The following is a 230,686-nucleotide window of genomic DNA, read 5'->3' as shown; positions in this document are numbered from 1 at the left end:
AGTTATGGAAAATTCGTCAGATCGGTCAGTAATTTTCTCACAAAACTTATGTCCGACCATCCCATTTCCAATTATTACGAGTTTTTTCGAGCACATAACGGATATTTTTTAATGTTTTCTAAATAAACATGATTTACATCATTCAAATCTAGCATATTACATAACAAAAATCCAAATTTTTATGATTTTAATTATTTAATTGTTTAAAAACACAAGAATTTTATTGCAATTTTGAACAGAACATCAGTTATTTCTAAGAATATCATGAAAAAAATAGAGGATTTTGGATTATTTATAGTAGGAGGAGGTCCTGGAGACCCGGATTTATTGACAATTAAAGCATTTAAGGTGCTCCAGCGCGCAGAAGTCATACTTTACGACAACCTAATCAATAAAAAACTACTGGAAATCGCAAATCCGCTATGCAAAATTGTATATGTAGGCAAAAAACCTTACGAAAAATGCACATCTCAGGAAGAAATCCACGAGTTAATTAAACATTATATCCAAAACCACAGTGTAGTCGTGCGATTAAAGGGCGGCGATCCGTTTATTTTCGGTCGCGGGTTCGAAGAATTGCTTTTCGCAGAAGCGAACGGCATCCCGGCGCACTATATACCGGGCATTAGTACCATGCAGGCCACAGGCTTCAGCGGCATTCCGCTAACGCATCGCGGTGTAAGCGAGAGTATCTGGGCCATTACCGGAACCAAGAAAGACGGAAGCTTGTCGAAAGACCTCACCTGCGCCATTCACAGTCGCGCCACGGTCGTTATCTATATGGGCATGAAAAAACTGGCGGAGATTGCGCAAACATATATCACCGCCGGTGCGGGCAACACACCAGCGGCGATCATACAACATGCCACCCTGCCACAGCAGAAAAAAGTGACCTGCGAAGTAAAAGACATTGAGTCGGCAGCCCAAAGCGCGGGCTTGCACTATCCTGCAATCATCGTTATCGGAAACGTCTGCGCCATCTGACGAATCAAAAACCGAATATTTCCTTCAGTTTAGCATCAAGGTCGTCGGGCTTGCTGCCGTAGCGACCTATCTCCTTTCCGTTCTTGTCGAGCAGTATCTTGATCGGAAACGACCCTATGCCGAAAGCCTTAACCCGTCAAACGTGCCTTCGTTCTCATTGTTCAACAAATGAATCCACCCGATCTTGTCTTCAGCAATAGCCTTACGCCACTTTTGCTGAATCACCTCAGGTGCCGCAGGAGCTTCCTTCGCCACACCTACAATCTCAAAACCCTTATCCTTGTATTTAGCGTACATATTTTATTTACACACCTTCAAGATGACGGTATTGGCAACTTTTTGATTGAACTTTCACCACATAGCCTGACTTTTTGATTAGTTTTTCGTCATAAAGTAATACTTTGCGATTGATTTTTTGTCACGAAGTAATACTTTTTGATTAATTTTACATCATGAAGTATAGGCATATATACGAAGATTTGCTGGCTCATAGTCAAAAAAAACAAATCACGGTCATTACCGGAATGCGACGGGTAGGGAAAAGCACCGCGGTAAAATATATACTCCAAAACATCGGACACAACAATTACATTTACCTCGACTGTGAACGGGTGGAGGTGAGGCTACTGTTCAACGGACAGAACTACGAGGGCATTAAAGCCGAGCTCGAAATTATGGGTGTTGACTTTTCAAGCCCGGCCCTAATCGCTTTAGACGAAATCCAGCTTGTAGAAAACCTCCCAAGTGTCATTAAATATCTATACGACACCTACAATATTAAATTCATCGTCACAGGCTCCAGTTCCTATTACATGAAGAACCACTTTTCAGAGAGCCTTGCAGGGAGAAAACGCATCTTTGAAATGTATCCACTGTCCTTCCAGGAATACCTGGTCTTTAAAGACATACCCGTAGGAAACTATGAAAAACACAAATGGCAGCCCCTGAATATTAGCTGGTACAACAGATACAATGAACTCTATGCCGAATACATAAAATTCGGAGGATTTCCAGAGGTTGTCCTTGAAACAGATAAAGACGACAAAACTGAACTTCTTAAAGACATCGTAAACTCGTACATCGAACTCGATGTAAAACTTCTCTCCGACTATTCAGTGAGCGAAGACTTATATAAACTTGTCAAAATCCTGGCTGCCCGGGCAGGGAATAAGGTAGACTATACAAAGATCGCCAGCGTAACAGGCATCAACAGACAAAAGATAGCCACCTATATTCAACTTTTGGAATATACCTACTTCGTTTATCAGGTATCACCATTTACCAAAAACATCGACAAAGAAATATCCCAGCAAACCAAGCTATACTTTGCCGACACCGGGATATTAAACATATTGGGTACCGATCAGCTTTCAAGTGGACAACTATTTGAAAATACCATTGCCGCTCAATTGAAAACGCAAGGCTCATTACAATACTATCAAAAGAAAACCGGTCAGGAAATCGACTTCATTTTCGATGGCAAAATCGCCCTGGAAGTAAAAGAAACCCCCATTCAGAAGGACAAACAAACACTAGAACAAAGAGCCGATGCCATCGAACTCAAACAAAATCTTCTGATAGGCCGATATCCGTCAGAAAGCGGCTTTTCCGACTTCGTCTGGGGCGGAAACCTTTAAATATCTGCTGTGCTCGAAATGACGTCCGGGAAAACTAAGAAAGATATTCCCAATAATTATCACTGTTGATGACCCCTACTGCTTTCGGGTTGTAGCTTTCTAAAAACGATGGCGTAAACTTCACCCGTACCTTCGGATTCCATTTTAACTCAAAAGCCTCGAAAGAATTGTCCTGCTCCTCAATATAGTCTATCTCAGCTTTGCCTACCGTTCTCCAGAAATAAGTGTTGCCGTAAAAGCCCGAGTAAGCCAGATTCTTTTTACGCTCACTTATAACAAAGTTCTCCCAAAGTGCGCCAATATCATTCCGTTGTACCAAAGGAGCAAAATTGTTAATCACACTGTTCCGGATTCCGTTATCATAAAAATAGATCTTTCTAGACGTACTTATCTCATTGCGCAGATTTCGGGCCAGCGGGTTTAATCGAAATACAACAAAACATTTTTCCAGCAAATCTATATAATTACCTACTGTAGCCTTGTCAAGCCCCACCGTAACCGCCAGCTCATTATACGACACCTCATTTCCCACCTGCCAGGCCAGTGCCTGCAACAACTTCATCAGCGCATCTGGCCTACGTATGCCGCCCGACTCCAGGATATCCTTATATAGATAGCTTCCGGCTAAGTTATTCAACGTCTCAATGCCAGACGCCGGATTATTAATTACATCAGGGTACATACCCGTAATTAGAAATTCCTCCAATCGCGGTTGCACCTTTCCAAAAGAAAATTGCTCCTTCAGTTCCCTCCAGGCCAAAGGATACAGCCTATACTCCCATTTTCGTCCAGTAAGCGGCTCATTGATCTTACTCGCAATTTCCAATGCAGATGACCCCGAGATAAACAATTGAATATCCTTCCCGGAATCTATGATCATCTTTGCACTTAATCCGATATTCTCAAGTCGCTGCGCTTCATCAAATACGACCACTTTATTATTGCCAATATAGTTATTAATAAAAGCTTGGCTAGGATTGCTCCAAAGTGTCCTTACCGCAGGATCATCACCGTTGATATATAAAAAGTCTTTATCCAAAGCCGAAGCGATGGTTGTAATTAAAGTTGTCTTTCCCACCTGCCTAGGTCCCAGAATGACAATGGCTTTCTTGAAATCGATTTTACTCTCTAAAGTAGCTTTTAGCACCCGATTAATCATACTCAGACTGTATATTCCCCAAATATAGGCTTTTTTAGGGAATATAATCCCTAAATATAGGCTTTTTCAGGGAATAGCCTCAAGATAACGCCTCAATGCACTTTATCAGGCTGTCGCGCCAGTACGGCACTTCCAGGCCAAAGGCCGATTTGATTTTGGATTTATCCATGACAGAGAACTTCGGGCGTTTAGCCGCTGTTGGATAGTCGGAAGAAGGAATGGGGTTTACCCTCACCTGCGTAGCGCTCAGTTCAAAGATCGCCTTAGCGAAATCGTACCAGGAAACCGCCCCTTCGTTGCTGTAGTGGTACAGGCCGTAACCACCAACAGATTCCTCGCTTCGCACAGGAGGTTCCTCGCTTGCCTCGGAATGACGAGCGCTCGCGCCCGACGCGGCAATAATATCCAAGATAGCACCAGCCAGGTCAACGGCATAAGTAGGAGAACCGATCTGGTCGGCAATGATGTTTAACTCGTCGCGGTCGGCCCCAAGCTTAAGCATCGTTTTCACGAAGTTATTGCCAAACTCAGAATACAGCCAGCTCGTGCGGAGGATAAAATGTTCAGGTAACACCTCAGCGATGGCCAGTTCGCCCTCGAGCTTCGTTAAGCCGTACACACTGATCGGCTCGGCCATATCCTCCTCACGGAGCAGCTCCACCACATCACCCTCAAACACGAAATCCGTGGAAATATGCACCATCGCGGCACCATGTTCCGCACACAAACGCGCGATATTCAAAGCACCATCACGATTTACTGCGCGACAAACCTCCACATCCGACTCCGCCTTATCGACCGCCGTATACGCCGCACAATTTATGACAAAAGAAGGCTTCACCCCGGCAAACAAAGCCGAAAGCCCGTCCACATCAAGAATATTGGCGGCGGACTCCTCCGGGAAAACCAGGAAATCCAAGCTACGCCTTTCAGCAACCACCCTCAGGCACTGCCCCAGCTGACCAGAAGCACCAAGCACCAAAACCCTCATTGTTTTATCAATTTAAGCAAATACTGACCATAACCACTCTTCACCAAAGGCTCCGCCACTGCGCGCAACTGCTCCGCATTAATAAAGCCCATCCGGTAAGCCACCTCCTCAATAGCCCCGATCTTCAAGCCCTGGCGCTCCTCAATCACCTGCACAAACTGGCCCGCCTGCATCAGCGAATTAAATGTACCCGTATCCAGCCATGCCGTACCCCGGCTCAGCACACCCACCTTCAGCTTACCCTGCTCCAGGTACACCTTATTCACATCCGTAATCTCATACTCACCGCGGGGCGAAGGCTTAATATTCTTTGCAATCTCCACCACCGAATTATCATAAAAATACAAGCCCGGAACCGCATAATCCGACTTAGGCTGCAGCGGCTTCTCCTCAATAGAGATCGCCACATTGTTTGCGTCGAACTCCACCACACCATAACGCTCCGGATCAGATACCTGGTAAGCAAACACCACACCCCCATCCGGATCACTGCTCGACTGCAGCAACTTGCTCATACCTTCACCATAGAAAATATTATCACCCAGCACCAGCGCCACCTTATCGTTACCAATAAAATCAGCCCCGATCACAAAAGCCTGAGCCAGCCCGTTCGGCAACTCCTGCACCGCATACGAAAACTTACAGCCCAGTGTAGAACCATCGCCAAGCAGCTTCTTAAAATTAGGCAAATCATGCGGCGTAGAAATAATCAGAATCTCATTAATCCCCGCCAGCATCAACGTCGACAACGGATAATAAATCATCGGCTTATCATAAACCGGCATCATCTGCTTGCTCATCGCAAGCGTTAACGGATGTAAACGAGTGCCGCTACCACCGGCTAGTATTATACCTTTCATGTTCGAAATTATGCGTTAAAATATGGAAGAATTACATCCTTGTCACTCAGGCTCCGCTTATCAGCCGGAATGCGCCAGTCGATACCCAAAGTAGGATCATCATAGCGGATACCACCTTCCGAAGCCTTGTTGTACGTATTGTCACACTTATACGCAAACACAGCCGTCTCGCTCAGCACCGAAAAACCATGCGCAAAACCACGCGGCACATACAATTGCAGATTATTCTCCGCTGTAAGCTCCACAGCAACCCACTCACCATAAGTCTCAGAACCCTCACGCAGGTCCACGGCCACATCCAGCACCGCGCCCTCTATTACCCGCACCAATTTAGCCTGCGCATGCTCACCCTTCTGGAAATGCAAGCCCCTGATCACCCCGAAAGTCGAAGCACTCTGATTATCCTGCACAAAATGACCATTCTGTCCTGTCAGCTCCTCAAACTTAGGCGCATTAAAACTCTCAAAAAAATAACCGCGACTGTCCTTAAACACCGTCGGCTCAATAATAAAACAACCCTTAAGCTTAGTCTCCGTAACCTTCATCTATCTCTGAGCGTATTGCGTATCATAATAAGACTGATAAGCACCCGAAGTCACATTACTCAGCCATTCCTCATTCTCCAGGTACCAGTCGACAGTCTTAGCCAAACCCTCCTCAAACTGCAGGCTAGGCACCCAGCCCAGCTCCTGCTGCAACTTCGTCGAATCGATCGCATAACGCAGATCATGACCCGCCCTGTCAGTCACAAAAGTGATCAGTTTGGCCGACTCACCAGGCTCGCGACCAAGCTTCTCGTCCATAATGCGGCACAGCAAATGAATCAGATCAATATTCTTCCACTCATTATGCCCGCCAATATTATACGTCTGCCCCGTAGCAGCCTTATGGAAAATCACATCAATCGCACGCGCATGATCTTCCACCCAAAGCCAGTCGCGCACATTCTCACCCTTGCCATACACCGGCACAGGCCTGTTCTTTTTGATATTATTAATCGCCAGCGGAATCAGCTTCTCCGGAAAATGATGCGAACCATAATTATTCGAACAATTCGAAATCACCACATCCAAACCATATGTATCATGATAAGCACGCACAAAATGATCAGACGAAGCCTTAGAAGCCGAATACGGACTATGCGGATCATAAGCCGTAGACTCCGTAAACATACCCGACTCGCCCAAAGCACCATACACCTCATCGGTAGACACATGATAAAAACGCTTCTTATCATAATCACCCTTCCAGTACTCCCGCGCAGCATTCAGCAAATTCACCGTACCAATCACGTTCGTCATTACAAAGGCCGTAGGATCAGTAATAGAGCGGTCCACATGCGACTCCGCAGCCAAATGAATCACCGCACCAAAATTTTCCACCTCAAACAACTCATTGATCTCCGCCGCATCCGTAATATCCAAACGCACAAACTTATAATTCGGCTTATCTTCAATATCCTTCAGGTTAGCCAGGTTACCAGCATAAGTCAGCTTATCAAGATTTACAATCTGATAATCAGGATAAGTATTCACAAACCTGCGCACCACGTGCGAGCCAATGAAACCGGCACCACCGGTAATGAGGATCTTCTTGTTCATTTATAACCCATTAATTAATTCTCCAAAAATGCAAAAAAGCTACCAAAGTTTTACGGGTTAGCTTGAATTCCTCCCTTCGCTCGGAATGACGAGCGCAAAAAAAATCCCGTTACACCAAAGCATAACGGGACAAAAAAAATATACGTTAGAAACTAGTTAACACCAATAGCATTAACCTTAAAGCCAATAGCACGCAATTTCTCCGCATCCAGGATGTTACGGCCATCAAAAATCTTAGCAGGCTTCTTCATATTGTCGTATATGCGCTGCCAATCGTAGTCTTTAAATTCATCCCATTCCGTAAGAATAGCAATAGCGTGCGCATTCTCACAAGCACGATACGGATCTTTAAACACCTTCACCTGTTCGCGGTTCTCTTCAGGCTAGCTGGTAGTAAAAGTCGAGATCGTTAAGATCAAATACGGAAATAAACTATCTGGCTATCCTTTGGGTAATGATTTTTTTTGCTCGCGGGTAAACTACAACCTCAATAAGGTATGAAAAACCTAACGCAACGCCTAGGTATAAAGTAAACGCCACGTACTTATTATTAATCACGCTTAAGTAGCGGGCATGAGACACTAGGAAATAATGTGATATATATAACACATAAGATACCGGTGCAAAAACGGCGAATTTTCCAAAGATCATGTCGAAGAATCTCCATTTCCGAGATTGCCACAATAGAGCTATAAGTACTGCGACAAGAGCAAACGCAAAATGCCTTAGTTCTAACAGCGGTGAAACGCCAATTGAGGATATAGTTCCAGCATGTATGTAAGCGTTAAAACTCAATACCAATGTCGCAATTAAAATACCTGAGAAAGGCACAAACAAGTCAGAAAGGACCACCTTGTTATGCGCAATAAAACTCTTCGCCATGGCCACGCCAACCCACCAAATCCCATAGTACATTAAAAGTCTATTCAAGAAATTAGGGAAAACCAAGTAACTGACGCTGCTAACTGCCACTATTACGAATACTTCTGAATTCAAGTTGACATGCCTTGAACGTAGACTATAAAGCAAGTAGAAAGTCATATAAAACCACCACTCATAAGACAGCGACCAAAGTGGAGCATTACCCAAGAAAGGGTCTGCAATTACATTCGGTTTTAATGAACTAACGTCTTGCAGCATAAAAACGTTCGCGACGAGTTGCCATATGTCGACCTGGACCAATCCATTTGCTTCAATTGAACTAAGGATATAATGACCTAAAAAGACCAAGAACAAAGGGATGTATATCCGATAAAATCTTTTTTGAAAATAATTCCTAAACCCCTTGTCCCTAGACTTCTCAAATGAATATCCGATAACAAAGCCCGACATGAGAAAAAATAAGATCACTGCTTCCTGACCAAATTTAAAAAAGAACGAAAGGTTAAAACCAAGAACAATAAAGTGTTCAGAAAAAAAGGAATGGTGGAAAACAACATATAGCGCAGCTATTCCTCTGATCGCTTCCAGTTTTTCAAGCTTATTTTTCATTTTCAATTACAAGCATCCCTTATTAGATTCACCAACTCGGTCGTATTACCCCAAAGGCTTGGGCCGCTGTAAGGTAAAGCTGTGTATGTAATAACTAACTTTTTTATAGGGTCGATATATACAAATTGACCACCATTGCCCCGCATTTGATAGGACTGATCAGAATTCACATAAAATCCATAACCATACGGGGCGTCTTTCGCTTGTTTTTGGGAAGACACTTTAATCCAATCTGAACCAACAATCTGTAACCCATCAAAAACACCATTATTAACACACAACATGCCAATCTTAGCCAAGTCTCGATTTGTAATAAAAATAGAAAATGCACCGATATTAATGCCATCTTTTGTTTTTTCCCAGATATATTGGTCGATACCCAAAGGATCAAAAAGCTTTTGCTTCGCATAGGCTTCTACGCCGTCAGGGGTCACTTTATGTAATAAACCTGTTAACAATTGAGGCAACAAATCTGAGTACAGAAAAGTACTTCCGGTATCGGCCAGCATGGGCTTTTTTAGTACAAATTCAATTGAACTCCCGCTGGTGTTGACCATCTTTTCAGACTCCCCATTACCCCCAAATTCCAAACCGCCCTGCATAGTTAAGCAGTTCCTGATAGAGATTTTCCTTTTTGATGCGTCAGTATTGAAATATTCTGGAATATACTTTGATATTGGATCATTCACGGATGCAATTAAACCGTCTTGGATAGCCATACCGATCAACAATGCTGTAATACTCTTCGTACAAGACTGTATGTTGTCGATCTTATCAATGTCACTTCTGTCCCGGGCATACGCCTCAGCAACCAGGAAATTGTTTCTGATAATGGTTAGTCCTCTGGACAAGGGTAGCTTATTAGAATAAAAAATATCAAAGGCTTGCTTAATTTTTTTCTCATCTAACTGCTGCTCGGCCAGCGTCGATATCGCCAAACCATCATTCAATTCCATAGGCACCAAACTCCTGTTATCTGATTTCATCGGATTTTCCTTCAAACAAGCGCAAAAGAACAACAACGATAACAGCAAGCTAAGCACTCTCATCTTAAAACTCTATTATGTGAAACAACAATACCGAACCCATTTTGAAACTCTTCATACCGGCCGCTGTTCTTGGGTACTGTTTTCAAATATTGGCTTCGCAAAAATAACCCCATTGCAACGCCAGTTGCAACTTTGAAATCATACATCACTTCTAATTTTGGGTTTATATATTGATTAGCTAGTGCAAAAGAATAGTTACTATGATTCAACTTAATTAAATTGCCTAGAGACGGATCATCTACTTTATAATAGCGGTCTATCGCAGGTCTACTAACAAGTCCAAACACAGGGATATTGAAATGCATTGTTAAGTTCGCGGAGTTCCCCACCCTCTGCTTAAAATCACCCGATAGACCACCTCCTAAAAAACTTGTCCAATATAAATGGCTTTGATCTATGGCCTTATAAAAGCCGTCGCGATAATCGGCATTAATAGAGAATCCTAAGAAGAATTTCTCCTTTATATTATAAAGCCGGTCATAAGATAATGACAGCTTGCCCGTATAGGATTCCCTCACATTCTCAATGGCCGTTTTTGGTAGAGTAAGCGTGGAACTAAGTCTAAACAAATCTATACTTTCGAACCTCTCAATAGAATAGGCTACCCCGATGTGAACCGCCGGTCCTACATTCCTCAGCGGCACTAGGTTGTCCTCAACGTTTTGAAAGTGGGCTGCCTCTAAATCAAGCGAAAACTTCCGCTGCTGAGCAAAACCATCCGTTGATACTATAACACTCAAAAAATAAATACAACCTTTGAAAATCCTGTTCATGCTGATTAATTCACCCCAATGGACTTCACCTTGAATCCAATCGCTCGTAGCTTTTGCGCATCCAGAATATTACGGCCATCGAAAATTTTCGCGGGCTTCAGCATGTTATCATAGATACGCTGCCAATCATAATCTTTAAATTCATCCCACTCCGTCAGGATAGCGATTGCGTGTGCACCTTCACAGGCACGATACGGATCCTCAAATACCTTTACCTGCTCACGATTGTCTTCAGGACTACGCGTATTCAGATAGTCTAGATCACCAAGAATTTGATGCTCCTGAACCTTAGGATCATAGACCCCGATCTGTGCCTGCTCATTCAAAAGCTCATCCGCAACGTAGATCGCTGCGGACTCACGAGTATCGTTGGTATCCTTTTTAAATGCCCAACCCAAGAAAGCTATCTTCTTGCCTGACACTGTATTATAGAGTTCTTTCACGATATTGTTCGCAAAACGCTTTTTCTGATGATCGTTCATAATAATGACCTGCTCCCAGTAGTCAGCAACTTCCTTTAAACCGAAAGTACGAGAAATATACACTAGGTTAAGAATATCCTTCTGGAAACAAGAACCACCAAAACCTACTGAAGCTTTCAAAAACTTAGAGCCGATACGGCTGTCCGTACCAATCGCACGCGCCACTTCACTCACATCTGCTTCTGTCTTCTCGCAAAGTTCAGATATAGAATTAATTGATGATATTCGCTGCGCTAGATAAGCGTTCGCTACTAACTTTGAAAGCTCGGAAGACCACACATTCGTTGTTAAAATACGTTCTCGCGGAATCCAGTGTGCGTAAATATCAACCAATGCTTGTATAGCTTCTTTACCTTCAGGTGTCTGATCACCGCCGATCAACACACGATCGGGCATTAACAAATCTTCTACTGCAGTGCCTTCCGCTAAAAATTCCGGATTAGAAAGGACTTGGAAGTTCACACCATTACCGGTATTATCTAAAATATCACGAACCGCCTCAGCAGTACGCACAGGCAAAGTAGATTTCTCTACAATGATCTTATCACTCTTAGAAACACGCGCAATTTGACGTGCACAAAGCTCAATCCATTTCAAATCCGCACCCTGCCCCTTCCCGGCGCCATAAGTCTTCGTCGGCGTATTGACCGAGATAAAAACCATCTCGGCTTCTGCAATTGCGTTATCAACATCTGTTGAGAAGAACAAGTTCCGACCTCGCGCTTCTGCTACAACCTCACTTAGACCCGGTTCATATACTGGGATGTTTTCCGTATCAGGATCGTTCCAAGCAGCAATCCTGGCCTTGTTTAAATCAACTACAGTAACTTTAATTTCAGGACATTGCTTTGCAATTACCGCCATAGTGGGTCCACCAACGTAGCCCGCTCCAATACAACAGATAGATTTGATTTTCCTCATATTAAAATACAGAATATTTCTGGAGCCAAACTGCGACTTTTTTTCCAAATAATCCATAAAAATGGAAAGTAAATTATTACCAGAAACAAATTACTTAGTGTACTATATACACACCAACATTTTTACACTATATTTGTAACAACAATAAACTACCATTATGAGTCAAGTCAATATTGTTGTAGCCATAGATGGGTTTTCATCGTGTGGCAAAAGTACGCTCGCAAAACAACTTGCTACAAGGCTAGGAATCACTTACGTGGATAGCGGCGCAATGTACCGCGCAACCACACTCCACTTCATCAATCAAAAAACAGACATTAGATGTGAGAAGGATGTGAATCGCTCCCTTGAAACAGCCGAAATCTTGTTTGAACAATCGGAAATCGGAAACCGCATAATGCTAAACGGTGAAGACGTAACATGGGAAATTAGGAAAATGTACGTTTCAGAGATGGTTAGCAAAGTCAGTCAACTCACTTCTGTACGCAAAAGATTAGTCCAATTGCAGCAAGCTTTAGGCCGACAGCAGAGCATCATCATGGATGGCCGGGACATTGGTACGCGCGTATTTCCTTATGCCCAGGTGAAACTGTTTATGACTGCCGATCCTGCAAAGCGGGCCGAACGCCGGCATGCTGAACTTGCTGCTAAAGATGTCGATATAACCCTAGATCAGGTACTGGCTAATCTCACACAACGGGACTACGATGACACTACCCGCAGCGAAAGCCCTTTGATCTGCGCAAAAGACGCATTTATTCTGGATAATACTAACCTTACTCTGGAACAGCAATTTGACATTGCCCATGGGATGATCGAGCCATTGCTGAAAGAAGCCGTTAATAAATCACTAAACTTTTAACAATCAATAGCATAATACGGCAAACTCATTACATTTGTCGGCAAAATCGTCAAAACAAAACTTTTCCAAAATTAAATCGATGAAAAAAGCACTCATTACAGGAGTAACAGGTCAAGACGGCTCTTACCTAGCCGACTTTTTACTAAAAAAAGGTTATGAAGTACACGGAATTAAACGTCGTAGCTCTCTTTTTAACACAGATCGTATCGATCACCTGTACCAGGACCCTCATGAAAGTAATGTTAAGTTTGTTTTGCATTACGGTGATTTAAGTGATTCTACAAATTTGATCCGTATCATTCAGCAGGTACAACCTGACGAGATTTATAACCTGGGTGCTATGAGCCATGTGCATGTAAGTTTCGAGACTCCAGAATATACTGCCAATGCAGATGGTATTGGAACTTTAAGGATTTTAGAAGCCATCCGCATACTAGGTCTTGTTGAAAAGACTAAAGTATATCAGGCTTCTACTTCAGAACTGTACGGTTTGGTTCAGGCAGTGCCTCAATCAGAAACCACACCATTCTACCCCCGTTCTCCTTATGCTGTGGCTAAAATGTACGCTTACTGGATCACAGTAAACTACAGGGAAGCTTATGGCATGTATGCATGCAACGGTATTTTATTTAACCACGAGAGCCCATTACGCGGCGAAACATTCGTTACCCGTAAAATTACGCGCGGTACCGCTAAAATTGCCTTGGGTCTGCAAGACAAACTATACCTTGGAAACCTTAATGCACAACGCGACTGGGGTCATGCTAAAGATTACGTTGAGGCCATGTGGTTAATTCTTCAGCAAGAAAAACCAGAAGACTTTGTGATTGCGACTGGTGTAACCACCACCGTGCGCGACTTCATCAAGATGGCTTTTGGAGAAGTGGGTATCACGCTTGAATTTAAAGGTGAGGGCGCAGAAGAAAAAGGCTATGTGGTATCCTGCAGCAAACCAGAATTCCAGATTGAACCCGGTAAAGAAGTCGTTGCTGTTGACCCACGTTATTTCAGACCTACGGAGGTTGATTTGCTTATCGGCGACCCAACCAAGTGCAAAGAAAAACTAAACTGGATGCCGAAATACGACCTGGCAGGATTGGTTAACGACATGATGACTTCAGATGTTCAGCATTTCCAAAAAGAAAAGATGCTGAAAGACGCTGGCTATGCAGTTAAAAACCAATACGAATAGTAATGGAAATCTCAGACAAAGTATATGTAGCGGGTCATAACGGTATGGTAGGCTCTGCTATCGTCAGAAAACTGCAAAGTGAAGGCTATACTAACATTATAACCCGCTCTTCAAAAGAATTAGACCTGAGAGATCAGGCTGCAGTCGCAGCATTTTTCGCTGCAGAAAAACCAGACTATGTTTTTCTTGCGGCAGCAAAGGTTGGCGGCATCCTTGCCAACAATACCTACCGTGCAGATTTTCTGTACGAAAACCTGATGATCCAGAACAACGTGATACATTCGTCTTATAAAAACGATGTAAAGAAACTCATGTTCCTCGGTTCTTCCTGCATTTATCCTAAACTGGCTCCGCAGCCCTTAAAAGAAGATTATTTGTTGACCGGTGAACTGGAGCCTACCAACGAGCCTTATGCCATTGCCAAGATCGCAGGCATTAAGCTCTGCGATGCTTACCGTTCGCAATACGGCTGCAACTATATCTCCTGTATGCCCACCAATCTTTACGGGCCTAACGACAATTACGACCTGAACAACTCGCATGTATTGCCGGCATTGATCCGTAAAGTAATCACAGCCAAAAACAACAACGAACCGTCAGTTACCATCTGGGGAACCGGCACACCGAAACGGGAGTTCCTGTATGTAGATGATCTGGCCGATGCTTGTTACTATCTGATGCAGACCTATAATGAGCCCGGGCTTGTAAACATCGGCGTAGGCGAAGACGTAACCATACTTGAATTAGCTCAACTGGTGGCTAAAGTTGTAGGCTTTGAAGGTGAAATTAAAACCGACACCTCTAAGCCTGATGGCACTCCAAGAAAACTGATGGATGTAAGTAAATTGCATGCACAAGGCTGGAAAGCTAAGGTTACGCTGGAAGAAGGCATTACCAAAGTTTATACTGACGTTAAAGACTTGAACTGGAACTAATGTCGAATAATTATGTATTCATTATGGCCGGAGGCGTCGGAAGCCGCTTCTGGCCAAAAAGCCGCAATAATTTTCCTAAACAGTTTATTGATATCCTCGGTGTCGGAAAATCACTGCTCCAGCTCACCTATGAGCGGTTCCTGAAGCTTTGTCCGGCAGAAAACATATATATTGTAACCAATGGGCAATATGAGTCTATTATCATGGATCAATTGAATGGCATCAAAAGCCGGCAAATCATCTGTGAACCCAGTAGAAATAACACTGCACCATGCATTGCGTATGCGTCTTTCAAAATAAGCGCGATAAACCCTGAGGCAAATATTGTCGTTGCACCCTCCGATCACTTTATTCTTTACGAAGACATCTTTATTCAAAAGATCAGGCAAGCCCTTGCCTTTACCGAAGCAAATGAAGCGCTGGTTACTTTAGGTATAACTCCGACAAGGCCGGATACCGGCTACGGCTACATCAATTATTCTACCGACAATCTTGCCGGGGTTCATAAAGTGCTGCAATTCCGGGAAAAGCCCAGCTTAGAGAAAGCAAAGGAGTATTTAGCTGAAGGCAACTATCTGTGGAATGCCGGAATCTTTATCTGGAAAGTTGAGTCAATTTTAAAGGCCCTAAAAGAACACTCCTCAGAAATACATACGCTTTTTGAAAAAGGGAATCCTGTATACAATACGACTGAGGAACAAACATTCATTAACAGACATTATCCAACTTCGCCCAATATTTCCATTGACTATGCCATTATGGAACAGGCGGACAATGTGTATACCATCCCTGCAGAGTTCGGGTGGTCTGACTTGGGCACGTGGGCTTCCTTATATGAAGCGGCTCCAAAAGACGAAAACAATAATGTGATTTCTGCAAAACAAATAGATGTTAGGGATACATCTAATAGTATCATTCATATCAACTCTGATAAACTGGCTATTATAAGAGGACTGGACAACTTTATCGTGGTGGATGAGGGAAATTCTTTACTGATCTATCCTAAATCATCTGAACAGCAAGTTAAGGCAATCGTTTCTCAGATCGGTAAACAATTTGGCTACAGATTTATTTAGTATATCTGACGACTATCTAGCGAAAGGAATACGCAAATCCTAAACCGCTACCAAAATTGTTATATAACTTTCCAAAATCACCCGCTAACGAAAACATCAAGCCCCAGTTATCACGTTGATATTTCCCTTCAAATAACGAATAACATTGGAATACGCCTTTGCCTCCTCCGTAGAGATGAATGAAATTTCTAGCGCCGTAATTAATAACTGGTGTGACTTTAGTCCGGATTGATATATATTGATTAATTCGCCAGCGCGTTCCAAGATTTGCGCCAATAAGTCGATTATTAATAATATTGCTATTCCCTGGTATCGGATCGGAGGCCTTCCAATTAAAAGGTGTGATTGGTAGATAATTCGCACCTTCTGTTCTGTTGGTTATGATTGGTGTACCAATCACCATACCTTGGTATTCCCATCCAGTCTTCATTGGACCGTTGTTATAGTAACTTTGTAATTCCTTCCCATACTCTTCCATCTGCTTCGTATGTATAAATTCAAGTAAAATATCTCTGAGACTAATATTAGCCTTTGGGCTAATCCGAACTCCTAAGATGCGATCGATGTTCCGTACATCTATACCAGTTCCACTTTCAAACGGAGTTTGGTTGTATATCTGCAAACCAAAATTCTCAAATTCAATTTCAGCGCCGAATTCTATTAGTCCTCGTTGATCACCTGCTCTGTTTGGTCGGAACCCGTTAAGCTCGTCTTCGAGCGGTAATGATCCATCATTAGCCTCTGCTACTAACAAAACATTAAAAAATCCTTTAAGTGAGCGATCAAGATATACATCATCCGCCGGCCTCTTTCCACCCCATTCCGCATAATGTTGGACTCCGCCATAGAGTTTAACTCTTGATAAATTAAGCCGTCCATAGAAACTCTTTTCATGTAACCAAGACTCCATGAATCTATCTTTGCCCATCCATCCGTGGCTCATCATCCCTTTAAACTGTAGCCGCCCTTTCGTTAAGGGGACGTTAACATAATCGTTGATAACAGCACTAATTTTTGGAATCGGAAGAGCATTTCCGCTGGTGCCTAGTGAGCCGACAGAAAGTTCTGGATTTAGATCATCCCAAAGGTCACGATGCCGCCCTGCACGAACGATAAAACTTTTATATTTTAGCTGTGCATATGCTTGCTGTATGACGACTCTGCTATAAGCATTACTATTAAATATTGTTGCTCCATACTCTAGCTTCAGCAAAGACGAGGTATCGCTTAAATAATTCCAATTGCCTAAATAATACTTATTTACCGCCTCAAAAAACGTAACCTGATCCACTTGACTATCACTCGATATCCCAAAGCGATTTGCTTTAGACCATAATGGCTGAAAATTTTTCGACGCCACTTGTACCTTTGACGTAGCATATATCTGTAATGAATCGAAGTGTTGAGCTTGCAAAGTCAAACCAACCAAAACGAAGAAAGCAAGGCTAATCCACCTCAATATATTATTCATTAAGCAAATCTTTAATTTCCATCTCAAATTTACTCAATAGAGTATCTTTGTCTAAATACTGCTCTGCATATTTGCGAGCATTGGCACGAAACATATCATTTTCCTCAAATAAACCACGTCTGATGCCGATTTCTAAGGCCTTATCGTCCTCCGGGTTAACTACAATACCTAAGTTATGCTGTGTGACAACCTGATGCAATGATGTTCCAGATTGGGCAGTAACTATCGCACAACCTCCTGCTGCTAAAATACCGGTCAGCTTACTTGGCATAACCAAATCGGCGGCTGAACTTTTTTGTAATACAAGATGCACATCTGCCATAGCTAACAGCGCTGAAAACTTTGCATAAGGTTGAAGAGGATAGAAAAGAACATTTTTCAAATTAGCAGAATTGGCTAGACCTTGAAGCTTCTCCTTACCACCTCCTGACCCACATATCACAAATTTGACATCCTCATCTGTAACGGAAAAGCTTTGGGCTATACGGATGATAACCTCCAGACCTTGTTTTTCTCCTAGATTACCACTATAAAGTACTATTTTGTCTCTGCCGGTGAAACCAAATTCGTTTTTAAGAGACTGGTCTTTTGTCAAGGGCTTAATTACCTCGCTATCAACCCAGTTGGGAAACAAGAGAATTTTCTCATCAGGAACACCCTTTACACTTATCTTTCTTTTCATCCCCTCACTAATTGTCGAGACCCTTGTGCCCTTCTTTAGTAAGAGACGTTCAATGGCAAACATAATCCTAAGCAGAGCTTGACTTTTGATCATCCCTAGATCTTTAGCGGCGTCAACCTGTAAATCTTGAATATGGTTAATCCACACGCTCCTTCGAAAGCGTGTGTAAATCCAAGGCATCACAGCAAGATGAAAAGGAGGTGCAATACATAAGATGGCATCAAATCGCTCACTAAATATACTTTTTATCCAAAAAGGGATACTCGCCCCGAAAAAGGAAAATTCGTGAATAATCCGCTTTACCGATGTAACTTTTCGTGGAACATATAACGGGACTCGATGTACTTTTACATTTTCAATAATCTCTGTCGTCCAAGATCTTCCAGCGTAATTCGGATGAACGCGCCACTCGGGATAGTAAGGCAACGCTGCCAAAACATGTACATCGTGACCTTGATTTGCAAACCAGCTAGCCATTTCTCCAGTATATTTGCCGATGCCTGTTAATTCAGGCGCATAGTTTATGCCGAAAATAAGAATCCGCATCCTAGATCATTTATTTAAATCTATCCGATAATTATCCAATATGTATGCTTTGATTTTTAGGGTATCATTCCCACAATGCTTTTTGATCTCAAAAATCTTAGCATCTACAAGGGTTCTGTACCACCAACCTTGCAAAAAATGCCACAAGAAACCCTCTTTGCCCTCTGTAAATCCAAATTTAAAAACATATCTATAAATAAAGTAGATAAAGGTTCGCCAGAATAACGGCATTGAAGTATATTTCTCCTTTTTACCTCGTTTGTCCTTTGCATCCTTGGACATCGAAATGGACGAATCTTGTCCCTTTTCGGGCAGAAACTTTAATTCTATATTTAACATATCTATCGCCTCTCGAATTGCATATCCATTATGCTTATTAATCCACCATCCCAAGGAATTCAAGTTATCATCATAAAAGCAATTCTGCCACTGTTGACTGATACCTTCAGTTAAAACCATATGTTCATCCATCCAACGTTCTTCACAAAAACTTTTCTTATTGCGGAATAGCCGTAGCATGTTCCATCTTATATTGCCTTTGTTTATAATTCGACCTAAAAAGATCATCTTTCTCTCCATCACGATACCCGATATTTCGAGCGGTACATTAGGTAGCTTGAGTGTCATTTCCGAAATTAGAGCATCGGAAAGGTACTCATCAGCGTCCAGTCGAAATACCCATTCGGTTTCGATGGGAAGATTTGATAAGCCCCAATTTAGTTGCCTGGCATAGTTATTCTCCCATTTGTTTTGGTAAACGATTGCCCCGAGGGATTCGGCAATCTCACATGTTCGATCTGTTGAGTAGGAATCCACGAGATAGATTTTCCTGGAAAAAAGTTGAGCATTATGAATGCAACGCTCAATATGTTTTTCTTCGTTGTAAGTTAAAATTACTGTCGTTATATCTAGCATAGTAAATTTAGTCTGTTATGATACGTGGTTTCAAAGGTTTGCAAGGGTGGCCGGCACATACGGTCCATGCCGGCATATCTTTCGTGACCACTGATCTGGCCCCTATGACTGCGCCTTCACCGATATTAACGCCGGGATGAACAAAGGCTTCTGCTGCAACCCATGCATGATCCCCTATTATTATCGGTGCGGTAACTAAAGGATGGCCAGATTTTGTGTAATCATGAGTACCAGCACAAAGAAAAACCCGTTGCGAAATAATAGAACGGTGGCCAAGTTTAATCTTCCCTTGACTATAAAGGTCAACTCCGTTTGCAACACCAGCCTCATCTCCAATCTCCAGATTCCATGGAGCCCATATAATGGCTTTAGGGTATATATGTGCGCCTCGGCCAACTTTAGCCCCGAAGATAGTTAGTAAAAACGCCCTCCATTTATGCAGAGGCTTTGGTGAATATCGAAATAAAAGAAAATAAATTACATTCCAAACTAATCTCATAACACGATTTGCTATAGAGAATGAAGGGCTAGTGTAAGAATCGTAATCCTTTGATGTCATATCCTATATACTGTCAGTTAAAATGGAATAAATCTCTCTTGCCGACGAAATACGGCAGATACTTGTTAAGAAAGAAAATTATTGGAACCTCTGATATTAATACAATTCCAAGTTTTATAAAGTCTACCCAGGGGCCATTGATCAAGACTACTCGTCCAGTAACAAAGGAAGTAATGATGATTAAAAGTTGATGCGTACAAAGTACTATGAGTGAGTTTCTGCCCAGAAAATTAATGCTTGGTATGCTGATTATGACTTTTCCGACAAAGAAAACACCAAATACACCGGTTAATGCACTTACTAACAAAAGTATGTGTTCTCCCTGATAGGAGTTTAACATCACCTCAGCGCTTATCCTGTTGGTTACTATGATTATCGTGTATGGGACCAAAAGTATGATGCCTAACCATAGGTCATATTTAGTCGAATTAAGAAACCATTTAAAATTCTTAAGATAATGCCCAGCCCCAAAGAAAAACATCATACTGATTGACGAATCAATGAAATATGGGAGATTCACATGCATCTCACCTAACAAATATCCTAATCCAGATAAAATAAAGCAGGTGCCTAAACGAATAATTGGACTAGATATCTTAGAGATAAAATAGTAAAACACGAACAAATTAAACAAACCTATTAAGAACCAGAGCGCGCCGGCGTAAGTAAAATCCTCCGTACCGTCAAAAAGTTCCAGTAAGCTCAGCATTTCGAAACGTTGCATTTTGCCAGATTTCCCTAATCCTACGATGTCAGATGCGAAATAAATCGCAGCATAGTTTAAGATAAAAAAAAATAGCAAGGGTACTATTAACCTGTTAATCTTACTTATCAAATACTTAACAAAGTCTACTTTGGTAGATACAAATATGCCCGATATCATGAAAAAAAGCTGCATAAAGAACGGCGTAACTACATATCTTGTTAGTTCAGTGTTTATATGAAACAGAACAACCAAAATTATAGTGCCCCCTTTCAACAAATCTAAAAAGTCATATCTAGCTTTAAGTTTTGACGCAGTGCCTGCTACTTCAGTCATCTTAGTTGAATTATACATGAATACTGTTAGAACTTCCCTGAGGATCCATAAGATTTACGAAATGGGGAACATCGCCGCCATATGTAACATATCTGTAAAGCTCACTCATTTTTTTACCCGAAACTTCCCAGGTAAAATCCTTTTCAACTAAAGCCTTACCCCTCAAACCCATCTCAGATCTTTGCACATCAGACATCTTAAACAATTTAGTTAAACCTTCAACGACCGACTGGATTGAAGCCTCAATTTCGATAGCCGCGCCAGCCTCAAAGCCTTCCGGCAGGTTACAGTTTTGGGTAATAATCACGGGAAGTTTCCAAGACCACGCCTCTAAAACAGTCATTGGCAACCCTTCGCCATGCGATGGTAGGATATACGCGTCCGATTTCTTGTATAATTCATCTTTAGCGGCATCAAAAACTCCTCCGTGAAATTTCACAAGATCCTGTAGGCCAAGTTCATCTGCCAACACGCGCAGTTTTTTAGGGTAATTATCCTGCCCCCACCCTACAATATCAATACCCCAATTATTTAATAGGTCTGGGTTATTCTGCTTTATATCTCCCACCGCTTTTAACAGAATATCGACTCCCTTTTTCGGGTGTAGACGCGCTAAAAACAGCAGTCGCTTACTCTCTTTTTTTGTATTTCTGACAAAATTCTCTTCATTAATGTTGATTCCGTTTGGGATAATAGCAACTGGGGAGGTAATCCCATAACTTCGTATATCTTCAAGTTCTTTAAGAGACAGAGCATGATAACAATCAACCAGATGAAAATCTATTTTTGAAAACATAAGATTTCCTATAGCACGCTTAACCTTAGATTGATGAGCGAGTATATATGGATCAAACATACCATGAGGACTTACTATGACCTTATTAGATGCATTCTTCCAAAACCGGATAAATAGGTGTGGGTACCGCCAGAGACCATGAACATGTAGCAAAGTAGATTCGCTGGCGATCAAGTCCTTGCTAATACTATAAGAATAAAAAAAAGGTAGCTTTTTATAAAGAAGGACTTTCAGCGGATGCCAACCCGCCAGATCATCGACCGCGTGAACATCTCGGTAGGAAAATATTTTTAAATCTATACCTTTTAGAGCACTACTCCTATATAAATCTCTAATAGCGTCTCGTAATCCCCCGGCCATACGGGAAATAGAACAGGTTATAACATCAACTCTCATGAACGATACAACCAATATCTTTTAAAAAATGAGCTATTTTGTAATGATAATCTTTCCAATCGTAATCAGAAATCGAATTCCTTGCATTTTGACTCATATAATTTAATCTTTCTTTATTATCTAAGAACCAATCAATCCTACCTCTAAGATCATCTGTTGAACTGCTTTTAATGACAAAGCCGTTTTGACCATCTATGATCAAATCATTGACGCCGCTGTTTTGTGTACAAATAACAGGTAGTCCAGACGCTAACGCTTCCAGTCCGACTAAAGCAAGACCTTCAGCCAAGGAGGGCAAAACAAACACATCGGATTTTTTATAATATTCGGACATCACATCTCTTGTTACAAATCCCTCGAAGTGGATATTTGGATATTCTTTATATTTTTCATATAAATCAGACTTAGCATCAAACCCGCCGGCTAAGGTGAGAGCAACCTGATCGCTATCATAGAGTGATACGACCTCAAGAAGATGGTGCACGCCTTTCCTTCTGTTAATTCCTCCGACGAAAAACAACTTTAATGGTTCCTGCTTACGTGGTAGGCTTTCTCGCTGGTGAAATTGGGAGGTGTCTACTCCATAAGGAATCATTCTGATTTTGTCTTCACATTCCAAGCAGTTAGCAAGTATACTGTTTTTTACAAAGGATGACCCGACTAATAAATGATCGGCAAGCAGAAACTCATTTTCGTATCTTTCCATTTTCCTTTCATTCCAAAGGTGTCTTTGTTCCTCATAAATTTCTTTGCTATTTGTAATCTGCATATCGCGCTCATAAATTGTCTTCATATAAGACCTACTAGCTATGGTCACGTCAAGTATGCATTTAATGTCCGGCCTATTAGACTTTATCAGAAGGAAAGAGTCATACACGTTTGAATCAAATAGTATTACTGCAGGAGAGTTATTTTTAATGGCGTATTTAGCAACTTTAGTTGCAAACCTTTTATGGATGACGAGATAAAAGTAATCTCGTATAGATTTGCTAACCCCAATCTTTGCGAGAAGTATCAATAATAATCCACCAAATTCACCAATTAGTGACACTTGACTATCATCAACTTGTTCGCATCTTCTTGAAGAGGCTTTTTTGAAGTCCTTCCCTTTTAAGAATCTCTTCAAGATATTCGTCAAAGACGATTCTTTGTCATATACCGTAGTAAAAAATCTGAACGGCACATTGGCTTTTTTCAATGCAATTAATAACTGAAATACGTGTTGTTTGCCAGGATGTGCAACAACTACCTCTCTATTCTTCATTCATTATGTGATTAATATGAGACATCGCCATGTTTTCGAATGTGTTTAATCTAATATTTTTTAAACTATTAAAGCTCAATTTGTTTGCGTAGCCTGGATTTAGAGCAATCGTATTGATCATCTCCGCTAAGGCATGCGGATCTTCAGAAGGCACAATACATTCCGAATCCTTTATAAGTTCTATTCCGGCGATACACTTATCGGTCGTGATAACAGGAAGTCCACAAGCCATTGCTTCGTTGATCACGAGTCCCCATATGTCTTCCCGCGTAGGCAGAACGAAGAGATCACACGCTTTAAGCCATTCCTGAATCTCAAGTTGTCCCATGAACTGTCTATAATGAATGTTTCGCAAGCCTAATTCCTGCTGGAGATCAAGGTATTCTTGCGTTGCCAAGCCACCAATAATATAAATCCCAACATCACTCTTGTTAATGGATTTTGCAGCTTTTAAAAGTATATCAAACCCTTTACGATGAATAAACTGTCCGATCGAAATTATTGCATAATTTTCTTTGATGCCTAATCGCGATTTTAACTTGGCTTTGGTTGCCGCATCAACCGGTGATTGTAATATGTCTGCACTTTTTAATGATGTAAACGGATAGCGAACGATGTTCTTTGCACCATAGTAAGTTAAATAAGCATCAGAAATCGCACTTGGGCTAAAATACTTCTTTGCGCCACTGATTAAAAATCTTTTAATTTTCTTTGATAGTATATTCTCTCCGCTTGAAATCATTCCTCCATCCGTCTCCAGATAGTAAGGAATACCTAGCATCTTCATATACAAAATTGCTAAGGATTGCGTGCGTGTATGATAACAGCCAACTATAATAGCATCATATTTTGATGTACTTAAATGTTTGAAAACTTCGGCTTTGATCTGCTTATCATTTAAAAGAGAATTGCCTACAAAAATTGGTTTAAACGTTGATATCTTATCCTCATTCCAGTTAAAAGACTGTTCTCCTGACCGACGAGCTTCAAAAATAACCGTCAAATCGCACAACTTTCCAAATTCATTGAAGAAATCGACTCGATAAGGTGTAGACAAATTAGTTAAAAATAAAACCTTTTTCATTTAATACTTCTCAATTAGGATAGTTGCAGACTATATGGCTTGTAATGACTGACACGCTTCTTTTTATAGATGTTATACAAAAGAAATGGAAGGCAAAAAAGCAGGAAAAATTCTATTCGTATAAAGACATATTGAGTGCTGTGTGTCGAGACAGAACTCACCTGAGTAAAAAGGAGCATATAGACAATTCGATAAAGCGACGATATGAAAGACCATGACCAAAAAACCCCTAAAATATACCCAACTAAGAAAAATTTGATAAACCCAAAATATGAGAACGATGCGAAGGCATCAAAATATCCAGTCATCGTGGTTATATTTTTAGTCAATTCGGGGAGAACCTTTTCGTAGTTAAAATGTACTTGAAGACCTTCCTTAATCTCCTCGCCAACCAAAAATCTTGGGACAAAATTATAAATAAAGTTATTCCAGATAACTATACCATAATCATAAGAGTCATTGTTATAGCAGTAATCTATTCCCAACGCTGCGTTACCTAAATCCATACCAAGAGTAAAATCATTTTGGATAAATGAATCCTTAAAATTATCCACGAATTCAATGCTCTCATTTGACTTGTTGCTGATATTTAACCGGATGGCTTCAATACTTGCATTGATTACGCCTCCAAAAACAAACAGTACGAATACGACGATTTTGATGTATTTATAACTTTGGTAACGTATTAACGAGAATGCAAAGAAAAGGTTAAACGCTAGACGAACTGTGAGGTTACGTCGACCTAACAGTACAATACTTTCCAAATATAATAGCGATGCTAAGACTACGATAAGAATAATCAGCTTGTCTCTAATACTGTATTTGGTAAAAAATACCAACCCGTATATAAAGCCTAATTCCAGATAGCTGGCCAAATTTACCATCACAATAAAATTGCTCCTAGACCCTCCTTCCAGCTCACTCATCCAAACACCTCTAAGTAGGAAGGACGCGATAAATCCGATCGAGCTCAAGACTATAATAGTCGGCTTTACCTCAAGCAGTTTAATATCCCTTATTAGGTTTGGTTTAGATTTTCTGGCTCCGAGTTCGAAGCCGAACTTAAGAGCCAAATTGCATGTAATCATTACAAACAGAAGATTATAGAGAAGACGATTATCATAGTACTCGCTGAAATAAATAGAAGTTATCTGAGGAAGTAATATAGAAATCGAAACTGCAGCGGTTAAAAACGGAGCCTGGAAAACGCCTAGGTCCTTTTTAAAATACTCTATCAGAATGTAACAGTTGATAGCAATAAATACAGCAATGAGGATCAATTCCATAAGACAAAACTATTCTGTACTCATTATGCGGTTCTTTCGTCTATTAAACTAATCAGCAGATCGGACTTTCCTGAGTTGACCTTTCTTGCGAAGATGCCATTCGACCGTTCTAAATCAACCCAATCTGAGGTATCAAGAAGCAACTCGTTAGACTTCTTTCCAAAAAATCTCAAATTGTCATTAATCGCATACTCTTTCCGGGGGCCGTTCATCAGTATCATAACAAAGAAGGTCTCGTCTGAAACCGCTGTATGCTCAAACCTTTTAATAATCCACTCATTCTGTCGTAAATAGTTAACGATATATTCGGCACTTGAACGTGAAATCGAGAACCATTGAGCTCCAAATGCATGATAAAACGTCCCGGGAATTTGCTTTCGTAATTTAATATTAAGGTACTGATAGAGCAAACGACTCGCCCGCTGCATTGCTACGTATATAGGCTTTAAAAAATAGTAGTTGAACTTGTTGGCTTTGCTCTTGCCGAAATAACGATCATAAAAATAAAAGCAATCAATATAATAACGTTTATGAGCCTCGCTTTCATCCCAAAGAATATAGTCATTTACATTATTTTCGAAAAAAGAATATAAGTGTTGATTACTAACCATAGGATAGTCCACACCTGAGATTAAATGAAACCTTTCATTGTCACAACTATCATACGCCGCTTTCAATAAATCTATTTCAGCTTTTACCAAGGAGAATCCTCCCCAGTGCGTTGACCTGCTGGTAACAAAAGTGACATTCGAATAAGCTTTAAGTAATTGGATTTCATCACTTTCTATCAAAACTTTTGACTTACTGTCGATATGAATATAAAAATTAGCAAAATCTGAATTAAGTTTGTTGACTAACTTGAGCAGGTGTTTCGGTTGCTCGTGCGCAAGTATTAGGAATGCATGTTTCATCCGCTTTCGTATTTAGATCATTGTAGAAAGTTCGTCAATCGAAGCTGGTGTTAAGACGCCAATCTCTTTATAAAATTGCAATACGTCGGAATCACCTTCATCAATAATAAGCGAAGTTGAGATAGTCTTAAATCCCAGCAGTTTTGCACTTTGCAAAGCTGTGCTCTTCACTCCTATAACTACCACGTTTGAATTAATTCCTGCAGCTGAATAATAAGATTCGATACCAATTGAGCTATCGAGCATGTACGCAGAATTCGGTATGTTAATAAAGTCTGTGGTTTCTCGAGGATGTAATTTATAATAAAGCATTCGTCCAGACCTCTCCGATACTTCAAAAATTTTCATGACAAGTTCCCTTACGCTGGCGAGACTCTTATATACGTTTGATTTATCCATTACTAAAAGTATAGAATTCTCTCTCAACCTTATATTCCCGGAGCCGAACAGAGTCTCAATTCCAAGTCGATACTCAGAAGCAGAGATCTCCACAATATCCTTCGATGCATAAATATCACGCTCCTTCCCCTTTAGGGTTAAGTAGGCAGTTTTGAGCCATCTATTGGCTCCCATATGCGCGCCTTGAAAATCATAAAATTTCCCAAGCATGAACACATATTTAAAGATAACTTTGCGTAGAAAACGCATTCTGTCATTTGAATTAAATCCGTCTACATCAATGACATTCTGAAAATACGGATAAGATCCATCCTCAAGCCATATGAATTCTGTATGTTTATTTAAACTGAAACATCGCTTAACTATATATATTTCGGGGATATTTCCATCGCAAACCTCAAAAACGCGATCATATTTACGTCGGATGAACTGACCTATTCGTACTAAATCAGTTGGCATGCTCAAAAGCTTACGACGCCAGGATTTATTTGAAGGCGGAAAAATCCCGGGGCGAAAAAGAACTGTTTCAAAACTGTCCGTCAGCTTTTTTCTAGTGTCTGGGGTTATTGCAAAATCGATGAACAAAATAAGATCATTGCTGTCGGCCTTAAATCGGCCTTTGATTAAGCCGATAGCTAACATTAATTGAGCTTGGGAATGACAAACAAAGAGATTACGCATATGTTATTTATTGCTTCACTATTTTATTACTGATCGTATCTTCCTCGAAAAAGAATTAGTCAAGTTTATCAGATCACCGCTGCCATTTCTTATCAACTCCCACACTGACATCCCCAACATTTTGCAGCACATCGGCAGCGCGTAACAGATCATCAAGATATCTAGCAACAAACTTCCCATAGCTGCACCAACTAATCCAAAATGCAGTGTCAAGAAATACGAACTAATTACTGCTAAAACAGCGCCAGCAGTTCCTGCTGACGTGAAATGGTAAGGCTTATTGAAAGCCCAAAATACAACTACTGTTGTCCACCAAAGTGCATTAAATAAGATACTACTGATAAAAATATACCATACGGTATCAGGAATATGTAGCGCATGGTTCGTCCATATTTCGTAAAGCCAAGTTCCAAATAAGCCCAAGAAAATTACACCAAAAACACCAATCACAAATGATGTCCACACAGAGGCACTAAATAGTCGCCTTGCTTTGTTAAAATTGCGTGCACCAACTTCGTACTGCATCTCTGGAAAAACGGATGTTTCTACCATTTGAAATAGTTGAGTGACTGAACGAGTCGCTGTTCTTGCGGTGTTAAAAATGGTTACTGACTCCGGCCCTAATGTCACCCGTACTACGAATGTGCTGCCTTGGAAAAACACTGACTGCCAAATAGGGTTCATAAGATAACCAAATCCCTTCTTAGTGATATCAGTGACTTCTTGTTTTACTATTTTCCCCTTATAAACCTTCAACAGACCTAATGTCTCTTTGGCTTTATAGGCATAGAACAAATTAAACAGGACAGATATGATAAGTTGAGAAATAGCATATTCTACTATTTTATATCCTGACAATAGCACAATGATTCCACCGACTATATTGCAAGCGCTATTAATTGTCTGGAAATTAATACTCAAGGATGCTTTTCTGGCCGCACGAAACTGAGATTCAAACAATTGGCTGTAAAATCCGATAAACCTGGCGCCAATCAAGATTGAAACAGCAAGAATTGTGTCTTTCGAATCAATCAGCGACTTATCGAATACCTTATAATGATCCAATACGAACAGTGCCATGACACTAACTAATACCCCAAAAGTGATCATGCAACTTATAATCGCAAATCCCGATCTGAATACGTTTGCTGCCCCTTGCTTATCATCAGAAGCATACTTTAGAACGAACGAGCTGGCAGCTGCAGAACCAAATCCAAGGTCAGAAAACGCCAAAACACTTGGGATAATGGTCAAAGTTAACCATTCTCCGTAGTACGCAGCTCCCCAAGCCGATATAAAAAAAGGGACAAGTGCTAGTTGATCCAAAACACGTACTGCCTTTTGGATGCCAGTAGCAATGCCATTTTTAAATAAATTTGATCTAGTAGACATGTGGCTCAGGCGATATAATTACATTTTCAGTTGCTGATTTGAAAGTTTTCACAGACTACTGGTTAAGCGCTTCGAAATTTTCAATATAAGCGTACGCTATATTCTTAATGTGTTGGTTGTTGTATCCTATAAAATCTATCCCATTCGTCGCAGCAGCCTCATAGTCATTTATGGAGTCGCCTATCAGGACGCATTCAGATCGCTTGTATTCATATTCATCCAGCAAATCCCCAACGAGCTTATTTTTCGGGGTTGGCGAACCATTAATAGTTTCAAAAAATCTGGCTAAATTCAAGGCCTGACAAATCGCATTCAATTCAACTCCATCTGAACCGGAAACGATATGCATTTCATATTTATTCCAATTCTGTTCAATAAAACCGACGGCGTCCTTTATTAACAAGTCTTTATTGACAAGAGAGGCCAGCATTATCTCCGAAAAAGACTTCGCTAGTGTATTAACCTGAGCTTCGGTTATCACCTCACCTCGTATAGCCTCGAAAAAATACCTAAATTTTACGTACCTAGATAATCCGCCATTTAAATTATGGAAATCCATCAACTGGCTAATTTGCTCTTCAGGATACTCTTTCAAGACAGCGCTAAAGCCATTACTTCGCACTGGCATAGAATCCATGATAACTCCGTCAAAATCCCACAACAGTACCTTATACTTTTCTAGCATCGGCTTCTAATTTATGAATGACATCATTTACATCTTCTGGGTTGTCAACTGCAATTGATTCACTCGATAATTCAATCATCCTTACTTCATAGTCTAATTCGAGGAATCTCAAAATCTCTATATCTTCCTCCTGTTCCAACTCCGTCTTGCGGTCACAACTAGAAAAAGACTCCAGGGCATCAAAGGGAAAAGCATATATACACACTTGTCTCCAAGCCTTGGCGAAAGTAGCCTGTTTGTTCCCCGGTATAGGACTTCTTGACATATACAAAAGCTTACCATTCGGCCTGAACACCACCTTAGGAACCGAGACACTCGTATACTGTTTTGGATCGGTGATTGAGCAATAACCATTTAATATCTCACCGGGATAGGTATCCAAAAAGCTTATCACCTTGACTATGTCGTCGGGGTTAAATAATGGTTCATCACCTTGAACATTGATATAGTAATCTACCTTAATTTCTTTTGCAACTTCCGCAATTCGATCAGTTCCTGTTAAACATTCATCACTCGTTAAGATTACCTGCATATTATGTTGATTACAGTGATCAACGATACGCTCGTCTTCTGTGGCAACATAAACTTTTTTAGAATCAACGGCTTTGATGCACTGCTCATATGTTCGCAACAACATACTCTTACCCAATATATCCGTTAAAGGCTTCCCAGGGAACCTTGTAGATTTATATCTTGCTGGGATTACTACTATATAACTCATTACCAAATAAAACTATAAACCGAACCTGATTGTAAAGCTTTGTATCTTGTTGGGGTCAATGAAATCAAACTCCTATCTGTAAAGTTTTGAAAAGTGCTAAAAAGAAATTCATTTTCTTCCACCAATGTTCTTTCCAGTTGAGAGATTGAAGCTTCTTGATATCCGTCAAAACCAACTACAAAAATTTGATTTGCTCCTAACTCCAGTGCAGTCTGTAAAGCCAACACGCTATGTGAGTCGGTTAGTTGGTTTGTGAATGTGATACTGGTTAACTCAAAGCATTGATCATGAATTTTTGGGGGCACATAGGTTCCCATTTTACGAGGGAAAGGCGGCAAAATGCATATCCCTTCAAAATCTCCTAAATCATAAAATACCTTTTCCAACCGGTGCCCTTCATTACCAACTAAACAGTAAAACTGATCAGCCACAACATTTTTGTAAAAAATTGCGTTTTTTGAACTGGCATGAATAACTGCCAAGTCGAGATTCTTATTAATAAATTCTATAATTGCCTTCGAGTGCTCAACAGAATTTGGACCCCCGCCGACGATCAAGACATTATTGTATTTTTTGCTAGGCTTAAAACTCGGTAACTGCTCGTTATCTTTGATGTTATTTTTTTGATTTTGCAGTGCCCTGACCATACTGTTCAAAGAATAAACCCGGGTAGTGTACCAGTCCATTACTTCTTTTTGTGGCAATGAATTCGACCCTGAAATCATGTAAGGAACGTTAGTACCCCATTCGTATTTTTTTAACAGCTTATCAAAGGCATCAACAGCATTTCCTATAGCGTTAAAATCAACAGACCAATCAAACTTCGTATTTAATACCGACAAAAGTAATTCCGTCTTTAGATTACCGGCACCTCTTCCCATACCTAATATCGTTGAGTCTACAATGTCAGCGCCATACTCTATCGCCGTCAGTGTATTAATTAAAGCAAGTTCTAGATTATTATGCCCATGAAACCCTAGGCTACAGTTTGTTTTGGAACGCACTAAATCCATAGTCTCTTTCACGTCATCAGGAAAAACGCCGCCGTAACTATCCACCATATAGAAATAATCCGCCAGACCGTCAAGCTCACGCAACTCCTCGACGAAGCTTCCGTATTGCTTCCATTTCGACATATACATCACGTTGAAACCGACCTCAAATCCGTACTTCTTAATTTCTGCAGCCAGTTTTAGTGCCCTGCCCAACTGTTGCGGGTCTAATGCAATCCTTACCATGTCGACTAAACCAATGATCGGTTGCAAAAGATCGGCAACATGCTCGACACGAATATCCTTTTCGTTAAATATAATTACAAGCTTTTTATTGCTGAGTTTTCTTAGCTCTTGAAGCTCATAAACAGGCGAATAGAAGTATTTACCAAAATATTCCTTTATTGGTACACTTCTATAGCCGACTTCGATATACTCAATCGGTAAGCTATTCAATGATGTTAGATATGTTTCGACTAGGCCTTTCTCAAAATCCCAATTTGTATAATAACCTCCGTCTCTTAACGTACAATCTAATAGCTTAACCATAACATTGATTTTAAATCTTAAATATTTTTTTTAACAAACTTTTCTTCTTAACCTCATTATCGCCATACGTCCCATAACCGTAACCATAACCATAACCGTAACCATAACCATAGCCATAACCATAGCCATAGTTGTCTGTCGCATCGATGTCATTGACCACAATACCTATACTTTTCATCTTTTTGCTTTGATAAAGGTCCTGGATAATTTGTAGCTGCTGTTTGAAAGTATATTTTTGTCTAACCAGATAGAGGCATATATCAGTATAAGGCTCCAACAATTGAGCATCAGTTACAATTCCCACCGGAGGTGCATCGATTATAATGTAATCAAACTCCAATTTCATAGTCTCAATCAAATCCTTAGTTTTACTATCGAGCAGCATTTCTGCCGGGTTTGGTGGTATAGGACCAGAGCTAACAATCGAAAGATTCTTATGAAGCTTTAATGGTTTAATAATGTTATTAGCCGACAAATCAGAGTCCACTAAATAGTTTGTAAATCCTATATTATTTTGGATACCCAATTTTGCTGAAAGACCGGGCTTTCGAAGATCTAGTTCCATTAAAGCTACCCTTTTACCAGAAAGCGCTAAAACATTCCCTAAATTGATAGCAATAAACGACTTACCCTCCCCCGACATACTTGAAGTGAGCAGTATAACTTTCTGGTTAGGTTCCTTTAAGTAAAAAGATAGATTGGTCCTCAAGGCTCGAAACTGTTCAGCTATCGCAGATCTTGAACTGTTAGCAACCACTAAATTATCATTGCCATCATCGTGACTAATTTCTCCCAAAACTGGAACATCCGTTTTAGCGCTTATGTCTTCCCGCGTTTCAACCTTTGTATTGGTTAGTTCACGCAAATATAAAAACACGATAGGGACCAAAACACCGAAGATTAGTCCTATAAAATAAGAGAAAGATCGCTTAGGGCTGACCGGATTTTTAGCGGCTTTGGGCGGATCTATAGTCTTGGAATTTGAAATATTGGCAGTCTTTGAAATCGCCGTTTCCTCACTTTTCTGCATTAAAAACAGATACAGCTCTTGTTTGATTTGTTGTTGCCGAAATAAATTTAAATAACTCCTTTCTGTAGCTGGCACTTGCTGAATGTCACCTTCCAAAGCACCAACCTGGCTCCTCAAGCGATTTCTGGATATATTTAAGGAACTTGCTGTGCTTCTCAAGTTTAACAACATATCACTCCTCAAATTTGATATTTGCTCGTCCATATTAGCAACAACCGGATTATTCTCCGTAACTCCTAGTAACATCCTGTCTCTTTCTAATAGCAGAGCGTTATATTTCTCTACCAAACTATTAAAAGTTACATCTTCACTAACTAAAGCACTCGGAAGGACTCTCTTAACATCGGGGTTACTTAAATAGCTCTCAAGATCTCTTGAAATACTAATTTTTGTTTCGATTTGAGCTAACTCTTTCATTAACTCCGAACTTGAAGAAATCAAAAGCTTGCCCTGCTCTGTCATGTCAGTAAGCTTATTCTTTTGCCTAAAGCCCTGAATATTTCCTTCTAAATCCCCTAACTCACTTCCGATAAGGACTAGCCTATTTTGAATGAATTGAATCGTACTGTCTGCTACTGCATTTTTATCATCTAAGTTCGTTCTAACATAGTTATAAATCAACCTATTCAAGATATCTTCGCCTTTTTTCGGAACAGGATGCTTTAATACCAAATCAATAATGCTGACCAACTTATTGTTTATTCCAATATTGAGTGCGCCCATTAAGTGTCCGACTTTATCGTCTACTGAAACTATGTCCACACTATAACTACCTGCATCCAAAGGAACACTGTAATTTCTTACAAACTGCAAGTTTCCTACTCCTGGCAATTCAATTGCTTTGCCATATTGAATGGTTTTCCGCTCGTCCTCCAGATTAACTACAATATTTGATGCGGTTAGTTCCAGTTCAAGATGTGTTGCGGGCACTGTATCGCGATTATCTAACCGTTGAACAATAAAAGGCGAAGCATACAGCTCTACATCGCGAACGGCTCCGTTTTTATAATAAGTGATATTTAATGTTAGATCCTCCACGACCTGTTTCATCAATGATCTGGTTTTTAAAACTTCCACTTCATTGTCAACTGTACTTTTTGCTCCGAAAAGTCCACCCAGATCTCCTAAAACTTCCGTTGCACCAGATATGTTTCCACCTTTCTTCTCATCATTTATCAGGACACGTGCAGAAATTGTGTAAATGGGCGTTTGATAACGGATATATAAATAAGAGAGCATAAAACCAACGATGGCAGACAGGGCTATCCAATACCAGTTACCTACTATCCGAGCAAAAAACCGCTTAAAATCTAGTTTATTTGCTTTATCGACTACTTGAATATATTGATCTTCGTTATTAATCATAAGTATGTATCAGATGCTTTGCTTAAAAAAGTCTCGCTACAAGGGCAGCCACTACAGTCAAAGCCGTTCCTATTAAAGCAATCGTTTGAGTTCGAGCTTGATTGAGGGTTGCAGCTTTACCTTTATTTGGTTCCACGTATATCACGTCGTTTTGTCTTAAGTAATAGTAGGGACTAGTGAATATGTCTTTCGAATTAAGGTTTATTCGAGCAAACTCCTTTTTCCCATCGATGTCTCTTATTAAAATTACGTTTTCTCGTCTTCCGTATATGGTCAAATCGCCCGCCAAGCCAAGAGCATCCAAAATACTCACTTTCTCATTAGGTATGATGTATGACGCTGGTTTAGTGACCTCTCCTAAAATTGTAATTTTGAAATTAGCGAATCGAACTTGAACATTTGGATTCTGATACGAATTGGAAGCCCGATTTCTAATCAAGTCCTTTGCTTGAAACGTTGTTAACCCCGCCACCTTCATTTTGCCCAGTAAAGAAAGTTCAATTTCACCATTTTTATCAACAATGAATCCTGAGGTTGACGGAGTTGCATTTTGTGTGGAAGCGGCATTTCCTTGTGTACCCATCACCTGGCTAGCCACTTGGTTAACAATCATTCCGGTAGCTGGATCAATTGTAAATATTGAAACGGATAGAATATCATCTGCCTGAATTACAGGTTCAGTGAACTTAGCAGTATTAGATAATTCAGACTGAGCATCCAAGCTGACATCCTGAAAATAAGGAACATTCTTAGTGCTTCCGCAAGAAACGATGAAAACAGCAGAAAGGACAATTAGAGAGGTAAAGCGCGTTTTGCCTAAAATTTTTCTTACCATATACGTAATAAAACTTTTAAATTCTTTGTAAAAAATAAGTCGCAAATTTAGCCTTTTTTACCCTGATTCTCACATCCCCTTTTCTAAGTATAGTCGTCATATAAACATTGATTTATTTTTAAACGGATAATCGCCAATCTTCTCATATAAGTATCCGCCTCTAACTGCATTAGTTAGCACTGCTAAATGTTTATCATGATGGAGGTCAGTTCCCGCTAGGTCGTAATACTTACCCTCCAAAAGGTAATCTGCAGCACGTTTCACGTCCTTGCCATAATAACCTGTTGGCGCAAGCAGGTTCATCTGGAGCATCGCACCCATATCTTTATAGCGCTCCAGTCGTGTTAGGTTTTTATGATAAAAAATATAGCGTTCGGGATGAGCCAGAATGATATTATAGCCTTTGATTTGCAGATCAAAAATTGCGTCTTCTATATTCGGGCTCTCATTCATGTAAGACATCTCGATAAGCACATATTTTCCTGGCAAACACATAAGGTCATCATTAACCTCAAAGTTTTCATCAATCATATATTCTGCGGCTGCCCCGAGTTCTACATTGATTTTCGCCTTAGCCAAAGCTTCTCTGGTTTTGGCAAGCGCCGGGTTTATGGTGTCGCAGGTATTTGGATACAATTCTTTGAAGATATGCGGTGTGCATAGAAATTTATGAAATCCAAGCTCATTTAATTGCTTAATTAGCGCTACAGATTGCACAACATCGGGTGATCCGTCATCAATTCCAGGTAATAAATGCGAATGAACATCAACTCCCAACCATTCTATGTTATCTACACGTGTTTTTTTCTTAAAAAATGAGAACATTACCTGGATTTTGCATGAAATTTTAAAAAAATAGACCTGATTTTCACAGCAAGTGCTCAATAATACTTAAGGATTCGCACAAATATAAGGAAATCTTATGCAAGTTTTAATATTAAATTTTCTTAAAATAATTTCGATATGTTCTGGTAAAATGCTAAAAATGAGCGGGATATTGCCCTGCATAGTGTACAACGTACACTTTAAAGGGCTAGGTGACGTTAAATAAGTTAAACTCTAGACGTATATCTATTAGCGTTTAGGTGTGCCGTACACCACTTGGGCGCCCCTGATATCATTTTCAGACAGCTTCATTTCGTATGAACCGCAGTCGCCGCAGATATAGTGCATTACCGAAGAGCAATCTATCTCTTCGCTTAAATTCTGAGCGCCGAGGAATTCCTCAACAATCGCCTCTTCGGGACAGTCAGTTCCGGTACGCCATATGTGCTCATGTCGAAAACCTAAGACATGGCCGAGTTCATGCCGCAGCACACCCGCCTTGCTTTCCCGCAGACTAAAAAAACGGTAATCCAACAATATCTTCCGCCTGTATGGTGGATCTGGCGGGAAGAATGCCTGTGCCACAAATGCACCATTTGAGTTAAATTGTCTTACCACAAAGGTCAGCCTGGGATCAATAACTTGGCCGACAGTGCCGTTATCCAATGCCGGCACATATTCAAACTTAACATTGCAGGCCTTCATCCAATCGGTCGTGGCTTCTTGCATCCATGCAACGGTTTGTTGGTACATCTGGGGTGACATGAACGATCTTTTTAATACCGAATATTTGATCACATACCCCTCAGGCCATTTAGCAAACTGACCGGCAGACGTAGTTGCTACGGTCAGCTTATCCGCTCCGTGCGCGCCTCGATCGCGATTTAATAGTTTGAGTGCGTATACATACAATTCATCCTGATCCATCAACAAATCACCTTCAACAACATAAAATTTTGTGCCGTCGAGAACTACTGACTTAAGCGTTCGCTGCAGGCGGGCCATAAGCTCCTGCGCTTTGCTGTTTAAAGAAAGCGCCTTAGAAGAGGTAAGAGAAATTGTATCTAGCGCAAGCGCCCCATTTGTTGAAGCTATCGATGTATCTGCCTGGGTAGTTGTGGAACCGGTGTCGTCTCCACCTTTTTGATCACTGCAGGCAACACCTAGTGTTGCTACGAGCACGCTTAAAAGCATCACTTCCTTTTTCATTTTGATACGGATAATTTAGTTAATCTTTCACACCAAACACTTTGAACAATGACTCCGGTGACACAGAGATGCCGAGGTATAGTTTCGGTACGTATTGCTTATCGGAATGTCTTCGTAAGTACTCCAGACTTGCATTGGTTCCCACCTGCAACTCATCTACATCTTCCGGTGTTTTGTTGAAACTTGTTCCCGCAACAACATTAAAGGCTTTGGAAATTGCCAAAGAGATTCCTGCAAAATAACTTTCAAGCGGGTCTTTAGATATCTTCAGCCCCGCCACGATTCCGATACGTTCATGAAATGGAATGTTATCTTTATCGGTAATCAATTTAAGCCGGTCATAATCACGGCCAAAAGGGTAAAATTCGACAAGTGCCATGAGGTTAAGTTTTAGCTCATCAGCTCGAAGAGAGTCTGTTTGTATCGTGAGTTCATTATTGGAATTCAAACGGAAATCCTTGTTTTCAAGCCGATGAAGACCTAAGCCTACCTTTATCCCTAAATAGGACTTTTCGTGGATATCCGCTAAAGTCTTTACCACCTTCTCCTGCTTGGTTAAATTTAGGGCACTCGGTGGATCGATGCTTCTCTGTTTCAACAGAAAAAAGGTTAATTGCATGGACCGGTCAGGATTTACCGGATCGCAGTCTTTGTCCCTTTCGTACTTCGCGCCATTCTTAATACCGGTAACGGTAGTCGCCAATTTCATAAGATTAGCTAACCCCACATCAACGCTCTTTTTACCATTAACCACTTGTATCGAGTGCGAATTGAACGAATTTCCTAAGAGTACGACAAGTACATTCCTTCTGTTCAGCAAATAATCAGAGCTCTCGCCATGTTCACTGGTAATAACTGTAGACAGTATCTGGGTAGTGTCTTCCACAAAAAAATTATTAGCCTCATCAAACTGCTTCTGAAGTTCGGTCAACTTGTCCGTTAGACCCATATGTTCCTTATCAAGGCTTTCAATTAACGATCTGAGCGATAGATGCTTTTGCTGGTCAATTGTATAATCTGACTGAAGCTTCTTAAGTTCGCGCTTTTCTTTTTCGGTTGCGTTTTGTATGCTTCTCTTAACAATTTCCGTCCTGTCCGCTGCCATTTTCTTTGTAAGGGTCTTCTCCTCGGTTCTGTACGCCTCCAGCATCGCCTTGATGGCGTGCTTTTCCTTGCAAACTACTTTATATAATGAATCGATAGTTGCGCTGGTATTTTGATACAGTTTATTTAGGTTGAGCGGCCGGCGTACAAAAACAATAGCAGCGCCATTTGGGTAGCTTTTAAGATGTTGGCGCATCCAGATCGATATATCCGAGCTCAATGACTCATCCGAATTCATTTTATCAAGGAAATTCTCAATTTCTTCCACACTTGAAAATGGTTGCCTGTCGCTCACAACGCTGACTTGCTGCAACGGTATATATCCGTTCATGAGCTGTTCCCTCTTTATAAGGATTGTGGATTTTTTCGATATAATATCGCTAATCGGGGTTTGTGATTTTGCGCTTAGCATACATAACATGCAGGCAACAAACAATAATTCTCGAGTCATTAGATGGTTAGTTTGGTTGGTCATTTAACAGCAACATGCTGTATTAAAATCAATTACAATATAACCAATAATTTACTCAAACAAACAGATTGTAAGCAAATACCTGAAAGCAGGTAGCTGATCTCATAACATTTGTGAGGTAATCATCTCAAAATTTTGCTCAGCTAGCTGTAAATAAATCTTTCTGTGATTATCACTGTAGTAATGTTTCCTGATTAAATTTGAACAAGAGTTTGATAAGATAACTGAAAGGAGTAATACTATGGGCTTAGAAGAACTATTATTGGACAGGGCGGAGAAACAGGGTGAAGTTCGTGGCGCTGAAAAGGAACGCGCAAAGGCCGAAGCGAAAGCAGCTCAGGAAAAACGCGATATTGCAAAGCACTTGAAAAACAAAGGAATCGACATTAAGACCATTTCGGAAGCTACTGGCCTTTCTGTTGAAGAAATCGAAAAGCTTTAACCTTTGTCCCTCACCTCCCCTTTTCCATAAGCGCCAGCACAGAGGCTTCCTGAAAGTACCTTACGTGACCGCGTTTAACAGAGACCAGCTTACCTTGTTTAATGTAGTTGAAAAGTGTGCGGTCTGTTACCCGCAGCATCCGTTGGACGGTGTCTGAGTCGAGCCAAACGTCCTTGTTGCGCGCAAGCAGCGTCTCTTGCCTTTCCTGCCGGAGTTCTTCAAAGTGTGTTTCGAGCAGCTGAATAATTTTTTCGAGCAAGTGTTTCATGGCTAACGAATCCTGTGGTGCAAAATCTGTCTGAGGTTTATGGCGGCCTGGTAGCATTCTTCCTCGATATACTGACTGAAATCGAGCCGCATATGGTGTACATGCTGCTGGAGCAGCTGCTTTTCCGGAAAGTAGGGTACCTGCACGCCTTTGCGCTCCAGCATGTCGAGCATCAGCTTAAGGTTAACCTGCGGCAGGAAACGGATCCAGATGCTTGTGCCATGATCGGGCAGTTTGTATCGTATAAACTCGTGCAACTGGGTTTTAAGTATCTCGTGCATGTTCATCAGGTCGCGCTGCTTTTGCTGCCGGGTTTGCCGCACCAGCTTCTGAAGTTCACCACTTCTCAGCATATATTCTATGGAGACCTCCATCACATGGTCGCGGTACTCATGCGGACTGCCCGGCATGTTTTTCAGCATGTCAATGATCTCGGCCGGAGCAACAATAGTGCGCAGGTTTTGCAGATATGGATGCAATCTGCTGAGCGCGCCGCAGTACACCACCTGCCCGTCGTTTTCGTAGTTTATCAGCGATCGGAAGGGTTCGGCTTTGTACCAGAACTCATGGTCGTCATCATCTTCGATGAGGTAAAACCTGTGTTTTCGCGACAGGGCTATGAGGGCCAAACAGGTGGCTTCGTCGACCGTATGTGCTTTAAGGAAGCTGCAGCCCGGCCTGATATACATGGCTTTGATGGGCTGTTTGTTGAGCAGTGCTTCCAGCTGGCTCAGCGCATCGTATCGGGTAATATCGAACTCGATAATGGTATGCCCGCTTTGCTGCATCATGTATTCGGTAAACTGACAGCCCAGCACGGTATTGATGATGGTGCTTTGCGGGGGCAGGAGCAGTTGCAGTAACCGGGCTACGGCGGCGCCCTTACCGCGGATGAGTTGCAGGTTTTGCAGCCCAATGGAAAATCCGCGTTGATTAAGATAGCCGCATACCGGGTTTGCAAGAGGCTCTGCACGGTCGGCCCGCAGCAGTTCTATCTGCGCAGCGTTGATGCGGGAGCGGATATGCGAGCGACTGTGTTTATCGATGAGCTTATAGGACAAATAGGTTTCGTTGAGCTGCTGGGGCCCGATCATCACATAGTCGCGCTTGTTTTGCGGCGCAGGTATGGTAAGTATTTCCTGCCGGGGCCGCATATTGGCCGGCACCCGATCGGGCACCCCGCTTTGGCTTCCCCTGGGTATGGGCGGGTGTTCGGCCACGAGGGTTTTGCCGCCGCGGCCTATGTGCAGCCAGCCGCAGGCACTGAGGCTTTGGTACACCTTGGATACCGTGTTGCGGTGTATGCCGTTGATGTGGGCCAGTTTTTGGCATGAGGGGAGTGACTCTCCGGGTTGCAGGATGCCCCTGGTGATCCGGGTAACAATAAGGTCTTCAATTTGCTGAGCGTACCGGTTCTTCATGAGCGTGGGTACGATCCATCTGTGGTGTTCATTCTCGTTCATAGAGCGGGTTTGTTGATGTTTGGTTAACGAATTTAGCTTATCGCAGGCTTCCGGCAGGAAAGGCATCACTTACACAGTGCATCTTTATCATACTTTCGACTGGAAACGACCACTTTAAGAAACTTTTAATACAAAAAAATGAACCGGTTTTCACAAAGGACTGGTAAAAACACCAATTTTTCGCTGATAACCAGATTGTTACAAACCTGCACATCGAAAAAAGTGCAAACCATCACAAAATGAGTCGGTTACAACCATTTAGCTTTGGTTTAGAGAGGCGTTGCTGCCCGGATACTACCCGGATACTGCCCGGTTGCTACCCGGATGTTATGCGGACTGGAGCGGGTAGCAGCCGGTAAATATTGGTTTAATATTCAGACTAGAAACTATGGCTAGATTAACTCAGGGAGTTTTCGGCGGCGCCACCGGGGTGGCGGGCGATTATGAGTGTTACATCAGGAACGGGATTCCGTATTTGCGCGCTAAGCGACGGAAAACGAAGAAACCGGCTACTGAACCGGTTAGGGCGACACGCGGTGCAATGTCGGTGGTAAACCGGTTTGTAGACACGATGACGGATTTTGTAAGGGTGGGCTTCGAGCTCACGGCCCGGGGAGAGCCGTTTTCGGCCAACAATGCGGCGAAGTCGTACCAGTTGCTGCATGCGGTAACGGGCGTTTATCCGGACTTGCGGATAGATTACCCGAAGGTGCGGCTTACTCAGGGTTCGCTGCCTATGCCATCTGGACTTGTGGCCGAACGTACGCTGCAGGGCGTGTCGTTTTATTGGTGGGCCGACCCGAACGCAGAAAATGTACTAAAGCGTTCACAAACGATGTTGCTGGTGTACTGCCAGGCGCTGAACCGTTCGGCCTTCCAGATTGGTGGTGCGCCGCGATATAAGGGTGCCGACTTGCTGGAGATCCCGGACGAGTTTAGCGGGCATGCGCTGCAGGTGTACATCGGCTTTGTGAGCGACAACCGGCAGCAGATCTCGAACAGTGTTTGGCTGGGTGAATTAGCGCCCTGAACTGCCCTGAAATTTTCCGGAACTCCGGAAAATCACCGGAAAAGTTCGGCAAATTACTGTGACCCAGTAGGTTTTGTTTGAAAGCTGCTATATGTTTGTCGTGTTGACTTGCAAGGACAACGTGAATAAACAAATTTTTTAAACTTTAAAAACCTACTAAAATGGGAAAATTATCAAGAGGATTCCTGGGTGGATTCCAGGGACAATTAGGAACGGCATATGGCTGCTTCTGGAGATTAATGGATCTGATTAAGGCGATGCCGCGCAAATCGAACCGGCCGCCAACGGTGAAGCAGATCGAAGTGCAATTGAAAATGAAATTGGTTTCGGGCTTCCTGAGCTGGGCGAAATCGATTATCAAACCGGGTTTCGACCTGGTGCGCAAGCCTAACCAAAGCGCGATGAACGCTTGTGTGGCCTACAATCTGGAGGTCGCAGTTGCGGGGGTTTCTCCGAACTACACGATCGACTTTGCGCAGATCCGCTTTAGCGAGGGCAAGCTGGGTCAGCTGAGCGCCGTACAGGTGGCGGCCGACAATGAGGCGGAGCTGAACTTTAGCTGGGCAGCGGATTTGCCGGGGCTTCCCGACAGGGATGCGACCGACCGGGTGTCTGTCATCGTGTTTAATCCGGCCAAAGACAGGTTTGTGATTGCGCAGGATGTGGTGGCCCGCAGCGCGGTGGCGTACGACATGAGTTTGCCGCTCGACTTCAGCGGCGATGAGGTTCAGGTGTATATCCTGGCCAAGGCTGTCGACGGCCGCCTCGTGAGCCGGTCGCAATACCTTGGCGAACTGATCATTGTTTAATGTTAAGTTGAGGGCGCTGTGATGGCGCCCTCTTTTTTTTCATCTAATTTTTTTCAAAATGAATATTCTTGATTTCAATATGCAGGCCCACCCGGGATGGGGAACGCCTGTGCTGATAAAGGCGTTTAAGATCGGCGTGCTGCTTACTGCAGTATGTTGGCTGTGGCCGCTGCTACAGGGTCTTGTATTTTCTGCCGACCCGACTCGCGGCTTTATTGATGGCAGCATCTGGCTGCTGGTGATGATTGGTTTGGCCTGCTTCGGGCTGATCGTAGGTATTGCCTGGTGGCTGCTGAACCATTTTTGGTTTGTATTGGGTTTGCCCGACCGGGGCGAGATGGTTTCACGCTTTAATACGCTGGAATTATGGCAACAGCTAAGTTTCTTCTGGCTTTCTTTTGCTTTGCTCTTGTTGGCGGGTCTGGGATGCCTGGCAGTAGTATGCTAGGCAAAGGCACCTTTGAGGTTGCCACGCCGCATTCAAGGGCGGGCTACTGGCTGGGCGAGCGTCTTTATGGCAGTTTTACGCCTTTGAGCAAGCCGCATGTTGCCGACGCGCAGCAGCGCAAGCGTGTGGTGGAGATAGCCTGCGGGGAGCTTTGGGTGCGGGAGGCTTCGGGCAAAAATGACGGACCGCGTGTAGAGGGCTATCTGGCTTCGGTGGGCCTGAAGAAGGGACAGCCCTGGTGTGCGGCTTTTGTGTCCTGGGTGTTTAAACAAGCAGGGTATGCCAAACCCCGCACGGGCTGGTCGCCCGCCCTCTTCCCTGCCGCGCGACTAGCGAAGGCAGCGGCACCGGGCAATGTGTTTGGGATCTATTTCCCAGCGTTGAAGCGTGTGGCACATTGCGGTTTGGTAACCGACCGCCGCGATTCCTGGATTGGTACGGTGGAGGGCAACACGAACGCTTCGGGCGGCAGGGAGGGCGATGGGGTGTATCGCCGCCTGCGGCATGTGCGCACGGTGCATTGTTATGCCGACTGGATAGCTGCTCCGCGAAATGGAAAGGGAGGTGGAAGATGAAATGGATGTGTTTTTTGGCTTGCGCAATGCTTGTCGCGGCAGGCGGCTGCTCTATGCTAGGAAAATCGACCAGCGCACGTTCGAGCTCGGAGCGTAAGATAAGCAGTGCACAGGAGCGCCTGGAATTGAGCCACAGCAGGGCAACGCGGGAGCACGAGGTGTTTTCGTACTGGACCGACAGCACACTGTACCGTTATGAGAACATAAAGGATCTGGTAAACGAACAGACGCTCCATCAGGCGGCAGCGTCTGAACAGCGATCGGCCCGGCTATCTGAAAGCGTTAAAAGCCGCTCTCCAGCACAGGGACTGTGGTTTTGGATTGCAGGCGTGGTTGTAATAGTGGTGATTTGGCGCATTTTGCGTTTGGCTTTTCGGCGTTCACGCATGATTTAAGGTCTTTCACGGTTAATTTCCGGTCTTCTGCGATTTAATTTGGTAAAGTCATTTGAGTTATTTTGAGGTGAAATCTCGTGATGTTGAGCTATTGTTCAAATCCTTGATTATCACCTCAAAATATTTCGTAACCAACTGTAAATAAATTTGTTGTGTGACTACCAGCGGATGGTTATTCCTGATTAAGTTTGCTGCTGAAAAATACAGATGCGAAAGAATTCAGGACAGACGAGCCAGTACGACAAGATCATTAAGGAAAACCTGGAAGCTACCCTGCCAGCGATTATGAAGGACTTGCTTCATCTCGACATCGTAGCCAGTGAGGAGCTGCCAGACGATATCCAGCATACAAAAGAACGTAAACCTGATGCGCTTAAGAAAGTGACCGACAGCGCAGGAGATACGTATGTTCTGCATCTGGAATTTCAGGTAGCCAATGAGGCAGAGATGGTTTACCGAATGGCCGAGTACAGCGTGATGCTGATGCGCCGGTACAAGTTGCCAGTCAAACAATTTGTGATATTTCTGAACGAGGTTACGCCTCAAATGAAAACGGAGATTGACACACCTTGTCACAAGTACAAGTATGAGTTGATCCGCGTTTCCGAGACTAACCCCGACCTGTATCTCAGATCGGAGGTGCCGCACGTTAAGATGATGGGCATCTTGGCTAATATCCCGCACGGCAAGTTAAAGGAAGACCTTCAGGCTATTGTGGATGGCATTGCCAGGTCGACCGAAAGTGACCTGGAGAAGAATAAACTTTTTAATCAATTACGTATATTTGTACAGTTGCGATCCAATCTTGTACATCAACTTGAAGAAATTATGCAGTCAGTAAGTACATTTTTTAAAGAAGAAAACGATATCTTTTATCGCAGAGGGGAAGCTAGAGGGGAAGCCCGTGGCGCTGAAAGAGAAAAGGCGGAGATAGCAAAGCACTTGAAAAGCAAGGGCATCGACATCATGATCATTTCGGAAGCTACCGGTCTCACTATAAAAGAAATCGAAAAGCTTTAGGCTCTGCTTTTAAACAATTTTATGGTCTGGATATTGCTTATGTTCAAACAAACACTAACGCATGCCCTTATCAGAACTGGAACGCCTCAAGTCTCTCCGACGCTTCTTAAATCTTGAAATAACGCGGGAGGCCGAGCTTCAGCGTATTGTTGACCTGGCAGCGAGGATATGCCATTGCGAAATTGGTCTCATTACTTTTCTGGATGAGGATATCCAGCATTTCAAGGTTAAATCGGGAACCAGCTTAACACATACCGAACGTAGGGACGCTTTTTGCAACCACACTATACTTGAGGAAGAGATCATGGTTGTTCCGGACGCCGAGAAGGACAGCCGGTTTGCGGAGAATAACCTGGTTACAGGCCATCCGAATATCCGGTTCTACGCGGGTGCGCGCCTGAGGGCTGCCGACGGCGCCCTGCTGGGGAGTTTGTGCGTGATTGATATGAAACCGAACGACCTGAACGAGGAGCAGCGGCTGATGCTTGGTGTACTGAGGGACCAGGCCATGATGCTGCTCGACTTTGAGCTGAGCGTGGATATTCTTAAGGAGCAGTTTGACCGGGCAAAGCGTTCTGAATCTAAGATCAGGGCCTTTTTTGAAAGCTCAGCGGCCTGTCACCTGTTTCTGGGGTCCGATTATGAAGTGCTGCATTACAACAAGGCTGTTGTCGATTTTGTGAAACGCAACTCAGGTATGAGGATCAACATTGGCGACAAGATCACGGATTATGTGCATCCGCAGCACCTGGATGTCTTCAAAGCAAACTTCGAGCGGGCAATGAAGGGCGAGAGTGTCAGCAATGATGTTAAGCTAAGTTATGCGCAGGAGGATATCTGGTGGCAAATAGATTATGATCCGGTGTATGCTACAGACGGACGTATTATCGGGGTGTCTTATAATGCAACGGATATTTCTGCGCGAAAGGCTCACGAACTTAAGATCACCCAGCAGAACGAAGCGCTGACGGAAATCGCCAGGATCCAGTCGCACGAGATACGCCGGCCGGTTGCCTCTATCCTTGGCCTTGTGAATGTCATCAAAACATTGCCGCAGCATGAACTCTCGGAATATATAGATATGCTTGGTACGGCTGCCGGGGAACTTGATGGGAAAATTCACACCATGATGGGAAAAATTAACGACAACGGAAGCTTGGGTAATTCGTTTTAAGATGATATCTTGACGGGATGAACCTGAATATAATCTCTAAACTTATGCTCGCGCTGCTCCTTACCGTAGCAAGTGCGGGATGTACTACTCAAAAACTCACGCAGCAAAACAGCAACTGGACCATGACGCCGTTTGTCCGAGGCAGCAGCGCGCCGGTTATTTTGCCGGATACAACTACGGTATTCCCTGACCCGATGTCGGGAAAGCCGGTACATTGGGAGGCCAGCGACACCTTTAATCCGGCTGCGGCCGTAATGGGCGATAGCATCTACGTGCTGTACCGCGCGGAAGATATGTCGGGCATGGGGATAGGCAAGCGTACTTCCAGGCTTGGGATCGCTTCCAGCGCTGATGGCATCAGCATGAGGAGAGATGCTAAACCGGTGCTGTATCCGGCCAATGACGACCAGAAGGAAATGGAATGGCCGGGAGGTTGCGAAGACCCCAGGATAGCGCGGACTGAGGATGGCACTTTTGTGATGTTGTACACGCAGTGGAACAGGAAAGTGCCCCGACTTGCGGTAGCTACATCAAAGGATTTGCGAATCTGGAAAAAGCACGGGCCGGCATTTAAGCGTGCGCATAACGGACGGTTTGCCGACATGGCCAGCAAGTCGGGCTCGGTGGTTACGCGCTTGAAAGGCAACAAGCAGGTAATCGCTAAGGTAAATGGCAAATATCTGATGTACTGGGGCGAACGTTTTATTAACCCGGCTGTGTCGACCGACCTGATCAACTGGGAACCTTTACTAAATGAATCGGGCAACCTGCTCCATATCGCTAAACCCAGACGGGGTTATTTCGATAGCGATCTCACGGAATGCGGTCCGCCTGCTGTGATGACCGACAAGGGCATTCTTCTTTTATACAACGGTAAAAATTCGGGGGGCGAGACCCGCGACAAGCGCTACACAGCGAATACTTATGCTGCCGGGCAGATCCTGTTCGATTCCAAAGATTTTACAAAAGTGCTGAACAGGCTCGACGAGCCATTCCTGGTTCCAAGGGAAGCCTACGAGAAGAGCGGTCAGTACCCCGCAGGCACCGTGTTTATTGAAGGTCTGGTGTACTTCAAGAAGAAATGGTTCCTATATTATGGCTGTGCTGATTCGCGTGTTGCCGTGGCGGTATTTGATCCCGCGTCGAAACAGTGATTTCCATATATTTGCAAGCTCTAAATGAGCGTAGCAAATGAACAACTGGTTCCGATCCCTTGATTTTAAGGTCATTTTAGCCTTTGCGGCTGTTTATATTATCTGGGGGACGACCTATCTGGCGATTAAGATCGGTCTGGAAGATTTCCCCCCTTTTTTGATGGCGGGCTTTAGGTACGTGGTTGCCGGCTTGCTGCTGGCGGTTATTTGTGTGGTGCGGCGACAGCGGCTTATTGATGCTACAGTATGGAGGAATATCCTGCTGGGGGCGGTGATGCTTACGCTGGGTCAGGGTGTGTTGTTCTGGGCTGAGTTGTATTTATCGTCGGGACTTACTGCGGTGCTGGTGTCTACCCTGCCGATCTGGTATATTGTGGTTGACCGCAAAAACTGGAAGGGCTATTTCAACAGTTGGCTTACGTTCGCGGGCATTGCGCTGGGACTCGCGGGCATATTGTTACTATTTAAGGATCAGCTTTCGGGCGGGTCGGAAGACGGGACGATGAAGCTGATCGCCTCGCTTACTGTGCTGGGCTCTTGCTTAAGCTGGGCGGTGGGCTCAATTTATTATAAGAACCATGCGCAGGCTGGCCGCCTTTTCCCGGATGTGAGCTGGCAGTTGCTGGGCGGCGCGGTGGCCTGCCTGATTGTGAGTGTGTTTGCCGATCCGCTGGCCTCGTTTAGCTTCAGCCAGGTATCCCTGCGCACCTGGGCTGCCATCAGCTATCTGGCCGTTGCGGGTTCGGTTGTCGCTTTCACGGCCTCGTACTACCTGCTGTCTGTACGGCCACCAGCGGTAGTGGGCACTTATGCTTATGTAAACCCTATTATTGCGGTGCTGCTGGGCGTATTGGTGGCCAATGAACATATCTCTGTAAGCCAGGTCCTGGGCATCGCCATTATCCTGGTAGCGGCGTACTTGTCGAACCGCGCAAAGCTTACTAAGAGCTGATGTCGTTATTGTTCAGGGTTTCCAGCATCTCGACCAGGTGTTCTTTGGATATGGGCTTGACGTAAAAACGGGATACTTCGCGGTACTGGGCTGCCCGAAGGTGGTCCTGCTGATCAATAGAGGAACTGACAATATATATGGTGATCTTTTTACTGGGCTTGAATTTGGTGAACTCGTCGAGAAACTGCCATCCGTCGAGCACCGGCATATTCAGGTCTAAAAGGATAACCGAGGGCAAAGATTCGGGCGATTCAATAATGGGTTTGAGGTATTTGAGTGCATCGAGACCATCGTTGAAAACAAGTACGCCTTCACAAAAATCCATCAGCTTCATTTGTTTACTCAACAAATAGGTAAACATCCTGTCGTCGTCGATCAGGCATGCAATATCAATTTTGCTCATTCGTGTGTGTATGTGTGGGTGTTGATTTCTATGGTAAATTTGGTTCCTTCTCCGGGCTTGCTCTCCGCATGGATCCTTCCGCCCATGGCTTCGACATGGTTTTTGACGAGAAAGAGCCCCATGCCACGCGCGTCCTCATGCTTATGGAAGGTTTTGTACATGCCGAAAAGTTTATGCCCGTGGAGCTCGAGGTCTATGCCCAGGCCGTTATCGCTTATGCTGAGCAGCACAAAGGAATCGACAAGCTCCGCGCATATGGATATTTCGGGCTTGCGGTCGGGGTGCTTATATTTTATACAATTGGTAAGCAAGTTGATAAGGATGCTTTCGAGGTAGGCCGGACTGTAATTAATGACCAATGCAGGATCTATCTGCAGGTCTACTTTTGCCTTGGCGGCGCGGAACGAGGGGCCGAGTATTTCCATGACGCGCTCTACCTGCTGCCGGAGGTGTAGTTCGGCAACATCGGCCTGACCTTTGTCGTGAATTTTAACGACTTCATTAAGATGGTTGAGCGTTTCAAGGAGATTGCTGGCATTGATGTCGAGCATCTCCACGAGTTTAATTCTTTCCTCTTCATCTTGTTCTTCGGAGATCATGCTCGTCATCATCCGGATGTTGCCCGTGTGAGAACGTAGATTATGGGAAATTATATGCGCAAAATTCAACAGCCGCGCGTTCTGATCGCGGATGGTTTCCATGTTGCGCTTCCGCTGTGTAATGTCTTTAACCTGCGATACGAAATACAGGGGATTGCCGGCGGCATCGCGCACGAGCGAGACACTAAGCAGGGCCCAGATGAGGACGCCATTGGCGCGGTAGTAGCGTTTTTCCATACTGTACCGCTGTATCTTGCCGTTGAGCAATAGTTTCATTTGACGCAGGTCGGAGTCGAGATCTTCGGGATAGGTAAATTCCTGAAAGGTATGGTTCATGAACTCCTGCTCGGTATAGCCCAGCAGCTGGCATAAGCTCTCGTTTACTTTGATCCAGTGGCCCTCGGGCGACACCAGTGCCATGCCTATAGGCGCGTGGTCGAAAGCTTCAGAAAACCGCTTTTCCTTCTCCTGGAGCTCGTTGAGCAGCCTGACGTTGTCGGTGATATCTTCGATGGTCCCGTAAATACGTTCGCATGCACCGCCTGCGATCTGGCTCTGCACGCGGAGCCTTATCCATTTCTGCTTGTTACTTGCTGTGCTGATCTCAAAGGTGCCGGTATGTGGCTGACCTGATCGCATGGCCTTGTCGAGGATGGCGCGTATCCGGGTCGGGTCTTTATAGAACATGATCACTTCGTCCATTGCAGGCGGCTCTGCGGCTTCAATCTCGAATATTTCCCGGATGATCTGGTTCCAGTAGGCTTCTCCGGTCACCAGGTTTCGCTCCCATATCCCCAGGCCGGCGAGTGGCGTTACGCGTTCATAAAGTTCCAGTTTGGTCGGCATCTTGAAGATCGGTCAGTTGATTGACTGCTCCAATGCAAAATCCTTGCCGATTATCGGGATTTGGACCGCTCGAGTGCGAACCAGATGGCCAGTAACACGCCATAGCTTCCGCCCCGCTCTACCCATTCGAAAAAGCCCCATTGGGGATAGAACATTTCGGTGGTCATTTTCCAGATAAGAACAGCAAGAACAAAAGGTCTTACAGGCCGGAAAGCGATGATGCAGGCGGCAGCAAGTTCGATAATTCCGACGATCAGGGCTACCTGCTTTGCATCCGTAAAACCTAGTGCGGCGTATTGGCTGAGCAGGCCTTCTTTACCGATAAGATTGAGCCAGCCGTGACCTGCCAGCAGCAGGAAGGCAGCGGCACGGAGTACGCGTAGTACTTGTGATAGTTTGTAGACCGACATGCCCTGCGGCGCATGCATGCGCTGAAACCAGGAAGCGACGCCCTTTGCAGGGGTGCAAAGGACCAACAGGGCCAGGGGCGCGCCGAAATTACCCGCCCTTTCGATGAGTTCAGCAAAAGGCTCGCCCGAAAGCGGTCGCATAGCGGCTGTGGCAAATCCCCAGATGACAAGCCAGCCAGCCACCGCCCGGATTGGGTAGAGCAGCAGGCTTATGCCCAGCAGGATGTCGGCCACGCCGATGACCGGCATAAGCTGATAGGCCGTATCCTGACCGATGCCGGCCACACCAAGGTATTTGGCCCAGACCGCCTTGGTGATGATGCCAAATGCGCCGTGGCCAATGAGGCACATAGCCGAGCTGATGCGAAGGGTGTGAAAGATTTTTTGTTCGGTATTCACGCCTAAATATATAACTTAGCAGTAACCAAACATAACCATGAAACACTTTTTACTATGCGCAGCGCTGCTGCTTTGCCTGGGCAGTTGCAAGAGGGAGGACAAGTACCCTGAGCTAACGAACAAAGATATTGCAGGCGTGCTGGAACAAATGACCCAGCTGATGATCCACGATGTATCCAACCCGCCGCTTGCTGCGCGTTTCTATGCATACTCGTGTATTTCGGGCTATACCGTGCTAAGTTTAAATGACTCTTCGGTGGTGTCGCTGAAAGGAGTATTCAATGAATTTCCCGAGATCAGCAGTCCGCCCGACTCTGGCGCTTATTCTACCCAGCTAAGCGCAATACTGGCAATGACGGGAACGGCTAAACGGATGCAGCCTTCGGGAAAGAAGTTAGACGTATTTGAGCAACGTTTCCTGGATTCGTGTCGCAGACTGGGCTTCCCGGAGGACGTGATAACCCGCTCGCAGTCGTACGCCACCCAGGTGGTAAAGCAGATTATGGGCTATGCAAAGAAGGACCGGTATAACCGGATCAGCAATTATCCGAGGTATACGCCGACAACCGATGAAGGCAGCTGGCACCCTACCCCACCTGCTTATTTTGCGCCGGTTGAGCCCTACTTTAATACGGTGAGACCTTTCCTGATTGATTCGGCAGAGGCTTTTAAATCGGTACCCCCGGTGCCTTATTCGTCGGATAAAAATTCGGAGTTCTATAAATTGCTGATGGCCAACTATATTGATGGGGGCTCGGGATTAACCCAGGAAAACCGCGAAATTGCGGCTTTCTGGGATTGCAATCCTTTTGCGCTGAAGAATGAGGGCCACCTGATGGTGGGCTTGAAGAAAATTTCGCCGGGAGCACACTGGGTAGGCATAACGGGTATAGCCTGCCAGAAGGAGAAACTCAGCTTTGCGAAGACGATGGAGATCTATACGATCGTGGCCGCTGGTTTAACGGATAGCTTTATCAGCTGCTGGGATGAGAAGTACCGCAGCAACAGGATACGTCCGGAAACGGCGATCAGGCGACTGATAGACAAGAAGTGGAAGCCTATGCTGCAAACGCCTCCCTTTCCGGAGTACATGAGCGGGCACTCGCATATTTCGGCAACCACGGCTGCGATCCTGACTTATTATTTTGGCGACAACTACAGCTATACGGATGATGTGGAGGAGCCTTATGGCTTGAAGCCAAGACGTTTTACTTCCTTTAACGCTGCCGCGAAAGAGGCTGCCATGAGCCGCTACTGGGGCGGCATCCATTTTATGGACGGGATTATAAATGGTGTGAACGTAGGCCGGGCTATTGGCGAGCATATTGTTGGGGAGTTGAAGACCAACGGAATTAAGCCGATTTAGTCGATCAATAAGGATGTACCGGGAATTTGCTATCTTTGGCCGTCTCCAATGATCACCTCAGATATGTTTTCCGGCGAAGACCTGCTGCTGCAACTGTTTAACCAGTCGGCCAACGAAACGGTTGTTTTTAACAGCCGCGACTTGAATATCCTATATGTAAATGATGCCATGCTGGCCAGGTGGAACCATCAGCGAAGCCTCGTAGGACAAAAGCTGGCGGAGGCTGTTTCCGGTCAGGTAAGCCCGGAACTTTTGTTGAGGCTACAGGATGCATGGGACACAGGGCTTCCTTTAAATGAGGCTGGTCTTTCTGCTATACCTTTTCCCGACAGCCTCGGACGGACGTCTTTCCTGGTGCTGACTTTCAATGCTGCTGCCGAAATTCCTGAGCATATTAAACATTATAACGATAAGCTTGCGGAGAGTGAGGCCCGGCTGCAATCTATTTTTGAGCGGTCGCCCGTTGGCATTTCTGTATTGACTGGGCCTGATCATATCATAGAGCAGGCCAATGAAATGATCTTGAAGATATGGGGGCGTACGGCTAAAGAGGTATTGGGGAAGCCGCACCGTATAGCCCGCCCGGAACTGAAAGGACAGCCCGTATATGATTGGCTGGACGAGGTGCTCCGGACAGGCGTAAAACGGGTTAACAGTGAGTTCAGGGTAATGCTGTATGACAATGGGGGCTTGCGGGAGGCTTATGTAAACTCCGCTTATCAGCCGCTTAAGGATGCTTCGGGAAATACCACTGGTGTACTGGTTATCCTGGACGAAATCACCGATATGATTAAGGCCAGGCAGGAGGCCACGAAGGTAAAGGAGATGCTTAACCTGGCCATGGAGTCGGGCGAGCTTGGCGCTTTCTATTACGACCCGGCCAATAACCGGCTTTCGGGCAATGATCTGCTAAAATCCTGGTTTGGGCTGGGCCATGCTGAACACCTGGCGCTGGAAACAGCTACAGCTGCCATTGCAGACGATGACCGTGACCGTGTTGATGCTGCTATACGACGTGCACTGACCCCGCAGTCGGGAGGCAATTATGAAATTGAATATACCATTATCCATCCACTGACAGGCGTACCGCGTATGGTGCGCGCAAAGGGTAAAACCCTTTTTGATGAGAACGGTAATCCGCTGAGCCTTAACGGTACCTTGCAGGATATTACGGAAAGGAAGAAGGACGAGCAGCGCAAGGACGATTTTATAGGGATGGTAAGCCACGAACTGAAAACACCGCTTACTTCTTTAAATGCCTACCTGCAGCTTTTACAACGGAGCGCACGGAAGACAGCGGACGCCTATGCGGAAGGTTTGCTGGAGAAATCGGGCCTGCAGCTGAAAAAAATGACCAGGATGATCAACAGCTTTTTGAACATATCGCGACTGGAAGCGGGCAAACTGCACCTGGATCCGCAGGAGTTCGATTTGAGTGCCTTGGTGTCTGAGCTGGAGGATGAAGCGAATACCATGTTCGACAGTCACCAGTTCATATTCGATCCGGGCCCATCGGCCATGGTGCTGGCCGACAGGGATAAGATTGGCCAGGTGATCAGTAATTTTTTAACGAACGCGGTGAAATATTCCCTCACCGGTACCCGGGTGGAAGTGACCTGCAGGGTAAGCGGTGGCAAGGCTACGGTTAGGGTGAAGGATGAGGGCTTTGGCATTAAGCCGGAGGACTTACCACGAATTTTTGAACGCTATTTCCGTGTGGAAGACACCAACAAGTTCGGCGCCTCTGGCTTTGGTATTGGCTTATACCTCTGTGCGGAGATTATTGAAAGGCATGACGGCCACATCCGGGCCGAAAGCACATTAGGCCAGGGCTCGGCCTTTTCGTTTGACCTGCCCCTGGCCCGTTAGTCTATAACCTTATTTTTAATCCGCCGTTGACCACGAATCCATCCAGCGGCGCATAAATGTCCCGGAATACGGGGTTGGAAACGCTGCCGGTATAAATGCTGTCGAACCGTGTTTGCCTGGTGTCCGTAAAGTTCTCGAAATTGATGTACAGCGAGAAGCGCTCCCAAAGCCGCTCGGCCATAAATCCGAAAATCCAGTACGGTTTGCCCGTGGCACCATCGTTCAGGTTTTGCCTGCTGAAGTAATAGGCTTCTGCACCCAGCTTCCACTTTTCATGGGCTTCGTACATGAGTATATTGTTGAGCCTGTGTTTGGCCGTGAGCGGATTAGGACGGAGTTCATTGCCTTCATGGATCTTGGCATCCGTGAGACTATAGCCAAGGAACAGTTTAAAATCGTGATAGCTGAGCTTAACGTTCGTTTCCATCCCCCGGGTATCGATATGCCCCGCAGCATTGATGAAGCGGTAGTTGCCCCCGCTTTCCTGCTGCATGAGGAGCGGGTGATTCAGAAAGGTGTAGAACAGCATGTGGTTGATACTGAAGGCTACCTGGTCGCCAAACAGGGCTGTGCGATAATTGATGTCCCAGTTTGCACCGTAGCTTCTCTCCAGCTTATTTATATCGGTGGAAATAGGCAGGACATGCTGGTATTGGATGCGCTCACTCTCTTCTGTGAATATGGTGGGCGTCTTGTATCCAAGTCCGCCTCCAAGCCGGGAATTCAGCCGGTCGCTGATCTTAAACAAGGCAGAGAGCCGGGGCAACACGACAAAGCCGTAGTCGACCACGTAATCGCCACGCAGGCCTGCTTCAATATCGAGCCAGCCTGAAGCCTTCAGATTCTGCTGTATGAAGGCGCCCGCGGTAGTCTGCCGATAGTCGCGCAAGGCTACGGAGGTCGGCCCCCTCTCTTTAAATCGGTCGGTCCACAAGTTAACACCTGTTACCCATTCAAGCTTGTCACCCGAGGAGGTATAGCTGGCTTCTGTGAAGGTTCCGTACTGACTGCCGTTAAAGAGGTATCCAGGCATCGTTATTTCCCGGTTAAAATAACTGAAGCTGTTCTTTATGTTAATTTTTGTCTGCGCACTCACCTGGTGATCGAAACTTAACTGAGTGGATGCCCTGTCGGATTTATTGCGTTCGAAAAAGCTGTGGGTGTCATTACCCCGGCCTTCAATAAAATCCAGGTCGCCCCCGGTCCTCGTCTCGAAGCTGCTGTTGACGCCGAAATTTAGGGAAGTCCGATCGGACAAATACAGAAACAGTTTTGGATTGAAGGTATACCGCTCGAATTTGGGTATGGCCGTGAGGTCGATCTCTGCAGGATCGTAAGGTTTATTGCTGTTACGCGCTGCGAACAATGTGAGACCAGCTTTCCCGAACTTCTGGGAGAAAAAGCCGCTTAAATCGGCACCGCCGGCGGATGTACCGTTTACATGAAAACTGAGCTCGCGCTGCTCGCCCGGCCTTTTGCTGATGAGGTTGACCAGTCCTGCAATGGCACCTCCGCCATATAGTGTTGACGCGGAGCCTTTGACAACTTCCACCTGCCGCAGATCGAGGGGTGGTATTTGCAGAAGCCCCAACCCGCCGGCCGCCCCGGTATACAGCGGAAAGCCATCTTTAAGCAGTTGCGTATAGCGACCGTCTAAGCCCTGTATACGTATAGAAGCATTGGCACTTGTGGCCGAGGTTTGCTGGGTTTGTATACCGGTACTTTCGCTCAGCAGCACGCGGATGTCGCCGGGCTTCATGTTCGATTTTTCATCGAGTTCTTCACCGGCGATGACTTCGATGCGTGTGGGGATATTGGCTATGGTGCGACTGCTCCTGGTGCTTGACACGACCACGGCGTCGAGTTCTTCTCCTTCGGCGGGCTTTAAGAAAATGACCTGTGTGGCATTGCCGCCCAGGGCTATGCTAAGCGTGTCGGTTTTCGTTTCATAGCCGATCAGGCTATAGCGAACCTGATGTATTCCTATGGGGAGAGCAGCGAAGGTTAAGCTACCTTCCGCATTGGCCGCAGCTTGCAGTTTAAGTTGAGGCAGACTTGCAGTGGCGCCGGGCAGGGCCAGCTTCGTCTCTGCGTCTTTTAATTGTATGGTTATACTGTTCTGTGCGGAGGCATGCATAGCAAATGCCGCTGCAAGAAACAGCAGTATGTATCTTTTCATTGATGTAAATTGTGTTCGACGACGGTTTAAGAAATGTTTATTTACTGTGGTTCTTAAACCATCCGCGGAGGCTGCCAAACAGCCCCGCTGATACGCACCGGGTAACCGGTATCGGAAGGGGTGTGGGCCTGCTTTAGAGGTTGAGGGCTGGCGATGGGCTCCAGGCATCGGGGCAAAAGCACTGAAAACGGGTGGTGCCCGCAGTGACAAAAGGAATTGCAGGTATCGCTTGTATCCTGATGCCCATTGTCAGTTCCCTGAGCGAGGCTGAAGACGGTTTCATCAGTGACGTCCGCACGAGTTTCTTCCTCACAGAGGTCGAACCCCGAAAGGAATACAAGGATGGTCATGATGACGGCCAGCGCTTTCATATCACGAAGTTAATAAGTTAACACAATAAAATACTAAGGTTTGTTATTCGGATATGAAAAAAGAACTTTGGTGGAAGACAAGCGTGATTTACCAGATCTATCCGCGGTCGTTCCAGGACAGCAATGGCGACGGGGTTGGTGATTTAAAGGGGATTATTGAGCGGCTGGACTATCTGCAATGGCTGGGCATTGAGGCAGTTTGGCTTTCGCCGATCTATCCTTCGCCGATGGCCGACTTCGGTTATGATATTTCTGATTACCAGGACATCCATCCGCTGTTCGGCTCTTTGGCCGATTTTGATGAATTGCTGGAGGCGGTGCATAGCCGTGGCATGAAGCTGATCCTGGATTTTGTGCCTAACCACACTTCAGACAAGCACCCCTGGTTTCTGGAGTCGCGTTCTTCACGAGATAATCCGAAGCGCGACTGGTATATCTGGCAGGATGCAGCGGAGGACGGCGGGTTGCCGAACAACTGGCTGGGTGTGTTTGGCGGAAGCGCCTGGGAATGGGACGAGGTGACGGGTCAGTACTATTATCATGGTTTTTTAAAGGAGCAGCCCGACCTGAACTGGCGTAACCCGGAGGTGCGCGAGGCTATGCTGAATACGCTTCGCTTCTGGCTCGACCGCGGCGTGGATGGCTTCAGGGTGGATGTGATCTGGCATATGATTAAGGATGCTCAGTTGCGCGATAACCCGGTGAATCCTGACTATACCGAGTATATGCCGACATACGACCGACTGCTTCCTGTGTACAGTACGGATCAGCCGGAGGTGCATGAAGTGATCCGCGAGATGCGTGAGTTGATGGACAGTTATGAGGAGCGGATGATGGTTGGGGAGGTTTATCTGCCTGTACACCGTCTGATGACGTATTACGGTGTGGACAACAAGGGTGCACATCTGCCCTTTAATTTCCAATTGATTTCCCTGCCCTGGGATGCAGCGGTGATTGCTGCTGCTATCGATGAATATGAGGGGGCTTTGCCTACTGATGGCTGGCCAAACTGGGTGCTGGGCAATCATGATCGTCCGCGCATAGTAAGCCGGATCGGTACAGAACAGGCGCGTGTTGCGGCGATGTTGCTGCTGACTTTGCGTGGTACGCCGACGATGTATTACGGTGATGAGATTGGCATGCGGGATATCCCGATCCCTTTTGATGAGGTGCAGGACCCGCAGGGGCTGAACATGCCCGAGAAGAATTTGAGTCGCGACCCCTGCCGAACACCTATGCAGTGGGATGACTCCAACAACGCTGGCTTTAGCTCCGGCAAGCCCTGGCTGCGTATCGACCAGCGCTATGTGCGGAATAACGTGGAATTGCAGCGGAATGATCCTGATTCCATCCTTTCCTTATACCGAAAGCTGATTGCGCTAAGGCAGCGTGAGCCTTCTCTTGTGCTGGGTGTTTATACGCCGGTTTTTGCAGACCAGCAGATGATTGTTTATTTGCGCACCTATGACGGCAGTGCCTCATTTTTGGTGGCGCTTAATCTGAGTCACAGGCCTGCGTATTTCCGGCCAGTTGAGGGGCAGTATTTGGGCGTTGTTGTGGTGTCGACCAATACGGAACTGGAGGGCACAAGGGTGTCGGGCAGTTTGAGTTTGGCGGGCGACGAGGCGGTTGTGGTGAGGTTGGACAGGGAGGATTAAGTTTTTCGTGTTACTTCAACCGCTTTAACCTGTTATAAATCACAGGCGGCAACCAGTTTTTGCCGAGCGTTACCAAATCGGAAAATTTGAAAGTTTGATGTCTAACATCGGTCTTTACACCTTTTCGGCCCACAAACAGCGTACTATGCTCTTCTTGCCTCCGGTCAATCTCTGATTCCGGCCGGCCGTTGGTGTAGTAATACAGAGCAAGGGACTTCCGACTGCGATCAGGTGGACAGGTCAACGGGTTCGGATGTCCATGGTAAGAAAAATCAGTAGTGGAAAAGATAGCAACGGTGTTAAAATCTGGCAGGATACGTTTTTCTGCGTGCGTCATTTCCTTATTCCAAAGTTCAAAGTGCCCCCCGTAACTCTCCTCCCAATCTTGGTTCAGATAAACGAGTAAGTTTATTCTTCGATCTAATTTTGTCAGGCGGTTCTTGTTAAAGTCTGCATGAACCTTGAGCAACCCACCAGGTTTGATTTCATGATACCCGCCGCCGATAAAATAAGGGTCCGGAATCAACGGCTCCTCAATACCTGTAAGCTCCTGCAAAAAATTCAATACCGGTTCTGAATTCAAGTAATGCATTAAGCATTTAGTTGCTGGTCCGAACCTGGATTCGCCGCGTGCAGCCAGCTTCTTCTCGTTATGATTGTCAAATTTGTAGGCGTCTTCAACTGTAGATAAGTCCGGAAACTCTTTCAGCACTTCCTTTAACAACACAGGGTCGAAAAAGTCCCGGAAAACAATATGAGGGAATGGGGAATTAGATCTATAAGCATGGCTGTTATCTCTCGCCAACTGCAACAGCCCGGCCGCCCCATTTAAAAATACCGCAGGATCAGGATACGCTATCAAATTCTTCAAACTTTGAATTCTTACTCTTGAATTCAGGCACTATGCTCTTCATCTGCATAACTGCCTTACGATTGTCGTTGATCATGGCATAATCTAAGAGTTCGTAGATTTGTGTTTCAACTTCACTGAATACATATTGACGAACCTGACCAATCATGATTTTCTCATGGTGTGTCGCAAGCGTGTTTTCACTGTCGTTAAGGAGTTCTTCAAAAAGTTTCTCTCCTGGTCGTAAGCCTGTATAGTTAATTTTTATGTCTTCGTTTGGCACCAAGCCTGCCAACTTAATCATTTTCTTTGCCAACTCAACTATCTTGACTGATTTGCCCATGTCAAAGACGTAGATTTCTCCGCCCCTACCCATACAACCTGCTTCCAGAACAAGCCGACATGCCTCGGGAATTGTCATAAAATATCTTGTGATTTCCGGATGAGTAACTGTTACCGGGCCGCCCTTCTCAATTTGTTGTTTAAATCTTGGAATAACGGAACCGTTTGAACCAAGCACGTTGCCAAACCGGGTTGTTATAAATTTGGTGATTGGCTTGATGTCAGGGTTATTTAAGTAGCTAAGGCCATTTGAGAAGATTACCTCTGGGCTATTAAGCGAATTATTGAGGGATTGCACATAGATCTCTGCTATACGCTTAGATGCGCCCATGACGTTTGTGGGGTTAACTGCTTTATCAGTAGATACCATTACAAACTTTTGCACGCCATGTTTCACAGACAAGTCGGCTATCGTTTTCGTTCCTAGTACATTTGTTTTGATTGCTTCGGAAGGGTTATCCTCCATCATTGGTACATGCTTGTATGCTGCTGCATGGTAAACATAGTGCGGCTTGAATGTTTCGAACAGAAAATTCATTCGTTTCTGGTCTTTAACATCTCCAATAAACGCATGAAAGTTGGAGTTTTTATATCTCTCATCCACTTCCAGATACAAATCGTGTAATGCGGTTTCACTTTGATCGCACATAATGATGAGTCCGGTATCAAACTCTAATAACTGTCGCACTATTTCACTGCCGATCGAACCTGCTGCACCGGTAATAAGAATCCGTTTATCGGCCAACTGATTTTGGATGCCGTCCGTATCAATCTGAATAGGCTCACGATTTAACAAGTCCTCTATATTGATATTTTGGATCTGAGCCGTACTCATACCACCTTTAACCCAAACATCCGGCGGCGGAATATTGAGAACCTTTACTTTATTTTCCAGGCATATATCGACGATTTGATTTTTCCTTTCCGTTGGTATCGTGTAGGAGGCAAAAACAATCTCGTCCACAGCGTGCTTAACGACCAGGTGTTCAAGAAGGGAGGCATCCAGAATTTTTACGCCGTCTATCGTTTTGCCAAACTTTCTGGGATCATCATCAACATAGGCGATAATCGTTTTATTTACCTTGGCGTCGTGATCGAAAGTTCTTTTCGTAGCCACCCCCGCTTGCCCCGCCCCGTAAATAATCATCCGAATTTTGGTCAGATTGGCGTTCTTAATGTACATGAAAAAGTACTTTACAACGATCCGGTAAGTTAGAAGGAACAGGAAGGTAAGCAGTGAATTAATGATGATAGCAACATTTGTAATTACAAATGAAGATTTAAATATGATAAGTAGCGCGTTACCAAAAAATATGGCCAGGGAACTGAGCAATACAGCAAAAAGAATCCTGAACGAATCCTGTGCACTCGTATATCTGACTATCCCGGCATAACTCTTTACGTTATAGAAAACCAGGGAATTCGCCACGACAACAAGAACGATGGACTTATATAGCTTAAGACCGTCGATTTGTTCTACATCAAAATTGTGCCGTAGTACCTTCGCAAGCACTATAGCTACAACGCTAAGTGAGATGTCGATGGTGAATATAATCCACCGCGGTACGATTTCTAACTTAGAGAACATCCTGGAAAAGTTTCATATTCAAATGTAAGGATAAATCAACCAAAATGTTTGCCAAAAATATGTTTCGTTAAGAGCTCAATGATTTCTCGCTTAATACTCGGGAGACAGATGTATTACACGCCTGCTATCGGAGAGCTGATGTAACTATGGAAGCTATTCTGTTTAAGTCGTCTTCACGGAGATTAGATCCTGACGGCAGACAAAGGCCAAGCTCAAATAACCTCTCCGAGGTTCCGTCACCGTAATATGGAGCGTCTGCGAATATCGGCTGCAGGTGCATTGGCTTCCAGAGCGGCCTGCTTTCGATATTATCTGCCTCCAAAGCCATGCGAACGTGTTCCCTGGTCTTGTTATTTGATTTTTTAGGATCGATCAGTATAGTGGTTAGCCAGCGGTTTGATCGGTAGCCTTTCATCTCGTCAACAAAGCTAATAGCATCAACCTCAGAGAATACGCCTTTATAAAAATCAAAATTACGGCGCCTGTTTGCGATATGTTGGTCAAGCACCTGCATTTGTCCGCGGCCTATACCGGCGCAAATGTTGCTCATCCGATAATTGTAGCCTATATTTGAATGTTGGTAGTGTGGTGCGGCGTCGCGAGCCTGTGTAGCAAGAAACCGAGCTCGTTTTATTAAAGCCTCATCAGTGGATATTAAAGCTCCGCCACCGGAAGTAGTGATGATCTTATTGCCATTGAAAGACAGGACACCCAATTTACCGAAAGTTCCGGCTGCCCTGCCATTAATAGAAGACCCTAATGCTTCGGCTGCATCTTCGATAACTGGTATCCCGTATTCAGCGGCAATTGCACTGATACGTTCCATTTGTGCAGGCATGCCATATAGATGAACTGGAATGATTGCTTTTGGCTTCTTACCTTTTGCCAGCCGATCGTCTATTGCACGCTTCAATGTCTCGGGGCACATGTTCCATGTTTCAGATTCGCTATCGACAAAGACAGGTACTGCGCCTTGATACGCGATGGGATTTGCGCTTGCCGAGAACGTAAATGACTGGCAAATGACCTCATCACCCGCTTGAACTCCTAACATCACCAATGACAGGTGCAGTGCGGCGGTACCGGAACTCAGCGCGGCGGCGTGTCCTGATCCGGTATACGCAGCTAAATCCATTTCAAAACCATCGACGTTTGGACCTAAGGGGGCTATCCAATTCTCGGCAAAAGCTTCATTAACATATTGTTGTTCTTTACCACCCATATGGGGCGACGACAGCCAGATTTTACTATTCATTTTCCTGTATTTGATTAAACTTTATGATTTTCGCAGGGTTCCCGACTACTATGGCATAGTCAGGCACATCCCTAATCACCACCGCACCAGCACCAATAGTAGCCCATTTCCCAATTTTAATACCTTGAATTATGACAGCTCCAATACCTATGTGAGTTCCTTCTCCAACCAAGACATTCCCTGCAAGCGCTGCTTTGGGTGATATATGAACAAAATTGCCGAGTGCGCAGTCATGGTCTACGGAAGCGCCGGTATTTACTATGGCATGATTGCCAACAATGCTATCGGCGTTTATGGAAACATTTGCCATCACTACACTGCCTGATCCGATTTTCACGGAGTTGGAAATAAAGGCTGTTGGGTGTACAGCAACAGACGAACATGGAGCCCCAATTTTTAAAAATAATTTCTTCCGAACAAGATTGCTTCCAATAGCAAGAATGTAGTGCCCGGAATTAAGTGCTAAGAAATCGGAAAACTTTCCCCGAACAGGATATCCTCGAAATAAACAACTGTCAGTCTGCTCATCATATATCCCTCCAATGTCCTCATTAAGTGTTTCAAGGGTATCAATGATCACTTTAGCATGTCCGCCAGCTCCGATTATGTACACCATTAGTTTCCGGTAAACCTTTCCATAGTTACTGAATTTCCTGACGATATTCCTTCCTTTAAAATCACCTTTTTTACTGTGAGTGAAAGTATCTTCAAATCTAACCAAAAAGTCAAATTGTCCACATAGTAAACGTCTAATTCAAATTTTTGATTCCAACTGATTGCATTTCTGCCATTGACTTGCGCCCATCCGGTGATGCCAGGACGGACGTTGTGACGGCGAGCCTGTTCAGGTGAATATAATGACAAATATTCTGGCAATAATGGCCTGGGTCCAATAAGGCTCATGTCGCCTTTGAGTACGTTAATGAGCTGGGGTATCTCGTCGAGTGAAGTTCTTCTAATAAAGGCTCCTATAGACGTAAGTCTTTCTTCATCAGGAAGCATGTTGCCGTTAGCATCCTTTTTGTCATTCATCGTTTTGAACTTGATGATTTTGAAAATACGGCCATGCTTGCCCGGCCTCTTTTGAACGAAGATGGGCGTTCCTTTGGTAACGAAAAGCAAAGAGAAAAAAACACAAATCAACACCGGGAGGAGGATAACAAGTACAAGCGCTGTTACTACCAGATCCAAAATGCGCTTGAATATAAATCTATATAGTTCCTTCATTTTTAAGATGAGCCCTGTACTCACATAGTATTTCTTTCCATATTTTCGACTGTTCATATCTATCAACTATCATCCTTCGAGATACCGACGCCATTTTATGATAGAGTCTCGGATCTGAAACGAGTCTGTCCATAGCTTTTTCAAGAGCGGAAATATCTTTTGCGGGTATAATTAATCCATTCTTCTCGTTGACTATGATTTCATTGCATCCATTTATGTCCGTTACAATTGATGGCAAGTGGAAACACCCAGCCTGCATTGGCACGTTTGGAAAACCCTCACGATATGAGGGAAATGCCAACGCGTTTGAGATCGCTAAAAATGGTCGTACGTCATGCTGATAACCTACTGCAATGATAGATGAGTTTTGGGATATTTGGCTTCGTATTTCCAAAGATAAAGGATCTAAGCGGGCCTCTTCACCACCCACTAGCAAGAGTTTTATGTGATTAAATTTTCTTTGAAGGTGGATAAAAGCTCTAACAAGTTCTTCTACGCCTTTTTGCTTAACAAGTCTGCCAACGAACACGAATGTGAAGTCGGATTCATTTATTCCTAACACGACTTTTAAGTGCTCGGCTTTAACTTTTATTTCGTCTGTTAAATCAAATTCAGCTACATTAATGCCATTGCTGCTCCCGTTACCGATAACTTTTACTTTTTTATCGTTCCCGATCCCGGACTTCAGAAGATAGTTTTTTAGCATGTGAGAATTAGGATAAACACATGTAGAGCAACGGTATGCCAGCCTTTCCATCATTTCGAGTAAAGCTCTCTTTAGCCCTTTAGTTTCCATGAAAGGCAGACCAGCTACGGTGTGGAGCCGTATCGGCACCCGAGATAATTTCGCAGCTATCATTCCCAAAAGGCCTGCCTTTGGGGTATGCGTATGCACGATATCCGGCTTAAAGTTCCTGAAAATTTTGATTAATTCTACCAGCGCTGCTAAATCAGCTAATGGCGTAATTGTTCTGGTCATATTGACCGGCGTAAAGATAGATTTTTCGCGAATCGAGAGTTCTTCTTTACCAGCGAAATCCGAAGAGATCATTAGAACTTCAAAACCATGCTCTGACATATACCTCATTTGCCCCGCAATCAGCTTTTCCAGCGATAAAGGAACGGTCGTAATTCGTACTAACCTCATCAGCAGTTGTAAATAATGTTCCGGAAACCAAAAAATATGCCACAGGTTATGCCGAAGCTTAACTTTGCGGTCTCGGTGATGAATCGGATATTTCGAAATCGCGTCATCTACTCGTTTTATATGTTAGCTTAAGGAGCTTAAAAAACTGCTTCAAAAAAAACAACACAGTCAGTAAGCGTTCTGAAAACGTTAGATTGCTCTTACTAACATATGCGTGCATCATTTCTATACCGCTGATCCGCTGTCCGATATTGTTTGATTGTGTTATGCTCAAGGTATGTCGCCTGTATTTTAACAGCGGTATTTCTAAATTCCGAAATTGGACTTTCTTACGCCAATTAAGCCAAAGTTCATAATCCTGTGACCGCTTGAATGTCTCATTATATTGTCCGTACTGCGCGAATTTTTCCCGCCTGATCATGACCGATGGGTGGACAATCTGATTTTTAAATAGCAGACCCCGTGTTATCTGGTGATTCGATTGGTTTAAACGAATTCTACCTATTTCATTTCCATGCTCATCAATGATAAACGCAGGAGTTCCTAACACATCGACTTCCGGATTTTCCTCCAGAAATTTTACCTGTATTTCAAACCTTTTATTTAAGGCAATATCATCAGCGTCGATCCTTGCCACATACTTTCCGAAACAATGTCTCAAGCCAACGTTTAGTGACTTCGTAAGACCGATGTTCTGGTCGTTATAATAAATTCTTATTCTATTGTCATCATAAATACTGAAATGCGTTTTCCAATCATGCTCGGGATTGTCAACCACAATGATGAACTCGAAATCTCTATATGATTGGGTCAAAATCGAGCGCAAGGTCTCGTCTACGAATTTCGTTTCGTTGTATACACACATGAGAACAGATACCGTCGGGCTCATGGCTTAAGTCTTTTGTAAATGTCCGCCACTAGCAACACTTGCTGTTTCACATCGAATTCCTGACTCCGAATAGCGCCGGCCTTGGAATAACTGGAATATAACTCTTTGTCTGACAGCAATTGGTTAATCGCTTCTGCAAGTTTTTGCGGTGATTTATCGACCACTAAGATGCCAAACTCATTATTCTCTCCAAGCACCTCAGTATTGCCATCAACTCTTGAAGCAATTGAAGGTACTCCAGAAGCCATTGCTTCTAAAAGTGATTTACACAAGCCCTCATGTTTTGAATAGTTAATATATATATCACTATCTTGCAACAATTTAGGAATCCAATCGATATTGCCTAGCAAGAAAACCTTTTCAGACAGCGCATTTTTTTGGATATAATCTTTCAGCTCAGCGTCCAGGCTTCCAGATCCAGCCATGTGTAGTCTTACATCATCCCTCCCCAGGTGCTCAATTGCCTTAATGACCAGAATTGGCTGTTTGACGGGCTCGTTTCTTCCGATAACACAAATATTAATAATCTCTCCATCAGATGGGGCCCTACGGCCGGAGGGGCTTCTATTTAGCGTACTAATATCTATTGAATTATAAAACGTAAATCGGCTAACCTTTTTGGTAAAATGAGTATCTAAAGAGTTTGTTGAACCAAAATACGACCGTTGTACGCCATTCGATGAACAAAGCACCAGGTTGGCCAGAGGATGCGTTAGGGTTTCGAGTATCCGGGCAAAAAATGATAGGTTTTTCTTCACGCATCTTTGTTCCACTATTATCTTAATATTTCTCCTGTAGATTAGGTTCACCAAGGTGGTTCCGATCTTGTTATAAAATCCTGCAATCGGATGTTGTGAGTGAACAATATCAAAATCCTTCGATTTAAGAAACTTAATGAAAGCCCATAGCTTGCCTAACGAAATCCGGACTCCCTTATAGCCAAGAGAAGATACTTTTATGTTGTTTCGTTTGTATGCTTCAATGAGTGTATTATCCGCAGCAAAAGGGAATAGGTACGCTACTTCAATAATGTGAGAAGTTTTGTCGATATAAAGTGCATAGTTGTAAAACTGCGATTGAAATTGACCATCAACCGCGTATTGAGTCAGATATAGAATTTTCATGTAACCATACCTTTCATATATCTCTCAAAATGATTTTCAATTTGCAACGCTTTTGCTTGAGCTGCGCTCAGCGATTTACTATCCTTTAGTTCTTTTGGATGATCAATATAATATCTTACCAGATCGGCGATTTCTTGAGAGTTCTCAAAGTTAGCAACAATTAGTTGATCGATCAAAGACTTTATGTAAGTGACACCTCCCCCTTGAGTATTATTTGCGATGCAAAGATTTCCACACGCTAGAGCTTCTACAACAACATTAGGGAAGCCCTCAAATTTTGATGCAAGAAGGAAGATGTCGCTTTTCTGCATAAACGAATATGGCTTGGGAGAATAACCAACGAATTCGACCCTTTCAACAAGCTTCAGGTTCTGAACCATACCTTTCAAATATGCCTCCTGCGGGCCGCTTCCAACAATTTGAAAACGCCATTCTCTGTCTTTAATTAAAGCAAGTGCCCTGAGCATTAGATCTACATTTTTCAGCTCAATTAATCGACCAACATAAAGAATGCGGACAGTTTCTCTGGATTGGGACTCGACCTTGCTGGTTATTACAGGGTCGGGTATATCAATCGGATTTGGCGCTAGATTAATTTTATTTCTGTCAACTTTCAGGATTGTATGAAGTTCTTCCGCGATTATCGGAGTTATGGCCCAAAACGCATCTACTCTCCAGTAAAGCAACTTTTGTATTCGTCGAATAAACGGATGGGTTTTGCTTAGCGGCCTCGCCTCCCGAATAACGAGCCTAAGCCTGCTCGCTGCAACGAGAGTAGCGAAAATACATGCAATATTAATATAGTTAAGCGTTGAGACCAAAATTTCAGGTTTTTCTTTCCTGAGCAACCGACTAAGCTTGAACCATCCAAACTTGGCGCTCGAATGCAAGACTAGTATTTTACACTTTCGCGATATACTTGAAAGATAGACGTCTGAAGGTTCAGAATTAAATAAAACCAATGTGATATCGTTCCTGGTATTATTGATTAAATAATTAAGGATGTGTACAATGACACGCTGAGCTCCACCGCCATGCATACGACTCACTACAAAAAAGATCTTCCGCGCCATGCAATTAAGGTTTTATGAAATCTTTTCGGATTCCGAGCTCATCAATTTTCTGCAGGATAATTCTTCTCCTCTCACTTCCCTTTAATCCCTTAGTTTTAAAGTTCTTTGATATGATTTTCTGTTTATAAGAATCTATATCGCTGATGACCCTGGCTGGTATGCCTGCTACGACACAGTTGTCCGGTATGCTTTTCGTAACCAAGCTGTTCGCACCAATAACGACATTCGAGCCAATCGTCACGCCTGGCATGATGGTGCTGTTGTTGCCAATATACACGTTATTACGGATTTCTATCTTACCAAATACATCTAAGTCAGGCACTTCCTTACGGAACACCCACACGCCACCGTCGTGAGTTATAAACTTAACTTTCTTAGTTATATGACAATGGTCTCCTATTGCGATTAGGAAGGGCTCACTGCCAAAGTCCAGGGTAGCAATCTTAGATTGATGACCGACTTTAACGCCGACATCCTTGGCGTACTGAACAGGATCCTTGAGAAACTTATAGAGTTTAAGCAAGCGCTTCAATGGGTTCACTATCATAAGCTTTAATTTTTCTCTGCTGAAGTAATTGCTTAAGTGCAATAGCGTCAATGTAGGCCCAGCAAAATACGAATGTTCTATTTTCGAATAATGTGTTGGTAAAAAAACAAGCGATAAGCATTGTCATATAAAACGACAGGCCATAGACATCGTTAAACCTAACCGACCTATACACACCAGCCAGGATTATTGTAATCAATATGATTAAACCAAATATTCCGTAATCAATCCCGACGCGTAAATACATGTTATGCGTAGCTTTATAGTAGAACTCTCTGTTCATACTCATGCCAGTTCCGTATCCAAAAGGCCTTTCTAGAATTAGTCCAAAGTATTTCTCCGCTATGGCTACCCGCCCCTGATCGCCGACATCCTGATCGTCTATCAGACTGCTCTGTCCGGTGATCTGACTTATTCGTTGTGCAGCACCCCGAGATTCAAATGACGGGAAATAACTTGTCAGATAAGGAATAATCAGAAAAAAAAACGCTGTAAGCATCGCTGCAACCGGAAGTGATCTTACGAAGAAAACCGGCAATTTTGAGAGCCGTGTTATTCCGCCAAACTTGACTGCAACAATCAGGAATGTCGACAGTGCAAACATAATGATGCCACTCCTCGAAAGCGTTAAAAAAACGAACACAAAGTTGATCGCAATAAAGATAATAACAGATCTCTTTTGCTGTAAAAAAAACAAGCACACAATGTTCAACAAGCTTAGTCTCAATGCGGCGCTATTAGGATTCTCCGCGAAACCCGCTCCTCTGGCGGCCTGGCTAACACCAGACGTCAGGTCGGTTAAAATGCTTTGCGCCAATAATGCAAATCCAATTAAAAAGACCAGTTTACTGACTCTCTCAGGGACTTTGAGAAAAAACGCCATGACCAATGCATATCCAGACAACGTTAGTAATTGATTTCCTATCGCATACCAGGGGTCATCATAAGTACTCATTAATGAATATACAAGTGACAAAAAAAACAAACCAAAAAGATACCGTAGGTTTGCGGCCTCGGACGAATACACCAGATATTTCTTTGAATAACTAAATAATAACAAAAATAGCACTGGCAATATTGTAAGTGAGGGCTCAAATGGTATAATTCCCAATCGATACAAAAAGATATCGGCAACCGATATGCATAAGACAAGCAAACCGGAGATTAAAATTCTCATACCTTGTGCCTCCCAATTGACATATAGATAATCTTCATCCAGAAAATCTTAAAATGCTTGAGGTAATCAAATATCCGAACTTGATGATCATATTTCATTTTTAAAAACCCGTCTATGTATAAACCTCGTGCCAGATCAATATCAAAGTATTGTCTTTTTGTCTTCTGGTAACGTAATACACTTTGCTTTACAGCTTTGTCATTGAAAAAAGCCAGTATATCACCTTCGTAACCAGAGATGCTGGCTAAGGATAGAGAAACCCGCTTACTAAAATTCCTGTTAAACGCTTCATAAAATATCTCGTCCGAATTTACTATTACAGGAAGCTCAGCGGAGCGACTATACACAGCTAATGGCCGTGACTCCACGATGGCTTCCATCGCCCCTCTTCCCGTGCCAACAACCAGATCTGCTTCATTTAAAAATATGGAACTCTTATTTGTAAAGTCTGGTGTGTCCAGCAAGAATATATTTTCCGATTTATCCACTTCTTTTTTGAGTTCATTATATATAATAGAACCGGGCACATCTGGATAACCAATAAAAACCAAGTTGTGAGGAATTGCATTTGCATTTAAAAAGCGGCTAAGCTTTATCGCGGAGTCATTAACTTGCTGATAGTTCGCCACAATCCGACCCACTCTAAGAATAATCGGATGATCATTGCCAACTACCTTTCTGATGGACGAACGTTTAAGTTCCTTTTCGTCAAGCTTTTTAATCCGGTTTGGGACTAGGATGATGTTAGACTTGTTAAAGATCTCATTTTTGACATAATGGTCGTAGTTTTCTTTCGAAAATGTAAATACAGTAGAGCTAAACGGACTATAGGCTGGATTTTTTCCCCCACATCTCACAAATGCTACGGGTAGCTTTCTGAATAAGGCTATGTTTCTTACAAAGAAATACGCAAAAAAATCAAAAGCAACCAGCTTTGCATTATCGTCGCTAGCGATTTGACGGGAAAAAAGACTTATGTTTCTAATAAAGTTTACCAAGTTCATCTTGATGAACGTGACCTTAATTTCATTCTGATCGAAAACCGGAGACCGGACTTTTCCTATATTGATAATCTCAATTTCTACCTCCTTGCTGAGAGAGTTTGCCAAGGTAAGACAGCTTCGGAAGTGGCCGCCTTTTGCAGAAGTATCAGATGAGGTAATAAAGAAAAGTACTTTAAGTTTTTGCATGCTATATCACTCGTTGCTCAACTTCTAGCAAAACACCAAACTGTCGATAAACCTTTGTTTGTACTTCGCCAATTAACTCAAGGATATCTCTTCCAGTAGCATTGTCAATATTAACAACAAATCCGCCATGCTTCTCAGATATCATGGCCCCCCCGACTCTAAACCCCTTGAGTCCTAGTTCGTCGATCATCGCTCCAACATAATATCCTGGCGGGCGTTTGAATACACTTCCGGCATTGGGCAAATCTTTTGGTTGCTTGGCCCATCGCTGCGCTCTGATGGTCTCCATCTTCTCTTTTATCGCCGTTTTGGACGATGGCGTTAGTTTTAACCAGGCCTTTAAGACAATTTTATCCGTATTTTTTTGGAAAAAACTATTCCGATAGCCGAACTCTGCCGCCTCTGTCTGTATTTCTTTTACTGCCAGATCTTGCAAATCCAAATAGCGAACCTTCATTAAAACATCCTTAATCTCTTCCCCGCTGGCGCCGGCATTCATAACAACTGCCCCTCCAAGCGAGCTGGGAATGTCGAAAAAAATCTCTACGCCAGAAAGACCTTGTTCCAGTGCAAACAAGCTGATGTCGAGCATTCTACTTCCACATTCCGCCTCTATAACACCATCCTCAACTGCCCTGATGCAGTCAAAGTTACCATTAAAAATAATGAATTTTTGCTCATAACAGGGTTGAGATAATATTACATTGTATCCGTTACCTAACAGAACCAACTCAGATTTGTCGTGTTCCTTAAAAAGGTTTATTACATCCTCATCCGTTTCTGGAAAAAATGCTGTGCTACAAAATGCCGTGATCCGGTATGAGTTGTAGTTTGTCAGGTCAAAGTTCTCATATATTCTCATCGACACCGATATAGTTAAATAATGCTTGTGAATAATTTGCCTCTACTTCGCTTTTACCCTCAACAAACACCCACCTATTTGCGTGTGAATCGTATGTGTAATAACCATTCGACCTCGTTAGGGTCGGCATACCAAATCCGATTCCCTGAAGTTCAATTAAATAACACTTCTTATCGTCCTGAGCAATATCCAATGAAATGAAGGGTACGTCCAACTTTTCAAAGACTTCCTTTGCATAATTCAATAACGCCTCATCAGGTGTTTCAAAATGGAATTTTCCACTTCCGCTCGCCCTGAAATCGTTGTCCCTAACATATCTTTTCAAGACAAAGTATCTCTCCCCGAATACAAGAACTTTAAAATCATGTTGCAACCCGGGTATATATTCTTGCAAAATAAAAGGTGTCCTATTCAAATAGTAATGATTATTGTAATTCTCGAGATCACTCTCCCCCTTATATAGGCTTTTTACGAATCTTGACAAATAAAACCTCAGTTGTTTCACCGAGGTAACACTTCCTTTATGTAGGTCGACAAATTTCCGGATTTCTGCCAGATTATTAACCAAGCCAACCTGCCTACTTCCAGACCCGTATGGTAGCTTAATCACACTGGGAAACACGAGATGTTTGTCTTGAAGATCGGTAATATCGCCGAAATAGTGCCCTGATAAATTCCCAAGTTTTAACTTCTTTCTGAGTAACTCTTGATAACCTTTATTCCCATAACTTAAAAACATGTCTAAACTTGGGATGAGGTTTACATCAGGCCTAACATCCTTAAGATATAATATTGCATCCAAAAGATAGCTCCGATAAGCACTATTTCGGGTTACGGTATAAAAAAGGTATGAATTCTGTGGGACATCGTTAATGTTCTCTATATATTCCCTGAAGTGCATCACAATTATTTTGACTTGGCCTGAGCACATATCTTCAAGACCGCTGGCGACCTTATTATAATTGAGTTTCGAGGACGCAGATTTTATGAAAAAGGACTGGTGAATGGGCGTTATATACAATACCTTCATAGTTTTATGATTTACGCTTTTTTGCCTTTAATATTAGTTTTCCCATGTATTCTTGAAAAAAAATCCTGTCTGACCCGGAGAAGGTGATAATCTCCTTCACTGAAATTTTTGCTTCCCTGGAATAGATAAATAAAAACAACAATGCTGACAAGCTATAACTGATGACCGAGGAAAGCGATGCTCCTATAGCCCCATATCTTGGCACCCAGATTAAATTAAAAACGACATTTAAGATAACCGCCGGCACCATAGCCTTCATGGAAAGCCACGGCTTGCCTTTCCCGGCCATATCCATGTTCAAAACAAGAAATACTGTATGTAATAAGACGCCCGGAATTAACACTTGTAAAACGTTAATGCTACCGGAAAATTGTTCACCAAACAGCGTTCTAATAATAAATGGCGATAAAAAATACAGAAGCAATGATGCGAAGAATATAATTACTATAGCAACCTTTAGTAATAACGTCACCTTAATTGAAAAAGCCCTTGAATCCTTAGCCGCAGCACTTCTCGAAAAAATCACGGTGCTTAACAGCATTGGTACCTGCCACAGATATTCAACAATATTGGCGCCTTTTGTATAAATCCCTAACTCATACGGTGTTGAAAGTTTATCTAAAAGAATTATATCAGCTTTGTAGTTCAACTGCATTACCAGAAGCGCAACTGCATAAATCACCCCAAGGGATATCATTTTTTTAATTAAGCTGAAATTGAACTTAGGCTGGAAGGGTACCATCTTAGTGACTTTGATTGCAAGCACGAACGGAAGAATAAAAACTGCAAGGAAGGTAGCGAACATAGATCCCGCAATCCCGAATGGAAAGATCACAACAAACAAAAATGTGAAGACTAGGTTATTAGCGGCAGGCAACCAGTTAATTCGGTTAAATTCTTTGATGTTCTGCCTCCCTAAAAAAATACCCGATACGTACGTATTATATAACGAAAATGGGATCCCGATTACCGCTAGAATAATCAGCGTATTAGAAAGTCCACCCTGGTCAGAAAAATATCGGATTGCAAAATAACATACCGCGATGCTTACCGAGCTTGTAAATATCCAGATAGCCAGAATTGAAGAGTATATTTCTTTGAGATCGTACTCATCCCTACCTACAAAATAAGTTGTCGCTTGTCTGATGCCTAACGAAGCCAAATTCATAATTAGCGATGGATATATCGTTATCGCCGAAATTATACCGTTGTTTTCTGGTCCCAGGTATCTAGCCGTTATTACGGAGGTACCCAACCCTAGAATCATTACGGCGACCCGGCTGGATAACACTGCAATCACATCGTTTATGAATTTATTAGTCATGCTAACTATGAACTGTTAACTTAGCTGACAGCGCCAAAAGCTTGGCATGAAGATTTTCATAGCCTCGTTCAATCTGCCACGCGTTATCAATTATGGTTTGGCCCTCAGATGCCAAACCAGCTAACAGTAACGCAATGCCGGCTCTAAGATCTAATGCGGTAACCTCAGCGCCTTGAAATGGGCTGCCGCCATCGATCACCAGCAGATCGCCTTCAACCCTACATTTCATACCCATCTTCATCAACTCTTCGGCATAGCCGTACCTTCCGGGGAAACGCAAATCTATGATCTTTGATTCCCCCTTTGACATCGCTCCATAAACCGCAAATAATGGCTGCATATCTGAATTGATTCCTGGATAGGGTCCCGTACTAATCTCAACAGGATATGGTTTACCTCCTCTCACGATCATGGAATTTTTCCCTTTAAAATACTTCATTCCACTTTCGCGGAGAAAAACTAAGGGCACCTCCAAGTGTTCGTAAGGAAAATTTAATATCTCAACATCACCGCCCGTAATTACAGACCCGATAGCCCATGTCAACGCTTCCATATTGTCGGGAATAACATGGTGCTTTGTGCCGCTGAGTCTTTCCACGCCGGTAATTTCTATACATTTTTGACCAAAAACCTTTATCTTAGCGCCCATTGCATTTAACATTGCAATCAGATCCAATATCTCCGGTCGTACGTGCGGGTTCCAAACGGTAGTGATACCTGTTGCTAAACTAGCACAAATAATCGCATTTTCGGTGGCCCCAGTCGATCGGATGGGCAACACAATCTCGGTCCCTTTTAAACGGCCCGCGGATTTTGCACACAGATAGCCTTCTTCTTCCCAAACCTTGGCACCTAACCGTTCCAAGAGCATGACGTGTAAATCGTATTTCCTTTCACCAAGTTTACAGCCACCCGGCAATGGAACTCTGCCCTCCCCAAATCGTGCTGTTAAAGCGCCCAGAATAAGCAAAGTGTTTCTAATGGACCGCTCTTCCCATACAAGGATGTTTGACAGCTCATTATTTGTTTCGACGATTTTAACTGTATCAGCGAGTGTCGAAAAATCCTTGCCTAACACCTTTAACATATCAAGATGTATTTTTACATCCAGCAAGCCATTCGGAAAATTAAATAACTCAATTGGGTCGGCGGTTAACAAGGATGCAGCTAACAGACGTAATGAGCTGTTCTTTGCCCCGCTTACTCTTACAGAGCCTTCAAGTCTAGCTTTTTCTATCGCGAAACGTCCAGTTTCTACTTTCATATTATACTAATTTCTATAAAACGATTCGTACCATCTGATGAATTTTTCTACCCCGCTCTCGATAGAAGTTTGCGGATTGTACCCTGTCTGAGATTTTAAATCTTCTATATCTGCCCAAGTGGCTACCACATCCCCAGGTTGCATCGGTAAAAATTCCTTGTTCGCATTTTTACCGATGACCTTCTCTAAGGCCAGAATAAAATCCATCAGCTTTACCGGAGAGGAGTTCCCGATGTTATATATCCTGAAAGGAGCATATGAAGTACAAAGCGTGGGATGATTGCTATCCCATTTATCATCTGGCACTGCAGGCGAATCAATTACTTTAACTATGCCATCGACGATATCATCAATATACGTAAAATCCCGTTCCATGTCACCATTGTTAAAGATCTTGATCACATTGCCGCTATAAATAGCATCTGCAAACAACATGGGGGCCATATCAGGTCGGCCCCATGGCCCATATACGGTAAAAAACCGTAAGCCGGTTGTGGCCATGCTATACAAATGACTATAGGTATGGGCCATTAGTTCGTTTGCTCGCTTTGTAGCTGCATAAATTGAAACTGGATGATTTACGGGATCCTCAACATTGAAGGGCATATTTGTATTGCTCCCATAGACAGAGCTTGACGAGGCATAGACTAAATGTTTAACCGGATACTTACGACAAGCTTCAAGGATGTTCACAAACCCTAAGACATTTGACGACACATAGGCTTGCGGATTATGCAGGGAATATCGGACTCCTGCTTGAGCAGCTAAGTTAACAACCACATCAAAAGATTCACGACCAAAAAGATCCATGAGAAAATCAAAGTTTTCGATACTTTCTCTTACGAACCGATATTTCGAGTGGGTAGTACTTTGAGAGAGCTGCCCATCAAGGATGGAACCTTTGTGGATGCCGCAAGCTTCTAACCGACCAAATTTAAGATTAACATCATAATAGTCATTGATATTATCTAAACCTACAACATCTTCTCCCCGTTTTAGTAGAAGATCAATTAAATGGAAACCTATAAATCCAGCGGCACCAGTGACTAATATTTTCATGTAGACTATTTTAGGTAGATGATCTATTGCGGGGACGAGTTACGGATTATCAGGCTTGGAATCAGCGGGCTGATTTTGGTACCATTTCAATGCAATCTCCAGTCCGTCTAACACCGAAAACCTTGGCACATAACCGATTACAGCCTTTGCTCGGTCGATATTTGCGAGACTATGCTTTACGTCCCCTTTTCGCTCTTGACGATAGATAGGAATAATTGAGGTTCCTAAAATATCCGTAATCTTACCCCATAATTGATTAAGAGTCGTAGCTTCACCGAAAGCGACGTTTAAAACTTCATGACTGACGTTCGTTGCCAGAAGCGATTTAACATTCGCCTGGACAGCATTCTCTACAAACGTGAAATCTCTGCTGGTTTCGCCATCTCCGTTGATAAAAGGCGATTCACCCTTCAGCGCCGATTGAACAAAAAGAGGAATGACAGCAGCGTAAGGACCGTTGGGGTTTTGCTTCGGCCCAAAAACATTGAAGTATCTAAGACCTATTGTATTAAAACCATACACATTCGAAAAAACCTGGGCGTATAACTCATTTACATATTTGGTAACCGCATATGGTGAAAGCGGTCGCCCAATCTTGTCTTCTACCTTAGGAAGCCCGGGGTGATCACCATATGTGCTCGAGCTTGCTGCATACACAAACGCATTAACATGAGCGTCTCGAGCAGCAACTAGCATATTGAGAAAGCCTCCTACGTTTACGTCGTTTGAAGTGACGGGGTCATCAATAGACCGCGGGACAGAGCCGAGCGCAGCTTGGTGGGATACCCATCCGATGCCGTCCAAAGCCTTTCGACAAACGGAGATATCTCTTATATCGCCCTCAATCAGTTCAAACCTGGGATCTGACGAACAAAAATCAAGATTTCTTAATGAACCAGTTGAAAAATTATCTAATACGCGAACGGTTTTGGCTCCGTATTTTAGAAGATATTCCACTAAATTTGAACCAATAAAACCAGCTCCGCCAGTGACCAAAAATGTTTTGTCGGTAAGATCGTCAGTATGATATTTATGAGTGTACATTGCTTATAGTCTTGAGTCAATTAATCGAGTGTCAAAAAAACCCTTAACATCATAAACCACACAGTTGTCACATTTAACACTGAGTAAATCAAGATCATTAAATATATCGTGTGCTACAGCCAAGATTATCGCATCATATGACTGTCCCGCAATAGCAGAGAACTCATTGACAGTAGTCAAACCATATTCATGCAACACCTCAGCCGGTCGCGCCCAAGGGTCGTAAACTGTAATATTGGAACCATATGTTCCCAGCTCAGAAATGATGTCAATAACCTTGGTATTCCGAACATCAGGACAATTCTCCTTAAACGTAAATCCTAAGACCAAAATATTAGAATTTTTAACAGAAATATCCTTCTTAATCATCAACTTGATAACTTCTGAGGCGATATATTTTCCCATTTCGTCGTTTAACCTTCTGCCAGCTAATATAATTTCTGGATGGTACCCTAGTTCCTGCGCTTTTTGGGCAAGGTAGTAAGGATCGACGCCGATACAATGCCCACCGACCAGTCCAGGCTTAAACTTTAAGAAGTTCCACTTAGTCCCAGCAGCGGCAAGAACTTCTTGGGTATCAATTCCTAAGCGATTAAATATCTTACTCAACTCATTCACAAAAGCGATGTTGATGTCGCGTTGAGAGTTTTCGATCACTTTCGCTGCCTCAGCAACTTTTATGGAGCTGGCTTTATGTGTGCCCGCTACGATAACCGATTTATATAACTCATCGACAATTTCAGACACCTGCTCTGTAGAGCCTGAGGTTACCTTTAAAATTTTAGTAACGGTGTGCTCTTTATCACCAGGATTGATTCTCTCGGGGGAATAGCCAGCATAAAAATCGACATTGTAGGTTAAACCGCTGACCCGTTCAACTACAGGTATGCATTCATCCTCCGTAACGCCCGGATAAACAGTAGACTCGTAGATAACAATATCACCCGGCTTTATTACCTTCCCAACAGTTTCACTTGCTTTGTATAATGGAGTCAAGTCAGGCCTGTTGTTTTTATCAGTGGGCGTAGGGACAGTGATAATATAAACGTTGCAATCAGCAATGTCGCTTAAATTGCTTGTGAAATAAAGACCGACGCCATCGGTGTTGTCTCTTGTTACAGCTTCAAGCTCGCGATTGTCTAACTCAAGCGTACTGTCATGACCATTACGAAGCTCGCTTATCCTGGCAACGTTAATATCAAAACCGATTACCCGGTATTTCTTTCCGAAGGCTGCAGCCAATGGCAGTCCGACATATCCCAATCCAATTACAGCTAATTTCTTACTCGATAGTTTATTATGCATTGTTAAAATCGTTTATAAACATTCCTAACTACGGACTTAAAAGTCATTTTCTTACTGCTAACGTCATCGGAATAATACCCGTAACCATAGCCATAACCATAGCCATAATTTCCATCGATCTTTATACCGTTCAAAATGATATTAGGCTTCGGAAACTTATCGGACTTAAACAAATCATCAAGTCTTTTAATTTGATCTTTAAAGGTTACACCATATCTCACTATATACACGGTGGCGTCGGCCATTCTAGCTAGTATTTGAGCATCCGTCACCAACCCTATAGGAGGCGTATCAATTATAATCTCATCAAAATCGCCGCGCAAGTCCTCTATCAATCGCTCCACCTCTTGGCCAATTAAAAGCTCCGATGGATTTGGGGGGACCGGGCCAGAACCTATCACTTTCAGGTTTGGACTTACCGGAGTGTCACGAAGAATCTGAGCCAGATCCGATTTACCAATTAAATAGTTGCTTAAACCAGTTTGATTGTCCAACTCAAGGTATTTGCTAACTTTTGGCTTACGTAAGTCCAACTCAAGCAATACTGTCTTGCGACCACTCATCGCCAGCGTAGCTGCTATGTTACTTGACACAAAACTCTTTCCCTCCCCAGACATACTGGAGGTAAGCAAGGTAACATTTCCTCGACCATCTCTCTTCTTGCCATGTATAAACTGCAGGTTCGTCCTGATAGAACGAAACTGCTCCGCAATGGCTCGCCTACTATTAGCCTCCACGACTATGCTTGCTGAACCCTCCTCATACATCAGTTCACCTAAAACCGGAACCATGGTTGCTTTAGATATATCAGCGATGGACGACACCTTATTATTCACCAAGTCTTTTGTATAAATGTAACCAACCGGAATCAGAAGTCCTATAATTAAGCAAACCAAGTATGTTAATTGCTTTTTGGGCTTAATTGGACTAGTGGTTGAATAGGCGGAGTCTACGACACGACTATCGGCAACGGAAGATGCATACGACAACGCGGCTTCTTCTTTCTTCTGAAGGAGATATAAATATAAAGATTCTTTGATAGTCGCTTGACGTTTAATATTTAAGAATTCTCTTTCCTGTCCTGGAATTTTCTTTATTGAGCCTTCATACTGCGAATTATTTAGGTCCAGGCTCCGTTTTGTGTTTTCCAGCGATCCTTCAATGTTTTCCAATGTCGAACGGATTGTAGCTCTGGTGATCGCAATTTGATCGTTTATCGGTCCGAAAATAGGATTATTTGGTTGCGTCGTTGCCAGAAGATTAACCTTTTTCAGTTGAAGTTCGGAAAGCTGACTGATTTGGCCTAGCAATACAGGGTCATCAATCCCTAGTGTACTTGGAAGCTTTTCCTGACCAGCACCATCGGATTCGATGTACTTTTTTATACCTTTAATTACACCGAGTTTCAGGTTAACTTCATTGAGTTGTACATCGTTGGCTTTTACATTTTCAAGATATAAAGCAGCTTCACTGCTAATATCAGTTAATCCTCTGCTGCTTTTGAAACCCTCAACATTCTTCTCTACTTCCACAAGTTCACCAGTCACTAGTTTTAGCCGCTCATCAATAAAACTTAAAGAACTCTGTGTTGTCCTATTTTTATCTTCCAATCCAGCTTCGTTATAGACGCTGACCAGCGTGTTTAGTATATCTTTTCCTCGCTCGGGCACAGTAGTGTTGAATGTGAGCAGCAACACTGTTGACTGCTTGCTAGCGACGGACACTGACAACTTGGATAAATAGCTATTTACGACCTTTACCGGATCGTTGAAGACTAACATAAAAATCCGGTCATGCTGCCCTACAAAACCTGCCGCTTTATCAATCTTATATGTCCCAATAAAATTCTTCTGCAACTGGTTCAATGCACCCACAATCCTCTGCCCGTCCTCCACATTTTCCAACTGATACTTTTCCATCTCCGGGAAAGTAAGCTTCCACTCCTTCCCAAAATACTTCGGGTTCATTGCGAAGGGCTGGAAGTTCACAGGTCTATTCTTGTAAAGATCAGTACTTAGAACACGTCCTTCAGCATGAATATCTACACTCAGATTTAATCTCTTAACAACGGCCGCCATTAAGGTTTTCGATTGTAAAATTTCAACTTCGTTTTCGACGACTTTCGAAGATCCGAAAAGATCCAATTGGTTCAATATGTCGTCCGAAGGCCCGCCCTTCTTTTCGTCTTTAATCAATAATGTACTAGATATTTGATAAACTGGCTTAGTATATCGCAGATAAAGGTATGCTGACAGGACTGAAAGGATAATACCGATTACAAAGACGGGCCAGTGATAAAGATACCTTGCTATTATTTCCCGAAAATTCAAATTCGGATCCTCTAAGCTTCCAGAAGCTTTAAGTGAAGTTGACTCTAAACTCATAAAATTTAATTAAAATCGGCTTATAATCACTGCAATCACAGATAATGCCGACAACAGAATACTCAGATTCCTATAATTAGAATCGACGCTAGCATATTTCGAGCTACTAGGTTGAATATATATAACGTCGTTATTATTTAGATAATAATAGGGAGAATTAAACAATTCCCTACTTTGGAGATTCAAACGAATGTATTTTCGTTCACCATCCTGCTCTCTGATTAAAAGCACGTTATTTCTTATAGCCGTTATGTTAAGGTCCCCTGCCATACTTAACGCTTCCGACAAGTTAATCTGTTCTGAATTTATCGGATAAACTCCAGGCCGAGCCACATCTCCCAATACAGAAATATGGAAATTAACTAATCTGACGCTTACAACCGGCTCTTTGAGATAGTCATTCAGTTTTTCTTCAATTATTGATCTTATCTCTGCGGTGGTTTTCCCGGACACATCAACATCCCCTACCAGCGGCAGTTGAATTGCTCCATGACTGTCAACCAGAAAACCATTTTGCGAGGCAATCGAGTTCGTGTTGCCGGAATTTGCACCTTGGTTTGATGTTGTTGTACCCAAATTAAAAATTGCGGATGCTTCAGGATTGAGGCTACTTACGTTAATAGCCAATATATCATTCTTTTTAACCCTTAATACAACATTGTTCTGAATTTGTTCGCTGACCAAGCTGTCAGCCGGAAGATCGGAAAAATATGGAATTGTTTTATACTTGACGCCACAACTACTCAGACAGACAACCAAAAGCACGTAAAAAATATATTTCATAGGCTCGAACGAAATTAATGATTTTGTAAAGATAGCATTTATGGCAGACACTGGAATTTATTCAGGGTAATTATCGGGAGTTTATTTAGGCAGTCCCGAGCCGCAACATCAACAATGGTGCCAAGCCCCGCTACCACCTGTAGAAGAGTCCTAATTGCACTTGAAAGTTGTTCGCATCCTGTTTTGGCCAATCCCAAAAGAAGTCAGGCGACTCCAGAAATCGGTACTGATAATTTAAAGAACGAACGTAACATAACTGCGACGAAAGAACTAAATGTTTAAAGTCCCAATCCAACTTACCTGTTAAACTAAAATCAACCCAATGCCTGCGATAATTCTTCTCCTCCGTAAATGCCCTGTAAAACAAATCGTTATTATTTACAATCCGTTCAAACTGAAGACCTATCTTTTTAAGACCCCGCACCCAACTGATGTCGAGAGACTGTAAATTGCTTCCCGAGCCGATCCCTGCGCCAATCACCTGCCCGTTGTTTGTGTAACCATGCAAAATCTGTCCATGATTATAGAAATAACCGGAAGATCTTATATTCTTGTTTCCAGAACCCTCTAGCTGAACAAACTCGATACCGAATTGTATAAAATCGCTGCTTCTAACTAATGGAACAAGCTTCCTATAACCGGCAATGTAGGCTCGTTGATGCTCCGGCTCCACCAAGGCGTCACGCAGATTATAATTATGATCATTTTTTGCAAACTGAAAATATACCTCTGCGTTCGATTCCGGCATCACCCACCTACCAAACAAGGACAACCGTTGGTCTCGGACCTGACTTTCTTCATCGATTCCAGTTTCATCGTCTAAGTAATTGCTTTTCGAAACTGCAGAAAAGATGGGCAGATAATCAAAGAAGCCGCCTAATTCCTTGTGATACGTTACATATGTTCTGTCAAATCCCAAAAACAGACCTGGAACCCATTTCGGTTGATAGGAAAACACAAATCCAGAAAAGTAACGCCAATCACTATTTTTTTCTGGTAAGATAAGTGTTGGCACTTTCAAATTGGAGTTTTCCAGTCTACCTGCGACCAGCTGTGCCTCGAAAGATCCGACCGGGGTATTTACAGGCCGTTTGGTGTTAAGGGTGATATGTTTAAATCCGGGTGCGTTATTACTCATTAGTAACGATGCGCGATTCCCTGGCCCCCACCAAAGGTTTTCGTTAGACAATCCAATAGATACCGGATCAAATGTTAGCCTAATGCTGCTCTGACCAAGCCCGAGCTTCGTCACACCGCCATTTCCAAAACGTTCGGGCATATCGATAGAACCCATATAGGACGCGTATGCACTAAAGATATTACTGGTCGGATCTGATTCGGATAGTTTAGTATAATCACTATTCTGAGCATATACAACTTCCGGGCGCAATTGAATACTCAGCGGCCCCCAATGTGCGAAAACCCCTGCACTAAAAAGTGTTTGATAACCTTTTGCTGGTATCATCATCCCGTCGTTCGTTCCATAGGGATGATGTGTTGTAAATTGCTGTTGCCAAACAACGGGAAGCAGCTTTATTCCAGACGCTTGACCTTCTAGTAGCGTCTTGCTCCAGTCTGCTGGGTTCCCCCTCCCATCCCCGTCATAGATATTCAGACTATTTGCTTCTGAAAGGAAGATCGGCCGGATCATAAAAGAACTGTTACTTGAGTCATTACCCAACAATTGCTGCCGGCGAAAGGCGTCTTCAACTTGTAACAGTGTACCAACGGGCAAAGTCTGGGCTATTCCAAAATTGAGGTTAAACAGTGCAATCAGGGCTATTGATAATATCTTTCGCTTCATTGAAGTATAATTTACTTTGTACGCTTAAATCACTTTTAAAGAAAACTCTCGCACCTAACAGGTCAAAAATCTGTGTATAGGCTACGAAACGAAGACCTCAAACCGATATTAAAGAAACTCTCCTGGATACTTGTCTCTACATTTTTTTCTCGACGCCAGGTGAAACCCAATTCCAGCCTAAGATTATTTTTTGGGTTTAGTATATATGCAAGTCTCGCATCCGCATAATACAGGTTCGTTCTTAGTCCGTTTCCGGTAAAAATCCCGTCTTCACTTACTCTTGTATCATAACTTTTATAAATGTCTTTCCCAAAATTCAGGCCTCCCTGATCCAGACCATACATTGCCGAGGTAGCTTGCACTCTAAAGTCAACGCGTCGATATCTGTATGTAGCAATAGCTAAAAACTCTCTGAAATTGGCGCCAAACGGATGTGCCAAGGGCTGATTATAGTGCCCGTAATTGGTAAAATGCTCTTTAGAGGAGTAGGAATAAGGGCGTACCGTATTGAATTCGACTTGCGCATTAAGTCGCTCTAATTTAAAAATATCAAATCCCTTAATGCCAAGTTGTTCTCCATGCTTGGTGGCCCAATGGCCTTTCCCGGAAAAGAAATCTTTACCCCTAAATTCGTTCAGCATGAACTGACCGTAAACGACATACCGGTCGGCTATTTTATAGCTTGCATTTACACCGGCCAGAACCTTATCAGGAGAGCCGTTTGCGAACTCAACGGGCCGGGCGAATACAAGCGGATTGACATAACTAAAATCGAACCCCCTGGGTTGCCACATGACGTTTTCAAACAAACCAATGCTTAGGCGGCGACTAACATTCCAGCTTAAATAATGAAAAAGCGCATTTTTCTTTGGGTAAGGGTTATCCTGATTGTACCGCTCGAGATCAAAATGCTCATAAAAATCGATAAGCTGCGCATACATAGCCATGTATCGGACTTTCCCAAGGGTAACAGTAACCTTTAAGAACGGATAATTAAAAGCATTGTCAGACAACAACAAAGATCTGTACCCGTCACCGATGAAATTTTTGTCGTATCCAAGCTGGAAATTAACATATCTGGATGGTGTATAAGACAATGTGCCGCCTGAGTAAGCGTAATCAAAGCCGTATTTACCAAAGGATCTGGCTCTACCCTGCCCAGGGATGACACGATTCTCGGTAGCATAATTAGTGTAATATCTTGGAAAGCGCGCTTGATTTTCAAAGAAATAGGAGGTGAAAGCGAATCCCTTGCCGATCCTACCACCAAGTTCTAATCCTCTTGTATTAAGCCACAGATTTTCGGAGCCCCCGCGTCCAATCTGCAAATCTGGAAGGAAGTCAAGATAAAAAGTATAACCCGAGTCGTTAACTTCAATGAGATGCTCAAGAAAGAGTTTCCGATAAATCCAATTTTTTTTTTGCCACTCTTGGCTTTTCGGGTTCAGTCCTACAAGGAGACTGTCACGAGTCGCGCTATCGTTAGCCACTTCATCACTAAACAAAGGGCCTAACGCCGGGTGAACCACGGAAGAGCTATCGAAATAAATCTGTCTGCCAAGTTTAAGATTTAGATCGCGACTGGTTGGTAAAAGTTGTGATTGGGATTTTGCCTGAAAGGTTACTGTAACAAATAGTAGACATAACGTTATCCTAAATTCTGCACACCATAGTTGTCTTGCCATTTCTTTTAAAGCATAGCTGCCAGCGGCATCTTAGTTTTCCGATATCTTCTCTAGAATCTCTCCGGTAAACGGTTTAGTTTGTAAAGCCCGACCACTAACAAATTGCTTTGATGTATTACCGGCTGCATTACTGATCTTCAACTCGCGCATTGCTATGTTACGCTTGTATCGCTCAATATAAAGTGATAAAAGCCCATTGACTGACAAAATGCAAAGTACGATAAGACTGGTAAGTTGGGTATTTCCTAGATCTTGAAGGGCGATTGCCACAATAATGAACAAAGTATTTAGCACTACTAAAATCAGCGTTGATTGCATGTGGCTTAAGCCAAGAAATAATAAACGATGATGCAAATGATTACTATCGGCGGTAAATGGCGACGAATTTTTAAGTATCCTCAACGTGAACACTCGTAGAGTATCAAATATAGGAACAATCAACATAGCCAGAACAAGGGCAATATCGGAGGTGATCCGTACTGTACCAGCAAATACAGCTTGGCCTTCCAGCGTATTCAAAAGCTTCAGGCTTAATACCGCAGCGAGAAATCCAATCATTAACGAGCCACTGTCACCCATAAATATACGGGCAGGTGTAACGTTGAAAAAAAGAAATCCAATTAGAGCACCGGTTAGGGATATGGATAAATAAGCCCAGCCAAGTTCGCCGCTTCTGTAAAAAAAGTATGCAAAGAGGAGACTGAACATTACTCCGAGCGAAGCAGCCAACCCATCTATGCCATCAATAAGATTATAAGCGTTAACAACTCCTACAATGAACAAAACAGTTAAGGTAACACTCGCATAATAATTTAGCTCATAAAGATTAAACAGCCCATGCAGGTTTTCAATCCTGAGATTAGCAACTACAGCAATGATAAAAGCGTTGGCGAACTGAGCCGCAAATTTGATCGTTGGGCTTAGCCCTACGACATCATCTTTGAGTCCGGTCATAAAAAGGATAAGACCTGCAGCCATTAGTAAATTAGCTTCCGGTAACAGAGAGGTCGGGATAAAGAACGCTGATGAGAACAGGAAGCCCGTAAAGATCGCAATGCCGCCAAAGTTAGGGACGATTCTCTTATGAACTTTGCGAAGTTCGGAAGGGCTATCAAACAGTCTTTTACGAAATGCAACGGTGATAACAGGTGGGATGGCGAATGCCACGACCAGCAGGCTTGTAAGGAAGATTAGAATAAAGAGCATGTAAAATTATTTAGTCATATTGCTTGGTAAGCAAGAATGGCGCCAAAACTACAAAAAAGTTACTGGAACTGATTAACCACCGTTATTTAAACGGAAATATAAACTGATGTATGCTTCTGCCATCATCTTTACAACAAATCGTTTTTGATAAAGTTCAAAAGAATTTTCCGAAGTCTCCGATCCTCTTTCTGCGGCGCTTTTGCAGGCCGAATCCAGACTCAATGTATTGTCAAGTTCAAAGAAAGCCGCCTGTCGGCTATTTAAGATAGCTCTGAATTCAGGAATATCAGAGAGAACAAGTGGTACCTTGAGTGCCATACCCTCAAGAAGTGCAAGGGGAAGGCCTTCAGATCTGGACGGCAGAATTAGAATGTCGAAATGTGGCAGATACCTATAACCTTCCGGGCGACCGCCCAGCAGGACAAAGCGGTCGGAAAGCTGATGTGCTGAAATCATTTCGTTCAGCCGGTCATGGAAAGGGCCTTCACCCACGACGACACAGGCGTAATCTGGATTGCTGGCCAAAAGGTCGATTAGTTGATCTAACCCCTTACGCCTGTCTAAAATGGAAACAGCCCCCAGCAGCAGGTAGCGGCTTTTCAGCATGCGCAGTAGTTCGACATCTAAGGGGTCGGCAGGTGGCGGTTCGGCAGGTAGATCACGACCGTTGGGAATGATCGAAACGTTTGAAAAACCTACATGGGTATAGTAATCCCTGGCCGCAGAACTCAAAATCACAACATGGTCCATACGTCGAAGCGCAAGCTCCCAAAGTTTAACGGCGAGCCAGCTTTTTAAGTTACCATGCGTGAACGCCACATCGTGGTAAATGGCGGTGTGAAGGGTTGAGATCAATCTCGGGTTTCTGATCTTCTTTCGATGCCAGAGACAATATAGATCCGGCCTCAGTAAATGGGAATGTATAATGTCGAAATCATTGAATTTGATCGGACTGAAAAAATGAATCCTATGTACAGGGCATTGAAATGTCAGTTCGCGGATTTCGTCAAAGTAATATACCAGGCAATGATGGCCTGCCTTAAAAAGATAATCGGAAAGCTCCCTGACCATAATTACAGGCCCCTTGTTGGCGAGCGATGGTATGATAAAGGCAATCTTCATGAGATCAGATGGCAACGGAATGTTTTAAGGTTGCCGCGAGTCTGGCGGTATAGTTTTCATCTTGATAATACGCGGTAAAGGCCTCATTGTACCGGTCGAAGACTTCCTCAGCAATTACCTTCTGAACTTCAAAATTATGTATTTGTTCTGCGATCTGCTCAGCGGTAGCGTCTGCCTCTACAGGCAGGGCAAAGGGAGATATCTTCAAATTGATTTTGAAGTCATCAATTACGTCCGAGTAAACAGGAATGACGCCGTGTGCGAGATACGAATTCATTTTCGTTGGTGTAGCAACGCGGTTTATCGGATGGTCATCACGCAGGAGAAAGCCGTACTTAGCTTTGGCAAGATAGGCCGGAAGGCGCTCTAAAGGTACCTCGTCTATCTCGACATTTTTCAGTCCATAGCGCTTTACTTTTTCGCGGGCGAGTGTCTTTTCAGCGCTCAGGATACAAAGCGTCGCCCGATCATTCTGTTTTTCCAAAATTGCGAAGGTGGACAGTACCAGATCGATCTGTTGCCATGCGCTTAGGGTCCCGATATAGATAAATCTGGGTTGATGATATTTTGCTGTGGTAAAAAATGATTCTCGTTGAATTCTCTGATTGTAGCAGGGCATGATAAAATAATTAGCTTTATCGTAACCATACACGTTACGGTAATGCTGCAACATAGATTTAGACACAAAAAGATTTAAGTCTGCAGTCCTTAATGTAAAGTATTCGAACACCCGCCAGAGCCATTTCCTGAGCGGGTTGCGGTAAACGACGAAGGCCTCCTCTGGGGTGATACCTTGAAACCAGTTGACTTTCCTGTTCTTGGGATATCGGAGACCGGCGAAAAAGCACTCTTTAGCTTCTACGGTAACGATGACATCCTTCTTACCAATATTTCGCAAAACACTTGTTCGCTCCGAGGTAAAACCAGCGATGGAAATTGCATTCTCGATCAGCGCGATATAATGTGCTGTGGCAGGATTGACAGATCTCCGCTTAAGGTACAGCTTGAACATATTCCTGAATGGTTATAGAAAGAATATCCGCAGCGGCATGTCCATTGCCGTACGGAAAATGATGAAGTGAATTTCTCATGGGATTATTGAGCAATACCTCCGCGCTGCTGACAATGGCTTCACTATCAGTCCCAACCAGTTGAACACCCCCTGCACCGAGTACCTCCGGGCGCTCTGTATTAGATCTTAACAGCAAAACCTGCTTGCCGAGCGCATTGCCTTCTTCCTGTATGCCGCCGCTGTCGGTAATGATAAATTTGCAGTTTTTCATGAGCCATATAAATGCCGGATAGCTTAATGGCTTGATTAAATGGATGTTTCTGGTTGCGTCGAGCTTTGCCCGAACAACGGAACTGATATTCGGATTTGGATGTACGGGATAGATTAATTGGATGTCGTGGCTTTCTGCAATACGCTTTAAAGCGGAACAGATCGACTCCAGACCGGCGCCAAAATTTTCTCTGCGATGGCAGGTAACCAGAATGAGGGGGGCCTTATTACCGAGGTATGACTTCAGTTGCTGAAGCTCGGGGGTCTCCACTGTATCTACTTTGCCCGTTGCATAATTTAGCGCATCTATAATCGTATTTCCCGTAATGAAAACTTGCTCAGCGTTAATCCCTTCAGCAACCAGATTCGCCTTTGCATGTACAGTTGGCGCAAAATGCAGAGAAGCAATACGAGCGGTGAGTTGCCTGTTGAGTTCTTCTGGAAATGGCGAATAAATATCGCGGGTGCGTAACCCAGCCTCAACATGGCACACTTTTACGCCGGCATAATACCCGGCAAGCGCACAAATTGCTGAGGTAGTAGTATCGCCATGAACAAACAGGAGATCTGGCTGGAATTCGTCCAGTACAGGTGCCATGGCAAGGATCACCGCAGCCGTAAGCTGGTTGAGATCCTGACCAGGCTTCATTATGTTCAGGTCATAGTCGGGATGAATATCAAAAAAACTAAGAACCTGGTCCAGTATTTCCCGATGTTGGCCGGTGACACACACCCGGGTATCGAAACGATCTGACCGGGCTCTAAATGCGTGGACAACTGGCGCCATCTTAATGGCCTCAGGTCTCGTACCAAATACAATCAGGACCTTTTTCATCTGCGCTTCTTTACTTTGCTGTAAATATAGTATAAGCTGTCATGGATAGCGTACAGGATGCGCGAAATATAGACGGCACTAATCCCATGACACTTTTTGAAATATATATTGCGACTTGCCTTATACACCCTGTTTATCCGCCTGGAGTCGGCAGGACCAGAAGCGCCTCCAATATGAACGATCTGTACCTCAGGAAGAATCGCACACCTGTACCCATGCCGGCGGAACCTGAAAGATAATTCCGTCTCCTCAAAGTAAAGAAAAAAATCCTCATCAAAAAGACCACACTTTTCAAGTGCCGACCTCCTAACAAACATATCGGCTCCGGATACATAATCGACAGTGAAAAGTCTTGCAAAAGATACTTTCTGCCCGCTGCTTAAGTTTTTGGTAAAATAGGATGGATAAAGGTATTTTAAGCCCAGAGACGAGATGGCTTCCGCAAGAGAAGGAAAATTTCCGTAGGATATCTGCTGGCTGCCGTCCTGGCTAACCAGTGCGCCACCGCAACATGCAATATTTGCGTTTGCGGCTGACTCCATAAATTGATAAAAAGCTGATATTGCATCGCTCACCAGGTAGGCATCTGAATTCAGTAAGAACACATATTTGCCTGTTGATGCCGCTATACCAACGTTATTTGCTCGGCCGAAGCCCTTATTTTCAGAATTCCGGATAAGCCGGAGGTGTGGGAATTGTAATGCCAGCGCCATTATGGAATCGTCTGTTGAGGCGTTATCAACCACAATGACCTCGAACGTATTCTCCCTGGTGTTAGCATATACGGAAGCTACGCTTTGCCCGGTAAGTTCGGTGGTATTGTAGTTAACAATGATAACGGATACGTCCATACTGGACAAAATACGAGTTATTGATCGAAAAAACGTCGCTTAAATAAACTTAGCATTACTGCGCGTTCTTCCGTCTTCAATACGAAAACTGCAATTAGGGTTAGCACGGCGAGAATAGTTGTCGTAAGCGAGATCGTAACGAATGCATGAGGAGATTGATAAACATAATGGTTGAATGCCCAGGCGAAACCGCACACACCGGACAGAATGGCAAGGTACTTTAGCGTTACTGTTACCAACTGCTTTGCAGCTACCGGAAACTGTAAGGCCATTATCACTGCCGCGGTCCCATGAGATATAAGCAGGCTAAACGGAAACAGATAAAAACTGAATTTGTCATATAAAGTGAGGTTCATGAGGATCATGATTAGCTGCGCAACCGTTCCGAATAGTGCAAAACGGATTCCTTTTTGTGAAGAGAGCAAGGCTGAGCCGTACATATGGTAAAGAAAAACAAAAATAGCTGACCAGCTATAATACATCGTCAGGCGTGCAATATCATCAAGACTCTGCTGCGAGATGCTTCCTTGTCTGTAAAGTAACCTGACTACTGCGCCGGGACATGCGGTAAATATACCGACAACAAAGATAAGTACAAGCAGTCCAAATTGATAGATCTTCCTGAATTCCTCAATGAACGACTGATGATCCTGCTTTACATACCTTTGGGTCAATATTGGAACGAGTAAAGATGCGATGATACCGCAAAGGACTTCGATAGGGATATCTGAAAATTTTCTCGAGTAGTCAAGTGCAGAAACAGCGCCTACTGCGGTCGAACTTGCAAGCGCCCTTTCGATGACGATGCCGATCTGGGAACTAAGGTAGATGAAGAATAGAGGAACCGAAAAAAGAAGAAAGGGCTTAAAATGACTGAACCGGACTTTGCTGAGCCCATAGAACAGGCGAACGTTTAACGCTCGCAATTGTCTGACCAAGAGAATTGTCAGCACGATGAGCCCGGCATAATAAGAAATGACGAGGGTATAAATGCCGATGGATTCGGCGAATAGCACTACCAGGATCAGGGTAAGCAGTTGCGTAAAAAGTCCTATGATTTCGGGTATGACAAAAGATCCGTAAGCATTCAATATGCTGGTAATTATCTTGGTAACCTGAGTTAACAGGAAGCTTGGTGCAACTATCCTGATCATGACTACAAGCGCATGGAGCTGTTCAGGTGTATAGGATGGCGCAAACATTTTAGCAATTCCCCCGGGAAAGGACATGACCAGGCCAAGCACTAATATGGTAATTACGTTAATGAACAGCAAAAGAGCTTTGGCACGATCGAGCGCAAGCGCTTCGCCCTCTCTATCTTTGAGGAATGTAAATTTGGCCCGGAAGGTATCATTAATGGCACCCCAAATAATCGTGTCGAGTACAATGACCGAAGTAAGTGCCAGCAGCCAGACATCGCGTTCGAAATTTACACCAAAATATTTTGCAGAGAACGAAAGGTTGATCACTGCGATGACCAGCCTGACACACCTAAGGACAAATATCAACGTTGCCTTTTTTCTCAACGGCTATCATTTATGTATTTTAAAACCTTATTGTTCAACTGGCTCCGGTTTTTGTCAAAAAACCACCCCCATTTGTTGAAATATTTGATGGCAGAGACCATATGTACCTTTAACAGAAAACGGCTCTTGTACGATCCTTTACCATGTCCATGTACAATTGAGACATTAGGGAAAAAGATCGTCTCGTAGTGCTGATTAATGCGTCGGGTGAGATCATAATCTTCAAGATACAGAAAAAACCGGGTATCGAAAAGACCGCATCTTTCCAGTGCACTTGTTCTCAGAAACATGAAGCAGCCTGACAGGCAGGGTGTGTCGATGACCTTGTCGTAATTAAAATGATGAAGTTCATAGCGCTCGTCCCTTCTCCGGAAATAGGCGATATCACCGACGAAACGTCTTGTAAAAAGGTCTAAAGGAGTAGGTAATAGCTTACAAAGCCGCTGAAGGCTTCCGTCTTCATTGTAAACTTTAGGCATCAATGATCCTACCTCGGGATGCATGTCCATATAGCTGATGATCTGCTCAAGGACATTTTCGCCAAATGCAATATCTGGGTTCATCACAATATGGTAAGGTATGCCATCTGCTATCGAACGCCTGATCGCGACATTATGGCCGGCCCCGTAGCCAATATTTTTATTATTATAGATATAATGTACGGATTCACACACGGCCAGCCGCCGAAGCTCATCTGTCGAGGAGTTATCGACAAGGTATATCCTTGCCTGAATTGAAGAATTCAGCACACACCGTATCGCATGTTCAGCTTCAGCACCATTATGGTACAATACAATCGATATCGCCAGCTTCATGTTTCCCCCAGATAGTTTTGTTTGCAATATACTCAATGATATATTGTTTATGTCTGTGTGGTATGGTTGTTATCTTACTTTATTTTCTCAATCAGTTGTGTCCATTTATGTACCAGAACATCTGTTCCGTGAAAAGACCTTACATTATGGAACGCATTGAAACGTTTTTGTTGCAGCAATGCCGTATTGTCGAGGATGGCCGCTAATTTCGAATGAAAATCGCGGGCGGTATCCCCGGAGTAATTATTGGAGTTATTGACTATCCAGCCAGCATCCATCCGATTGATCAGCGTCGCAAGATCGGACCATTCAGGCGCCACTGCCAGGATGGCCATTCCTCCCGCCATCATCCCGTAGGTTTTACTTGGCAGGCAAACACTTGCCCCCCCTGGACTCAGCGACACCATACCGATGTGGAAGTTGCGTATGTCCTGACGCCATTGTGCGCTGGGTATAGCGGAGATCACCTTAACTGGATAGCCAGCAAGAGATTCCTTCAGGTGGGCTGCCTGTGCGCCGCTCACATAAAAATTGAATTCTACACGATCCGCAATGGATGATCCTAAAACGTATTTAATGCATGCGATCAATGTATCGGCATCATGAAGATAACCCAATTGGCCCCCATAGTGGAGGATGATCCTGGAATTGTCTATATCTCCGCGGAAATCGGGAGCATATAATTGCAGGTCTGTGGAGATGTCTATAACATCTGATACAGGAGCTTTGCCCCAACGGTCTTCTGCATGCTTTTTCAGGAATTCACCAAGATAAACAGTAGCATGGCATCCAGAAAGGTTACGACGAGCGATTTTACCCACCAACCTGGAAATGAAGCTGCCAGGTTTGATCATCCCGGCGATTTCTATAGCATCTGGATAAAGATCGTATAATAAGTGTATCAGCTTGCCGGGCCTGAGCTTTAAAATCAGGTGTACGAGGTAAGGGGCAAAAAAAGTATTACTGGACACAATGAAAATACTGTTTTTTTTTGCAAAAAGCACCTTCCAGGCTAGGTATATCGGATATAAGACATACATCTGTAAGCGTAACCATAGTTTAGATATGCTTTTGCCCTTTCCCAGCCTTCTGTAATCTGCCTCTGATGTAAGGAAGATGGGCGCTACATCGAAGCCGGCTTGCGTGACCGTTCGTGTAAGAAACAGGAAATAGTCCATACCTACATTGCTGCAGGTGTAGATTTTCAGCTTCTGTTTATCCATGAGCTATATATTTCCTCAAACGTGGTATGAAGTGACTTGGTAATATCCCAGTTTGGATAGTGCGCCTTCATTTTCCGCAGGTCGCTGTAGTAACAGATGTGATCGCCGATCCTGTTGGTTTCATCGTAGCGGTATTTCATAGGCTTTCCACTGATGGCTGAAATAATGTCAAAAGCTTCAAGTATTGAACATGTATTATCCTTGCCACCGCCAAGATTGTATACTTCTGCGATGCGGGGTGCATTGATAAATTCCTCGATAAAACGGGCTACGTCGAACGAGTGGATGTTGTCGCGTACCTGCTTGCCTTTATATCCGAAAACGGTATACTCGCGCTCCTCGAGGTTACACTTGATAAGATAACTTAAAAAACCATGCAGTTCCACGCCGCTATGGTTTGGGCCCGTAAGACAACCACCGCGAAGACAAGCAGTAGGCATGTTAAAATATCTCCCATATTCCTGAACCGATATGTCTGCAGAGACTTTTGAGGCCCCAAACAATGAGTGCTTAGTCTGATCGATACGGAAAGATTCTGAAATTCCGTGTGCATACTCCGGATCTGCATAGTCATAACGCTTTTCGAGCTCGTTCATCCTAATTTCGTTAGGCGCATCGCCATAAACCTTGTTGGTGGACATGTGTACGAAAGGGATCTCGAGGCTATATCTTCTTGTGGCTTCCAGCAGATTGAAAGTCCCTACCGCATTGGTGTCAAAATCGTCGAATGGAATAGCTGCTGCCCTGTCGTGACTGGGTTGGGCCGCGGTATGTACTATAGCAGTCGGCTTAACTTCTCTAATCATTTCAATAACTCCCTGCCTGTCGCGGATATCAATCTCGTGATGTATGAAGTTCGTGAGGGTGTCGATAAGGCGGTTCTGGTTCCAGCGAGTATTACCTTGCGGCCCGAAAAAAACCTCTCTCTGATTATTATCTACTCCATGGATTTCCCAACCCAGATTTGCAAAATGGATGCAAACTTCAGATCCGATCAGTCCCGATGATCCTGTTACTAACAATTTTTTCATTTTTTATTTATGCTTGAATTTCCTGAGTATAGCTGTGGGCAAATATCTGATAATATTCCAGCGATAACCAATTTTAGCGGTCAGAGTTGCAGTACTGACTATATCGGTTGCCGTCGACACATTATCTGAATGCTTTCGATATCTGGTATATGGATAGTCGATAAATGTGGCTTTAAAAAACAGATCGGCGACAAATCCCAGCCATATATCGTGCATCGGGATATTTTTCGGAAATGGCAGCGCGACCTCCAATACCGTCCGCCTGAATGCCATACAACATCCGTAATAAGTATTTTTTTTAAGGTTCCGCAATAATCCCGGTCCTGAGGGGACCCTTTCAAAGTAGGAGGGCAGGATGACCCGGCCATGATCATCGACCACGCTATGATCGGTAACTACCATATCGTATTGCTGTAAGGCGTCTGACATCCGTTTGACCTTACCTGGTTCCCATTCATCGTCCTGATCGGAAAGGAAGATCGAATCATGCCTGGCCTGCCGGAGCGCATATTCAAAATTAAAGATTGCATTGCGAAAAGTCTGACCCTCGAAGATACGGATCCGGGGATCATTAAACGACCGGACAACCTCCAGCGTTCTGTCTGTAGAGGAATCATCAGATATGATTACTTCATCCAGCTCTCCTAGCTGTTCTAGTATCGACTGGAGCTGTTTTCCCAAGAACCTTTCACCATTATATGTCGCAATACATACGGATATCATTTCATGGTAAGATCTACTGCCTGAAGAATGCGGAAATCATGTCACAGACATAGCCGATCTGCTCCCCGGTCAGTTCAGGGTACATCGGGAGTGATAATATGGTATGCTGATAGCTGCTGGCAACCGGAAAATCATCGCGGTGATGCCCAAGGTATTGGTAAGCCTCCATATTTGGAAGGGCAACCGGATAGTGTACCGCCGTTTCAATGCCCTTTTCTTTGAGATAAGCAGCGAGTTCATCGCGTCTTTCGGTACGGATTACATATAAATGATAGGTGTGTCTGGTCTCTGGTCTTACTTTTGGAATAACTATTTCCTTAATTGCGCTTAAACGGGAATCGTATTTAGCAGCATTCTCTATACGTTGGGCAGTCCAATGAAGGATGTGGGGTAATTTCGCACTAAGGACAGCTGCCTGCAACCCGTCCAGGCGGCTATTGATGCCCTCCATCTGATGCTGGTGCTTTTTAAGCGCGCCGTGACGTGCATACATTCTGCATTTAAGTGCAAGTTCATCATCATTGGTGAGAATACAGCCCGCATCGCCGTAAGCACCAAGATTTTTACCCGGATAGAAAGAAAACGAAGCCGCCTTCCCGATGGTTCCAGCCCTTGCTCCGCGAAATTCGGAAAAATGCGATTGCGCGCAGTCCTCAATGACAGGTACATCATATCTCGCTGCGACTTCCATAATCGCTTCCATGTTGCATACCTGACCTTGTAAATGAACGGGGATGATGGCTTTGGTTTTGTCACTGACCGCAGCTTCGATCAACGCTTCGTTAATGCTATAGTAATCTGGGTCGATATCGACAAAGACAGGCTTCGCCCCTGTTTGAGATATCGTTTCTGACGAAGATATCCAACTGTTAGCAACCGTAATGACTTCGTCTCCCGGTCCTATTCCCAGCATTTTCATGAGTATATATAGCGAATCGGTACCGTTTGCTACTGGAATGCAGTGTTTGACACCGTAAAGTTCCGCAAATTCACGTTCGAACTGCTCTACATACTTCCCACCGATAAAGGCAGTTTCAGTGATAACACGTGCTATTGCCTGATCGATTTCTGTTTTGATTGACTGATACTGCGCACCGAGGTCTACGAATGGTACTTTCATTTTACGTATTTTTTTAAAAGCCTTGCAGGGTTGCCAACATAAATACCTGGCTCATTGATGTCTTTAGTTACTACAGCGCCTGCGCCGATAACCACGTGATCACACACAGCTACAGGGAGAATGGTGGCATTGCTGCCAATGGATACGTGATTTCCTATCCTGGTCGATTTCCACTTTGATTTGTCGCCCATGGCGGGACCTCCGTTTTCGAACAAGTCATTAATGAACATGACGCCATGGCCTATAAAGGAATGGTCGCCGATCTCAACGAGTTCGCATATAAAGGTGTGCGACTGGATCTTACAGAACGCCCCTATCGTGACATCTTTCTGTATTTCCACGAATGGTCCGATAAATGTATTGTCGCCTATTCTGCAACCATAAAGATTGACCGGTTTTACAACTTTGACCAGTTCTCCGAACTTGACGTCATCTGTTACCTTGGACTCGTAATACTGTACTTTTCCCATCTAATTGATTCTGCTGGCGGATTGATAGATCTTATCGATGATCTCTACCGTCTTGAGGCCTTCGAAGGCATTTGCCGATATGGAACCACCATTAGACAAAACATCCACAATGTTTTCATATACTTTGTCGTGATTAGACATCGACCCCTGATAGGTGCCGTAATTATTGGCCTTATTACCTTCAGGAAGGTTTTCAATTTTGTATCCTTCGATATTCTGGTACTCCAGCTCATTGAGGTACTGGCCCCCAATCTTTACCGTACCTTTCTCCCCAAATATGGTAAGTGAACCTTCCATATTTTTGCCGTAACTGTTTACCGTATAATTGATGGTGCCTAACGCCCCGTTATAAAATTCAAGTGCGACAACCCCTGTGTCTTCAAATTCAATAATGTCTTTGTGTGCAAAATTACCCGTAAGCGCGTAGGCTCGCCGGACATCACCAACAATCCAGTATAACAGGTCAATAAAGTGACTGAACTGAGTATATAGCGTACCTCCGTCGAGATCCTTGGTTCCTTTCCAGGAATTGGCATAGTAATCGGGGTTACGGTTCCAGAAACAGGTCAGCTGAACACTGTAGATTTTACCAAGCTTCCCCTGTTCTATCAGTTCTTTAACGGCAGCAACCGGTGGATTGAATCTGTTTTGCTTGATTGCAAAAAGACGCTTGTTATTTTTTTCTGCAGCCTTGATCATTTCACCACAATCGTTAACGTCAATCGCCAAAGGCTTTTCGCACAATACGTGTTTTCCGGCGTTGAGGGCTGTGATAGCGTGTGACGCATGGAGCCCGTTTGGCGAACAGACAGAGACTACATCTATCAAAACCCCAGATGCCAGCATCGCTTGTATATCATAGAACGCTTGGCAGCCATACCTTTCCGCAAGAGCATTGGCCTTTTCGCAGTCAACGTCACAAACTGCAGTCAGCAGCCCGTTGTTGTAGATGTGCTCTGCATGGCGTTGGGCAATTCTGCCACATCCGACCAAAGCGAAATTGATTTTATCTTTCATTGGCGAAGTTTTAAGCGTCTTGTATATGGGATGCAAAGATTGGATTTTATTTTTAATTCTGGATGATCTCCCTGGGTTTTGTAGGGGCTCGCTGGGACATGACTACACAAAATAGGATGTATATCGGGAAGATGTACCGGTATTGAATCATCGGACCTATGCAGAATACGATGAGATAAGTGCAGCAGAAATAAACTAGGTCATTGTTGAAGTCAACTTTCTTCTTAACGATCATCCATACGGTGAGTACGAAGGTGATGATCTGGTGGCCCAAAAGGAATACATTGTTATAGACATCCTGGAAGTCTGTTGCGGAGGGATTTGTTATGATTGAGAAAACCCTGAAAAAATTACCAAACAAGTTGAAGAAAACCTTTGGCCATACCGCGACAACATAAAGGTAATGTTGTTGAATTATGTTAAAAAGGTTGATGACCGCACCCGCGGTTTCCTGCTGCCGCTCTGCCGTGCGATCATCTATCACATTCGCAAAACCGGCAAAGAGCAAAGGATATGTTACTGAGATGACGACCAGGAATAAAAGCAGACTCAGCGCACGGTTCAATCTCAGGGATTTTGTAATGAACCGGAACACATGAAAAAAGAAAACGATAAATATCATTTGCCATCGGGTAAGCAAAGCAAATATCAGGCTGAAAAAAAATAATTTTTTACTCCCCTTTTTAAGGAACGCCATGTAAAAGACAACCGAAGCAAGCCCGAAAATTTCTTTATTTAAAGTGGTGATCACGGGAATCATTATCGGGTTAAGGATAATGAGGGCTGTAAAAAGTTTACTATTGACATCAAACGTATCCAGAATAAGTTTGTATGATGCGAGAAATACGCCCAGATTGATGAGGAAGATAATGAAAAAATTGTAATCTGTTGCCCTGAGTATAAATATCTGTCCGACAAAATTCGGACTTATGGAAAAAAGAACGAGCATACTTTCATAAAGCTCGCTGAGTTCTACATAAGCAAAGGAATCGGCATCGATCCTTATTGAATTTTCGCCGGGCCCTCTTAGGAAATATCCCCATACAAAAACGAAGAAATAGAAGGTGATAAGGCATATATACATGAACATATACGGACTTCCTTTCCTGACCTTGAATTCCTTGAGTGCAAACATCAGTTCAAGATTTTTCTAAAATTGCTGAAACCAAACAACTCATGCGCCTTATCGATAATCTCTTTTCTTTGCTGTACCTGCAAACGTCGCAGACCACCGGGACACTTAGAACCTCTGATAACGATATTAGTCGCCGGAAAATGTCCCTGTGAAATGCGTACGGCTTCCCCCACGTATTCTCCTACGAGAACACCCAGCCCACAGTTCGTATATTCAGCGAACTTAACACTTAAACGGGTTTCCCAATCAGGCACCTCTGGCATGATCACAACACCGTAATCACAAACCTGCAGGTAAGCGGAATAATTTTTATTTTTTTCTGTATCGACGATGAATACGTAAGGATGGCTTAGCCTGGGGTCTAGGCGAAGCTCGCGAAAATTCTGACTGACAATGCAGACTTTATAGCCATTTTCGATCGCGTAACCGAAGAACTCAGCATAAGTGTCAATATTGTTCCATCCATTGTCAAGCGATCCGTAATAGGCAATGACAACGTCTTCCTCTGTGAATGGCAAGAGATCCTGTCGCTGTCCGGCAAAACGGAGGGGGCCCGAAGCATAGCAGGGTATTGTTCTGACATCGAGTGGCTGCGCAGCCACATTATGATAATATTCTTCCTGTTTTTTGGCAACCGCAATCACTGTATCTGAACCCTCCAGGACTAATTTTTCCCAATTTAGCCACTTCCTATATAAAGAACTGCCTTCTTTGAGCAACCCTTTCGTAACTGATTCATGAACGAAGAGGCTTCTCGTGTCGAACTTATAATGGTTGCCCCGGATGAGTTTCAGGTAGCGGAGCACAATACCGGGGAAATAACTGCGGGCAATCAGTACATCGCTCGATCGAGTACAGCTTGCAAGGACGCATGCGTAGAAAAACGCCAGGAAGGGTACCATAACATGCGCGATCGGATTGAAAAGAAAGAGCCGATAAGGTACAGCAATAGGGATAGAAATACATTTGATCCCGGGATACGTTTTGCGGGAAGTGCCCGGCTTCTCCATTGAGATCACACCGACCTGGGAACCCAGCGAATTTTGCTGAATCGGCTTTATCACCTGACTATTGACCAGGCCATTAGATAGCCCCTCATTGATGATCAGGTAGTAATGCATTTATCTGAAAATTTTCTTTAACGTCCTATGAAGAAAGGTATTCGGATAGCAGGGATAGTCGAAATACTTTTTAACAGGAAGGGCCATGATCTCCTTAAACTGCTGTTCGGTAATATTAAACTTCTTTATAACGAATTCTCTGTCATCGTCTTGCATATTTTTTGGATATATGGGTTCCTCCAACATCTTAAGTGCCTGGTCCCTGGAGATTTCACCAGCACAGATAAGACTGGACAAATGCATTTTACGTTTATCAAATCCGAACTTTACTGGAAGTATATATCCTTGGAAAAACCTGGTATATATCGATTCGAAATGTTTACCGCCATAATCCCTCCAGGAAAGCTTGTCCGCAATTGTTCTCTTTGCATCTTCTTTAATATAATCTACATAGTCCAGGATGTTGACCCATTTCTTCGAGAACCTTGCAGTATAGAATGACCATAGATTACCATGAGGGAATGTCTTGAGTGGCTTAGATCCGAACTGTTTGTGGATGCTCTTGATATACAGCCAATCTTCATGGCCTTGCGACCAGGCCCTTGGATGATGGCTTTCTGTCCGTGTATTTATACCTGAAATAATATAATCGATTTTCTGGTCTTTTGCTATTTTCCGCATTAATGCAAAAATTGCATGATCTGATGGGATCTCGGAATCAGGCGTTGACGCCTTTAAAAATGCCAGTTGAAGATCTTTAAATTCTTCCCAGTTGATTACATGAGTATAGAGATCGATGTCGAGCTTCTTGAGGATATTCTCAATATTCATCACAGCAAGTTCGCTGTTCCATCCATTGTCCAGATGCACAGCAAGAGGGCGCAATCCAAGGTTCTTTACGAGATAGGCAACATAGGTACTATCGACACCACCACTTACCCCTATCAGACAGTCGTAATCCTTCCCCTTTCCTGCAGCCTTGATTCTTGCTACAAGTGCTTCCAGCGCCTGCTTTTTCTGTTCAGGAGAAGAGAATTTCGAATTGTCCTTTTCATATTTGTAACAATGATTGCAAATACCCTGGTCATCGAATGTGATATCCGGATCTGTGGTATCCATCACACATTTGGTGCAGATCTGGTACGTACGGTCTTTCGGCATGGATTCTTAGTCTGAGTTAGTATGCAAAAATAGTAAACTGACTGTTACAAACCGACTTTTCTGAGTTCTTTCTGAGCAGGATAAGTAATCAGCACGGCTTTATGTTTGCCATGAAATACGAACGTGCTACCTGCTGCCACAGCTGAAGCCCCTCCTTCGTGGGATGCTTGCACAAAGTCACCGATTTTCCCGGCACCTCCACAGGCAATTACTGGAATATTGACCTGAGAAGTAATTTGTTTGATCAGTTTGATATCATAACCCTGCATGGTTCCATCGTTGTCTACCGAATTTAAAAGCAGTTCACCAGCACCTAACGCTTCCATTTGCCCGGCAAATGCAGCGACATCATTCTTTACATTCATATTTCCTGTTGATGAATGGAGACGGTACTGGCCAAGCAGATTCTTTTTCACATCAATTGAAACCACAATAGTTGAGCTGCCAAATACAGATGCGGCTTCCTGTATGAATTCGGGATTTTCCAGCGCAAAGGAGTTAATAGCAACCTTCTCAACTCCAGATTTGAGTATGTTGCGTATCGTATCGATATCGCGGATTCCACCACCATAACAAAGGGGCATGAAACATTCCGTCGCTAGTCTGTTAATGAGGTCATAAGGGGGATCCCTATGTTCTTTTGATGCATTGATATCAAGAAAAATCAGTTCATCTACTTCCTTTTCATTAAAAATTCTGACTGCATTTATAGGGTCGCCGATGTACTCCGGATTCTTAAATTTGACGGTTTTCACCAAACCCGCCTCCTGCAGCAGCAAGACAGGTATTACACGGGTTCTAAGCATGCGCGAAGGTGTGAAAGTTCTTTAACATTTGCATCCCGAACTTATGGCTTTTCTCCGGATGGAACTGCACTCCGAATATATTGTCTTTACGGAACGCAGAGGTGAAGGGATCACCATATACAGTTTGAGCAATCTCTTGTTCCGGATTTTCAAGCCTCACGTAATACGAATGCACATGGTAAAAACGGAGTTCTTCCTCTTCCGACCTGAAGAGGTCTTCGTCTTGTCTGGGTAACACAATGTTCCAGCCCATATGAGGCACTCTTAGATTCGCACCGGTGAACCGGACTGTTTGGCCCCTGACCCAATCTAACCCGGCAACATTTCCCTCTTCACTAAATGAGGTCATGAGTTGCATACCAAGGCATATGCCCAGAATAGGCAATTTGTCTTCCAGAACTTTCCTGTTCAAAAAAGACACCCAACCACTTTCGGAAAGAATGCGCATTCCCTCATTAAAGGCGCCTACGCCGGGAAGTATCAATTGAGACGCATCCATCGCTTCTTCCGGCGCTTCAGCTATCTTCGAGGGAATACCCAGTTTTTTAAGCATGTTCTGGATAGAGCCAAGGTTGCCCATCCCGTAATTAACGATATGTATCATTTTATCAATAACTTATTCGCAGTTTTTTTGCCCGTATTCCATATTCGCCGACATACGCAGAATAGTTGAAATAAACGTACCAGTATCCATTATGTTTAAACATTCCAGGTGAAGTATAGATTTCACCTTCTTCATTTCCTATAAGATATGGAACAGACCAGCTATTGCCCCCATCTTTTGATACACTGAGACTCAACCGTTTGCGATCCTGAACGTGGATTGCAGACTCGGAATGGTTCCATATCATACCAAGAATTCCCTCTTCCATCCTGAACAATGCCGATGTGGATGCAGGCGCACTGATTTTTGATTTTTCAATTGGACTCCAGCTTATACCATTATCGGTACTTCTTGAGAACAACAGTTTTCCCAGCCCGGAGCGTATCACCATGAGCAACTTTCCAGGTGCATATTCAGCTACAGAAGGCTCCATGAGGGGAGTGGATGTTCTCAATTCGGAAGATCTGCTCCATGTTTGGCCATTGTCATCACTGAAATAGCAAAAGATGATCTGGCCATCGTAGTTATTATGTATGTCGTTTGTGTAGGATACGGGTATCATGATCCGTCCAGACGAAAGGATGATCACGCGGTCATTGATGATGCCATTAACACCTTCCAAAAAAGATATTTTGCGGTCAACAGGCCATGTTAACCCATTGTCATAACTTTCTGTAAGATAGATTTGCGATTCCTGCCATGACTCCTGCCGCAAATAGTAAAACTGCAGCTTCTCGTTGACATTAATAAACGAAGGGGTTACAGAGTTGTATTTTGCAAGGTTGGATTTGAAAAGTGATTTATCGCTGATGATATTCAGATCTAAATCTGTTTTTTTTATTTGCAGATTTGCAGGTGCAAAATCATGGTCGTACGGAGCTTCGGTACCTACAAAGGCTATTTTATCGTCAAAAGGAAGCGCTGCAGCAGAGAAATAAGCTAAGAATCCGGGAGAGGGCTCGAAGATATTTGCTACTTTAATTTGAGTAACGGAAATGGTATCGTGGGAGATATCAATATTGGAATCAATAATGTTTGGCGGTAATTTCTCTTTTTTGCAGGCGATCAGCGCACTACACAGAAGTAGGTATATCAACCTTAGATTCATGAGTATTGCGCGTTAAGTTTTTTGAATTGAGATTGCCAGCCCATACACCAGAAATAATCTACGGGATAATTAGATTGATGTGTTTTTTTTAACATTGATTCAACTTCCTCGATGGTGAAGGACTCAAATACATCAAATTCCGGACTTAAATAAGCTTGGGTGTACGAAGAATGGAAAAGATAAACTGGCTTTGAAAGTGCAGTTGCCTCAAATAAGGCCGTAGTTAGTTCTCCGATGACGATCTTCGCCTCAGCAAGTGACTTGTATAACGGTTCGCTATCGATAATTACACCTGCATCAATCTGTTTACCATATCTATTTGTTAACGAAGTGCTTTCAATTGGGTGCGGCCGATAGCTAACCACTGTATCAGTCATCTTGTATTTCAAAAGCTCCGCTAACAAATCGTTCGTTTCCTTAACCGTAACACCGGAACCAAGAACTAGTATTTTGTTTGTGTCTGCATGGACCTGAATGTTGGAAATAGATTTTTCCAGATGGGGATTTCCCAATACATAAACGTTGTTGGGTACGTTGACAAGTTTGGCCCAGAAATCACCATAACTCAGCAGTTGATCAGGAACATAACTGCCATATCTTTTGTTACTTACAATGTGCGACCCATAATTGTAGGCCGGATGCTTTTCATTTAGAAAACCATGTTGAGGTTCAAACACCACGATACCCATATCTTTGGCTGCCTTAATGATACTTGCCTTGTCACCTCCATAGTGCCCGTCCTCAACGATGATCTTAGTTATTTTCTTTACTTTATATAATCGTCTGTAAATGTAATAATTAGGTTTAAACTTTAAAATAGATTTTGCGATTTGGGATTCAAGTCTGTCGGTATCCAGTAAGATGCCTGCCATACTTTGCTTGCTGGTAATTTTGCTGATCAGCTGTCTGGAAATTGTTCGTGCCAGGTTAGCCTGCCGTTTATTGAATAGCAGTGTGAGACGGTAGAGGCCCTCAATAAGGACATCCAATGACAGTTTGGAATAACTAGGGTATTGCATTGGTGTCGGATGCGTAAACCCTTTCGGTTCCTCAATCTTCCAGATAGCCGGATCTTCCTCAAGGAAATAGTCCACGATCCGATTGAAGTAATACCCATTATCATTTTGAATATTTGAAGCTACGGTATGAAAGGCCAGCACTGGCCGCTTCGGACCGAAAAATGGATTCCTTAGCAGCGCGTAAACCAAGGATTTCATAAGAGTAAACTTTGGAGGTTTCGTACCCCCGGCTATACTATCAAGACCGCTGCTGATGTCAATACAATGCTGTAATATCAGATAGCGAATCGACTGCCAAACAAGAAATCCTTCAAATTCGACTTCAGAAATGGCTGGATCGTTATCTAATTCAGAAATCAACGACTTAATGTTCACGACTGGTTAAGAGATTGAAAATGGTTTTTTCGAATATAAAGGACTGTTGCTGCGGTTAAGACGAGTGTGATAATTGATTTGACCATCACAGAGGTATCCCGAAGTAAGTAGGCTACAAATGTACAAGCAATAATAAGTATAAGCCAAATCAGATGCCCGTAATTGTTACGATCATGAGCTTTGTATTGCTTCAGATAGAACCCGGAAAAACCGATATACATCAACGCCACAAAGGTAGTGATAGCAGCAATTTGATAACCTAAAAGCGGAATAAAAATCAAGTTAAGCACTAAGTTTATGAGTCCTCCAACTAAACTGATCTTCCACAATTGGCCAGTATGACCGTAGTATTGCAGCCTCGACACAACATTCCAATAAAGGGGGCGATAGCTATAACTCATGATGATAATAATGGATAGTCCGTAGGCAGCCTGAAGTTCCTTATTTTTAATGAAAACTGAAAAAAGTTCTCTGGACCATAGGGCAACAATGAATGGCCCGAACAAAAATATAAGCTGCAGAAATTGAGTAAGGTGATAAACCCGATTCTCTGCATCAGCTGTTTTCTCTGAAAACAGCTTCAAATACATCGGCCCGACTGCCATTCCGACTGCATTCCCAAAAATGTCGATATAATTGCCCCATGTATAAGCGACATTATAAATACCGATATTCTCTGTGCTTACTTTGCTTACATTCATAACCATCCGGTCAGATGCGTTCAACAAATAGCCTGAATAATTGTGAGGCAGCATAGGCAATGACAATCTTATCCTAGCCGAAAGCAGTCTCATTCTGAAAACAGGTATTGGCTTGAGGCCGTTTCCTGTCATAATACATAAATAACAAACTGCTGAGAACAAGGCGGATGCAAATGCAGAATAAAACCAAGCCATGTACCCTTGCTTCAACACGACGACATAAAACATCTGCACTCCGATTGAGATAAATCCACTGATCATTGAGATTAAAGCCAATGGTACAGGACGCTCACTTAACTGCAGGAATCTGGCGCCGATCTGATTCGGAATGTCCAGTACCAACGATTGGATCGCTATCAGGACAAGTATAATGTAAAGATTGCCTGAAGCTTCTCCAGGCATAATCCACCAGATGACAACCAGCTGAATAAACGTGTAGGCGATTCCGAACAACGCCAGGAATGTTATGATTTGCCTCCAGACCCAGCGCCACCTTGTCGGGTGCTGATAAAAGGTATTTACCATTGGTGCAATCATTCCTAAATCTCTTGCCGCCGAAAACAATAAGGTATATGCCATTACGGTGCCCCAGATCCCAAAATCCTCTTTCGTCAAAAACGGGGTCAGGATTGGTAATAAAAACAAGCCGGCAACTTTTGGCAATTGTGGGCCAACTGCATAAATAATCGACGTTTTTAAAAATTTCCTAAACAATTAAAGTGACTTTAATCTGATCAACCTTGCAGGTACGCCACCTACTATAGCATTTTCTTCCACGTCTTTTGTTACCACACTATTTGCTCCAACAATACAGTTCTTACCTAATTTCACTCCCGGATTAATAAAAACATTTGCTCCGATCCATACATAATCTGATATAACCACATCTCCGCTTTTAGATGCACGTGTTGGTTTGGAAAAGTCCTGGTCAGCTACGTCAGTCATCGTATAAATCCTAACGTTATGACTTATCTGACACCTGATTCCGATTTTTACTTTAAAGCCCTCAACGGCCTGGATGGTTGAGTAATCGCCAATGTACGAGTGGTCGCCTACCTGGATTTCCCCTTCACCGTAGAACAAAATGTTAGTACCATTGAATCTGAATTTGCGGTTAAGCTGATACTTTCTAAAGTAATTCTCGTATATACAGGCATTTATAAAGCTTCTGCCTTTCAAATATATTCGCCCGATCAATATTTTGACCAAACTAAACATATCAGTCCTTTACTTTAAATTTTAACTGCCAGTTGTTGTCAGAATCTTTTTCCCAAAGATGCGGTGATCTCCAGCTATCGATAACTTCCCAGAAATAGTCTTCGGTAATATCGCAATATTCAAGAAAAGTCTTGAAATACTTAGCCGGGAATTCTCCATCGAATTTGTTGACCAATGCAACACCCTCTTCCCGGGTAATATGGCCATCCCGAATTTCGTGTGCGGTGTCCGAGGTACATCGGCCCAAACCAAATTTGATATATGCCAGAAAATAATGAAATCCATCTATCTGGTCATCAAGAGATGCATATTTTGAATAGGTCCCTTCGCTGCGCACGGGGTTAGCCTGAAATCCAGTATTTTCAACACAGTAATAATAATTCTCCTGTGGAATCCACTTTTTATAATAGCCATAGAAATGAATTTCGGTTTGCAACGCATCTAAGGCCTCATTTGAAGGAGCCATATAAGGCACCAGGTCCTCTTCCCTCACCCCGTATTTAATCAGATCTTCCGGCCCAAGACCTGAGAAATAATGCTTTTTATGATCGCTTTTATAATCCCTTTTTGGATTAAATGCATTTTTCATATCACCACCGTATTCAACCTCCCCGTTTTCTCCATACATGATCAAAGGAATCTGGTGTTGAACAGCCATTTGGAGCGGAAAATTAGTCTGTCCATATATAAATGGCTGGAACGGGTCGCCAAGAATTTCAAAGGATAGCTTTGTTAACTTGCGATGTATTTTACCCGCAGGTGTTCCGAGAATGTTAGCAAGGTCGCCAACCCGTATCATATTCTGAAGGTTTTTAAACCCTATTTCAGTATAAATATGCGGAGCCCAAGTCACCGTTAACGGATTCATTCCGTACTTATGCTTGAGTTCATGTGCGATGTATGCAGCATCTTTTCCACCGCTGCAGGGAACAAGCACATCATATCTGCCGTCGCTTCTCCTAAACCTGTCGAGTAAGGTTACCAGTTCCTTTTCCCGTTCAGCCCAGTTGATTTTATTCTTTTTGAATTCTGCAAAATTACATGCAGAACAAACTCCGGCTTCGTCGAAAGATATTCTTGGTCTCTGATTAGATATAGTACATTTCTTACAAAACCTGACTTCGTTTGGCAGATTATATCTTTTCTGAGTGTCCTTATGTTCCATTGTTGTTATAGGCTTAAAAAATTCTTGTAAATGCTCACTCCCGTTTCTCCACTTTTCTCTGGATGGAATTGAAAGCCAAAGATATTGTTTTTTTTAACGGATGAACAATATTTAAAGCCTTGATAACAGGTATAGCTGAGTATAGAAGCTTCATCTTCAGGTTGTGCAAAATAAGAATGAACGAAGTACATAAAATCGTCATTTCCGATATCCTTCAACGGTGTGGCTTCCCAACGGATGTTGTTTTGAACTAACTTATTCCAGCCAATATGAGGTATTTTCAATCTTCTCCCCTCTATCTCTGAAGGAAATCTTTGTATAGCACCAGGTATCAGTTTTAACCCTTCATGATGTCCGAACTCTTCGCTTCTGTCAAACAGCAATTGCATTCCAAGGCAAATCCCCATTATCGGCCTTCCTGATCCGGCATAAGTCTTGATCGTATTGATAAGGTCTAACTCATTGAGCTGGTCCATAGCAACCTTGAATGCACCTACCCCGGGAAGAATGAGGTAATCAGCATCCATTATCTGATTCTTGTCAGATGTCACAACCGGATAATAACCAATATGGTTACAGGCTTGTGTTATGCTGTAAAGGTTTCCTAATCCGTAATCAACTATAGCTATTTTTTTATTCATTATCTGCAATAAATGTCGTTTGAATGCAAATGTTCTTTGAGGTTCTTCAAATTGAAAGGGTCAAATTTGCTGAAGGAACGCCCACTCTTAATAAACTCAAAGTTACCTTCAGTTTCAGAATTTTCGCTTAAAACAAAGGACTGAATGGCTTCATAATGAAGTACTGAGCCCAGGGCAACGGCATCTACTACCCCCGTATCGAACAATTTCTCAATGTCTTCTTTAGATCCTGCTCCGCCATGTGCAATTACCGGAATGGTGACTGCGGAAGCTACTGCAGATATTAATTCCGTATCAAAGCCTTTGCCTGTACCTTCGTTATCGACAGATGTTATGATAAGTTCTCCACAACCCAGATCCTGTACCTGTTGTGCCCACTCGATAACTTCAATGCCCGTATATTCTCTGCCGTTATCTGTAAAAGCGTAGTATTTCCCGTCATGACTTTTTATTGCCTCGATAGCAACTACAATTGTCGATGAACCAAATTCTTCAGAAGCCTGCCTGATTAAATCAGGATTATTTATGGCTGCAGTATTTATTGATATCTTATCTGCCCCGGCCCGCAGCATTTTGGTAATGTCCTGAAGTGTACGGATTCCCCCTCCTACCGTGATGGGGATAAATATACTACGTGCTGTTTCAGAGACAATATCATGTAGTCCATTCCGGTCATAAAGTGACGCCACCACATCTTGAAACATCAGCTCATCGGCTCCATGATTATAGTAGTATTTTGCAAAATCTGCCGGCTTACCAAGTACCCTGAGCCCTTCAAGATGGATACCTTTTACCAGATTTGGTCCTTTGATATCCAACCTGGGAATAATTCTAACTGTTTTCATTTACAATCTCTTTCAAATAATATTCCGCGATAAGCCAGTCTTTCATCGTGTCAATATCTACGCTGCGCTCCTCTGGCATTACAAATTTACGGATGTTCTGAAATCCTGAAAGCGGGCTTTTCAATAATGATGCTACCCTTATAATGTAGATAGATCCATTGTAAGCGTATACAGGCGGAGACTGTTGTCTCGTCTGATAGGCTAATTCCTTGCTCATTCTGAGATAGCCGTCCTCCGTTTCCTCGAAAAGGTTAAAGTAAGGATTATCCTTGGCTATACGTACGCTAACTACCATGTCACAGGATTCATCAAAGATAGCTTCCATCTTTTCATAGTCGTCAACAGTCCGAAAGGGAGAGGTAGGCTGCAACAGCAATAACCGATCGTATTCTTCACCATGGTCCCTAAAAAACTGCAAAGCATGAAGCATGACATCGTATGAACCTGCCGTATCTGTTGCCAGATGCTCAGGACGTTTAAAATCCACCGGATATCCTGTCGCTTGCGCAATCGACATTACGTCTTCATCGTTAGTGGTTATGCAAACTCTGTCTCCGGGTTTGCATATCCGGGAAGCAAACTCCATAGAATAACTGATAAGGGGCTTATCTCCAAGAATTTTCACATTCTTCCCGGGCAAGCCCTTTGATCCGGCCCTTGCAGGTATCAGAATTAGTGTTTTCATGACAGATTGATGTGTTTGACGTCATCCTGTGCTTTGAGATAATCATGGGGTCGTCCAATATCAAGCCAGTAACCTAATACCGGATAGTGTACCAGATTTCCACCATCAGCAATTATGCGGTCCATAAGGTCTGTAGCATTAAAAAATGTGTTTTTGCTGCAAACACTCTTAAGTTGAAACTTCATCAGGTAAATCCCACCATTGGAATAATAAGTGTAGGTAGGCTTTTCAACAAACGAAGACACCTTTTTCTCATCTGTCTGCAGAACGGCATATGGCACATTTACGTGATAAGGAATGCTCGCGACAGCCATTAAACTTTCCGAATCCCTGTAATAATTATAGAAGTCCTCAAAATCTATGTTTGTAACCAAATCGGAATTCATAACCAGGATATCATCATAAGGAATAGAATCAATATGAGAGATACTTCCAAGTGTTCCCAGGGGTTCGTCTTCAATTATGTAGCGGATACTGACGCCCTTCTCGCTGCCATCGCCAAAAAAATCCATGATTTGCTCTTTCAGATACTTTACGCTGATGTAAATTTCGGAGATCCCGTAAGAAATAAGACGATCAACGTTGTGCTCTAAAATCGGTTTTCCACCTACTTTCAACATAGGTTTAGGCACCGTGTCGGTAAACGGACGCAATCTTTCACCACGACCGCCTGCCATAAGCAGTGCAGCGGCGGGAAGTATCGTACGCACTTTTGTGAGGTCTAATATTCGTGTTATCCTGTTATCATCGTCTACGACAGGGACCAGGTGAATGTCTGCATCCCTGATGCCCTTGATTATCTCGACGTGATCACCCTGGGTACGAATGAACTTGTAATTCCTGTTCATGAAAGCACTAACGGGATGAGATATTTCCAGCCCGTTAAGCAATCCCCTTCTGATATCACCATCTGTGAGGGTACCAACTATTGAATTGTCCTGACGTACTATAAACAGGGTCCTTGTCACACTGTCAGGTAACTGGTCGAGTATCCTCAGTGCTTCACGGGCGATTGAATTTTCAGGAATAACATGTCTCCGATAAATGTCCATATCACAGTTTCTTTAATACGCGGATAATTTTGGCTGCTGCGCCGCCATTCCAGTAGATATTATTTATTTGTGTACCTTGTTTCAGTTCGATTTTCGTTACAGCGGCAAGTATTTCCGTAGCAGAGACGGGGATATGCAGCACATTATCACCAGCGGTCCTGCCTAATTGGCGATTGCCCAGATTAATCACATACTTATTGAAAGATGCAGCCTCAATAATTCCACTGGAGGTATTGCCTAACAGGAAACTGGCATACTTCATCGCAGTGAAGTAACTTTGAGATCCGAGATTCTCAATCAGATAGAAGTTTTTCTTGAGTTCAAAGTTTTCTTTCAAGGCTCTCCTGATAATACTACCAGCTGTATCTGCATTCGGCATGGTGATCAGGAATTGGTAGGCAGACAAACTGTTGATGGCCTTAATAAGCTCGTTTACATTTTGCTCGTTTCTCTTTAGGTTCATGGTTTCCGGATGAAAGGTTACCAATATTGTTTTATTGCCAAGATTGATGCCCCACTTGTCCTGAAACTCCTGTATTGAAAGCAATTGCATATCCATCACATTATCCAGACCTAAAGCACCAACATTATATATCCTGTCGTTTGTTCCGATGAGTGCAGCTACCTTCTCCCCATGAGCATCCGTTGAGACGAAGTGCAACGAAGACGCCAGCGTAATGCTATGTCTAAACACATTGTCAATCGCACCGAGGGTGGTTTCCCCACCATGTATATGAGCCATCCTTACATTAAATGGAACGCCAGAGCTTACCGCTGCAAACATTTCATAGCGGTCGCCAAGACAGAACACGAAGTCAAAGCGATTGGCGTTATTTTTCCAGAAATCACTAAACTTAATCATAGTAAGTCCGATTGCACTGGAAATCGATGCAGGAGTGTCTGTAAGTAACATTGATTCGATCTCATGGCTAACCTGAAAGCCTAGGGCGGTAATCTGATCAACCGACCGACCATAAAAATCCGAGAGATGTGTACCGAAGGCAATGATCTCAAGCTCAAAAAATACGTCATCGCGCAATGCCCGCAGCAAAGGCAGGTAAATGCCAAAATCGGCCCGGGAGCTAGTTAATACGCCTACTTTCATACGGATGCTATGTCATTAAAGTCGAGTTTATGCCCTGATGGTAAATCCCTGGCTACCCGTTTCCCAATAATACTGTACATCTTCATAGGTGAAATGCCATCTCCAGGCCGCAGCATCTCAAGATCAGCTGCCTCAACAATTTCGCCTGATTTTTTATCTTTCGTAAGATGGATACTCTTTCGTGCTATAGCTTTATTCTTCAGTTCAGATTGCGTGGGTAGCTTTATGCCATTACCCAGCGCAAGTTCAATATTGCGGATAGCGTCGATCATTGCCTTGAGCTCATGGGGCTCAAGTGAAGCTGCATGATCTGGCCCAGGAAGTGTCCGGCTTAAAGTAAAATGCTTTTCTATTACACTTGCCCCTAATGCAACTGCAGCCACGGGAACTTCAATACCGAGTGTATGATCAGAATACCCTACCTCAGTACCAAAATCTCTGGCCAAGCCCGGCATTGCCAGAAGGTTGACATCATAAAACGGGGTAGGATATTCTGTATTACAATGTAAGATCGTAATCTTGGCGTTTGTCCTATTTCTTATTGCAAGAACTGCATCATTTACTTCATCCATTGTGCACATCCCGGTAGACAGGATGATTTCGTCTGCAAAATCAGCTACCGCCTCCAGGTAAGGTAAATTGGTGATTTCACCGGAAGGTATCTTGAACAGCCTGATTCCCAGATCATACAAAAAGTTCAGGCTTTCCAGATCAAATGCTGTAGACAAGAACTTAATGTCCTTCTGAGCAGCATATTCAATTAATTTCCTGTGGTCGGCTTCACTAAGTTCAAGCTTCTGAAGCATCTCAAGCTGGGTTTCCTGTACATTACCCGTATTTGCATTTTGATAGTCGGCCTTTGCTGCCTGTTTGCTGACAAGCTTGGCCGCTTTAAAGGTTTGAAATTTAACATAGTCTGCAGCAGCGTACGCCGCTGCATCAATCAGCTTCAATGCGTTCTCTAAGCTACCGTTATGATTTACACCAGCTTCTGCAATAATTACAGTCCTTTTCATTTTATTATTTCTCGCGCAGGATTTCCTGCGTATATGCCTTGCCTTTCGATATCCCGGATTACCACCGCGCCAGCACCAACAATAACATGGTCTGCTACTCTCCGCTGATGTGATATGACCGCATTACTGCCGATAAATACTCCATCGCCGATGTCACAGTTCCCATTAACCACCGCTGATGTTGATATGTGTACGCTATCCCCTATTACTGCATCGTGCTCAATGCAACTTGCGGTATTAATAATACAGTTGTTGCCTATCCGGCTCTCCGCATTGACAAAACAATTATGCATCACTATGGTTCCCATACCAATGCGTGCAGATCGGGAAATGTGAGACTTGGGTGATGTAATCGAAGGAATTTTCGCTCCGTTTTCAATTAATTTGTTGAAAATCGTTGCTCTGTTTTCGCCACTCTGAATCTGCCCCACTGTGACCAGAAAAGAACAGTCCCGGGAAATATAAGCGGATATTTCATCATCAGTTCCTATAACCGGATAACCTGATACTTGCATGCCGACCATTTCCGGTCTGTCTAAAATACCTACTATGCGATACAAACCCGTATGCTCGATAACATCGATACATGACTTACAATGCCCGCCACCGCCTATTAAAATCAGATCTTCCATATCAATCAGTCAGGACGGTAACCGCTAGGAATATTTACTACCCTTTCTGCCAGATACCTGCTGTTTTCCAGACTATCAGTCTGACAATGCCGGAACATTGGCAATTTGTTCATCAGTTCCCAGATTGGCCTGGTCATCACTCCATGGGAATTACTGTATTCCAAAAAAGCATCTCTCTGGTCTATATCTTTGAGAACAATAGCATTCAGCCAGTAATTTGACTTCGTGTCATCCATGTCCTTCTGCATTGGGATATCCAAATCCTTGAAAAAAAGTGAATATTCCGCTGCTAAGCGCCGCTTGTTTTCAATGAAGGTATCGAGTTGCTCGAGCTGTGCAACAGCTAAAGCGGCATTCAGATTTGGCATTCTGTAATTATAACCGATATGATCATGAACAAAATTCCACTGATGCGGAACTTTCGCCTGTGTTGTCAGATGCTTCGCATGCTTTGCAATCTGGGGATCATTGGTGATCAGTGCGCCACCTCCTCCACATGTTACTGTTTTATTTCCGTTAAAACTGAAAATGCCGATTTTTCCGAAAACTCCAGTATGCCTTCCCTTGAAAAAGCTTCCAATAGACTCTGCGGAATCTTCTATAAGCGAAATATTCCAGTTATCGCAGATCTCCGCTATTTCATCTATCCTACACGGCATTCCAAAAGTATGCATAGGAACGCAGGCAGATATTTTACACCCTGTAGATTTGTTGTAAGTTCCTTCGGTCCGTCTTACTGCGTGCCCGTTCAGAAAACTTCTTAAAGACTCTGGAGACATACCAAAGCTGTCACCATCGACATCAATAAAAACAGGCTCAGCCCCGATATAACTAATTGCATTTGCAGTGGCTACAAATGTCAGCGCCTGAGACAGCACCTCATCACCACGATTAACACCGGCCAAGATAAGTCCCATATGTAAAGCATTCGTCCCATTGACTATAGCAATTGCGTGGTCTGCTCCGGTTAAGTCGACCATCATTTCCTCAAATCTGTTCACATATGGCCCTACAGACGATACATAGGTGGAGTCGATGGCGTCAAGCACATACTTTTTCTCATTCCCTATGAAAACAGGAGCATGAAGCGGTATAAATTCCTCATGCGGGAAGTGGCTTTTTATAAATTTTGTGATTTGGGAAAATAGGTAGTCCGACATAGGATCAAATATTGTAAATGTCAGCTTTGTATTGCTTCAAATTATCTGAATTTCTAAACCATTCTATCGTTTTGGATAAACCTTCGGACAAACTGAAGTTTTGTGTCCAACCAGTATGACACTTAATTTTTTCATTAGCTCCATAAAGTCGGAACACTTCTGATTTTTCCGGCCGTAAGCGATCAGTATCCGTAATGATCCTTGCTTCAGGGTTAATTTGTTTTATCAGTTCCTGAGCCAGGTCACCGACTGAAATTTCAGACTGTGTGGCGATATTACAGTCGTGACCAATCAGGGCCTCGGACTTTGCAATTTCAACAAATCCATTCACCGTATCTTCAACAAACAACAAGTCCCTGGTTGGAATCAGATCTCCAAGCCTGATCTCGCTTTTCCCGTTGAGTAACTGGGTAATAATTGTAGGTATAACCGCTCTCGCACTCTGTCTTGGACCATAAGTATTGAACGGACGGACAATTGTCAAAGGCAGGTTGAAACTTCTGTAAAATGAATCCGCAATGGCATCGGCTCCTATCTTGGATGCCGAATACGGCGACTGAGGCTGACGTGGATGATTCTCATCAATTGGAATATACCGGGCTGTTCCGTAAACTTCTGACGTCGAGGTAACTAAAACACGCTCGACACCCAAGTCCTTTGCGGCCTGAACAATATTCAAGGTACCTCTTACATTGGTATCTATATAAGAGTCAGGAGAATGGTAGCTGAAAGGTATGGCAATAAGCGCAGCAAGGTGAAAAACAACATCTATATCTTTCATTGCGGTACGGACACCATTAGGATCCCGCACGTCTCCCGCAAAAATTTCAATTTTTGATAAACAGTCTTTAGGCAATGCATCAAGCCACCCCCAGGAATTGAAAGAGTTATAATATACAAAGGCTCTGATGCTACAACCCTCCTTTAACAATCGCTCGACCAAATGGCTCCCAATAAATCCATCTGCGCCTGTTACTAATACCTTCTTGTTATTCAAATCCATAAATCAACTCAGCAAATTATTTAAAAGCCTCTTTAAAATTAGAAAAGATACCGTAAGTACACCCCCGATAATACCCCCTATAACAAACCATTTAATTTTACTTAATCTTTGTTTTGCTAAGGGATAAACAGGTTCATCCAATACCTGAATCAAAGGCGTTTCCTTCCTCAATGCAATCTTGGACAGTTCCAGATTTTTTACTAATTCTGCAAGTATTGCCTTGTTTGTTTCTGCACTGAATTGCGACCGTTGCACAGGGGCGACCCGTTGCTTTTGCCTTGTCAGGTTGAGATTTGGCGTTGCATCTGTGACAGCAGCTGCAGACGATATTGCACCGTTCATCACCGCCCGAACTGAATCGACTTTCTGCTGCAGAATATTTACATTTTCAAGAGACTTTTTTGTTTTGGTCCTGATATAAAAATCATTTACATTTTTTACTATCGCGCGGTTAAAGTCCATAGCAAACTCTTCATTCTCGGCCCTGATCTCTGCACTGATAATACTCAGCTTTTTGTCGAGCTTACCCACAGAAAGATAAGTCTTCCTAATATCTTCTGTAATTACACCAAGTACGCTGTCCTGTGTTCTTGTAAAAGGTTTATCCGTATTAAAAGTAAGATTTCTGAGACCTGGAACTTTATCCCATTCTTTTCTGAGAGCATTAAACTTAATATATTGATCTATTAAAAGCTCATGATCTGTACTGCGTTTTTTTGTAAGGAGTGTTTGCTGTATAATATTGCGGGATTTGTATAATTCAACGATGTTATCCCCCTGAAAAATGCCACCGCCATTACCAACATCAATGCCCACCATTGACGCAATTCCTCCTAAACCTCCCAGGACACTTGAAGCGCCCGAGCCAGGCTCCTCAAGAACAAAGGTCGTAGCAGCCATATATAGCGGTTTTTTTAAAAATGCATAAATACCACCTAAAAATGCACATAGTGTAGTGAAAAGAATTATAATTATCCATTTTGAAAGCAAGAATTTATAATATTCTCTTCCCTTGATGACAATCTCCTTCAATGTAATCTCATCAGAGACAGACGGAGAATAATTTTTTGATACTTCCATAGTTGACTCTCCTTTCCTTACTTTAGTAAGGAGACTATAATTGCACCCAAAGAAGCAAAAGCTGTTCCTATACCGATCCAACTTTGTGCAGTTAGCTTTTCCCTTTCAGCTCGCTTGGGCACAAATATTTCACTCCCCGGTTTTACCTGAGGATAATTATTAAAAAATATAAACTTCTTCGCTGCTGCCACAGATCCATTTGGATATACGATATAAGCGCCACGCTTGTATGCATTGTAACTAAAGCCACCAGCGCCGTCGATATATCCTTTAAAGCTTCTACCTTTTATATATACAATACTATTCGGCTTCAACACTTCACCCGTAATACGCACTGTCTGGAGTTCCTTTGGTATTCTTATTATATCTCCATCTTCTACGATCAGGTCATATCTGGAAGACGGGCGTTTCAGGATACGGTCAAGATCAATTCCTACCAGGTCACTACGGAGAACTTGCAAATCCTTCTCAAAGCTCGTTGTATCTCTTGCACCGGTCTGCTTAAGTCTTTGCAAGTTGAGCAACTTCTCGCGTTCTTCTTTTAACCGCTCCAAACTATCAGCGTATCTCGACTCCGGCGTGCCGGTTCGTTTGAGGGATGCGCCGTCAACATAAGCGAGGGGCGTCAAACCGCCAGCCCTGCGTATCAGATCTGATATTCTTTCGTTCTTCTTAGTAACCGTGTAAGTGCCAGGGTACAGAACTTCACCCTCAATTTTGACCTGGCGCTGGACCTGGTACCCTTCTGAATTTCTCACGGAAACAATATCGAACGGTTTTAATCTGAATCTAGGGCCTGCTATTTTGAGCCCCGGATCAATGTTAATTGTAAATACCTCTGCCGTGCGGGCTGACTCCGACATGGCATCGCTATTCTTTACTCGTCTCGAAACTTCTATCCGATTTGGAGTCGCTCCTTCTTTAAATCCCCCAGCCATTTGAACTAGATCGCCCACACTAATACTATCGCCATATTTGAAGGAGCCAGGGAAGCGCACTTCGCCTTGAATCGTCACCTTATATTCATCACGAAGATCAAATAATGAAGAAATGGTAATTTTATCTTCCCGCTGCAAGGGAATGTCCGGTTCTGTGCCCGCACTGACCTTCGCCAAATCAAAAGATACCAGAGACTGTGTGTTATCAGCGTTAAGGCGACTTATGTAGGCCCTGTTTAAAAAAGCGTCTTCAGTAAGTCCATTAGCTTTCTGAATCAGCCCCTTTAACGTCAAGCCCGGATCCAGTTCATACTGACCTGGCCTGAACACTGCCCCGAGAATCTCTACCCGGTTCTCGAAGCGATCAAGAATCGTTTCAACCAAGTATTTATCCCCATTTTTTGGCATATATTCACTGTAATCCTCTGACTGCACATCAGTGATCTTCCTTTCGCGGCTGGTATTTTGTAAAACCTTAATTTGCGCGGTATAGGCCTGACTGGAGAACCCACCAGCAAAACGGATTACATCATCTAACGATTCAGTATCCAGCACCTCATAAAGTGCCGGTCGTTTAACCTCCCCAGCCACTTCGACGCGTGTCTGATAAACGGGAACATTAATCACATCCTGGTCCTGCAGCCGGATATTACTTTTTTGAATACCATTCAGCAAGAAGTCGTATACATCTACAGTGTTTATGACCCGGTTATTGCGAATCACCTGAATCTTACGAAAAGAGCCATTTTGGTTTGGACCACCCGACTGATAAAGCACATTAAATACAGTAAACAATGAAGGTACAGTATAGGAACCTGGTTTAACAACCTCACCCAACACAGTGACTTTAATACTCCTTATATTACCTAATGTTATAGCGACGTTGGTCCGTCCACTACGTAAACCTGGATATGTATTGCCCATAGTGTTTCGAATCTTCGCTGTTGCCTGCTCTATGGTAAGACCGCTTACAGCGATCAGCCCTACGTACTGCAACCTAATCGTTCCATCCGGGCTTACCTTCAGACGATAATTAGCCTCATTGTCTCCGGAAAGATCCACAAGCAACTCATCATCCGGCCCTATAACATAGCTTTTTGGTGTAGCCATTCTTAGATTTGGCTCAAAAGTCAGGTTGCTGTTTTTAAATAATTCGGCCCCGAATATTTTAGGCTTCAGTGACTCAAATATTTCCAGTTGAAGGCGCGGGTCCTGAAACAGCCCCAGACTATCGTTACCCATCACCCCAGGCTTTTGCTGTCCCCTGTTAAGGCTATTACGAGTAGTGTCAATTCCCCGAAAACTTCTGGAACGGTCATCCTGATTCATCGTCGGTATACGGTCTCGCTCAGTACCGGCCGATGTTCCCTGACGCTCTTCCCGCCGGATCTTTTCAACCCTCAACCGCAATTTTTGTATTTCGGTTTGTTTCATCCCTTGAGCCGCGGCCATCTGTTCAAGCTGCGCGTCCGAATATCCAACTGATTCAGCCCTTTGTATCATCTGTCTGATCTGCGCATCAGTCAGCTCATCCACCCGCACGTCAGAATAATTCGTTTGAGATAACGCAACGTGTACGAACAAAACAAAGAAAAGGAAAAATACAGATAAAAATTTCTTAGTAATACTCATATTGTAAAGAGAGCGGACAAAATTTAGGGTTGGCTGCAAATATATCAAGTTTATCTATTATTCCCCAAATGAATCTGAATGCCTACGGTAGCCGGATTAATCAGAAATTCGTTCTTTTTATAACGATTTACAGTTTTTGTATTATTCACATCTTGGCTAACAAGCTCCTGTCTCTCATAAAAAATAAAAAAATCAAGGTTCGTTTCCGCAAACACAGAAACCATTTTTGCAGGATTAAGTCTGAAACCCAACAGCGGAGACACCGTCAGTCCGGATTTGGTAGCTTCTACAGCGTATGAATTGGCTCCGGCCTTATTCGCCAAAAGCGGGTTAGTAGAGATCATTTCCCCTTCAAACATATTAAACCGGTAACCTAAATCAAACCCGAAATAAGGCTGAAAACGTGAAAAGCTAAGATTTTTCTCAAAGCCGACCTTAAAGACGTAATCGGTTACTTTGCCGTCCGCCTCCTCGCAGGTAGAACAATTGTTTATTAAACGTGTATTCCGTTTGAGGTAATTGCCACTGATCCGATAACTAAACTGGTTGTCATTAAATTTGATCATGCCGCCTTTGAACCACATTCTCGTAAAATGCTCTGCATTCTTCTGGCTTAGTATTTTTGGCATTTGCATTATACTAAAGCCTTTAACCGCAATGGTGTATTTGTATTCATCACCTATTTGGGCAACAGCGATTCGTACCGAGAGTGTTAATAATAGAAGAAGTAAAGTTTTTTTCATGTACACCCCGATTATTAATGTAGCTAAAGCTAATCATAAATATTTAAATTTTATGACTGCCCTTCCTGAGCATGAATGATGCCAGGCTACTCAAAATAATTTAGCGTGCGGAAACCACCTAGTTTTAGATGCTCGTCTTTCTTCATCAGTTGCAGATCTGCACTGACCATATCTTTCACGAGTGCTGGCAGGTCGTATTTTGGTTTCCATCCCAACTTGGTGTTCGCCTTGGTTGGGTCGCCCAGTAGCAAGTCTACCTCTGTAGGCCTGTAATACCGTTCGTCTACCTGCACAACTACTGTTCCGGGTTTCAGGTTGGTATCATTAAGGCCGAGTGAATTAACCAACTCCTGATCAACATCTATGATCACGCCTCTTTCGTTCGCGTCTTTTCCACTGAACTCGATTTCTATACCAAGTTCAGCAAAGGCCATTTTCACAAAGTCACGCACAGTAGTAGTGATTCCTGTGGCAATAACATAGTCTTCAGGGCTTTCCTGCTGAAGGATCAGCCACATCGCCTCGATATAATCTTTAGCATGACCCCAGTCGCGCTGTGCTGAGAGGTTACCCAGATATAAACAGTTCTGCAAGCCTAACGCAATCTTTGCTGCAGCACGGGTGATTTTCCGGGTTACAAAGGTTTCTCCGCGAAGCGGGCTTTCGTGATTGAAAAGGATGCCGTTGCAAGCATACATATTATAGGCCTCACGGTAGTTGACCGTAATCCAGTATGCATACATTTTAGCTACGGCGTATGGCGACCTGGGATAAAAGGGTGTTGTTTCGCTCTGAGGAACGGCTTGAACCAGGCCGTAAAGTTCCGACGTAGATGCCTGGTAGATCTTTGTCTTTTTTTCCATACCCAGAATACGGATGGCCTCTAAAAGGCGCAACGTTCCGATACCGTCAGCATTGGCGGTATATTCCGGCATTTCAAAGCTCACGTGAACGTGGCTCATCGCGGCAAGGTTATATATCTCGTCAGGCTGTGTTTCCTGAATAATCCGGATCAGGTTGGTAGAATCTGTAAGGTCGCCGAAATGCAGTTTGAAGTTTGCTCCTGCTTCGTGCTGGTCGTGATACAGGTGGTCTACCCGGTCGGTATTAAACAGGGAAGACCGGCGTTTAAGGCCGTGTACAAAATATCCTTTTTTTAGTAAGAATTCTGCAAGGTAAGCACCGTCTTGTCCGGTTACTCCAGTGATTAAGGCAACTTTCATATTCTGTTTAAAATATCCGTCTCAAACATACGGAATTATTCGATTGTGAAGAATCTCACTATTCGTTACTTTTTTTTCCGATCCATACATACCGGTTTGTGGTACATTTAGGACACCAATATATACGGATAGGCAGAAAGCCTAAAATGTGTTTAAGTACAAATCCACGCGGAACTTGGTAGTGAAACACCGTTTGGCATTTCCTGCACTTATGATCCTGATAACCCATTAAGAATATTAGCTCGTTTACGTTTAGTTGGCATTGTCATACAAAGATGGTGCTAAATTATAAACGAACTCAAAAGTCAGGTACTTTTAACCTCAAAATACCCGATTATAGTGATCTTTTTACATAAATTTGCTCACACACCTAAAATATCCGATGCTATGGAAAGACTAAGACAATTACGTGAACAAATGAGTGCAGATGGGGTAAAGGCCTATATTATTCCTTCGGCAGACCCGCATATGAGTGAATATTTGCCCGATCACTACAAGTCTATTCCGTATATCTCGGGCTTTTCCGGCTCGGCGGGTACTCTGGTTGTTACGCACGACTTCGCGGGGCTGTGGACTGACTTCCGGTATTTTGAACAGGCGGAAGAACAATTGACCGGAAGTGGTTTTGAACTGGTGAAACAAAAGGTACAGCATGCGCCAGAATATATCCAATGGCTGTGCGATACACTGCAAAAGGGCGATATCGTGGCTTGTGATGAAAATCTGCTGTCTGTGCTTCTTGGCGATTTACTTAGTCAGCAGCTTTCCCGAAAGGGTCTCGAGCTTCAGCACCGTGATTACATAAGTGCTGTGTGGGGCGATAGACCCGGGTTGCCTGAAGGCACTGCCTATTTGGTTGACGACGCTTATATCGGTCAAACAGTTGCTTCTAAACTGACTGCTATTCGCGAAGCGATTGCCAGGTTGGGTGCCGACCAGCATCTCATCTCCTCACTGGACGACCTGGCATGGACATTCAACATACGTGGTAACGACGTAAGCTACAACCCTGTGGTAATGGGTTTTGCGCTGATCAATCAGGACCACGCGAAACTCTTCATCGGCGAAGGTAAACTTTCTGAGGTTGACAAAAAATCATTACTGACATCCGGCGTGGAAGTATTCGGCTATGAAGAAGTGCGGGAAGCTATTAAACACATTCCGGAGCACAGCCTGGTGCTGATCGATCCGAAGCGCAGTTGCCTGGCACTTACGAAACTTTTGCCTGTCACAGCGAGAATTATCAAAGACACCAACCCGTCTACCTATCTTAAAGCAGTAAAGAACGAAACAGAATTAATCAATACCCGGTCGGCCATGTTAAAGGATGGTGTGGCGCTGACCAAATTTTTTAAATGGCTATCTGAAACGGTAGGCAAAGAACGGGTTACGGAACTCTCTGCCGCTGCTAAACTACATAGCTTTCGCACCGAGCAGCCTGGTTTTTTGGGGGACAGCTTTAATACCATCAGCGCATACCGTGCACATGGCGCCTTACCTCATTATGGCCCGACACCGGAAAGTGATGTAGAGGTAAGGCCAGAGGGTTTATTCCTTGTTGATTCAGGAGGTCAGTACCGCTACGGCACCACGGATGTTACCCGCACCCTCCCCATGGGGAATAACACAGAAGAAGAGCGTACCGACTATACACTTGTGCTTAAGGGAATGATCGATGGATGTAAGGCGCGCTTCCCGAAAGGAACCTGCGGTTACCAGATCGATGCCATTGCCAGAAAGCCGCTTTGGGACCATGCCATCAACTACGGGCACGGGACCGGCCACGGGGTAGGTTACTTTTTAAATGTACATGAGGGGCCTCATGTGTTTAATGCTACGGCCACGCCTATTTCCATAGAACTCGGCATGATCACCTCCATTGAGCCGGGTATATACCGGCCTGGAAAACATGGCATCCGTATTGAAAACCTTGTTCATACGGTGACTGACGTGAGCAATGAGTTTGGTGATTTCTATGCTTTTGAATGCCTGACTTTAGCGCCCATAAGTACGCGGATTGTAAGAAAAGAGATAATGTCGCCGGCGCAGATCGAATGGTTAAACAGCTATAACGCAATGGTGTTTGAGCGGTTGAGCCCATTCCTGAACGAGGACGAGGTTACCTGGCTGAAAGACGAGACTAAAGCGATCGGTCGAGATGGGTATAGCCCCCGTCAACATACGTAAGTTGTCCGGTGGTATGGCTCGACACATCCGATAATAGAAATGCCACAGCGCTGGCAATTTCCTCGGCCGTTGTCATGCGCCGACCGAGCGGGATTTTTGATACGATGGATCTGAGTTTTTCTTCTGGATCTGGCAATGTTTGCAGCCAGGCTTCATAAAGAGGTGTGTAGCACTCCGCAACAATAACCGCATTTACCCGGATTCCATAGGGCAGCAATTCTACCGCCCATTCGCGGGTCAGGGCATTTCTGGCACCGTTAGACGCGGCATAGGCTGAGGTTCCGCCCTGACCGGTGTCCGCCACTTTAGATCCGATGTTAACAATTGAACCCTTGGATTCTTTAAGCGCCGGCAGACAATGAAGTGCCATAAGGTAATAATGGATCAGGTTTTTATGCAAACTAGCGAGAAACATTTCATAACTGCCATTTTCAAGGCTCACGCCATCATTAACCCCCGCATTGTTTACCAGTCCGTCAATGCGCCCAAACCGCTTCAAAACCTGGGTTACGGCCAAGGCATTGTCTTCCGGCTTCGTGAGTTCTGCGACCACCTGGCCGACCTGCAAACCCTGACTTTTTAAGTCGCTGACCAACCTAAGGTTGTCTGCTTCGTTGCGCCCTACGATTACCGGACAGGCATTTTCGCCAGCCAAAAGCCGTACAATGCCCTCGCCGATGCCTTTGGCCCCGCCTGTTACCACAATCACCTTGTCTTTCAACCGTAAATCCATTGTTATAAGCTTAAATTGTAAAACCTGGTTGCGTTAGCAGCCCAGACTGATTCCCGTTCCAGCGTTGAGAAATCTCGCAGGTATGTTTCCAGCACATCCACTACTTCCCCATAGTTTCCGGCAAGTAAACTTACTGGCCAGTCAGATCCAAACATCAGCCTCTGCGCACCAAAAGCATTAAACACCACGTCCAGATACGGCACAAGATCGGAATACCTCCAGTCCGACCATTCTGCTTCCGTGATTAATCCTGACACCTTGCAGTATACATTTTCGCAAAGGGCGAGTTGCCGCAGGTCTTTCTCCCAAACACGTATCCCGGCACCCTTGATGGAGGGCTTCCCAATATGATTAAGCACGAAGCGTTGCCCGGGAAACTTTCTGACAAGTTCTGCAGCATAGCCTAGCTGGTCTGCATAGATAAGTATGTCAAAAGTGAAATCATGTTTACCAAGAGCAGCGATGCCACTAGCAAACGCCGGCCGCAGCATGAATGCCCTATCTGTTTCAGATTGAAGGATATGCCGGAAGCCTTTTAGTTTTGGATGAAGTTTCAATACCTCCAGCTGGTCAGCGATATCATCTGCCTGCAGGTCCACCCAGCCGACAATGCCTTTGATAAATGAATGTTGATCAGCAAGCTTAAGCAAAAAGTCGGTCTCTTCTGCGGTTTGATCGGCCTGAACGGCAACACAACCAGCTATATCACACGCTTTAAGAACTGGCGCGAGCTGCTCTGGCAGAAAATCCCGCTTCAGAACAACCATGTCATCGCCTATCCAGCTGTGCTGCTCATTGTCGTAAATCCAGAAATGCTGGTGTGCATCAATCTTCACCATAGGCTTTAACCCGTTGCACCGAACTGCCTAGCCCGTCTGCGCCGAGCTCTACCACGTCGCCAGGTTTAAGATATATTGGCGGCGTAAAGCCCAGACCAACGCCCGCGGGCGTTCCTGTGGAGATGATATCCCCCGGCAACAAGGTCATAAACTGGCTCACATAAGAGACCACAAAGGGCACATTAAAAATAAAATTTGACGTGTTGCCATCCTGCATCATCTGTCCGTTCACTTTAAGCCACAGGCGTATATTGTGTACATCCGGAATTTCGTCTTGAGTCGCCAAAAAAGGGCCCATAGGTGCAAAGGTGTCACAACCCTTACCTTTATCCCAAGTGCCATTTCTTTCCATCTGAAACTCCCGCTCTGAAACATCATTGTGCAGCACATACCCTGCTACATAAGCCATAGCGTCGGCTTCCTCTACGTAACTGGCCTTCTTTCCGATGACTACAGCCAGCTCAACTTCCCAGTCTGTTTTAAGGGAATTCTTTGGAATAATGATATTATCCCACGGACCCACCATAGCTGTGGTCGATTTCATAAAGATAACCGGCTCAGGAGGCATCGGCGCGTTCGTCTCTTTAGCATGATCTGCGTAGTTGAGCCCGATGCAGACAATCTTAGAAGGCCGCGCTATGGGCGCGCCCAACCGGCATCCGTCTGGCACTTCTGGTAACTGCGATAAGTTCTCTTTTACAAAGCTCTCAAGCCTCATTAGACCCTCACCTGCGAAAAAATGCTCATCATAATCCTCTCCGAAAGCGGAGGTATCATACCAATTGTTGTCTACTATAACACCGGGCTTTTCTTTACCGGCAGCGCCCCATCTAATTAATTTCATCGATTTAAGTATTAAGCTTAATAAATCCCCCGTCAACAGCATAATCACTGCCGGTGACAAATGCCGCCTCTTCAGAACATAGGTACAACGCCAGGGCAGCTACTTCTTCTGGTTTCCCCATGCGGCCTATAGGCTGACTTGCAGATAGCTTTGCGAAAATTTCATTTTCCCGGCCCGGATAGTTTTTGGCAATAAAGCCATCCACAAATGGGGTATGCACCCTTGCCGGGGAAATACTGTTGCACCTGATGTTGTCGTGAATGTAGTCGCGGGCTACCGACAAGGTCATGGCCGACACCGCTCCTTTGCTCATGGAATAGGCAAACCTGTCGCTAAGTCCCGTTACCGCCGCAATTGAAGCCATATTTAGAATAACCCCACCTCCCATGCTTTTCATAACAGGCAAGGCTGCGAAAAGGCAATTGTACGTACCTTTCACATTCACTTTGAACACTTTTTCAAAATCTTCCTCGCTGGTGGTATCCGCCTTGCCGATATGTGCGATGCCGGCATTGTTGACCAAAATATCTATCCTGCCTAACTGCGTAAACAGGTCGACCACGGCCCTCTGATCTGTAACATCACATCGGCTAAACGTCGCGTTACCCCCACTTTCCCGGATCAGATCCAGCGTGCCTGAAGCGCCGCCCTCATCTACATCCACGATGTGCACCATGGCGCCCCGGCGGGCGAATAGCAAAGCGATTGACTGCCCAATTCCGCTTCCGGCTCCGGTGATAACTGCTATCTTTTTTTCTAAACTAAACATGCTTATAAAGAAACACCCTTTTTCCAGGGAATAAAATCATCCTGATTTAAAGCAACGGCCTTAGGCAGTATTTCGCCGCTCGCTGCTTTAATACAGTACTCCAGAATCTCAACGCCCATTTCTTCGATAGTCTTCTCACCACGAATAATGGCGCCTGTATCTATATCAATAATATCAGACATCCGGTTTGCCAGCGCCGTGTTTGTGGCGATCTTAATGACCGGGCAAACGGGATTACCCGTCGGGGTACCAAGTCCTGTGGTAAACAGGATCAGCGTAGCCCCGCTAGCTGCCTTGCCTGTTGTAGCCTCCACATCATTACCTGGTGTGCATACCAGGTTCAGCCCGGGTTTTAAAGCCGGCTCGGTATAATCAAGTACGTCGACCACCGGCGAAGTACCTCCCTTTCTTGCAGCGCCAGCACTTTTTATAGCGTCGGTGATCAAACCGTCCTTAATATTGCCTGGTGAAGGGTTCATATGAAAACCTGACCCAACCGCATGAGCTTGCTGATCATACTCACGCATCAGGCGCATAAACCTGTTTGCGGTTTGTTCATCGGTGCAACGGTCTACAATGTTCTGTTCAGCTCCGCACAACTCGGGAAATTCTGCAAGCAACACTTTCGCGCCCAGCGCGACCAGCAGATCCGAGGCATAACCGACAGCCGGATTTGCAGATATGCCGCTGAAGCCGTCACTTCCGCCACATTTTACCCCGACGCATAAACTGCTTAGCGGCGCAGGCTTCCTTTGCTGCCTGTTTACAGCAATGAGCCCCTCAAACGTATCTCGGATGGCGCGTTTAATAAGTTGCTCTTCACTTTGGCTTTGCTGCTGTTCAAAGAGCAAGATATGCTTATCGAAAGCGGGATTCCTGGATTTGATATCGTTCAGCAGCTCCGCGCTTTGCAGGTGCTGACAACCCAGGCTCAATATGGTAATCCCGGCTACGTTCGGATGATCCGCATATGCGGCCAGTAATCTGCTTAGCAACGAGGCATCCTGACGGGTACCGCCACAACCACCCTGGTGGTTTAGAAATTTGATACCGTCCACATTTTCGAAGACTCGTCTGCCGGTTGTGGTTACGCCCAATTCATCCTCGCGGAAATCGGTCAGAGACACCCCGCTCTGGTAAGCCTCGAGAAGCTGTGCCGTAAAGGCTTTATATTTATCTGTAACGCTATATCCAAGCGTATTATGAAGCGCTTCCCTGATCACATCAAGATTTCGGTTTTCACAAAAGACCGTCGGGATGAATAGCCAGTAGTTGGCAGTACCTACCCGCCCGTCTGATCGGTGATAACCGTTAAATGTCCTGTGCGATAGCGCGCTCGTATCCGGGGGAGTCCACTCATAATTTGCATGCCGGTAAGCATAATCCTGCGACGCATGCTGAACGTTTTCCGTTGTCATCAATGCGCCTGCCCGAATCGGCATTGTGGTCTTTCCAACCAGCACACCATACATAATGACCTCGGCTCCAGGGGCGAGTGCATCAATAAAAAACTTATGCTTTGCAGGAATGCCCTCCTGCAGAACCAGATTTCTCCCCTGCCATTTAACCAGCATGCCTTGCGGCAGGTCCTGAAGGGCAACCAGCACGTTATCGCTGGCATTGATCTGTAAAAAACTGCGGTTTATCGCTTCTGACATTGCTTGATATATATCGGTCACTACACTTTCCCCCCTCAAATAACGTGAGATTGGTGCAACCGATGTTTTCCGCAATTTACAAAAGTGTCAGTATTTTTGGCATTGCTCTTCCAGTTCCTGATACCAGTCTTCGCCATACTTACGGATCAGCGGGCCTTTCAGGAACTTGTACACAGGAACCTTAAGTTCGCGGCCAAACGTGCATGCATCATGGCATATGTGCCACCGGTCGTAATTCAAGACCTCAAACTCAGGATACTGCGTAACTCGAATAGGGTAGAGATGACAGGAAATTGGTTTTTGCCAGTCAATTATCCCCTGTTCATAGGCCTTCTCTATGCCGCATTTGGTAATCCCATTCTCGAACGTTACATAAGCGCATTCTTTGTTACCATCAACGCAGGGTGTGGTAAAATCGCCGTCCGAATCAATAACATGCGTGCCCTGCTGCTCAATGGCCGCGACGCCTTTCGGCTCGAGCAGATGCTGAATTTTAGGGTAAATCTCCGCCAGAATAGCCGTTTCAGCCATATCCAATGGAGCGCCCGCATCTCCTTCTACACAACAAATACCCTTACACTTATTCAGGTTACATACAAAGCTCTCCCGGATCAGGTCTTCATGCACCAATGTTTGCTGAACTTCAATCATTTTTATTTTTTAACGATGGCCAGAGGATATTTTAATCCATCGGCCGATTTTATTTCCATTACAACGGAACCTACGAGAATTTCCACCTGGGCTTTCAATGGCACCCTGTTCCCGTCATCAGATACCCATAGGTAAAGCCGGCTATCCTTCCTGAATATCCTCCCGGGCTTAATAGAGGGACTGAACTTGAGGCATCGGATCTGTCCGAGTTTAGTCTTGATTACCTCTTTTCCCAGATACTGAATCTCCAGCTGGGATATCTCGTCGCCAAGAAAATAGTTAAGCTTTACAAAATCGCCTGTCTTCATCCTGGAGACATCCAGGCTGCGGGCAAAATAATAGGATGAAACCAGGTCGAACGTTTGCTTCGTGGGGGTATTGAATGTCCCTTTGGTAGCCACCACCTTCTTGGAGTCCTGATAAAACCGGGCTTTGTCCTCACGCCGGTAACTCCCTTCCCGTATATTTTCCTGGTAAAAGTAAGGCTTTAGATTATCCTTATCGATAAAGGAATCGTAATGATCCCTGATTTTATAAAAGACGTCGAAGGTACCAGAAGTCTCACCGTCGACGCTCAGATGATGCACCGGCTTCCCGTCAAACTTCATATCGGTATTGAGAACCCGTAGCGTACCTTCCGCAGCTGTAATAAAACCGTACCTCAATTTATATTTCAGAACCTCACCTGCTTTAAACACCGGTTCATCTACAAACGGAAGTTCCTGACCTAACCCCCTGATGCTTAAGCATAGCACACCTATCAACAAAATAAATCTTCTCATACCTATGCTAAAACAAAAAGCTCTCCAAAATTAGTCCTTGCGTTTGAAGAGCGGAACCGTAGAGCAGGGTTCGCCATACATGAGGCTTTTTACTACAGGAGTTAGAAGCTTTGTGATCTCCACGTATGCTGCGACTGGAATATTGATATCGCCGCAGCCTTTTACCACAACGCGCTGACCCGCCAAAGCATTTAAGTCGACCTGTGCCAGAGCCCTGTTGAAGAGTACCGTCTCGAGCGTTTCCAGGTTCCCGAAGATGATCTCATTGGCATAAGGCTGCATTTTATTAGCCAGCAGCATATACGCCCAGGTAGGAACGATCGCATCAGCAGAACAGGTAATGGCCACATTTTTCCCCAGGTAAACACTCCAGTCATGCATCTTCACGAATTCACGAAAATCTTTCTCCCTCAGTATCAGACCGTGAAACAGGTTGTCTTTAATATCGTAAAGGACTCGCTCACCTTTATGCAGATAGTCTTCCAGATTAAAGGTAACGAGCCCGCTTGCAGCAACTTTGTTAACAATATTCTCCTGTATTTCCATGAGTCCCCAGTTTATGTACCAGACAATTACGCCAAAAAAAAGCCGGAAGTTTTTCACTTCCGGCTACAAAATTAAGTAAATAACATTAGAAGAATTTCACCCTATTGTCTTTTATATCACTTCTGTCCTGAAGCACCTGGAAGGCTAATCCCAGTGACCGCTGACCTGCCATCTGCATCATAGACTCTTTTTGCTTATAGGTGTTTGCGAGCGGTGCAGGCTTGGTGAATCCGTCTACAGCAATAGCATATACGCCTTGATCGCCTTTAATGGTTTTCGAAAGCTTTCCAGGCTGCAAACCAAACACAGTACCAACAACTCTATTTTCCTGACCAACCGCGGGAAGTACCGGGTTGGAAAATACCACATTTGTCACGGGAGCTGTGAACTTACCGAGCTTTTTGGCAACCTGATCCAGATTACCTGCGCCCGAAACAGCCTTATCCATCTTCTCAGCAAGGATTCTTGCTTTTACAGCGTTGCGTACCATCGGTTCAATATCTTTCTTTACCGATTCAAGAGGCAAGATACCCTTAGGCTTGATGTCGGTCAACCGCGCAACAACGAAAGCATTATCCATCTGGAACACCTGCTCAAGCACATCGCCTTTTTCAGCCTCGTACGCAGCACGAATCAATTGACGAGGGTTGTCTAACCCTGGCGCAAATCCTTGTGTAGGCGTTACCCGGTCAGCCACGCCAACAGTATAACCGTTCTTTTGTGCCAGCTTGCTGAAATTATCTCCGTCAACCTCATTTAAAAAACTATTCGCTTTCTTATAGGCAGCATCACGCGTCTTATTGCTTGCCAGCAGCGACTTCTCGATATAAGCGATCTTCGCTACTTTAGAAGAACCGATCTGCTTTTCTATTTTGATCAGGTGAACACCGAACTGACTGGAGACGACCTTAAGTTCGCCAACACTGCCGTTAAATACAGCGTTCTCAAACTCAGGAACCATTCTACCACGCGCAAATGTGCCTAAGTCTCCGCCCTGGTCTTTAGAGCCGTCTTCGCTATACGTAGACGCAAGATTTGCAAAACTTGCACCATTCTGGATTAACGTCTTCAGCGAGTCGGCCAATTTCTTAGCCCTGTCTACCCCGCCAAGCTTGGTCGGGTTTAGTAATATATGACTTGCTTTTACAGAATCTGGTGAAAAACGCGTATCAACCACCTTTACCAGTTTATAAGAATTACCCGACAGTTTCGGACCATAAAAACTACCTGAAGGCGAGCTAAACACTGCTGAATCAACTTCCGGATCCAGACGACCTTTCGTAAGATAGGTGTAAGGAATTTTTACGTCCGAGTTTACTGCAGAAAATAAAGAGTCGTTGGAAGTAGTTCTAAAATCAGCTGCCAGCTTCTCCACCTGACTTTTCACAGCAGCAGAATCCGCTTTAGTTGGGTTTACACTGAATGAAACATATTCAAAAGTCCTCGTCTCTGTCGGATTCTCAAAGCGCTTCTTATTCTCATCATAATATTCAGAATAATCAGATTCTGTTAACTTAACCTCCGCGTCAGGAACTGAGGTAAATTCAAGGGCCACATATTTAAAGTTAGCCTGTTTATTCCTGTTGATATATTCGTCGTTGGCTTCCAGCGTAGTTACGTATAAGGAATTACGGATCAGATTGGCGTATTTTTGCTGCAGAGCCTGTTTTTCAATTTCAGCTTCGAGCATATTCAACTGTTCTTTCATCCTAGGATCTCTTGAGCCGTCTTTGAATATTTTGATCACCTGCGTACGGTCTACCTGACCGCTCTGCGGATCTCCGAAGTACTGCATGATAAGCGGGCTGGGATTTTCTCCCTGGATAAGGTCGAATAATTCCTGAGATGAAACCGTGAGACCAATACGTTCAAACTCCTTACCTAAAAGTATAGTAGCGACTTCACCCTGCCAAACATTTTCAACAGCCATCGCTTGCATCTGGGCATTGCCTGAACCGCCATACTGCTGCTTAAACTGAGCCAGGCTTTGATCTACTTTTTGCTGAAACTGATCTATATTAATTTCTTCGCCATCAACTGAGCCTACCACTTTTTGAGATTCAGCCCAAAAAGGTTTCCCCACGCTAATTGCATCACCAACCAAAAATGCAACAATTGCAAAACCGATGGCTCCAATCAGAATATAGCCAGCGCGATTCCGCAAAAATGTCATTAATCCCATAATATGTTTATTTATAATTTTTTAAGAGGGCGCAAGATACAACTTTTGTAAAAAAACAGAAAATTATTAATTGTTACTGCGCGATGTCGTCCGGAACGTACATTTCCCCCGTTCCGTTGGCCCAGGTGATGTAGTTAAAATCCTCTGTGGCACTAAAGTTTATAGCGTTGAGCACCGTACCGTCGGGCTTGGTTACAATGCCTTTGGGCGATAGAAAAAGCTTCTTGTTCTGATCCCAGACCAGCTCTTCGGTATTGAAGGTCATTTTTTCGTTCACAACCACAACATTCCGCTTAAAGGTAGCTGTTTTCTCGAGTTCGCGCATAATGGCGTAATCGGAGGTTATGGAACCTTTTATTTTACCAAAGTCATCAATAAAATTGATCTTCACACCTTTGGGCATCTCCTGGTAACTGGCCAGGTCGGCCGGTGTAACCTTATCAAGAATGGGGGCAAAGCCCTGTGCTTTCACCTTTGCGGAGTCACTGTAAATAATTTCCACGCCCGTTGTCCGGTCGCGGTTAAGACTTATTCCTTTCGGAAGCCTGGCAGCTTTTTTCAGATCATCGTCGCCGCAGGAAGAAAGTGCCAGGGTCACACCTAGCACAATGCTATACCCGATTAAGCTCCGCCTTTCCATTACTAGTCAAACTTCCAGCGCCTGAACCAGGTATCATTCAGGGTAAATCCAATATGGAAATTAACATAGTTCTCCTGGATAAAACCGTTTGTCATATTACCACGCTTCCCTATCTCGGTGCTAAGGTTCACTTTATATAGTGCATTCCGACTAAAGGCCAGCGGCAAACCCAGACCAAAGGTAACGGCCATTTGCTTAATGTCCTGCCCGCCGGTGCGGATATACGTTTTGTCGTAAGTAACGCCCAGACGGTACTCCACATAATTGAAATAGCCGCTCAGCGCTTTTGCATCCGGAACAAACTGTCCGCCCGCCGAAAAACCCCAGCTGTCCTCCAGACCAAGGCTCTCTCCGCCTATGCTGACGTCCGACCATTTCCCCATACGGTAATCAGCCCCAAACAACCATTTATTATCGCTTTGAAAAGCAATTCCGAAATTGTGCACAAGCGGAAGCTTAAGTTTAGCCGAACCATTGTCGATCATCGACAAGGTGTCAAATGCCGCGAGGTCCTCTCCCAGTGCATTTTTAAGATACTGAGTAAGCAGGTAAGTTTTCCGGGAATTAACAGATGATGAAGACGAACCGGAATAACCAAGGGTCAAACTTTTCCTGGTACCGGTGGGAATCCTGTATTGCGCGCCATAGGAGAAAGCAATACCTCCAACACTGTTCTTATTGAATCTTCTGTTGTTTATGGCCGAAAAAGACTGGAACTCCATAGCTGCACTTTCCTGAAGGTTCCCAAACAAATATTCAAGGTTAGCGCCTACACTGAAGTTTTGCCCGATCTTTTGCCCGAAACCAATATAAGCCTTGGTCAGACCACCCTCTCCGGAATACAAATAATTGACGGTATTCGTATCCAACGTGCCCTGAACCATATATTCGTATCCAAGTTCTGAGTAGGGTTGCAACCCAAAGCTCAGCACCGATCTTTCCTGAACCAACGGAAAGGCCAATGCAAGGTGACTTAAAGTAGAGTTAAAACTCTTCTCCTGCTCGCCGGAACGTTTTAGGGTTGTAATAGATCCTGAAGCGCCGATATCTACGGTAGTCAGACCAATTCCCGTGTAGGAGGCAGGGTTCTGCATGTTAATGTTGCTGTAACCGGTAGGCTTGCCTATTGCGGTAGATATGCCACCCATGGCCCTGAACTGAGGCAGCAAAGCGCCTTTAACATTACCAACCCCAAACCGGGAGTACGGCGATTGGGTGGTAATCTGTGCGTCAGCTGAAACACCTGCAAGCAATAATACTATCGCTGCTATATAACTAATCTTTTTGTACATATTCAAATAGAATAACTTCATTTAATCCCTTTAACACCAGGTATGGATCATGTATAATTTGAGGCGCAAAGATGCTGTTTTTTAATTCTCCAAGCAAAAACTCTGCGTCACCTCCTGTGAACAGCACTTTAGTGCTGCTTCCCGACACCTTATTTCCGTTCTCAATAAAGCCCGTCAGTTCATAAACAGCCCCCTGTAAGACGCCGTTTTGGATCGCAGAACCCGTATCTCTTCCCTCGGGTATCGCTGTGCCATGCCATTCAACCAGCGGCAGCCGGCCCGTAAAATGATGCAGTGCCTTGAACCTCATGCTTAAGCCCAGACTTATACTACCTCCAAAATATTCACCTGCAGCGTTCAGTCTGTCATAAGTAATACAGCTTCCGGCGTCTATAATGAGGCAATCCATTCCCGGATAAAGATGATATGCTGCAATCACCTTTGCCCAGCGGTCGAGCCCCAATGTGGCGGAAGACTCATAGTAGTTTTGCACGCCGGCAGTCTTGGACGCAGAAAATGCTACATATTCCGTTTGGGAACGAAGCACATTTATGAGATCATGATCTTCCGATTCAGCCGCTACGCTCGATAACGACGAGTGGCTCACATTCCATTTGCTGATGATGTTGCTGAGGTGCTCTTTGAAAATCTTTTCGTGCTTTTGAAATTCAACGAGCTCCCTGTCTTTAAAAACAGCCAGTTTACTATTCGTATTGCCGATATCGATAACCAGATGATGCATCCGCACAAAGCTATCAATCTTTGACAAGTTTCAGCGTTTCAAATTGTTAAAAAAAGTTAAACGAAGAGGAAGTACTGAATCGCCAAAACCAGTGTAAGAAACAGGCTCTCGTAAAACCAGCGTTTGGTTGCATTCGCGAAATAATAGGCCAGCAAAACCGATCCTGGAGGCACACACAACAGAAAATGATACAACCTGAAATCGGGCTTGGTATAAAAACTGATCAGCGCAACAACGAACATGAAAAAAAGCATCTGGAAGGCCTTTCTGGTGCTGATAAAACTCCGGAAAAAGTTTTGCCGAAGCTGTAGGGAAGCGAGGGCCATCATCACCGAAACCGGGATAAGGACCAGATAATCGTTGTAATTAATTTGGAAGACTGACGGAAACTTATTTCCGAGAGGAAGCCATATTTTATAGAACATCGACAAGCTGTCGTTCCAGTAATAATACACGCCTACCAAAAAGAATATCGTCAGAAACCCAACCAGTCCGGATATCCACTCCCTCCAGTCGAACGACCGGTACATGAGCAGGGTAAGCCAAAGCATGCTCAGCATAACAATGAACGGGAAATAGATCAATGTACCCACGGCAATAATCATTCCTGTATCAAACATGATCATCAGCGCGCCTGCCGATTTCCCCAGTTTTAAAAACTTATCCATTACCCATATCAGCAGAAAGTTGCAGATGAGTGTCGGACTGAGGATTAAAAAGGGCATAAACAAACTCGCCGAAGTAACATACAGAAGCGCCGGCAGATATCCGGGCTTACTCAGCAAGCCATGGTTATTAACGATACGGTTAAACCAGAGCGCCTGGATATAAACCAAAAGGCCCGCCATAAAGACGTTCCCTGCCGAGGAGAAAGGATTCCGGATAGGGATTTGCACGAAAAATTTTGCATAAGGCTCAAGAAATTCAAACTGCAATACATCCGGCAAGTCGGCAAAAATTGCCATGCGCATAAAGAAGGTATATGCAAACAACAGCAACAGATTTACCGGATTTAGAGTTCTGAACTGATTAATCATCACTAAGCTTAAGCAAATTAAAGTAAATTATCTGGCAAACTGCCTGACAACCTGATCAATCACGGCTGCAGTTTCGTCAGGAAAACTGAATTGGTGCTCCTGCCTGCTTTCTATCCATGCCTTTATTTCTGGTAACCAGTTCTTGTTACTGCCCCATATCACAGGGATTCCCGCCTGCTTGAGCGCATAGGCATTGCATTGTTGCTCATACTGGAACTTCATGGGTGCAACCAGAAGTTTCTTCCCCAAAAAAAGCGCTTCTGCCGGTCCCTCAAAACCACCGCCGGTAAAAAGGCCTGTGCAGGACGCAAGGCTATGGTTAAACTGCTCATTATTGATCCGGTTCACAAGCACATTACCTTCTTCATAATTACTTACCGCATGTTTAGAGAATACTTCCCATCTTACGGAAGGTATTTGCTTTAGCAAAGGGACCAGTATGCGGTCATCAATCGCTGGCAGGTAAACGGTATAGTGTCCTTCGTCTGAAACCGGCGCATTACGAATCTCAGAACGTACCACCGGCGTATAGATAAAGTCGTCGTATTTGTCAAAATGAAAGCCAACGTAATGCGATGCCGGCGCATAGTATTTTAACACGAGCTGAGCCCAGTCGATACTTTTTGGCCTGGGCACTTTGGGCGACTGGAAGGCCGCCTGATGGCTAAGGCCCACACTCTCCACCCCCTGCTGCCGGCAGGCCCAGGCTGTGACGGGCTCAAAGTCGTTCAGGATCAGGTTATATTCTTTTAATGCGAGCTGCCGTACATCTCGGATAAACCTGCGCAGGTCCATCGTTTTCCAGGTGCTGTAATGATCTACCCCACCCTTCTTTCCAAAAACAAAACTGAAACCGTGCAACTGGTATTTTACCTGCTGCACCGGCCATACATCAGCCTGCGTGCCGCTTACAAGCAGGTCTACCTCCCCATATCTTTCCAGCAGCGGTACAATTTCACGGGCGCGACTAATATGTCCGTTTCCTGTTCCCTGTATAGCATAAAGGATTTTCAAAGCAGCCGATCTCTCCTACGCGCTTTTCTTCTTTCTTGATGTATAAATGGAGAAGCCAAAACCAGCCAGTAGAAGTATTGACCCGGCAAGTGAGATGTTTTCACCCATGTAGTAGGACACCGGTTCAAACTTAAACTCCACTTTATGGTTGCCCGCCTCAAGCTGTGCGGCCCTCAACACATAATTTGCCCGGAAGTAAGGCTTCTTAACCCCGTCAACATACATGTTCCAGCCTTTGTCATAGTAAATCTCCGAAAACACCGCAATGATATCGCGGGGAGCGGAATACGAATACACCAGGTGATCCGGGTGATAACTTTCCAACTTAATAAAAGCGGTCGGATCAGCCCCGATACCACGCTTTTCATCGATCATACCCTTAAAGCGCTGATCCACGATAGCTTCCGCCTTTGGATCAAAACTGCTGATGGCGGTCATCTCTTCGTCAGCATTTTTAACAAACTGAATACGCGGAACGATCCATGCATGTCCTGCAGCCGTAGCATTCGCCTGCATCTTTGAAGCTCCGGTCTGCGGATCCTGAGTGATCACATATTTGGTATTCAGCATATCCAGCACGTCCTGGTTGATACTTTTGCTAAACTGTTTGTCGATCAATTCCTGATAACGCTTCAATTTTACTGCATGGTACCCGCCTACAGTCTTGTGAAACTGAGATGCACTGGCATCCGAAAACGTACTTATAGTGAGATCGAGCACCCTATAGTCCGGATCTTTGTCGGCCAAAATAAACGTATCAACTTCCCTGGGCTGAAAATGATTGTCCAGATCCGACTTGTTTACGAAGTTGCTGTTGTTCAGGTAACGCTTGTCGACCTGCCACATGTCAATCAGAATGGCGAGGCCAAGCAATATGAATACAGTTTGCATAGCCATTCTCTTGTTAATGAGCGCCCAAAGCAGGCCAAACCCAATCGCAATAAATATGGCCGACCTTAGTGCGTCTGCCCGGGCAATGTCGGCACGGTCAGACACCAACGCGCCAGCGATCGACTGAGCCATTCCTGCGTTGTTATCAAGCATCTGCGTAAGCGCCTGGACCATCTGCGGGTGAAATGATGTTGTAAAGCTGAAAAAAGCGGTAGGCATAATGGCTACCAGCAAGGCAAACCCTCCGGTGATACCGGCAGCAATTCCCGCCTTTTTTGTCAGTGTCTTAGCATCGTAACCGCCTTCTTGTATTTCACGTACTGCGAAAAAGGCAAGAATAGGAACCATAAGCCCAACGACAGCAAGTATAGATTCAACCGCCCGGAATTTATTATAAAGCGGGAAATAATCGAAAAACAAATCAGACACCAATGGAAAGTTCTTACCGAAAGAAAGCAGCATAAACAATACTGTTGTAGCCACAACCCACCATTTAAAGCGGCTCTTCACGACAAACAGACCGAATACAAACAGGAAGCAAACAATAGCGCCAAAATAATACGGCCCCGAAGTGCCCGGTTTCTCGCCCCAGTACTGCTGCAGCCCGATCTGACTACCCAGTTGCTGTATTGCTCCGGTAGGATCACCGCCTACCACACTCTGCAGTGTTTTATAAGTATTGCTTTCAGGTTTTACCAGTGCGCCTGTACCGCTCGCCCCACCATAAAGATCAGGGATCAGGAATGTGAAACTTTCTGCTACGCCTTGGCTCCAGCCGTAGGCATATTCCTTAGGTACACCATTCTGCTCGTTTTCCGAAACAGAAGTCAGGTTTGCCCTGCCACGGTTCGACTCTTTACCATATTCATAGGTTGTCCAAAGCTTGCCGGCATTTACCATACAGGCCAGCAACACCGCGGCCGCCAATATGCCGATGGACTGCCAAAGAGGTTTGGTCTGCCTGGCCTTAACCGCATGGTAAATCTCTATACCAATAAAAATCAGCATGGCCATCATCAGGTAATAGCTCATCTGTATATGGCTCGCGCGAATCTGCAGCGCCATAAACAGTGCCGTTAAGCTACCGCCAAGCAAATATCTGCCCCGGAGCGTAAGCAACACCCCCGCAATGATCGGTGCAAAAAAAGCAATCGCCAAAGCCTTACCACTATGCCCAGCAGCGATAATGATAAAATTATATGAAGTGAACGCAAATGCCACCGCACCCGCGGCGGCAAGCAAGGGATGAATCCTTAAAACACAGAAAAGCAGGTACGCACCCAGCAGGTAAAGCAATACCACATCTACCGGTTCCGGGAATACGTCTTTAATAAAATCGATTACGTAGGTGGTAATATTCAGCGGGTGTTTTACCCATATCTGATAAGCAGGCATTCCTCCAAACATCTGGTTGGTCCACAGCGGCCCCTTGCCCTCTTTTTCCCTGTATTCCGTAATCTCCTTGGCCATCGCCTTGGCCTGTATGACGTCGTGCTGCGCCGGTGCCTTACCTTGCAGCACCGGGCTGAAGTACGCAAAGCAGATTACAACAAAAAACCCGATAATGGCCAGGTGGATGCCATTTGCTTTTAACCAGTTATTCATTTAAGGTTTGTTTAATATCAATCCACCCCAAACTTAGATAAAAAACTCTTCACAAAAGATGAAGATTTTATTTTATCTCTTCGTAATCTACAAAATCGCCCAGCTTGTCGGTCTTACCCGTTTTTGCGCTCGGTGGCATATAGTCGATAGAAATATCGCCTTCAGGGCGTTGCCTGTTATAGGCTTGCTGCCCCGGTTGCTGCTGCATTTTACTGAATAACCCCTTCAATACCATAGGAAAGATAAGGCGTATGATGATCCGGATGATGTAGAGTATCAGTACCGTGATCAGTATAAATTTAATTAAACCCATGTTTATTCGTTAACGCGACAAATATAGAAGTATTATCCTTTGCCAAATTTCTCCTGCATCAATTTCTCCATGGCAAACATCTCGTCCCGGAGCCGCGCAGCCAGCAGGAAGTCCATATCTTTGGCGGCCTTGCTCATTTCTTTACGCGTTTTATCGATCGACTTTTGCATTTCCGCTTTCGTCATATACTGCACGATCGGATCGGCGGCCATACTCACCTCATCTACCTCCACGTATGCCTTAGCCCTTTTTGCTTCGCCAGCCGAAAACTCCAGCACGGAGGTCTGTTCCAGGATAGCTTCCCGGCTTTTGCCGACCGTTTTTGGCACAATACCATGCTCATGGTTATAAGTGATCTGCTTTTCACGTCTGCGATTGGTTTCTTCAATGGTTTTTTCCATCGATTCTGTAATACTGTCTGCATACATGATCACCCGCCCGCGGTCGTTTCGCGCAGCCCGGCCAATGGTCTGGATCAATGATCTTTCAGACCTTAGGAAACCTTCTTTGTCGGCATCCAGAATGGCTACCAGCGATACCTCCGGCAAATCAAGCCCTTCACGCAACAGGTTAATCCCGATCAGCACATCAAACTCGCCGAGTCTAAGGCCCCGCAGAATTTCGACACGCTCCAGCGTCTTCACTTCTGAGTGAATATACCGGCAGCGAATGTTGAGCCTGTCCATATACTTGGTCAGCTCCTCAGCCATGCGCTTTGTGAGCGTTGTGACCAGCACGCGGTCGCCCATCTGGATCGTTTTGTCGATCTCGTCCAACAGATCATCCACCTGATTGATAGCCGGCCGTACATCAATCAGCGGGTCAAGCAGACCGGTAGGCCGGATCACCTGCTCAATATATACGCCGTCCGACTTCTGCAATTCATAGTCGCCGGGTGTAGCGCTCACATATATCGTTTGCGGCGCCAAACGCTCAAACTCATCAAAATTCAACGGCCGGTTGTCAAGCGCAGAGGGAAGCCGGAAGCCATATTCTACCAGCGACATCTTTCTGGAGCGGTCGCCGCCATACATCGCCCTGATCTGCGGCACTGTCACATGGCTTTCATCGATCACCATCAGGTAGTCGTCCGGAAAATAGTCCAGCAAACAGAAAGGACGCATGCCAGGAGCGCGACCGTCAAAGAACCGCGAATAATTCTCAATGCCTGAACAATACCCCAGTTCCTTCATCATTTCAATATCGAAATTAACACGCTCTTCCAGCCGCTTGGCCTCCAGCAATTGCCGGTCGCCTATCAACTGGTTCTTACGAACTTCAAGTTCCTCCTGTATACCCCAGATAGACGCATTAAAGCGATCTTTAGGCGTTACGAACAGGTTGGCCGGATACACCGCCATGTCTTCCATCTTCTCCAGGGTCTTTCCGGTTACCGGATCGATCATGGAAAGCTCCTCAATATCGTCGCCGAAGAAAGAAACCCTGTACGCCGTGTCCAGGTATGCCGGGAATATATCAACTGTATCACCCTTAACCCGGAAAGTCCCCCGCTTAAAGTCGTTGGTTGTCCGCGCATACAGAATCTCTACCAGACTATGCAGAAAGGAATTTCTTGAAATCCGCGTACCCACAGAGAATCTGAAAACAGACCTGGAGAAATCTTCCGGATTACCCATACCATAAATACAGGATATGGACGACACCACAATAACGTCCCGGCGGCCCGACATCAGCGCCGATGTCGTCCTTAGCCTTAGCTTCTCAATTTCCTCATTGATGGCGAGGTCTTTTTCGATATAGGTGTTCGTAGAAGCTATAAAGGCCTCTGGCTGATAATAATCGTAATAGGAGACGAAATAGTTGACCGCATTGTCAGGAAAGAACTGTTTAAACTCGCCGTAAAGCTGTGCGGCAAGCGTCTTGTTATGGCTAAGTATCAGCGTTGGCTTTTGGGTCTGCTCAATAACGTTGGCTATTGTGAAAGTTTTCCCCGATCCGGTAACCCCAAGAAGTGTTTGATAATGCTCGTCGGCCGTAACGCCGTTTACAAGCTGCCGGATCGCCTCCGGCTGATCGCCCATGGGTTTATAATCTGAAACAAGTTGGAATTTCATAGATATCAAAGATAAACATATATCTTTACAAATTTTTCGGCCTACTGTCATGATCAGACATATCTTCTTCGACCTGGATCACACGCTGTGGGATTTTGACCGCAATGCGCGGGAAACCCTGAGTGAACTCTATGCCAGCTATAAGTTGCACACGCTCGGGGTCGAATGCTGCGAAACTTTTATCCAAACTTACACAGAAAACAACCATAAGCTGTGGGCCGACTACCACCTAGGAAAAATCAGTAAGGATACCCTTCGTAGTCAGCGTTTTTCGCAAACTTTCATACAGCTAGGTATTCATCCCGATCAAATCCCGCCGCAATTTGAAGACGACTATGTCCGCATCACGCCCACCAAAACAAACCTGTTTGCCGGGGCAGAAAAAGTCTTGACCTACCTCAGGCAGAAATATAAACTGCATATCATTTCCAACGGGTTCAAGGAATCTACACTCATAAAACTGGAAGTGTGCCGGCTCAACCCCTATTTCGACAATATCATCATTTCGGAAGATGCGGGCGTAAACAAACCCGACAGGGCCATATTCGAATTTGCACTTCGCAATGCCGGAGCACAAAAACAGGAGTGCATCATGATAGGCGACAGCATTGAGGCGGATATAAGAGGTGCACAGGATTTCGGCATGAAGGCCATTTTTTTTAACCCGGCCAACAAAGAGACGCCGCCCGACGTGATCTGGCAGATCAACCACCTGGAAGAATTGCTGCTGCACTTTTAAATTACCATCTTTACAGCGATGAAGGTTCCGGCAATCAAAGGCTTCGACGAAGCTGCTTTTAACAAATACCTTAAGAATACCGGCTGGCTCATGATTGCCCGGGTTGCGAGCATGGGGATTAAGATCCTGGTCAGCATCGCGCTCTCGAACTATCTGCTGAAAACAAAGCTTGGTATTTACTCCTTTCCAACAGCATTTTGCACCTTTTTTATAGCTGCGGCCGCTTTAGGACTTGATGGCTTTGTTACCCGCGAACTGCTTCGCAAGCCTGAAAAGAAAGACCTGCTCCTGGGAACTGCTTTTTTCCTCAAACTGGCAGGCGGCCTTACGGTGCTTCCGCTAATCTATCTGACTTATACTTTATTAAATAATCAGGAACCTATTGCCACGCCACTAAGCTATGTGCTCACAGTAGGGCTCACCGCAGCGATACAGGCATTCAACATTATAGAGAGTTATTTCCAGTCGAGGACACAGGCAAAGTATATCATGCGGGTTCAGGTGAGTGCCAACCTGATATCGGCTGCGACCAAAATGACCTTCATCCTGCTCGGCTTAGATATTGCCTGGTTTATCGGCGCTCTGCTTTTTGATGCGGTGATACTAGCTTCAGGCTACCTGCTCAGTTACCAGAAACACGGTGGCTCGGTAAGGAAATGGACGTTCGACCGGCGCATTGCGGGTTACCTGCTGTCAAAATCCTGGCCCCTGGCCTTTTCTGCCATATTGATCTACGTATACATGCGGATAGATCAACTGATGATCGAAAGATATTTGGGCGTTGGCGCCATGGGTATTTATACCAATGTCGTGATGCTCGCGGAAGCCTGGTATTTCATACCCGTGGCCATTGTAACCTCTGTTTTTCCGGCCATCATGAACGCCAGGCGGGACGACCCGGTTCGTTACATCAGGCGGCTGCAGGACCTGTACGACCTGATGGTATGGGTTGGGCTTTCCGCTGCAATCTCAGTCTCTATATTCGCTCCCTTAATTTTCGATCTGTTGCTCAACGATGAATTTGCACCCGGCGCACCGATCTTATCGGTCCATATCTGGTCGGCCATCTTTGTATTTCTGAGCACCGCAAGCGGACAATACCTTATTGCCGAAGGCCTGGTAAAACTCACGCTGGTGAGGAACGCCCTGGGCGCCGTCGTAAACGTAGTACTGAATATCTTCTGGATCCCAAAGTATGGCATTATGGGCGCCGCCTACGCCACACTTATTGCTTACATCGTTAACAACTTTTGGATACTGCTGCTACCGAGAACGAGGCAGCAGGGTATTATGATGCTCAAATCACTGTCCCTGATTTCTCTTGTCGAAAAGCTCCGCAGATAAACTGCCCGACCGGCAACATGCTATTGCGGCATATTCATTTTTCGATTCTCGGACTTGGACTGGAAACGGCCGGGGCACGGCAAGGGGCTGGTGATTTGTTTTTAAACGCTAGCTTTTTTCATATAACCTGCTACCTTTGATTTACTAAACCATAACTGCTGATGGCATTCCTGAAACCCTTAAGAGCTAAAATCAGATCAATCGTTTATAAACCAAAGCATGCTCTGGACCTCATCCGGCTGAAATCGGTGATAAAAAACAGTCGGGGTAAACTGCAAATCATTATTGGGGCACATAATACGGACTATCCGGACTGGTATCCAACCAATATAGAAAACCTTAATCTGCTCAATGCGGAATCTTTCCGTGAGCTGTTTGGCGATAAAAAGGCGACCCGATTTCTTGCAGAACATGTTTTTGAGCATCTGACTTACGAGCAGGCGCTGGTGGCCTTAAAAAACTGTAATCGTTATCTTGAAAAGGGTGGAATAGTGCGCATAGCGGTGCCTGACGGGTTTCACCCGAACCCGGAATACGTCGATATGGTGAAACCAGGCGGATATGGAGAAGGGGCGCATGACCATAAGATCCTTTACGATTATCATAAGCTAAGTAAGGTTTTCGAGGAGACGGGGTTTAAACCCAATTTACTTGAATACTACGATGAGCAGGGCCAGTTTCACTATACGGACTGGAATGTGGAAGACGGCTTTATTTTGCGCTCGCGCCGGTTCGACAAGCGCTTTAACGAGCCCCTGGGTTATTCCTCATTAATTATTGACGGCGTCAAACTATAACGGGCAAATATGGCTATCGTAACAGACAACCTCGTCGAGGCCTACAACGATTTTTATGATGGCAGTCAGGCTGAATGGCGTATGCTCGGTGCAAAATCAAAGGCGGAGAATATCACAGACGTATGCCGCGGATTTAAGCCTGCAAAAGTACTCGAGGTAGGTGCGGGCGATGGCAGCATCCTGCACTATCTGAACGAGTGGGGCTTCGGAGAAGAGCTATACGCGCTGGAAATTGCCGATAGCGGCGTAGCAGCCATCCTGAACCGTAACCTGAACAGGTTGAAGGATGCGCGTAGTTTTGATGGTTATAACATTCCTTACGCCGACGGACAGTTCGACCTTGTGATTCTTTCACATGTGCTGGAGCACGTAGAACATGAGCGCATGCTCATCAGGGAACTTAAGCGCGTAGCCAAACACCTCCTCATTGAAGTGCCCCTGGATTATCGTTTTAACGTGGACCAGCGCATGAAGCATTTCCTGGATTACGGGCACATCAATATGTACACGCCCACGCTGATCCGCTTCCTCTTGCAGAGTGAAGGCCTGAAGATTGTGTCTGACAAAATCACACAGACGCCTGTTGCCACGACCAAATTCTGCGAATTCGAGGTACTGAAAAAACCTAAAACCCTTAGCCGTATGCTCAAGATAGAACTGGAGTACCGCATAAAAAAGCTCCTTGGAGTATTGCTTGGCAAGTGCAAGGCCGAGCAATTCGCGAATACTTATACCGTTCTAACTGAGAAATCGAACCAAAACCTGCAAATATTTTAAGCATGCAAACCTTTGCCCCTATTGCACTTTTTGTTTATAACCGCCCCAATCACACGGAACGCACACTAAAATTCCTTAAACAAAACGATCTTGCCTCCGAAAGTCGCCTTTTTGTCTTCTCGGACGGCCCTAAATCTGCTTCCGATGAAGCGAAGGTGGAGGAAGTCAGGGAACTCATAAGGAACATAGAGGGATTTAAATCCGTCGAAATTATAGAACGCAGAGAAAACCTTGGCCTGGCCAAATCCGTCATAGCCGGAGTTTCCAGGCTGGTGTCCGACTATAAGAAAGTCATTGTTTTTGAAGATGACCTGATCACTTCCCCCTATACGCTGACTTACTTTAATGAGGCCTTGCAGCGTTATCAGGATGAGGAACGCGTGATGCACATCGGTGCCTATATGTATCCGCTTCGGGACACGCCGCTGCCTGAAACTTTTTTTTACCGTGCTGCAACGAGTTGGGGCTGGGCCACATGGGAGCGGGCATGGAAACATTTTGAACCGGATGCCGATGTGCTGCTCAGGCAGTTTGACAAACCGAAAAGGCAAGCCTTTTCCGTAGAAGGCACCATGAATTTCTGGAAGCAGCTAACGGACTATAAGAGGGGGAGAAACGATTCCTGGGCTATTCGCTGGTACGCCTCCATCTTCCTGAAAAATGGTCTGACGCTTAACCCCTCACATTCTCTCGTCAACAATATTGGTCATGATGGTTCTGGCGTGCACTCTGGTATAAATGACATCTATAATGTGGTCATCAACCCAAGGCAAATCACGCAGTTTCCTTCTAAACTGGAAGAAGATACCGCCGCCTATCAGGCCATCAAAGCTTTCCTGTCCAACCGGAAAGGTTCGCTGTGGCAACGCATCAAACGCTATGTCGGCCAGCGCCTCAATCGTGGTTAAGCCGGCTTTCTTGCTTCAAGCATGATGTAGGGCGACAAAGCCCTAGAATTAAAGGGTAGCACCTTTGTAAACACCTTTCCGGCGAACCAAAGTGTCTTTTTGAGCAGCCTCACCGTAGCAGGCTTTTCCTTTTCATTTTCAAGCCAGAGGCTAAAATGCCCATAGTACCTTGATTGCACCACATCCAAACCTGCACGTTCACAGATCTGCCTGAGCAGCTGTGGATCCATGCAGTCTATATTATGTTTATCGTAATTCTCCTTGTCGAACCGCTTCTGAAACCAGCCGTTTAAAGCCCGGAAATTGGGCAAGGTGATCATCAGGGAACCGCCAGGGCGGACAAAGTCGATATGTCTTTGAATGATATCGGCAGTATCCTTAAAATGTTCGATCAGTCCGCATGACAGCACCAGGTCGTATTGCTTTTCAGGCTTATAACTGAAAAGATCGGTCTCTATAACGGCAATATCATGCACACCCAGACCATTAGCTTCCAGCAATGCCCTGGTCACGGGCTCATGAATAAAATAATCGAGCAAGGTTACGTCGAGGTTAAAATAGCGCTTCAGGAATACCGCATAATAGCCAGGGAAACCGCCCAGCTCTATAGCTGTCTGAACGTTTTGAGATTGTATCAGTGAGGCAAGCTCGCTGTGAAAAAGATAATCATCAGGGATCGGTACAGCCAGATCAGTCTTACTTTCCCAGTATTTAACCCAAAACGCCCGATCGGTCAGCAGGTTCTCCATACTATTTACCCAGGTCTTTTAAAATTTCAGAAATGGCGCGCTCCAGTTGAGGATCGCGATCCGCCAGCCTGTCTTCAAAAGTATTCTTCACGTAGATGTCGGGCGATACGCCGGTCATCTCGAGATCCTTGCCATCCAGTGTATAACAGCCCCAGGAAGGAAGGCGGTAAGACGACCCGTCTACCAATCCTTTTGCCGAGGTAAAGATGATCCAGCGATAAGTCTCCGTGCCAATAATCTTGCCTAGCTTCAGCTCCTTGAAACCAGCCGCAGTCATCTCCGCATCGCTGAGTGACTGTTCGTTAATGAGCAGCACGATGGGCTTTGCCGCAGGGGCAAAGTTACTCTGTGGCGACAGGTTTCCACCCCTGTACTTCCACTTCAGATAGGGCCGCTGCGACAGGAAGCGCAACACTTCATCGTGCACGTTCCCACCGGTATTGTACCGCAGGTCGAGGATAATGGCCTCCTTGTTATTTTCCTGGGCTACCATATCAAGCAGGAATTGCTCCAACTCTCCGGTTCCCATATTCTTCATATAGGAATATGCAATGCGGTTATTGCCCAATTGCTTCACACGCTGCCGGTTCCTGGTAATCCATTCGTCATAGAAATTTCCGCGCAGCGCGCCGCTGCTTTGTGGATGCACTTTTGCGGTGATGGTCTTACCTCCCCGCTCCAGTGTAAGGGTCATCTCCTGTTCCAAAGATGGCGTTGTAAAATACTGGTCGCGGTCTGCCGCAGGGTCTATTTTAACGCCGTTTACTGCCGTCAGAACATCACCAGCTTTTATATTTACACCTTCCCGCTGTCCGTTGCTCTTCGCGACAACGTATTTCACTTTCAGGGGGTTTTGCTCATCAAACACAATTCCGCTTTCGTTAGTCACATAATTAAGACGCTTGCCTTCTTCTGCGCCAAAACTATTGAAGCCTAAGTGAGAGGAATTCAACTCGCCCAGCATGTCGTTGAGCAGTATACGTAGATCAGTCCGACTTGTTACGTGAGATAAATATGCGGCATAACGTTGCTGCATCCTGGCCCAGTCTACCCCATGAAACTTCTCGTCATAAAAATTCTCTTCCAGTCCGGCCCATGTTTCATAAAACATTTGGTTGAACTCGCCCGCCAGGCTGCGGTTAAACTTATACCCCATATTCAAGGCGTCCATTCGGTTCATGTCGATATTATACTTGTTGATGACACCCCGGCTAAGCGCATAATATTTACCACCAGCTTCTATAATTCCCGCATACCCGTCGGCAACCTTTTCGGTCTTGTTGGCTTCAAACGGCTCCAGAATGGTACGGTATACAGCCTGCGAGCCACCCTCATGGTTGGACGTGTAAAACACATAGGTCTTATCACCTTTGGCAAATACGTCTATGGTGTACTGCCCGCCAAAACCCGGACTGATCAACTCCACCCTATCCATAATGTCTTCTGTGTTTATGGTGATGACATTGGCTGGCTTTACAGGCTTCTCCTCCTTGCTGCTTTTCTTTGCGGTGTCGGCTACCGATTTACCCTTGCTGTCTTTGTTCTTGCTATCCTTACCTTTAGTATCTTTTTTGGCAGGCTTAGGCTCAGGGGTGTCGACCTTCTTTTCTTCAAAAAGCTCATCGAATTTGTCGCTTCTATAAGGTGCATCATAATTGTTGAGCGCCATTCGATACACTTTACTGTTTTGCATGCCAAAGGGATAATTCGGCTTTGTCCGGTCGCTGGTAAAATAAATGTATTTGCCGTCGGGCGACCAAACGGGCGCGGCCTCAGTTACGCCTGTATTGGTCAGGTTTATGGTTTTGTTATTCTTGAGATGATGCACAAGAATGTCCTGCTCAAAATTGCGGAATGCCGTAAAAAGCACATATTCACCATTTGGTGAAAAAGAAGGACTGGAGTTCTGGAAAGCCCAGATTTCATCCTTCACAATCGTCCTGCTTCCCATTGACTTTAAATCAAGGAGCCTGACTTCATTCCTGCCGCTCAGATATACTGCCTGGGTACGCTCTTTATTAAACACGATGTCCCTGTTGTTGGCATTATCGGAGCTTAGCTGTTTTATGTTGCCCTTTCCATCGGCCGCAATCGTAAAAAGGTTCTGGTAACCTTTATGCGTCTGATTAAACAGCAAAGTCTTATTGTCTGAAAGCCATTTCACTTCCATAGCGCGCTCCGCAAACCTGCCATCGGTAAGCGGCCGGCTGATCTTCCGTATAAACTTACCCTCGGCATCACTCACAAACAATTCGCCCCTGGAAATAAAGGCCAGTTTTTTGCCGTCGGGCGACAAATCAAATGCTGAGATCGATCCCCGCACGTCGTACTCCTGCTCCTTGTTAAGGACATCGTTCCTGGAAATGGTCACATTTAGGAGTTCCGAACGCTTCGAAGCAACATCATATAGATAAAGTTGATAATCCTTTTCAAAAACTATTTTATTTCCTGATGCAGCAACAAAGGGGCGCTTAACAGACGAATCAAAGCGTGTTAAAGCTGTTTTCTTGCCCCCGTCAAAGGTGTAGAGGTTATATTCCTCGTTACCTTCGTCTGAAGCAAAATACACCTTACCGTTTCTGTCTACACTGGCCCAAAAATCTTTCCCGATATAGTTGGTGTATTGTTTATAAACCTTCGTCTTGGGATTATATGACTGTACGTCCGGATTATAGGCCCCCTTATAGCGTTTACGATTGGCAAAATTTCTGCTCTCCCAGGTATCGTTGAAAAACAGCTCCCCATTGGGTGCTTCAGCAATGTTATGTACCGTGTTAAAGTAATTGCTGAATAACCGGCGGGCAGTACCTCCCATCACATCCACGCGGTATCCGGCATACATATTATATCGCCCGGAAGTAAAATAAATGGTCTTCGAATCCCAACCCCAACCGTCTACCTCATCTCCTGCGTCATGATGTGTAAGCTGCCGGATGGTTCCCCCGCCTAAAGGCATAACATACACATCGTAATTGCCATATTGATCGGAGGAAAACGCCAGCCATTTTCCATCGGGCGACACCCGGGGACTGATCTCATTTCCCGGCATCGCCGTGATCCTGCTTGCCTCGCCGCCTGCTGTAGCCACTTTCCACAAATCGCCCTCATAACTAAAGATAACCGTTTGCCCGTCGGGCGTTAGCGTTGGATAAGCCGTAAAGCGGGCATCACCTTGTGCATAGACAGAAGTGCTGCAAACCATGAGCGCAGCGGCTATGCGGTAAACAAGTTTTTTCATGCGTAATTGGGGTCTGTTTGTGGTTTTTATTCTGTAAATTACCAAATATATGTATTTTTCGTCCATAATTAATTTGTCCTGTTGAAAGTCGTACACTTAAATACATATGAGGGAAATGGAGGAGCCGGAAGGGCCTGTCTGCGGCTGAATGATGCACTGAAAGCGTCCGGGGCAGACTCCAGCGTGATGGTGTACTACCAGTTTAAACCAAGCAGCAAAACGGGATCCTTCAGCAACACTGTGATTCAGAAAGCCGCCGCCATTTTTAATATCCTGTCGGAGCGTTACCTCTCTAAGGCTGTAACCAAAGCGCTTAAAACACCTTTCTCCCTCCAGTGGTTCGGACGCTCTGTGATCAAACATCCGGCACTTCAGGAAGCCGACATCATCCACCTCCACTGGGTTAATCATGGTTTCCTTTCGCCAAAGTTTATCGCACAGCTTGACGAGCTGGAAAAGCCGATTGTCTGGACTTTTCACGATAGCAATGCCTTCACCGGCGGATGCCATGTGCGGTATTCCTGTGAGCACTTTCATAAAGAATGCGGGCATTGCCCGCTGCTTAAGTCGAGCGGACCCAACGATCAGTCGCACCAGACCTGGCTGCGCAAAAAGAGGGCTTATTCTGAGCTGAACTGTCATATTATAGCGCCGAGCAACTGGATGGCGGCCTCAGTTAAAATGAGCAGTCTGATGGGTTTCCGGGAAGTCACCGTAATTCCAAACACGATAGAAACCAAGGTCTTCAAGCCTTACGTGAAGACTGAAGCCAAAAGGATACTCAGGATAAACCCTGACAAATTTGTGCTGATGAGCGGCTTTATGCCGTCGAGCGACGACAAACACAAAGGCACTCCTTATCTGCTTGCTGCGCTCAACGACCTCGCTTCCCGCCCGGGGGTCGACAAGGAGCGTATTGAGTTGATCGTTTTTGGAAATAAGCCGAACACGGAGATGCCGGATTTCCCGTTTAAAACTACTTTTCTCGGCACTATCAGCAACGACGAGCACCTGGCAAAATGTTATTCCGCAGCCGATGTATTTGTTACCCCCTCCCTGGAAGATAATCTTCCCAATACTGTGATGGAAAGCCTGGCTTGCGCAACACCGGTGGTTGCTTTCAAAACCGGGGGCATACCCGACATGGTGAAGCACCTTTTGAACGGCTACCTGGCTGAATATGAGTCGGCAGCCGACCTTGCTACCGGGATGGAATGGCTTTATCATGAAGAACATGCGGCCGAGATCCAAAAGGAGGCCAGAAAAACCATTTTATCACAATTCTCTGAAGAAGTTATTGCGCAAAAACACTTATTATTGTATCAGTCACTGATTGATTTACAACCGCGCTAACTTTAAAAAACTGCATGCTGCCCAAGCTAAGTGTTATCACCATCGTATACAATAATGTAAAGGATATTGAGCGCACCATGCTTTCAGTACTTCGTCAAACCTACAGAAACATCGAATATATTGTCATCGACGGAGCGTCGACCGATGGTACCCGGGAAATCATCGGCAAGTACCAGTCGCAGCTTGCCGGGTTTTTATCTGAACCAGACGGGGGGATTTATGATGCCATGAACAAAGGGCTTGCGCTGGCTACGGGCGATTATGTTTTATTCATGAACTCCGGAGATGAAATTTATGCGCCTGTAACTGTGGCTGAAGTTTTCGACAGTTCCGATTCGGCAGATATTTATTATGGGGAAACAGAGATGTATGACGCCGAATGGAAGAGCCTGGGACAGCGGCGACACTGCGCTCCCGAGGTGTTCAACTGGCGCAGCTTCCGGTATGGGATGACGGTAAGCCATCAGGCGATTTACATCAGACGAAGCATTACCACGCCTTTCGATCTCCGTTACAAGTATAGCGCCGATATTGACTGGATCATCAAAGCTGCCAAGCGCGCTTCGAGCATCGTTAACACCCGGATGTATGTTGCCAAATATCTTGTAGGCGGTATATCGAAAAAAAAACACCTGGCCAGTTTGAAAGAACGCTTCCACATCCTTTCGAAATACTACGGACTCATCCCCAACGTCATTAACCATGTATTTATAGCGGTGAACTTGCTCAGTTATTATATCCGGCACCGGCGTACCAACGACTAATCCGCTGGCTGAACTAGCCGGTCAAATAAAAAAATGACAAACAATCTTCCGGCCTATCTGTCCTATATTCCATGATGGGCGCAGGGGCATGCGCCTCTATTGATCATCAATTAAAATTTGTATTATGGGACAATTAAGCAACAGAACGATAGCCGTGCTATCTGAGAACGGCTTTGAAGAATCAGAGCTGACCAGTCCGGTTCAACGCCTTCGCGAAGAAGGAGCTACTGTGCATATCATCTCTTCCGAGTCTGGAAAAATCCAGGCCATGAAAGGCGATCGCGACTGGACGATTGAAGTAGATGTAGACAAGACCTTAGCGGAAGCAAACCCAGGCGACTATACCGGCTTGCTCCTTCCCGGCGGTGTACTGAACCCCGATTCACTGAGAAAGAATGAGGATGCCCTCAGCTTTGTTAAAGCATTCTTTGAAGCAGGTAAACCAGTGGCTGCCATTTGTCACGCGCCACAGGTATTGATCTCTGCCCAGGTTGTGGAAGGTCGAAAGCTGACATCGGTAAAAACGGTTAAGGTAGACCTTGAAAATGCCGGGGCAAACTGGGTAGACGAGGAAGTAGTGGTAGACCAGGGACTGGTAACCAGTCGCGGTCCGCAAGACTTACCGGCCTTCAACGACAAAATTGTAGAGGAATTTGCCGAAGGCGTACATGAAGGTCAGCATGCCTGATGGCAGTTGACCGTTCACTTATAAAAAAGGGCCTGATTAAAATCAGGCCCTTTCTCTTATTGGAACTTCTTGGCGTTTATCTTACGCTCATTTTCTGTGAGATATATTTTACGCAGACGCATGCTCTGCGGAGTCACCTCAATGTACTCATCCGCCTGGATATATTCCATGGCTTCTTCCAGCGAAAACTTGATCGCAGGCGCAATACGGGTGTTGTCGTCACTTCCTGAGGCACGCATATTGGTAAGCGCTTTACCTTTTACCACGTTGATAACCAAATCATTGTCGCGGATGTGCTCACCAAGGATCTGCCCCTCGTAAATGTCTACACCAGGCTCTACGAAGAACCGCCCTCTATCCTGCAGTTTATCGATTGAATATGCTGTGGTGGTGCCCTTCTCCATAGATACAAGTACGCCATTCATGCGTCCAGGAATTGTTCCTTTCCATGGCTCATAAGCCTTAAAGCGGTGCGCCATGATCGCCTCACCTGCTGTGGCGGTAAGCACATTATTCCGGAGGCCGATAATTCCGCGTGAAGGAATCTCAAATTCCAGGTGCTGAAGATCTCCTTTTGGCTCCATGATATGAAGTTCGCCTTTACGTTGTGTAACGAGTTCGATGACCTTACCGGCAACTTCCCCGGGTACATCAACGATCAGGGTTTCAACAGGCTCACATTTTACGCCGTCAATTTCTTTTACGATAACCTGTGGCTGGCCCACCTGGATCTCATAGCCTTCGCGACGCATAGTCTCGATAAGTACAGACAAGTGAAGAATACCCCTTCCGTAAACCAGATATGCATCAGGCGATTCTGTCTCAACCACTTTCAGCGCCAGGTTCTTCTCCATTTCTTTATACAGACGTTCCTTAACGCGTTGTGAAGTCACAAACTTACCTTCTTTACCAAAGAACGGCGAGTTATTGATCGTGAACAGCATGTTCATCGTAGGTTCGTCAATCTTAATTACCGGCAGTTGTTCTGGTGCATCAAAATCGGCGATAGTATCACCAATCTCAAAACCTTCTATCCCTACAACCGCACAGATATCACCAGATTTTACCTCGGCAACCTTGATCTTACCCAACCCTTCGAAGGTATAAAGTTCCTTTACTCTCGACTTGACCATTTTGCCGTCGCGCTTGATCAATGTTACCGGCTGGTTTTCTTTGATGACTCCACGGTGTACACGGCCAATAGCGATACGACCTACGAATGAAGAATAATCGAGCGATGTAATCTGCATTTGCAGCGTACCTTCGTTGACGGGTGCAGGAGGTATATTCTCAACAACTGCATCAAGCAACGCGAATATATCCGTCGTCGGCTTTTTCCAGTCGGTACTCATCCAGCCCTGCTTAGAAGATCCGTAGATCACCGGGAAGTCGAGTTGCTCCTCAGTAGCCTCCAGGTTAAAGAATAATTCAAAAATCTGTTCGTATACTTCTTCCGGACGGCAGTTTTCCTTATCCACTTTGTTGACCACCACTATCGGCTTCAACCCTAGTGATAAGGCTTTCTGCGTCACAAACCGGGTTTGAGGCATAGCTCCTTCGAAGGCATCACATAACAGAAGCACACCATCGGCCATCTTCAGTACGCGTTCTACTTCTCCACCAAAGTCGGCGTGACCGGGAGTGTCTATAATATTGATCTTAACATCCTTATATTGGACCGAAACGTTTTTAGAAACGATAGTGATACCGCGCTCACGTTCCAGGTCATTGTTATCAAGTATTAACTCTCCTGTTTGTTCGTTGTCCCGAAAAATGGAACAGGAGTGTAAGATCTTGTCAACCAATGTGGTTTTGCCATGGTCAACGTGCGCTATAATAGCTATGTTTCTGATTTTTTGCATAAATGCCTTGTAAAAATTTGGCGCAAAGATACGGTTTATTTTTATAAATCAACTTGTTATACTAGACTAAGATGACCGATTTGCTCCTGGCACATACACCATTGTGGTTATAAAATGGTAAGCAACGAGAAGCATGATAACAGGGAGATAACAGGGGGTTAACAGGGGCATTACAGGGAGATCATAGGGCAAAATCCCAATTAGCCCCCTTATAAAACCCTGTTAAATAACTGTTGAAATTGAACTAAAAGTTAAACAAGATCATTGCCGTTAGGATTTACATTGGAGAGACCAAGTTTTGATTTCTAACGCCTATATTTGACTTATGGATTTTCAGGTTGTACTTGCAGGGTTATTATTTGTGGCCGCACTGTTCTATATCGGTCGCCTGGTATACCGTTCTGTATCGCCCAAGCGAAACGGCTGCGGCTCTAACTGCAAATGTGGTGTAGATTTTTCGAACATTAAGCCCTAGCAGCAATGCTCCAGCGCTTCAAAGAGTACCTTCAAACCAAAGTTACCATTACAGATGAGCAGTTTGGTTTAATTACCGCGCACCTCAGGATAAAGGATTTTGACAAGGGTGAAATGATCCTGATGAAGGGCGAAGTGTCATCGCATGTGTACTTTGTACTGGAGGGGCTGCTGAGAAGTTATTCTATTGACAGCAAGGGAAAAACACACATTATTCAGTTTGCACCGGAGCAATGGTGGCTATCGGAACGGAATGGCATCCTGTTTAATGAGGAGTCGGAGTTCTTTCTGGATGCTGTAGAGGCTACTAAAGCAATCGTGCTGCCTAAGGATTTTATTATGGAATCTTCGAAGGTTGTACCCTGCATGGCCGACCTGAACAATACCATGCTCAATAATGCGATCCGCTTTATGCAGCGCCGCATCAATATGCTGTTAAGCGCCACTGCTGAAGAGCGATACCTGAATTTTATTAAACTCTATCCCAACCTTACGCTTCGCGTTCCTCAATGGATGATCGCCTCTTATCTCGGCATTACACCGGAATCACTTAGCCGGGTTAGAAAAGATCTGGCGCACAGGAATTTCTTAACATAGGTCAACGTCCGGGGAAAACCGCATGCCTAATTTTGTGTTGTTGAAAGACAGTAATTTGTTAACTCTAAAAACACGATAATTATGGCAACAACAACATGGACACTCGATCCTACACACAGTGAACTTCAGTTCAAAGTGAAGCACCTGATGATTACTACGGTAACCGGCAGCTTAAAGATTTTTAATGCATCGGTAACCACCGAGGGTGATGATTTTGAGAACGCCCAGGTAAGTTTCGAAGCGGAGACCGCGTCGATCGACACTGGAAATTCGGACAGGGACAATCATTTAAAGAGTGGCGATTTCTTCGACGCAGAAAAGTACCCTTCTATCAGCTTCCGATCTTCTGCTATAACAAAAGACGGTAGTGATTATGCCGTTCAGGGCGATTTGACAATTAGAGATGTAACCAGGCCGGTGAAACTGACCGCAGAATTCGGCGGTATTGCGACAGATCCATGGGGGAATACCAAAGCTGGTTTTACCTTAAGTGGTAAAATTAACAGAACGGACTTCGGGCTTACCTGGAATGCAGCACTGGAAACCGGAGGTGTGATGGTAAGCGAAGAGGTTAAGATTGCGGGTGAGCTGCAGTTTGTGAAAGGAGCTTAACATGAATGCAATGAAAAGTGTGTCGGCCGTGCTAAACGCGCCGGCACCACATATGGTAGGCGATGGATTCCGGGTACACAATTTCTTTCCGAATGGATACAAAATAAATATGAGCCCGTTTTTCCTGCTCGACTATAATGCCAGGATCGAGTTTTCGGCCAGGCAGGAGCCCCGGGGCGTGGGTGTGCATCCGCACCGTGGCTTTGAAACAGTTACAATAGCCTATCATGGCGCCGTGTCGCATCACGACAGTGCAGGCAACAGTGGCACCATTTTCCCGGGGGACGTGCAATGGATGACTGCGGGTCGTGGGGTATTGCACAAGGAGTATCATGAGCAGCAGTACAGCCTTACGGGCGGCCCGTTTCAAATGGTGCAACTTTGGGTAAACCTGCCTGCGCGGTTTAAAATGACAGATCCGAAATATCAGGACATCAGACGTGGAAATATGGCTGGTTATTCGCTCGAAAATGGCGGAGGCGTTGTGGAGGTAATTGCTGGCGAATACAAGGGGCTACAGGGGCCAGCCAGTACGTTTTCTCCTCTGCATTTGTATAATGCGCGCTTAAATGCTGGCGGGAAAGCTGAGTTTACGCTTCCGGCTAGCTATAACACGGGCTTTATGGTGGTGGATGGAAGCGTGCGGATTAACGGATCCGCTGATGACGAAACAGCCATAGCCGTAGCCGATCAGTTTGTTCATTTTGAGCACTCTGGTGCCCTGATTGAACTTGAGGCCATAGAGAATGCTACGGTACTCATCATGAGCGGAGAGCCTATTGACGAACCCATTGCACAGTACGGTCCTTTTCTGATGAACAAACCGGAAGAAATTGATCAGGCGATTGCCGACTATAATGAAGGTAAGTTCGGTTACCTGGAATGACCTGCCTTTTGGATAAGGCAAACCGCGTAGGCCACCACGCCCTCTTCGCGCCCAATGAAGCCCATTTGCTCATTGGTAGTGGCTTTTATGGAAATGTCCTCGACCGGTATACCCGTAGCTTCGGAAATATGTTGCTGCATAGACGGAATATGCGGATTGATTTTAGGCGCTTCGAGGCATAGCATGGCATCTATATTGCCTATAAGCCATCCCTTTTCTGAAAGAAGTTTCACGGATTCTCTGAGCAGGATCAGACTGCTTATGCCTTTCCACCGGGGATCGGTGTTTTTGAAATGAAAGCCAATGTCGCGGAGATTAGCGGCGCCAAGCAGTGCGTCGCAAATCGCATGGAGCAAAACGTCTGCATCGGAGTGCCCGTAAGCCCCCTTGTGGTGAGGCAGTGTTACGCCACCTACAACGAAAGGATGACCATCTTTTAACTGGTGAACATCAAACCCGAATCCAACTTTTATCTTCATGGTGCTGCTTATTTCAAACCGCTTTACTGCGGGTGACCAAAATTAAGCAATAAACCTAACCTAATCGTATTGGCGACAAGATTCTGTTGCGTATTCGCAATCAGATAAGAAAAATCGACTTGCAGCCACTGATGCTTTAGTCCCCCGCCCACTGTAAAATACCGCTGCCCGTTATCCCATAGTCCGTAGTGATAACCCGTCCGGAGCGCGAAACGGTTTCGGCACCAATATTCCATACCCACAGCGGTCCAACCTTCGGTATTGTAATCCGCCGCCAGCGTGAACTCATTATACTCGCCGAACAGTATTGTTGATGCCCCGCCGATACGGACAGCGGATGGCAGGGTTTGCTCTTCTCCCAGGCCGCCGGTTGTATTTACATGCATGCCGATGTTGGCGATATGAATACCGCCAGCGACAATAGCTTCCATGCCCATGATATGGGCTGGCCTCTTGTAAAATGTCGAAACATCAACAGCCATAGCCCGAACATCGGTAAAAGCTGAAGACATATACCTTAAACTCGTTGCCAGCGAAAACTGGTCGCCAAACTTACGGGCATAGGCCAGATCAAAGGCATATTCTCCTGGGGCAAACGTACCTAGATCTTGCTGACCAATGTCTGTCAGCCTGATTTCGCCTGCCGAAAAGAAACGGAGTGAAGAGGCCACCGCGCCATTTTGACCTGCACGAAAAAAGCTGCTGACGTAAGCGAGGCCGACGTCGCTTACGGCATTTGGCATCCATGGGCAGTAAGAAACGGCTAATCCATAGTCACTTTCTGCAAATGCGAGTTTAGCGGGGTTAATGCTTGGTGTGTTGGCGTCTGGACTTACGGCTACACCCGCACCAGCCATTCCGCCCGATCGAGCGTCGGGCGTGATCAATAACACTGGAAACAAGGTAGCACCACCCGGCTTCCCTGCATGGTTAGAAACGGAAGTCTGAGCTGCAAGTTTTGTAGCGCAGATGGCAATGCATACGCCCCATAAAACGCTTGCTGTTGACGAGGAAAATCTCATGGGCTAAGTTAATAAGTATTGATGTTTGGGCACAAATGCCTTAAGTTTTTTTGTGGAGTGCTTGTTTTTTCGTATTTTTAAACGTTATTGTTACAACTGCGACCGATCTGATGAAAAACATTTACATCTACACTTTGGGTTCTTTTTTAATGGCTGTGACGCTGCTTTCCTGCAAGCCTAAATCGGCCGTGTCCGACAAAACCGGAATGGCTTATAATAAACAGGAATACGGCGGCTTTCAGGTGAACAACAAGTTTAAACGGGGCCCGGGACCAGGTCTGGTGGAAATTGAGGGTGGTGTCTTTGTGATGAGCGGAAGTGCTATCGCCATTCCCGGCCAGGAGCTTAGTGAGTACAATCATAAAAGGGAGACAACAGTTTCGTCCTTTTACATGGATGAAACGGAGGTTTCAAATACAAACTGGCTGGAATATCTGAACTGGATCAGAACAAACTTTCCAACTGATTACGAATATTATTACAATGAATTGCCCGACACATTGGTGTGGCGCAGGCCTCTTTCTTATAACGAGCCGTATGTGGACAACTATCTGAGGCATCCTGCCTATCAGGATTATCCGGTAGTTGGTGTGAGCTGGGAACAGGCAGAGCGTTATTGTGCGTGGCGGACAGATCGGGTTAATGAACTTCTGCTTCGCGAGCGTGGTTATATGACCAGTTTCCGGGACTTGAACGGATCAAATGGCACGGCGGCTAATGCCACTACCACGAATAGATCTACCGCGCCGTTTAGTACTGGTGCTTATCTTACCGGGCAGCATGATGACAGGGGAAAAAACGCAATTAAGGACCTGAATCCGGCAAACGCAGCAGCAGGCCAAAACGCCGGGGCAAACTCAGGCACCAGAAATGTCAGGTTAGAAGATGGTATCCTGAAACAGCCGTATCGCTTACCTACTGAGGCAGAATGGGAGTACGCAGCATTAGGGCTCATTGGCAATACCCAATATGAAAATATTTACGAGAATAAGATTTATCCTTGGAGCGGACTTGGCGTAAGCTCTGCCAAGAAAAGTACCCGCGGTATGATCTTGGCGAACTTTAAGCGTAGCAAGGGGGATTATATGGGCGTAGGGGGCTCTTTGAACGATAAAGGGGGGCTGACGGTTGCAGTGCGCTCGTATTTGCCAAACGATTTTGGTTTGTACAATATGGCAGGCAACGTGAATGAGTGGGTAGCCGATGTATACCGGGCGAAGACCTTTGAAGCGGCCGATGCGTTTAACCCGTACCGTGGAAACTTTTATACCGATAAAAAGGTTGCTGATCCTGCTACTGGAAGGGTTGAACTAGACAAGTATAACAGGCCTGTGATGGTTGCCGCTGCTTCGCCCAGAAAACAAACCTGGGCGGAAAAACAGGCTGCAGCTGCGGCTGGTGTACCAGACTCTGCAAGGGTAACTGCATATGCGGATCAGAGAGGTTACCGTGACCCGGCTACAGATCTTTATGGCGAAACGACCTTGATTAACGATAAATCGCGTGTATACAAGGGCGGTTCATGGGACGATCAGGCTATGTGGCTAAATCCGGCTGCCCGGAGATTCTTGCAACAGGATCAAAGTACTGCTGATATAGGCTTTAGATGTGCTATGACTATGCTTGGTGCACCGGAGATTAGATCAACTGGTAAACCGCAATTCAAGCAGCGCCAGGCGAAGCCTTTTCGGTCAAGATAAGGATTTAATGAAATTGAATCAGCACCTGGTTCTTTTCTACTTTATCGCCTTGATTTACGAGAATCTTTTTAATTGTAGCATCCGCGGGTGCCTTAATGCTGTTTTCCATTTTCATTGCTTCTAATACGACCAAACCTTGCCCTTTGATTACCTCCTGCCCTTCAGTGACCGGCAGGCTTAGTACAAGGCCAGGCATGGGAGCTTTCAGCTCCTTTACTTTTCTGGCGGAAGCTGCATCTATACCCATCTTCTTTAAAAGATCGTCGAACTGGTCGGTAAGACTTACTTGATAGATATTGCCGTTGACTTTGACCTGAGCGGTCTTTTCTTCACTGTTATGCGCAACCAATTCTACCTCGTACGATTTGTTATGGTGAAGAACGTGCAGGTTTCGTTCTCCAAGCTCTTCAATATCGAAAAGGACTTCTTGATTGTCTATCTGAATGGTGTCTTTACCGACTGTGATTTCAAATATCTCCTTATCGTTGACTTTTGCTTTCATACCTATTGTGTTAATGCGTATTGAATCAGATTGGCACCCATTTTAAGCGCCTGCAAACGACTTTCCTGTGTGTCGCCTGGATATGTGCCATAGTCTTCCCATCCGTTGCCTAAATCACTCTCATAGCTGTAAAAGCAGATCACCCGGCCTTTGAGGATTAGGGCTAATCCTTGTGGGCGCTTATTGTCGTGTTCATGGATTTTGGGAAGTCCCTTTGGAAATTTAAATTTTTGATTGTAAATAGCGTGGCTGACTGGTAACTCTGTAAAACTGAGTTCAGGAAATACTTTCTTCATTTCCTTTCGGATAAACCGGTCAAGTCCATAATTATCGTCAATATGCAGAAATCCACCAGCAGTAAGGTATCTCCGAAGGTTGCTGGCTTCGCTTTCACTGAAAACAACATTTCCGTGGCCTGTAAGATATATGAACGGATAGTTGACAAGCTCCGGACTGCCCGCTTCTATAACGACCTCCTGAGAAGCAAAGTTCGTGAGCAGGTTCTTGTTACAAAAGTCAATTAGGTTGGATAAAGCGGTACGATTTGCATACCAGTCGCCCCCCCGCTATACTTAAGCCTGCCGATCTTGTAGGTTGGTACCCGAAAACCTATAAGAAGAACTGCAGCCAGGCAGGCCAGAGCAAATATATATCCTGGCCTTTTGTTCATCTGTTTAAGTAATTAATTTCAAAACATGCGGCGAGTGCAGCGGTCTCTGTACGCAACCGTGACGACCCAAGTGAAACAGGTGCGTAACCTTTATTCCGGGCAAGTTCAATTTCTGAGGACGCAAAATCACCTTCCGGACCGATCAGTATAGTATATCGCTCATACGGGCGACAAAGTTGACTGATGTAGGCCTTCTCACTGTCTTGTTCACAGTGTGCGATTAGCTTGCGTTGTTTGAGGTTACCGTCAACAGCAGAGCTGATATCAGACCGCAGAAAATCCGTAAGACTGGCCTGAGCATTCAAAATCGGATGATAGGCTTGGAGCGACTGCTTAACTGCAGAAGTGATGACCTTTAAAAGCCGATCATGCTTAACCACTTTCCGCTCCGAGCGGCTGCATATAACTGGAGTGATTTCGTCGATACCGATTTCAGTAGCCTTCTCCAGAAACCATTCGAGACGATCGATGTTTTTTGTAGGCGCAACAGCTATATGCAGGTGATGATTCCGCTGTTGATGATTTTGCTTGGATTCAAGAATATGAAGGTGCACATTCCGCTGACTTAAAGAACTAATCTCCGCGGTATACAGCCCGCCTCTCCCATCTACAAGGTGCACAACGGAACCGCGAACTAACCTGAGTACTTTGATACAATGCCTGCTTTCTTCCTCATTCAAGACATATTGATCTGAATTGATGTCTGGTGTATAAAAAACATGCATAGCACGGATTTAGTGGTTATCTACCATGTCGCTCTTGTTGATGACGAGTTCAAGTTTGATGGTTTCAATATTTTGCTCTGTCTTCTTCAAAATTGTGAAGAGATAACCGTAGCATTCTTCACTGTCGCCAACTTCGGGGATCTTACCGAAAGAATGGGAAACCAGTCCGCCCACAGTATCGAAGTCACCATCTTCCGGCAGATCGTGCGGCAAATGCTCGTTGACATCATAAACAGTTGCATAGGCATTCACGATGAACTCGTTGTCTGATACCCTTTCGACGATGGGCTTTTCTTCATCATACTCATCCTGAATTTCACCAACAATCTCCTCCACAATGTCTTCGAGAGTTACCATACCCGCGGTACCACCGAACTCGTCTATTACAATGGCAATTTGTATGCGCTTCTGCTGAAGCTCACTGAGCAGGTCGTTAATTTTCTTGGTCTCAGGTACAAAGTAGGGCTTCCGTATAATGTCCTTCAATGCCCAGTCTTTGTTATCGGCCAATAATGGTAAGATATCCTTGGCATGAACGATACCGACGATCTTGTCAATTTGCTCGTCATAAACCGGCATACGGGAATAACCTTCATTAATAACCATGGCAATGACCTCCTGCCGCGGAGCGGAAAGCTCCACTCCGGAAATTTTGGTTCTGGGAACCATGATGTTCTTAACAACACGCTCGTTAAAATCAAACACGTTCTTGATAAGCTCGTGCTCATTGGTGTCAAGCGCACCGCTCTCTTTACCCTGATCAAGCAGGTAATATAGTTCTTCGGTGCTGTGCACCGATTCATGACCTCCTACACTGGATATTCCAAACAGCTTCAGGATAACATTGGCTAAGCCGTTGAGCACAAAAATAAAGGGTCGGAAAACCCAATAGAAGGCCTGAAGAGGCAAAGATACGAATAAAGTAGTAGCGACGGGACGTTGGATAGCGACCGACTTAGGTGCGAGCTCGCCAAACACGATGTGCATCACCGTTATGAAAAGGAAAGCAATAATCGTTGATATGGAAGAGATATAAACTTCAGACAGGTTAAAATTGATCAGCAGATCATGGACAATAGTGTGCATGACAGATTCACCAACCCAACCCAGACCCAAAGAAGCCAACGTAATACCCAGCTGAGTAGCAGCTAGATATCCATCGAGGTGTTGTGTGATGTGTTTTGCAATGTTCGCTACACGGCTCCCGGATTTGGCTTTAATCTCGATCTGGGATGCCCTGACCTTGACAATAGCAAACTCAGCTGCTACGAAAAAACCGTTCAGTGCTACTAAAAAGAATGTTAAGAATATCTTAAAACCTTCCATTAAGACTGATTATTTCTAAACTTTTGGTTGTAAAGGTCTATACTTTCCTGTATGACTTTATGTGCATAACGAACTCCAAGCAAATGTTCTATTGTAACCTTCTTTTCCTCAAGCGCTTTGTAATCCTGAAAAAATTTGACGATTTCCTTCATAGTATGCGGTGGCAGATCGGCCAAGTCATTAATATAGTTTACAGACATATCGTTCTTTGCCACTGCAATGATTTTATCGTCCTGCTCGCCATTGTCTACCATGTGCATGACGCCAATAACCTTAGCTTCGATTATAGAAAGCGGATATACATCCACTGAGCAAAGCACCAGAATATCCAGAGGGTCGTTGTCATCACAATAGGTTTGAGGAATAAACCCGTAATTGGCCGGATACATCACCGAAGAAAAAAGAACCCGGTCGAGTTTGATCAGGTTGGAATCTTTATCAATTTCGTACTTAGCTTTCGATCCTTTCGGGATTTCGATGATTGCGTTTACTGTAGTTGGCAGGTTGTCTCCAGGGGATACGCTGTGCCACGGGTGATTGTCGTATTTACTCATTCGTGTTTATTGTTCAAAATTTGTTTGTTCGTCCTCAGCAACCTTTACTACTCGTTTTCTTACAAAGGTAATAATGAGCGGGATTGTTGTTATTAAAATGAATCCAATTATGATGTATAATAAATAATCATTGATTTCCTTTTCAAACCGTCGTCCAAGGAAATAGCCCAGCAAAGTTAATGATGCTATCCATATTATAGCACCTGTAATGTTATATAATGCAAATCTCCTGAAGTCTAACTTTACCACACCAGCAAAAATCGGTGCAAAGGTCCTGACTATAGGCACGAAGCGTCCCATAATCAGCGCGAAGGCCCCCTGCTTATGATAATATTCTTCTGCTGCTTTGAGGTAGCGCTTTTTAAAAAAGAAAGAATCCTTTCTTTGATACAATACCGGTCCGGTTTTCCGGCCAAACCAATAGCCGGTAAAGTTCCCAAGTATTGCTGCAATACAGAGTGTAAAGATCAATAAATAAATGTTCACGTCCAGTTTCTCGGTGGCCACAAACATTCCCGCCAGGAAAAGCAGGTAATCTCCGGGGAGAAAGAAGCCGAAAAAAAGACCGGTCTCTGCGAAGATCACGAAGGTTACTACATAAAAACCACCTTCTCTAAGTAATTTTTCGGGGTCTACAAACTGGTGTAAGGCGGTCCAGAGATCTTGCATAGTTCAATTATTCGTAAAACTACAAATAATTATCTAGACATGTGTTTATATCAGATCTAAAATTAGCCCTGGATAAATGCCCACTGCGATGGTAACAACAAGCGAAAGAAAGACAACGAGGCGGTACTGAAAGGGGCTGTCTAAGGCAATCCCATTTCCTTCTTTGAAGTACATGGCAACAATCACTTTGAAATAGTAGTAGAAGCCGACCAGCGCATTTAAGATAGCAAAAGCAACCAAATAGATGTGATATTCGTTCATCACATTCAGAAACATCAGATATTTGCCGATAAAGCCTGCGGTCAATGGAATTCCAGCGAGTGACAACATGGAGACGGTAAGCGCGAAGGCCATAAATGGGTTCAATTTAGCTAAACCATTGAAGCTGTCGAAGTGGTCGTTTCCCGTCTTCTGCTTTACAAGGATTAAAACAGCAAAAGCAGTAATACTGGCAAAACTATATGCAAGTGCATAGACCAGAACGTTGCTGGCTGACGAAGATGTAAGCGTAACGAGTGAAAAGAGCAGATAACCCGCATGAGATATGCTGGAATATGCAAGCATACGCTTAAAGTTACGCTGAAATAGTGCTGTGACATTGCCTACCAGCAACGTAAGGAATACTAGAGCTAACACCGGAGAGAGCCAGAAATCGTGTAGCGGCGCGAGCGTGTCGGCAAATAAACGCAGCAGGGCAGCGAAGCCGGCGGTCTTCACTGCAGTAGACATAAATGTTGTAATTAACGTAGGTGCACCCTCATATACATCTGGCGTCCAAAAATGGAACGGAGCAGCACCTATTTTGAATGCAAGCCCAATAAGCAGGAGAATTAGACCTGGATAGAAAAGAGACGACACTTCTGCGTGGTTACCGACGAGATAATTCTTGATATCTACCAGATTAAAGGAACCGGTCGCTCCATAGATAAGGGTAATTCCGAACAAGAGGAAGCCTGTGGAAAAAGCGCCCATCAGGAAATACTTTAAAGAGGCCTCATTCGAAGCGAAATTACTTTTACGGATTCCAGCAAGAATGTAGAGGCTTACCGACATAATCTCCAAACCTATAAATAGCATGGACATATTGGTATAGGAGACCATGATGACAATACCCGCTAACGCAAACAAAATCAGCGTCAGATATTCTGCAATATTGTCACTTTGTGACGAAAAATAATTCTCAGTTAAGAGCAGGATTAAAATCGTGGAAAGTACTGTTATAGCGGTAAACGCAAGTGCGAAATTGTCCATTTGCATCATTCCGAAGTACACACGGCTGGTATTCCAGGATGTGCATACAAATACTAGCGAGATTGCGAGACCAGCAAGGCTAATAGGAAGCAACGCTTTACGGGCTTTAAACAAGCCGGCGTAAAGTACTACTAGGGCAGTGACAGCAATGGTGATTATGATGTTCATTTGTTTATTTTACCGATGTTAATTTTTGGGATACTTGTTCTATTAGTTGCTGTACGGCGGCTTCGGAGAGCCCGAGAACGGGTTTAGGGTAAACGCCTAGCACAATGGTGAGCAGGCATACGATTACCAGTACAATACGTTCGGAACCTTGCACGTCCGTGAAAGATGAAGTTGTGTTGCTTTCCGGGCCAAGCATAATCCCCTGGTACATCCGCAACATATACACTGCTCCGAAAATAATGGTAAGACCTGCGACTACAGCGATCCATGCACTATACTGATAAACGCCTATAAGCAAAAGAAACTCTCCAATAAAGCCGCTGGTTCCCGGTAGCGCCACTGTGCCCATTATGATGATCAATGTAGCAATTGCCAAATGCGGTGCCTTGGCAGCAATACCCCCTAATTCAGCTATCCTAGTTGTATTAACTCTCCGGTTTATAATATCAAGCACCAAAAACAAACCGATGACATTAACACCATGACTCAACATCTGAATCATTGCTCCTTGCAGGCCTTGTGTATTGATTACAAATACGCCGGCAGAAATAAGACCAACGTGGGCTATGGAAGAGTATGCAACGAGCCGCTTGCTATCCTTTTGTGTAAAAGCTATTATAGAAGCATACACAATGCCAATCACAGAAAGAATGATAGCGAGATGGCCCCACTCCTGTATTCCCAATGGAACGACAGGCAACAGCCACCGAATGAGCCCATATATTCCCATTTTAAGCATTATACCCGACAACAGCATCGTACCCGAGGTAGGTGCCTCGGTGTAAGTATCCGGCTGCCAGGTGTGAAATGGGAACACAGGCATTTTTATAGCAAAGGCAATGAAGAAAGCCCAGAATACCCAACCCTGTTGGACAACGTCCAAATTCAGACTATAAAAAGCCTGTAGATTGAAATTTGATTCTGGATTCTGTAAAAAAAGGTAGATGATACCTAAGAGCATAAAAAGTGATCCGCCTATAGTATACACAAAAAATTTCATGTTTACCCTGATCCGGTCTTTGCCTCCCCATACTGCACAAATAAAATAAATTGGTATGAGTGCAGCCTCCCAACCGATGTAAAACAAAAAGGCGTCCATAGCTGTAAACACAAGTAACAGTCCACTTTGCATGAAGAGGATGAGTGCGTAAAATGTTCCCGGATGCTTATATTGGTGAGGAAAACTAGACAAAACAATCAATGGAATGAGTGCATTCGTCAGAAGCACAAGAATAATGCTGATCCCATCTATTCCAGCATGAAAATCTATACCCAGCTGTTGTATCCAGGGATAACTTACTTCAAACTGCACGCTGGAGTCGGGTGTGAATTTGGTAACAAGGGCGGCAGTAATAAGTAAAGAGACTAGTGATGAAACCAAAGCCACAAACTTCGAACTGTTGCCCGAAAAAACGGTAATCAGTGCACTGAGCAAAGGAAAGGATATCAGAAGGAGTATTAGTTCCATTAGCAGTTTTTGAACGACCTTTTATAAAGATAAATATGTATATAATAGCAGTGATATAATACCGGCAACCATCATGAAGATATAAAATCCAACGTTCCCGGATTGTAAAAGGCGCAGGCCTTTGCTTGTCTCAGCGGTTCCGGCACCAAGTCCGTTAACGAGCCCGTCCACGATCTTCTTGTCGACAACCTTATAGAATAATCCAGAAGCCGCATCAAGTGGCTTCCTGAATAGGGTGTCGTAAAGTTCGTCAAGATAGAATTTATTATAGGAGACCTTAGCCAGCATCGGACGTTCGGTCTCGTCGGAAACCGGCACCTGGGCTTTCTTAATATATCTGGCATATGCAATTATTATGGAAATAATTACCCCCAAGACGGAAACAGCCATCAATATATACTCGGTTGCGTGATCTGGCGTTTCGCCTGAATGTTTAATTACCGGGCTTAGCCAGTGGGATAGCCAATGACTTCCACCAAGTGCTTCAGGTACGCCCAATACACCTCCGACCGCCGACAATATTGCTAAAATAATAAGGGGGATAGTCATCGATGTGGGAGACTCGTGGATCTTTTCCTCGCCATAATGGGTTCCCCGATATTTGCCGTAAAATGTTAGAAATAACATTCGGAACATATAGAATGCCGTTAAGAATGCTCCAAAAAGAGCCACCATCCACAATACTTTGTTATGCGCGTAGACGTGGGCAAGGATTTCGTCTTTGGAGAAAAAGCCTGAGAATGGAGGCAGTCCTGCAATGGCTATGGTGCCGACCAACATTGTAATAAAGGTTACAGGTAGGTTCTTCCGCAATCCACCCATATGCCTCATGTCTTGCTCATGATGCAGGGCATGAATAACTGACCCTGCACACAAAAATAGAAGCGCTTTAAAAAAAGCATGGGTAATCACATGAAAGAATGCTCCTGTGTAAGCTCCAACTCCCAGTCCAAGGAACATATAGCCGAGCTGTGACACAGTTGAGTATGCGAGCACTTTCTTGATGTCATTTTGAGTGAGCGCGATGATCGCTGCCATAATTGCGGTCACCAATCCGACGATGGCTATAATATTCTGTACCATTGGTGCAAGATCGAAGATAACGCTGGATCTCGCGATCATGTATATACCTGCAGTTACCATTGTGGCCGCGTGTATCAATGCCGAGACGGGGGTGGGTCCGGCCATAGCATCGGGGAGCCAGGTAAACAACGGCAACTGTGCGGATTTACCGCAAGCTCCGATAAACAGCAACAGCGCAATTAGCGTAAGGGTCGAATCTTGTGCCAAGAGGTTTTGAACCTGGGGAAATACCTTGGAGAACTCTACACTGCCAAAGGTGGTGAATATGAAGAATACTGCAAGAAGGAAACCCAAATCGCCAATTCGGTTCATCACAAATGCCTTTTTCGCTGCAGATGCATAATTGCCGTTTGTATACCAAAACCCGATCAAAAGGTAGGAACAAAGGCCTACACCTTCCCAGCCGATAAACATAACGACATAGTTAGATCCCAAAACCAGGATTAACATGAAAAAGATGAAAAGATTGAGATAACTGAAAAATTTGCCAAACCCCGGATCGTCATGCATGTAGCCGGCGGAATATACATGTATCAGAAATCCGACACCAGTGACGATCAACAACATGATTGCACTGAGCGGATCTACTAAGAATGACAGGGGGATCTGCAGATAACCAGACGAGATCCAATCAAACAGGAAGACTTCATGGCTCTTTCCAACAGACGAACTGAGTTCTGTGAAGATGGCAATACTAAGGGCAAAAGAAAGAAATATCGCGCCGCTTCCTATGAAGCCTATCAGACTCTTTGAAAAGGTATTTCTTCCAACTCCGTTGATCAACGAGCCGATCAGCGGGATTAATGGAACCAGCCAAACTAAATCTAGTATCATTTTTTCTTCCATCTATTTATTACCATTTAAGGCGATTCAGTACATTAATATCTATGGATTGTGTGTTGCGGTAGACCATCACTATTATACTTAGCCCTACGGCTACCTCTGCTGCAGCGAGCGCCATTATAAAAAACACAAACACTTGGCCGGATGCATCATTGTGGTGCACTGAAAAGGCGGTAAGCAAAAGATTAACTGCATTAAGCATAAGCTCGACAGACATAAATATAACAATAGCATTGCGGCGCGTGAGCACGCCGATCACGCCTATTGTGAAAATAATAGCGCTTAACCAGAGATAGTGGTTTAGCGGCACGGCCTGCAGTTGATTTGTAATTTGATCCACTATACTTTTTCTTTCTTTGTTAACAATACTGAACCTACCATTGCTGAAAGCAATAAGATAGATGATAATTCAAAAGGTAACATAAACGGCCCGAATAGTTGTTGGCCAAGGTTTTTTAATAAGCCCAATCCCGGATCTTTTAATAAAACTGGATTTGATACGGTAGTGGCTTTCATGGAACCTATAAGAGTAACTACCAGGCAGCAGCCAGCAATAGTGCCAGTCACTTTAACCAGTGTGGATTTTAGTGGCTCATTGTCTTTGTTCAGGTTGAGCAACATCAACACGAAGAGAAATAGCACCATAATGGCACCCATATATACAATGAAGTTGACCACTGCAAGAAATTGTGCGTTCAACAAAATGTAATGCACCGTAAGGGTAAAGAAGGTGAGTATGAGATAGAGAACACTATGCACCGGATTTCTGGAAGATATAACCATCAGCGAAAACACAACACTAAGAGTAGCTACGAAATAAAATACAGATGCGCCCATTTATTTCTTATTTAAGGGTTGTTCCACCAACTTATCTTTTCCATAGATGAAATCCTTTCGCAAATAATCCGCTGGCACAATAGGACCATCCAGATAAATTGCCTCTTTTGGACAGGCTTCTTCACACAGGCCACAAAAGATACAGCGAAGCATATTGATCTCATAAACGGCTGCATATTTCTCTTCCCGGTAAAGATTCTTCTCTTCAGGCTTGCGCTCCGCAGCTACCATTGTGATGGCTTCTGCCGGACAAGAAAGCGCACAAAGGCCGCAGGCGGTGCAGCGCTCTCTTCCTTCTTCATCTCGCTTAAGAGAATGCATACCCCTGAAATTGACGGAAAATTCACGTTCTTGTTCCGGATACCGAATGGTTGCCTCCTTTTTAAAAAGATGACTAAATGTTACTGAAAGACCTTTAGCGATAGCAGGGAGATACATCCGCTCTGCTAACGTAAGCGGCTTTTGTGCGAGAACTTTCTTTTTATTGGTTAATGGCTCCATTAAACCTCCTATAGTTATCCGACGTTGCGGTGATTAAAACTTTTCAATTATTGCTATGACTATACCGGTAATGACAATGTTTGCGATAGCCAGTGGTATTAGTGCCTTCCAACCCAAATGCATTAACTGGTCGTACCGGAAACGCGGGATCGTCCATCTTACCCACATAAAGAAGAATATAAAGGCAAATATTTTTGCAAAGAAGACCAGCGTCCCGATCAAGGGACCTATAACCGGACCTGTTTGTGCTAAGACCCAATCCATCCCAGGATAGTTGTAACCTCCAAAATAAAGCGCGGCCATTACTGCAGACGAAACAAACATATTGATGTATTCAGCAAACAGGTAGAATCCAAGTTTCATAGAGGAATATTCTGTATGATATCCGCCGATTAGTTCCGTCTCGCATTCCGGGAGATCAAATGGTGCGCGATTGGTTTCAGCAAAAGCACAAACCATAAAAATCAGAAAGCCCATCGGTTGATAAAGGACATTCCAGCGCCAGCCATGTTGCTGCTCAACAATTTCTTTAAGACTCATGGTATTCGTAACGAGCAACAATGCGATAATGGACAGACCCATTGCAATCTCGTAGCTAATATTCTGAGATGCGGCTCTTATGGCGCTAAGTAACGAATACTTATTATTAGAAGCCCATCCGCCTATCATTACTCCGTATACTCCCAGTGAAACGACTCCGAAAATGTACAAAATCCCAACATTAATATCTGTCACCTGCAACGGTACGATTCGATCCCCAATGACAACTGTACTGCCCCAAGGTATTACAGCCGTTCCTATACATGCTGTAAGCATAGCCAGGCCGGGGCCCACCATAAACAACCATTTGTTTGCGTTGGAAGGAATAATTTCTTCTTTCATAAACATCTTCACTCCATCTGCTAATGGTTGAAGTATACCAAATGGCCCGGCTCTATCTGGACCTAACCTGTCCTGCAAAAACGCTGCTACTTTTCTCTCGGCATAGGTTGAATACATTGCGATAAGTAAGCTTATGGCAAATATGATTGTTATGAGGATAAATTTCTCAATGACAAAGGATAGTTCCATCAGAATTTGGTGGTTTTTTCTAGTTCTGCTTTATTCGACTGCTGAAGTTTAGGATTTTCCTGGATGACAGGCAGCGGCTTCAAGGTCTCGTAATGATTGGATGCAATTACCGAAGCATCACTGATATGGGTGGGATGCTCAATAACCCAATCGGAAGTGCTCTTCTTATCAAAGCGACAGGTGTTGCATATAAACTCTTCGACTTCACCATAAATGTCTTTACGGGCAGTGACACGCAAGACGTCGCTACCTTTGTACCACAGCGTAACTTTTCCAGTACAGGAGGGGCAGTCACGATGCGCATCCACTGGCTTTGTAAACCACACACGATTTCGAAATCTGAAGGTTTTGTCTGTGAGTGCTCCTACCGGACATACATCGATAACATTACCCGAAAAATCATTATCTACAGCGGTTTGAATATAAGTGGAGATTTCAGAATGGTCGCCCCTGTTTAAAATACCATGAACACGCTTATTGGTGATCTGATCAGCAGTAAATACGCATCGGTAACAAAGAATACATCTGTTCATATGCAGTTGTATCTTATCGCCTATGTCTATCCGCTCAAAGGTTCGCCGCTCAAACTCATAACGGGTTTTTTGCAATCCGTGTTCATAACCAAGATTTTGCAGATCGCACTCGCCGGCTTGATCGCATATCGGGCAGTCAAGCGGGTGATTGATCAGGAGGATTTCGACCACTCCGCTACGTGCCTCAAGTACTTCTGGAGAGGTGATATTCTGTACTTCCATGCCGTCCATCACTGTAGTACGGCACGAAGCCACAAGCTTTGGCATTGGTCTGGGATCTTTTTCTGATCCTTTGCTCACTTTCACGATGCAGGTACGACATTTACCGCCACTCCCTTCCAGTTTTGAATAGTAGCACATAGCTGGGGGGACAATGTCTCCCCCAATTTGACGAGCAGCGTTTAAAATTGTTGTTCCGGGTGCTACTTCTACTGATATCCCGTCTATGGTTACCTTAACTTTATCACTCATGTCGTTACCCTCCTGTACTAAGTTCTACTTTAGCAATAGGCTCGGCATAATTTGCTAAACCATAGTTGCCTTCCAAGCACTTAATTGGTTCCTTTACGTGCCATTCGAATTCATCTCGGAAATGCCTGATCGCACTAGCAACAGGCCAAGCTGCTGCGTCTCCAAGCGGGCATATCGTATTACCTTCTATCTTTTTTGAAACATCTACTAATAAGTCTATGTCACTCATCTTTCCATGCCCATATTCAAGCCTGTGCAATACTTTTTCCATCCAACCGGTGCCCTCCCGGCATGGAGAACACTGCCCGCAACTTTCGTGATGATAGAACCTTGAAAAATTCCATGTATTTCGTACAATACATTGATCTTCGTCGAACGCAATAAAACCTCCGGAACCCAACATAGTTCCTGTGGCGAATCCACCCTCAGCAAGCGACTCATAGCTCATAAGCCTTGGCTCACCATTCGCAAGCTTCAAAGTTAGATTGGCAGGAAGAATAGGTACTGAAGACCCACCAGCCACTGTAGCCTTCAATCTTTTCCCGTTAGCAATACCACCGCAGTATTCGTCGGAATAAATAAATTCCTCGACCGGTAAACCAAGCTCGATCTCATAAACCCCCGGGCGTACGAGATTCCCTGATGCCGAAATAAGTTTGGTGCCGGTGCTCCGTCCAATCCCAATCTTGGCATACTCCTCTCCACCGTCATTAATGATCGGAACAGTAGCAGCGATAGATTCAACGTTGTTAACCACTGTGGGACATCCGTAAAGCCCGGCAATAGCGGGAAAGGGCGGCTTAATCCGAGGATTTCCACGTTTGCCTTCCAATGACTCAAGCAGGGCTGTCTCCTCTCCGCATATGTACGCTCCACCTCCTGGCTGAACATATAACTCCAGGTTAAATCCTGAACCCAGAATATTCTGGCCTAAAAAGCCCGCGTCTTTTGCTTCTGCAATTGCTCTTTCCAATATTCTAATCTGGGGCATCATTTCACCACGAACATAAATATATGAAGTGTTTGCACCCAGGGCGAAACTTGATACGATCATTCCCTCAATTAAGGCATGAGGAATATGAGTCATAAGATACCTGTCTTTAAACGTCCCCGGTTCTGATTCGTCTGCGTTGCAAACCAAGTAACGTGGGACACCTTCTGGCTTGGCTAAAAAACTCCATTTCATTCCAGTAGGAAACCCGGCACCACCACGGCCTCGCAGCCCCGATTTTTTCACCTCTTCTACAACCTCATCTGGTGTGAGCGTTTTTAAAGCCTTCTCCACCGCACGATAACCACCCTTTTGACGATAAACATCAAAAGTGTTTATACCGGGCACGTTTATATGTTCTAAAAGTAGTTTCCGGGCCATTATCTTTTGCGTAAGTCTTCTAACAATTCGTTTACCTTTTGTTCATCAAGGTTTTCATAAAATGTATATTCAGGACCGATTTGCAATACCGGCCCATAGCCACAGGCAGCAAGGCATTCCACTCCGCGCCAGCTGAACATCCCATCAGAGGTAACCTCACCTTCTTTAACACCGAGCTCCTGCTCAAGATGATTCATAATTTTCTCCGCACCAACAAGACAACATGGGCCTGTTCGGCAAACTTCTAACATATATTTGCCCTGGGGTTTAAGGAAATACATCGTATAAAAAGATGCCACTTCATAGACCTCAATTGGCTGGATCGATAATCGGCTTGCCACTTTATCCATTGCGCTTACGCTTAACCAACCAAGTTCTGCCTGTACTTCATGAAGCATAGGCAATAAGGCTGACTTTTGCCTGCCTTCAGGGTAACGACTTAAAATTTCATCAAACTTTGAGAGCAAAGCAGATGAAAACTCTACAGGGTGTTGTTCGTCTATTCTAAGCATCTAATTCTCCAGCAATAATATTCATACTACTCATGTTGATTATCGCGTCAGACAAAAGCATTCCTTTGCTCATAGGTGCAAACATTTGATAATTTATAAAACTAGGTCGTCTGAAATGCAAGCGATAGGGTGTTCTCCCCCCGTCGTTGATTAGATAAAAGCCTACCTCACCATTTCCACCTTCTACAGCGTGATAAACTTCGGCTTTAGGGGCGTCAATTTCACCCATAACTATCTTGAAATGATAAATCAAGGCCTCCATATTATTATAAACTTCTTCCTTTGCTGGAAGATAAAAGTCTGGAACGTCAGCATGAAAAATTCCGGCGGGCTCACGCTTAATTTTTTCCATAGCTTGTTGAATAAGTTTAACACTCTGCCACATTTCCTCATTACGTACCAGATAACGGTCATAAATGTCTCCCGAGGTACCTACAGGCACTTCAAAATCGAACTCGTCGTAGGACGAGTAAGGCTCACTCACACGCAGATCATAATCAACACCGGTTGCACGCAACAATGGTCCGGTCCAACTGTAATCGAGCGCTTGCTCCTGTGTGACAGCGGCAACTTTTGCTGTACGATCAATAAAAATTCGATTCCGATTTAAAAGGCCCTCAAATTCACGAAGCGCTTCAGGAAATTCTTTGAGAAACTTATTGATCTTTGCAAAGGCTATCTCGTTGAAATCACGTTCAAACCCGCCGATACGGCCAATATTGGTCGTTAGACGCGCACCGCAAATTTCTTCATATATCTCATAGATATGCTCTCTGAATTGAAACAAATATAGGAAAGTGGTTGTAGCGCCGGTATCTTGTGCTATGATTGTATTACAAATGATATGATCGGAAATCCGGGCTAACTCCATAATTATAATCCGGAGATAATCAACTCGCTTTGGGGTTTTGATGTTGAGTAACTTTTCCACGGTCATGTGCCAACCCATGTTATTGATCGGCGACGAACAATAATTTAACCTATCTGTAAGGGGTGTGATTTGATAAAACGGCCGGTGCTCTGCTATCTTTTCAAATGCGCGATGTATATAGCCAATTGTCGATACCCCGCTGACGATACGCTCGCCATCGAGTTGAATAACATTCTGAAATACACCATGTGTAGCCGGATGCGTTGGGCCGAGATTCAGTGTTACCAGCTCATTTTGCGGGTCGTTGTCTGTATATACTGGTTGATTATTCATAACCTATCTTCCGAAATATTCGTCCTTTTTATCAACTCTGTTAGGATCCTCCAAAGGGTATTGTTTCAACATCGGGTGGACACCAAGATCGTCCATATTTAAAATTCTTCTCAAATCAGGATGACCAGTGAATACGACGCCGAACAAATCGTAAGTCTCACGCTCCATCCAATTTGCTCCATTCCATAATACAGTAGCAGACGGAATCTCCGGGCATGCTGCATCAAGAGCAACTTTAACCCTAACTCGCATACGCTTCTTCATGCTGCATAAATGATACACAACGACAAGTGCTTTGGATTTTTCCGGATAATGCACCGCCGTTATGTCTGTAAGGAACGAGAAATCTACTAAAGAATTCTGCTTCAAAAAGCTAAGCACACTAATGATATTTTTTGAGGATGTTTCAAATGTCAAAAGTCCATAAGGCTCAGAAAATCCGGAAACTTCGTCTTTAAATCTGCCAGCTAGGAACTCTACGATTGCGTGATTCGTAATCTCTGTCATTATTCTATACCGTATGATGCCAACATTTCCTTATACTGACCCGAATTCCTCCGTCTAAGCGATTCATTTTTAACCAAATCCTGTATTTTCCCAAAGCCATCTAGAATTGCCTCAGGCCTCGGGGGGCATCCAGGGACATAAACATCAACCGGAATGATCTCGTCTATGCCTTGTAGGACGGAGTAGGTATCGAATATACCACCACTAGAGGCACAAGCACCAACAGCCATTACCCAGCGCGGCTCTGCCATTTGCAGATAGACCTGCTTTAATACCGGAGCCATTTTCTTTGCTATTGTGCCCATGACCATAAGCAAGTCAGCCTGACGTGGCGAAAAACTCAACCGTTCTGACCCGAAACGACCAAAATCATAATGAGATCCCATAGTCGCCATAAATTCTATTCCGCAACAAGACGTAGCAAATGGCAGAGGCCATAAAGAATGAGATCTGGCCAGACCAATCACCTTATCCAAAGACGTAGCAAAAAAACCAGACCCTTCGATCCCAGGAGGCGCTCCTACGATATTAATATCACTCATGCTAAAACAAAAAAGGTTCGTTCTAACATAGAACGAACCACAAATTTACAATTTTTTGGAAGCAAATGAATTAGCCTAAATCATTTAGAAACGATCTAAATAATTTAATTCCAATCCAAAACCTTCTTTTTTAACACGTATATGAAGCCAAGCAGAAGCGTACCCATGAAGATGAACATTTCAATTAATCCACTCATCCCAAGTGCCCTGAAGTTGACAGCCCAAGGATACATAAAGATTACCTCGACATCAAATAGCACGAATAAAATGGCCACTAGAAAATACTTAATAGAAAACGGCTGGCGTGCATTACCTACCACCTTCACGCCGGCTTCAAAAGTCGACAGTTTGTCTGTGGTCTTACGCTTGGGTCCAAGCAAGTGCGTGGCGATTAGAGTTACAACAACGAAGCCTAAGGCCACAACGACTTGAAATATGATTGGAAGGAAGTCGACAGGTGTACTTTGTGTTCCCATAATGTTTATTAATGATGCCAAAAATAACCAAAAAAGGCAGGATAACAACCTGCCTTTCCGATTTGTGCTTTTTTTAATATTTATTTACGCTTAGCCGGCGCCTTTGGAGCAGGCGCAGTCAAGGACTTTAACCCTTCAGCCGCTGTCGCATTCTGCGGATCGATTGCTAATGTTTTATCCCAAAACAGCTTCGCTTTCTCCTTATCGTTTTTATAAGATGCAAACCCAGCTATTTGGTTATAGGCTTCTACCATTTGTCTCTTAGCAGCATCAGTCTGCTTGTCAGGATGCGCTTCCAAAGAATCAACATATTGCTGATAATATGGTAATTTCAGGCCTTGAGGATCAGTATCGCTATCCAGAAGATTGTTAACCCTACCTCTCCATAGATACGCATCATACGTTGAAGGCGACAGTTTCGCTAATTTTGAAAGCGACGAATCGGCCTTGACCAGTATATCCTTAGATGGGTTAGTATTGGCTCTGTATCCTGCAGCGTAATGAAAATATGACGCAAGCGCATGATAGAAATAATTGTAAAGAGATCCCTGACCATTTGGATTTAATGTATTAACTAGATCGTAAGTCGAGATAGCCTTCTCATAATTTTTAGCATCATAGAAAGACTTTGCTATATCGGCCAGTGCGGTTACCTTAGTCGAGTCCATTTGTACAGCCTTCACGATGTTTTTTACTCCGAGACTGTCCTGCTGATTTTGCAACTGAGATTGACCCAAATACAAATAGTCGTCAGAAATGATCCTGGATGTATCTTTCACTTTAGCAAAGAAATCATTCATATACTGCAGACTGTTTGCATAGTCTTTGTTCTCGTAGGCAGAATAGCCTCTCATTCTAAGTACGATAAGACTTTTCGGGTCGTTCTGGTTAACGCTGGCTAACTCGTTGGACACATCTGCCAAGGTTTTGAAATCCCTGGCATAGAAGAGAAACTGAGCATAACGCAATTTAGATTCAAATGATTCATCAGTTAAATCAAGATATTTCTTATAATTGGTTAGAGCCTCTGCTGCCCTCGCCTGAAAATTCTGGGGTTCCTGGTTAGCCCATTGCATATACAGCTCCGCGATCTCCCGATATGCCGGGCCATAGTTAGGATCTGCCTGAATTACGTTTTTCAACTCAAGCTCCGCATCAGAAAACGCGCGGGACTCCTTATACATCCTGCCGATTTGAACGGTTGATCTATACAAAGCGGGGTTGATACTCAGTGCACGCATATAAGCCTGCAATGCTTCCGAATTCTTCCTTTGCAAAGCATAGAAATCGCCTAGCGCAACGAAAGTCTCAGGATCTTTATCCTTATCATCTAACTCATCTGCCTTTTGTAAATTGGGTAACGCAGCCTCAAAGTCCGGTTTGTCAATATCTAAATACGCTTTGCCTATGTAAAGATAAGGCGTATAGTCCTTCTTCGAAGCTACTTCGATTGCCTTGTCAAAATTGGTTTTTGCAGATGCCCCATTGTTGGATGCTAAGTCAGCATGTCCCATTCCAATATAGTTCAGAGGATTTTTTGGATCAGCTGCAATTCCTTGTGTAAACGCAGCCCTTGCAGAATCGATATAATCTCTCTGCAGGTAAACGTCACCTAGATAATAATAATTCTCACCTTTCTTTCCCTGTGATCCTACCAATGCTTTCAACATAGTTGTCGCTTTTTGGTACTGTTCGGCATCTATCGCCTTTTTAGCGTCATCTAAACTTTGCGCAAAAGAGGCAGAACCCATCACTAATAAACCCACACTTAAGGTTATCGCTTTCTTTTTCATTTTCATTGGTTCCTATTTAATTTTAGTTCGTATGTGCCTGCTTAGCGGCGTATCATTATCGCAATTTAAAAAAGAGCAACCAGATCGCGCTCTTAATACTTCAAATATAAAATTTAGTTTGTATTCTTCAAGTTAAATTCTCGGGGAACCATTTTATGTGGTCCCAAGCCAGCCCTCAACACAATAAGCTGACCACGCTGACTCACAAGCCAATTTGCGAATCCCGCGCCAAGCCCGTTTTTTCCTTCCGCGTCTATCACATAGACGTTACGAAGAAAAGGGTAAACCCCACTAATCAAATTCGTTTGTATCGGCTTATAAAAAGCATCATCGCCGACTTTCCCTTGCATGTTCTTTACACCCATCATCTTCACCTTCGCAATGAAATCAGACATTTCTGGATTATCGCCAATAAGCCAGTTCACACCAACCACCCCTATGTAGTTCTTGTTATCTGCAATATACTTAATAACGTCATTGTTGTCCTTTAAAGTATATACACCCTCTTTTGGAATATCATTTACGCCAGAAAGCTCTTTGAAATATCTGAGAGTACTGGAATAAGCATTATCGAATACCAGATTTTTTCCCGAATTCGAGGTCCCTTTAAATATCCTAATGACTTCCTCAACAGTAATATTACTATCAACATCACCCGACTGGGTGATTAAAGCGATGCCATCAATGGCAAATCTGGACACTTTCGGAACTACGCCCTTTTTCTTGTAAACCGCCTCTTCGTCAGTTCGCAACATCCGAGACAGAATAAGCACCCGTGCAGTATCGTTCAAAAAAGCCGGAATAATCTTTTGCTCATTCTCGGACCTAACAATAAAATGAGCGTCTTTATAATCGCTTGTAAAGACTTCGATCTGATCCGAAATGATTGAAGAAAATGACTCGTCGACAAGGATTTTAACAGTGCCGGATGTTCTCGTCTGTTCATTAGAACCAGACTTTTCCGCGTTGGTGCACGAAACAAATACAATAGCTGCCAGTATAATATTTAGATATCTCATTCGGGTTCCTCTTGCTTTAAAACACGGGTCAGCCTGATAGCCGCGTAGACGATTAACAGACAGCCAAAAATAATTCGATATTTTCTTTCGATGGTCACTGGCATGTCGCTCCATGCAATCAGAATAACACCCAAAGCAAGGTAAACTAAAAACATGGCCAGCCCTAAAATAGACAGAAATCGCTGTTGAGGCGATTTCTGTCTAAACCCATTTAAATTAAACATGCTATTGCGACAATGTAAAACTAATCGGGATATTGAATTTAACACGCACCTTTTTACCGTTCTGTACTCCTGGTATCCATCTAGGGCTCGCTTTAAGTACGCGGATCGCCTCTTCATCCGTGCCGCCACCTAATTTTCTTTCTACCTTAATATCTGTCAAGGAACCGTCTTTCTCAACTACGAAAGACAAATAAACCTTACCTTGGATATTATTCTCCTGGGCCATAGTCGGATAACGAACAGCCTTCTGGACATAAGCGTAGAACTTTTCCATCCCTCCAGGGAAACTTGGTTGAGATTCCAAACTCACGAAATCGTAAACTTTCGTATCCTCAACTACCGCTGCCTGCTTAGGCCCGTCGCCAGCTACCGTGGCGATAACTATATCGGCATCAGGATCTCCGGCAATTGTCTTTTGCCCCGGATCGGCTTTTTTCAAGTCCTCAATTTCAACCGGCTCCTCATCCCGAACCAACTCATCCGGCTTAACGATTGGAGGAGGGAACTTCACCTGATCCTGCTTAGGGGGAGGAGGTTGCGGTGGTGGAGGAGGTGGAGTTTCCGGATTTACCGGTGGAGGCGGCTGAACAACAACCTCAACCTGTTTAACAACTTCTTCTTCGGGAGGAGGCCCTTCAAAAAGTTGAATAATCTTTGGGGATAAAAACACCAACACAAATGCAGTTGATGCAAACAGCAATGATCTTGTTGTATTTGAAGCACTCTGCTGACGAAGTTCGTAAGCACCGTAGCTTTTGTTCTTATTTGCAAATACAACATCAAGCCAATCCCGCTTTAATAAATCTATTTTTGAACCAAACATAGCTTAATATTTTTGTTTATCGTTATTTTAATATCCCGCCCTGCCTCATAAAAGCTTTCTCATTGTCCAGGATATTTACATCGTCAATCGCTGGAGCGGTCGTGATTCCTGCAATATTCAACTCGTCCATGATGTCAACAAAATTCTTGTATGTTGCTCCTTCTGTTGGTTTGACTACAATTACTATTTTCCGGCCGGTAGTTTTAAGCACGTTTTCCTTATTCTTAAGGATCGACATTCTGACTTCAGCAAAGCTCTCAATTACAGGCTGCGCATCCTTTGCTTCACCCATATACCAAGCCACTTTATTTTTCTCGCCAAGCAGTATGGTCATAGTTTGAGAGGCGCGAAGCTCATTTCTTACATCGTTATCCTCTTGGTCAGGCTTCGCGATATCCATCGCAATTGGTTTCGACAGTGAGGTGGTTAACATAAAGAACGTAATCAAAAGGAACGCAAGATCCACCATCGCGGTTAAATCCACTTTGGTACTGGCTTTCTTACTCCTTACTTTACCGCCCTTTTTGCCACCTCCACTGGAGGTATCTAATTCTGCCATATTATTTGTTATTTTCCGCCTTCGGCCGAAGTAATTAAACTAAATTTGTTAATTTTTTGATCCTGAAGAATATCGACAATCTTCTTAACAGTGGGATATTCTTCCTCGGCGTCACCTTTTATACTGATCCGAAGAGGTTCATTGTGCAGTTCCGCCACCGCGTGACGGTTTTGCATAATCCATTCTGCGAGCTGGTTATTCGTCGAATCGGCCGGTATTCCCTTACTTTGCTTTGCAAACTCCTCTCGCTGCTCAGCGTTCATCGCGATGAACTGTTTCATACTCTCGATTGGCACTCCGAAAGACCCCAATACAGCAAAACGCTTTCTCTCTTCAGGAGTGAACTGTATACTGTATTGTTTACCCATCCTGTCCAAAGTAGCCACTTTGATGTCCTGACCTACAATCTCATAAAACACCTTTCCTTTACCGATCGACAAAATGCCAATATCTGTATCAGGAACCTTAATCTTATAGGTTGAGCTCGGTATTCGGATATCCAAAGGATCCGGCTGGCGTGCAGTTGCTGTTAATATAAAGAAAGTAAGTAGTAAGAAAGATACATCACACATTGCGGTCATATCTATCGAAGTACTCTTTCTTTGAACCTTTGCTCTTGGCATAACTTAAAAATTACTTATTTTCTTACTAATGATGCTAACTCATCCGGTTTTCCATAAAGCCGGTAAAAAAATATCTTATTTATGCGTACTAGCGTAAGTTTGGATAATGCTGAAGCCCGCCTCATCAATTGCGTATGTTAATTTGTCAATTTTTGATGTCAGGATGTTGTACATAATAATTGCAAAAGTGGACGTTCCGATACCAGTTGCAGTGTTTATCAACGCTTCAGAAATACCAGTTGCCAACGCAGCCTGATCCGGAGCCCCAGAGTTTGCCAAGCCGCCGAAGGCCTTGATCATACCTGTAACCGTACCCAAAAGACCTGTTAACGTACCAACAGAAACCAACGTTGCAATAACCGTAAGGTTCTGCTCAAGCATTGGCATCTCTAAAGTTGTAGCTTCTTCAATATCTTTTTGGATTGCGAGACATTTTTGCTCAGTATCCATATTCGGTTCAACCTCCATTTCCCGGTATTTTTTCAGACCCGACTTAATTACGTTCGCTACAGAACCCTGTTGCTTATCACATTCAGCTATCGCTGCCTCAATATTATTTGAATTCAATAGCGCTTGGATTTTTTTAACGAAAGAGTCCAGACCACTCTTTCCGGTTGCTTTACCAATTACAATCATCCGCTCTATAGAAAATACAATCACCATCAGGAACATTCCCAATAAAATAGGTACAATAAACCCTCCTTTGTAAGCCATACCCATATAGTTACCTGGTAAAGGAAGAGTCTCATGCAAGTCAGGGTCTGCGCCATTTATGAAATTCCCTCTATCTCCAAAAATAAACTTGTAAACACAAATTCCGATAATGATACAAATTGGAATGGTTAGTGTTGCAAATAAATTTGACGCTGAAGAAGAGCCTTCTTTTTTTGCTGTTGTTGGTTTTGGTGCGTTTGCCATTTTTTTAGTTTTTAGTTTTTAGTACTTGTTGTTTTAAATTTTAGATTATTATTTCGGTATACTCACAACGGTGATTACAGATAAATGTTGCAAAAACAAATTTATAACTTTGATTTAAATTCCAAATTAAATAATCATCAGCTGTTACGTCTCTTCGCTGCCTCTTTAATACGTGCTCGTATCCTCTATAATTAAAAAAGATTGCCTCGTTTCTGAGACAATCTTTCACAATTAAAAATAAAAAAAAAATGAAATGCAAATTTTTGATTAAAAAAAAGCTTTAAACAGTATTTTCAACCAGTTTTGGTAGCGCATCCAGGATATCAGATGCAGCATGCTCTTCGAATTGCTTAAAGTTTTCCATGAAAGCATTTCGGAGTTCTTTAGCTTTCAAATCGTAAGACTGAGTGTTGGGCCAGGAATTTCTCGGATTAAGCAAACTATCTGGTACTCCGGGACAACGCAAAGGAATTTTTAAGCCAAAATATGGGTCTAACTCGTAAAGAACTTTATTCAATGCGCCCGATAAAGCCGCATTAATCATCGCCCTGGTATAAGAAAGTTTGATTCTTTTACCTGTTCCGTACGCACCTCCACTCCATCCGGTATTTACAAGCCAAATATTCACGCTACTATCGCTGAGCTTTTTACCCAATAGGTTAGCGTATTCAGCCGGATGCAGAGGAAGAAAAGCCTTTCCAAAGCATGCTGAAAAAGTTGCCTGCGGCTCGGTAACGCCTGCCTCTGTACCTGCAATCTTCGCCGTATAACCTGACATAAAATGAAACATTGCTTGGGATGAACTAAGTTTGGAGATAGGAGGAAGTATCCCAAAGGCGTCTGCCGTCAGAAAAAATATGTTCTCAGGCGCCGATCCAACTGAGGGGATCACCGCGTTATTAATAAAATCAATTGGATAAGCGACCCTGGTATTCTCGGTCTTCGAAATGTCTGAAAAATTAACTGTTCTTGTGTTGGAAAAGCACTTGACGTTCTCTAAGAGCGAGCCAAACCTGACTGCATGAAAAATCTCCGGTTCCTTCTCAGCACTTAAGTCCGCACACTTTGCATAACAGCCGCCTTCAAAATTAAATACAGCATTCTCATGCCATCCATGTTCATCGTCGCCGATGAGGCGGCGTTCTGGGTCGGCTGACAGGGTAGTCTTACCGGTGCCTGAGAGTCCGAAGAATATCGCCGTGTCTCCAGCTCGCCCTATGTTAGCAGAACAATGCATGGGTAAAACGTTATGGCTCGGAAGTGTAAAGTTTAAAACCGAGAAGACTGCCTTTTTGATCTCTCCGGTATATCCTGTACCTCCAATCAAAATTACTTTACGGCTAAAGTTAATGATTGAAAAGTTCTCCTGTCTGGTGTCATCAATCTGAGGGTTAGCTTTAAAGCTCGGGGCAGCAATAATTGTCCACTGCGGAATAGAAAATTCTTCCTCGGATTCAGATCTTAAGAACAGATTATTAACGAAAAGGCTTTGATACGCAGTTTCTGTTATTACCCTCAAGCTCGTTTGATGGTTGCTATCGGAACCGACGTAAGCATCTCTTACGTAGAACCTGTTCTGATTGAGATACTCAATCATTTTGGCAAAAAGTTGATTAAACTTGTCAGCACTATAAGGGATGTTAATATCTCCCCACCACACTTTATTCTCCGTGACAGCGTCTGTAACGATGAATCTGTCCTTTGGCGACCGCCCTGTAAACTCGCCGGTATCTATCGCAAGCGCCCCCGAATCCGTGAGAAATCCTTCCGCATTTAGAATTGCTTCCTCAATTAACCTCGGGACGCATAGTTGATACAAAGCATTCTCCGTCTTCAGTTGCAGATAGCTTAAATCAAGCTTAGGCATATGCTCTTTGCTCATAATAAGATAATAAGTTAGTTCGCCAAAGTTATATACATTCCAGGCTAACAACCACCGTTTCCAGCGAAAAAATTTACTTATTGTACCTTATACACACATCAATACATTCAATTCATTTTCAGTTTTCGGAAATAAATCTGAGCATTTATCCGCCCGCTTTTTTTGCGTTGTAACCTTCCTTAATAAGTAGCGACAAGACTTTCTCCCGGAAGTCTCCCTGGATGAAAATTTCTCCATACTTAACACCGCCCCCTACGCCGCACTTTACTTTAAGCATCTTCGATAACAATTCTAAATCCGCCCCTGAACCTCTGAAACCGGTAACTAGAGTTACGGCTTTTCCGCTACGGTTTTTTTTGTCGAGCATAACCTTAAGGATTTGCTGACCGTTCGGTATTTTAGCCGGCAACTCTTCCTCATGATTAAATTCAAAATCGGGATTGGTAGAGTACATAATTCCACCAAGTTCTGAGTGTCCTTTTTTCTTTGACATGCTAGGCGATAATTTTTAATGCTTGAGGAAGGACAGAGATATGAACATCCTTTCCCATTAAATAAGGCTCGCCATCAATATGAACGAAGCCGTCACTTTCCCGAAGGATGTTAATCTCTTTTCCTCGGATTATCTCCACCAGACCAAACCTATCTGTTTGCCGAAGAAGCATCTGGTAAGCGAGAAGGGGTAACTTGTATAACGGAAATTCCTTTATAACACATAAGTCTAAAATGCCGTCCGTAACAGAGGCATCAGGAGCAATATGAGCGTTATTACCATATTGAGAAGAGTTTGCGACACTGATCGCGAACGCCCTTCGGCTATAGTTTTTACTATCTACCGAAAAGCAATATTTTTCGGCCCTGTAATTTATCATTTCACTAAAGCCAAGTTTCAGGTAGCCTCTCAGACCCCGCAACTTCTGCTTAGCGAAAACGGCGCTGATGTGAGCATCAAAGCCAGCCCCGGCCATATTAAAAAAATATTTGTCCCCTATTTTTCCGGCATCAATTGCTTTAATATTCCGTTCATTTAGAACTTGGACGGCCCTACTCGACGACATAGGGATCTTCAGGTATCTTGACAATCCGTTACCCGACCCAAAAGGGATAATACCTAAAACTTTGTTCCGCTTAATTACTTCGCTAGCCACTTCATTGACCGTACCATCACCGCCAACAGCCACAATTACGTCGAATTCTGAAGCATCAATTGCTCCAGCCAATTCTGAAGCATGGCCTTCGTATTCAGTGAACACATACCTAGCGTTGAACTTGTTCTGGTCAAGACACGATTCGATCATAGAAGGAAGGTTTTTTTTTGTTTTCCCACCAGAAATTGGATTAATTATAAAAAGTACGTCTGACCTTCCCAAAGCTATAATATTGACCCGCAAAATAATCGATAATTTTTGACTATTTAAATATATGTCTTAATTTAGCACTCCAAAGTGGACTGATTTGCGATGCCCATACGGCAGGATTGCAACCACGTAAAAAAAAGTGCTAATCAATCATACACTTCATTTACAGCCCGTCCGGGATCTCCCTCCATTTTGCAGTAAGTTAAACTTAAAATAAATTAATATTTAGCATGTCTTATTTATTTACATCTGAATCAGTTTCTGAAGGTCACCCCGATAAAATAGCCGACCAGATTTCTGATGCGCTTATCGACAATTTCCTTGCGTTCGATGCAGAGTCTAAGGTTGCCTGTGAGACGCTTGTAACTACCGGCCAGGTAATTTTGGCGGGAGAAGTAAAATCACAAACCTATCTTGACGTTCAACAGATTGCACGCGATGTAATCAGGAAAATCGGCTACACCAAGAGCGAATATATGTTCGAGGCTAATTCCTGCGGTATTCTTTCCGCTATACACGAACAATCTCAAGACATCAATCAGGGTGTTGACAGAAGCAGCAAAGAAGAACAAGGAGCTGGCGACCAGGGTATGATGTTCGGCTATGCAACCAATGAGACTGAAGATTTCATGCCGCTTGCGCTTGATCTGTCTCATAAACTGCTGCAGGAACTAGCAGCCTTACGTAGGGAAAACAAAGAGATTACCTATCTGCGCCCGGACGCAAAATCGCAAGTTACCTTAGAATACGACGATAACAACAAGCCTGTTCGCATCGACGCGATCGTTATTTCCACACAGCACGACGATTTCGATGAAGAAGGGGCTATGCTTACCAAAATAAAAAACGACCTGGTCAACATCCTTATACCCAGAATCATTGCCAAGTACCCGCAGTACGCCCACCTGTTCAACGACAAGATAGCCTATCACATCAACCCTACCGGCAAATTCGTTATCGGCGGACCGCATGGTGATACCGGCCTTACCGGCCGTAAGATCATCGTGGATACCTACGGAGGAAAGGGCGCTCACGGCGGTGGCGCATTTTCGGGAAAAGATCCAAGTAAAGTAGACAGAAGCGCAGCTTATGCTACGCGCCACATTGCCAAAAACCTGGTCGCTGCCGGAGTAGCGGAAGAAGTACTCGTACAGGTGAGCTACGCTATCGGGGTTGCCAAACCAATGGGTATTTATATCAATACCTATGGCACATCGAAGGTAAATAAAACCGACGGCGAGATTGCCCGGATCGTTGAAGGTCTGTTCGACATGCGCCCATACTTCATTGAGCAGCGTTTGAAACTTCGCAATCCGATATACAGCGAAACGGCAGCGTACGGACATATGGGCCGCCGTCCAGAAACTATTAGCAAGACTTTCAGGAGCCCTAGCGGAGAAGAAAAAACTGTCACAGTAGAGCTGTTCACCTGGGAAAAGTTAGACTTCGTAGATCAGGTCAAATCAGCATTCGCCTTATAGCAACACCCATTGCCTGCATTATATTAAAGGCTTTCCTTTGGAAAGCCTTTTCTGTTTTAGCGCACATAAAACTTATTGCCATATGGGTTGTTTTATTAGAAAAACCAATCTATTATGGAACGTCCTGTAGAAATGAACACACTTAGCCAGATACTAGAAAAACTAAGGCTAAAAGGTCTCGACAATGAAATTAAGATGACCGATCACGGTAAGATGCAAGGCGTCGGCCTCAACAAGATTTATAACCCCGACGATCTGACTATCATAAAAACCTATCGCTTCGAAGGCGATTCAGATCCTGGAGACAACTCTGTACTGTATATCCTCGAAGATAAAGACGGGCAGGTTGGATACATCCTGGACGCTTACGGCATGTACAGCTCACAAGAGAATGCCGGGTTTGACGACTTTCTGAAGAAGATTCCGACTGCCGACCGGGACATGCAGGAACTGCTATCCTAAACCCTTAAAAATCCGGATCACAACTAATCAAGATCGATTTAAACACAAAAAGCACTCAATTGAGTGCTTTTTTGCGGTCTGGACGGGACTCGAACCCGCGACCTCCGCCGTGACAGGGCGGCATTCTAACCAGCTGAACTACCAGACCTTTTTCCCTTTCGTTTCGGGAATGCAAATATAGCTCGTTTATTTAACTTTGCAACAATTATTTCAAAATAATTGTAACCCATTAATTTACAGCACCCTCTTTTAGCTTCTCGGCATTCTCTGCAAACTGCAGCGCATCAATCAACTCCTGAATACCCCCATCCATTACACCATTCAAATTATACAGTGTAAGTCCGATACGGTGATCCGTAACCCTGCCCTGAGGATAATTATAGGTTCTGATCTTAGCCGAACGGTCGCCCGTAGAAACCATCGTTTTACGCTTAGCAGCGATATCTCCAGTCTTCTTCTGCAACTCAATGTCGTACAATTTACTGCGCAGCATTTCCATCGCGATGATCCGATTGCCCAGCTGCGAGCGTTCTTTCTGGCAAACAACCACAATACCCGAAGGCTTGTGTGTCAACTGTACTTTTGTCTCAACCTTGTTCACGTTCTGACCACCCGCACCGCCGGAGCGTGATGTCTGCAGTTCAATGTCGGCCGGATTAATAAACAAATCTATCTCTTCCGCCTCCGGCAAAACCGCAACAGAAGCTGCAGAAGTGTGTACTCGTCCTTGCGTCTCCGTATCCGGAACACGCTGCACGCGGTGCACGCCAGACTCATACTTAAGCTGTCCGTACACATCCTCACCACTAACTTTCAGGATTACCTCCTTATAGCCTCCTGCCGTACCTTCCGTAACATCAATCGTCTCAACCTTCCAGCCCCTTTGCTCAAAGAACCGGGTATACATACGGTATAAGTCGCCAGCAAACAAAGCCGCCTCATCACCGCCGGTACCGCCCCTGATCTCAAACATAGCATTCTTGGCATCTTCAGGATCCTTTGGGATCAGCATCAGCCGCACACGCTCTTCCATCTCCTCCTGCTGCGCCAGCAAAAGTTCCAGCTCTTCCTTGGCCATCTCGCGCATCTCAGGATCCTTCTCAGCGGTCAGAATTTCCCGGTTGGCTTCAATATTACTAATGATATTCTTGTAGACCTTATACTCCTCTACAACCTTGGTCAGATCTTTATATTCCTTATTTAAAGCTGCAAAGCGTTTCATATCCTGCATGGTATCAGGATTACTCAACTGTTCCTCCACATCTTCCCAGCGCAACTTTATCGCTTCTAATTTATCTAGCATGACAACCTATTATTTCGGGCAGCAAAAATACGGCTTTTTAGATTAACCTCATTAAAACTAGCCATTAAAATACCTCAAACGCACTTCCTTTCCATCAAACACAGCGTAAGAATATGATTTCAACCATTCTCCGGTATTAATATACCTCGAACCATTGCCCAGATCAATATCAAGCGGAAGGTGGCGGTGACCAAAAATAAAGTAATCGTAATGCGAATCAGTCAACCGCTCTTTTGCATATACCGCCAGCCATTCGTTGTCGACCCCCTGAAAAACTTCTTCAGCCCGGCTTGCGGCGCGACTATGGTTGGCCCATGCGGTTGCTATACCTATGCCGATTCTCGGCGGCAACAGCCCGAAAAGCCACTGGCAGAGCGGATTCCGAAAGATCTTTCTAAGGAATTTATACTTGCCGTCGCCGGGGCCCAAACCGTCACCATGATGTAAAAAGAGCCGTTTGCCGCCACGCTCAATCACCAGCTCATCGCTCACAATCTCCACACCCATTTCCCTGGTAAAATAATCCCGCACCCACATATCATGATTCCCTTTAAAAAAGTAAATCCTTATCCCTGCATCGGCCATGAAAGCCAGCTTTCCTTGCAAGCGGATAAAACCCTTCGGGACAACTTTGCGGTACTCAAACCAGAAATCGAACACATCACCCATCAGGAACAGTTCCGAACACGATGGTGTAATCTCATCCAGCCAGCGTACAATGCGGTCCTCCCGTTCACGGCTTGCCGCGAAATCCGGTGAGCCCAGGTGAAAATCGGAAGCGAAATAGATGTTTTTGTCCATGCGTAATGCACAAATATAAATTAATATTGCAAGCCCGGCGTTCCAAAATAAATTCTAGGGAATTTGTAGATAATCTAAAATAGAATCGTTATTAATAGCAAAAGTTTGTAAATTCGCCACAAATTTAAAGATACCATGATTTCTACTGATATAGCCATAATTGGTGCCGGACCTGTAGGTTTATTTGCGATATTTGAAGCAGGGCTTTTAAAAATGCGTTGTCATTTAATCGATTACCTCCCGCAGGTAGGCGGCCAGCTTTCAGAAATTTACCCAAAAAAACCCATCTACGACATTCCAGGCTATCCAACAGTACTTGCTCAGGAACTTATCGACAACCTGATGGAGCAGGCGAAACCTTTCCACCCGGGCTTCACGCTGGGTGAGCGGATCGAGGGACTGGAAAAACGCGGCGAACAGGATTTCGTGCTCACCACAAACATGGGTACCGTCATTGAGGCGAAAGTAGTGGTCATTGCCGGGGGACTAGGCTGCTTCGAGCCGCGCAAACCTGCAGTAGCTAATCTGGAGAACTTTGAAAACGGAAGAGGCGTTAATTATATGATCCTGGATCCGGAGCAGTACCGCGGACAAAAAATGGTGATTGCAGGCGGTGGTGACTCGGCGCTTGACTGGACCATATTTCTGGCCGACGTTGTAGAAGAGCTTACCCTGGTACACCGGAGCGAAAGCTTCAGGGGCGCGCCAGATTCTGTAAACAAAGTCATGGCGCTTGCCGAAAGCGGAAAAATCAACCTTATCCTTAACAGTAACCTCAACGCGGTGAATGGCAGCGGTCGACTGGAAAGTGTGGAGATCATTCATAACAAATCGCTCGAAACCACCACAGTAGAAGCAGACCACCTCATTCCCTTGTTTGGACTTAGTCCGAAACTTGGTCCGATTGAACAGTGGAACCTCAATATCAGCAAAAGCGCAATAGAGGTCAACGTAGACGATTACTCTACAAACATACCGGGCATCTATGCTATTGGCGACATCAATACCTACACAAACAAGCTCAAACTTATCCTCTGCGGTTTCCACGAAGCTGCGCTGATGAGCCACAGTGCATACCAGTACATGAATCCTGGTGTTAAATATACCATGAAGTACACTACAGTAAACGGCGTATCAGAATTCTAAGCATGCAAGACAACAACATCACCGTCCACGTTCAAAACCCGGATGGCAGCCGCACTGCCCTCGAAGCTCCTGTAGATATGGGACTTAGCCTGATGGAATTCTTAAAAGCCTGCGAATACGATATCCTTGCTACCTGCGGCGGCATGGCACTTTGCGCAACATGCTGTGTAGACGTACTGGAAGGCGAAGAAAAACTCAACGACATGTCGGACGATGAGTACGCCATGCTGGATACCCTGCCCGATCTTTTACCCAACTCCAGATTAGCCTGTCAATTGCAGCTCAATCCGGCTATGGACGGACTGGTAGTTAAACTTCATCACGCCGAATAGCGCAATTCAAAACTTAGTCCGTCAGCTCCGCTGAAGCGATGGCTTTAGCGGGACTGCCTATATTCTTGTAAGCGCCGTCACCCTTAAGGATAGCGAGCATCTTTGCTGAATCTTTTAGAAGCAGGTTGGCCTGGGCCAACTCTTTATCGTACTGGAAAGCCTGAACAACCTTACCCTTTTCGTAGTAATAGCGGCTGGCAATCTGCGTTTCCAGAATCCGTATGATCTCCGCCTTATGCGTCATGAGCTCCGTTTTCCTGGCCACCAGCATCTTCGCTTTCAGATCATCAAGCGACGATTTAACGGCGGCCAGCTTATTCTCCTTTTCCGCCTCATCACGCAGATCGACCAACAATCGCTCCGTTTTCGAGGTATACGAATAATCCTTATCCTCAAGCGAAGTCATAAACTCCGTATAGTCCGCATCCGTCAGCCGAAACTCGGCCGCAGGCGCAATCGCTTTATGCTTTAGCTTGTAAGCATTCACGTAGTCAAAAAACAGGCTCTTACTTAATATCGATGTGGTAATGGGACTCAGTTTAGAAGCGTTCACCACCACGTCGGGATAGATACCGTTGCCATCATATACCGTTCTTCCAGCCCGGGTGTTAAATTTGGACAACAGCGAATCCGCAAAACGGTGCGTCGATCCGTCCGCATCCCTATGGGCATAGTCGACCGCCTGAATGCACCTGCCCGAAGGCGTAAAATATTTGGCCACAGTTACCTTCACCAGACTGTTGTACGGCAGGTTAAACGTCTGCTGAACCAGGCCCTTCCCATAGCTCCGCTGGCCTACAATAATGGCGCGGTCCAGATCCTGCAGCGCCCCGGCAACGATCTCCGATGCAGAAGCAGAATTTGGGCCGATCAACACAACCAGCGGCATCTGTGCAAAAAGCGGGTCAGACAACGTATTGTATGCAAACGTCTTTTGCGGATTACGCCCTTTCTGGGTCACAACCAGCACGCCTTTACCGACAAACAGGTTGACGATCTTGACCGCCTCCTGCAATATACCTCCCCCGTTATACCTCAGGTCGAGCACCATACCCTTAGGCTGCTGGCGGCTAAGCTCCACAGCCGCCTCCTTCACCTCCTTTGCCGAATTCTCCAGAAACTTGTCGAGCCGTATATAAGCCACATTATCGGCTATCATGCCTGCGTAGGCTACATTAGGCTGTTTGATCTCATCGCGCACCACCGTTTTGTTTAACACAGCGCCATTTCTGATGATCAGCAGCTCGACCGGAGCACCTTTGGGTCCACGCAAAAGCTGACTGACCTGAGCCCTGTCCTTTCCCTTCACGTCACTATTGCTGATCTTCAGCAGTTGGTCGCCAGGCAGCAAGCCCTGTTTATCGGCGGGGTAACCTTCCATAACCTCATTGATAAACAGCTTGCCCTCAATAAAAAGCGTACTGGCACCAATGCCCCCGTACTGCGTGCTCACATATTTCAGCTTATAATCTTCAATCTCCGATTCGGGCACATACTCCGTATACGGGTCGAGGTCCTCCAGCATAGCATCTATGCCGGTCTTCATCAAATCTGAGGGATTGGTCTCGTCAACATAATTGATATTGATCTCCTTGTACAGCGCAGCAAAAACATCGAGATTTTTAGAAACCTGGAAAAGGTCCTCTTTAAACGACCAGCTGCCAACCGAAAAGGCGACCAGCGCAATAACCGCAGCTATCTTGTATTGTTTCTTCATCACACCTCCTAATTGCAATACAAAATAGCAATTTATTGCAGAAGATGCAATTACAATCTGTTTCCGTCCGGATCGGACAAGGCTTTCCTGATCGTAAACTCAATATACGTACGGTCTCTTTTTACAAGATCCATCAGCTGCTCAACCAGCTGATCCTCCTGTCCGGGAACAAAAACCAGGTCAGCGTTTGCCAGCTCGCGGTATTTACGTAAAAACTTTATTTTCACCTTTTGCCAGGACTCGGAGGTAAGTGTAAAATCTGCCATAGCACAAAAATAGAAAATTTATCGTAACCCGCACCGACATCCTAACAAGGGAAACTTATTTTGCCCATCGATACGGCAGGTATGCCGATCGCGGCCGAAAAGTCCTGCCCGTGGCCCACAAGTGTCTCATTGGCCAGCAAGGCAAACAGCGCAGCCTCCTTAGCATCGGGATCAAAACCAAGATCCTTTGTCGTGAAGAAATCACAACCCGGCAGCAAGGCGCGCAACTGACTCACCAAAAGCGGATTGTGCATACCGCCCCCACTCATATAAATGGCCCGCCTGGGCTCACCGCCTGCCAGATCAATTTGCGAAAGACAGCGTTCCACAGCGGCCGCGATTGCCCGCGCAGTAAAGGCCGATAAAGTCGCCATCACATCCTCATCGCTTAACTGCAGTGTAACTGAACCTTCCATAGCCTTTCTGAGCAGATCCAGATTAAACAGCTCCGGCCCCGTCGTTTTCGGGAAACCGACCGCTAAAAACGGCGTGCGCATCAGTTCCCCGAGCAGACTTTCACTTACCTTGCCCCGACTAGCTACCGCTGCGTCGCGGTCGAACGCCACACCATAATGCTGCTGCATAAACTGGTCCATCAGCGTGTTGCCCGGTCCTACGTCGGTAGAAAACATAGGCTTCCCTGCGTCACCTGGCAAAAAAGTAAAGTTGGCAATACCGCCTATGTTGAGCATAAACCTCACTTCACCCGGCTCTGAAAACAGCAGATAATCGCCATAAACCGCAAGCGGTGCGCCCTCGCCACCGGCGGCCACATGCTTCTGCCTGAAATCACTGATCGTGATGATTCCCGTGCGGACCGCAATGTGATCGCCGTCGCCAATCTGCAAGGTCGCGTCGGGATACTCCTCGAGCCCATGCAGCGAGGCGGGCGCATGAAAGATCGTCTGACCGTGACTGGCTATTACATCGACCTGACCGACTTCGATGCCCCAAAGTCTGAGCGTATCCAGAATCATCCCGGCATGTGTAATTGCAATCTTTTCGTTCATTAGTGCAACCATCTGGAGGTCGACCGCCCTTTTCGAAAAAACCTGCTTTATTTCGGCCTTCAGTTCATCTGCATACGCTATGGTTGTAAACCGTTCAAGCTGCAGGGTGGTCGACAGTCCCGATCCGATTATGCGGCACAGCGCAATATCGAGGCCATCGAGCGAGGTACCCGACATCAGCCCGATAATGAGTCGCCCCGGCTTGTTTACAATCTCAAAAATTTTGGTCCAGTTGCGGTTCATCCAGTGGTATCTTTTTTAAGCGCAAAGTATTACTGCCATTGAACCAAAGATACGACATTCTACTTTGCTGGACCGTAAGAAGATGCTACCTGGTGTCCACAAAATCTGGGATTAGTCCGGGTTTTGTTCGGGAATAGTCCACAAAAGCTACCCTTTTTGCGAACAAGCCCCGGACTAATCCCGAAGAAATGTTGGACGAGTCATGTTGCGATTGCGGCCACATAGACTTATATTTACTGCTCCGTACACTTCTTAATATAATTAAATGGCACGATTAAACCTCCTGGAAGAGACGCGCTTCGAAAAACTACCCGTTTCTGTATTTGATACTCCCCAATCTGCATCATTGCACGTTGCAAAACGCATCGCCGGGTTGATTAAGCGAAAGCAACAGCTGAATGAACAAGCAGTGCTTGGGCTGGCAACAGGCGCAACGCCTGTCGGCGTATATGCCGAGCTGATCAGAATGCATAAGGAGGAAGGCTTGAGCTTCAGGAACGTTACTACGTTTAATCTGGACGAATACTACCCGATGCAGCCGAATGCGGCACAGAGCTATGTTTCGTTTATGAACGAGCAACTGTTTGACCATATTGATATCGACAAGCAGAACGTGCACATTCCTGACGGCACATTGGACCTGGAAAATATACCGGCTTTTTGTCTGGATTACGAGCGAAAGATCACCGAGGCCGGGGGACTTGATATACAAGTGTTGGGAATAGGTCGTACGGGCCATATCGGTTTTAACGAGCCGGGCTCTGCACCCAATTCTGGTACGCGGCTGGTAACGCTCGACGACCTGACGCGCCGGGATGCGGCGCGCGATTTTGGAGGCAAGTCTTTTGTTCCTACCAAGGCGATAACCATGGGAATAGGCACCATTTTTAAGGCCCGGGAGATCATTCTGATGGCCTGGAACAAGAAAAAAGCGCCAATCATTAAAAAGGCGGTGGAGGGCGAAATCTCGAGTGAAGTGCCGGCGACCTACCTGCAACTGTCGGAGCATGTAGAGTTTATTCTGGATCAGGATGCTGCTTCTATGCTGACGCGTTTTGATACGCCATGGCTGGTGAAAGACTGTGTATGGGACGAGAAACTGACCCGTAAGGCAGTTATCTGGCTGGCCAATCATATTGGCAAGCCTGTTTTAAAGCTTACGGAAGATGATTATAACAATAACGGTATGGCCCAGCTGGCGGTCGACCGCGGCCCGGTGTATAACATCAACATCGACATTTTTAATAAACTGCAGCATACCATTACTGGCTGGCCGGGCGGCAAGCCAAATGCCGACGATTCGCAGCGTCCGGAGCGGGCCATGCCGGCCAAGAAACGTTCCATTATCTTCTCGCCGCATCCGGATGACGATGTGATCTCGATGGGCGGAACGTTTATCAGGCTGGTCGACCAGGGTCATGATGTGCACGTAGCCTATCAGACTTCGGGCAATACGGCGGTGTGGGACGATGATGTGCTTCGCTTTGTGGAGTTTAACATCGACTTCTCCGAAAAGATGGGCCATGAGCAGCCTGAACTGAAAAGGGTGTATCAGGATATGCGGGCATTTATGGAACGCAAACGGCCGAACCAGGTCGACACCCCAGAAATTCAGACGGTTAAGGGTCTGATCAGGAAGGGTGAGGCCATCGCCGGCGCGCGGTATTGCGGTCTGGACGATGATCATATTCATTTTATGGCCCTGCCCTTTTATGAAAGCGGCAAGAGTCATAAAAACCCGGTTACCGACCTCGACGTGGAGCTTACAATGAAGCTGCTGCAGCAGGTAAAACCGCATCAGGTATTCGCGGCGGGCGATTTTGAGGATCCGCACGGCACGCATATCGTTTGTTTCAATATTATTCTGCGTGCCTTGAGGCGTTTGGCAGAAACGGAAGATTGGGTAAACGATTGCTGGCTCTGGATGTACCGTGGCGCATGGCAGGAGTTTGAAACCCACGAGATTGAAATGGCCGTACCGCTTAGTCCGCAGGAAGTTGAACGGAAAAAGTTTGCCATCTTTAAGCATCAGTCACAAAAAGACAAGGCGGTATTCCCTGGCGATGATGCGCGGGAGTTCTGGAAACGCGCCGAAGATCGCAATCGCGAGACGGCGCAGGCTTATGACAACCTCGGACTGGCCGACTATGAGGCTATGGAGGCGTTTGTGCGTTTCCCTTTTTTATAGTCGCCGGAAAGGTGCTCTAATAAGCGGATATCACCTTGATTGGTAATTCTCTGGCTGCCTTTTGTCACTTGTGGTAATAAAAGACTATTTTAGTCGCCTGACTAACTTTTATTACCATACATGAAAAGAAGATTTAAAGTCCTGTACCTGGGTTTTGCCGCGCTGGTAATGCTTGGCGCTCCGGTATTCGGGCAAAAAAAACCGGCGCAGCCTAAGAAAGCTGTCGCCACAACCAAAAAGGCATCCGCAGCTGCGGGACAGCAAACCGGAACGCCGATTCCGGTAGATCCGAACGTGAAGATCGGAAAGCTGCCGAACGGGCTAACTTATTACATCAGGAAGAACACGGAACCAAATAAGCGCGCCGAATTGTACCTGGCAAACCGTATTGGTTCGCTGATGGAGGAAGACGACCAGCAGGGCCTGGCGCACTTTACGGAGCACATGGCTTTTAACGGCACCAAAGATTTCCCTAAAAATGAGATGATTAACTACCTGCAGAAGGCAGGAGTGCGCTTTGGGGCCGACTTAAACGCGTACACTGGTTTCGACCAGACGGTTTATCAGTTGCCCATCCCGACAGACAGTGCCGAGCTGTTTAAAACGGGCTTTAAGATTTTGGCCAACTGGGCCGGTAAAATCGTTATGGAGGCCGAGGAGATCGATAAGGAGCGCGGTGTGATCATAGAAGAGGATCGCGCGAGGGGCAAAAACGCGCAGGAACGGATGAGCAAGCAGTTGCTTCCGGTGCTCCTAAAGGATTCGCGGTATGCAAACCGGCTTCCGATCGGTAAACTGGATATCCTGCAGACCTTTACACATGACAAAATCAGAAACTTTTACCGCGACTGGTACAGGCCAAACCTACAGGCGGTGATTGCTGTCGGCGATTTTGATGTCAACGAGGTGGGACAGCTGATTAAGGCGAATTTCTCGGAGCTGACCAATCCGGCAAACCCGAGGCCGCGACTAAAGTACGACCTGCCCGACAACAAGGAGCCGCTGGTTAAGATCATCACAGATCCGGAACAGCAGTATAATGTTGCCCAGGTTATCTACAAGCAGCGCGGCGGATCGATGAAGACATTGGCCGATTATAAGAAAAGCCTGATGTATTCGATGATCAACAGTATGCTGCGTTCGCGTTTGCAGGAGATCCTTCAGAAAGACAATGCGCCTTTTATCGATGTGCAAACCAGCTATGGCCCATATCAGGGCGGTTTGGTACCGGGCATTATGGCCCTGCAGACTGGTGTAGCCTCTTCATCGGGTGCTACGCTTGAGACGGCTGTAAAAGCGGCCCTGGCAGAGAATGTGCGCGCCAGCAAATTCGGCTTCCTGCAATCGGAGCTGGATGTTGCCCGAAAGAACATCCTGGCCAGTTCGGAGAAACAGTTCAGGGAGAAAGACAAGACCTCTTCATCGGCTTTTGTACAGCAATACCTGAATCACTTTCTTACAGAGGCGCCGATTCCTTCTATTGAGTACATGTACACGCAAACTGCAAAGCTGATGGAACAGATCACGCTGGCTGATGTGAATAAGCTGGCTGCAACGTTGATTACCGACGATAACCAGCTTGTTATTGTTCAGGCGCCGGAAAAGGACAAGGCTACATTGCCGACGGCCAACCAGCTTTTGGCTGCGGTGAAGAATGCGGGCGCCGGTGTTACGGCTTATGTTGACAATGCGGTCGACAAACCGCTTATCGCGAACATGCCCGCTGCCGGAAAGGTCGTTGGGGAAAGCAAGATCGCGGCAATTGACGCGACCGAGCTGACGTTGAGCAATGGCATTAAGGTGTTGTTAAAACGTACTGATTTTAAGAACGACCAGATCTTATTGTATTCTTTCGGTAAAGGCGGAACATCTTTGGCCAGCGATGCTGAGCTGGAATCGGCCGGCGCGGTGGGACTGATCCCGCAAAGCGGTGTAGGGCCCTTCAACCCAACGCAGCTGGGCAAATTGTTAGCCGGCAATACCGGTCGCGCAGGCGCTTATGTGGGCGATCTTTACCAGGGTTTCAGCGGAAGCAGTTCTCCGAAGGACATCGAAACTGCTTTTCAGATGATCTATGCTTACGCTACCACGCCAAGGAAAGACCCGGAAATATTTAACAAGGCTATCAGCGACTATAAGGTTACGCTGAGCAACAAGAACAGTGATCCGGAAAGTGTGTTTGGCGATACAGTGCAGGCGGTGCTGTCTTCGTACCATAAAAGGGCTATGCCAACCGAGCTGTCTGACCTCGAGAAGATATCGCTCGACAAAGCTTTTGCTTTTTATAAGGCCCGTTTCGCTGATCTGGGTGAGCAAACATTTGTGATCGTTGGCGCCTTTGACATGAACACCATCAAGCCCCTTATTGAAAAGTATATCGCCAGTTTGCCAACAACTCCTGCTGTGCAGGATTTTAAAGACCACGGCATCCGTCCGCCTAAAGGCAAGGTGAGCAAGACCGTTTACAAAGGCCTGGAAGATAAAGCGGAAGTACGTCTGTACCTGCATGGCGATTATGACTATGCGAAGGCGACCAATACGCAGCTTCAGGCACTGAAGGCTGCTCTGGAAATTAAGGTACTGGAGCGCCTGAGAGAGAAGGAAAGTGGTGTTTATTCGCCTAGCGTGGGCTTAAGCCTGTCGAAAGAGCCCGATGCGCACTACTATTTTAGCATCTCGTTTAGCTGTGCACCGGCAAATGTGGAGAAGCTGATTGATGCTTCGCTGGATGAGGTGGCTAAAATCCGCGCCAGTGGTGCTTCATCTGAAGACATCAGTAAATTCAAATCTGAGGAGCAACGCCAGATGGAGCTCAGCGTGCGCGATAATAACTTCTGGCTCAACTACATGGTGAATCGCGTGAAGAACGGCGAACCGATGGACCAACTGCAAGGCTTTAAGCAGTCGCTCGAAGCTGTAAGTGCGGAAAGTACAAAGGCTGCGGCGCAGCAATACCTGACAGGAGAAAATTTTATCCGCCTGGTATTGATGCCTCAGAAATAAGCTTCGTTTAGCGTTATGCAGACTTATGAAAGGCCGCTTCTTTTCAGGAGGCGGCCTTTTTTAATTTAGTTGGCAGATGTTACGCCTTTGGCCTGAACACCGACCGGTCCGCTCGGTTCGCTCTCGTTCTTTAGCCTGTCGAGCGCTGTAACCAGGTAGTTGTACCTCTTGCCGGGTTCTATCTCGGTATCGATAAACGAGGTGAAGTCGTTAAAGCTTATCTTTAGGATGTGCTTAGCTTCAAGAATGTCGATTTTGTCGCCCTCTTCGAAGCGGTAAATAACATATCCTGAAGCTGTCTCCCCGTCTTCTGCCTTAAGCGGATGCTTCCATTTGAGGTGTACCCCGTCGTTCATGGCATCGGCAATAAGCTCCTGCGGCTGATTGGGTACAACATCGTCGAGCCATGGCATTTGAGGCGGCAATGCCGGGTACTGGTACAAATTCTGCCTCAAAGAATCGGCCGTGCCCCGAGCAACGGTTGCCAGCGACTTAGAACTGAAGAATACACTGCCCTGCACGCGGTTGTTGTTTCTCAGATAGCGGATCTGGTTGGGTATCTGGTTTGGCTGCCGCCATGCAGCTTCCATCTTTTGGTTTACAAGGTAGGCTGCCTGACCGATATAGAGATGTCTGCCGTAGGTATTGTTGCTCCACCAGTCGACCAGCGTACCAAAAGGCGCTGCACTGCGGGTAAAGCTGAAGTAAATCTGCGGATTGATATAGTCGACCCAGCCTTCGCGCACCCATTTTCTGGAATCGGCAAACAGGGCGCCGTAGTTGGACAGTCCGTTGGTGGCCGATCCTTCAGGATCTTCGCTCCTGTTGCGCCAGATGCCGAATGGACTGATGCCGAACTTGACGTGCTTTTTATAATGGTGTATACTGTCGCCCAGCTGCTTGATGAGTATATCTACGTTGTTTCTCCGCCAGTCGCCAATCTCTGCAAACTCACCTCCATACTGCTGAAAGGTTTTGCTATCGTCGATCCGCTGCCCCGAGACGGGATAAGGATAGAAATAGTCATCGAAATGGATGCCGTCTACATCGTAGCCTTTAACCACGTCGAGGATCACCTGTACGATATATTCCCTTACCTGGGGTATGCCGGGATCGAACTGTTTTTTGCCGGCATAGGTGAAGAACCATTCAGGACGTTTGCGGGCCATGTGGTTCTCGTGCAGCGCTGCACCGGGACTCATCGACGCCCGGTAAGGATTGAACCAGGCATGCAGTTCCATTCCACGAAAGTGCGCTTCCTTGATGGCAAACTCTAGTGGGTCGTAACCTGGTGCTGGCGCGATGCCTTGTCGCCCCATGAGCCACTGGCTCCAGGGCTCCCTGGATTTTGCGTAGAATGCATCGGCCGCAGGCCGCACCTGCAGCACAATTGCGTTCATGCCATTCGCATGATGCTGCTCCAGGATACCTATGAGCTCCTGCTTTTGTTTGTCGACGCTCAGCCCCGGCCTCGAGGGCCAGTCGATATTAGCTACCGTGGCCACCCACACACCTCTGAACTCGCGCTTTGGAGCAGTTTTTGATGTGGTTTGCGCGAATAGAGAGATTTGGACTGAGAAAAGTAGCGCAAGCCCGTAAATAATATGTTTTAGCATGCTGTATTGGTTCTCTGCTTGTGAATATAGTTTCATTTGTTGTGTTTTGTGGACTGTGTGTATCCGTAACTCTTAGCAAGTAAACGATTTTTTCGAAAGACTTATACAAAATTGTGCGTTTTTTTTACTTTAGTTGATTCGGCGCACAGCCATTGCTAGTGGATATTGTATTAATTATTGATTGATGTTGAACCAGAACGATACTATAAATAAAGGTGACCGTAATAAAATCTATTTTCTGGTAGTCGTCATTATCGCCCTGCTCGGCACAAACGCTTACCTCTTCTTTGAGGGCAAGCAGGAGAATGAGCGGTATGTGAGCATAAACACCGAAAAAGACCGTCTGCAGCTTGAGGTGGAAAAGATTGAAGTGGAACTGGACAAGCTTAACGAACTTAATGTTCAGCTTAGTGACAAGCTGGTTAACGAACAATCGCAGGCCAGAGAAAAGATCGCGGAACTGAAGGCCGCTCTTCAGAAGGCGGAGTTAACTAAGGCCGAACTGGAGACGGTGCAGGGAGAGGTTAGGAATCTCCGAGACTTTGTGCGCCAGCACAACGAACGCATCATTCTTTTGGAACGGGAAAACGCCTCACTGAAAAATGAGATGGACGTACTTAAAGAGACGGCTAGCCTGGCAGAGCAGCAGGCAAAGTCGCTTGCCGAAAAAAACACTGAACTGAATGCAAAGGTGCGTGCAAGTTCGGCGCTCAAGGCGTCAAACGTATCGGTTACGGCTTATCGCGTAAAGAGCAACGGACGGAACATTGAAGTGACCCGGGCCAGCACGGCGAAAAAGCTGAGCGTGAGGTTTTCCATAGTTCCAAATGCCCTTGCAGAAAAAAACTATCACAAGATTTACTTGCGGGTGTTTGACCCGGCGGGCAACCTTATCGCGAATGAGAACAACATGTTTGAAGCGGAAGGAGAAGATATGCAATACAGCACGTCGACCTCCATATCTTACAACGACGACAATACAAGTTACACCATGGATTGGGTTAATCCGAACCCCTTTATGAAAGGCACCTATACGGTGATCATCTATTCAGACGGTTATACCATGGGCCGGTCGGAAATTGAACTACGATAGCGGGAAAGTGAGGTAAAAGGTCGTTCCGACACCATCAAAAGATTTAAAGGCTATACTTCCTCCGGCGTTTTCAATAGCTTGTTTTACAAAGGCGAGCCCCAATCCGGTACCAGACGACTTGGTGGTGAAGTTGGGCACGAATATCTTATCCTGAAGCCCGGTATCTATACCCTTGCCATTATCGTCGACCTCGATATAGACGTTCTGCTGATCGCTTTTTACCAGAACTTGAATGCGACATGCCTCATTTGGTCTTGCAGCCTCAATTGCATTCTTAAAGAGGTTGTTGAAACTTCGAAGCAGCTGGCCCTTATCGCCCATGACCACAACGTCCCTGCCTGCATGGTTGCGGATCAGTATTTCAACGTTGGAGGTGTTTGTAAATACATCTCTGGCCTGACCGATCACAGGCAGCAGCGAAAGCCGTTCCAGTTTGGTGTCGGGCATTTTAGCGAAATTCGAAAACTCGGACGCAATAGTAGATAAACTGTCGATTTGCTCAATAAAGGATTTGTTGAAGCGCTCGAACTTCTGTTCGAAGTTGGGATCGTTTTCCCGCCAAGACTTTTCCAGAAGTTGGACGCCCAGTTTTAAAGGCGTTAGCGGGTTTTTTATCTCGTGTGCAACCTGTTTCGCCATTTCCCGCCAGGCGCTCTCACGCTCGGATCGCGCAAGCTTAGCCGCGCTTTCCTCAAGTGCGGCGATCATTTTGTTGTATTCTTTAATGAGCGAGCCGATTTCGTCGTGCCGATGCCATACAATGGGCTGGTTTCGTTGTCCGAGCTTGGTTTGCTTGATGCTTTCCTGAATAAAGGTAAGCGGAGCCGTGATCTGGTTCGCAAGAAAGACGGCGAGTATACCAATGCCGACAAACACAAGCGCATAAATATTGATGAGCAGGTTGATGAACACGCCGATTTTGTTCTGATAGTCGGCCTCGTTTGCATAGTAGGGTACGTTGATGTAGGCGACTGTCCGGTTTTGGCCATCGCGGATCGGTGCGTAACCGGAGGCATAGGTAAACATGCCGACCTTCTCAGCGGGGTTGATGTATTCCGACCTTTGTAACTGACTTAAATGTATGAAGGCCCGCGAACCCATGCGGCGGTTGATAATACCGAGGTCAAACATCCGCGGCAGGGATGTGAAGATCAATTGTCCATCGGTATCAAAAAGATTCAGATAGGAGGCGTTGATATCGGCAAACTGATTAAAGTCATTAACCGCTTTGTCGCTCGGGTATGGTATGCCCGTACTCACAATCTGCCGCTCATATGACTCCTGTACTTTGCGCACCTTTTCTTTGATAACGTCTTCTTGTTGTATGCGGTAAACTTTACGCATATAGAAGTAGGTTGTCCAGCCGACAATGAGTAAGGTAGCCACTACGGAAAGTATAATCGAAAACTGTATCCGGGTTTTATATAAGATCTTGTTTGCATTGATCATTAAGGATCGGTTGATGTTGAACCAGCCCGTCCAGCTTTCATCGATATTCTTTAGGAGCCAAATCAGGATGTATAAGGTGATCGAAAAAAGAATGAACACCAACAGAAAGAATGATAGTGTAGCAAGACGGGTGATATAAGAAACGTTCTCGCGACTGATCATGACTACCTTGGAGGCACCGGGTGAATAGATCAGGTGCGAATAATTTGCGCTGTCTGCGGTGAACTCAATTCCTGGCTGATTATCGATCAGATTGTAATTTGTAAGTTTGTAAGTGTATTTGCCCGACTGGCTTTCCAGCTTACCGTCTTTGTAGAATGCTATAGAGTAATTTGCATAATCATCATCGCTGCCCGAACTGCGGTCCAGCAGGATCTCCGGAACCTGACCCCTGAAATTATAGGGCTGCGTTTTGAGCTCGACAACAAGGGTGCCGAGGAACCTTTCGTCTTCTATGACAGGAACGATGCCAAAATAATGCTGGTACCCGAAAGCGTTATTTATTTTATAAAAGAAATCGGATTCCTGCAGCTTGACTGAGCCGGACTGCACCATATTCTTAAAATAACCAAGTTTCATGACCCGATCGCCGGTCATCGGCAGTCCGGCATGATTGTAGGCATAAATATCGAATTCAAACTTTGGCAGGTACGTTTCGAGGTATTGGCGATTGATGTGCTTCCTAAGTTCAGCACCGCTGCTGAGGGCAGGCTGCTTGAAGTAATGCAGCACAAAGTTATTGCCGAGTACGGCCTTTTCAAGACTACTGATTGCGCTTATTGTTTTGAAGTCTTCTGCATCTTCCAGTCTTTGCGCAATTGTGATCCGGCCAGTCCGTTCCTTTTCTTCGGTAAACTTCAGATATTTTACAGAGGAGATAAACGCAAGACAAAAAAACAGCGCTGCAAAGATCCCTATTGAGAATTTCGCTCCGCGCTGATAGAAGTTCCAGCCCATGATGAATATAAATAGGGCATAGGCAATAAAAAAGACACTGAATTCGCTGAGCATCCGATAGAGCAGATAAACAAGGAATAAGGTCAGGAACAGTACAAGCCGGTCTCTGTTAGATACCTTGAGTTGCAAGGTCTGCTGCATAAAGATTTGCGCAACCAAGTAGGTATTGAACCACACGAGGCACAAAATAACGATACTGACCCAGGTGATCCAGCCCAGATTGATGATATTTGTAATGTCGAAGTTGATCTTGGAGTTGATGATAAGTCCGAAAAACACCTGATCAAACAAATACGCGAGTGCAGCAAAAGCGATAAGAAAAAGACCGTGTATAATAAGGCCAACACTCCGGTTGTTTTGAAGCCAGCCTGGCGTTCGGTATTTTTCTGCATGCGTGTACATAAACAGAACAATCCAGGTTATGGCAATCACGTTTAACAGGAAATCACCCAGTGAGGGCATAAAAAAGCTTTCCGCATACACGTTTGGGCTAAAGATCAGCAGATCAAACTGCCGATTAAACCAGCCATATTCCAGGTCGCTGATCCGAACGGCCATGAAAAAACACATTAACAGCAACGTTCCGCCAACCGGATAACCTTTTTTTACCAGCCAACCGCAAAACGAATTGACAAACAGGCAGAAGCTAAATATGCCAATGATCCACAGCCACAGTTCAATGGTTGAATAGATGCTTTTGGAATAATTCGGCTTGAGCTTTACTTCGAAAAAGAGTTTACCCTCCAGATTGTGAATCCCGTAAACCTGCTTGTCGGTGAACACGGCCAGTTCAAGAGCATTAGTTTCAGATAGCAGGGGGGATATCTGGTTACTCAGATATTCGTTCTGAACCGGGTAATTTGTCCTGATCTCGATCAGGAAAATGATGTCATAAGCCCCGGAGGTTTTTTTGATCAACTCGTACCAGCCGTTAGACAACTGCACAAAGGATGAGCCTTCGCGAATGAATTCAGGGTTTGGAGGAATCGCCTTAAATGAGCTCCAGAACCTTAACCGCCCGTCTTTATATGTAAGGATATTAATGCCCTGATCACGATAGTTGTTAATAAAATTGAGCGCATATGCTTCGTTCAAATGATAACGTTTGGCGCTTTCGACCTGTCTGGCGCTCAACAAAAAGTTGTGGATGATCTCCTCTTTCTCCTTCAGGCTGTTTTGAAGCTTGGATGCCTCATATTTCAATAGTTCTTCCTTGGAGATAGAGTGCTTAAGCGAAATAGCTGTAACAATACAGCAGGCACCCAGTATCAATAATAGAAATCTGATGTTACCTGCTATACTCATCGCTATGTCATTGAATCAGGATCTGTCGAACAATTAGGCTGTTGCCGAAGCTGTTTGCACCTCTTTGCTCACCTTTTTAACCAGACCTTGCAGCACATTTCCAGGGCCAACTTCAATAAATTCGTTCGCACCATCTGCAATCATCTGCTCAATTGTCTGAGTCCACTTTACGGCACCTGTAAGTTGCGTAATCAGGTTTTCTTTAATTCTTTGAGGGTCGGTATTGGCTACCGGGTCAACATTCTGATAAATGGGGCAAACTGGCTTTAAAATTGGCACTAGCTCTATGGCCTGCTGTAGCTCGCGTCTGGCAGGCTCCATCAGCGGAGAATGGAAGGCGCCTCCTACGTTCAGTTTCAATGCACGCTTTGCACCGGCTTCGGTCAGTTTCTGACATGCGAGGTCTACACCGGCTATGCTACCCGAAATAACGATTTGCCCGGGACAGTTGTAATTTGCCGCTACGACTACTTCATCTATTTCATCACAAACCTGCTCAACAACATCATTTGCAAGCCCAAGGATGGCTGCCATTGTGGATGGCTCCAGTTCACAAGCTTTCTGCATGGCGTTGGCCCTGGTAATGACCAGTCTAAGCCCGTCCTCAAAAGACAATGCCGACGCAGCAACCAATGCCGAGAATTCGCCCAGAGAGTGACCCGCCACCATATCTGGCTTAAAACGCTCGCCCAAAGTCCTGGCGAGGATCACAGAGTGAAGAAAGATTGCCGGCTGGGTGACCTTGGTCTGCTTCAATTCTTCATCTGTTCCCGAGAACATTATATCGCTAATCCGGAAGCCGCTAATGTCATTTGCCCTCTCGAACATCTCTCTCGCTTGAGGCTGCTCATACAGCGCTTTGCCCATGCCTGAAAATTGGGCGCCCTGCCCGGGAAAAATATATGCTTTCATAATGTCGTATGCTTCTTAATGTAAATTTGCTGTAATCAGCCTTAAAAATTCCGCCCTGGTTTTATCTTTGGCAAACTCGCCGGTAAAAGCGGAGGTCGTGGTTACGGAATTCTGCTTCTGTATACCCCGCATGGCCATACACAGGTGTTTGCACTCAATAACTACGGCTACGCCCGCCGGCAGCAGCGTTTCTTGTATACAATCCCGTATTTCGTTGGTAAGGCGTTCCTGCACTTGCAGACGGCGTGCAAAGGCGTCAACAATGCGGGGAATCTTGCTTAAGCCAACAATGTGTCCGTTTGGAATGTAAGCCACATGCGCTTTTCCGAAAAATGGAAGCATGTGGTGTTCGCACATGGAGAAAACTTCGATGTCTTTGACGACAACCATCTGGCTGTAATCTTCACGGAACATTGCTCCCCTAAGGATCTCAGCCGGATTAAGGTCGTAACCGTGTGTAAGATATTGGAGTGCCTTCGCAACTCGTTCGGGCGTCTTCACAAGTCCCTCCCGATCGGGGTTTTCTCCGAGTTGTTCCAGAATATCTTTATAATGATTAGCAACCGAAGCTATCTTGCCTTCGTTATAACGGTCAATTTTAATGTACCCGTCTTCTTGCTCGTCAAAATGGTCTGTATGACTGTTCATATCGATCTGATTAGCCGAAATACTCAACAAAGTTGTTTTCGGTTTCATGAATTTTGATGGCATGCAACTGCGCGCCTGAATCATTAATTAGGGGTGCCAATATATCCCAGACAGCGATGGCGAGATTTTCAGTCGAAGCAAGCTTTCCCTGCATAAAATCTACGTCCATGTTTAGGTTTTTGTGGTCGATTTTGTCCACTACATGTGCGTTAACGACGTCCTTAAGCCACTTCAGGTCGACTAAAAAGCCAGTTTCAGGATTCACCTCCCCCTTTACTGTTACAAACAGCTGATAGTTGTGTCCATGCCAGTTGGGATTAGCGCACTTTCCAAAAACTTCCGTATTTTTATCGTCCGTCCAGTCGGGCCGGGATAATTTGTGAGCCGCGTTAAAGGAAGCTTTCCTCGTTATATATATCATGGTACTTATATTATTTGCAAATATACGCAGAAAGCTTAAAGTAGAAAGGTTTAACGAAACTTACGCAGTCCCGAAAATGTCATGATCACGATGAAAACGCTTATAATTGCTGCAACGCGGGCTGAAATAGCGCCACTTTATAAACACTTCAAATTAGCGGAGGCGAACTTTGTCCAAACGCCGGCTTTCGACCTTCTGATCAGTGGCGTAGGTATGACAGCGACAGCTTTTGCACTTGGGCAGCGTCTTAACCTCAGCTATAACCTTGTTGTCAACCTGGGCATCGCCGGATGCTTTGACCGGTCCATTCCCCTTGGCAGCGTGCTGAACATTATTGCTGATGAATTTTCTGAATTAGGCGCTGAGAATGGCGACGGCTTTTTATCGATAGACGAGCTTGGTTTTGGTCGCTCAAGAATCCCGGCCCGAGTCCCTGCTGATACGCCGTTTGTTGCCGCATTAAAAGAAGTCAGGGGCATAACGGTCAACTCTGTACATGGCCGGGCAGACAGCATAGCAGAGGTAACGAATCGCCTCAGTCCGGTAACAGAAAGTATGGAAGGTGCGGCAGTGTTTTATTGCTGCAACGAACTTTCCCTGCCATGCATCCAGATCCGTAGCGTTTCTAATTATGTTGAGGAGCGAAACAGTTCCAATTGGGACATCGGGCTTGCGATCCGGAACCTGAATACCTGGGCGATTGATTATTTGACAAATCGCTAACCGATAACTTTCCCGAGCTGAGTACTTTTAGGTTATGAAACTTACTTTAGGCTTTTCCCCGTGTCCGAATGACACCTTTATATTTGACGCCCTTATCCATCAAAAGATAGATACGGAAGGTCTGGAGTTTGACGTCAGCTTCGACGACGTGGAAACTTTAAATCATAAAGCATTCAAGGGAGACCTGCATATCACCAAATTAAGTTTTCATGCGTTTGCTTATGTATATGAGAATTATGTCCTGCTTGACGCGGGAAGCGCGTTGGGTTTTGGTGTAGGGCCAATGCTGATTGCTAAAGACGGGCAGCTTGTGGGGCGGCTAAACGATCTGCACCCGGATTTGAGAATTGGTATTCCCGGAAAATATACGACAGCAAACTTCCTTCTGAATATTGCCTTTCCCCATTTAAGCAATAAGCGCGAATTGATTTTTTCAAGCATTGAGCCCGCACTGCTGAGCGGAGAAATTGACCTCGGCGTCATTATCCATGAGAACCGGTTTACGTACGAAGAGAAGGGATTGCACAAAATCATCGACCTGGGGAATTACTGGGAAGAGCTTACCGGCTGTGCAATTCCGCTTGGCGGCATTGTTATACGTCGTGACGTGGACCCCAAGATTCAGCACAAGGTAAACCGGCTTATAAGGAGGTCCGTCGAATTCGCGTTTGAGCACCCAAAATCGGGGCTTTCCTTCATTAAATCTCATGCGCAGGAAATGAGTGAGGCAGTCATGTACAAGCACATTGACCTTTATGTGAATAAGTACAGCGCCCATTTGGGCATTGAGGGAAGAAGGGCCATCGATACCCTGTTTAATTTGGCACAGAAGAAGGGGATATTGCAACCCCTGAGCAAAAGTCTGTTCTTAACGTCATAAAACCGCTAGCGACAAGGGCCTTCGGGAATTTCTTTTGTGATTTTAAGAAGCTTTGTAACGACCATAGTCGAGTCGAAGTCGGCCGACACGACCAAACTGTCAGACTTGATCAACCGGCATTGTACCTCGATATAAACAGGCTCGTAAGGTTTCTCAAAATTGAAGTTGCTGTACGCCAGCTCAAGTGTTTTTGCACTATCAGCCACCCAATACTCTTGCCCACCCTCGCAATCGGTGAAAGATTTTATCTCAGGTCCGTAGCTGTAAAGCCCTTTAGCAATCTTAACAGCATCGCTCGCCCGCTCGGAAGTACTACTTCCATTACATGCGCTCAGACCGAACACGACAGCAAACAGTATGAAAATTTTTATATGATCCTGCATATATCTACAGATCTTTATTTAAGTAATTTATCCTCTTAACGCTTAGACTAGCTGACAAAGCTGATGCCACAAAAGAAAACACACCAACAGTCAGGAAAACAAGCACAAAATCCATTGCTTTGAACGCTACCGGATATGCATTAGCAATCACGAGGTTTTCCTGCGACATCTTAAAGAACCCAAATTGTTTCTGCAGGAAACAGAATGCAAAGCCTAACGCAAGACCGCCGATGCATCCGGTCATGGTAATCATCATGCCTTCAAGAAAGAATATTCGTTTGATCAGCTTTTTTCCGGCACCCAGACTGCTTAATATGGCTATATCTTTGAGTTTATCAATGACAAGCATAGTCATAGATCCGATAATATTAAAAATAGCGATAATCAGGATAAACGTAAGAATGATATAAACCGCCCATTTCTCGCTGCCTAGAATATTGTAAAGAACTTTGTTTTGTTCAATTCGGTCTTTTACCTCAAATCTGTCGCCAATTGAGTCTTTTATAGTTTTCTTGAAGCTATCAATGTCTGCTCCCGGAACCAGGTTGATTTCAATTGACGAGACCCTACTAGGCTCGTCGAACAGTTGCCGCGCAAAAGCAAGTGGTACAATAGCTACGTTATCGAAGTCCTGCTGCACTTCGAAAACACCACCCACGGGAATGCCAAGCATATTAAAGTCATCTGCTGGATTTAAAGCATTTCCTTTGCTGCCTTTTTTTGGAGAAAACACCTGCAACTCGTTAAACGGATCAGAAATATTTACCATCAGGTATGTCTGTATGGCTGAGCCTATCAACACGCGGTATCCGCTCCTATTTTCAAGGACGAACTGACCCTCAATTGTTATGCTGTCAAGACTCTCATTTTTTAGATAGTCCCCACTTACGCCTTTGATCATACTTACAGACTGCTTGTCGTTGTATTTTAGAAGCGCATTTTCTGAAAGCACTTCCGTGTAAGAGTATATCGATTCGTCTGCCCGCAGCGCGTTAAAGTAGGGCATCTTCGGATCAAAACTCTTTCCCTGTTGCGGCGAAATCATTATATGCGGGCTCAACGTGTTGAACATTTTGAGTACCACCTCTTCAAAGCCATTGAAAACCGACAGTATGACAATCAGTGCAGCACTTCCGACAAACACTCCAACCATCGAGATGGCCGAGATTACGTTTATCGCATTCGTTGCCTTCTTAGAAAAAAGGTAGCGCCTGGCTATGTAAAATGAAGTATTCAATTGCAGTAACAGTTAAACATGCTATCTAAGGAAAGGATTATGTTGTTTCTCGAAGCCGATTGTTGTCGACGGCCCATGTCCAGGGTAAACCTTACAGTCCTCAGGTAATACTAAAAGGCCCTCTCTTATACTGGTAATCAGTTGGCTGTAATTTCCTCCAGGTAGGTCGGTGCGACCGATGCTACCATAAAACAATACATCACCACCAATTAAAAACGCTTCTTTTGACGCATAAAAACAAATATGACCAGGAGAATGACCAGGCGCAAATATTACCTCTAACCTACTGCTTCCAAAGCTGACGAGATCACCCGTTACCAGAAAGGTTTCGGGCTGTGGCGACAAGTCGTATTGCAGACCCATTTGAGGCAGGTAGCCAGGTATAGCATGCAAAACGACTAGTTCCCCCTCGTGGAACTGCGGTTTGAGCCCCCAGTTATCATACACAAACCGGTTGCCGAAAACATGGTCGTAGTGACAGTGTGTATTTAACAATGCGACAGGTTTCAACCTGTTGTCTTTTATAAACCGGACAAACTCGTTCTGCTCCGACGAGTCGTACATACCAGGGTCAATGATTACACATTCGCCCGTCTCGTCAAACAAAACGTACGTATTTTCCTGCACCGGATTAAACGTGAAACTATGTATTGTTATCATTTGCTAAGTATTATTTCCATTTAAAAGTCCCGATCAACCTGTCGACATCCACCCTTATAAACTCCACTACGGGTTGTATCGAATCGAATTGCGGCCGTTCACTAAAATATAGGGCGCCCCTGAAATAGTGCTTTGCGCTGTCGGTCAGGAAAAACTGTATGGACGACGCCGTATTACCTTCTATCGCATAATATATGCCATATACCCGTTTGTCGGGATAATTAATTAACTTTTGATCGATTGCATTCGCTTTGACCGTGTGCTTGAAGGCGAACGTCCGAGCGTCTTCAGCGAGACTTTCAAATTCCGCCTTTGATGTCACGTCGTAATAAGTCAGATGCAATCGTCCATTAAACCTCGAGAACACCAGATTATACCAACAAGGCCGCGTATCCCTGCTGTCAGCCTCTACCGACCCGTATACCGGATAATCAAAGGTAAAAGCACAGCCCTGATCAAACTGGCGGTACTGTTTTTTCGGAAATTCAATATTAAAGTAACCGCGCGGCTTGGGGGAATAATCTTCACCCCAACAGGATGCGAACAATATAATGACAACCAAAGTTCCGCCTATGCGCCTGATCATGGGTTCCAGATATGCCAGGACCGTTCCGCCTGGAGATAGAGCATCTCCAACCCATTCTTTGTCTTCCCCGAACGCTCACGTACCTTTCTTAAAAAGGTGGTTTCCTCAGGATTATACACCAGGTCGTAAGCTAGATGTTCCGGAGTAAGCGCCTCGTATGGAAAAAGCGGATAGGTTTCATAATCGGGCGACATACCTAGAGGCGTGGTGTTTATGAGTACTGTGTATTCGGCGAGCAGTACCGGATTGAGCTGCTCATAGGGAATTGTTTTGTCTGAAAGCCTTCTACTAACTACCAGAAAAGGGATTTTCAGCTTCTTCAATACATACTTGACCGCCTTGGCGGCGCCCCCGTCGCCAAAGATCAATGCCTTCCTGTGATGGTGCTCCAATAAAGGTAACAGTGACTGTTCGAAACCGTACGCGTCCGTATTATATCCTTTCAGGAAGAGCGCGTCGGCGCTGCGGTCGACAGAAATGCAATTCACTGCGCCAATCTCAAGTGCAGCTTCGTCCACTTCCGTCAAAAATGGCATAACATCGAGCTTGTAGGGAATTGTCACGTTGATGCCCTCAAGCGTTTTGTTTTCAGCCAGCAACGCGGGAAGCATTCCGATCTCCCGGATCGGATACAACTCGTAACCGCATCCGGTGATCCGTTCTTTCTCAAACTTCTCCGTAAAAAACTTCTTCGAGAAAGAATGTGATAATGGGAAGCCGATCAAACCAAATTTTCTCATATCAGGAAGATTATTAGAGTCCAAACGCTAAATCTCCGAAAGATTAAGAAAGTGATCAAATGTATCGCCTCTTAAACCCAACCGGATTGTTTCAAGGGGAATCACTTCTGCCGGAGCTATATTGCCCAGGTTCACATTCGATCCAAGCAGTTTGATAAACCAAACCTGTTGCTCTTTCTGCGGCGCCTCCCAAATGATCGCTTCCTCCGGTATCTGGGTGAGGATCTCATCAACCAGGCCCTCTCTCACTTCGCCGGACCCCCGGTAAATTCCTACATTTCCACCTTCCCTGGCCTCAGCGATTACTTTCCAGGATCCTGCATCTATCTCAGCCTGCATCAGCTTAATCCATTTGTAGGGTGCAAAAATCTTAGCGGCATCTTTTGAGCCAACTTCAGATATCACGGTAACCTGGTCTGACAGTTTACTAATATACTCACACTTAAGCTCGTGTTCAATCGTTATAGACCCATCCGACACTTCAACGTATTCCATCTGAAATTCATCAAGCACCCGGCGGTAGTCGTCGAACTGGTTCCTGATGATAAAAGCTTCGAAGAGCGTACCACCGAAATACGTAGGAATACCAGCAGATTTATATATCGCAAGTTTTTCCTTCAGTTTAGGCGTAACGAACGAAGTTGCCCAACCGAGCTTCACGATATCAGTATGTACACCAGCGATATCAATGAAATCTTCAGTTTGTCTCATGCTGAGCCCCTTATCCATGACCATAGTAATCCCTTTGTTCCGGGGCTTAACGGGTCTGTCAGGTAAATTATTCAACGGGTAATTCATATTGATCACAAAGGTGAAAAAAAATGTACAGTTTTATTGCCAATGACCAATAAAACTGTCCGCTTTTATTTCAAATAGCGGTTGATCACTTCTAGGATCGAGCCATTCTCCTGTAATTGCGGCAGGTATTCAAAAAGTATATGATGCTTGTCGGGGTCTGTTTTCAAAGCGGTTTCCAGAAATAGCAAGGCATCGTTCTTTTCCCCCATAGCAAACAGATAGGCTACCATCCGGTAATATAGTTCGGCCGCGTCCGGGTTGTTTTTTATCGCCTCTGAAATAGCTTCTGAAGCCTCTAATAGCTTGCCCTGCTCATATAATACGGTCGAATAATCAAGCCAGGCCTCCACATCAACCGGGTTGTATTCAAGTACCTTGTTATAGGCGTCTATCGATTGGTCTATCTGTCCGAGCTTATAGTACGCATCGGCCATTGCAAACCAGAAATCCGGATTTTCTCCATCAAGCTCAAGCGCCTTTTTATAAAAGTGTAGCGATTCAAAGTAACGTCCCTCAAAATTCAGCGTAACGCCTATCCCGAACCAGGCATCGGCCATGTTAGCATCGAGCTTAACGGACTTCTTGTAATAGGCACGTGCCTCATCCATGTTTTCAAGCTTCTCATAACATTCGCCGATTGCGCAATAGGTTTCGGCATTTGGCTTTTCATACTCAAAGGTCTGTTTGTAAACCCCTATTGCTTCGGTGAACCTGTCGAGCTGCACCAATGCATTTCCCTTATTATAGTAAGCTGATGCGAAATTATCCTTGATCAAGATGGCATAGTCGTACGCGTCAATAGCCTTTTCGAACATATCAAGCTTATGATAAGAATTCGCCAGATTATACCAGGCTGCATAAGAATAAGGATCGTTATCTATGTATTCCTGATAGAACAGTATGCTCTCCTCCTGTTTGTCCAGAATATCATAACAAAACGCGAGCTCATACAGCCCGTCCTTATTTTCCATGTTTTGTTCAAGACTGCGCTTGATATAGATTATTGCATTTTCATAATCAAGCATGTTTTGGTACACATAAGATATCTGAAGGAGAATTTCATCGGTGGTCTCGGCAAAATCAAGGGCCTTTTGAAAGTTATCCAATGCTTCCGAGTAACGTTCCAGATTGTTGTAGATATTTCCTCTTAAGATGTAAATCTCGGCTTCTGAAGCCTCCAGCATTTCGGCCTTCTCCAGCGCAAGGAAGGCAAGTTCAGTCTGTTCAGTCAGATAAAACAGCTGCGCCTGCTTTACAAGAAATCCTGCTGCATAGGGATGCTGGTTTACCGCGTATTCTGTAACCTGCAAAGCCTTTACCGGGTCGTTTTTCTCAATATAATAGTCTATGATGTGCTCAAAAGCATGCGCGTCAAAGAAATACTGGTCATGATTCCGGATCATTTCCTCATACCGTTCTACTGAACGCTGTGTATCATCATTATGATCAAAATAAAACTCCTCTTCCATAAACTAACAATTAAAGAACTACTCCTTTTGTTTGAAAAATCACTTGATAAGTTTACACAATAAACTACAGTAAACCTCAATTAATTATCAACATACAAACAGCCAGGGCGCTAATCAACTGACAATAACGCATATTAAGATCCCTTATATTATACAAATAAACAGTTAAATCCTCAAAGCCTAGTAATATCTATGTCAACATTCGCCCCTGATATTTGACAAAACTGGGGATTTGATGTAAGTTTAACCTCTTTTTTAGTCACCAAGACACAGGCTTTACTTTCATCAATGTTACGCGTAGACAGCTCAAAACCTTTCAAGATCGTTTACTCTCTATGTAAGCACGCTTATCTTGGCTACTTAATCGAACCTCACGTCGTACAGCTTAATCCTCAGGGTGACTTTTCTCTCACCTATCAGCGGCTTTTTTCGCATACCGCAGGGGAATTCGCAGCACATCTCACCGACCGTGACTTCAGACTTATAAAAATTCTCGACGAAACGGAGCAGGATGCGATCATCAAAAAACATCACAAAAAAGCAATCCGCGCAGTGGAATTCTTCAGTAAAACTTTCAGCGATAAGTTCTATGAGCACGTGCGTCCGCGCATAGAAAAGCGGTTATCTGAAGTACTTACAGTTTTAAAAGCGACCGGTGGAGCATTATATCTCATGGACAGTGACGGCTGGCCTGCTGAACGGCAAATAGCACTGGCCGAAGAACCTGCTACAGTGCTGTTCCATTTTCGTAGAAATGACAAAGAGACCCGATATTTTCCAACCATCAAATTTCAGGGAATGCGTATCGATTTCATGTTTAAGGATGCGCATGTGGTCAGCAACCAGCCTGCCTGGTTGCTTTTGAACGATACACTATACTTTTTTGAACAAGATATCGAAGGCAAGAAACTGCAGCCGTTCCTTAACAAGCGTTTTATATCCATATCAAGGTCAACGGAGGAAACTTATTTTCAAAAATTTGTATGTCCTCTAATTGAAAAATATCACGTTTACGCAGAAGGGTTCGAGATCAGGACTGAAAAACATGTTGCCGTTCCGACCCTGCAAATCGTATACGTTGAAGGCGGCATCTCGCAACTGGCGCTCTATTTCCGATACGGGGATCATAAATTCTCTGCCGGCAACGAAAAGAAAGTAACTGTCGAACTGATCCGGGAGGCTGGCAACTATACCTTTATCCGGGTTAGAAGAGATGCTCAGCTCGAAAAGGCAAAGTTCGATGCGCTGATCAACATGGGGCTTAGAAAGGTCGGCTTTCTAGCCTATAACCTGGAACCTGCCGCAGCCGGCGACCGCTTTTCTTACGCCGTTATTAACTGGGTCAATGAACATTTGGACGAACTGACAAAGCAGGGCTTCGAGATTATAGCCGAGACGGGCGCCAAGAAGTTTCTGATTGCCACCAGTAAGATCAGCTTCGAGATAAAGGAAGACAACGACTGGTTTGATATTCATGCAATCGTGTATTTTGGGGAACACGCAATTCCCTTTATCACATTACGGCAGCACATCCTTCACAAAAAGCATGAGTTTACATTGCCCGACGGCACGATCGCTGTGATTCCTGACAAGTGGTTTGAGCTTTATGGAAGCATTTTCAGCTTATCAGACAGAACAACCTCCCTCAAATTAAAAAAACATCACATCGGCCTCATCAATGAGCTCGCTGAAGACAGCCTCGCCAGCGTTGCACTAAGCAGAAAACTGCAGCGGCTGAACAATTTTGAAGATATTGCTGACGTACGCATGCCTGTGGGCTTTCAGGGCAATCTGCGTAGCTATCAGAAAGCTGGCTATAACTGGTTCAGCTTTCTCCGGGATTATCATTTTGGCGGTTGCCTGGCAGACGATATGGGCTTAGGTAAGACTATTCAGACATTGGCCATGCTGCAAAAGCTAAAGGAAGAAAGCGACGAAACGGCAGGTCGCACGTCACTGATCGTGATGCCGACCTCTTTGATCTATAACTGGTTAAACGAGGCATCAAAGTTCACACCCCAATTAAAGATCCATCCGCATATCGGGTCATCCAGAGCTAAAGATGTAAGCACATTTGCGGATTATGATATTATCATCACAACTTACGGTGTTACACGCGTCGATATCAATATACTTTCAAATTTCCATTTCAGCTACGTTATACTCGACGAAAGTCAAAACATCAAAAACCCTGCATCAAAGTCTTTCAAGGCCGTGCGCACGCTTAAATCGACATACAAACTGGCGCTAAGCGGCACGCCTGTGGAAAACTCTGTGGCTGACCTCTGGTCACAATTAACCTTCCTCAATCCAGGCCTTCTTGGCACGCAATCTTTCTTTAATGAGGAATACGTGCAGGCGATAGAAAAAAAGAAAGATGAGGAGAAGAGCCGCAAATTGCAGGCTATCATCAAACCCTTTATTCTCAGGCGAACCAAAGAACAGGTCGCGGCCGAGCTACCGCCAAAAACCGAACAGACAATCTATTGTGAGATGACGGAAGATCAGTCTGCATATTATGAAAAGACAAAATCCGCTTACCGTAACGACCTCCTCAACAGCCTTGACGATGGGTCGTTTGCAAAGAAGCAGGTCATTTTACTGCAGGGGCTAACCCTGTTGCGGCAACTAGCCAACCATCCAGCAATGATCGACAATGGCTACGCATCAAACTCTGGCAAATTTGAAAGCGTAATTGAAACGCTCGACAACGTCTTGAAAGGTGGGCACAAAGTTTTAATTTTCTCACAATTTGTAAAACATCTCAGCTTGTTCAAAGATCATTTTGAGCGGGAAAATGTCGCATTCAGTTACCTCGACGGCTCTACAAAAGAACGCGGCAAGGTTGTGGCCGATTTTCAGAAAAAGCCCGATCTAAAGGTATTTCTGATCTCTATTAAGGCAGGCGGCGTTGGTCTGAATCTTACTGAGGCTGACTACGTTTTCATCCTTGACCCTTGGTGGAATCCTGCTGTGGAGCAGCAGGCTATCGACCGTTCGCACCGGATCGGACAAGGCAAAAAGGTCTTCATTTATAAATTCATTAGTAAAGACACCGTTGAAGAAAAGATTCTCGCCTTGCAGAATCGCAAAAAACGACTGGCGACCGCCTTGATTACCACAGAGGAGAGCTTTTTTAAGTCACTCAGTAAAGATGATATCCGAGAAATCCTCAATTAGCCCTCTAGCCGAGGTCGGTAATTAGACCAACAGCGCGCGAGTGAGCGATTGCCTCCGCACTGCTGTTAAAAAGACAAGTCTGGATCCCGGCCAGTCTGGCCTCTTCAAGGAGGTTTAGTGTCTCCACCTCCCTTTTCTTTCTGATGTTACGGATATATATCGCCTCTATGTTTTTCGGATATCGTTTGGCAATGGTGGTGTAAATTTGCGGATCTTTCTGTGAGTTATCGCCAAAAAAAACAAAGCGCTGGTTAGGAAAGGCGTCGAGAATACGCATAACGCGCAGCAACTTGCCTTCATGACCCGTCTTCCCGGTCTTGATCAAATCTTTCCAGCGTTTGATCTGGTTGAGCAGAAAAGTTCCTTCTGGCAACTTATTAAACCTAAAGGTCTCCACAAGGTAATCATACAGGTTCCACTCACTGCTGGAAACATAAAAAAATGGATTGGGCTGATCAGCCTGCGTATGTGAAAAGGCCAACAGGTTATAGTGGGTATACACATCTTTAAAAGTCTTTCTAGTTCGCGGATTTTTAATAAATAGCTCACGCAGCCGCCTGCCTATTGTCGCCGAATGCGACACCATTATCGTATCATCAATATCCGAGATGAACGCATATTGGGTAATATGTGGTACATATATTTGTCCCTGGCCTACCCCGATCACCTTGCCCCCATCATCCAGTGCTTCAACTTTCACTCCATGCCAACCAGCATTTATCCCTTCCGGCACGCTCCATTCAAACTTGAAAAAGCCATCATATTCAGTTTTTTGATAAACCTCCTGGCCCTCGAAAGTGAGCCTTACCTGAACAAACGGAAAAGGTTTCAATATAAATAACTTAAGCAGATGGATGATGTTGACGAGCAGATTGTTGCTGAAGGTTTGCCTTGTATGGGCTTTAAATCGAAACACATGTCCGTAAACCACCATATTCTGGCTGTGTCCGTAGCCATGATAAACTTTAACACTTACCGAATTATTCATTAAATTAAAACAGACCAACCTTGCGGTTGTTTGTGATAATGAAAACTCCCATATTACAACCTGAAATGAAATTACTGTTCATAGTTAATCCTGGCTCAGGAAGTGATGAAGTAAATTTTAACACCATCATAACAGATTACTTTATAGACCTTACCCAACACGAGGCAGAGATTTACGAATTACCGCCTAATTGCGCTTTAGATACACTCAAAGGAATTATAAACAAGTCGATGGCCGACCGTGTCGTGGCCGTAGGCGGCGATGGAACAATCAAACTCGTTGCCGAGAGTCTGCTTCGCTCAGAAATACCCATTGGGATTATCCCGGCGGGATCGGCCAATGGCATGGCAAAGGAGCTCGGAATACCGCTGGCTGCCAACGATGCGCTTGAAGTCGCTGTAAACGGATCACCTAAAATGATACATGCAGTCTCTGTCAATAACGAGTTATGTATCCACCTGGCTGATATCGGATTCAACGCCTACCTCGTAAAAAAGTTTGACACACTGCCCCAGCGGGGAATGTTAGGGTATGCTAAAGCGGCCTGGAAGGCCTTATGGAGTCACCGTAAAATGGAAGTGGCATTTGAAATCTCCGGAGAAAAAATTATTTCAGAAGCAGCTATGGTAGTCATTGCCAATGCCACCATGTATGGAACCGGTGTAAAGATCAATCCCGAGGGGCGGCTGGATGATGAACTGTTCGAGGTCGTGCTGGTAAAAAAATACGCCGTCATGGAAATTTTAAAATTGAAATTTACCAGCATGAGCATGAACCCTCAAAATATTGAGTTGTTTCAGACCAGCAGCTTATCCATCAAGACGAAACACCCTGCACATTTCCAGGTAGACGGGGAATATCTTGGCAAAGTCAGAAGCGTCGACGCCAAACTAATCATAAACGCAATCCGCATTGTTGCTTAGTTACAATGTCTGGCCAGCAGTTCGTCTGCGATTTCCGAGCCCATATCCTTGACAAACTGAAATTCCTCGCATGCACCCTGCTTATCGTTTTGTTCAAGCTTCTTCCGCCCATCGCTCAAACGCTGCTGAAGATAGGCCTCGTCATATCCTAAAGTCTCTTTCAGTGCTAAGATACGGCTTTCTTCTGCTTTCGTAAAAGTGCCGGAAGCCTTGTTCCTGTAAAAGTTCCTCACCGCAGCAGTCAGGCTTTCGTTATTTTTATACGCCCTAATCGCCTGCGCTATAACCTCCTGGCTTTTTGATGCACAATCATACCCGGAGAGTTGAAAATTAATTGGAACCAATACAGAGGTAGCGGTGTCATGCTCAGCCGGTACGGTCCACTTTCCGCTGGTAAGGCGTATCAATCTCAGTGCTTCCTTGTCCAAATCTGTACCCGGACCATTCCGAACCTCCGAGTAAAAAACATTGCCGACCCTGTCTACCTTGAAGGCGACGATTACCTGTCCCTCAATGCAGTTCTGCAGCGAATACATCGGATACATCTTATTCTTGGTAATAAAATTCTCGAGCCCGCCCTTAAAGACCGGTTGCTGGGCTTTCACCGCGGTACTCAGAACAAACAGCGCAAGAATCACTCCTTTCATACATCGTCAGTATCTTTTCGATCTTTAGAAAGCTTATCGAAAATCTTATCCATGCGCTCAACGTACTCATTGGTATCATCAACGAAGAAACTTAGCGTGGGGATGATTCGGGCCTGATGCCTGATGCGTGCCCCGAGTTTGTACCTTATCTCACCCGCGTGCGAGTTAACTTCTGCCACAGACAACGTCGTATTGCTGGTATTTAAAAAGCTCAGATAAACCTTCGCGATAGCTAGGTCTGGCGAAACACGGACACGGGTAATCGTGACAAGTGTATTTGGCAGATACGAAGCGCCTTCCCGCTGAAAGATAGCTGCTAACTCTTCCTGTATAATGCCCGCAAATTTTTGTTGACGCTTACTTTCCATAATTCTCCTTTATCAATTAATATAACAGCCTATCGTACGGATACCGCGAAGTATGCATTTCATATATCCTGTCGTATAATAATTTCTTGAACTCCTCCACATTCTCCTTATTAGTAGCAGAGATAAAAACAGCTGGGGCGTTATCGTTTCCCATCCAGCTATTCTTAAAGTCTTCGAGTGTAAGAAGCAGCCGCTCCTCCTCCTGATGATCTGGCTCGGGACTTACATAAGCATCTATCTTATTAAATACCACGATCGTCTCCTTGTCCCTGGCGCCAAGGTCTTTCAACGTTTCGTTGACTACATGAATCTGATCCTCAAAGTTCGGGTGCGAAACGTCAACAACATGCACAAGGATATCTGCCTCGCGAACCTCGTCAAGCGTAGATTTAAAACATTCTACGAGGTGGTGGGGAAGCTTTCTGATAAAACCAACTGTATCCGAGAGTAAAAAGGGCAGATTCTCGACAACCACCTTTCTAACCGTTGTATCCAGGGTAGCGAAGAGCTTATTCTCGGCAAATACCTCAGATTTCGAGAGCATGTTCATGATGGTCGACTTTCCCACATTCGTGTACCCCACAAGCGCAACCCGGATCAGTTGCGTCCTGTTCTTTCGCTGCGTTTCATTCTGCTTATCAATCTGCTTCAGGCGACTTTTTAATAATGATATTTTTTCCAGGATCATCCGGCGGTCACTTTCTATCTGTGTTTCCCCCGGTCCACGCATTCCGATTCCGCCTTTCTGCCGTTCAAGGTGGGTCCATAGCCGGGTTAGCCGCGGGAGCAGGTATTGCAGTTGTGCAAGCTCCACCTGAGTCTTTGCCTGCGCCGTCTGCGCCCTTCCCGCAAATATATCCAGTATCAGGTTACTCCTGTCCAGTATTTTTACTTGCAGCTCGCGCTCAATGTTTCTTAGTTGTGAGGGCGACAATTCGTCGTCGAATACCACCATATCGATTTCTTCCGACCTAACGTAAGCCTGTATCTCCTCAAGTTTACCGGTCCCAACAAAAGTGGCACGGTCTGGCTTCAGCATCTTCTGCGTAAACTCCTGCTCAACCAGCCCACCCGCTGTGTCTACCAGAAACGCCAGTTCGTCCAGGTATTCCCGGGTTTCCTCCGGCTTTTCACCGGGCCTGATCACACCTACCAGAACCGCTCTCTCCTGTTTTGGGGCCGTATCATAAAATTTTTGTCTTGCCATGTACAGATCAAATGTACAAAAGTTATACCGACTTAACCTGACTGACAAAACTGCGCATAGCCGCGCCAGGGTCCCTTGTCTTCATAAAGTTCTCGCCGATAAGGAAACCGTTAAAACCCGCGCTCTTCAGCAAAGCGATCGTTTCGGGGTCGCTGATGGCACTCTCAGACACCTTCATGAAATTGGCAGGAATCCGCTCAGCAAGACCAAATGATGTCTGTATGTTTACAGTAAAATCCGCCAAGTTCCGGTTGTTTACACCGATTGCATCCAGATCCTCGCATAAACTGCGGTCCAGCTCTTCCTGGTTATGAACCTCCAGTAATACGTTCAATCCGAGCTGTTTTGCAAAGGATGAAAGCTTGGTGATCTGCAGCGGACTCAATATAGCTGCGATAAGCAGAACGATGTCCGCGCCCCACGCCTTGGCCTCAAGCAACTGGTATTCGTCGATCATAAAATCCTTGCGGAGAATAGGTATATCATTATTTTCCCTTGCCCGGAGCAAATCCTGAGGCGAACCGCCGAAAAAATCCCGATCCGTCAACACCGACAAAGCCGATGCACCAGCACTTGCATAGGCCTGGGTAACCTCCACAACGGAGGCCTGATCGTTGATGACACCTTTGGAGGGTGACCGGCGTTTAAACTCTGCGATGATGCCTGTGCGGTCTGCAGCCAGGAGGTAATCCTTAAATGAATGCGGGCTGCGATTGAAATAGACACTCGCCTCGAGTTGCGCTCTGGATACCGATTGTTTGGCCTCCTGTACTTCTGCTTGTTTCCGAAGAACAATGCGATCTAAAATATTCATATACTAATTATCTAACCAGGCTTTCATCATTTCCCTACCATATTCTGTCAGCACGCTCTCTGGATGAAACTGTACGCCCCGCAGGTCGTAAATATTGTGTCTAAGCGACATAATCTCACCACTGCTGTCGGTAGAGGTCACCGTAAAGCATTCCGGCATGCCCTCTTTCTGCACTACCCAAGAATGGTACCGTCCTACATTGATTACCTCTGGGCAGTCTTTAAACAGTAACTCATTCCTATCGTTAACGGTTATCGGCGTAGCAATCCCATGCATCGGCCTGCCAAGGTTAAAAAGCGTTCCGCCGAAAGCTTCAGCAATTGCCTGCTGACCAAGACAAACACCAAAAATACTTTTCGTCGGCGCATACCTTTTAATTACGTCAAGCAGCAGACCCGCCTCTTCAGGAATGCCCGGACCGGGAGAAAGGATAATTTTATCATATTGCTCCACATCAGCCAGCTCGAACTTATCATTACGCCAAACCTCCACATCACGGCCCAGTTCATTTACCAGATGCACCAGGTTGTAAGTAAATGAATCATAATTATCAATTACCAAAACTTTCTTTTCCATATTTATATCTCTGTCGGCAACAACCCCTAAATACCAGCGGCCATTTCGATGGCCCTTCGCAATGCCGCTATCTTGTTATTTACTTCATTTAATTCACTTTCCGCTATGGAATCGGCCACAATTCCTGCTCCCGCCCTATAATGGAGTTCATTATTTTTACTCATAAAAGTCCGGATCATGATACAATGGTTAAAATCACCATTGAAGCCCATATATCCCAGGGCGCCAGCATAAAAATTACGCCCAAGTCCCTCATAGTCATCGATCAGCTGCATTGCCCGGTACTTAGGGGCGCCGCTGAGCGTTCCCGCTGGGTATGTGTCGGCAACCACCTTAAAAGCAGAGACCTGGTCCTGTAAACTGCCGCTGACTTTAGACACGAGATGAATTAGGTGAGAGTAGTACTGCACTTCCTTAAAAGATTTTACCTCCACCCCGTTGCAATGCCGGCTCAGATCATTCCTCGCCAGGTCTACCAGCATCACGTGCTCAGCGCTCTCCTTGGGATCCTGTTCAAGTTTACGCGCCTGTTCCGCATCCTCTTCATCATTACCTGTTCGTTTAAACGTTCCCGCAATCGGAAAGATATTGGCTACGTTGTTCTTAATCGTAATCTGTGCCTCGGGCGAAGATCCGAAAAGCTTAAAGCCTCCATAATCGAAGTAAAACAGATACGGCGAGGGATTTATAGAGCGGAGGCAACGGTAAACGTTAAATTCATCACCCTGAAAGCCCTGCTTAAAAGCTCTGGACGGAACAATTTGAAAAACATCTCCCCTTAGGATATGCTTTTTCATCTTTTCCACCATCTCCATGAATGCTTCGTCGGTCAGATTAGATTCTTCCTTCCCGGAAGACCTAAAGCTATACTCGGGGAAGTTCTTATTCTGGATCAGATATTCCATTTTTTCGAGATCATCAGATTTCTCCGCGTCAAAGGAATTCCCGAACAGCGTTACTTCATTTCTGAAATGATCGATCGCAATAATATAGCGGTAAACATGATACTGCATCAAGGGTATTTCTTCTATTGGTCGCGTCGGAGCCGAGAAGGAGATGTCTTCAAAATACGGCACAGCATTCCATGTAAAATAACCGAACAGTCCGTTAGTTAAATCTTTAATAGCCGGAACCGGTTCAAGTTGGAATTTCGATTTAAAGCGCTCTATTTCCTCTACAAGGTTAAATTTTTCCTTCTCGAACTTCGTGCCGTCGGGAAAATACGTGGACAACACGCCCTTCTGCAACACAATCCCGGCTACAGGCTCTGCACACACAAAACTCATAGAGTTCTCGCGGCTATGATAGTCGGAACTTTCCAGCAGGATCGTATTCGGAAAGACGTCGCGCAGCCTTAGGTAGATGCTCACCGGGGTAGTTGTATCGGCAAGCCTTCTTTTATACGTTGTTGTGATGGTGTATGTCATCAGTTATTTTTTAATCTTTCGTAAAACCACGAAAAACAAAAACCCGACGTGTGGTTCTACGTCGGGTTTTCAATGTGGTTGGTTTAGGTTGACAACTATATTGTACACAAAGCTTCGACGGAACGCTTATCAGAGTTACGACGCCATTGCCATGTATGTGTATTGTTAATCATGTGTCACAAAAATATAAATAAATCAAGCAAAGCAAAATATATTTGTAAAAATTTATGAAACACCAAAGAAAGAGCGTGTAGGATCAGCCTTGGTCATCGCGATTATTGCAGCAATGATCACAACGACAGCTAAACCGAAATAAATGGATATCGCACGATGTTTTGCCTGAGCTAACTCAAAACGCTTTGAACGTGCGTTGCCCACAGTGATCAGGATGATGGCAAAGATCATCATGCCGATGTGCTCCATCTTCCAGTATCGAGCAAGCGGAACACTGCTCTCACCAGAAAACCAATCCCCCAGAAAGTAAAGCGCCAGGCCCAAAAGTAATTGGATATGCGCAGATATCAGGGCAAAAACATTTAGCTTCCTGTTCCCCTCTGTGTAAGGTTTACTGCCAAGCCACCCGGCTACAGCCTGAATGGTGGCCAGAACTAATAGGAGCAAAACAACATAGCGCCAACCTGAATGTGCGCTTCTTAAAATATCGTACATAAGTCTTTTTCTTTCAAAAATAGTCAATTAAAATTACGGCACAACCTCAGTCAAGAACCGACAATCTGCGCCGACCTCTAAATCGCGATCCCTCAACGACCGTTGTATCAAAAAAGATACATGTCCGGCGAGCTTTTAAGTCTGCCAACGCCCTTCCGGACGCGTTTTTTTCGGGTTGGCACACTTCTTTCTAGGCATACTGCGAAACAAAAACATACAATTATGAAAAAGTTATTTATCGTAGCAATAGGCTTATTTATGGCGACAGCCGCAACCGCACAAGATGGAATCCGTTTAGGCGTTAAAGCAGGAGTGAATTTACCCAATGTAATTAAAGATGATGGCGACAATGATTTCGACACCAAGATCAATACTGGCTTTAATGCAGGTATCACCTTGGATATCCCGCTGATTACGGGTCTGGCCTTTACTCCGGAGTTGCTGTACTCGAC

At 44.6% G+C, this 230,686-nt stretch carries 221 protein-coding genes and 1 tRNA gene (2 of these 222 cut by a window edge); 46 read left to right on the top strand and 176 right to left on the bottom strand.

Annotated features, from left to right (window positions below; translation table 11 throughout):
- Positions 1–96, bottom strand: the 5' portion of a protein-coding gene (gene nirB / locus J3P40_RS04575; protein ID WP_256003355.1) for a nitrite reductase large subunit NirB. It extends 2,415 nt beyond the left edge of the window; 96 of the gene's 2,511 nt are visible here — the first part of the coding sequence; its start codon is at positions 94–96; the stop codon falls past the left edge of the window.
- A gap of 168 nt (positions 97–264) precedes the next feature.
- On the opposite strand from nirB, the gene cobA reads away from it, so the two are divergent.
- Positions 265–984: a uroporphyrinogen-III C-methyltransferase gene (cobA, locus tag J3P40_RS04570; protein ID WP_256003353.1), complete on the top strand. Its 720-nt coding sequence runs from the start codon at positions 265–267 to the stop codon at positions 982–984.
- A gap of 114 nt (positions 985–1,098) precedes the next feature.
- Here the strand turns inward: cobA and J3P40_RS04565 are convergent, their stop codons facing one another.
- Positions 1,099–1,281 (bottom strand): peroxiredoxin family protein, encoded by a 183-nt coding sequence (locus tag J3P40_RS04565; protein ID WP_256003351.1) that lies wholly within the window; start codon positions 1,279–1,281, stop codon positions 1,099–1,101.
- Between the two features lie 155 nt (positions 1,282–1,436).
- Between J3P40_RS04565 and J3P40_RS04560 the strand changes: the two genes are divergently transcribed.
- Positions 1,437–2,621 carry an ATP-binding protein gene (locus tag J3P40_RS04560; protein WP_256003348.1) on the top strand — a complete coding sequence of 395 codons (1,185 nt, stop codon included), beginning with the start codon at positions 1,437–1,439 and terminating at the stop codon, positions 2,619–2,621.
- A gap of 34 nt (positions 2,622–2,655) precedes the next feature.
- Here J3P40_RS04560 and J3P40_RS04555 read toward each other — a convergent pair whose 3' ends face one another.
- From J3P40_RS04555 to J3P40_RS04510, 10 genes are all read right to left on the bottom strand, one after another.
- Entirely contained in the window at positions 2,656–3,780 is a 1,125-nt protein-coding gene (locus J3P40_RS04555) for an ATP-binding protein (RefSeq protein ID WP_256003346.1), read from the bottom strand.
- A 79-nt stretch (positions 3,781–3,859) separates the two neighbouring features.
- Entirely contained in the window at positions 3,860–4,771 is a 912-nt protein-coding gene (gene rfbD, locus J3P40_RS04550) for a dTDP-4-dehydrorhamnose reductase (RefSeq protein WP_256003344.1), read from the bottom strand.
- On the bottom strand, positions 4,768–5,631 hold the full coding sequence (gene rfbA / locus J3P40_RS04545; RefSeq protein ID WP_256003342.1) for a glucose-1-phosphate thymidylyltransferase RfbA: 864 nt from the start codon (positions 5,629–5,631) through the stop codon (positions 4,768–4,770). The genes rfbD and rfbA overlap by 4 nt, the downstream gene beginning before the upstream one ends.
- 8 nt (positions 5,632–5,639) lie before the next feature.
- Positions 5,640–6,176: a dTDP-4-dehydrorhamnose 3,5-epimerase gene (gene rfbC, locus J3P40_RS04540; RefSeq protein ID WP_256003340.1), complete on the bottom strand. Its 537-nt coding sequence runs from the start codon at positions 6,174–6,176 to the stop codon at positions 5,640–5,642.
- A complete protein-coding gene (gene rfbB / locus J3P40_RS04535) occupies positions 6,177–7,232 on the bottom strand; it encodes a dTDP-glucose 4,6-dehydratase (protein ID WP_256003339.1) in 1,056 nt (351 codons plus the stop codon).
- A 152-nt stretch (positions 7,233–7,384) separates the two neighbouring features.
- On the bottom strand, positions 7,385–7,594 hold the full coding sequence (locus J3P40_RS04530; protein ID WP_256003338.1) for a UDP binding domain-containing protein: 210 nt from the start codon (positions 7,592–7,594) through the stop codon (positions 7,385–7,387).
- A gap of 70 nt (positions 7,595–7,664) precedes the next feature.
- Positions 7,665–8,723, bottom strand: coding sequence for an acyltransferase family protein (locus J3P40_RS04525; RefSeq protein WP_256003337.1), 1,059 nt, complete (start codon positions 8,721–8,723; stop codon positions 7,665–7,667).
- Positions 8,724–8,725: 2 nt separating this feature from the next.
- On the bottom strand, positions 8,726–9,709 hold the full coding sequence (locus J3P40_RS04520) for a serine hydrolase domain-containing protein (protein ID WP_256003336.1): 984 nt from the start codon (positions 9,707–9,709) through the stop codon (positions 8,726–8,728).
- Between the two features lie 59 nt (positions 9,710–9,768).
- Entirely contained in the window at positions 9,769–10,545 is a 777-nt protein-coding gene (locus tag J3P40_RS04515) for a hypothetical protein (protein ID WP_256003335.1), read from the bottom strand.
- A 5-nt stretch (positions 10,546–10,550) separates the two neighbouring features.
- Entirely contained in the window at positions 10,551–12,005 is a 1,455-nt protein-coding gene (locus J3P40_RS04510; protein ID WP_256003333.1) for a UDP-glucose 6-dehydrogenase, read from the bottom strand.
- Between the two features lie 100 nt (positions 12,006–12,105).
- Between J3P40_RS04510 and cmk the strand changes: the two genes are divergently transcribed.
- The 4 genes from cmk to J3P40_RS04490 all read left to right on the top strand — a co-directional run bounded on the left by cmk (position 12,106) and on the right by J3P40_RS04490 (position 16,013).
- Positions 12,106–12,810 (top strand): (d)CMP kinase, encoded by a 705-nt coding sequence (cmk, locus tag J3P40_RS04505; protein ID WP_256003330.1) that lies wholly within the window; start codon positions 12,106–12,108, stop codon positions 12,808–12,810.
- A gap of 79 nt (positions 12,811–12,889) precedes the next feature.
- Complete coding sequence (gene gmd, locus J3P40_RS04500; RefSeq protein ID WP_256003328.1) at positions 12,890–14,002, top strand: GDP-mannose 4,6-dehydratase; 1,113 nt, start codon at positions 12,890–12,892, stop codon at positions 14,000–14,002.
- Between the two features lie 2 nt (positions 14,003–14,004).
- Entirely contained in the window at positions 14,005–14,937 is a 933-nt protein-coding gene (gene fcl, locus J3P40_RS04495; protein ID WP_256003327.1) for a GDP-L-fucose synthase, read from the top strand.
- Positions 14,937–16,013, top strand: a complete 1,077-nt coding sequence (locus tag J3P40_RS04490; RefSeq protein ID WP_256003326.1) for a mannose-1-phosphate guanylyltransferase — start codon at positions 14,937–14,939, stop codon at positions 16,011–16,013. The genes fcl and J3P40_RS04490 overlap by 1 nt, the downstream gene beginning before the upstream one ends.
- A 16-nt stretch (positions 16,014–16,029) precedes the next feature.
- Here the strand turns inward: J3P40_RS04490 and J3P40_RS04485 are convergent, their stop codons facing one another.
- The 20 genes from J3P40_RS04485 to J3P40_RS04390 form a co-directional block, all read right to left on the bottom strand.
- A complete protein-coding gene (locus J3P40_RS04485) occupies positions 16,030–17,484 on the bottom strand; it encodes a capsule assembly Wzi family protein (RefSeq protein WP_256003325.1) in 1,455 nt (484 codons plus the stop codon).
- Positions 17,477–18,712 carry a WcaI family glycosyltransferase gene (locus tag J3P40_RS04480; protein WP_256003324.1) on the bottom strand — a complete coding sequence of 412 codons (1,236 nt, stop codon included), beginning with the start codon at positions 18,710–18,712 and terminating at the stop codon, positions 17,477–17,479. Before J3P40_RS04480 ends, J3P40_RS04485 begins: the two co-directional genes overlap by 8 nt.
- A gap of 6 nt (positions 18,713–18,718) precedes the next feature.
- Complete coding sequence (locus tag J3P40_RS04475; protein WP_256003323.1) at positions 18,719–19,627, bottom strand: glycosyltransferase family 2 protein; 909 nt, start codon at positions 19,625–19,627, stop codon at positions 18,719–18,721.
- 7 nt (positions 19,628–19,634) lie between these two features.
- On the bottom strand, positions 19,635–20,186 hold the full coding sequence (locus J3P40_RS04470) for a WcaF family extracellular polysaccharide biosynthesis acetyltransferase (protein WP_256003320.1): 552 nt from the start codon (positions 20,184–20,186) through the stop codon (positions 19,635–19,637).
- Positions 20,187–20,199: 13 nt separating this feature from the next.
- Positions 20,200–21,225 (bottom strand): acyltransferase family protein, encoded by a 1,026-nt coding sequence (locus J3P40_RS04465; protein WP_256003318.1) that lies wholly within the window; start codon positions 21,223–21,225, stop codon positions 20,200–20,202.
- A 10-nt stretch (positions 21,226–21,235) separates the two neighbouring features.
- Positions 21,236–22,381, bottom strand: coding sequence for a glycosyltransferase (locus J3P40_RS04460; protein ID WP_256003317.1), 1,146 nt, complete (start codon positions 22,379–22,381; stop codon positions 21,236–21,238).
- A 25-nt stretch (positions 22,382–22,406) separates the two neighbouring features.
- On the bottom strand, positions 22,407–23,681 hold the full coding sequence (locus J3P40_RS04455) for a glycosyltransferase family 4 protein (RefSeq protein WP_256003316.1): 1,275 nt from the start codon (positions 23,679–23,681) through the stop codon (positions 22,407–22,409).
- Entirely contained in the window at positions 23,671–24,765 is a 1,095-nt protein-coding gene (locus J3P40_RS04450; protein ID WP_256003315.1) for a glycosyltransferase family 4 protein, read from the bottom strand. Before J3P40_RS04450 ends, J3P40_RS04455 begins: the two co-directional genes overlap by 11 nt.
- Before the next feature lie 14 nt (positions 24,766–24,779).
- The gene (locus J3P40_RS04445) at positions 24,780–26,051 is read right to left on the bottom strand and encodes a hypothetical protein (RefSeq protein WP_256003314.1); all 1,272 of its coding nucleotides are present in this window, start codon (positions 26,049–26,051) and stop codon (positions 24,780–24,782) included.
- Positions 26,052–26,074: 23 nt separating this feature from the next.
- Positions 26,075–26,962: a beta-1,6-N-acetylglucosaminyltransferase gene (locus J3P40_RS04440; RefSeq protein WP_256003313.1), complete on the bottom strand. Its 888-nt coding sequence runs from the start codon at positions 26,960–26,962 to the stop codon at positions 26,075–26,077.
- 12 nt (positions 26,963–26,974) lie between these two features.
- Positions 26,975–28,042, bottom strand: coding sequence for a polysialyltransferase family glycosyltransferase (locus J3P40_RS04435; RefSeq protein ID WP_256003312.1), 1,068 nt, complete (start codon positions 28,040–28,042; stop codon positions 26,975–26,977).
- Between the two features lie 18 nt (positions 28,043–28,060).
- A complete protein-coding gene (locus J3P40_RS04430) occupies positions 28,061–29,434 on the bottom strand; it encodes a lipopolysaccharide biosynthesis protein (RefSeq protein WP_256003311.1) in 1,374 nt (457 codons plus the stop codon).
- A gap of 55 nt (positions 29,435–29,489) precedes the next feature.
- On the bottom strand, positions 29,490–30,119 hold the full coding sequence (locus J3P40_RS04425) for an HAD family hydrolase (protein ID WP_256003310.1): 630 nt from the start codon (positions 30,117–30,119) through the stop codon (positions 29,490–29,492).
- Positions 30,103–30,840, bottom strand: a complete 738-nt coding sequence (locus tag J3P40_RS04420) for a 3-deoxy-manno-octulosonate cytidylyltransferase (RefSeq protein WP_256003308.1) — start codon at positions 30,838–30,840, stop codon at positions 30,103–30,105. Before J3P40_RS04420 ends, J3P40_RS04425 begins: the two co-directional genes overlap by 17 nt.
- A complete protein-coding gene (locus J3P40_RS04415) occupies positions 30,840–32,381 on the bottom strand; it encodes a hydroxymethylglutaryl-CoA lyase-like TIM-barrel protein (RefSeq protein ID WP_256003306.1) in 1,542 nt (513 codons plus the stop codon). Before J3P40_RS04415 ends, J3P40_RS04420 begins: the two co-directional genes overlap by 1 nt.
- Positions 32,382–32,391: 10 nt before the next feature.
- Positions 32,392–34,776: a GumC family protein gene (locus J3P40_RS04410; protein ID WP_256003303.1), complete on the bottom strand. Its 2,385-nt coding sequence runs from the start codon at positions 34,774–34,776 to the stop codon at positions 32,392–32,394.
- A 22-nt stretch (positions 34,777–34,798) separates the two neighbouring features.
- Positions 34,799–35,611 (bottom strand): polysaccharide biosynthesis/export family protein, encoded by an 813-nt coding sequence (locus J3P40_RS04405; protein WP_256003300.1) that lies wholly within the window; start codon positions 35,609–35,611, stop codon positions 34,799–34,801.
- A gap of 96 nt (positions 35,612–35,707) precedes the next feature.
- A complete protein-coding gene (locus tag J3P40_RS04400) occupies positions 35,708–36,436 on the bottom strand; it encodes a tyrosine-protein phosphatase (RefSeq protein WP_256003299.1) in 729 nt (242 codons plus the stop codon).
- 249 nt (positions 36,437–36,685) lie between these two features.
- The gene (locus J3P40_RS04395; RefSeq protein ID WP_256003298.1) at positions 36,686–37,645 is read right to left on the bottom strand and encodes a zinc metalloprotease; all 960 of its coding nucleotides are present in this window, start codon (positions 37,643–37,645) and stop codon (positions 36,686–36,688) included.
- A 19-nt stretch (positions 37,646–37,664) separates the two neighbouring features.
- On the bottom strand, positions 37,665–39,080 hold the full coding sequence (locus J3P40_RS04390; protein ID WP_256003297.1) for a hypothetical protein: 1,416 nt from the start codon (positions 39,078–39,080) through the stop codon (positions 37,665–37,667).
- 382 nt (positions 39,081–39,462) lie between these two features.
- Between J3P40_RS04390 and J3P40_RS04385 the strand changes: the two genes are divergently transcribed.
- Positions 39,463–39,663 (top strand): Rpn/YhgA-type helix-turn-helix domain-containing protein, encoded by a 201-nt coding sequence (locus J3P40_RS04385; protein WP_256003296.1) that lies wholly within the window; start codon positions 39,463–39,465, stop codon positions 39,661–39,663.
- A 10-nt stretch (positions 39,664–39,673) separates the two neighbouring features.
- Here J3P40_RS04385 and J3P40_RS04380 read toward each other — a convergent pair whose 3' ends face one another.
- Together J3P40_RS04380 and J3P40_RS04375 are read right to left on the bottom strand one after the other, a co-directional pair.
- A complete protein-coding gene (locus tag J3P40_RS04380; protein ID WP_256003294.1) occupies positions 39,674–39,931 on the bottom strand; it encodes a helix-turn-helix domain-containing protein in 258 nt (85 codons plus the stop codon).
- 2 nt (positions 39,932–39,933) lie between these two features.
- Positions 39,934–41,394 carry a GntR family transcriptional regulator gene (locus J3P40_RS04375; RefSeq protein ID WP_256003291.1) on the bottom strand — a complete coding sequence of 487 codons (1,461 nt, stop codon included), beginning with the start codon at positions 41,392–41,394 and terminating at the stop codon, positions 39,934–39,936.
- A 388-nt stretch (positions 41,395–41,782) separates the two neighbouring features.
- Here J3P40_RS04375 and J3P40_RS04370 point away from each other — a divergent pair, with 388 nt between their 5' ends.
- The 9 genes from J3P40_RS04370 to J3P40_RS04330 all read left to right on the top strand — a co-directional run bounded on the left by J3P40_RS04370 (position 41,783) and on the right by J3P40_RS04330 (position 48,951).
- Positions 41,783–42,424 carry a DUF6266 family protein gene (locus J3P40_RS04370; RefSeq protein WP_256003288.1) on the top strand — a complete coding sequence of 214 codons (642 nt, stop codon included), beginning with the start codon at positions 41,783–41,785 and terminating at the stop codon, positions 42,422–42,424.
- 161 nt (positions 42,425–42,585) lie between these two features.
- The gene (locus J3P40_RS04365) at positions 42,586–43,233 is read left to right on the top strand and encodes a DUF6266 family protein (RefSeq protein WP_256003285.1); all 648 of its coding nucleotides are present in this window, start codon (positions 42,586–42,588) and stop codon (positions 43,231–43,233) included.
- Positions 43,234–43,291: 58 nt separating this feature from the next.
- A complete protein-coding gene (locus tag J3P40_RS04360) occupies positions 43,292–43,681 on the top strand; it encodes a hypothetical protein (protein ID WP_256003283.1) in 390 nt (129 codons plus the stop codon).
- A complete protein-coding gene (locus tag J3P40_RS04355; protein ID WP_256003281.1) occupies positions 43,600–44,256 on the top strand; it encodes a C40 family peptidase in 657 nt (218 codons plus the stop codon). Before J3P40_RS04360 ends, J3P40_RS04355 begins: the two co-directional genes overlap by 82 nt.
- A gap of 26 nt (positions 44,257–44,282) precedes the next feature.
- On the top strand, positions 44,283–44,651 hold the full coding sequence (locus J3P40_RS04350; protein ID WP_256003280.1) for a hypothetical protein: 369 nt from the start codon (positions 44,283–44,285) through the stop codon (positions 44,649–44,651).
- Between the two features lie 207 nt (positions 44,652–44,858).
- Complete coding sequence (locus J3P40_RS04345; protein ID WP_256003279.1) at positions 44,859–45,671, top strand: RpnC/YadD family protein; 813 nt, start codon at positions 44,859–44,861, stop codon at positions 45,669–45,671.
- A gap of 61 nt (positions 45,672–45,732) precedes the next feature.
- Positions 45,733–46,845 (top strand): sensor histidine kinase, encoded by a 1,113-nt coding sequence (locus tag J3P40_RS04340; RefSeq protein WP_256003278.1) that lies wholly within the window; start codon positions 45,733–45,735, stop codon positions 46,843–46,845.
- A gap of 17 nt (positions 46,846–46,862) precedes the next feature.
- Entirely contained in the window at positions 46,863–47,999 is a 1,137-nt protein-coding gene (locus J3P40_RS04335) for a beta-1,2-mannosidase (protein ID WP_256003277.1), read from the top strand.
- 37 nt (positions 48,000–48,036) lie between these two features.
- Positions 48,037–48,951 carry an EamA family transporter gene (locus J3P40_RS04330; RefSeq protein ID WP_256003275.1) on the top strand — a complete coding sequence of 305 codons (915 nt, stop codon included), beginning with the start codon at positions 48,037–48,039 and terminating at the stop codon, positions 48,949–48,951.
- Here J3P40_RS04330 and J3P40_RS04325 read toward each other — a convergent pair.
- From J3P40_RS04325 to J3P40_RS04315, 3 genes are read right to left on the bottom strand one after another with little or no spacing between them, the layout of a single operon-like run.
- Positions 48,941–49,354 (bottom strand): response regulator, encoded by a 414-nt coding sequence (locus J3P40_RS04325; protein ID WP_256003273.1) that lies wholly within the window; start codon positions 49,352–49,354, stop codon positions 48,941–48,943. The two genes, J3P40_RS04330 and J3P40_RS04325, sit on opposite strands and share 11 nt — an antisense overlap.
- A complete protein-coding gene (locus J3P40_RS04320; protein WP_256003272.1) occupies positions 49,351–50,799 on the bottom strand; it encodes a sensor histidine kinase in 1,449 nt (482 codons plus the stop codon). The genes J3P40_RS04325 and J3P40_RS04320 overlap by 4 nt, the downstream gene beginning before the upstream one ends.
- A 50-nt stretch (positions 50,800–50,849) precedes the next feature.
- Entirely contained in the window at positions 50,850–51,608 is a 759-nt protein-coding gene (locus J3P40_RS04315; protein ID WP_256003271.1) for a hypothetical protein, read from the bottom strand.
- 37 nt (positions 51,609–51,645) lie between these two features.
- Between J3P40_RS04315 and J3P40_RS04310 the strand changes: the two genes are divergently transcribed.
- Both J3P40_RS04310 and J3P40_RS04305 read left to right on the top strand, forming a co-directional pair.
- Positions 51,646–52,974: a vanadium-dependent haloperoxidase gene (locus tag J3P40_RS04310; protein WP_256003270.1), complete on the top strand. Its 1,329-nt coding sequence runs from the start codon at positions 51,646–51,648 to the stop codon at positions 52,972–52,974.
- A 48-nt stretch (positions 52,975–53,022) separates the two neighbouring features.
- Positions 53,023–54,843, top strand: coding sequence for a PAS domain-containing sensor histidine kinase (locus J3P40_RS04305; RefSeq protein WP_256003269.1), 1,821 nt, complete (start codon positions 53,023–53,025; stop codon positions 54,841–54,843).
- A gap of 1 nt (position 54,844) precedes the next feature.
- Here the strand turns inward: J3P40_RS04305 and J3P40_RS04300 are convergent, their stop codons facing one another.
- On the bottom strand, positions 54,845–57,022 hold the full coding sequence (locus J3P40_RS04300; protein WP_256003267.1) for a TonB-dependent receptor: 2,178 nt from the start codon (positions 57,020–57,022) through the stop codon (positions 54,845–54,847).
- A gap of 203 nt (positions 57,023–57,225) precedes the next feature.
- Between J3P40_RS04300 and J3P40_RS04295 the strand changes: the two genes are divergently transcribed.
- The gene (locus tag J3P40_RS04295; protein ID WP_256003264.1) at positions 57,226–57,414 is read left to right on the top strand and encodes a hypothetical protein; all 189 of its coding nucleotides are present in this window, start codon (positions 57,226–57,228) and stop codon (positions 57,412–57,414) included.
- A 32-nt stretch (positions 57,415–57,446) separates the two neighbouring features.
- Entirely contained in the window at positions 57,447–59,051 is a 1,605-nt protein-coding gene (locus J3P40_RS04290; protein WP_256003263.1) for an alpha-amylase family glycosyl hydrolase, read from the top strand.
- Positions 59,052–59,061: 10 nt separating this feature from the next.
- On the opposite strand, the gene J3P40_RS04285 is transcribed toward J3P40_RS04290, so the two are convergent.
- The 59 genes from J3P40_RS04285 to gmd (J3P40_RS03995) all read right to left on the bottom strand — a co-directional run bounded on the left by J3P40_RS04285 (position 59,062) and on the right by gmd (J3P40_RS03995) (position 123,333).
- Positions 59,062–59,922 carry a 2OG-Fe(II) oxygenase gene (locus tag J3P40_RS04285; RefSeq protein WP_256003262.1) on the bottom strand — a complete coding sequence of 287 codons (861 nt, stop codon included), beginning with the start codon at positions 59,920–59,922 and terminating at the stop codon, positions 59,062–59,064.
- Positions 59,897–61,831 (bottom strand): polysaccharide biosynthesis protein, encoded by a 1,935-nt coding sequence (locus J3P40_RS04280; protein WP_256003261.1) that lies wholly within the window; start codon positions 61,829–61,831, stop codon positions 59,897–59,899. The genes J3P40_RS04285 and J3P40_RS04280 overlap by 26 nt, the downstream gene beginning before the upstream one ends.
- Before the next feature lie 124 nt (positions 61,832–61,955).
- Entirely contained in the window at positions 61,956–63,086 is a 1,131-nt protein-coding gene (locus J3P40_RS04275; RefSeq protein WP_256003260.1) for a DegT/DnrJ/EryC1/StrS family aminotransferase, read from the bottom strand.
- Entirely contained in the window at positions 63,079–63,702 is a 624-nt protein-coding gene (locus tag J3P40_RS04270; protein WP_256003258.1) for an acetyltransferase, read from the bottom strand. The genes J3P40_RS04275 and J3P40_RS04270 overlap by 8 nt, the downstream gene beginning before the upstream one ends.
- Entirely contained in the window at positions 63,702–64,313 is a 612-nt protein-coding gene (locus J3P40_RS04265; RefSeq protein ID WP_256003256.1) for a sugar transferase, read from the bottom strand. Before J3P40_RS04265 ends, J3P40_RS04270 begins: the two co-directional genes overlap by 1 nt.
- Positions 64,297–65,460 (bottom strand): glycosyltransferase family 4 protein, encoded by a 1,164-nt coding sequence (locus J3P40_RS04260; RefSeq protein ID WP_256003255.1) that lies wholly within the window; start codon positions 65,458–65,460, stop codon positions 64,297–64,299. Before J3P40_RS04260 ends, J3P40_RS04265 begins: the two co-directional genes overlap by 17 nt.
- Before the next feature lie 103 nt (positions 65,461–65,563).
- Positions 65,564–66,349, bottom strand: a complete 786-nt coding sequence (locus J3P40_RS04255) for a glycosyltransferase (protein ID WP_256003254.1) — start codon at positions 66,347–66,349, stop codon at positions 65,564–65,566.
- The gene (locus J3P40_RS04250; protein WP_256003253.1) at positions 66,346–67,473 is read right to left on the bottom strand and encodes a glycosyltransferase family 4 protein; all 1,128 of its coding nucleotides are present in this window, start codon (positions 67,471–67,473) and stop codon (positions 66,346–66,348) included. Before J3P40_RS04250 ends, J3P40_RS04255 begins: the two co-directional genes overlap by 4 nt.
- Positions 67,470–68,513 carry a glycosyltransferase gene (locus tag J3P40_RS04245; protein WP_256007052.1) on the bottom strand — a complete coding sequence of 348 codons (1,044 nt, stop codon included), beginning with the start codon at positions 68,511–68,513 and terminating at the stop codon, positions 67,470–67,472. Before J3P40_RS04245 ends, J3P40_RS04250 begins: the two co-directional genes overlap by 4 nt.
- 37 nt (positions 68,514–68,550) lie before the next feature.
- Positions 68,551–69,093: an acyltransferase gene (locus J3P40_RS04240; protein ID WP_256003252.1), complete on the bottom strand. Its 543-nt coding sequence runs from the start codon at positions 69,091–69,093 to the stop codon at positions 68,551–68,553.
- A complete protein-coding gene (locus J3P40_RS04235; RefSeq protein ID WP_256003250.1) occupies positions 69,062–70,048 on the bottom strand; it encodes an O-antigen ligase family protein in 987 nt (328 codons plus the stop codon). Before J3P40_RS04235 ends, J3P40_RS04240 begins: the two co-directional genes overlap by 32 nt.
- Before the next feature lie 218 nt (positions 70,049–70,266).
- A complete protein-coding gene (locus J3P40_RS04230) occupies positions 70,267–71,460 on the bottom strand; it encodes a glycosyltransferase family protein (protein WP_256003249.1) in 1,194 nt (397 codons plus the stop codon).
- Between the two features lies 1 nt (position 71,461).
- Entirely contained in the window at positions 71,462–72,322 is an 861-nt protein-coding gene (gene murB / locus J3P40_RS04225) for a UDP-N-acetylmuramate dehydrogenase (protein WP_256003248.1), read from the bottom strand.
- On the bottom strand, positions 72,309–73,352 hold the full coding sequence (locus J3P40_RS04220) for an ATP-grasp domain-containing protein (RefSeq protein WP_256003247.1): 1,044 nt from the start codon (positions 73,350–73,352) through the stop codon (positions 72,309–72,311). The genes murB and J3P40_RS04220 overlap by 14 nt, the downstream gene beginning before the upstream one ends.
- Before the next feature lie 4 nt (positions 73,353–73,356).
- The gene (locus J3P40_RS04215; protein ID WP_256003246.1) at positions 73,357–74,676 is read right to left on the bottom strand and encodes a flippase; all 1,320 of its coding nucleotides are present in this window, start codon (positions 74,674–74,676) and stop codon (positions 73,357–73,359) included.
- A gap of 1 nt (position 74,677) precedes the next feature.
- Positions 74,678–75,940: a UDP-N-acetylglucosamine 1-carboxyvinyltransferase gene (locus tag J3P40_RS04210; RefSeq protein WP_256003245.1), complete on the bottom strand. Its 1,263-nt coding sequence runs from the start codon at positions 75,938–75,940 to the stop codon at positions 74,678–74,680.
- A gap of 6 nt (positions 75,941–75,946) precedes the next feature.
- Positions 75,947–76,999, bottom strand: a complete 1,053-nt coding sequence (locus tag J3P40_RS04205) for an NAD-dependent epimerase (RefSeq protein WP_256003244.1) — start codon at positions 76,997–76,999, stop codon at positions 75,947–75,949.
- A gap of 39 nt (positions 77,000–77,038) precedes the next feature.
- Positions 77,039–78,043, bottom strand: coding sequence for an SDR family oxidoreductase (locus J3P40_RS04200; RefSeq protein WP_256003243.1), 1,005 nt, complete (start codon positions 78,041–78,043; stop codon positions 77,039–77,041).
- Positions 78,044–78,046: 3 nt separating this feature from the next.
- Positions 78,047–79,348: a nucleotide sugar dehydrogenase gene (locus tag J3P40_RS04195; RefSeq protein WP_256003242.1), complete on the bottom strand. Its 1,302-nt coding sequence runs from the start codon at positions 79,346–79,348 to the stop codon at positions 78,047–78,049.
- Between the two features lie 2 nt (positions 79,349–79,350).
- Positions 79,351–81,732 (bottom strand): GumC family protein, encoded by a 2,382-nt coding sequence (locus tag J3P40_RS04190; RefSeq protein ID WP_256003241.1) that lies wholly within the window; start codon positions 81,730–81,732, stop codon positions 79,351–79,353.
- 9 nt (positions 81,733–81,741) lie between these two features.
- Positions 81,742–82,515 (bottom strand): polysaccharide biosynthesis/export family protein, encoded by a 774-nt coding sequence (locus J3P40_RS04185; protein WP_256003239.1) that lies wholly within the window; start codon positions 82,513–82,515, stop codon positions 81,742–81,744.
- Between the two features lie 130 nt (positions 82,516–82,645).
- Positions 82,646–84,319, bottom strand: coding sequence for a capsule assembly Wzi family protein (locus J3P40_RS04180; RefSeq protein ID WP_256003236.1), 1,674 nt, complete (start codon positions 84,317–84,319; stop codon positions 82,646–82,648).
- A gap of 62 nt (positions 84,320–84,381) precedes the next feature.
- Positions 84,382–86,004, bottom strand: coding sequence for a hypothetical protein (locus J3P40_RS04175; RefSeq protein WP_256003235.1), 1,623 nt, complete (start codon positions 86,002–86,004; stop codon positions 84,382–84,384).
- 30 nt (positions 86,005–86,034) lie between these two features.
- Positions 86,035–87,210 (bottom strand): MraY family glycosyltransferase, encoded by a 1,176-nt coding sequence (locus J3P40_RS04170; protein WP_256003234.1) that lies wholly within the window; start codon positions 87,208–87,210, stop codon positions 86,035–86,037.
- 72 nt (positions 87,211–87,282) lie between these two features.
- A complete protein-coding gene (locus J3P40_RS04165) occupies positions 87,283–88,332 on the bottom strand; it encodes a glycosyltransferase family 4 protein (RefSeq protein ID WP_256003233.1) in 1,050 nt (349 codons plus the stop codon).
- Between the two features lie 4 nt (positions 88,333–88,336).
- The gene (locus J3P40_RS04160) at positions 88,337–89,344 is read right to left on the bottom strand and encodes a glycosyltransferase family protein (RefSeq protein WP_256003232.1); all 1,008 of its coding nucleotides are present in this window, start codon (positions 89,342–89,344) and stop codon (positions 88,337–88,339) included.
- Positions 89,325–90,449: a non-hydrolyzing UDP-N-acetylglucosamine 2-epimerase gene (gene wecB / locus J3P40_RS04155; protein ID WP_256003229.1), complete on the bottom strand. Its 1,125-nt coding sequence runs from the start codon at positions 90,447–90,449 to the stop codon at positions 89,325–89,327. Before wecB ends, J3P40_RS04160 begins: the two co-directional genes overlap by 20 nt.
- Positions 90,446–91,300, bottom strand: a complete 855-nt coding sequence (locus J3P40_RS04150) for a glycosyltransferase family 2 protein (protein ID WP_256003227.1) — start codon at positions 91,298–91,300, stop codon at positions 90,446–90,448. Before J3P40_RS04150 ends, wecB begins: the two co-directional genes overlap by 4 nt.
- A gap of 17 nt (positions 91,301–91,317) precedes the next feature.
- Complete coding sequence (locus tag J3P40_RS04145) at positions 91,318–92,826, bottom strand: lipid II flippase MurJ (protein ID WP_256003226.1); 1,509 nt, start codon at positions 92,824–92,826, stop codon at positions 91,318–91,320.
- Entirely contained in the window at positions 92,823–93,641 is an 819-nt protein-coding gene (locus J3P40_RS04140) for a glycosyltransferase (protein ID WP_256003225.1), read from the bottom strand. Before J3P40_RS04140 ends, J3P40_RS04145 begins: the two co-directional genes overlap by 4 nt.
- A 74-nt stretch (positions 93,642–93,715) precedes the next feature.
- Positions 93,716–94,864, bottom strand: coding sequence for a glycosyltransferase family protein (locus J3P40_RS04135; RefSeq protein ID WP_256003224.1), 1,149 nt, complete (start codon positions 94,862–94,864; stop codon positions 93,716–93,718).
- A complete protein-coding gene (locus tag J3P40_RS04130) occupies positions 94,846–95,895 on the bottom strand; it encodes an NAD-dependent epimerase/dehydratase family protein (protein WP_256003222.1) in 1,050 nt (349 codons plus the stop codon). The genes J3P40_RS04135 and J3P40_RS04130 overlap by 19 nt, the downstream gene beginning before the upstream one ends.
- A gap of 3 nt (positions 95,896–95,898) precedes the next feature.
- Positions 95,899–96,618, bottom strand: a complete 720-nt coding sequence (locus J3P40_RS04125; protein WP_256003221.1) for a glycosyltransferase family 2 protein — start codon at positions 96,616–96,618, stop codon at positions 95,899–95,901.
- Between the two features lie 13 nt (positions 96,619–96,631).
- The gene (locus tag J3P40_RS04120; RefSeq protein WP_256003220.1) at positions 96,632–97,738 is read right to left on the bottom strand and encodes a DegT/DnrJ/EryC1/StrS family aminotransferase; all 1,107 of its coding nucleotides are present in this window, start codon (positions 97,736–97,738) and stop codon (positions 96,632–96,634) included.
- Positions 97,735–98,208 (bottom strand): acyltransferase, encoded by a 474-nt coding sequence (locus J3P40_RS04115; RefSeq protein ID WP_256003219.1) that lies wholly within the window; start codon positions 98,206–98,208, stop codon positions 97,735–97,737. The genes J3P40_RS04120 and J3P40_RS04115 overlap by 4 nt, the downstream gene beginning before the upstream one ends.
- Positions 98,209–99,225, bottom strand: coding sequence for a Gfo/Idh/MocA family protein (locus J3P40_RS04110; RefSeq protein ID WP_256003218.1), 1,017 nt, complete (start codon positions 99,223–99,225; stop codon positions 98,209–98,211).
- A gap of 52 nt (positions 99,226–99,277) precedes the next feature.
- Positions 99,278–100,360, bottom strand: a complete 1,083-nt coding sequence (locus J3P40_RS04105) for a hypothetical protein (RefSeq protein WP_256003216.1) — start codon at positions 100,358–100,360, stop codon at positions 99,278–99,280.
- Positions 100,360–101,481 (bottom strand): glycosyltransferase family protein, encoded by a 1,122-nt coding sequence (locus J3P40_RS04100; RefSeq protein WP_256003213.1) that lies wholly within the window; start codon positions 101,479–101,481, stop codon positions 100,360–100,362. Before J3P40_RS04100 ends, J3P40_RS04105 begins: the two co-directional genes overlap by 1 nt.
- Positions 101,482–102,582: an N-acetyl sugar amidotransferase gene (locus J3P40_RS04095; protein WP_256003210.1), complete on the bottom strand. Its 1,101-nt coding sequence runs from the start codon at positions 102,580–102,582 to the stop codon at positions 101,482–101,484. It lies immediately after the preceding gene.
- 44 nt (positions 102,583–102,626) lie between these two features.
- Positions 102,627–103,388 (bottom strand): AglZ/HisF2 family acetamidino modification protein, encoded by a 762-nt coding sequence (locus J3P40_RS04090; protein WP_256003209.1) that lies wholly within the window; start codon positions 103,386–103,388, stop codon positions 102,627–102,629.
- The gene (gene hisH / locus J3P40_RS04085) at positions 103,381–103,992 is read right to left on the bottom strand and encodes an imidazole glycerol phosphate synthase subunit HisH (protein ID WP_256003206.1); all 612 of its coding nucleotides are present in this window, start codon (positions 103,990–103,992) and stop codon (positions 103,381–103,383) included. The genes J3P40_RS04090 and hisH (J3P40_RS04085) overlap by 8 nt, the downstream gene beginning before the upstream one ends.
- A 4-nt stretch (positions 103,993–103,996) precedes the next feature.
- Positions 103,997–105,100, bottom strand: coding sequence for an exo-alpha-sialidase (locus J3P40_RS04080; RefSeq protein ID WP_256003204.1), 1,104 nt, complete (start codon positions 105,098–105,100; stop codon positions 103,997–103,999).
- On the bottom strand, positions 105,097–106,317 hold the full coding sequence (locus J3P40_RS04075) for a hypothetical protein (protein ID WP_256003201.1): 1,221 nt from the start codon (positions 106,315–106,317) through the stop codon (positions 105,097–105,099). Before J3P40_RS04075 ends, J3P40_RS04080 begins: the two co-directional genes overlap by 4 nt.
- 173 nt (positions 106,318–106,490) lie before the next feature.
- Positions 106,491–107,909, bottom strand: a complete 1,419-nt coding sequence (locus J3P40_RS04070; RefSeq protein WP_256003198.1) for a lipopolysaccharide biosynthesis protein — start codon at positions 107,907–107,909, stop codon at positions 106,491–106,493.
- Positions 107,910–108,413 carry an acyltransferase gene (locus J3P40_RS04065; RefSeq protein ID WP_256003195.1) on the bottom strand — a complete coding sequence of 168 codons (504 nt, stop codon included), beginning with the start codon at positions 108,411–108,413 and terminating at the stop codon, positions 107,910–107,912.
- A gap of 1 nt (position 108,414) precedes the next feature.
- Positions 108,415–109,578 carry an N-acetyl sugar amidotransferase gene (locus J3P40_RS04060; RefSeq protein ID WP_256003193.1) on the bottom strand — a complete coding sequence of 388 codons (1,164 nt, stop codon included), beginning with the start codon at positions 109,576–109,578 and terminating at the stop codon, positions 108,415–108,417.
- Between the two features lie 5 nt (positions 109,579–109,583).
- On the bottom strand, positions 109,584–110,219 hold the full coding sequence (gene hisH / locus J3P40_RS04055; protein ID WP_256003191.1) for an imidazole glycerol phosphate synthase subunit HisH: 636 nt from the start codon (positions 110,217–110,219) through the stop codon (positions 109,584–109,586).
- Entirely contained in the window at positions 110,219–111,064 is an 846-nt protein-coding gene (hisF, locus tag J3P40_RS04050) for an imidazole glycerol phosphate synthase subunit HisF (RefSeq protein WP_256003188.1), read from the bottom strand. The genes hisH (J3P40_RS04055) and hisF overlap by 1 nt, the downstream gene beginning before the upstream one ends.
- Positions 111,051–111,749 carry an acylneuraminate cytidylyltransferase family protein gene (locus J3P40_RS04045; protein WP_256003187.1) on the bottom strand — a complete coding sequence of 233 codons (699 nt, stop codon included), beginning with the start codon at positions 111,747–111,749 and terminating at the stop codon, positions 111,051–111,053. Before J3P40_RS04045 ends, hisF begins: the two co-directional genes overlap by 14 nt.
- Positions 111,746–112,801 carry a nucleotidyltransferase family protein gene (locus J3P40_RS04040; RefSeq protein WP_256003186.1) on the bottom strand — a complete coding sequence of 352 codons (1,056 nt, stop codon included), beginning with the start codon at positions 112,799–112,801 and terminating at the stop codon, positions 111,746–111,748. The genes J3P40_RS04045 and J3P40_RS04040 overlap by 4 nt, the downstream gene beginning before the upstream one ends.
- A 1-nt stretch (position 112,802) precedes the next feature.
- Entirely contained in the window at positions 112,803–113,906 is a 1,104-nt protein-coding gene (neuC, locus tag J3P40_RS04035; protein WP_256003185.1) for a UDP-N-acetylglucosamine 2-epimerase, read from the bottom strand.
- Complete coding sequence (gene neuB, locus J3P40_RS04030) at positions 113,903–114,922, bottom strand: N-acetylneuraminate synthase (RefSeq protein ID WP_256003184.1); 1,020 nt, start codon at positions 114,920–114,922, stop codon at positions 113,903–113,905. The genes neuC and neuB overlap by 4 nt, the downstream gene beginning before the upstream one ends.
- Complete coding sequence (locus J3P40_RS04025; RefSeq protein WP_256003183.1) at positions 114,919–115,554, bottom strand: acetyltransferase; 636 nt, start codon at positions 115,552–115,554, stop codon at positions 114,919–114,921. The genes neuB and J3P40_RS04025 overlap by 4 nt, the downstream gene beginning before the upstream one ends.
- A 5-nt stretch (positions 115,555–115,559) precedes the next feature.
- Complete coding sequence (locus J3P40_RS04020) at positions 115,560–116,714, bottom strand: LegC family aminotransferase (protein ID WP_256003182.1); 1,155 nt, start codon at positions 116,712–116,714, stop codon at positions 115,560–115,562.
- Positions 116,715–116,718: 4 nt separating this feature from the next.
- On the bottom strand, positions 116,719–117,717 hold the full coding sequence (locus tag J3P40_RS04015; RefSeq protein ID WP_256003181.1) for an NAD-dependent 4,6-dehydratase LegB: 999 nt from the start codon (positions 117,715–117,717) through the stop codon (positions 116,719–116,721).
- A gap of 3 nt (positions 117,718–117,720) precedes the next feature.
- A complete protein-coding gene (locus J3P40_RS04010) occupies positions 117,721–118,797 on the bottom strand; it encodes a Wzz/FepE/Etk N-terminal domain-containing protein (RefSeq protein WP_256003180.1) in 1,077 nt (358 codons plus the stop codon).
- A gap of 17 nt (positions 118,798–118,814) precedes the next feature.
- The gene (locus J3P40_RS04005; RefSeq protein WP_256003178.1) at positions 118,815–121,367 is read right to left on the bottom strand and encodes an SLBB domain-containing protein; all 2,553 of its coding nucleotides are present in this window, start codon (positions 121,365–121,367) and stop codon (positions 118,815–118,817) included.
- A 50-nt stretch (positions 121,368–121,417) separates the two neighbouring features.
- Positions 121,418–122,110 (bottom strand): hypothetical protein, encoded by a 693-nt coding sequence (locus J3P40_RS04000; RefSeq protein WP_256003176.1) that lies wholly within the window; start codon positions 122,108–122,110, stop codon positions 121,418–121,420.
- An 86-nt stretch (positions 122,111–122,196) separates the two neighbouring features.
- Complete coding sequence (gene gmd / locus J3P40_RS03995) at positions 122,197–123,333, bottom strand: GDP-mannose 4,6-dehydratase (protein WP_256003174.1); 1,137 nt, start codon at positions 123,331–123,333, stop codon at positions 122,197–122,199.
- Positions 123,334–123,720: 387 nt separating this feature from the next.
- On the opposite strand from gmd (J3P40_RS03995), the gene J3P40_RS03990 reads away from it, so the two are divergent.
- A complete protein-coding gene (locus J3P40_RS03990; protein ID WP_256003171.1) occupies positions 123,721–125,520 on the top strand; it encodes an aminopeptidase P family protein in 1,800 nt (599 codons plus the stop codon).
- Here J3P40_RS03990 and J3P40_RS03985 read toward each other — a convergent pair.
- The 17 genes from J3P40_RS03985 to uvrB all read right to left on the bottom strand — a co-directional run bounded on the left by J3P40_RS03985 (position 125,474) and on the right by uvrB (position 144,133).
- Positions 125,474–126,253 carry an L-fucose dehydrogenase gene (locus tag J3P40_RS03985; protein ID WP_256003169.1) on the bottom strand — a complete coding sequence of 260 codons (780 nt, stop codon included), beginning with the start codon at positions 126,251–126,253 and terminating at the stop codon, positions 125,474–125,476. The two genes, J3P40_RS03990 and J3P40_RS03985, sit on opposite strands and share 47 nt — an antisense overlap.
- 2 nt (positions 126,254–126,255) lie before the next feature.
- The gene (locus J3P40_RS03980; protein WP_256003166.1) at positions 126,256–127,092 is read right to left on the bottom strand and encodes an amidohydrolase family protein; all 837 of its coding nucleotides are present in this window, start codon (positions 127,090–127,092) and stop codon (positions 126,256–126,258) included.
- Entirely contained in the window at positions 127,079–127,936 is an 858-nt protein-coding gene (locus J3P40_RS03975) for a fumarylacetoacetate hydrolase family protein (protein WP_256003164.1), read from the bottom strand. The genes J3P40_RS03980 and J3P40_RS03975 overlap by 14 nt, the downstream gene beginning before the upstream one ends.
- A 4-nt stretch (positions 127,937–127,940) precedes the next feature.
- A complete protein-coding gene (locus tag J3P40_RS03970; protein WP_256003161.1) occupies positions 127,941–128,705 on the bottom strand; it encodes an SDR family NAD(P)-dependent oxidoreductase in 765 nt (254 codons plus the stop codon).
- A gap of 2 nt (positions 128,706–128,707) precedes the next feature.
- A complete protein-coding gene (locus J3P40_RS03965) occupies positions 128,708–130,363 on the bottom strand; it encodes a UxaA family hydrolase (RefSeq protein WP_256003158.1) in 1,656 nt (551 codons plus the stop codon).
- 87 nt (positions 130,364–130,450) lie between these two features.
- Positions 130,451–131,014: a DUF3109 family protein gene (locus tag J3P40_RS03960; protein WP_256003157.1), complete on the bottom strand. Its 564-nt coding sequence runs from the start codon at positions 131,012–131,014 to the stop codon at positions 130,451–130,453.
- 2 nt (positions 131,015–131,016) lie between these two features.
- Positions 131,017–131,796 (bottom strand): DUF3108 domain-containing protein, encoded by a 780-nt coding sequence (locus J3P40_RS03955; RefSeq protein ID WP_256003156.1) that lies wholly within the window; start codon positions 131,794–131,796, stop codon positions 131,017–131,019.
- Positions 131,797–131,826: 30 nt separating this feature from the next.
- Positions 131,827–132,342: a DUF2480 family protein gene (locus J3P40_RS03950; RefSeq protein ID WP_256003155.1), complete on the bottom strand. Its 516-nt coding sequence runs from the start codon at positions 132,340–132,342 to the stop codon at positions 131,827–131,829.
- 85 nt (positions 132,343–132,427) lie between these two features.
- Positions 132,428–134,524, bottom strand: coding sequence for a peptidylprolyl isomerase (locus J3P40_RS03945; protein ID WP_256003154.1), 2,097 nt, complete (start codon positions 134,522–134,524; stop codon positions 132,428–132,430).
- 73 nt (positions 134,525–134,597) lie between these two features.
- On the bottom strand, positions 134,598–135,164 hold the full coding sequence (locus tag J3P40_RS03940; RefSeq protein ID WP_256003153.1) for an LptA/OstA family protein: 567 nt from the start codon (positions 135,162–135,164) through the stop codon (positions 134,598–134,600).
- Between the two features lie 2 nt (positions 135,165–135,166).
- The gene (bamG, locus tag J3P40_RS03935; protein ID WP_256003152.1) at positions 135,167–136,456 is read right to left on the bottom strand and encodes a BamG family beta-barrel-assembly machinery protein; all 1,290 of its coding nucleotides are present in this window, start codon (positions 136,454–136,456) and stop codon (positions 135,167–135,169) included.
- On the bottom strand, positions 136,440–137,225 hold the full coding sequence (locus J3P40_RS03930; protein ID WP_256003151.1) for a type III pantothenate kinase: 786 nt from the start codon (positions 137,223–137,225) through the stop codon (positions 136,440–136,442). The genes bamG and J3P40_RS03930 overlap by 17 nt, the downstream gene beginning before the upstream one ends.
- A gap of 29 nt (positions 137,226–137,254) precedes the next feature.
- Complete coding sequence (locus J3P40_RS03925; protein WP_256003150.1) at positions 137,255–138,235, bottom strand: DUF6427 family protein; 981 nt, start codon at positions 138,233–138,235, stop codon at positions 137,255–137,257.
- A 27-nt stretch (positions 138,236–138,262) separates the two neighbouring features.
- Positions 138,263–139,249 (bottom strand): glycosyltransferase family protein, encoded by a 987-nt coding sequence (locus J3P40_RS03920; protein ID WP_256003148.1) that lies wholly within the window; start codon positions 139,247–139,249, stop codon positions 138,263–138,265.
- 15 nt (positions 139,250–139,264) lie between these two features.
- Positions 139,265–141,745, bottom strand: a complete 2,481-nt coding sequence (locus J3P40_RS03915; protein ID WP_256003145.1) for a YfhO family protein — start codon at positions 141,743–141,745, stop codon at positions 139,265–139,267.
- A gap of 67 nt (positions 141,746–141,812) precedes the next feature.
- Positions 141,813–142,058: a DUF4834 family protein gene (locus J3P40_RS03910; RefSeq protein ID WP_256003142.1), complete on the bottom strand. Its 246-nt coding sequence runs from the start codon at positions 142,056–142,058 to the stop codon at positions 141,813–141,815.
- Positions 142,059–142,090: 32 nt separating this feature from the next.
- Entirely contained in the window at positions 142,091–144,133 is a 2,043-nt protein-coding gene (gene uvrB / locus J3P40_RS03905) for an excinuclease ABC subunit UvrB (RefSeq protein WP_305120503.1), read from the bottom strand.
- A gap of 49 nt (positions 144,134–144,182) precedes the next feature.
- On the opposite strand from uvrB, the gene J3P40_RS03900 reads away from it, so the two are divergent.
- The 5 genes from J3P40_RS03900 (at position 144,183) to J3P40_RS03880 (ending at position 148,698) form a co-directional block, all read left to right on the top strand.
- Positions 144,183–144,872 carry a YjjG family noncanonical pyrimidine nucleotidase gene (locus J3P40_RS03900; protein WP_256003141.1) on the top strand — a complete coding sequence of 230 codons (690 nt, stop codon included), beginning with the start codon at positions 144,183–144,185 and terminating at the stop codon, positions 144,870–144,872.
- Positions 144,873–144,890: 18 nt separating this feature from the next.
- Positions 144,891–146,216, top strand: a complete 1,326-nt coding sequence (locus J3P40_RS03895) for a flippase (protein ID WP_256003140.1) — start codon at positions 144,891–144,893, stop codon at positions 146,214–146,216.
- 161 nt (positions 146,217–146,377) lie between these two features.
- Complete coding sequence (locus J3P40_RS03890; protein ID WP_256003139.1) at positions 146,378–147,013, top strand: class I SAM-dependent methyltransferase; 636 nt, start codon at positions 146,378–146,380, stop codon at positions 147,011–147,013.
- A 9-nt stretch (positions 147,014–147,022) separates the two neighbouring features.
- On the top strand, positions 147,023–147,790 hold the full coding sequence (locus J3P40_RS03885) for a class I SAM-dependent methyltransferase (protein WP_256003138.1): 768 nt from the start codon (positions 147,023–147,025) through the stop codon (positions 147,788–147,790).
- Between the two features lie 2 nt (positions 147,791–147,792).
- Positions 147,793–148,698 (top strand): glycosyltransferase, encoded by a 906-nt coding sequence (locus J3P40_RS03880; protein ID WP_256003136.1) that lies wholly within the window; start codon positions 147,793–147,795, stop codon positions 148,696–148,698.
- Here the strand turns inward: J3P40_RS03880 and J3P40_RS03875 are convergent.
- Complete coding sequence (locus J3P40_RS03875) at positions 148,695–149,447, bottom strand: class I SAM-dependent methyltransferase (RefSeq protein WP_256003133.1); 753 nt, start codon at positions 149,445–149,447, stop codon at positions 148,695–148,697. The two genes, J3P40_RS03880 and J3P40_RS03875, sit on opposite strands and share 4 nt — an antisense overlap.
- A gap of 1 nt (position 149,448) precedes the next feature.
- Positions 149,449–152,685 carry a S41 family peptidase gene (locus J3P40_RS03870; RefSeq protein WP_256003131.1) on the bottom strand — a complete coding sequence of 1,079 codons (3,237 nt, stop codon included), beginning with the start codon at positions 152,683–152,685 and terminating at the stop codon, positions 149,449–149,451.
- An 81-nt stretch (positions 152,686–152,766) separates the two neighbouring features.
- Between J3P40_RS03870 and J3P40_RS03865 the strand changes: the two genes are divergently transcribed.
- The 3 genes from J3P40_RS03865 to J3P40_RS03855 all read left to right on the top strand — a co-directional run bounded on the left by J3P40_RS03865 (position 152,767) and on the right by J3P40_RS03855 (position 155,490).
- Positions 152,767–154,038 (top strand): glycosyltransferase, encoded by a 1,272-nt coding sequence (locus J3P40_RS03865; protein WP_256003128.1) that lies wholly within the window; start codon positions 152,767–152,769, stop codon positions 154,036–154,038.
- A gap of 14 nt (positions 154,039–154,052) precedes the next feature.
- The gene (locus J3P40_RS03860; RefSeq protein WP_256003125.1) at positions 154,053–154,802 is read left to right on the top strand and encodes a glycosyltransferase family 2 protein; all 750 of its coding nucleotides are present in this window, start codon (positions 154,053–154,055) and stop codon (positions 154,800–154,802) included.
- A gap of 124 nt (positions 154,803–154,926) precedes the next feature.
- Entirely contained in the window at positions 154,927–155,490 is a 564-nt protein-coding gene (locus J3P40_RS03855) for a type 1 glutamine amidotransferase domain-containing protein (RefSeq protein ID WP_256003122.1), read from the top strand.
- Positions 155,491–155,546: 56 nt separating this feature from the next.
- Here J3P40_RS03855 and typA read toward each other — a convergent pair whose 3' ends face one another.
- Positions 155,547–157,352, bottom strand: a complete 1,806-nt coding sequence (gene typA / locus J3P40_RS03850) for a translational GTPase TypA (RefSeq protein ID WP_256003120.1) — start codon at positions 157,350–157,352, stop codon at positions 155,547–155,549.
- A 325-nt stretch (positions 157,353–157,677) separates the two neighbouring features.
- Between typA and J3P40_RS03845 the strand changes: the two genes are divergently transcribed.
- From J3P40_RS03845 to J3P40_RS03830, 4 genes are all read left to right on the top strand, one after another.
- Positions 157,678–157,827: a FeoB-associated Cys-rich membrane protein gene (locus tag J3P40_RS03845; RefSeq protein ID WP_256003118.1), complete on the top strand. Its 150-nt coding sequence runs from the start codon at positions 157,678–157,680 to the stop codon at positions 157,825–157,827.
- Positions 157,828–157,832: 5 nt separating this feature from the next.
- A complete protein-coding gene (locus J3P40_RS03840; RefSeq protein ID WP_256003117.1) occupies positions 157,833–158,423 on the top strand; it encodes a Crp/Fnr family transcriptional regulator in 591 nt (196 codons plus the stop codon).
- Between the two features lie 81 nt (positions 158,424–158,504).
- Positions 158,505–159,035, top strand: coding sequence for a YceI family protein (locus tag J3P40_RS03835; protein ID WP_256003116.1), 531 nt, complete (start codon positions 158,505–158,507; stop codon positions 159,033–159,035).
- 1 nt (position 159,036) lies between these two features.
- The gene (locus tag J3P40_RS03830; protein WP_256003115.1) at positions 159,037–159,921 is read left to right on the top strand and encodes a pirin family protein; all 885 of its coding nucleotides are present in this window, start codon (positions 159,037–159,039) and stop codon (positions 159,919–159,921) included.
- On the opposite strand, the gene ispF is transcribed toward J3P40_RS03830, so the two are convergent.
- Positions 159,909–160,400 carry a 2-C-methyl-D-erythritol 2,4-cyclodiphosphate synthase gene (gene ispF / locus J3P40_RS03825; protein WP_256003113.1) on the bottom strand — a complete coding sequence of 164 codons (492 nt, stop codon included), beginning with the start codon at positions 160,398–160,400 and terminating at the stop codon, positions 159,909–159,911. The genes J3P40_RS03830 and ispF overlap by 13 nt on opposite strands.
- A 23-nt stretch (positions 160,401–160,423) precedes the next feature.
- Positions 160,424–161,422 carry a PorV/PorQ family protein gene (locus J3P40_RS03820; protein WP_256003111.1) on the bottom strand — a complete coding sequence of 333 codons (999 nt, stop codon included), beginning with the start codon at positions 161,420–161,422 and terminating at the stop codon, positions 160,424–160,426.
- 110 nt (positions 161,423–161,532) lie between these two features.
- On the opposite strand from J3P40_RS03820, the gene J3P40_RS03815 reads away from it, so the two are divergent.
- Positions 161,533–163,122: an SUMF1/EgtB/PvdO family nonheme iron enzyme gene (locus J3P40_RS03815; protein ID WP_256003108.1), complete on the top strand. Its 1,590-nt coding sequence runs from the start codon at positions 161,533–161,535 to the stop codon at positions 163,120–163,122.
- Between the two features lie 4 nt (positions 163,123–163,126).
- Here the strand turns inward: J3P40_RS03815 and J3P40_RS03810 are convergent, their stop codons facing one another.
- From J3P40_RS03810 to J3P40_RS03665, 31 genes are all read right to left on the bottom strand, one after another.
- Positions 163,127–163,624 (bottom strand): acyl-CoA carboxylase biotin carboxyl carrier protein subunit, encoded by a 498-nt coding sequence (locus J3P40_RS03810; RefSeq protein WP_256003106.1) that lies wholly within the window; start codon positions 163,622–163,624, stop codon positions 163,127–163,129.
- 2 nt (positions 163,625–163,626) lie between these two features.
- Positions 163,627–164,145 (bottom strand): DUF4159 domain-containing protein, encoded by a 519-nt coding sequence (locus J3P40_RS03805; RefSeq protein ID WP_370687723.1) that lies wholly within the window; start codon positions 164,143–164,145, stop codon positions 163,627–163,629.
- Complete coding sequence (locus J3P40_RS17795; RefSeq protein WP_370687708.1) at positions 164,145–164,294, bottom strand: hypothetical protein; 150 nt, start codon at positions 164,292–164,294, stop codon at positions 164,145–164,147. The genes J3P40_RS03805 and J3P40_RS17795 overlap by 1 nt, the downstream gene beginning before the upstream one ends.
- Positions 164,291–165,019, bottom strand: coding sequence for a 16S rRNA (uracil(1498)-N(3))-methyltransferase (locus J3P40_RS03800; RefSeq protein WP_256003105.1), 729 nt, complete (start codon positions 165,017–165,019; stop codon positions 164,291–164,293). Before J3P40_RS03800 ends, J3P40_RS17795 begins: the two co-directional genes overlap by 4 nt.
- A 9-nt stretch (positions 165,020–165,028) precedes the next feature.
- Positions 165,029–166,345 (bottom strand): hemolysin family protein, encoded by a 1,317-nt coding sequence (locus J3P40_RS03795; RefSeq protein ID WP_256003104.1) that lies wholly within the window; start codon positions 166,343–166,345, stop codon positions 165,029–165,031.
- Positions 166,345–166,899 carry an inorganic diphosphatase gene (locus tag J3P40_RS03790; RefSeq protein WP_256003103.1) on the bottom strand — a complete coding sequence of 185 codons (555 nt, stop codon included), beginning with the start codon at positions 166,897–166,899 and terminating at the stop codon, positions 166,345–166,347. Before J3P40_RS03790 ends, J3P40_RS03795 begins: the two co-directional genes overlap by 1 nt.
- Positions 166,900–166,905: 6 nt before the next feature.
- Positions 166,906–167,568 carry a DedA family protein gene (locus tag J3P40_RS03785; protein WP_256003102.1) on the bottom strand — a complete coding sequence of 221 codons (663 nt, stop codon included), beginning with the start codon at positions 167,566–167,568 and terminating at the stop codon, positions 166,906–166,908.
- A gap of 45 nt (positions 167,569–167,613) precedes the next feature.
- A complete protein-coding gene (locus J3P40_RS03780; RefSeq protein ID WP_256003101.1) occupies positions 167,614–168,987 on the bottom strand; it encodes an NADH-quinone oxidoreductase subunit N in 1,374 nt (457 codons plus the stop codon).
- Positions 168,988–168,991: 4 nt separating this feature from the next.
- Entirely contained in the window at positions 168,992–170,455 is a 1,464-nt protein-coding gene (locus J3P40_RS03775; protein WP_256003099.1) for a complex I subunit 4 family protein, read from the bottom strand.
- Positions 170,456–170,476: 21 nt separating this feature from the next.
- Positions 170,477–172,369 (bottom strand): NADH-quinone oxidoreductase subunit L, encoded by a 1,893-nt coding sequence (nuoL, locus tag J3P40_RS03770; protein WP_256007050.1) that lies wholly within the window; start codon positions 172,367–172,369, stop codon positions 170,477–170,479.
- Positions 172,370–172,391: 22 nt separating this feature from the next.
- A complete protein-coding gene (nuoK, locus tag J3P40_RS03765; RefSeq protein ID WP_256003098.1) occupies positions 172,392–172,721 on the bottom strand; it encodes an NADH-quinone oxidoreductase subunit NuoK in 330 nt (109 codons plus the stop codon).
- Positions 172,721–173,218, bottom strand: coding sequence for an NADH-quinone oxidoreductase subunit J family protein (locus tag J3P40_RS03760; protein ID WP_256003097.1), 498 nt, complete (start codon positions 173,216–173,218; stop codon positions 172,721–172,723). The genes nuoK and J3P40_RS03760 overlap by 1 nt, the downstream gene beginning before the upstream one ends.
- Positions 173,219–173,719 carry a NuoI/complex I 23 kDa subunit family protein gene (locus tag J3P40_RS03755; RefSeq protein ID WP_256003096.1) on the bottom strand — a complete coding sequence of 167 codons (501 nt, stop codon included), beginning with the start codon at positions 173,717–173,719 and terminating at the stop codon, positions 173,219–173,221.
- 33 nt (positions 173,720–173,752) lie between these two features.
- Positions 173,753–174,790 (bottom strand): NADH-quinone oxidoreductase subunit NuoH, encoded by a 1,038-nt coding sequence (gene nuoH, locus J3P40_RS03750; RefSeq protein WP_256003095.1) that lies wholly within the window; start codon positions 174,788–174,790, stop codon positions 173,753–173,755.
- On the bottom strand, positions 174,790–175,794 hold the full coding sequence (locus J3P40_RS03745) for an NADH-quinone oxidoreductase subunit G (RefSeq protein ID WP_256003094.1): 1,005 nt from the start codon (positions 175,792–175,794) through the stop codon (positions 174,790–174,792). The genes nuoH and J3P40_RS03745 overlap by 1 nt, the downstream gene beginning before the upstream one ends.
- A gap of 4 nt (positions 175,795–175,798) precedes the next feature.
- Positions 175,799–177,166, bottom strand: coding sequence for an NADH-quinone oxidoreductase subunit NuoF (gene nuoF / locus J3P40_RS03740; protein ID WP_256003093.1), 1,368 nt, complete (start codon positions 177,164–177,166; stop codon positions 175,799–175,801).
- Entirely contained in the window at positions 177,166–177,678 is a 513-nt protein-coding gene (locus J3P40_RS03735; RefSeq protein ID WP_256003090.1) for an NADH-quinone oxidoreductase subunit NuoE family protein, read from the bottom strand. The genes nuoF and J3P40_RS03735 overlap by 1 nt, the downstream gene beginning before the upstream one ends.
- Entirely contained in the window at positions 177,671–178,882 is a 1,212-nt protein-coding gene (locus J3P40_RS03730; RefSeq protein WP_256003088.1) for an NADH-quinone oxidoreductase subunit D, read from the bottom strand. Before J3P40_RS03730 ends, J3P40_RS03735 begins: the two co-directional genes overlap by 8 nt.
- Before the next feature lie 3 nt (positions 178,883–178,885).
- On the bottom strand, positions 178,886–179,389 hold the full coding sequence (locus tag J3P40_RS03725) for an NADH-quinone oxidoreductase subunit C (RefSeq protein ID WP_256003086.1): 504 nt from the start codon (positions 179,387–179,389) through the stop codon (positions 178,886–178,888).
- On the bottom strand, positions 179,389–179,931 hold the full coding sequence (locus J3P40_RS03720) for an NADH-quinone oxidoreductase subunit B (protein WP_256003084.1): 543 nt from the start codon (positions 179,929–179,931) through the stop codon (positions 179,389–179,391). The genes J3P40_RS03725 and J3P40_RS03720 overlap by 1 nt, the downstream gene beginning before the upstream one ends.
- 104 nt (positions 179,932–180,035) lie before the next feature.
- Positions 180,036–180,407 (bottom strand): NADH-quinone oxidoreductase subunit A, encoded by a 372-nt coding sequence (locus tag J3P40_RS03715; protein ID WP_256003083.1) that lies wholly within the window; start codon positions 180,405–180,407, stop codon positions 180,036–180,038.
- Positions 180,408–180,487: 80 nt separating this feature from the next.
- Positions 180,488–182,206: a tetratricopeptide repeat protein gene (locus J3P40_RS03710; RefSeq protein WP_256003082.1), complete on the bottom strand. Its 1,719-nt coding sequence runs from the start codon at positions 182,204–182,206 to the stop codon at positions 180,488–180,490.
- A 107-nt stretch (positions 182,207–182,313) separates the two neighbouring features.
- Entirely contained in the window at positions 182,314–183,219 is a 906-nt protein-coding gene (locus tag J3P40_RS03705) for a substrate-binding domain-containing protein (protein ID WP_256003081.1), read from the bottom strand.
- The gene (locus J3P40_RS03700; RefSeq protein WP_256003080.1) at positions 183,216–183,443 is read right to left on the bottom strand and encodes a hypothetical protein; all 228 of its coding nucleotides are present in this window, start codon (positions 183,441–183,443) and stop codon (positions 183,216–183,218) included. Before J3P40_RS03700 ends, J3P40_RS03705 begins: the two co-directional genes overlap by 4 nt.
- Before the next feature lies 1 nt (position 183,444).
- Complete coding sequence (locus tag J3P40_RS03695) at positions 183,445–184,266, bottom strand: energy transducer TonB (RefSeq protein ID WP_256003079.1); 822 nt, start codon at positions 184,264–184,266, stop codon at positions 183,445–183,447.
- Between the two features lie 22 nt (positions 184,267–184,288).
- A complete protein-coding gene (locus J3P40_RS03690) occupies positions 184,289–184,825 on the bottom strand; it encodes an ExbD/TolR family protein (RefSeq protein ID WP_256003078.1) in 537 nt (178 codons plus the stop codon).
- A gap of 8 nt (positions 184,826–184,833) precedes the next feature.
- On the bottom strand, positions 184,834–185,448 hold the full coding sequence (locus J3P40_RS03685) for an ExbD/TolR family protein (protein WP_256003076.1): 615 nt from the start codon (positions 185,446–185,448) through the stop codon (positions 184,834–184,836).
- A gap of 75 nt (positions 185,449–185,523) precedes the next feature.
- Positions 185,524–186,366 (bottom strand): MotA/TolQ/ExbB proton channel family protein, encoded by an 843-nt coding sequence (locus tag J3P40_RS03680; RefSeq protein WP_256003073.1) that lies wholly within the window; start codon positions 186,364–186,366, stop codon positions 185,524–185,526.
- A 280-nt stretch (positions 186,367–186,646) separates the two neighbouring features.
- On the bottom strand, positions 186,647–188,248 hold the full coding sequence (gene pckA, locus J3P40_RS03675) for a phosphoenolpyruvate carboxykinase (ATP) (protein ID WP_256003071.1): 1,602 nt from the start codon (positions 188,246–188,248) through the stop codon (positions 186,647–186,649).
- Between the two features lie 145 nt (positions 188,249–188,393).
- Positions 188,394–188,741 carry a translation initiation factor gene (locus J3P40_RS03670; RefSeq protein WP_256003068.1) on the bottom strand — a complete coding sequence of 116 codons (348 nt, stop codon included), beginning with the start codon at positions 188,739–188,741 and terminating at the stop codon, positions 188,394–188,396.
- 1 nt (position 188,742) lies between these two features.
- Positions 188,743–189,618, bottom strand: coding sequence for a diacylglycerol/lipid kinase family protein (locus J3P40_RS03665; RefSeq protein ID WP_256003065.1), 876 nt, complete (start codon positions 189,616–189,618; stop codon positions 188,743–188,745).
- Positions 189,619–189,836: 218 nt separating this feature from the next.
- Between J3P40_RS03665 and metK the strand changes: the two genes are divergently transcribed.
- Together metK and J3P40_RS03655 are read left to right on the top strand one after the other, a co-directional pair.
- Positions 189,837–191,087: a methionine adenosyltransferase gene (metK, locus tag J3P40_RS03660; protein ID WP_256003064.1), complete on the top strand. Its 1,251-nt coding sequence runs from the start codon at positions 189,837–189,839 to the stop codon at positions 191,085–191,087.
- Between the two features lie 114 nt (positions 191,088–191,201).
- Positions 191,202–191,549 (top strand): hypothetical protein, encoded by a 348-nt coding sequence (locus tag J3P40_RS03655; protein WP_256003063.1) that lies wholly within the window; start codon positions 191,202–191,204, stop codon positions 191,547–191,549.
- 74 nt (positions 191,550–191,623) lie between these two features.
- Here J3P40_RS03655 and J3P40_RS03650 read toward each other — a convergent pair.
- The 3 genes from J3P40_RS03650 to J3P40_RS03640 form a co-directional block, all read right to left on the bottom strand.
- Positions 191,624–191,697 (bottom strand) — tRNA-Asp (locus J3P40_RS03650).
- A gap of 81 nt (positions 191,698–191,778) precedes the next feature.
- Positions 191,779–192,852, bottom strand: a complete 1,074-nt coding sequence (prfA, locus tag J3P40_RS03645; RefSeq protein ID WP_256003061.1) for a peptide chain release factor 1 — start codon at positions 192,850–192,852, stop codon at positions 191,779–191,781.
- 57 nt (positions 192,853–192,909) lie between these two features.
- Positions 192,910–193,653 carry a UDP-2,3-diacylglucosamine diphosphatase gene (locus J3P40_RS03640; RefSeq protein ID WP_256003059.1) on the bottom strand — a complete coding sequence of 248 codons (744 nt, stop codon included), beginning with the start codon at positions 193,651–193,653 and terminating at the stop codon, positions 192,910–192,912.
- A 135-nt stretch (positions 193,654–193,788) separates the two neighbouring features.
- Between J3P40_RS03640 and J3P40_RS03635 the strand changes: the two genes are divergently transcribed.
- Together J3P40_RS03635 and J3P40_RS03630 are read left to right on the top strand one after the other, a co-directional pair.
- The gene (locus tag J3P40_RS03635; RefSeq protein WP_256003056.1) at positions 193,789–194,799 is read left to right on the top strand and encodes an NAD(P)/FAD-dependent oxidoreductase; all 1,011 of its coding nucleotides are present in this window, start codon (positions 193,789–193,791) and stop codon (positions 194,797–194,799) included.
- A 2-nt stretch (positions 194,800–194,801) separates the two neighbouring features.
- The gene (locus J3P40_RS03630) at positions 194,802–195,131 is read left to right on the top strand and encodes a 2Fe-2S iron-sulfur cluster-binding protein (RefSeq protein WP_256003053.1); all 330 of its coding nucleotides are present in this window, start codon (positions 194,802–194,804) and stop codon (positions 195,129–195,131) included.
- Between the two features lie 13 nt (positions 195,132–195,144).
- Here the strand turns inward: J3P40_RS03630 and J3P40_RS03625 are convergent, their stop codons facing one another.
- From J3P40_RS03625 to J3P40_RS03615, 3 genes are read right to left on the bottom strand one after another with little or no spacing between them, the layout of a single operon-like run.
- Positions 195,145–196,848, bottom strand: coding sequence for a S41 family peptidase (locus tag J3P40_RS03625; RefSeq protein ID WP_256003050.1), 1,704 nt, complete (start codon positions 196,846–196,848; stop codon positions 195,145–195,147).
- A 50-nt stretch (positions 196,849–196,898) separates the two neighbouring features.
- Positions 196,899–197,114: a hypothetical protein gene (locus J3P40_RS03620; protein ID WP_256003048.1), complete on the bottom strand. Its 216-nt coding sequence runs from the start codon at positions 197,112–197,114 to the stop codon at positions 196,899–196,901.
- Between the two features lie 41 nt (positions 197,115–197,155).
- Complete coding sequence (locus J3P40_RS03615; RefSeq protein ID WP_256003047.1) at positions 197,156–198,367, bottom strand: anhydro-N-acetylmuramic acid kinase; 1,212 nt, start codon at positions 198,365–198,367, stop codon at positions 197,156–197,158.
- A 265-nt stretch (positions 198,368–198,632) separates the two neighbouring features.
- Here J3P40_RS03615 and nagB point away from each other — a divergent pair, with 265 nt between their 5' ends.
- Both nagB and J3P40_RS03605 read left to right on the top strand, forming a co-directional pair.
- The gene (gene nagB / locus J3P40_RS03610) at positions 198,633–200,555 is read left to right on the top strand and encodes a glucosamine-6-phosphate deaminase (protein ID WP_256003046.1); all 1,923 of its coding nucleotides are present in this window, start codon (positions 198,633–198,635) and stop codon (positions 200,553–200,555) included.
- A gap of 120 nt (positions 200,556–200,675) precedes the next feature.
- Entirely contained in the window at positions 200,676–203,558 is a 2,883-nt protein-coding gene (locus J3P40_RS03605) for a M16 family metallopeptidase (RefSeq protein WP_256003045.1), read from the top strand.
- Positions 203,559–203,623: 65 nt separating this feature from the next.
- Here the strand turns inward: J3P40_RS03605 and J3P40_RS03600 are convergent, their stop codons facing one another.
- Positions 203,624–205,210 (bottom strand): glycoside hydrolase family 10-like protein, encoded by a 1,587-nt coding sequence (locus J3P40_RS03600; RefSeq protein ID WP_256003044.1) that lies wholly within the window; start codon positions 205,208–205,210, stop codon positions 203,624–203,626.
- A 148-nt stretch (positions 205,211–205,358) separates the two neighbouring features.
- Between J3P40_RS03600 and J3P40_RS03595 the strand changes: the two genes are divergently transcribed.
- Positions 205,359–206,267 carry a coiled-coil domain-containing protein gene (locus tag J3P40_RS03595; RefSeq protein ID WP_256003043.1) on the top strand — a complete coding sequence of 303 codons (909 nt, stop codon included), beginning with the start codon at positions 205,359–205,361 and terminating at the stop codon, positions 206,265–206,267.
- Here J3P40_RS03595 and J3P40_RS03590 read toward each other — a convergent pair.
- Genes J3P40_RS03590 through J3P40_RS03575 form a run of 4 tightly spaced genes read right to left on the bottom strand, consistent with a single transcriptional unit; the run spans position 206,259 to position 211,959 of the window.
- Positions 206,259–209,978, bottom strand: coding sequence for a sensor histidine kinase (locus J3P40_RS03590; RefSeq protein WP_256003041.1), 3,720 nt, complete (start codon positions 209,976–209,978; stop codon positions 206,259–206,261). The two genes, J3P40_RS03595 and J3P40_RS03590, sit on opposite strands and share 9 nt — an antisense overlap.
- A gap of 33 nt (positions 209,979–210,011) precedes the next feature.
- A complete protein-coding gene (gene fabD, locus J3P40_RS03585) occupies positions 210,012–210,890 on the bottom strand; it encodes an ACP S-malonyltransferase (protein ID WP_256003039.1) in 879 nt (292 codons plus the stop codon).
- Positions 210,891–210,905: 15 nt separating this feature from the next.
- Positions 210,906–211,538, bottom strand: a complete 633-nt coding sequence (folE, locus tag J3P40_RS03580) for a GTP cyclohydrolase I FolE (protein WP_256003037.1) — start codon at positions 211,536–211,538, stop codon at positions 210,906–210,908.
- 10 nt (positions 211,539–211,548) lie between these two features.
- On the bottom strand, positions 211,549–211,959 hold the full coding sequence (locus J3P40_RS03575) for a 6-pyruvoyl trahydropterin synthase family protein (RefSeq protein ID WP_256003034.1): 411 nt from the start codon (positions 211,957–211,959) through the stop codon (positions 211,549–211,551).
- Between the two features lie 90 nt (positions 211,960–212,049).
- On the opposite strand from J3P40_RS03575, the gene mqnB reads away from it, so the two are divergent.
- Positions 212,050–212,682, top strand: a complete 633-nt coding sequence (gene mqnB, locus J3P40_RS03570) for a futalosine hydrolase (protein ID WP_256003032.1) — start codon at positions 212,050–212,052, stop codon at positions 212,680–212,682.
- Positions 212,683–212,716: 34 nt separating this feature from the next.
- A complete protein-coding gene (locus J3P40_RS03565) occupies positions 212,717–213,562 on the top strand; it encodes a menaquinone biosynthesis family protein (protein ID WP_256003030.1) in 846 nt (281 codons plus the stop codon).
- Positions 213,563–213,567: 5 nt separating this feature from the next.
- Here the strand turns inward: J3P40_RS03565 and J3P40_RS03560 are convergent, their stop codons facing one another.
- From J3P40_RS03560 to J3P40_RS03530, 7 genes are all read right to left on the bottom strand, one after another.
- Positions 213,568–213,945, bottom strand: coding sequence for a hypothetical protein (locus J3P40_RS03560; protein ID WP_256003028.1), 378 nt, complete (start codon positions 213,943–213,945; stop codon positions 213,568–213,570).
- A 4-nt stretch (positions 213,946–213,949) separates the two neighbouring features.
- Positions 213,950–215,182 (bottom strand): ABC transporter permease, encoded by a 1,233-nt coding sequence (locus J3P40_RS03555; RefSeq protein ID WP_256003026.1) that lies wholly within the window; start codon positions 215,180–215,182, stop codon positions 213,950–213,952.
- Between the two features lie 21 nt (positions 215,183–215,203).
- Positions 215,204–215,842, bottom strand: coding sequence for an MBL fold metallo-hydrolase (locus J3P40_RS03550; RefSeq protein WP_256003024.1), 639 nt, complete (start codon positions 215,840–215,842; stop codon positions 215,204–215,206).
- A 10-nt stretch (positions 215,843–215,852) separates the two neighbouring features.
- A complete protein-coding gene (gene gldD, locus J3P40_RS03545) occupies positions 215,853–216,428 on the bottom strand; it encodes a gliding motility lipoprotein GldD (RefSeq protein ID WP_256003021.1) in 576 nt (191 codons plus the stop codon).
- Positions 216,425–217,168 (bottom strand): shikimate dehydrogenase family protein, encoded by a 744-nt coding sequence (locus J3P40_RS03540; RefSeq protein WP_256003018.1) that lies wholly within the window; start codon positions 217,166–217,168, stop codon positions 216,425–216,427. The genes gldD and J3P40_RS03540 overlap by 4 nt, the downstream gene beginning before the upstream one ends.
- A gap of 27 nt (positions 217,169–217,195) precedes the next feature.
- A complete protein-coding gene (locus tag J3P40_RS03535; RefSeq protein WP_256003015.1) occupies positions 217,196–217,966 on the bottom strand; it encodes a phosphosulfolactate synthase in 771 nt (256 codons plus the stop codon).
- A 65-nt stretch (positions 217,967–218,031) separates the two neighbouring features.
- Positions 218,032–219,435, bottom strand: a complete 1,404-nt coding sequence (locus J3P40_RS03530; RefSeq protein ID WP_256003013.1) for a tetratricopeptide repeat protein — start codon at positions 219,433–219,435, stop codon at positions 218,032–218,034.
- Between the two features lie 288 nt (positions 219,436–219,723).
- Here J3P40_RS03530 and J3P40_RS03525 point away from each other — a divergent pair, with 288 nt between their 5' ends.
- Positions 219,724–222,615 carry a DEAD/DEAH box helicase gene (locus J3P40_RS03525; protein ID WP_256003011.1) on the top strand — a complete coding sequence of 964 codons (2,892 nt, stop codon included), beginning with the start codon at positions 219,724–219,726 and terminating at the stop codon, positions 222,613–222,615.
- 4 nt (positions 222,616–222,619) lie between these two features.
- Here the strand turns inward: J3P40_RS03525 and J3P40_RS03520 are convergent, their stop codons facing one another.
- Positions 222,620–223,603 (bottom strand): App1 family protein phosphatidate phosphatase, encoded by a 984-nt coding sequence (locus tag J3P40_RS03520; protein WP_256003009.1) that lies wholly within the window; start codon positions 223,601–223,603, stop codon positions 222,620–222,622.
- Positions 223,604–223,668: 65 nt separating this feature from the next.
- Here J3P40_RS03520 and J3P40_RS03515 point away from each other — a divergent pair, with 65 nt between their 5' ends.
- On the top strand, positions 223,669–224,526 hold the full coding sequence (locus J3P40_RS03515) for a diacylglycerol/lipid kinase family protein (protein WP_256003007.1): 858 nt from the start codon (positions 223,669–223,671) through the stop codon (positions 224,524–224,526).
- On the opposite strand, the gene J3P40_RS03510 is transcribed toward J3P40_RS03515, so the two are convergent.
- From J3P40_RS03510 to J3P40_RS03480, 7 genes are all read right to left on the bottom strand, one after another.
- Positions 224,523–225,173, bottom strand: coding sequence for a TonB family protein (locus J3P40_RS03510; protein WP_256003005.1), 651 nt, complete (start codon positions 225,171–225,173; stop codon positions 224,523–224,525). The genes J3P40_RS03515 and J3P40_RS03510 overlap by 4 nt on opposite strands.
- The gene (gene rbfA, locus J3P40_RS03505; RefSeq protein ID WP_256003003.1) at positions 225,170–225,541 is read right to left on the bottom strand and encodes a 30S ribosome-binding factor RbfA; all 372 of its coding nucleotides are present in this window, start codon (positions 225,539–225,541) and stop codon (positions 225,170–225,172) included. Before rbfA ends, J3P40_RS03510 begins: the two co-directional genes overlap by 4 nt.
- Before the next feature lie 16 nt (positions 225,542–225,557).
- Positions 225,558–226,748, bottom strand: a complete 1,191-nt coding sequence (gene hflX / locus J3P40_RS03500) for a GTPase HflX (RefSeq protein WP_256003002.1) — start codon at positions 226,746–226,748, stop codon at positions 225,558–225,560.
- Between the two features lie 22 nt (positions 226,749–226,770).
- The gene (gene trpC / locus J3P40_RS03495) at positions 226,771–227,562 is read right to left on the bottom strand and encodes an indole-3-glycerol phosphate synthase TrpC (protein WP_256003001.1); all 792 of its coding nucleotides are present in this window, start codon (positions 227,560–227,562) and stop codon (positions 226,771–226,773) included.
- Positions 227,563–227,565: 3 nt separating this feature from the next.
- The gene (locus J3P40_RS03490) at positions 227,566–228,138 is read right to left on the bottom strand and encodes an anthranilate synthase component II (protein ID WP_256003000.1); all 573 of its coding nucleotides are present in this window, start codon (positions 228,136–228,138) and stop codon (positions 227,566–227,568) included.
- Positions 228,139–228,164: 26 nt separating this feature from the next.
- Positions 228,165–229,565 (bottom strand): anthranilate synthase component I family protein, encoded by a 1,401-nt coding sequence (locus J3P40_RS03485; protein ID WP_256002999.1) that lies wholly within the window; start codon positions 229,563–229,565, stop codon positions 228,165–228,167.
- A 225-nt stretch (positions 229,566–229,790) separates the two neighbouring features.
- Positions 229,791–230,234 carry a cytochrome B gene (locus J3P40_RS03480; protein ID WP_256002997.1) on the bottom strand — a complete coding sequence of 148 codons (444 nt, stop codon included), beginning with the start codon at positions 230,232–230,234 and terminating at the stop codon, positions 229,791–229,793.
- Positions 230,235–230,456: 222 nt separating this feature from the next.
- On the opposite strand from J3P40_RS03480, the gene J3P40_RS03475 reads away from it, so the two are divergent.
- A protein-coding gene (locus J3P40_RS03475) for a porin family protein (RefSeq protein ID WP_256002995.1) crosses the window boundary here: on the top strand, positions 230,457–230,686 show its beginning. The gene runs 382 nt beyond the window's last position; the window shows 230 of its 612 coding nt (coding positions 1–230); its start codon is at positions 230,457–230,459; its stop codon lies beyond the right edge, outside the window.

Origin of the sequence: Pedobacter deserti (assembly GCF_024436415.1) — a bacterium.
Classification (GTDB): Bacteria; Bacteroidota; Bacteroidia; order Sphingobacteriales; family Sphingobacteriaceae; genus Pedobacter; species Pedobacter faecalis.
The sequence above is the reverse complement of the archived record's forward strand: the minus strand, read 5'-3'. Positions and strand labels throughout refer to the sequence as shown.

Bases quoted from the DNA above. Each gene is read 5' to 3' on its own strand.
- cobA (WP_256003353.1), top strand. From the start codon at position 265: ATGAAAAAAATAGAGGATTTTGGATTATTTATAGTAGGAGGAGGTCCT.
- J3P40_RS04565 (WP_256003351.1), bottom strand. From the start codon at position 1,281: ATGTACGCTAAATACAAGGATAAGGGTTTTGAGATTGTAGGTGTGGCG.
- J3P40_RS04560 (WP_256003348.1), top strand. From the start codon at position 1,437: ATGAAGTATAGGCATATATACGAAGATTTGCTGGCTCATAGTCAAAAA.
- J3P40_RS04555 (WP_256003346.1), bottom strand. From the start codon at position 3,780: ATGATTAATCGGGTGCTAAAAGCTACTTTAGAGAGTAAAATCGATTTC.
- rfbD (WP_256003344.1), bottom strand. From the start codon at position 4,771: ATGAGGGTTTTGGTGCTTGGTGCTTCTGGTCAGCTGGGGCAGTGCCTG.
- rfbA (WP_256003342.1), bottom strand. From the start codon at position 5,631: ATGAAAGGTATAATACTAGCCGGTGGTAGCGGCACTCGTTTACATCCG.
- rfbC (WP_256003340.1), bottom strand. From the start codon at position 6,176: ATGAAGGTTACGGAGACTAAGCTTAAGGGTTGTTTTATTATTGAGCCG.
- rfbB (WP_256003339.1), bottom strand. From the start codon at position 7,232: ATGAACAAGAAGATCCTCATTACCGGTGGTGCCGGTTTCATTGGCTCG.
- J3P40_RS04525 (WP_256003337.1), bottom strand. From the start codon at position 8,723: ATGAAAAATAAGCTTGAAAAACTGGAAGCGATCAGAGGAATAGCTGCG.
- J3P40_RS04520 (WP_256003336.1), bottom strand. From the start codon at position 9,709: ATGAAATCAGATAACAGGAGTTTGGTGCCTATGGAATTGAATGATGGT.
- J3P40_RS04515 (WP_256003335.1), bottom strand. From the start codon at position 10,545: ATGAACAGGATTTTCAAAGGTTGTATTTATTTTTTGAGTGTTATAGTA.
- J3P40_RS04510 (WP_256003333.1), bottom strand. From the start codon at position 12,005: ATGGATTATTTGGAAAAAAAGTCGCAGTTTGGCTCCAGAAATATTCTG.
- cmk (WP_256003330.1), top strand. From the start codon at position 12,106: ATGAGTCAAGTCAATATTGTTGTAGCCATAGATGGGTTTTCATCGTGT.
- gmd (WP_256003328.1), top strand. From the start codon at position 12,890: ATGAAAAAAGCACTCATTACAGGAGTAACAGGTCAAGACGGCTCTTAC.
- fcl (WP_256003327.1), top strand. From the start codon at position 14,005: ATGGAAATCTCAGACAAAGTATATGTAGCGGGTCATAACGGTATGGTA.
- J3P40_RS04490 (WP_256003326.1), top strand. From the start codon at position 14,937: ATGTCGAATAATTATGTATTCATTATGGCCGGAGGCGTCGGAAGCCGC.
- J3P40_RS04485 (WP_256003325.1), bottom strand. From the start codon at position 17,484: ATGAATAATATATTGAGGTGGATTAGCCTTGCTTTCTTCGTTTTGGTT.
- J3P40_RS04480 (WP_256003324.1), bottom strand. From the start codon at position 18,712: ATGCGGATTCTTATTTTCGGCATAAACTATGCGCCTGAATTAACAGGC.
- J3P40_RS04475 (WP_256003323.1), bottom strand. From the start codon at position 19,627: ATGCTAGATATAACGACAGTAATTTTAACTTACAACGAAGAAAAACAT.
- J3P40_RS04470 (WP_256003320.1), bottom strand. From the start codon at position 20,186: ATGACATCAAAGGATTACGATTCTTACACTAGCCCTTCATTCTCTATA.
- J3P40_RS04465 (WP_256003318.1), bottom strand. From the start codon at position 21,225: ATGACTGAAGTAGCAGGCACTGCGTCAAAACTTAAAGCTAGATATGAC.
- J3P40_RS04460 (WP_256003317.1), bottom strand. From the start codon at position 22,381: ATGGCCGGGGGATTACGAGACGCTATTAGAGATTTATATAGGAGTAGT.
- J3P40_RS04455 (WP_256003316.1), bottom strand. From the start codon at position 23,681: ATGAAGAATAGAGAGGTAGTTGTTGCACATCCTGGCAAACAACACGTA.
- J3P40_RS04450 (WP_256003315.1), bottom strand. From the start codon at position 24,765: ATGAAAAAGGTTTTATTTTTAACTAATTTGTCTACACCTTATCGAGTC.
- J3P40_RS04445 (WP_256003314.1), bottom strand. From the start codon at position 26,051: ATGGAATTGATCCTCATTGCTGTATTTATTGCTATCAACTGTTACATT.
- J3P40_RS04440 (WP_256003313.1), bottom strand. From the start codon at position 26,962: ATGAAACATGCATTCCTAATACTTGCGCACGAGCAACCGAAACACCTG.
- J3P40_RS04435 (WP_256003312.1), bottom strand. From the start codon at position 28,042: ATGCGTAATCTCTTTGTTTGTCATTCCCAAGCTCAATTAATGTTAGCT.
- J3P40_RS04430 (WP_256003311.1), bottom strand. From the start codon at position 29,434: ATGTCTACTAGATCAAATTTATTTAAAAATGGCATTGCTACTGGCATC.
- J3P40_RS04425 (WP_256003310.1), bottom strand. From the start codon at position 30,119: ATGCTAGAAAAGTATAAGGTACTGTTGTGGGATTTTGACGGAGTTATC.
- J3P40_RS04420 (WP_256003308.1), bottom strand. From the start codon at position 30,840: ATGAGTTATATAGTAGTAATCCCAGCAAGATATAAATCTACAAGGTTC.
- J3P40_RS04415 (WP_256003306.1), bottom strand. From the start codon at position 32,381: ATGGTTAAGCTATTAGATTGTACGTTAAGAGACGGAGGTTATTATACA.
- J3P40_RS04410 (WP_256003303.1), bottom strand. From the start codon at position 34,776: ATGATTAATAACGAAGATCAATATATTCAAGTAGTCGATAAAGCAAAT.
- J3P40_RS04405 (WP_256003300.1), bottom strand. From the start codon at position 35,611: ATGGTAAGAAAAATTTTAGGCAAAACGCGCTTTACCTCTCTAATTGTC.
- J3P40_RS04400 (WP_256003299.1), bottom strand. From the start codon at position 36,436: ATGTTCTCATTTTTTAAGAAAAAAACACGTGTAGATAACATAGAATGG.
- J3P40_RS04395 (WP_256003298.1), bottom strand. From the start codon at position 37,645: ATGAAAAAGGAAGTGATGCTTTTAAGCGTGCTCGTAGCAACACTAGGT.
- J3P40_RS04390 (WP_256003297.1), bottom strand. From the start codon at position 39,080: ATGAACGGATATATACCGTTGCAGCAAGTCAGCGTTGTGAGCGACAGG.
- J3P40_RS04385 (WP_256003296.1), top strand. From the start codon at position 39,463: ATGGGCTTAGAAGAACTATTATTGGACAGGGCGGAGAAACAGGGTGAA.
- J3P40_RS04380 (WP_256003294.1), bottom strand. From the start codon at position 39,931: ATGAAACACTTGCTCGAAAAAATTATTCAGCTGCTCGAAACACACTTT.
- J3P40_RS04375 (WP_256003291.1), bottom strand. From the start codon at position 41,394: ATGAACGAGAATGAACACCACAGATGGATCGTACCCACGCTCATGAAG.
- J3P40_RS04370 (WP_256003288.1), top strand. From the start codon at position 41,783: ATGGCTAGATTAACTCAGGGAGTTTTCGGCGGCGCCACCGGGGTGGCG.
- J3P40_RS04365 (WP_256003285.1), top strand. From the start codon at position 42,586: ATGGGAAAATTATCAAGAGGATTCCTGGGTGGATTCCAGGGACAATTA.
- J3P40_RS04360 (WP_256003283.1), top strand. From the start codon at position 43,292: ATGAATATTCTTGATTTCAATATGCAGGCCCACCCGGGATGGGGAACG.
- J3P40_RS04355 (WP_256003281.1), top strand. From the start codon at position 43,600: ATGGCAACAGCTAAGTTTCTTCTGGCTTTCTTTTGCTTTGCTCTTGTT.
- J3P40_RS04350 (WP_256003280.1), top strand. From the start codon at position 44,283: ATGCTTGTCGCGGCAGGCGGCTGCTCTATGCTAGGAAAATCGACCAGC.
- J3P40_RS04345 (WP_256003279.1), top strand. From the start codon at position 44,859: ATGCGAAAGAATTCAGGACAGACGAGCCAGTACGACAAGATCATTAAG.
- J3P40_RS04340 (WP_256003278.1), top strand. From the start codon at position 45,733: ATGCCCTTATCAGAACTGGAACGCCTCAAGTCTCTCCGACGCTTCTTA.
- J3P40_RS04335 (WP_256003277.1), top strand. From the start codon at position 46,863: ATGAACCTGAATATAATCTCTAAACTTATGCTCGCGCTGCTCCTTACC.
- J3P40_RS04330 (WP_256003275.1), top strand. From the start codon at position 48,037: ATGAACAACTGGTTCCGATCCCTTGATTTTAAGGTCATTTTAGCCTTT.
- J3P40_RS04325 (WP_256003273.1), bottom strand. From the start codon at position 49,354: ATGAGCAAAATTGATATTGCATGCCTGATCGACGACGACAGGATGTTT.
- J3P40_RS04320 (WP_256003272.1), bottom strand. From the start codon at position 50,799: ATGCCGACCAAACTGGAACTTTATGAACGCGTAACGCCACTCGCCGGC.
- J3P40_RS04310 (WP_256003270.1), top strand. From the start codon at position 51,646: ATGAAACACTTTTTACTATGCGCAGCGCTGCTGCTTTGCCTGGGCAGT.
- J3P40_RS04305 (WP_256003269.1), top strand. From the start codon at position 53,023: ATGATCACCTCAGATATGTTTTCCGGCGAAGACCTGCTGCTGCAACTG.
- J3P40_RS04300 (WP_256003267.1), bottom strand. From the start codon at position 57,022: ATGAAAAGATACATACTGCTGTTTCTTGCAGCGGCATTTGCTATGCAT.
- J3P40_RS04290 (WP_256003263.1), top strand. From the start codon at position 57,447: ATGAAAAAAGAACTTTGGTGGAAGACAAGCGTGATTTACCAGATCTAT.
- J3P40_RS04280 (WP_256003261.1), bottom strand. From the start codon at position 61,831: ATGTTCTCTAAGTTAGAAATCGTACCGCGGTGGATTATATTCACCATC.
- J3P40_RS04275 (WP_256003260.1), bottom strand. From the start codon at position 63,086: ATGAATAGTAAAATCTGGCTGTCGTCGCCCCATATGGGTGGTAAAGAA.
- J3P40_RS04270 (WP_256003258.1), bottom strand. From the start codon at position 63,702: ATGGTGTACATAATCGGAGCTGGCGGACATGCTAAAGTGATCATTGAT.
- J3P40_RS04265 (WP_256003256.1), bottom strand. From the start codon at position 64,313: ATGAAGGAACTATATAGATTTATATTCAAGCGCATTTTGGATCTGGTA.
- J3P40_RS04260 (WP_256003255.1), bottom strand. From the start codon at position 65,460: ATGAGGTTAGTACGAATTACGACCGTTCCTTTATCGCTGGAAAAGCTG.
- J3P40_RS04255 (WP_256003254.1), bottom strand. From the start codon at position 66,349: ATGAGCCCGACGGTATCTGTTCTCATGTGTGTATACAACGAAACGAAA.
- J3P40_RS04250 (WP_256003253.1), bottom strand. From the start codon at position 67,473: ATGAAAATTCTATATCTGACTCAATACGCGGTTGATGGTCAATTTCAA.
- J3P40_RS04245 (WP_256007052.1), bottom strand. From the start codon at position 68,513: ATGCATGGCGGTGGAGCTCAGCGTGTCATTGTACACATCCTTAATTAT.
- J3P40_RS04240 (WP_256003252.1), bottom strand. From the start codon at position 69,093: ATGATAGTGAACCCATTGAAGCGCTTGCTTAAACTCTATAAGTTTCTC.
- J3P40_RS04235 (WP_256003250.1), bottom strand. From the start codon at position 70,048: ATGAGTACTTATGATGACCCCTGGTATGCGATAGGAAATCAATTACTA.
- J3P40_RS04230 (WP_256003249.1), bottom strand. From the start codon at position 71,460: ATGCAAAAACTTAAAGTACTTTTCTTTATTACCTCATCTGATACTTCT.
- murB (WP_256003248.1), bottom strand. From the start codon at position 72,322: ATGAGAATATATGAGAACTTTGACCTGACAAACTACAACTCATACCGG.
- J3P40_RS04220 (WP_256003247.1), bottom strand. From the start codon at position 73,352: ATGAAGGTATTGTATATAACGCCCATTCACCAGTCCTTTTTCATAAAA.
- J3P40_RS04215 (WP_256003246.1), bottom strand. From the start codon at position 74,676: ATGACTAATAAATTCATAAACGATGTGATTGCAGTGTTATCCAGCCGG.
- J3P40_RS04210 (WP_256003245.1), bottom strand. From the start codon at position 75,940: ATGAAAGTAGAAACTGGACGTTTCGCGATAGAAAAAGCTAGACTTGAA.
- J3P40_RS04205 (WP_256003244.1), bottom strand. From the start codon at position 76,999: ATGAAAATATTAGTCACTGGTGCCGCTGGATTTATAGGTTTCCATTTA.
- J3P40_RS04200 (WP_256003243.1), bottom strand. From the start codon at position 78,043: ATGTACACTCATAAATATCATACTGACGATCTTACCGACAAAACATTT.
- J3P40_RS04195 (WP_256003242.1), bottom strand. From the start codon at position 79,348: ATGCATAATAAACTATCGAGTAAGAAATTAGCTGTAATTGGATTGGGA.
- J3P40_RS04190 (WP_256003241.1), bottom strand. From the start codon at position 81,732: ATGAGTTTAGAGTCAACTTCACTTAAAGCTTCTGGAAGCTTAGAGGAT.
- J3P40_RS04185 (WP_256003239.1), bottom strand. From the start codon at position 82,515: ATGAAATATATTTTTTACGTGCTTTTGGTTGTCTGTCTGAGTAGTTGT.
- J3P40_RS04180 (WP_256003236.1), bottom strand. From the start codon at position 84,319: ATGAAGCGAAAGATATTATCAATAGCCCTGATTGCACTGTTTAACCTC.
- J3P40_RS04175 (WP_256003235.1), bottom strand. From the start codon at position 86,004: ATGGCAAGACAACTATGGTGTGCAGAATTTAGGATAACGTTATGTCTA.
- J3P40_RS04170 (WP_256003234.1), bottom strand. From the start codon at position 87,210: ATGCTCTTTATTCTAATCTTCCTTACAAGCCTGCTGGTCGTGGCATTC.
- J3P40_RS04165 (WP_256003233.1), bottom strand. From the start codon at position 88,332: ATGAAGATTGCCTTTATCATACCATCGCTCGCCAACAAGGGGCCTGTA.
- J3P40_RS04160 (WP_256003232.1), bottom strand. From the start codon at position 89,344: ATGTTCAAGCTGTACCTTAAGCGGAGATCTGTCAATCCTGCCACAGCA.
- wecB (WP_256003229.1), bottom strand. From the start codon at position 90,449: ATGAAAAAGGTCCTGATTGTATTTGGTACGAGACCTGAGGCCATTAAG.
- J3P40_RS04150 (WP_256003227.1), bottom strand. From the start codon at position 91,300: ATGGACGTATCCGTTATCATTGTTAACTACAATACCACCGAACTTACC.
- J3P40_RS04140 (WP_256003225.1), bottom strand. From the start codon at position 93,641: ATGAAGCTGGCGATATCGATTGTATTGTACCATAATGGTGCTGAAGCT.
- J3P40_RS04135 (WP_256003224.1), bottom strand. From the start codon at position 94,864: ATGGATAAACAGAAGCTGAAAATCTACACCTGCAGCAATGTAGGTATG.
- J3P40_RS04130 (WP_256003222.1), bottom strand. From the start codon at position 95,895: ATGAAAAAATTGTTAGTAACAGGATCATCGGGACTGATCGGATCTGAA.
- J3P40_RS04125 (WP_256003221.1), bottom strand. From the start codon at position 96,618: ATGATATCCGTATGTATTGCGACATATAATGGTGAAAGGTTCTTGGGA.
- J3P40_RS04120 (WP_256003220.1), bottom strand. From the start codon at position 97,738: ATGAAAGTACCATTCGTAGACCTCGGTGCGCAGTATCAGTCAATCAAA.
- J3P40_RS04115 (WP_256003219.1), bottom strand. From the start codon at position 98,208: ATGGGAAAAGTACAGTATTACGAGTCCAAGGTAACAGATGACGTCAAG.
- J3P40_RS04110 (WP_256003218.1), bottom strand. From the start codon at position 99,225: ATGAAAGATAAAATCAATTTCGCTTTGGTCGGATGTGGCAGAATTGCC.
- J3P40_RS04105 (WP_256003216.1), bottom strand. From the start codon at position 100,360: ATGTTTGCACTCAAGGAATTCAAGGTCAGGAAAGGAAGTCCGTATATG.
- J3P40_RS04100 (WP_256003213.1), bottom strand. From the start codon at position 101,481: ATGCATTACTACCTGATCATCAATGAGGGGCTATCTAATGGCCTGGTC.
- J3P40_RS04095 (WP_256003210.1), bottom strand. From the start codon at position 102,582: ATGCCGAAAGACCGTACGTACCAGATCTGCACCAAATGTGTGATGGAT.
- J3P40_RS04090 (WP_256003209.1), bottom strand. From the start codon at position 103,388: ATGCTTAGAACCCGTGTAATACCTGTCTTGCTGCTGCAGGAGGCGGGT.
- hisH (WP_256003206.1), bottom strand. From the start codon at position 103,992: ATGATACATATCGTTAATTACGGGATGGGCAACCTTGGCTCTATCCAG.
- J3P40_RS04080 (WP_256003204.1), bottom strand. From the start codon at position 105,100: ATGAATCTAAGGTTGATATACCTACTTCTGTGTAGTGCGCTGATCGCC.
- J3P40_RS04075 (WP_256003201.1), bottom strand. From the start codon at position 106,317: ATGAAATCCTTGGTTTACGCGCTGCTAAGGAATCCATTTTTCGGTCCG.
- J3P40_RS04065 (WP_256003195.1), bottom strand. From the start codon at position 108,413: ATGTTTAGTTTGGTCAAAATATTGATCGGGCGAATATATTTGAAAGGC.
- J3P40_RS04060 (WP_256003193.1), bottom strand. From the start codon at position 109,578: ATGGAACATAAGGACACTCAGAAAAGATATAATCTGCCAAACGAAGTC.
- hisH (WP_256003191.1), bottom strand. From the start codon at position 110,219: ATGAATAAAAAAATAGCTATAGTTGATTACGGATTAGGAAACCTTTAC.
- hisF (WP_256003188.1), bottom strand. From the start codon at position 111,064: ATGAAAACAGTTAGAATTATTCCCAGGTTGGATATCAAAGGACCAAAT.
- J3P40_RS04045 (WP_256003187.1), bottom strand. From the start codon at position 111,749: ATGAAAACACTAATTCTGATACCTGCAAGGGCCGGATCAAAGGGCTTG.
- J3P40_RS04040 (WP_256003186.1), bottom strand. From the start codon at position 112,801: ATGGACATTTATCGGAGACATGTTATTCCTGAAAATTCAATCGCCCGT.
- neuC (WP_256003185.1), bottom strand. From the start codon at position 113,906: ATGAAAGTAGGCGTATTAACTAGCTCCCGGGCCGATTTTGGCATTTAC.
- neuB (WP_256003184.1), bottom strand. From the start codon at position 114,922: ATGAAAAGGACTGTAATTATTGCAGAAGCTGGTGTAAATCATAACGGT.
- J3P40_RS04025 (WP_256003183.1), bottom strand. From the start codon at position 115,554: ATGGAAGATCTGATTTTAATAGGCGGTGGCGGGCATTGTAAGTCATGT.
- J3P40_RS04020 (WP_256003182.1), bottom strand. From the start codon at position 116,714: ATGTCGGACTACCTATTTTCCCAAATCACAAAATTTATAAAAAGCCAC.
- J3P40_RS04015 (WP_256003181.1), bottom strand. From the start codon at position 117,717: ATGGATTTGAATAACAAGAAGGTATTAGTAACAGGCGCAGATGGATTT.
- J3P40_RS04010 (WP_256003180.1), bottom strand. From the start codon at position 118,797: ATGGAAGTATCAAAAAATTATTCTCCGTCTGTCTCTGATGAGATTACA.
- J3P40_RS04005 (WP_256003178.1), bottom strand. From the start codon at position 121,367: ATGAGTATTACTAAGAAATTTTTATCTGTATTTTTCCTTTTCTTTGTT.
- J3P40_RS04000 (WP_256003176.1), bottom strand. From the start codon at position 122,110: ATGAAAAAAACTTTACTTCTTCTATTATTAACACTCTCGGTACGAATC.
- gmd (WP_256003174.1), bottom strand. From the start codon at position 123,333: ATGAAAGTTGCCTTAATCACTGGAGTAACCGGACAAGACGGTGCTTAC.
- J3P40_RS03990 (WP_256003171.1), top strand. From the start codon at position 123,721: ATGGAAAGACTAAGACAATTACGTGAACAAATGAGTGCAGATGGGGTA.
- J3P40_RS03985 (WP_256003169.1), bottom strand. From the start codon at position 126,253: ATGGATTTACGGTTGAAAGACAAGGTGATTGTGGTAACAGGCGGGGCC.
- J3P40_RS03980 (WP_256003166.1), bottom strand. From the start codon at position 127,092: ATGGTGAAGATTGATGCACACCAGCATTTCTGGATTTACGACAATGAG.
- J3P40_RS03975 (WP_256003164.1), bottom strand. From the start codon at position 127,936: ATGAAATTAATTAGATGGGGCGCTGCCGGTAAAGAAAAGCCCGGTGTT.
- J3P40_RS03970 (WP_256003161.1), bottom strand. From the start codon at position 128,705: ATGTTTAGTTTAGAAAAAAAGATAGCAGTTATCACCGGAGCCGGAAGC.
- J3P40_RS03965 (WP_256003158.1), bottom strand. From the start codon at position 130,363: ATGTCAGAAGCGATAAACCGCAGTTTTTTACAGATCAATGCCAGCGAT.
- J3P40_RS03960 (WP_256003157.1), bottom strand. From the start codon at position 131,014: ATGATTGAAGTTCAGCAAACATTGGTGCATGAAGACCTGATCCGGGAG.
- J3P40_RS03955 (WP_256003156.1), bottom strand. From the start codon at position 131,796: ATGAGAAGATTTATTTTGTTGATAGGTGTGCTATGCTTAAGCATCAGG.
- J3P40_RS03950 (WP_256003155.1), bottom strand. From the start codon at position 132,342: ATGGAAATACAGGAGAATATTGTTAACAAAGTTGCTGCAAGCGGGCTC.
- J3P40_RS03945 (WP_256003154.1), bottom strand. From the start codon at position 134,524: ATGGGATTAATGACATTTTTGCGGAATCGCGCTGGCTATATTCTGATT.
- J3P40_RS03940 (WP_256003153.1), bottom strand. From the start codon at position 135,164: ATGGAAAGGCGGAGCTTAATCGGGTATAGCATTGTGCTAGGTGTGACC.
- bamG (WP_256003152.1), bottom strand. From the start codon at position 136,456: ATGTACAAAAAGATTAGTTATATAGCAGCGATAGTATTATTGCTTGCA.
- J3P40_RS03925 (WP_256003150.1), bottom strand. From the start codon at position 138,235: ATGATTAATCAGTTCAGAACTCTAAATCCGGTAAATCTGTTGCTGTTG.
- J3P40_RS03915 (WP_256003145.1), bottom strand. From the start codon at position 141,745: ATGAATAACTGGTTAAAAGCAAATGGCATCCACCTGGCCATTATCGGG.
- J3P40_RS03910 (WP_256003142.1), bottom strand. From the start codon at position 142,058: ATGGGTTTAATTAAATTTATACTGATCACGGTACTGATACTCTACATC.
- uvrB (WP_305120503.1), bottom strand. From the start codon at position 144,133: ATGAAATTCCAACTTGTTTCAGATTATAAACCCATGGGCGATCAGCCG.
- J3P40_RS03900 (WP_256003141.1), top strand. From the start codon at position 144,183: ATGATCAGACATATCTTCTTCGACCTGGATCACACGCTGTGGGATTTT.
- J3P40_RS03895 (WP_256003140.1), top strand. From the start codon at position 144,891: ATGAAGGTTCCGGCAATCAAAGGCTTCGACGAAGCTGCTTTTAACAAA.
- J3P40_RS03890 (WP_256003139.1), top strand. From the start codon at position 146,378: ATGGCATTCCTGAAACCCTTAAGAGCTAAAATCAGATCAATCGTTTAT.
- J3P40_RS03885 (WP_256003138.1), top strand. From the start codon at position 147,023: ATGGCTATCGTAACAGACAACCTCGTCGAGGCCTACAACGATTTTTAT.
- J3P40_RS03880 (WP_256003136.1), top strand. From the start codon at position 147,793: ATGCAAACCTTTGCCCCTATTGCACTTTTTGTTTATAACCGCCCCAAT.
- J3P40_RS03875 (WP_256003133.1), bottom strand. From the start codon at position 149,447: ATGGAGAACCTGCTGACCGATCGGGCGTTTTGGGTTAAATACTGGGAA.
- J3P40_RS03870 (WP_256003131.1), bottom strand. From the start codon at position 152,685: ATGAAAAAACTTGTTTACCGCATAGCCGCTGCGCTCATGGTTTGCAGC.
- J3P40_RS03860 (WP_256003125.1), top strand. From the start codon at position 154,053: ATGCTGCCCAAGCTAAGTGTTATCACCATCGTATACAATAATGTAAAG.
- J3P40_RS03855 (WP_256003122.1), top strand. From the start codon at position 154,927: ATGGGACAATTAAGCAACAGAACGATAGCCGTGCTATCTGAGAACGGC.
- typA (WP_256003120.1), bottom strand. From the start codon at position 157,352: ATGCAAAAAATCAGAAACATAGCTATTATAGCGCACGTTGACCATGGC.
- J3P40_RS03845 (WP_256003118.1), top strand. From the start codon at position 157,678: ATGGATTTTCAGGTTGTACTTGCAGGGTTATTATTTGTGGCCGCACTG.
- J3P40_RS03840 (WP_256003117.1), top strand. From the start codon at position 157,833: ATGCTCCAGCGCTTCAAAGAGTACCTTCAAACCAAAGTTACCATTACA.
- J3P40_RS03835 (WP_256003116.1), top strand. From the start codon at position 158,505: ATGGCAACAACAACATGGACACTCGATCCTACACACAGTGAACTTCAG.
- J3P40_RS03830 (WP_256003115.1), top strand. From the start codon at position 159,037: ATGAATGCAATGAAAAGTGTGTCGGCCGTGCTAAACGCGCCGGCACCA.
- ispF (WP_256003113.1), bottom strand. From the start codon at position 160,400: ATGAAGATAAAAGTTGGATTCGGGTTTGATGTTCACCAGTTAAAAGAT.
- J3P40_RS03820 (WP_256003111.1), bottom strand. From the start codon at position 161,422: ATGAGATTTTCCTCGTCAACAGCAAGCGTTTTATGGGGCGTATGCATT.
- J3P40_RS03815 (WP_256003108.1), top strand. From the start codon at position 161,533: ATGAAAAACATTTACATCTACACTTTGGGTTCTTTTTTAATGGCTGTG.
- J3P40_RS03810 (WP_256003106.1), bottom strand. From the start codon at position 163,624: ATGAAAGCAAAAGTCAACGATAAGGAGATATTTGAAATCACAGTCGGT.
- J3P40_RS17795 (WP_370687708.1), bottom strand. From the start codon at position 164,294: ATGAACAAAAGGCCAGGATATATATTTGCTCTGGCCTGCCTGGCTGCA.
- J3P40_RS03800 (WP_256003105.1), bottom strand. From the start codon at position 165,019: ATGCATGTTTTTTATACACCAGACATCAATTCAGATCAATATGTCTTG.
- J3P40_RS03795 (WP_256003104.1), bottom strand. From the start codon at position 166,345: ATGGAAGGTTTTAAGATATTCTTAACATTCTTTTTAGTAGCACTGAAC.
- J3P40_RS03790 (WP_256003103.1), bottom strand. From the start codon at position 166,899: ATGAGTAAATACGACAATCACCCGTGGCACAGCGTATCCCCTGGAGAC.
- J3P40_RS03785 (WP_256003102.1), bottom strand. From the start codon at position 167,568: ATGCAAGATCTCTGGACCGCCTTACACCAGTTTGTAGACCCCGAAAAA.
- J3P40_RS03780 (WP_256003101.1), bottom strand. From the start codon at position 168,987: ATGAACATCATAATCACCATTGCTGTCACTGCCCTAGTAGTACTTTAC.
- J3P40_RS03775 (WP_256003099.1), bottom strand. From the start codon at position 170,455: ATGGAACTAATACTCCTTCTGATATCCTTTCCTTTGCTCAGTGCACTG.
- J3P40_RS03760 (WP_256003097.1), bottom strand. From the start codon at position 173,218: ATGGGCGCATCTGTATTTTATTTCGTAGCTACTCTTAGTGTTGTGTTT.
- J3P40_RS03755 (WP_256003096.1), bottom strand. From the start codon at position 173,719: ATGGAGCCATTAACCAATAAAAAGAAAGTTCTCGCACAAAAGCCGCTT.
- nuoH (WP_256003095.1), bottom strand. From the start codon at position 174,790: ATGGAACTATCCTTTGTCATTGAGAAATTTATCCTCATAACAATCATA.
- J3P40_RS03745 (WP_256003094.1), bottom strand. From the start codon at position 175,794: ATGAGTGATAAAGTTAAGGTAACCATAGACGGGATATCAGTAGAAGTA.
- nuoF (WP_256003093.1), bottom strand. From the start codon at position 177,166: ATGGCCCGGAAACTACTTTTAGAACATATAAACGTGCCCGGTATAAAC.
- J3P40_RS03735 (WP_256003090.1), bottom strand. From the start codon at position 177,678: ATGCTTAGAATAGACGAACAACACCCTGTAGAGTTTTCATCTGCTTTG.
- J3P40_RS03730 (WP_256003088.1), bottom strand. From the start codon at position 178,882: ATGAATAATCAACCAGTATATACAGACAACGACCCGCAAAATGAGCTG.
- J3P40_RS03725 (WP_256003086.1), bottom strand. From the start codon at position 179,389: ATGACAGAGATTACGAATCACGCAATCGTAGAGTTCCTAGCTGGCAGA.
- J3P40_RS03720 (WP_256003084.1), bottom strand. From the start codon at position 179,931: ATGAGTGATATTAATATCGTAGGAGCGCCTCCTGGGATCGAAGGGTCT.
- J3P40_RS03715 (WP_256003083.1), bottom strand. From the start codon at position 180,407: ATGGGAACACAAAGTACACCTGTCGACTTCCTTCCAATCATATTTCAA.
- J3P40_RS03710 (WP_256003082.1), bottom strand. From the start codon at position 182,206: ATGAAAATGAAAAAGAAAGCGATAACCTTAAGTGTGGGTTTATTAGTG.
- J3P40_RS03705 (WP_256003081.1), bottom strand. From the start codon at position 183,219: ATGAGATATCTAAATATTATACTGGCAGCTATTGTATTTGTTTCGTGC.
- J3P40_RS03700 (WP_256003080.1), bottom strand. From the start codon at position 183,443: ATGTTTAATTTAAATGGGTTTAGACAGAAATCGCCTCAACAGCGATTT.
- J3P40_RS03695 (WP_256003079.1), bottom strand. From the start codon at position 184,266: ATGTTTGGTTCAAAAATAGATTTATTAAAGCGGGATTGGCTTGATGTT.
- J3P40_RS03690 (WP_256003078.1), bottom strand. From the start codon at position 184,825: ATGGCAGAATTAGATACCTCCAGTGGAGGTGGCAAAAAGGGCGGTAAA.
- J3P40_RS03685 (WP_256003076.1), bottom strand. From the start codon at position 185,448: ATGCCAAGAGCAAAGGTTCAAAGAAAGAGTACTTCGATAGATATGACC.
- J3P40_RS03680 (WP_256003073.1), bottom strand. From the start codon at position 186,366: ATGGCAAACGCACCAAAACCAACAACAGCAAAAAAAGAAGGCTCTTCT.
- pckA (WP_256003071.1), bottom strand. From the start codon at position 188,248: ATGAGCAAAGAGCATATGCCTAAGCTTGATTTAAGCTATCTGCAACTG.
- J3P40_RS03670 (WP_256003068.1), bottom strand. From the start codon at position 188,741: ATGTCAAAGAAAAAAGGACACTCAGAACTTGGTGGAATTATGTACTCT.
- metK (WP_256003064.1), top strand. From the start codon at position 189,837: ATGTCTTATTTATTTACATCTGAATCAGTTTCTGAAGGTCACCCCGAT.
- J3P40_RS03655 (WP_256003063.1), top strand. From the start codon at position 191,202: ATGGAACGTCCTGTAGAAATGAACACACTTAGCCAGATACTAGAAAAA.
- prfA (WP_256003061.1), bottom strand. From the start codon at position 192,852: ATGCTAGATAAATTAGAAGCGATAAAGTTGCGCTGGGAAGATGTGGAG.
- J3P40_RS03640 (WP_256003059.1), bottom strand. From the start codon at position 193,653: ATGGACAAAAACATCTATTTCGCTTCCGATTTTCACCTGGGCTCACCG.
- J3P40_RS03635 (WP_256003056.1), top strand. From the start codon at position 193,789: ATGATTTCTACTGATATAGCCATAATTGGTGCCGGACCTGTAGGTTTA.
- J3P40_RS03630 (WP_256003053.1), top strand. From the start codon at position 194,802: ATGCAAGACAACAACATCACCGTCCACGTTCAAAACCCGGATGGCAGC.
- J3P40_RS03625 (WP_256003050.1), bottom strand. From the start codon at position 196,848: ATGAAGAAACAATACAAGATAGCTGCGGTTATTGCGCTGGTCGCCTTT.
- J3P40_RS03620 (WP_256003048.1), bottom strand. From the start codon at position 197,114: ATGGCAGATTTTACACTTACCTCCGAGTCCTGGCAAAAGGTGAAAATA.
- J3P40_RS03615 (WP_256003047.1), bottom strand. From the start codon at position 198,367: ATGAACCGCAACTGGACCAAAATTTTTGAGATTGTAAACAAGCCGGGG.
- nagB (WP_256003046.1), top strand. From the start codon at position 198,633: ATGGCACGATTAAACCTCCTGGAAGAGACGCGCTTCGAAAAACTACCC.
- J3P40_RS03605 (WP_256003045.1), top strand. From the start codon at position 200,676: ATGAAAAGAAGATTTAAAGTCCTGTACCTGGGTTTTGCCGCGCTGGTA.
- J3P40_RS03600 (WP_256003044.1), bottom strand. From the start codon at position 205,210: ATGAAACTATATTCACAAGCAGAGAACCAATACAGCATGCTAAAACAT.
- J3P40_RS03595 (WP_256003043.1), top strand. From the start codon at position 205,359: ATGTTGAACCAGAACGATACTATAAATAAAGGTGACCGTAATAAAATC.
- J3P40_RS03590 (WP_256003041.1), bottom strand. From the start codon at position 209,978: ATGAGTATAGCAGGTAACATCAGATTTCTATTATTGATACTGGGTGCC.
- fabD (WP_256003039.1), bottom strand. From the start codon at position 210,890: ATGAAAGCATATATTTTTCCCGGGCAGGGCGCCCAATTTTCAGGCATG.
- folE (WP_256003037.1), bottom strand. From the start codon at position 211,538: ATGAACAGTCATACAGACCATTTTGACGAGCAAGAAGACGGGTACATT.
- J3P40_RS03575 (WP_256003034.1), bottom strand. From the start codon at position 211,959: ATGATATATATAACGAGGAAAGCTTCCTTTAACGCGGCTCACAAATTA.
- mqnB (WP_256003032.1), top strand. From the start codon at position 212,050: ATGAAAACGCTTATAATTGCTGCAACGCGGGCTGAAATAGCGCCACTT.
- J3P40_RS03565 (WP_256003030.1), top strand. From the start codon at position 212,717: ATGAAACTTACTTTAGGCTTTTCCCCGTGTCCGAATGACACCTTTATA.
- J3P40_RS03560 (WP_256003028.1), bottom strand. From the start codon at position 213,945: ATGCAGGATCATATAAAAATTTTCATACTGTTTGCTGTCGTGTTCGGT.
- J3P40_RS03550 (WP_256003024.1), bottom strand. From the start codon at position 215,842: ATGATAACAATACATAGTTTCACGTTTAATCCGGTGCAGGAAAATACG.
- gldD (WP_256003021.1), bottom strand. From the start codon at position 216,428: ATGATCAGGCGCATAGGCGGAACTTTGGTTGTCATTATATTGTTCGCA.
- J3P40_RS03540 (WP_256003018.1), bottom strand. From the start codon at position 217,168: ATGAGAAAATTTGGTTTGATCGGCTTCCCATTATCACATTCTTTCTCG.
- J3P40_RS03535 (WP_256003015.1), bottom strand. From the start codon at position 217,966: ATGAATTACCCGTTGAATAATTTACCTGACAGACCCGTTAAGCCCCGG.
- J3P40_RS03530 (WP_256003013.1), bottom strand. From the start codon at position 219,435: ATGGAAGAGGAGTTTTATTTTGATCATAATGATGATACACAGCGTTCA.
- J3P40_RS03525 (WP_256003011.1), top strand. From the start codon at position 219,724: ATGTTACGCGTAGACAGCTCAAAACCTTTCAAGATCGTTTACTCTCTA.
- J3P40_RS03520 (WP_256003009.1), bottom strand. From the start codon at position 223,603: ATGAATAATTCGGTAAGTGTTAAAGTTTATCATGGCTACGGACACAGC.
- J3P40_RS03515 (WP_256003007.1), top strand. From the start codon at position 223,669: ATGAAATTACTGTTCATAGTTAATCCTGGCTCAGGAAGTGATGAAGTA.
- J3P40_RS03510 (WP_256003005.1), bottom strand. From the start codon at position 225,173: ATGAAAGGAGTGATTCTTGCGCTGTTTGTTCTGAGTACCGCGGTGAAA.
- rbfA (WP_256003003.1), bottom strand. From the start codon at position 225,541: ATGGAAAGTAAGCGTCAACAAAAATTTGCGGGCATTATACAGGAAGAG.
- hflX (WP_256003002.1), bottom strand. From the start codon at position 226,748: ATGGCAAGACAAAAATTTTATGATACGGCCCCAAAACAGGAGAGAGCG.
- trpC (WP_256003001.1), bottom strand. From the start codon at position 227,562: ATGAATATTTTAGATCGCATTGTTCTTCGGAAACAAGCAGAAGTACAG.
- J3P40_RS03490 (WP_256003000.1), bottom strand. From the start codon at position 228,138: ATGGAAAAGAAAGTTTTGGTAATTGATAATTATGATTCATTTACTTAC.
- J3P40_RS03485 (WP_256002999.1), bottom strand. From the start codon at position 229,565: ATGACATACACCATCACAACAACGTATAAAAGAAGGCTTGCCGATACA.
- J3P40_RS03480 (WP_256002997.1), bottom strand. From the start codon at position 230,234: ATGTACGATATTTTAAGAAGCGCACATTCAGGTTGGCGCTATGTTGTT.